Origin of the sequence: Streptomyces sp. NPDC001980 (genome assembly GCF_040296885.1) — a bacterium.
Lineage (GTDB): Bacteria > Actinomycetota > Actinomycetes > Streptomycetales > Streptomycetaceae > Streptomyces.
On record NZ_JBEOYD010000018.1, the window covers coordinates 1 to 198,980 of the forward strand.

The 198,980-nt window shown below is 71.9% G+C and carries 164 protein-coding genes and 4 pseudogenes; 95 read left to right on the plus strand and 73 right to left on the minus strand.

All coding sequences use genetic code 11. The annotated features are described in order from the left end of the window. Nucleotides 1-149 precede the first annotated feature (149 nt). The gene (locus ABT137_RS26275; protein ID WP_351712982.1) at nt 150-1,040 is read right to left on the minus strand and encodes a helix-turn-helix transcriptional regulator; all 891 of its coding nucleotides are present in this window, start codon (nt 1,038-1,040) and stop codon (nt 150-152) included. 132 nt (nt 1,041-1,172) lie between these two features. Here ABT137_RS26275 and ABT137_RS26280 point away from each other — a divergent pair, with 132 nt between their 5' ends. Continuing rightward, a complete protein-coding gene (locus ABT137_RS26280; RefSeq protein WP_351712984.1) occupies nt 1,173-2,096 on the plus strand; it encodes an SDR family NAD(P)-dependent oxidoreductase in 924 nt (307 codons plus the stop codon). Nucleotides 2,097-2,213: 117 nt separating this feature from the next. Further along, nucleotides 2,214-2,684, plus strand: coding sequence for an NAD(P)-binding domain-containing protein (locus tag ABT137_RS26285; protein ID WP_351712986.1), 471 nt, complete (start codon nt 2,214-2,216; stop codon nt 2,682-2,684). 6 nt (nt 2,685-2,690) lie between these two features. On the opposite strand, the gene ABT137_RS26290 is transcribed toward ABT137_RS26285, so the two are convergent. From ABT137_RS26290 to ABT137_RS26310, 5 genes are all read right to left on the minus strand, one after another. After that, nucleotides 2,691-3,905 carry a cytochrome P450 gene (locus tag ABT137_RS26290; protein WP_351712988.1) on the minus strand — a complete coding sequence of 405 codons (1,215 nt, stop codon included), beginning with the start codon at nt 3,903-3,905 and terminating at the stop codon, nt 2,691-2,693. Nucleotides 3,906-3,978: 73 nt separating this feature from the next. Further along, complete coding sequence (locus tag ABT137_RS26295) at nt 3,979-4,911, minus strand: PDR/VanB family oxidoreductase (protein WP_351713283.1); 933 nt, start codon at nt 4,909-4,911, stop codon at nt 3,979-3,981. 108 nt (nt 4,912-5,019) lie between these two features. Beyond that, nucleotides 5,020-5,787, minus strand: a complete 768-nt coding sequence (locus ABT137_RS26300; protein ID WP_351712990.1) for an IclR family transcriptional regulator — start codon at nt 5,785-5,787, stop codon at nt 5,020-5,022. Nucleotides 5,788-5,951: 164 nt separating this feature from the next. Further along, nucleotides 5,952-8,399, minus strand: a complete 2,448-nt coding sequence (locus ABT137_RS26305; protein WP_351712992.1) for an ABC transporter permease — start codon at nt 8,397-8,399, stop codon at nt 5,952-5,954. Beyond that, nucleotides 8,393-9,271, minus strand: coding sequence for an ABC transporter ATP-binding protein (locus ABT137_RS26310; RefSeq protein WP_351712994.1), 879 nt, complete (start codon nt 9,269-9,271; stop codon nt 8,393-8,395). Before ABT137_RS26310 ends, ABT137_RS26305 begins: the two co-directional genes overlap by 7 nt. A 166-nt stretch (nt 9,272-9,437) precedes the next feature. On the opposite strand from ABT137_RS26310, the gene ABT137_RS26315 reads away from it, so the two are divergent. The 6 genes from ABT137_RS26315 to ABT137_RS26340 all read left to right on the plus strand — a co-directional run bounded on the left by ABT137_RS26315 (nt 9,438) and on the right by ABT137_RS26340 (nt 14,824). After that, nucleotides 9,438-10,733 (plus strand): sensor histidine kinase, encoded by a 1,296-nt coding sequence (locus ABT137_RS26315; protein ID WP_502984577.1) that lies wholly within the window; start codon nt 9,438-9,440, stop codon nt 10,731-10,733. Then, the gene (locus ABT137_RS26320) at nt 10,706-11,365 is read left to right on the plus strand and encodes a response regulator transcription factor (RefSeq protein ID WP_351712996.1); all 660 of its coding nucleotides are present in this window, start codon (nt 10,706-10,708) and stop codon (nt 11,363-11,365) included. Before ABT137_RS26315 ends, ABT137_RS26320 begins: the two co-directional genes overlap by 28 nt. Nucleotides 11,366-11,645: 280 nt before the next feature. Beyond that, nucleotides 11,646-13,109 carry a DUF2252 domain-containing protein gene (locus ABT137_RS26325; RefSeq protein ID WP_351712998.1) on the plus strand — a complete coding sequence of 488 codons (1,464 nt, stop codon included), beginning with the start codon at nt 11,646-11,648 and terminating at the stop codon, nt 13,107-13,109. A 49-nt stretch (nt 13,110-13,158) separates the two neighbouring features. Beyond that, nucleotides 13,159-13,623, plus strand: coding sequence for a hypothetical protein (locus tag ABT137_RS26330; protein WP_351713000.1), 465 nt, complete (start codon nt 13,159-13,161; stop codon nt 13,621-13,623). Between the two features lie 9 nt (nt 13,624-13,632). After that, nucleotides 13,633-14,445: a hypothetical protein gene (locus ABT137_RS26335; RefSeq protein WP_351713002.1), complete on the plus strand. Its 813-nt coding sequence runs from the start codon at nt 13,633-13,635 to the stop codon at nt 14,443-14,445. Between the two features lie 49 nt (nt 14,446-14,494). Beyond that, complete coding sequence (locus ABT137_RS26340) at nt 14,495-14,824, plus strand: rhodanese-like domain-containing protein (RefSeq protein WP_351713287.1); 330 nt, start codon at nt 14,495-14,497, stop codon at nt 14,822-14,824. A 141-nt stretch (nt 14,825-14,965) separates the two neighbouring features. On the opposite strand, the gene ABT137_RS26345 is transcribed toward ABT137_RS26340, so the two are convergent. Then, the gene (locus ABT137_RS26345; RefSeq protein ID WP_351713004.1) at nt 14,966-16,111 is read right to left on the minus strand and encodes an acyl-CoA dehydrogenase family protein; all 1,146 of its coding nucleotides are present in this window, start codon (nt 16,109-16,111) and stop codon (nt 14,966-14,968) included. A gap of 161 nt (nt 16,112-16,272) precedes the next feature. On the opposite strand from ABT137_RS26345, the gene pepN reads away from it, so the two are divergent. The 4 genes from pepN to ABT137_RS26365 all read left to right on the plus strand — a co-directional run bounded on the left by pepN (nt 16,273) and on the right by ABT137_RS26365 (nt 21,884). After that, complete coding sequence (pepN, locus tag ABT137_RS26350; RefSeq protein WP_351713006.1) at nt 16,273-18,708, plus strand: aminopeptidase N; 2,436 nt, start codon at nt 16,273-16,275, stop codon at nt 18,706-18,708. Between the two features lie 418 nt (nt 18,709-19,126). After that, complete coding sequence (locus tag ABT137_RS26355) at nt 19,127-19,936, plus strand: DUF5819 family protein (RefSeq protein WP_351713008.1); 810 nt, start codon at nt 19,127-19,129, stop codon at nt 19,934-19,936. Then, nucleotides 19,933-21,144, plus strand: a complete 1,212-nt coding sequence (locus tag ABT137_RS26360) for an HTTM domain-containing protein (RefSeq protein WP_351713010.1) — start codon at nt 19,933-19,935, stop codon at nt 21,142-21,144. The genes ABT137_RS26355 and ABT137_RS26360 overlap by 4 nt, the downstream gene beginning before the upstream one ends. Further along, entirely contained in the window at nt 21,141-21,884 is a 744-nt protein-coding gene (locus tag ABT137_RS26365; protein WP_351713012.1) for a TrmH family RNA methyltransferase, read from the plus strand. Before ABT137_RS26360 ends, ABT137_RS26365 begins: the two co-directional genes overlap by 4 nt. Before the next feature lie 134 nt (nt 21,885-22,018). Here ABT137_RS26365 and paaN read toward each other — a convergent pair whose 3' ends face one another. Further along, the gene (gene paaN / locus ABT137_RS26370) at nt 22,019-23,710 is read right to left on the minus strand and encodes a phenylacetic acid degradation protein PaaN (protein WP_351713014.1); all 1,692 of its coding nucleotides are present in this window, start codon (nt 23,708-23,710) and stop codon (nt 22,019-22,021) included. Nucleotides 23,711-23,859: 149 nt separating this feature from the next. On the opposite strand from paaN, the gene ABT137_RS26375 reads away from it, so the two are divergent. Then, entirely contained in the window at nt 23,860-25,374 is a 1,515-nt protein-coding gene (locus ABT137_RS26375; protein WP_351713016.1) for a 3-hydroxyacyl-CoA dehydrogenase, read from the plus strand. After that, nucleotides 25,371-25,958 carry a TetR/AcrR family transcriptional regulator gene (locus ABT137_RS26380; RefSeq protein ID WP_351713018.1) on the plus strand — a complete coding sequence of 196 codons (588 nt, stop codon included), beginning with the start codon at nt 25,371-25,373 and terminating at the stop codon, nt 25,956-25,958. The genes ABT137_RS26375 and ABT137_RS26380 overlap by 4 nt, the downstream gene beginning before the upstream one ends. A 13-nt stretch (nt 25,959-25,971) precedes the next feature. Here the strand turns inward: ABT137_RS26380 and ABT137_RS26385 are convergent, their stop codons facing one another. Further along, a complete protein-coding gene (locus ABT137_RS26385) occupies nt 25,972-26,475 on the minus strand; it encodes an Lrp/AsnC family transcriptional regulator (protein WP_502984578.1) in 504 nt (167 codons plus the stop codon). Between the two features lie 175 nt (nt 26,476-26,650). Here ABT137_RS26385 and pdhA (ABT137_RS26390) point away from each other — a divergent pair, with 175 nt between their 5' ends. From pdhA (ABT137_RS26390) to ABT137_RS26420, 7 genes are all read left to right on the plus strand, one after another. Next, complete coding sequence (gene pdhA, locus ABT137_RS26390) at nt 26,651-27,796, plus strand: pyruvate dehydrogenase (acetyl-transferring) E1 component subunit alpha (RefSeq protein WP_351713020.1); 1,146 nt, start codon at nt 26,651-26,653, stop codon at nt 27,794-27,796. Next, nucleotides 27,793-28,797, plus strand: coding sequence for an alpha-ketoacid dehydrogenase subunit beta (locus ABT137_RS26395; protein WP_351713022.1), 1,005 nt, complete (start codon nt 27,793-27,795; stop codon nt 28,795-28,797). The genes pdhA (ABT137_RS26390) and ABT137_RS26395 overlap by 4 nt, the downstream gene beginning before the upstream one ends. After that, nucleotides 28,797-30,137 carry a dihydrolipoamide acetyltransferase family protein gene (locus ABT137_RS26400; RefSeq protein WP_351713024.1) on the plus strand — a complete coding sequence of 447 codons (1,341 nt, stop codon included), beginning with the start codon at nt 28,797-28,799 and terminating at the stop codon, nt 30,135-30,137. Before ABT137_RS26395 ends, ABT137_RS26400 begins: the two co-directional genes overlap by 1 nt. A 195-nt stretch (nt 30,138-30,332) precedes the next feature. Further along, the gene (locus ABT137_RS26405) at nt 30,333-31,292 is read left to right on the plus strand and encodes an NTP transferase domain-containing protein (protein WP_351713026.1); all 960 of its coding nucleotides are present in this window, start codon (nt 30,333-30,335) and stop codon (nt 31,290-31,292) included. After that, nucleotides 31,289-32,677, plus strand: a complete 1,389-nt coding sequence (locus ABT137_RS26410; RefSeq protein ID WP_351713028.1) for a molybdopterin molybdotransferase MoeA — start codon at nt 31,289-31,291, stop codon at nt 32,675-32,677. Before ABT137_RS26405 ends, ABT137_RS26410 begins: the two co-directional genes overlap by 4 nt. Then, nucleotides 32,674-33,771: a potassium channel family protein gene (locus tag ABT137_RS26415; RefSeq protein WP_351713030.1), complete on the plus strand. Its 1,098-nt coding sequence runs from the start codon at nt 32,674-32,676 to the stop codon at nt 33,769-33,771. Before ABT137_RS26410 ends, ABT137_RS26415 begins: the two co-directional genes overlap by 4 nt. Nucleotides 33,772-33,834: 63 nt before the next feature. Then, nucleotides 33,835-34,815 (plus strand): NAD(P)H-quinone oxidoreductase, encoded by a 981-nt coding sequence (locus ABT137_RS26420; protein WP_351713032.1) that lies wholly within the window; start codon nt 33,835-33,837, stop codon nt 34,813-34,815. A gap of 103 nt (nt 34,816-34,918) precedes the next feature. On the opposite strand, the gene ABT137_RS26425 is transcribed toward ABT137_RS26420, so the two are convergent. Beyond that, entirely contained in the window at nt 34,919-35,515 is a 597-nt protein-coding gene (locus ABT137_RS26425) for a hypothetical protein (protein ID WP_351713034.1), read from the minus strand. Between the two features lie 188 nt (nt 35,516-35,703). On the opposite strand from ABT137_RS26425, the gene ABT137_RS26430 reads away from it, so the two are divergent. Then, nucleotides 35,704-36,243 (plus strand): bacterial proteasome activator family protein, encoded by a 540-nt coding sequence (locus ABT137_RS26430; RefSeq protein WP_351713036.1) that lies wholly within the window; start codon nt 35,704-35,706, stop codon nt 36,241-36,243. Nucleotides 36,244-36,389: 146 nt separating this feature from the next. Here the strand turns inward: ABT137_RS26430 and ABT137_RS26435 are convergent, their stop codons facing one another. Continuing rightward, nucleotides 36,390-38,045, minus strand: a complete 1,656-nt coding sequence (locus tag ABT137_RS26435; protein ID WP_351713038.1) for a protein kinase domain-containing protein — start codon at nt 38,043-38,045, stop codon at nt 36,390-36,392. 318 nt (nt 38,046-38,363) lie between these two features. Here ABT137_RS26435 and ABT137_RS26440 point away from each other — a divergent pair, with 318 nt between their 5' ends. Next, nucleotides 38,364-39,947, plus strand: coding sequence for a protein kinase domain-containing protein (locus tag ABT137_RS26440; protein ID WP_351713040.1), 1,584 nt, complete (start codon nt 38,364-38,366; stop codon nt 39,945-39,947). Nucleotides 39,948-40,039: 92 nt separating this feature from the next. On the opposite strand, the gene ABT137_RS26445 is transcribed toward ABT137_RS26440, so the two are convergent. After that, nucleotides 40,040-41,056 (minus strand): phosphotransferase, encoded by a 1,017-nt coding sequence (locus ABT137_RS26445; RefSeq protein WP_351713042.1) that lies wholly within the window; start codon nt 41,054-41,056, stop codon nt 40,040-40,042. 556 nt (nt 41,057-41,612) lie between these two features. On the opposite strand from ABT137_RS26445, the gene pdhA (ABT137_RS26450) reads away from it, so the two are divergent. Genes pdhA (ABT137_RS26450) through ABT137_RS26460 form a run of 3 tightly spaced genes read left to right on the plus strand, consistent with a single transcriptional unit; the run spans nt 41,613 to nt 45,317 of the window. Beyond that, nucleotides 41,613-42,860, plus strand: a complete 1,248-nt coding sequence (gene pdhA / locus ABT137_RS26450) for a pyruvate dehydrogenase (acetyl-transferring) E1 component subunit alpha (protein WP_351713044.1) — start codon at nt 41,613-41,615, stop codon at nt 42,858-42,860. 2 nt (nt 42,861-42,862) lie between these two features. Next, the gene (locus tag ABT137_RS26455; RefSeq protein ID WP_351713046.1) at nt 42,863-43,843 is read left to right on the plus strand and encodes an alpha-ketoacid dehydrogenase subunit beta; all 981 of its coding nucleotides are present in this window, start codon (nt 42,863-42,865) and stop codon (nt 43,841-43,843) included. A 10-nt stretch (nt 43,844-43,853) separates the two neighbouring features. Next, nucleotides 43,854-45,317: a dihydrolipoamide acetyltransferase family protein gene (locus ABT137_RS26460; protein WP_351713048.1), complete on the plus strand. Its 1,464-nt coding sequence runs from the start codon at nt 43,854-43,856 to the stop codon at nt 45,315-45,317. A gap of 68 nt (nt 45,318-45,385) precedes the next feature. Here the strand turns inward: ABT137_RS26460 and ABT137_RS26465 are convergent, their stop codons facing one another. After that, nucleotides 45,386-46,285 (minus strand): D-alanyl-D-alanine carboxypeptidase family protein, encoded by a 900-nt coding sequence (locus tag ABT137_RS26465; protein ID WP_351713049.1) that lies wholly within the window; start codon nt 46,283-46,285, stop codon nt 45,386-45,388. A gap of 197 nt (nt 46,286-46,482) precedes the next feature. On the opposite strand from ABT137_RS26465, the gene ABT137_RS26470 reads away from it, so the two are divergent. Together ABT137_RS26470 and ABT137_RS26475 are read left to right on the plus strand one after the other, a co-directional pair. After that, nucleotides 46,483-47,133 carry a GntR family transcriptional regulator gene (locus ABT137_RS26470; protein ID WP_351713051.1) on the plus strand — a complete coding sequence of 217 codons (651 nt, stop codon included), beginning with the start codon at nt 46,483-46,485 and terminating at the stop codon, nt 47,131-47,133. After that, the gene (locus ABT137_RS26475) at nt 47,130-48,431 is read left to right on the plus strand and encodes an MFS transporter (protein ID WP_351713054.1); all 1,302 of its coding nucleotides are present in this window, start codon (nt 47,130-47,132) and stop codon (nt 48,429-48,431) included. Before ABT137_RS26470 ends, ABT137_RS26475 begins: the two co-directional genes overlap by 4 nt. A 142-nt stretch (nt 48,432-48,573) precedes the next feature. Here the strand turns inward: ABT137_RS26475 and ABT137_RS26480 are convergent, their stop codons facing one another. After that, complete coding sequence (locus ABT137_RS26480; RefSeq protein WP_351713056.1) at nt 48,574-49,338, minus strand: SAM-dependent methyltransferase; 765 nt, start codon at nt 49,336-49,338, stop codon at nt 48,574-48,576. An 88-nt stretch (nt 49,339-49,426) separates the two neighbouring features. Beyond that, complete coding sequence (locus ABT137_RS26485; protein ID WP_351713058.1) at nt 49,427-50,251, minus strand: maleylpyruvate isomerase family mycothiol-dependent enzyme; 825 nt, start codon at nt 50,249-50,251, stop codon at nt 49,427-49,429. Nucleotides 50,252-50,433: 182 nt separating this feature from the next. On the opposite strand from ABT137_RS26485, the gene ABT137_RS26490 reads away from it, so the two are divergent. Next, nucleotides 50,434-51,255, plus strand: a complete 822-nt coding sequence (locus ABT137_RS26490; RefSeq protein ID WP_351713060.1) for a carbon-nitrogen family hydrolase — start codon at nt 50,434-50,436, stop codon at nt 51,253-51,255. 28 nt (nt 51,256-51,283) lie between these two features. On the opposite strand, the gene ABT137_RS26495 is transcribed toward ABT137_RS26490, so the two are convergent. Together ABT137_RS26495 and ABT137_RS26500 are read right to left on the minus strand one after the other, a co-directional pair. After that, complete coding sequence (locus ABT137_RS26495; protein ID WP_351713062.1) at nt 51,284-51,778, minus strand: LURP-one-related/scramblase family protein; 495 nt, start codon at nt 51,776-51,778, stop codon at nt 51,284-51,286. Continuing rightward, the gene (locus ABT137_RS26500; protein ID WP_351713064.1) at nt 51,775-52,773 is read right to left on the minus strand and encodes a GlxA family transcriptional regulator; all 999 of its coding nucleotides are present in this window, start codon (nt 52,771-52,773) and stop codon (nt 51,775-51,777) included. Before ABT137_RS26500 ends, ABT137_RS26495 begins: the two co-directional genes overlap by 4 nt. A 53-nt stretch (nt 52,774-52,826) precedes the next feature. On the opposite strand from ABT137_RS26500, the gene ABT137_RS26505 reads away from it, so the two are divergent. Continuing rightward, entirely contained in the window at nt 52,827-53,219 is a 393-nt protein-coding gene (locus ABT137_RS26505; protein WP_351713066.1) for a cupin domain-containing protein, read from the plus strand. Between the two features lie 89 nt (nt 53,220-53,308). Further along, complete coding sequence (locus ABT137_RS26510) at nt 53,309-55,144, plus strand: NHL domain-containing thioredoxin family protein (RefSeq protein WP_351713068.1); 1,836 nt, start codon at nt 53,309-53,311, stop codon at nt 55,142-55,144. 85 nt (nt 55,145-55,229) lie between these two features. On the opposite strand, the gene ABT137_RS26515 is transcribed toward ABT137_RS26510, so the two are convergent. The 5 genes from ABT137_RS26515 to ABT137_RS26535 all read right to left on the minus strand — a co-directional run bounded on the left by ABT137_RS26515 (nt 55,230) and on the right by ABT137_RS26535 (nt 60,272). Further along, complete coding sequence (locus tag ABT137_RS26515; protein WP_294008171.1) at nt 55,230-55,388, minus strand: hypothetical protein; 159 nt, start codon at nt 55,386-55,388, stop codon at nt 55,230-55,232. 69 nt (nt 55,389-55,457) lie between these two features. Beyond that, nucleotides 55,458-56,564, minus strand: a complete 1,107-nt coding sequence (locus tag ABT137_RS26520; protein ID WP_351713069.1) for a glycosyltransferase family 2 protein — start codon at nt 56,562-56,564, stop codon at nt 55,458-55,460. A 166-nt stretch (nt 56,565-56,730) separates the two neighbouring features. Continuing rightward, the gene (locus ABT137_RS26525; protein ID WP_351713071.1) at nt 56,731-56,979 is read right to left on the minus strand and encodes a DUF6458 family protein; all 249 of its coding nucleotides are present in this window, start codon (nt 56,977-56,979) and stop codon (nt 56,731-56,733) included. An 85-nt stretch (nt 56,980-57,064) separates the two neighbouring features. After that, nucleotides 57,065-58,363, minus strand: a complete 1,299-nt coding sequence (locus ABT137_RS26530) for a M18 family aminopeptidase (protein WP_351713073.1) — start codon at nt 58,361-58,363, stop codon at nt 57,065-57,067. A gap of 82 nt (nt 58,364-58,445) precedes the next feature. Beyond that, nucleotides 58,446-60,272: an acyl-CoA dehydrogenase gene (locus ABT137_RS26535; protein WP_351713075.1), complete on the minus strand. Its 1,827-nt coding sequence runs from the start codon at nt 60,270-60,272 to the stop codon at nt 58,446-58,448. Nucleotides 60,273-60,448: 176 nt separating this feature from the next. Between ABT137_RS26535 and ABT137_RS26540 the strand changes: the two genes are divergently transcribed. The 4 genes from ABT137_RS26540 (at nt 60,449) to ABT137_RS26555 (ending at nt 65,502) form a co-directional block, all read left to right on the plus strand. Next, a complete protein-coding gene (locus ABT137_RS26540) occupies nt 60,449-60,931 on the plus strand; it encodes an SseB family protein (RefSeq protein WP_351713077.1) in 483 nt (160 codons plus the stop codon). 197 nt (nt 60,932-61,128) lie between these two features. After that, nucleotides 61,129-63,069: a YncE family protein gene (locus ABT137_RS26545; protein ID WP_351713079.1), complete on the plus strand. Its 1,941-nt coding sequence runs from the start codon at nt 61,129-61,131 to the stop codon at nt 63,067-63,069. A gap of 114 nt (nt 63,070-63,183) precedes the next feature. Next, nucleotides 63,184-64,161, plus strand: coding sequence for a pirin family protein (locus ABT137_RS26550; RefSeq protein WP_351713081.1), 978 nt, complete (start codon nt 63,184-63,186; stop codon nt 64,159-64,161). 309 nt (nt 64,162-64,470) lie between these two features. Further along, on the plus strand, nt 64,471-65,502 hold the full coding sequence (locus ABT137_RS26555) for an AI-2E family transporter (RefSeq protein ID WP_351713083.1): 1,032 nt from the start codon (nt 64,471-64,473) through the stop codon (nt 65,500-65,502). Nucleotides 65,503-65,525: 23 nt separating this feature from the next. Here ABT137_RS26555 and ABT137_RS26560 read toward each other — a convergent pair whose 3' ends face one another. Beyond that, nucleotides 65,526-67,637 carry a SpoIIE family protein phosphatase gene (locus ABT137_RS26560; RefSeq protein ID WP_351713085.1) on the minus strand — a complete coding sequence of 704 codons (2,112 nt, stop codon included), beginning with the start codon at nt 67,635-67,637 and terminating at the stop codon, nt 65,526-65,528. 168 nt (nt 67,638-67,805) lie between these two features. On the opposite strand from ABT137_RS26560, the gene aspS reads away from it, so the two are divergent. After that, nucleotides 67,806-69,569, plus strand: a complete 1,764-nt coding sequence (gene aspS, locus ABT137_RS26565) for an aspartate--tRNA ligase (protein WP_351713087.1) — start codon at nt 67,806-67,808, stop codon at nt 69,567-69,569. Between the two features lie 141 nt (nt 69,570-69,710). Beyond that, complete coding sequence (locus ABT137_RS26570; protein ID WP_351713089.1) at nt 69,711-70,634, plus strand: intradiol ring-cleavage dioxygenase; 924 nt, start codon at nt 69,711-69,713, stop codon at nt 70,632-70,634. Between the two features lie 79 nt (nt 70,635-70,713). Here ABT137_RS26570 and ABT137_RS26575 read toward each other — a convergent pair whose 3' ends face one another. Both ABT137_RS26575 and ABT137_RS26580 read right to left on the minus strand, forming a co-directional pair. Continuing rightward, nucleotides 70,714-72,120, minus strand: coding sequence for a VCBS repeat-containing protein (locus ABT137_RS26575; RefSeq protein ID WP_351713091.1), 1,407 nt, complete (start codon nt 72,118-72,120; stop codon nt 70,714-70,716). A gap of 125 nt (nt 72,121-72,245) precedes the next feature. Beyond that, the gene (locus ABT137_RS26580) at nt 72,246-72,722 is read right to left on the minus strand and encodes a hypothetical protein (protein WP_351713093.1); all 477 of its coding nucleotides are present in this window, start codon (nt 72,720-72,722) and stop codon (nt 72,246-72,248) included. 425 nt (nt 72,723-73,147) lie between these two features. Between ABT137_RS26580 and ABT137_RS26585 the strand changes: the two genes are divergently transcribed. The 4 genes from ABT137_RS26585 (at nt 73,148) to ABT137_RS26600 (ending at nt 82,253) form a co-directional block, all read left to right on the plus strand. Continuing rightward, nucleotides 73,148-74,494, plus strand: a complete 1,347-nt coding sequence (locus ABT137_RS26585; RefSeq protein WP_351713095.1) for a pectate lyase family protein — start codon at nt 73,148-73,150, stop codon at nt 74,492-74,494. A 169-nt stretch (nt 74,495-74,663) separates the two neighbouring features. Next, nucleotides 74,664-80,705 (plus strand): P-loop NTPase, encoded by a 6,042-nt coding sequence (locus ABT137_RS26590; protein ID WP_351713097.1) that lies wholly within the window; start codon nt 74,664-74,666, stop codon nt 80,703-80,705. Further along, a complete protein-coding gene (locus ABT137_RS26595) occupies nt 80,702-81,697 on the plus strand; it encodes an NUDIX hydrolase (protein ID WP_351713099.1) in 996 nt (331 codons plus the stop codon). The genes ABT137_RS26590 and ABT137_RS26595 overlap by 4 nt, the downstream gene beginning before the upstream one ends. A 208-nt stretch (nt 81,698-81,905) precedes the next feature. After that, nucleotides 81,906-82,253, plus strand: a complete 348-nt coding sequence (locus ABT137_RS26600; protein ID WP_351713101.1) for a DoxX family protein — start codon at nt 81,906-81,908, stop codon at nt 82,251-82,253. 13 nt (nt 82,254-82,266) lie between these two features. Here ABT137_RS26600 and ABT137_RS26605 read toward each other — a convergent pair whose 3' ends face one another. The 3 genes from ABT137_RS26605 to ABT137_RS26615 form a co-directional block, all read right to left on the minus strand. Further along, nucleotides 82,267-83,757, minus strand: coding sequence for a polysaccharide pyruvyl transferase family protein (locus ABT137_RS26605; RefSeq protein ID WP_351713103.1), 1,491 nt, complete (start codon nt 83,755-83,757; stop codon nt 82,267-82,269). Nucleotides 83,758-83,925: 168 nt separating this feature from the next. Further along, nucleotides 83,926-85,644 (minus strand): methionine--tRNA ligase, encoded by a 1,719-nt coding sequence (gene metG / locus ABT137_RS26610; protein WP_351713105.1) that lies wholly within the window; start codon nt 85,642-85,644, stop codon nt 83,926-83,928. A gap of 155 nt (nt 85,645-85,799) precedes the next feature. Next, on the minus strand, nt 85,800-87,437 hold the full coding sequence (locus ABT137_RS26615) for a VWA domain-containing protein (protein WP_351713107.1): 1,638 nt from the start codon (nt 87,435-87,437) through the stop codon (nt 85,800-85,802). 254 nt (nt 87,438-87,691) lie between these two features. On the opposite strand from ABT137_RS26615, the gene ABT137_RS26620 reads away from it, so the two are divergent. Further along, nucleotides 87,692-89,749 carry a PhoX family protein gene (locus tag ABT137_RS26620; protein WP_351713109.1) on the plus strand — a complete coding sequence of 686 codons (2,058 nt, stop codon included), beginning with the start codon at nt 87,692-87,694 and terminating at the stop codon, nt 89,747-89,749. Nucleotides 89,750-89,789: 40 nt separating this feature from the next. Here ABT137_RS26620 and ABT137_RS26625 read toward each other — a convergent pair whose 3' ends face one another. Continuing rightward, the gene (locus ABT137_RS26625) at nt 89,790-91,745 is read right to left on the minus strand and encodes an FUSC family protein (RefSeq protein ID WP_351713111.1); all 1,956 of its coding nucleotides are present in this window, start codon (nt 91,743-91,745) and stop codon (nt 89,790-89,792) included. 250 nt (nt 91,746-91,995) lie between these two features. On the opposite strand from ABT137_RS26625, the pseudogene ABT137_RS26630 reads away from it, so the two are divergent. Beyond that, nucleotides 91,996-92,279: pseudogene (locus tag ABT137_RS26630) on the plus strand (RNA-guided endonuclease TnpB family protein); the annotation flags it as partial. Between the two features lie 170 nt (nt 92,280-92,449). Here the strand turns inward: ABT137_RS26630 and ABT137_RS26635 are convergent. Then, entirely contained in the window at nt 92,450-93,247 is a 798-nt protein-coding gene (locus ABT137_RS26635; protein WP_351713113.1) for an alpha/beta fold hydrolase, read from the minus strand. A 76-nt stretch (nt 93,248-93,323) separates the two neighbouring features. On the opposite strand from ABT137_RS26635, the gene ABT137_RS26640 reads away from it, so the two are divergent. Then, the gene (locus ABT137_RS26640) at nt 93,324-94,688 is read left to right on the plus strand and encodes an aminotransferase-like domain-containing protein (RefSeq protein ID WP_351713115.1); all 1,365 of its coding nucleotides are present in this window, start codon (nt 93,324-93,326) and stop codon (nt 94,686-94,688) included. On the opposite strand, the gene ABT137_RS26645 is transcribed toward ABT137_RS26640, so the two are convergent. The 3 genes from ABT137_RS26645 to ABT137_RS26655 form a co-directional block, all read right to left on the minus strand. Next, on the minus strand, nt 94,667-95,260 hold the full coding sequence (locus tag ABT137_RS26645) for an HAD family acid phosphatase (protein ID WP_351713117.1): 594 nt from the start codon (nt 95,258-95,260) through the stop codon (nt 94,667-94,669). The genes ABT137_RS26640 and ABT137_RS26645 overlap by 22 nt on opposite strands. A gap of 120 nt (nt 95,261-95,380) precedes the next feature. Next, nucleotides 95,381-96,352, minus strand: coding sequence for a hypothetical protein (locus ABT137_RS26650; RefSeq protein WP_351713119.1), 972 nt, complete (start codon nt 96,350-96,352; stop codon nt 95,381-95,383). A 304-nt stretch (nt 96,353-96,656) separates the two neighbouring features. Then, complete coding sequence (locus ABT137_RS26655; protein WP_351713121.1) at nt 96,657-97,097, minus strand: hypothetical protein; 441 nt, start codon at nt 97,095-97,097, stop codon at nt 96,657-96,659. Between the two features lie 134 nt (nt 97,098-97,231). On the opposite strand from ABT137_RS26655, the gene ABT137_RS26660 reads away from it, so the two are divergent. Further along, nucleotides 97,232-98,353: a PP2C family protein-serine/threonine phosphatase gene (locus ABT137_RS26660; RefSeq protein ID WP_351713123.1), complete on the plus strand. Its 1,122-nt coding sequence runs from the start codon at nt 97,232-97,234 to the stop codon at nt 98,351-98,353. Nucleotides 98,354-98,739: 386 nt separating this feature from the next. Beyond that, nucleotides 98,740-99,795, plus strand: coding sequence for a hypothetical protein (locus tag ABT137_RS26665; RefSeq protein ID WP_351713125.1), 1,056 nt, complete (start codon nt 98,740-98,742; stop codon nt 99,793-99,795). A 16-nt stretch (nt 99,796-99,811) separates the two neighbouring features. On the opposite strand, the gene ABT137_RS26670 is transcribed toward ABT137_RS26665, so the two are convergent. From ABT137_RS26670 to ABT137_RS26680, 3 genes are all read right to left on the minus strand, one after another. Continuing rightward, nucleotides 99,812-101,782 carry an Ig-like domain repeat protein gene (locus ABT137_RS26670; protein ID WP_351713127.1) on the minus strand — a complete coding sequence of 657 codons (1,971 nt, stop codon included), beginning with the start codon at nt 101,780-101,782 and terminating at the stop codon, nt 99,812-99,814. A gap of 173 nt (nt 101,783-101,955) precedes the next feature. Further along, nucleotides 101,956-102,720, minus strand: coding sequence for an NPP1 family protein (locus ABT137_RS26675; protein ID WP_351713129.1), 765 nt, complete (start codon nt 102,718-102,720; stop codon nt 101,956-101,958). Between the two features lie 276 nt (nt 102,721-102,996). Continuing rightward, nucleotides 102,997-103,182, minus strand: a complete 186-nt coding sequence (locus tag ABT137_RS26680) for a hypothetical protein (RefSeq protein ID WP_351713130.1) — start codon at nt 103,180-103,182, stop codon at nt 102,997-102,999. Between the two features lie 112 nt (nt 103,183-103,294). On the opposite strand from ABT137_RS26680, the gene ABT137_RS26685 reads away from it, so the two are divergent. From ABT137_RS26685 to ABT137_RS26700, 4 genes are all read left to right on the plus strand, one after another. Further along, nucleotides 103,295-104,638: a helix-turn-helix domain-containing protein gene (locus ABT137_RS26685; RefSeq protein ID WP_351713132.1), complete on the plus strand. Its 1,344-nt coding sequence runs from the start codon at nt 103,295-103,297 to the stop codon at nt 104,636-104,638. Between the two features lie 195 nt (nt 104,639-104,833). Next, complete coding sequence (locus tag ABT137_RS26690) at nt 104,834-106,441, plus strand: amidohydrolase (protein ID WP_351713134.1); 1,608 nt, start codon at nt 104,834-104,836, stop codon at nt 106,439-106,441. 125 nt (nt 106,442-106,566) lie between these two features. Beyond that, nucleotides 106,567-107,571, plus strand: coding sequence for a permease (locus tag ABT137_RS26695; protein ID WP_351713136.1), 1,005 nt, complete (start codon nt 106,567-106,569; stop codon nt 107,569-107,571). Then, a complete protein-coding gene (locus ABT137_RS26700; protein ID WP_351713291.1) occupies nt 107,568-108,365 on the plus strand; it encodes a TIGR03943 family putative permease subunit in 798 nt (265 codons plus the stop codon). The genes ABT137_RS26695 and ABT137_RS26700 overlap by 4 nt, the downstream gene beginning before the upstream one ends. A gap of 7 nt (nt 108,366-108,372) precedes the next feature. Here the strand turns inward: ABT137_RS26700 and ABT137_RS26705 are convergent, their stop codons facing one another. Continuing rightward, a complete protein-coding gene (locus ABT137_RS26705) occupies nt 108,373-109,158 on the minus strand; it encodes a hypothetical protein (RefSeq protein WP_351713138.1) in 786 nt (261 codons plus the stop codon). A gap of 271 nt (nt 109,159-109,429) precedes the next feature. On the opposite strand from ABT137_RS26705, the gene ABT137_RS26710 reads away from it, so the two are divergent. Beyond that, entirely contained in the window at nt 109,430-110,263 is an 834-nt protein-coding gene (locus ABT137_RS26710) for an alpha/beta fold hydrolase (protein WP_351713140.1), read from the plus strand. Nucleotides 110,264-110,265: 2 nt separating this feature from the next. Then, the gene (locus tag ABT137_RS26715) at nt 110,266-110,736 is read left to right on the plus strand and encodes an NUDIX domain-containing protein (protein WP_351713143.1); all 471 of its coding nucleotides are present in this window, start codon (nt 110,266-110,268) and stop codon (nt 110,734-110,736) included. 44 nt (nt 110,737-110,780) lie between these two features. On the opposite strand, the gene ABT137_RS26720 is transcribed toward ABT137_RS26715, so the two are convergent. Beyond that, on the minus strand, nt 110,781-111,560 hold the full coding sequence (locus ABT137_RS26720) for a helix-turn-helix domain-containing protein (RefSeq protein ID WP_351713145.1): 780 nt from the start codon (nt 111,558-111,560) through the stop codon (nt 110,781-110,783). A gap of 71 nt (nt 111,561-111,631) precedes the next feature. Here ABT137_RS26720 and ABT137_RS26725 point away from each other — a divergent pair, with 71 nt between their 5' ends. Continuing rightward, nucleotides 111,632-112,648 (plus strand): LLM class flavin-dependent oxidoreductase, encoded by a 1,017-nt coding sequence (locus ABT137_RS26725; protein WP_502984579.1) that lies wholly within the window; start codon nt 111,632-111,634, stop codon nt 112,646-112,648. On the opposite strand, the gene ABT137_RS26730 is transcribed toward ABT137_RS26725, so the two are convergent. Then, nucleotides 112,641-113,213, minus strand: coding sequence for a TetR/AcrR family transcriptional regulator (locus ABT137_RS26730; protein WP_351713147.1), 573 nt, complete (start codon nt 113,211-113,213; stop codon nt 112,641-112,643). The two genes, ABT137_RS26725 and ABT137_RS26730, sit on opposite strands and share 8 nt — an antisense overlap. Nucleotides 113,214-113,311: 98 nt before the next feature. On the opposite strand from ABT137_RS26730, the gene ABT137_RS26735 reads away from it, so the two are divergent. Together ABT137_RS26735 and ABT137_RS26740 are read left to right on the plus strand one after the other, a co-directional pair. Next, nucleotides 113,312-114,202: an SDR family oxidoreductase gene (locus ABT137_RS26735; protein ID WP_351713149.1), complete on the plus strand. Its 891-nt coding sequence runs from the start codon at nt 113,312-113,314 to the stop codon at nt 114,200-114,202. A 92-nt stretch (nt 114,203-114,294) separates the two neighbouring features. Then, the gene (locus tag ABT137_RS26740; RefSeq protein ID WP_351713150.1) at nt 114,295-115,278 is read left to right on the plus strand and encodes a nucleoside hydrolase; all 984 of its coding nucleotides are present in this window, start codon (nt 114,295-114,297) and stop codon (nt 115,276-115,278) included. A 132-nt stretch (nt 115,279-115,410) separates the two neighbouring features. Here ABT137_RS26740 and ABT137_RS26745 read toward each other — a convergent pair whose 3' ends face one another. Next, the gene (locus tag ABT137_RS26745) at nt 115,411-116,346 is read right to left on the minus strand and encodes an LAETG motif-containing sortase-dependent surface protein (RefSeq protein ID WP_351713152.1); all 936 of its coding nucleotides are present in this window, start codon (nt 116,344-116,346) and stop codon (nt 115,411-115,413) included. 254 nt (nt 116,347-116,600) lie between these two features. Here ABT137_RS26745 and ABT137_RS26750 point away from each other — a divergent pair, with 254 nt between their 5' ends. After that, nucleotides 116,601-118,247 (plus strand): glycoside hydrolase family 13 protein, encoded by a 1,647-nt coding sequence (locus tag ABT137_RS26750; RefSeq protein ID WP_351713154.1) that lies wholly within the window; start codon nt 116,601-116,603, stop codon nt 118,245-118,247. Nucleotides 118,248-118,253: 6 nt separating this feature from the next. On the opposite strand, the gene ABT137_RS26755 is transcribed toward ABT137_RS26750, so the two are convergent. Further along, nucleotides 118,254-119,114 carry a DUF4142 domain-containing protein gene (locus tag ABT137_RS26755; protein WP_351713156.1) on the minus strand — a complete coding sequence of 287 codons (861 nt, stop codon included), beginning with the start codon at nt 119,112-119,114 and terminating at the stop codon, nt 118,254-118,256. Nucleotides 119,115-119,328: 214 nt separating this feature from the next. Here ABT137_RS26755 and ABT137_RS26760 point away from each other — a divergent pair, with 214 nt between their 5' ends. Together ABT137_RS26760 and ABT137_RS26765 are read left to right on the plus strand one after the other, a co-directional pair. Then, nucleotides 119,329-120,057, plus strand: a complete 729-nt coding sequence (locus ABT137_RS26760; protein ID WP_351713158.1) for a DUF6445 family protein — start codon at nt 119,329-119,331, stop codon at nt 120,055-120,057. Nucleotides 120,058-120,194: 137 nt separating this feature from the next. Further along, the gene (locus ABT137_RS26765; RefSeq protein ID WP_351713160.1) at nt 120,195-120,923 is read left to right on the plus strand and encodes a DUF4232 domain-containing protein; all 729 of its coding nucleotides are present in this window, start codon (nt 120,195-120,197) and stop codon (nt 120,921-120,923) included. Nucleotides 120,924-120,939: 16 nt separating this feature from the next. On the opposite strand, the gene ABT137_RS26770 is transcribed toward ABT137_RS26765, so the two are convergent. Beyond that, nucleotides 120,940-121,872, minus strand: a complete 933-nt coding sequence (locus ABT137_RS26770) for a formylglycine-generating enzyme family protein (RefSeq protein WP_502984580.1) — start codon at nt 121,870-121,872, stop codon at nt 120,940-120,942. Nucleotides 121,873-122,027: 155 nt separating this feature from the next. On the opposite strand from ABT137_RS26770, the gene ABT137_RS26775 reads away from it, so the two are divergent. After that, nucleotides 122,028-122,696 (plus strand): hypothetical protein, encoded by a 669-nt coding sequence (locus tag ABT137_RS26775; RefSeq protein WP_351713162.1) that lies wholly within the window; start codon nt 122,028-122,030, stop codon nt 122,694-122,696. Nucleotides 122,697-122,708: 12 nt separating this feature from the next. Here the strand turns inward: ABT137_RS26775 and ABT137_RS26780 are convergent, their stop codons facing one another. After that, complete coding sequence (locus tag ABT137_RS26780) at nt 122,709-122,975, minus strand: hypothetical protein (protein ID WP_351713164.1); 267 nt, start codon at nt 122,973-122,975, stop codon at nt 122,709-122,711. Nucleotides 122,976-122,990: 15 nt separating this feature from the next. Further along, entirely contained in the window at nt 122,991-123,344 is a 354-nt protein-coding gene (locus ABT137_RS26785) for a VOC family protein (protein ID WP_351713166.1), read from the minus strand. A 113-nt stretch (nt 123,345-123,457) separates the two neighbouring features. Between ABT137_RS26785 and ABT137_RS26790 the strand changes: the two genes are divergently transcribed. After that, nucleotides 123,458-124,123: an SDR family NAD(P)-dependent oxidoreductase gene (locus ABT137_RS26790; RefSeq protein ID WP_351713168.1), complete on the plus strand. Its 666-nt coding sequence runs from the start codon at nt 123,458-123,460 to the stop codon at nt 124,121-124,123. 151 nt (nt 124,124-124,274) lie between these two features. Continuing rightward, on the plus strand, nt 124,275-125,210 hold the full coding sequence (locus ABT137_RS26795; protein WP_351713170.1) for an MIP/aquaporin family protein: 936 nt from the start codon (nt 124,275-124,277) through the stop codon (nt 125,208-125,210). Nucleotides 125,211-125,213: 3 nt separating this feature from the next. Here ABT137_RS26795 and ABT137_RS26800 read toward each other — a convergent pair whose 3' ends face one another. Then, a complete protein-coding gene (locus ABT137_RS26800) occupies nt 125,214-125,435 on the minus strand; it encodes an antitoxin (protein ID WP_351713172.1) in 222 nt (73 codons plus the stop codon). A gap of 206 nt (nt 125,436-125,641) precedes the next feature. Between ABT137_RS26800 and ABT137_RS26805 the strand changes: the two genes are divergently transcribed. Continuing rightward, nucleotides 125,642-126,877, plus strand: a complete 1,236-nt coding sequence (locus ABT137_RS26805) for an amidohydrolase (RefSeq protein ID WP_351713174.1) — start codon at nt 125,642-125,644, stop codon at nt 126,875-126,877. Nucleotides 126,878-126,894: 17 nt separating this feature from the next. Here the strand turns inward: ABT137_RS26805 and ABT137_RS26810 are convergent, their stop codons facing one another. After that, entirely contained in the window at nt 126,895-129,627 is a 2,733-nt protein-coding gene (locus ABT137_RS26810) for a LuxR C-terminal-related transcriptional regulator (protein WP_351713176.1), read from the minus strand. Between the two features lie 485 nt (nt 129,628-130,112). Here ABT137_RS26810 and ABT137_RS26815 point away from each other — a divergent pair, with 485 nt between their 5' ends. The 4 genes and pseudogenes from ABT137_RS26815 to ABT137_RS26830 form a co-directional block, all read left to right on the plus strand. Continuing rightward, the gene (locus ABT137_RS26815) at nt 130,113-130,763 is read left to right on the plus strand and encodes a helix-turn-helix transcriptional regulator (RefSeq protein WP_351713178.1); all 651 of its coding nucleotides are present in this window, start codon (nt 130,113-130,115) and stop codon (nt 130,761-130,763) included. Nucleotides 130,764-130,898: 135 nt separating this feature from the next. After that, entirely contained in the window at nt 130,899-131,558 is a 660-nt protein-coding gene (locus tag ABT137_RS26820) for a Pvc16 family protein (RefSeq protein WP_351713180.1), read from the plus strand. Next, entirely contained in the window at nt 131,555-133,519 is a 1,965-nt protein-coding gene (locus ABT137_RS26825; RefSeq protein WP_351713182.1) for an AAA family ATPase, read from the plus strand. The genes ABT137_RS26820 and ABT137_RS26825 overlap by 4 nt, the downstream gene beginning before the upstream one ends. Nucleotides 133,520-133,547: 28 nt before the next feature. Further along, nucleotides 133,548-133,865, plus strand: a pseudogene (locus ABT137_RS26830) (sensor histidine kinase); the annotation flags it as partial. Between the two features lie 130 nt (nt 133,866-133,995). Here ABT137_RS26830 and ABT137_RS26835 read toward each other — a convergent pair. The 3 genes from ABT137_RS26835 to ABT137_RS26845 form a co-directional block, all read right to left on the minus strand. Then, entirely contained in the window at nt 133,996-135,438 is a 1,443-nt protein-coding gene (locus tag ABT137_RS26835; RefSeq protein WP_351713184.1) for an RICIN domain-containing protein, read from the minus strand. Further along, a complete protein-coding gene (locus tag ABT137_RS26840; RefSeq protein WP_351713186.1) occupies nt 135,435-136,883 on the minus strand; it encodes a hydrolase in 1,449 nt (482 codons plus the stop codon). Before ABT137_RS26840 ends, ABT137_RS26835 begins: the two co-directional genes overlap by 4 nt. Nucleotides 136,884-137,034: 151 nt before the next feature. Next, nucleotides 137,035-139,248, minus strand: a complete 2,214-nt coding sequence (locus tag ABT137_RS26845) for an eCIS core domain-containing protein (RefSeq protein WP_351713188.1) — start codon at nt 139,246-139,248, stop codon at nt 137,035-137,037. A 386-nt stretch (nt 139,249-139,634) separates the two neighbouring features. Between ABT137_RS26845 and ABT137_RS26850 the strand changes: the two genes are divergently transcribed. The 4 genes from ABT137_RS26850 to ABT137_RS26865 all read left to right on the plus strand — a co-directional run bounded on the left by ABT137_RS26850 (nt 139,635) and on the right by ABT137_RS26865 (nt 142,361). After that, on the plus strand, nt 139,635-141,218 hold the full coding sequence (locus ABT137_RS26850) for a phage tail sheath subtilisin-like domain-containing protein (protein WP_351713191.1): 1,584 nt from the start codon (nt 139,635-139,637) through the stop codon (nt 141,216-141,218). Between the two features lie 62 nt (nt 141,219-141,280). Continuing rightward, a complete protein-coding gene (locus tag ABT137_RS26855) occupies nt 141,281-141,724 on the plus strand; it encodes a phage tail protein (RefSeq protein WP_189262970.1) in 444 nt (147 codons plus the stop codon). Continuing rightward, a complete protein-coding gene (locus ABT137_RS26860; protein WP_351713193.1) occupies nt 141,724-142,194 on the plus strand; it encodes a hypothetical protein in 471 nt (156 codons plus the stop codon). The genes ABT137_RS26855 and ABT137_RS26860 overlap by 1 nt, the downstream gene beginning before the upstream one ends. Further along, nucleotides 142,191-142,361, plus strand: coding sequence for a DUF6760 family protein (locus ABT137_RS26865; protein WP_089100305.1), 171 nt, complete (start codon nt 142,191-142,193; stop codon nt 142,359-142,361). Before ABT137_RS26860 ends, ABT137_RS26865 begins: the two co-directional genes overlap by 4 nt. A gap of 503 nt (nt 142,362-142,864) precedes the next feature. On the opposite strand, the gene ABT137_RS26870 is transcribed toward ABT137_RS26865, so the two are convergent. Next, nucleotides 142,865-143,197: a hypothetical protein gene (locus ABT137_RS26870; protein ID WP_351713195.1), complete on the minus strand. Its 333-nt coding sequence runs from the start codon at nt 143,195-143,197 to the stop codon at nt 142,865-142,867. A gap of 744 nt (nt 143,198-143,941) precedes the next feature. After that, on the minus strand, nt 143,942-144,094 hold the full coding sequence (locus tag ABT137_RS26875) for a hypothetical protein (protein WP_351713197.1): 153 nt from the start codon (nt 144,092-144,094) through the stop codon (nt 143,942-143,944). A 1,048-nt stretch (nt 144,095-145,142) separates the two neighbouring features. On the opposite strand from ABT137_RS26875, the gene ABT137_RS26880 reads away from it, so the two are divergent. The 8 genes from ABT137_RS26880 (at nt 145,143) to ABT137_RS26915 (ending at nt 153,332) form a co-directional block, all read left to right on the plus strand. Next, nucleotides 145,143-145,703: a hypothetical protein gene (locus ABT137_RS26880; RefSeq protein WP_351713199.1), complete on the plus strand. Its 561-nt coding sequence runs from the start codon at nt 145,143-145,145 to the stop codon at nt 145,701-145,703. Nucleotides 145,704-145,762: 59 nt separating this feature from the next. Further along, entirely contained in the window at nt 145,763-146,185 is a 423-nt protein-coding gene (locus ABT137_RS26885) for a phage tail protein (protein ID WP_089100302.1), read from the plus strand. A 71-nt stretch (nt 146,186-146,256) separates the two neighbouring features. Further along, nucleotides 146,257-146,979 (plus strand): CIS tube protein, encoded by a 723-nt coding sequence (locus ABT137_RS26890; RefSeq protein WP_089100301.1) that lies wholly within the window; start codon nt 146,257-146,259, stop codon nt 146,977-146,979. After that, a complete protein-coding gene (locus tag ABT137_RS26895) occupies nt 146,979-148,889 on the plus strand; it encodes a VgrG-related protein (protein ID WP_351713201.1) in 1,911 nt (636 codons plus the stop codon). The genes ABT137_RS26890 and ABT137_RS26895 overlap by 1 nt, the downstream gene beginning before the upstream one ends. A gap of 40 nt (nt 148,890-148,929) precedes the next feature. After that, on the plus strand, nt 148,930-149,373 hold the full coding sequence (locus tag ABT137_RS26900; RefSeq protein ID WP_181806072.1) for a GPW/gp25 family protein: 444 nt from the start codon (nt 148,930-148,932) through the stop codon (nt 149,371-149,373). A gap of 5 nt (nt 149,374-149,378) precedes the next feature. After that, a complete protein-coding gene (locus tag ABT137_RS26905; protein WP_351713203.1) occupies nt 149,379-151,340 on the plus strand; it encodes a putative baseplate assembly protein in 1,962 nt (653 codons plus the stop codon). 28 nt (nt 151,341-151,368) lie between these two features. After that, nucleotides 151,369-151,938 (plus strand): phage tail protein, encoded by a 570-nt coding sequence (locus ABT137_RS26910; protein ID WP_351713205.1) that lies wholly within the window; start codon nt 151,369-151,371, stop codon nt 151,936-151,938. Further along, the gene (locus ABT137_RS26915; protein ID WP_351713207.1) at nt 151,935-153,332 is read left to right on the plus strand and encodes a zinc ribbon domain-containing protein; all 1,398 of its coding nucleotides are present in this window, start codon (nt 151,935-151,937) and stop codon (nt 153,330-153,332) included. Before ABT137_RS26910 ends, ABT137_RS26915 begins: the two co-directional genes overlap by 4 nt. Before the next feature lie 33 nt (nt 153,333-153,365). On the opposite strand, the gene ABT137_RS26920 is transcribed toward ABT137_RS26915, so the two are convergent. From ABT137_RS26920 to ABT137_RS26930, 3 genes are all read right to left on the minus strand, one after another. Then, nucleotides 153,366-154,313 (minus strand): glycoside hydrolase family 26 protein, encoded by a 948-nt coding sequence (locus ABT137_RS26920; protein ID WP_351713209.1) that lies wholly within the window; start codon nt 154,311-154,313, stop codon nt 153,366-153,368. A 75-nt stretch (nt 154,314-154,388) separates the two neighbouring features. Then, nucleotides 154,389-155,339: a M23 family metallopeptidase gene (locus ABT137_RS26925; protein ID WP_351713211.1), complete on the minus strand. Its 951-nt coding sequence runs from the start codon at nt 155,337-155,339 to the stop codon at nt 154,389-154,391. An 88-nt stretch (nt 155,340-155,427) separates the two neighbouring features. Further along, nucleotides 155,428-155,892 (minus strand): MarR family winged helix-turn-helix transcriptional regulator, encoded by a 465-nt coding sequence (locus ABT137_RS26930; RefSeq protein WP_351713213.1) that lies wholly within the window; start codon nt 155,890-155,892, stop codon nt 155,428-155,430. Between the two features lie 96 nt (nt 155,893-155,988). Here ABT137_RS26930 and ABT137_RS26935 point away from each other — a divergent pair, with 96 nt between their 5' ends. Further along, a complete protein-coding gene (locus ABT137_RS26935; RefSeq protein WP_351713215.1) occupies nt 155,989-156,954 on the plus strand; it encodes a quinone oxidoreductase family protein in 966 nt (321 codons plus the stop codon). Nucleotides 156,955-157,045: 91 nt separating this feature from the next. Further along, nucleotides 157,046-158,485: an NADP-dependent phosphogluconate dehydrogenase gene (gene gnd / locus ABT137_RS26940; RefSeq protein WP_351713217.1), complete on the plus strand. Its 1,440-nt coding sequence runs from the start codon at nt 157,046-157,048 to the stop codon at nt 158,483-158,485. 196 nt (nt 158,486-158,681) lie between these two features. Here the strand turns inward: gnd and ABT137_RS26945 are convergent, their stop codons facing one another. From ABT137_RS26945 to ABT137_RS26955, 3 genes are read right to left on the minus strand one after another with little or no spacing between them, the layout of a single operon-like run. Then, entirely contained in the window at nt 158,682-161,240 is a 2,559-nt protein-coding gene (locus tag ABT137_RS26945) for an FtsX-like permease family protein (RefSeq protein ID WP_351713219.1), read from the minus strand. Nucleotides 161,241-161,242: 2 nt separating this feature from the next. After that, nucleotides 161,243-161,992, minus strand: coding sequence for an ABC transporter ATP-binding protein (locus tag ABT137_RS26950; protein WP_502984581.1), 750 nt, complete (start codon nt 161,990-161,992; stop codon nt 161,243-161,245). Beyond that, a complete protein-coding gene (locus tag ABT137_RS26955; protein WP_351713225.1) occupies nt 161,989-162,228 on the minus strand; it encodes a hypothetical protein in 240 nt (79 codons plus the stop codon). Before ABT137_RS26955 ends, ABT137_RS26950 begins: the two co-directional genes overlap by 4 nt. Nucleotides 162,229-162,418: 190 nt before the next feature. On the opposite strand from ABT137_RS26955, the gene ABT137_RS26960 reads away from it, so the two are divergent. Continuing rightward, nucleotides 162,419-163,735 (plus strand): sensor histidine kinase, encoded by a 1,317-nt coding sequence (locus ABT137_RS26960; protein WP_351713227.1) that lies wholly within the window; start codon nt 162,419-162,421, stop codon nt 163,733-163,735. A 103-nt stretch (nt 163,736-163,838) separates the two neighbouring features. Beyond that, on the plus strand, nt 163,839-164,501 hold the full coding sequence (locus ABT137_RS26965; RefSeq protein ID WP_351713297.1) for a response regulator: 663 nt from the start codon (nt 163,839-163,841) through the stop codon (nt 164,499-164,501). Nucleotides 164,502-164,514: 13 nt separating this feature from the next. On the opposite strand, the gene ABT137_RS26970 is transcribed toward ABT137_RS26965, so the two are convergent. Then, nucleotides 164,515-165,555, minus strand: a complete 1,041-nt coding sequence (locus ABT137_RS26970; RefSeq protein WP_351713229.1) for a C40 family peptidase — start codon at nt 165,553-165,555, stop codon at nt 164,515-164,517. A 198-nt stretch (nt 165,556-165,753) separates the two neighbouring features. On the opposite strand from ABT137_RS26970, the gene ABT137_RS26975 reads away from it, so the two are divergent. Then, nucleotides 165,754-166,812 carry a chitinase gene (locus ABT137_RS26975; protein ID WP_351713231.1) on the plus strand — a complete coding sequence of 353 codons (1,059 nt, stop codon included), beginning with the start codon at nt 165,754-165,756 and terminating at the stop codon, nt 166,810-166,812. Between the two features lie 236 nt (nt 166,813-167,048). Next, complete coding sequence (locus tag ABT137_RS26980; RefSeq protein ID WP_351713233.1) at nt 167,049-169,580, plus strand: hypothetical protein; 2,532 nt, start codon at nt 167,049-167,051, stop codon at nt 169,578-169,580. A 73-nt stretch (nt 169,581-169,653) separates the two neighbouring features. Here ABT137_RS26980 and ABT137_RS26985 read toward each other — a convergent pair whose 3' ends face one another. Then, complete coding sequence (locus tag ABT137_RS26985; RefSeq protein ID WP_351713235.1) at nt 169,654-170,826, minus strand: right-handed parallel beta-helix repeat-containing protein; 1,173 nt, start codon at nt 170,824-170,826, stop codon at nt 169,654-169,656. 226 nt (nt 170,827-171,052) lie between these two features. Here ABT137_RS26985 and ABT137_RS26990 point away from each other — a divergent pair, with 226 nt between their 5' ends. Next, entirely contained in the window at nt 171,053-171,907 is an 855-nt protein-coding gene (locus tag ABT137_RS26990) for an LLM class F420-dependent oxidoreductase (RefSeq protein ID WP_351713237.1), read from the plus strand. A 10-nt stretch (nt 171,908-171,917) separates the two neighbouring features. On the opposite strand, the gene ABT137_RS26995 is transcribed toward ABT137_RS26990, so the two are convergent. From ABT137_RS26995 to ABT137_RS27005, 3 genes are all read right to left on the minus strand, one after another. Beyond that, nucleotides 171,918-172,526 carry a TOPRIM nucleotidyl transferase/hydrolase domain-containing protein gene (locus ABT137_RS26995; RefSeq protein ID WP_351713239.1) on the minus strand — a complete coding sequence of 203 codons (609 nt, stop codon included), beginning with the start codon at nt 172,524-172,526 and terminating at the stop codon, nt 171,918-171,920. Nucleotides 172,527-172,799: 273 nt separating this feature from the next. Further along, complete coding sequence (locus ABT137_RS27000) at nt 172,800-173,675, minus strand: PhzF family phenazine biosynthesis protein (protein ID WP_351713241.1); 876 nt, start codon at nt 173,673-173,675, stop codon at nt 172,800-172,802. Between the two features lie 29 nt (nt 173,676-173,704). After that, entirely contained in the window at nt 173,705-174,520 is an 816-nt protein-coding gene (locus ABT137_RS27005) for a TetR family transcriptional regulator (RefSeq protein ID WP_351713244.1), read from the minus strand. Nucleotides 174,521-174,691: 171 nt separating this feature from the next. On the opposite strand from ABT137_RS27005, the gene ABT137_RS27010 reads away from it, so the two are divergent. Continuing rightward, nucleotides 174,692-175,894: an FAD-dependent oxidoreductase gene (locus tag ABT137_RS27010; protein ID WP_351713246.1), complete on the plus strand. Its 1,203-nt coding sequence runs from the start codon at nt 174,692-174,694 to the stop codon at nt 175,892-175,894. 179 nt (nt 175,895-176,073) lie between these two features. Here the strand turns inward: ABT137_RS27010 and ABT137_RS27015 are convergent, their stop codons facing one another. Next, entirely contained in the window at nt 176,074-176,511 is a 438-nt protein-coding gene (locus ABT137_RS27015) for an ester cyclase (protein WP_351713248.1), read from the minus strand. Nucleotides 176,512-176,745: 234 nt separating this feature from the next. Next, a complete protein-coding gene (locus ABT137_RS27020) occupies nt 176,746-177,324 on the minus strand; it encodes a TetR/AcrR family transcriptional regulator (RefSeq protein ID WP_351713250.1) in 579 nt (192 codons plus the stop codon). Nucleotides 177,325-177,492: 168 nt separating this feature from the next. On the opposite strand from ABT137_RS27020, the gene ABT137_RS27025 reads away from it, so the two are divergent. Then, the gene (locus ABT137_RS27025) at nt 177,493-178,512 is read left to right on the plus strand and encodes an aldo/keto reductase (RefSeq protein ID WP_351713252.1); all 1,020 of its coding nucleotides are present in this window, start codon (nt 177,493-177,495) and stop codon (nt 178,510-178,512) included. Between the two features lie 79 nt (nt 178,513-178,591). On the opposite strand, the gene pip is transcribed toward ABT137_RS27025, so the two are convergent. Continuing rightward, a complete protein-coding gene (pip, locus tag ABT137_RS27030) occupies nt 178,592-179,554 on the minus strand; it encodes a prolyl aminopeptidase (protein WP_351713254.1) in 963 nt (320 codons plus the stop codon). 180 nt (nt 179,555-179,734) lie between these two features. On the opposite strand from pip, the gene ABT137_RS27035 reads away from it, so the two are divergent. After that, on the plus strand, nt 179,735-180,148 hold the full coding sequence (locus tag ABT137_RS27035) for a hypothetical protein (protein ID WP_351713256.1): 414 nt from the start codon (nt 179,735-179,737) through the stop codon (nt 180,146-180,148). A gap of 28 nt (nt 180,149-180,176) precedes the next feature. Here the strand turns inward: ABT137_RS27035 and ABT137_RS27040 are convergent, their stop codons facing one another. Next, nucleotides 180,177-182,576, minus strand: a complete 2,400-nt coding sequence (locus ABT137_RS27040; RefSeq protein WP_351713258.1) for a SpoIIE family protein phosphatase — start codon at nt 182,574-182,576, stop codon at nt 180,177-180,179. A gap of 107 nt (nt 182,577-182,683) precedes the next feature. Then, nucleotides 182,684-183,175, minus strand: coding sequence for a MarR family winged helix-turn-helix transcriptional regulator (locus ABT137_RS27045; RefSeq protein ID WP_351713259.1), 492 nt, complete (start codon nt 183,173-183,175; stop codon nt 182,684-182,686). Nucleotides 183,176-183,318: 143 nt separating this feature from the next. On the opposite strand from ABT137_RS27045, the gene ABT137_RS27050 reads away from it, so the two are divergent. Together ABT137_RS27050 and ABT137_RS27055 are read left to right on the plus strand one after the other, a co-directional pair. After that, entirely contained in the window at nt 183,319-184,707 is a 1,389-nt protein-coding gene (locus ABT137_RS27050; RefSeq protein WP_351713261.1) for a pyridoxal phosphate-dependent decarboxylase family protein, read from the plus strand. 67 nt (nt 184,708-184,774) lie between these two features. Further along, on the plus strand, nt 184,775-186,808 hold the full coding sequence (locus tag ABT137_RS27055) for a sigma-70 family RNA polymerase sigma factor (protein WP_351713263.1): 2,034 nt from the start codon (nt 184,775-184,777) through the stop codon (nt 186,806-186,808). Nucleotides 186,809-186,824: 16 nt separating this feature from the next. Here the strand turns inward: ABT137_RS27055 and ABT137_RS27060 are convergent, their stop codons facing one another. Together ABT137_RS27060 and ABT137_RS27065 are read right to left on the minus strand one after the other, a co-directional pair. Further along, entirely contained in the window at nt 186,825-187,265 is a 441-nt protein-coding gene (locus tag ABT137_RS27060; RefSeq protein ID WP_351713265.1) for an HIT family protein, read from the minus strand. 87 nt (nt 187,266-187,352) lie between these two features. Further along, nucleotides 187,353-189,467: a SpoIIE family protein phosphatase gene (locus tag ABT137_RS27065; protein WP_351713267.1), complete on the minus strand. Its 2,115-nt coding sequence runs from the start codon at nt 189,465-189,467 to the stop codon at nt 187,353-187,355. 318 nt (nt 189,468-189,785) lie between these two features. Here ABT137_RS27065 and ABT137_RS27070 point away from each other — a divergent pair, with 318 nt between their 5' ends. Further along, nucleotides 189,786-190,730 carry an RNA polymerase sigma-70 factor gene (locus ABT137_RS27070; RefSeq protein WP_351713269.1) on the plus strand — a complete coding sequence of 315 codons (945 nt, stop codon included), beginning with the start codon at nt 189,786-189,788 and terminating at the stop codon, nt 190,728-190,730. A gap of 112 nt (nt 190,731-190,842) precedes the next feature. After that, entirely contained in the window at nt 190,843-192,084 is a 1,242-nt protein-coding gene (locus ABT137_RS27075) for an NAD(P)/FAD-dependent oxidoreductase (RefSeq protein ID WP_351713271.1), read from the plus strand. A 34-nt stretch (nt 192,085-192,118) separates the two neighbouring features. On the opposite strand, the pseudogene ABT137_RS27080 reads toward ABT137_RS27075, so the two are convergent. Next, a pseudogene (locus tag ABT137_RS27080) lies at nt 192,119-192,319 on the minus strand (antibiotic biosynthesis monooxygenase family protein); the annotation flags it as partial. Nucleotides 192,320-192,501: 182 nt separating this feature from the next. On the opposite strand from ABT137_RS27080, the gene ABT137_RS27085 reads away from it, so the two are divergent. Continuing rightward, entirely contained in the window at nt 192,502-193,431 is a 930-nt protein-coding gene (locus tag ABT137_RS27085) for a recombinase family protein (RefSeq protein WP_351713273.1), read from the plus strand. A 14-nt stretch (nt 193,432-193,445) separates the two neighbouring features. Here the strand turns inward: ABT137_RS27085 and ABT137_RS27090 are convergent, their stop codons facing one another. Beyond that, nucleotides 193,446-194,666, minus strand: coding sequence for a hypothetical protein (locus ABT137_RS27090; protein WP_351713275.1), 1,221 nt, complete (start codon nt 194,664-194,666; stop codon nt 193,446-193,448). Between the two features lie 366 nt (nt 194,667-195,032). Between ABT137_RS27090 and ABT137_RS27095 the strand changes: the two are divergent. Continuing rightward, nucleotides 195,033-195,456 (plus strand): annotated as a pseudogene (locus ABT137_RS27095) (transposase); the annotation flags it as partial. A gap of 21 nt (nt 195,457-195,477) precedes the next feature. On the opposite strand, the gene ABT137_RS27100 reads toward ABT137_RS27095, so the two are convergent. After that, on the minus strand, nt 195,478-195,894 hold the full coding sequence (locus ABT137_RS27100) for a nuclear transport factor 2 family protein (RefSeq protein WP_351713277.1): 417 nt from the start codon (nt 195,892-195,894) through the stop codon (nt 195,478-195,480). A 297-nt stretch (nt 195,895-196,191) separates the two neighbouring features. Here ABT137_RS27100 and ABT137_RS27105 point away from each other — a divergent pair, with 297 nt between their 5' ends. Then, nucleotides 196,192-197,484 (plus strand): MFS transporter, encoded by a 1,293-nt coding sequence (locus tag ABT137_RS27105; protein ID WP_351713279.1) that lies wholly within the window; start codon nt 196,192-196,194, stop codon nt 197,482-197,484. Nucleotides 197,485-198,042: 558 nt separating this feature from the next. Here the strand turns inward: ABT137_RS27105 and ABT137_RS27110 are convergent. Further along, entirely contained in the window at nt 198,043-198,372 is a 330-nt protein-coding gene (locus tag ABT137_RS27110) for an antibiotic biosynthesis monooxygenase family protein (RefSeq protein WP_351713281.1), read from the minus strand. Nucleotides 198,373-198,980 lie beyond the last annotated feature (608 nt).

A 198,980-nucleotide genomic window follows, 5' to 3' on the forward strand; every position in this document is an offset into this window, starting at 1 on the left:
TGAAGAACCGCTGGAGTCCCGCTACACCAAACCCCGGTCCGTCAGGCACGGCCACTGGCGCGGTGACGGAAGTCATGGCGGGGGCCCGCTTCTCGTTGTCCGGTGGTCGTCGTGGTCGTCGTGGTCGTCGGGATTTCCGGGACGGAGGCCTACCGGAACATGGGGTGCCCGGGGGCTCGGGTGCGATCGGTTGCGGTCCCTGTGGTGCCGGCCCGCTCAGGGGCGTTCATGCCGGCGAGCAGGCGCAGGCGTTCCTCGGAGTCGCTGCCCGGCTGTGCGTGGTAGGTGACCAGGGTGTGCCCGTCGGTGCCCGGCAGCAGCAGCTTCTCGTAGTGCAGTTCCAGCGGGCCGACCTGGGGGTGACGGAGTCGGCTGACGCCGGTGGTCTTGTGCTTGACGTCCTGCCGGGCCCAGAGGGTGCGGAAGCGTTCGCTGCGCAGGGAGAGCTCGCCGACGATCTCGACCAGGCGCGGGTCTTCGATGTCCGCGCCGACGACCGAGCGCAGGTAAGGGACGACCCGGGCGGTCATGTCCTCCCAGTCCTCGTGGAGTTCCCGCATCTCCGGTTCCAGGAACGCGGCCAGGATGCCGTTGCGTCCCGGCGCGTTGAACGGTGAGAGGGCGATGGCGAGGCTGTTGGCGGCCAGGACGTCCATGTACCTGCCGTGGACGTACGCCGGGGTCAGCGGCCAGGAGTCGATGAGCGTGCGGATGCCGTCGCCTACCTTCTCCGGCCTGCGGGGCCGTCTGCGGCGCGGGCTCCTGCGGGTGGCGATCTCCAGCAGGTAGGCCGTCGCCTCCTCGTCCAGTTGCAGGGCTCGGGCGATGCTCCGCAGGACCTGCTCGGAGGGGTTCCTGTCGCGGCCCTGTTCCAGGCGGTTGTAGTAGTCGGAACTGATCCCGGCGAGGAAGGCGACCTCCTCGCGGCGTAGGCCCGGGACGCGCCGGTTGCCCGTGTCCCGGGCGTCGTCGGGCTGGACCAGTTCCCTGCGGGCGCGCAGGTACCGGCCCAGTGCGTTCGCATCTCCGGCGGCTGTCATATTGCCAGCGTACGGACGTGTTCCGGGCCTGTGGGTGGCCCTGCCGGTCCCAGTCTCAGCCCGTCCTGGTGCGTCCCCGAGCGCTCGGCGCAGTCTGACGGTGCAGTACGAGCGACCGGAGGAATGCGCCATATGTCCAAGATCTTCACCACCCCGTTCAACCGCGCCAGCACCGCCTCGGAGGTGGTCGAGGGCGTCGACCTGTCCGGCAGGCGGGCGATCGTCACGGGTGCCAACTCGGGTATCGGCGTCGAGACCGCCCGGGCCCTGGCTGCCCGCGGCGCCGAGGTCACGCTCGCCGTCCGCCGTCCGGAAGCGGGCGAGCAGGTCGCGGCCGACCTGCGCAAGGCCACCGGCAACGACGCGATCCACGTCGCCCGCCTGGACGTGGCCGACCTGGGCTCGGTGCGGGCGTTCACGGCCGCCTGGCAGGGCCCGCTGCACATCCTGATCAACAACGCCGGCATCATGATGCCGCCGGAGCTGGAGCGGGGCATCGCCGGGCACGAGCAGCAGTTCGCCACCAACTACCTGGGGCACTTCGCCCTGACTCTCGGGCTGCACCGCGCTCTCGCCGCCGGCGGCGGGGCGCGCCTGGTCTCGGTCTCCTCCACCGGCCACCTCTACTCGCCCGTGGTCTTCGACGACCTCGACTTCCGTTTCCGCCCGTACGACGCGCTCGCCGCCTACGGCCAGTCCAAGACCGCCGAGGTCCTGCTCGCCGTCGAGGCGCAGCGCCGCTGGTCCGGCGACGGAATCACGGCCAACGCCCTGCACCCCGGTGCCATCGCCACCAACCTCCAGCGCCACACCGGAGGCCTGCGGACCCCCGAGCCCTACCGCAAGACGGTCGGGCAGGGCGCCGCGACCACCGTGTTCCTCGCCGCTTCCCCGCTGGTCGAAGGGGTCGGCGGCCGTTACTTCGAGGACGTCAACGAGGCACCGCTCGTCCACGCCCGGCCCACCGAACCGGGCGTCCCCGGGGTGGCCCCCTACGCGCTGGACCCGGAGAACGCCGAGCGCCTGTGGGAGTTGGCGAGCGACATCGTCCGCTGACCGGCGGAAGCTGACCGGCGGAAGCTGACCGGCGGAAGGCGCCGGTCTGCCGTTTCCCATCCGCACCATCAGGTTCGTTTCCATCCGAACCATCAGCGTCGACGAAAGAACATCGCAATGACGACGACGATACGCGGGGTCGGTTTCATCGGTCTCGGTGACCAGGGCGGGCCCATGGCGGAAGCCATCGGTGAGCGCGGCTTCGCGCTGCACGTGTGGGCGCGGCGCCCGGCAGCGCTCTCGGCGGTGGAGAGGGTCCCGCACACCGTGCACGGCACCGTTGCGGAGCTTGGGGCGTCCGCCGAGCTGGTCGGGCTGTGCCTGCGCGACGACGCGGACATCTGGGATGTGCTGGACGGCCAAGGGCTGCTGGCCGCCATCGCCCCCGGAACGATCACCGTCAACCATGGCACCGGCGACCCCTCCGAGGTGCTCCAGCGAGGTCTGGCCGGCGCCGCCGGCCTCGTCGGCACCGCCCGCGTGGTCGCCCGCGCCCGGCGGCAGGCCGGGGCGCGCGAGGGGGACGCTGGGACCCGTAGTGCTGGGACCCGTGGTGCTGGGACGTTCGCGGGTCCTTGCGCTTCGTGACGCGGCTCAGGCCGCCGGGTGGATGCGTACGGGCAGGGACGCCCAGGAGCGCAGGGTGTTGTTGGGGTGGCGGCGTGGCGCAGCGGTGAGTTCGATGCGGTCGACGCGGCGGGCGAGCGCGGTGAGCAGGGTTTCGGCCTCCAGGCGGGCGACGTGCTGGCCGACGCACTGGTGGATGCCCATGCCGAAGCCGACGTGGCCGGAAGGGTCGCGGGTGAGGTCGAAGCGGTCCGGGTCGGCCCAGCGGGCGGGGTCGCGGTTGGCCGCGCCCAGGAACATGAGGATCTTCGTGCCCTCGGGGACCACGGTGCCGGCGATGGTCACGTCGGTGGTGGCGGTACGGAAGAAGGTCTGCACCGGTGACTGCCAGCGCACCGCCTCGTCGAAGGCGACCCGCGCCGACTCGGGCCGCTCGCGCAGTCGTTGCCACTGCTCGGGATGGGTGGCGAACGCGTACAGGCAGGCCGCGAGTCCGTGCACGGTGGTGTCGACTCCGGCGGTGAGCAGCGAGCGCACCACCAGCGGCGCCTGCTCGTGGGTGAGGTCGCCGCGGTCGGCGGCCGCCCAGATCCGCGCCCCGAATCCGTCCTCGGAAAGCGCAGCGCGGGCGCACTGGGCATTCACCCACGCCGACAGCTCGGCCACCCGGTGCGTGTCGGCCTTCACCAGGTCGTTCGCGGGCCCGAAGGCGTTGAAGGCCATGTTGCCGTACGGCAGCAGGTTCTCCCGGCCTTCGGTGCCGAGGCCCACGGCGTCGGGAAAGACCTGCAACGGGAAGGCACTCGCCAGGTGGGTGAAGGCGTCGAACTCCGTTCCCCTGCCGAGGACTTCATCGACCGTCTCCTCGGCCGCCGTCTGCCACGTCGCGCGCAGGCGGCGCAGCGCGGGCGGGGCCAGGATCTCTCGCAGCACCCGTCGCGGGGCGTCGTGCCGAGGCGGATCGGCCTCGATCAGCAGGCTCGCCGGGCGCCACGGCTTCTCCTGCCGGAAGTTCGCCAGTCCCACCCCGGCCCCCGACTCGAAGTGCTGCCAGTCCACCAGGGCGGCGTGCACCTCCTCGTAGCGGGCCAGAGCGTGGACGTCGTAGCGGGAGAGGTACACCACGGGCCCGGCGGTCCGCAGCTGGTGGTGGAGCTCTTCCGGTTCCTGCAGGACATCGAGGCCGAACGGGTCGGCATCACGGACGGGCGCGGCGGTGGCCGGCTCGGTGGTCTCGGACATGGCGGCTCCTGAGTACGGCTCCTGAGGACGGCTCCTGAGTACGGCTCCTGAGTACGGCTCGTGCCGAGGCGCATCAGAGATCGAGGACCAGGCGGTCGTCGCAGGAGCGGGACACGCACGGGAACATGCAGTCGTTCGCGGCCCTTTGGTGATCGGCGAGGACCGAGTCGCGGTGGTCGGGCCGGCCCTCGAGGACCGGGGTGAGACAGGTGCCGCAGGTGCCCTGCTCGCAGGAGGACAGCACCTCCACCCCGGCCCGGCGCACCGCCTCCAGCACCGAGGTGCCCGGGGCGACGGTGACCACGCGTCCCGTGCGCCGCAGGGCGACCTCGAACGGGGTGTCCCGCACCGGTGCGGCCTGTCCGGCGGCGGCGAACCGCTCGGTGCGCAGTGCGTACGGCGGCCAGTCGGCGCAGGCGGCCGCCACGGCGGCCAGGAGCGGTGCGGGACCGCAGCAGTAGACCTTGGTGTCCGGACGCGGGGTTCCGAGCCAGGAGGCGAGGTCGAGCAGTCCGCAGTCGTCCTGCGGGACGATGTGCACCCGCTCGCCGTACCCGGCCGACAGCTCCCCGGCGAAGGCCATGGACGCCCTCGCGCGTCCGCCGTAGAGCAACTGCCACTCGGTGCCGAGCAGTTCGGCCTGGTGGATCATCGGCAGCAGCGGGGTGATGCCGATGCCACCCGCGATGAACAGGTACTTCTCGGAGGGTGCCAGCGGGAAGTGGTTGCGCGGCCCGCCGACCCCGACCCGGTCGCCCGGGCGCAGCGCGTCGTGCACGAATGCCGAGCCGCCGCGGCCCCGCGGCTCACGCAGGACCGCGATCCGGTAGGTGTACGCGTCCCACCGGTTCCCGCACAGCGAGTAGTGCCGGATCATCCCCTGGGGCAGTACCAGTTCGATGTGGGTACCGGGTGTCCAGTCCGGCAGCCGAGCGCCCGCCGGATGGACGAGGTTCAGGGCGACCACGCCCTCGGCCACTTCCTCCTTGCCGGCGATCTCCAGCATCACGACCACGTCGTCGCCTCCCGTTCTTGGGCTGCAGGAAGGATGCGCGCGGCCATCCGGGAGGCGCGACGGCCTTCTCACTCAATGAGAGACGAAGGCGGGAGCCCTTCAGCCGTGCGGTCCGTGGGCACCCTGGGCCGCCAGGGCCCGGGAGATGCCGCGCGCCGCGGTGCGCACCACCGGCACGACGGATGCCGCCCCGTCGTCGTGGGGGACGACCACCGACAGGGCGGCCACCACGCCACCCCGGCTGTCGCGTACGGGCGCCGCTACGCCGAGGGCGTCCTGGTGGAAGTACCCCGGGCAGTAGGCGTACCCCTGCTGCCGGACGGCGGCGAGCGTGGCACGCAGTGCGGTGGCCGTGGTGATGGTGTGGGGTGTGTAGGCGTGCAGCGGCCCGGTGAGGATGCGTTCCTGCAGGTCGACGGGTCCGTGGGCGAGCAGCACCAGCCCGCTGGAGGACGCGTGCAGCGGCAGCCGGCCCGCGACGCGCGTGTAGTTGATGACGGCTCCCGGCGCGGTGAGCCGTTCCAGGAACAGGACCTCGTCGCCCTCCAGCACCCCGATCTGGACGTGGTTGCCCACCACGTCGTGCACGCCCTCCATGATCGGCATCGCCGCGTCCCGCAGCGACAGGGTGGGCGAGGCCCGTGTCCCCAGCTCCCACAGCCGGACGCCGATCCGGACCCGGCGGTCCGCGTCCCGCGCGAGGAACCCGTGCGACACCAACTCGGCCACCAGCCGCGAAGCGGTCGCCAAGTGCAGTCCCGTGCGCCGGGAGATCTCGGAGACGGTGAGAGCCGGCGCGTCCGGCGTGAACGCCTCGAAGATCCGCACCGCCCGCGACAGGACCGACTCACCCGTAGGTGTCCTCACCGGACCAGGATCGGCCTCCTGACCGCGTGGGTCCACGGGTGTGCACCTGTTCGGCAGGTGCGCCGGCCGACCGCCGGGAGCGGGGCGCTCCCGGTGGCGCGCCGGGACCGGCCCGGCGGTCCACCAGGTCGTCGGGGCCCGGCGGGCGTCGAGCTGAGCGCGGCTCACTCCCGTACCCCCGCGAGTTCCGCCGCACCCCGTCGCAGGGCGGGCCACGCGGTGGCGACGGCGGCGGTCGCGGCGAGGATCGCGCAGGCTCCGGCGGTCGCACCCATGGCCGTCCACGGCAGCCGGACCGGGACCGGCGCCGACAGCAGGCGCAAGGCCCGCCACATTCCCGCCAGTTCGAGCACCGCGACCAGCAGCCCCAGCAGCGCCCCGACCACGACCACCGTCAGCGCCTCGGCGCCGACCAGCCGCAGCACCTGCCCCCGGGTGGCCCCGGCCAGCCGCAGCGCGGCCAGCTCGCGCACCCGGTCGGCGGTCGCCATCACCATGGTGTTGACCAGGGAGATCCCGGTGTAGACGAGTGCGATGCCGAGGACCAGGAGGAAGCCGAGCCGGGTGGTCCGGTCGGTCTGCGGGTGGGTCGCCGCGACCCACTGGTCCGCGGTGAGCACTCGTCCGCCGCTCGCCCGGACCGCCTTCCGCAGTCCGGCGGCCACCCCGTCCGCGTCCGCGCCGTCCCGCAGGGCCACGTCGACCCGGTCGACGGCCGCGCCCGAGGCGTTGGCCGGGGTGACGTACACGCCGTTGTCGCCGGTGCCCGTCCGCAGCACGGCCGCGATGCGCAACGTCTTCCGGGTGCCGTCGCCCAGCCACACCCGGACCCGCTGCCCGACGGTGTGCCGCTCCCACTCCTCGTTGACGATGATCGAACCGTCGTCGAGGCCGGTGGTCCGGCCGGAGGCGAGCGGGAGGCGGGCGGTGGCCGCCAGCGCGGCCGGATCGGCGGCCCGGGCGTCGGACCTGATCAGGGCGACCCCGTCCTCCAGCACGTACACCGCGCTCGCCGCGCTCGCCGACACCTCGGCGCCGGGCACCGCGCGCACCGCGCGGAGCGTCGCCTCGTCGAACCCGGCGCTGTCCGGGGGCGTGACGACGAAGGCCGCGGTGGTCCGGTCGCGGGTCTCGGCGGCCCGGGCCGCGTTCAGGTTCGCGGTGGCACCGAGCAGCGAGCCGGCGAGGGCGACGGTCACCAGCACGGGCGCCGCGACGGCCGCCGTACGACGTACCCCGGCGGCCGCGTGCTCGCGCACCAGCAGCCCCGTGGCGCCGGGGAGCCGGGCCGGGACCCCGGTGAGCAGCCGGACCAACGGACGGACCAGGACGGGCGAGAGCAGGGCGACCGCCGTGATCAGCACCATCGGCCGGCTCACATAGGTCTTGCGGTGCAGCAGGTCGCCGGGGGCGTCGAGGGCCTGCAGCACGGCCGCCGTCAGCAACAGGCCCGCACCGCACAGCAGGCGCCCCCGGGCCATCGGCCCGCTGTCCACGTCCGCCTCGCGCAACGCCTCCGTCGGCCCGGTCCGGCCCGCCCGCCAGGCCGCGGCGGCCGCGCCCAGCAGGGCGACGAGCAGACCGGCCGAGAAGGCCGCGCCGTACGGCCAGGTGGGGCCGCCGATCCGGAACCAGCCCGGAGCGAGTCCGCCGTCGACGGTCCAGCGGGCGAGGCGGGGTGCGCCGTACCTGCCGAGCACGCAGCCCACCGCCGAGGCGAGCGCCCCGACCAGCAGGGCCTCGGCCAGCACCGTCCTGCGGAGCTGCCCGGGTGTCGCCCCGGCGGTGCGCAGCAGGCCGAACTCGCGGCGGCGCTGGGCGACCGCGAAGGCGAAGGTGGACGCTACCACGAAGACCGACACGAAGGCGGTGACCCCGCCGGCGGTGCCGAACAGGGCGTTCAGCGCGGTCAGCGCCTCGCGGTCGCGGTCCGGGTCCGGGTCGGCGAGACGCCGGCCGTCGCCGGTGAGGACCTGCACGCCCGGGACGCCCCGCACCGCGTTCCGTACGGCCGCCGGTCGCGCGGTCACGACCAACTGGGTGCTGCGGGGCGCCAGTCGTGCCGCCCGCGCGTCGGTGTAGAAGACGGCGTGCTCGAAGCCGCGGTCGGCGACGGTGCCGACGACGGTGACGCTGCCGTGGTCCGTGCGGAGGGTGCGGCCGGGCTGCGCCCAGCTCCCGGTGACGACGACCTCGCGGGCGGTGCGCGGCGCGCGGCCCGAGGTGATCTCGTACGGCGCGAAGGCGGCGACCGGCCAGGGGTGCCCGACGAGATCGCCGGGTCCGTTCTCCGCCCGCACGGCGAAGGTGCGGTCGAAGGTGACCTTGCCGAGCCTCTCCAACTCGGCGACGGCGGTGGCGGGTACGGCACGCGGCTGGGCGAGCTGCTGGGTGCGGGTGCCGATCGGGGTGGCGACCCGCAGGGTGTCGGCACCCTTGACGACGACCGGGGCGGCGGCGAACCGCTCCGGGGCGCGCCGCGGCGCGTCCAGCGAGGAGGCGAGCGCCAGGCCCATCACGGTGAGCAGGGCCACGCCCAGCGCGAGGGCGACGAAGCTGCCGACGAAGGTGACCCGGCGGGCGCGCAGGGTGTGCAAGGCGACGCTCAGCACGGCTGGGCCTGCGGCTTGGACGGGTCGTCCTTCAGCGGGGACGGCTGGATCTGCGGCTTGGACGGGTCGGCTTCCAGTGCGGACGGCTGGGCCTGCGGCCTGGACGGGTCGTCCTTCAGCGGGGACGGCTGGGGCTGCGGCCTGGACGGCAGGGCCTCCAGCCCGGTCAGGCGTGTGGCGATGTCGGCGGCGGGTGCGCCGGTCAGTTCGCCGCTCACCCGGCCGTCGACGAGAAAGACGACGCGGTCGGCGTAGGAGGCGGCGACCGGGTCGTGGGTGACCATGACGGTCGTCCGGTCCTCGTCGTCCACCATGGCGCGCAGCAGTGTCAGCACCGTGTGGCCGGCCTGCGAGTCCAGGGCGCCGGTCGGCTCGTCGCCGAACAGGATGTCGGGGCGGGTGATCAGGGCGCGGGCCAGCGCGACGCGCTGCTGCTGCCCGCCGGACAGCTCGCTCGGCCGGTGCCGTGCGCGGTCGGCGAGTCCGACCCGGTCGAGGACCTCGCGGACCCGAGCCCTCGGGGGACGGCGCCCCGCCAGCCGCAGCGGCAGCGCCACGTTCTGCTCGGCGGTGAGCGAGGGCAGCAGGTTGAACGCCTGGAAGACGAAGCCGACGCGCTCCCGGCGCAGCAGGGTCAGCTTCGTCTCGCTCAGCCCGGTCAGCTCGGTCCCGCCCAGCAGGACGGACCCGGAAGTCGGCCGGTCGAGGCCCGCCGCACACTGCAGCAGGGTCGACTTGCCGGAGCCGGACGGCCCCATGACGGCGGTGAAGGTTCCCCTCGGAAAGTCCAGGGAGACCTCGTCGAGCGCGGTGACGGCGCGGTCGCCGGAGCCGTGACGTCTGCTGACGGAACGCAGGTTGATGGCGTCCATGGGTCCTCACGTGTCGGTTCGATCGATGGCGGTACGGCCACGAAACCGTTCGGGGGCGGGGCGGCGCAGTGCGGCAGGACCGAGAGCCGGGGTAGGGCCAGGCATACCCCTGCTCCGGCGGCTGGACGGATGGCCGCGTCCCCCGCCCGCCGCCTACGGTGACCGGATGCAGCCCCGTCCCCGCAGCGTCTGGCAGGCCATGGCCGGGCCCGGCTTCCTGATCTCCTCCTGGCCCTGGCGGGCCGCCGGTTACCTGCTGACCGGCGCGGTGACCGGAGCCGTACTCCTGGTGGGACTGGTGGCCGCGGTCACGGTCGGCGCGGTGCTCGCCGTCGTACTCGTCGGGCTGCCGCTGCTGCTCCTCACGGCGCTCGCGGGCCTTCCGGTGGCCTCGCTCGAACGGCGCCGGCTGCGGCTGGTCGACCGGGAGCGGGTGTACGACCCCCATGTCCGGCCGTCCGCCCCGGGACTGCGGGCGTGGCTCGCGACCCGGCTGCGGGAGCGGGCGACCTGGCGCGAGCTCGGCCATGCGCTGCTGTTCGCGGGCCTGTTGTGGCCGGTGGACGCGCTCGCCGTGACGCTCGCGCTGCTCTGCCCGCTGTCGATGGCCGCCACCCCGCTGCTGCTGGCCACGGTCGGCGACGGCCGGGAGACGAAGGTGCTGAAGGCGTGGACGGTCACCGGCTGGCCGGGCGCCTTCGGCATCGCGCTGGCCGGGGTGCTGCTGCTGGCTCTCGGCGGCTATGCGCTGGGTGTGGCGGCCGGTGCGCGGGCCGGTCTCGCCCGGCTGCTGATCGCGCCGCGCGAGGCCGAGTTGGGGGACAGGGTCGTCGAACTGGCGCGGTCCCGGGCGCGGTTGGTGGACGCCTTCGAGGCGGAACGGCGGCGCATCGAGCGCGATCTGCACGACGGGGCCCAACAGCGCCTGGTCGCCCTGTCGATGACCCTGGGCCTGGCCCGCCTGGACGCCCCGCCGGGACCGCTCGCCGACCAGCTCGCCAAGGCCCAGCGGGAGGCGGGTGAGGCGCTCGCCGAGCTGCGGGAGATCGTGCACGGGATCCATCCGAAGGTGCTGGCCGACCATGGCCTGGAGGCGGCGGTGGCGGATGCGGCGGATCGGACGGCCGTTCCTGTGGACGTCGGATTCCGGCTGCCCGGGCGGCTGCCGGAGGCGGTCGAGGCGGCCGCGTACTTCGTGGTGCGGGAGGCGCTCGCCAACGTCGACCGGCACAGTGGTGCGGGCCGCGCCGAGGTGACCGGCGGGCACCGGGACGGCCGGCTGCACCTGGAGGTGCGCGACGACGGCCGCGGCGGCGCGGACGCCGGGGCGGGCAGCGGCCTCACCGGACTGGCGGACCGGGTGTCCGTCCTCGATGGCAGACTCTCCCTGTCCAGCCCGCCGGGCGGACCGACCCTGCTGCGTGTGGAGTTGCCGTGCGAGCCGATCGACCTCTGCGCGTAGTCCTGGCCGAGGACGGCGTCCTGCTGCGGGAGGGGATCGCGGGGCTGCTGGGCCGGTTCGGTCATGAGGTGGTCGCCGCGGTGGGGGACGCGGAGGCGCTGGTCGCGGCGGTCGAGGAACACGCGCCCGACGTCGTCGTGACGGACGTGCGGATGCCGCCGGGCTTCCAGGACGAGGGCCTGCACGCGGCGGTGCGGCTGCGCGCGGCCCGGCCGACGCTGCCGATCCTGGTCCTCAGCCAGTACGTGCAGCGCAGTTACGTCGCCGAACTCCTCGACTCCGGGGACGGATCGGGCGTCGGGTACCTGCTCAAGGACCGGGTGGGGCAGGTGGCGGAGTTCGTCGCGGCGTTGGGGGAGGTGGCCGACGGGGGGACGGTGGTCGACCCCGAGGTGGTACGGCAACTGCTGCGCCGGCGCCGGGATCCGCTGGAGCGGCTGTCACCGCGGGAGCGGGAGGTGCTCGCGCTGGTCGCCGAGGGGAAGTCGAACGGGGCGATCGCGAGAGAGCTGGTGGTCTCGGAGGCGGCGGTGGGGAAGCACATCGGGGGGATCCTGACGAAGCTGGACCTGCCGCCGGCGGAGGATTCGCACCGGCGGGTGCTGGCTGTGCTGGCGTATTTGAGGGCGTGACCTCTTTTCAGGGGCCTTGTTCAGAGGCCTTGTCCAGGAGCCTTGTTCAGGGTGCTCCGTGGTGTTTTCGGCTGCGGGTGCGTCGTGGTTGCTCGCGCAGTTCCCCGCGCCCCTGTTGAGGTGGGACCAGTGGACCCACCTTCTTGGGGGCGCGGGGAACTGCGCGAACCGCCCCCACCCGCCCACGGACGGACCACGGCGTAGCCCCCCCAAACCACCCCGAAGTTATCCACAGGGTCTGACGGCTTTCGGCCCCCACCTGTACCGTCTCCACGAGTTGATGTTCGTGCGTGTGCGTGCGTGGAGTACGGGGGAGGCGGTCGACGTGACCGGAGTGGAAGAGCCGACGGCGGTCGGCGGGCGCAAGCTGCCCGCGCCGAAGGGCTTTGCGCAGTGGCCTTCGCAGGGCTCCCCCAAGGAGGAGGGCAAGGCGCTGCGTTCGGCGGTGCCGCGCCGCAGCCATGACGCCCTGGATCTGGACGGCTCCCGTCCCGACGCGGTCCGCGCGGTCGAGGAGTCCAACCGGGACCGCATCCCGGAGCTGATCCCGATAAGGGTCGGCAGGATGGCGGCAAGCCCGTTCGCGTTCCTGCGCGGCTCGGCCGGCCTGATGGCGCACGACCTGGCCCGCACCCCGATGACCCGGATCGCCACCCAGATCTGCGGCGACGCCCACGCGGCCAACTTCGGCCTGTACGGCGACCCGCGCGGCGACCTCGTCATCGACCTGAACGACTTCGACGAGACGGTGCTCGGCCCCTGGGAGTGGGACCTCAAGCGGCTCGCCGCCTCCCTGGTGCTGGCCGGCCGGGGGGCGGGCGCCGACGAGGACATGTGCCGCAAGGCGGCGGGCGACGCGGCCGGCGCCTACCGCCGCACCATGCGCCTGCTGGCCAAGCTCCCGGTGCTGGACGCGTGGAACGCGATCGCGGACGAGGAGCTGGTCTCCCACTCCGACGCCCACGACATGATCGGCACCCTGCGCCGGGTCTCGGAGAAGGCCCGCGCCAACACCAGCGGCCGGTTCGCGGCCCGCTCCACCGAGCCCACCGAGGACGGCGGCCGCCGCTTCGTGGACGCCGTGCCGGTGCTGCGCCGGGTCCCGGACGCGGAGGCGGAGGCGGTCACCGCCGCCCTGGAGCACTACGTGACCACGCTCTCCGAGGACCGTCACCCGCTGCTCGCCCGGCACACCCCGCACGACGTCGCCTTCCGGATCGTCGGCACCGGCAGCGTCGGCACCCGCTCCTACGTCGTCCTCCTCCTCGACCACCGCGGCGAGCCGCTGATCCTCCAGGTCAAGGAGGCCCGCCCGTCCGCGCTCGTCCCCCATCTCGCCACGGCCGGCTTCGAGACGCCGGCCGTGGACCACGAGGGCCGCCGGGTGGTACTCGGCCAGAAGCGGATGCAGGTGGTCAGCGACATCCTGCTCGGCTGGACCACGGTGGACGGCCGCCCGTTCCAGGTCCGCCAGTTCCGCAACCGCAAGGGCAGCGTCGACCCGGCCGCCCTGTCCCCCGACCAGATCGACGACTACGGCCGGATGACCGGCGCCCTGCTGGCCCGCGCCCACTCGCACAGCGCCGACCCGCGCCTGATCGCCGGCTACTGCGGCAAGAACGAGGAGCTGGACGAGGCGATCGCCGCGTTCGCGGTGACCTACGCCGACCGCACGGAGGCGGACCACGAGGAACTGGTGACCGCGGTGCGGGCGGGACGGATAGCGGCGGAGCTCGGGGTGTGATCCGCGTGATCTCCGGCTTCCGGCCTCCGGTATCCCGAGAGGTGCTGACGTGAAGTACGTCGAAATAGACGAGGGCGCGGCCGCGGTCTCCATCGACCCCGGCCCCTACCTGGCGCGGCTGCCGGAACTGGCCGCCGGCCTGCCGCCCGGCGCCCGCGCCTTCGCCACCGACCCGCGCCACTACGAGTTCGGCGGCCGCCGCTGTGTGAAGGACCTGCGCCCGCTGGACATGCGCCGCACGGCCCCCGCCGACATGGAGATCCGCTTCCGCCACAACTGCTTCAAGCACGACGAGGACCTGATCGTCCGCTACGCGGGAGTCTCCCGCTTCCAGACGGACATCCTGGGCGCCTGCGACCTCACCTCGCTCGGCGAGGTGATCCTCGACGAGATCCTCCCGCACCCCGGCGGCTGCACCCACGAGCTGGCCTGCCGCCCCGGCACCCTCGTCGTGGCCTGCACCGATCTGGTCGCCGAGTGGGTCCTGGCCACCGCCGACGGCGACAGGCCCTAGGCTGGTCGGGTGACGACCCCGGAAGCTGAGCAGTCCCAGGCACCGCGGCCCGAGGAACGGCTGGAGCAGGCCGTGCGGGCCGCCGAGCAGGCGTTGATCGAGTACGAGATCGCGGTCGAGACGTTCCGCGTCGAGGTGGAGAACTTCTCCCGCCTGCACGAACAGAAACTCGGCCCCCTCTACCTCCGCATCGAGGAGCTGGACGCGCGGATCGCCGAGGCGAAGGCCGCCCGTACCGGCGACCCCGAGGACATCCGCGCCGCCGAGGAGGCCCGGGCCCGGGTCCTGCCCATCCCCGGTGTCGAGGAGCTGCTGAACGGCTGGATGGACGGTGACGGCCTGTTTCCGGAAGCCGTCGCGATGCTCACCGAGCAGGAGGTCCGGCCTCCGCAGCGGGTCCGCCCCAGCGAGGAGGCCCGCCGGCTCTACCGCGAGCTGGCCCGCAAGGCCCATCCCGACCTGGTGCAGGACGAGGCCGAGCAGGCGCGGCGCGAGGAGTTCCTCAGCCGGGTCAACGCGGCCTACGCCCGCGGCGACGAGGCCCTGCTGCGCGAGCTGGCCGAGGAGTGGGCGGCCGGCCCCGTCCCGCCGGAGCGCAGGCCGAGCCGGGCCGAGGAGCTGTACGCCCGTCTGGAATGGCTCTCCGAGCGCAAGGAACTGCTCGGCCTGGTCGCCAAGGAGCTGGAGAACGGCCCCATCGCCGGCCTGCTCCGGCTGGCCCCGGACGACCCCGACGGCCTCCTCGACGAGATCGCCGAGCGGCTCCGGAAGGACGTGACCGAACGCGAGGCGGAACTGGCGGCCCTGCTGACCCAGGAGTAGCCCTCCGCCGCGGTCGGGTAGCGTCGGGGACATGAACTTCGCAGCGCGTGTGCCCACGGTCGAGGTCGCGGACCTCAAGGACGGCGACTTCCTGCTGGACGTCCGCGAGGACGACGAGTGGCAGGCGGGCCATGCGGCCGGTGCCCTGCACATCCCGATCAGCGACTTCGTGGCCCGCTACGGCGAACTCACCGAGGCGGCCCCGCAGGACGCCCGCGTCCACGTCATCTGCCGCTCCGGCGGCCGCTCGGCCCAGGTCACGATGTACCTGGTCCAGCAGGGCATCGACGCCGTGAACGTGGACGGCGGCATGCAGGTGTGGCAGGCAGCGGGCCGCGAGGTCGTCACGGACGGGGGAGAACCGGGCTTCGTCGTCTGAGGGGAACCTGATGGCGCCGGCGCTGGAGAGCCCCTTCAGGGGCGCGGGGCTGTATTCGATATGCGGCTTCCGCCGCGTGGGCGCGACCAGCCCCGTCCGGCCCGCAGGTCACCTACGACCGAACGCCCCCTTCCCCATCCACTACCCCAGCGGATGCGCAGCGAGCAGATCCCCCAACGCCTCCTCGTGAACCCCGGCGCCCCCGAGCGCCAGCTCGATCTGCTTCGCCCACGCGTGATACCGGTGCAGCACATACTCGGTGTCGGCCCCGAACCCGCCGTGCAGATGCTGCGCGGTCTGCACCACCCGCCGCACCCCCTCGGCCGCCCAGATCTTCGCCACCGCCACGTCCCCGGCCGTCGGCAGCGCCCCGGCCGCCGCCGACGCGATCCGCCACGCCGCCTGCCACAGCGTCGCCTCCATGGCCCGCAGGTCGATGTACCGGTCGGCGGCCTGCACGGCCACCGCCTGGAACGTGGCGATGGGATACCCGAACTGCTCCCGCTTCCCGGCGTACTCGCCGGTCATCCGCAGCACCCGCTCACCCACCCCGAGCGCCAGCGCACACGTCCCGGTCAGCAGCAGCTCCCGCAGCCACTCCCAGGCCCCCTCCGCCGTCACCACGTCCCGCTCCGCGACCCGCGCCGACTCCAGCCGCAGCTCCCCGAGCCGTTCCCCGCTGGTCGACACCTGCTCGGCGACCGTGACCCCGGCCGCAGCCCCCTCGCCGCCCGGCGCCACCAGCGCCAGCACGCTCCGGTCCGCCTCGGTGCGCGCCGGTACGACGACGAGATCGGCGTCGTACGCCCACGGCACCGCCGTCTGCACCCCGTCCAGCACCCACTTGTCACCGTCCCGCCGGGCGGTCACCGCCAGCTCGGCCGGGTCGTGCCCGGTGCGCCCGCTCGCGGCGACGGTCAGCACCGGCTCGCCCCGCCCCGCCCGCGCCGCCAGCCGGTCCCGCAACTCCGCCGTCCCGTACCTCTGCACGGCCGCCAGGGCCGCGCTGTGCTCCAGCAACGGCACCCTCGCCAGCACCTTCGCCGACTCCCGCAGCACCAGACACAGCGCGATGGCGTCCAGACCGGCGCCGCCGTACTCCTCGCCCAGCAGCAGGCTCAGCAGATCCGCGCCCGCCAGCCTGTCCCACAGTTCCCGGTCGAAGCCCTCGGCCACGGCGCCGGTGGTCAGCGCCGGGCTCGGCACCGCGTCCGGTGCCACCCCGGCGAACACCCCCCGTGCAGCCTCGGCCGCCGCCAACTGCTCCTCGGTGAAGGTGAAGTCCACGGTCCTGTCCTCCCGGCGGGTCCCCGCTGATCTGACGGTCCGTCAAGATAGAACAGGTTCTAGAAGAAGGGAACCCAAAACCCCTGCGATCACCAGCTCTTCCCGTCATAGGCTGACGGCCGTTGTCCGCCGATGGGGGACGGACAGACGAGGGAGGACACATGGGGATCCGCAGCCTGACCCGTACCGAGGCCGAGTACCGGGCCGCACTGATCGCGGTCGAGCGGTACGACGTCGACATCGACCTCACCGCACTCCCGGACGGACCGGAGATCCGCTGCGTCTCCACGGTCACCTTCAGCTGCTCCGAGCCGGGCGCGGAGACCTTCGTCGACTGCGCGGCCGAGGTCCGCTCCGCCACCCTGAACGGCAGCCCTCTCACCCCCTCCGGTGACGGCCGGATCCCGCTGCCCGGCCTGGCCGCGCACAACGTGCTGCGCGTCGAGAGCGTCCAGGCCGACACCGCCGCCGGCCAGGGCGTGCACAAGGCCACCGACCCCGCCGACGGCGAGGTGTACGTGTGGACGAGCTTCGAACCCGACGAGGCCCGTTTCGTCTGGGCCTGCTTCGACCAGCCCGACCTCAAGGCCCCGCACGCCTTCACCGTCACGGCCCCGGCCGCCTGGACCGTCCTCAGCAACTCCGGTGACCCGCGGATCGAGGAGCAGGGCGCGGCCCGCCGCTGGAGCTTCCCGGACACCCCGCCGCTGTCCGTGTACAACACCGTCGTCAACGCCGGCCCCTTCCACGGGATCCGTCGCGAGGCCGACGGCCACGACCTCGGGATCTACGCACGCCGCTCGCTCGCCGAGGTCCTGGAACGCGACGCCGACGAGATCTTCACCCTCACCCGGCAGGGCCTCGCCTTCTACGCGGAGGCCTTCGCGATGCCGTTCCCGCAGCGCACGTACGACCAGGTCTTCATGCCCGAGTTCGGCGGCGCGATGGAGAACTACGGCTGCGTGACCTGGTCGGACGCCTTCCTGCGGCGGGCCGAGCCGACACCCGCCGAGCGCGAGCTGCTCGCGGTGGTGCTGCTGCACGAGATGGCGCACATGTGGTTCGGCAACATCGTCACCATGCGCTGGTGGGACGACCTCTGGCTGAACGAGGCCTTCGCCGAGTTCGCCTGCCACTGGGCCGCCGAGGGCGCCACCCGCTACACCGACGCCTGGGCGGGCCACCTCCTCAGCGGCAAGGTCAGGGCGTACCTCTCCGACCAGGGCCCGGTCTCGCACCCGATCCACCAGCCCATCCACGACGTCGCCCAGGCCGCGTCGATCTTCGACAACATCACCTACCCCAAGGGCGCCTCCGTCCTCCTCCAGCTGATGACCTACGTCGGAGAGGACCGCTTCCGCACCGGCATGGCCGCCTACTTCGCCCGTCACGCCTGGGGCACCACCACCCTCCAGGACCTGATCGACGCCCTCGCCGAGGCCAGCGGCCGCGACCTGACCGGCTGGCGCAAGGCCTGGCTGGAGAGCGCCGGCTCCGACCGCTTCACCCTGGAGCGCGACGGCGACACCGTCACCCTGCTCGCCGACGGCAACCCGCGCCCCCAGGTCCTCGCGGTCGGCGCGTACGACCGCGCCGGCGACGCCCTGGAACGCGCCGCGCTGGTCCGCGTCGAGGTCACCGAGGCCCGCACCCCGGTCACCGGCCTTCCCGCCACGTCCGACCTCCTCCTCGTCAACGACGACGACCTCACCTTCGCCACCACCCGCCCGGACCCCACCGCCCGGGACACCCTCTTCCGCGCGGCGGCTCAGCTGCCCACGGCGATCTCCCGGGGCGTGGCCGCCGCCACCGTCTGGGACATGCTCACGGCCGGTGAGGCCACGGCGGCCGAGGCCGGCCGCTGCCTCACCGCGGTCCTCGCCGCCGAGACGTCCGACGCCGTGATCGAGCCCTACCTCACGCTCGCCACCACCATCGCCGAACTCTGGGCCCCGCCCGCCGAACGCCCCGCGCTGACCGAGGCCGTGGCCGCGGCCTGCCGTCGGCTCGCCGCCGACCCGGGCCGCCGCCAGGTCGCCCTGCGCGGCCTCGCCCGCACCGCGACCGGTGCCGAGGACCTGGCCTGGCTCCGCGAACAGGCCGGCGACGACGTCGACCTGCGCTGGCGCGCCCTCGTCCGCGAGGCCGAACTCGGCGGCGACGTCACCGGCGAGTCCGCCGCCCTGCTCGAACGCGACGCCGACCCCGACGCCTGGGTCCGCGCCCTCACCGTCCGGGCCGCCCTCCCCGACCCGGCCGCGAAGGCCGAGGTCTGGCAGCGGCTGGTCGTGGACCGCGAGGTGCCCGTCGCGTCGGTCTCCCCGGTGGCGGCCGCCTTCTGGCGCCCCGGCCAGGACGCCCTGCTCGCCCCCTACACCGAGCGCTACCTGGCCGCGATCCCCGAACTGCACCAGGGCGGCATGATCCCGGCGATGACCTACACCTCCCACCTCTTCCCGCCGTACGCCATCGATGCCGTGTACATCGAGAGGGTCCGTCGGGCGGCCGGGGAAGCGCCCCCCGTGGTCCGCAAGACCCTCCTGGAACGCGCGGACGCCGTCCACCGCATGCTCCGCGCCCGGGGCGCGAACGACTGATCCCGGGCGGGGAAGCCTGGCTGGGGCAGGCCGGCCGGGGTCCCGTCCGATCGCTCGGCCCCGTCCGATCGTTCGGTTCCGGCCGATCCCATGGTCGCCGGGCCCGTACCGACGATCAACCCCTGTGGAAAACCTCGGCCGCGACCTGTGGAAAACTCGCGGAAGCGTGGTCGGTGGGCGGGCTCGGACGCCGTATGACCTGGGGTGATCTCGGACGGCGGGCACCGGTGCCCCGGATCGGAAGGGCCGACGGCCGTGCCCGGAGTGGCGATGGCCACGCCGTCGGGCTGGTCCCCGGGGCTGCGCCCGGTGGCCGGTGCTGAGTACCGTTCCGTGCGAGTGCCGGGCAGCGGCACACCGGGCGGCGCCGGATCGGCGGCCGCCCGGACGACGCGGCGGAATCGGGGAACGGGGCGGCATGGACGACGCGTACGACGAGGGCGTGGACGCCCGGCACGGGCCGGACGCCCCGAGCGGGACGCGTGCGGAGCCGGAGCCCGCCCCACCGGCCCGTCCGGCCCCTCCGGAGCAGCCGCCACCCGGCCCACCGGCCCCGCCGGCGGATTCCCTCGCTCCCTCTCGTACCGGCGTCGCCGCCTTGTCCCCCCGCTACCAGGTCGGTGCGGCCCTCGCCGTCGCCCTGGTAGCGGTCGCCGCCTGCGTGCACCTCGGGATGGTGTTCCTGAGCCTGGCACCGGCGAACACGGTGACCAAGCAGCACGGCAAGGCGATCGAGGACTGGGTGTACCCGGAGTTCGAACAGAACTGGAAGCTCTTCGCGCCGAACCCGCTGCAGCAGAACATCGCCGTGCAGGTACGCGCCGACGTGCTGATGCCGGACGGCACCACGACCACCACCGGCTGGAACGACCTGTCCGCACAGGACGGCAGGGCCATCGACGGCAGCCTGGTGCCCAGCCACACCGTGCAGAACGAGCTGCGCCGGGCCTGGGACTTCTTCACCTCCACGCACGGCACCGACAACCGCCCGATCGGCCTGCGCGGCTCCCTGTCCGAGCAGTACCTGCGCCGGATCGTCGTGATGCGCATGTACAAGGGGGACGCCACGAGCCAGAAGGGCACCATCGAGCGCGTGCAGGTCCGCTCCAGCACCACCAACGTGACCCCGCCGGACTGGAGCGGCGAGAAGGTCTCCGACACGCCCGTCTACCGGGTGCTGCCCTGGTGGACGGTCACGGCGGACGAAGCGAACGGCGGTGTGCGGTGAACCGTCTCGCCCTGTGCCTGTCCCGTGCCGTCGCCCGGGTCACCGAGGCGGCGCTCGGCCCGTACCAGACGGCCGTCGTCCGCATCGGCTTCGCCACCACCTGGCTGCTGTTCCTGCTGCGCGAGTACCCGCACCGCCAGGAGCTGTACGGTCCCCACGCCACCTGGAGCTTCGACCTCGCCCAGCAGCTGACCGCCGACAACCACGCCTTCACGGCGCTGCTGGCCTCCGACAGCCAGGCCTTCTTCGAGGTCTTCTACTTCCTCGCCGTCGTCGCCGGCGTGCTGCTGCTGGTGGGCTGGCGGACCCGGGCCACGTCCCTGCTCTTCATGATCGGCGTGCTGTCCCTCCAGAACCGCAGCGTCTTCGTGGGCGACGGCGGCGACAACGTGCTGCACCTGATGTCCTTCTACCTGGTGTTCACGCGCTGCGGCCAGGTGTGGTCCCTGGACGCGCGCCGGGCGGCCCGCGGGAGCGCCGCACGCGCGCGTGGCGAACGCGTGGCCCCCGACCTGGTGGGCCCCGCCCTGTGGGCGGTGTCGGGTCTCGTCCTGCTCGCGGGGGCCCTCACCGGCCGCACCGGCGGCGGCTGGCTGGTCCCGGCCGTGTTGTGGGCGACCTGGGCGGGCACCGCCCTGTGGTGGGCGGCCGACCGTTGGGGGCGCACGTCCGAGCCCCGGATCCTGCTCGACGTCATCGCGAACATCCTGCACAACGGCGCCCTGTTCGTGATCATGGCCGAGGCCTGCCTGATCTACGCCACCGCCGGCTGGTACAAGATCCAGGGCTCCCGCTGGGAGGACGGCACCGCCGTCTACTACCCGCTCCACCTGGACTACTTCTCGCCCTGGCCGGCCCTCGCGGATCTGCTGTCCGCCAACGGCACGATGGTGATGCTGGTGACCTACGGGACGGTCATCGTGCAGGTCGCCTTCCCGTTCACGCTGTTCAACCGGCGGGTCAAGAACGTGCTGCTGGCCGCGATGATGACCGAGCACGCGGTGATCGCGGTCGTCCTGGGCCTGCCCTTCTTCTCGCTGGCCATGATCGCGGCGGACTCCGTTTTCCTGCCGACACCCTTCCTGTACCGGATCGGCGGCTGGGCGGCACGCGCGCGTGACCGTGTTCTCCGCCGGACCGCACCAGAGCTGCCCGTACAGCGCTCACCGGAGCCCGACGAACAGCCCCGCGTAGGCTTCGGGGCATGACCGACCCCCTGGACCACTGGGCGCGGCTGGCCGGCACTGCAGTGCTCCTCGACGGCTTCCACGCCCTCAAGCACGCGCTGCGCTTCGGCGCGGAGGTGCCGGTGGCGGTCACGACGGACCGGGCGGCGGCGCTGGCCCTGGCCGAGGAGCTGGCGCCGGACGTACGGGAGGCGCTGGCCGCGCTGCTGACGGAGGTGCCCGCGCAGACGTACGCGTCCCTGGTCCCGCGCCCGCACCCCACGGCCGTGGCCGCCCTGGCCGTACGGCCGTCCCGCGAGGCCAACCTGCGCGAACTGGCCCGCGTCCCGCGCACGGCCCCGGTCGTGGTTCTCGACGAGCCGCGCAACCTGGGCAACGCGGGCGCGGTGATCCGCCTCGCGGCAGGCTTCGGGGCGACCGGCGTCATCACGACCGGCACCCTCGACCCCTGGCACCCGACGGTCGTCCGCGGCGGCGCGGGCCTCCACTTCGCGACGGCGGTGGAGCGGATGCCGGTGCCCGACCTCCCGTCGGGCCCCCTGTTCGCCCTGGACCCGGAGGGCGAGGACATCAGGGCGACGAAACTCCCGGACGACGCGATCCTCGCCTTCGGGTCCGAGCGGACGGGACTCTCGGCCGACCTGCGCGCGCGAGCCGACCACTTGTTGCGGCTGCCGATGCGCCCTCAGGTGAGCAGCTACAACTTGGCGACGAGCGTGGCGATGACGCTGTACCACTGGAGCGCTTTGCAGGGGGCGTGAGCCGGAGCGCTCCGTAAGGGGCGCGGGGCTGTTCCGGATATGCGGCTGCCGCCGCGTGGGCGCGACCGGCCACGTCGGCGACAGCCAGGAAGGGTGTCTGCCGCTGATGTCGGCCGGTCGCGCGCCCCGCGCGCCTACGCCTCCCGGCGCACCTCGATCACCCGGAACCGGTTCGCCACGAACGCCCCGTCGCACAGGGCGGCGTTCGCCGCCGGGTTGCCGCCGGAGCCGTGGAAGTCGGAGAAGGCGGCCGTCTGGTTGACGTACACCCCGCCCACCAGGTTCAGCGACAGCTGGGCCGCCTCCTCCAGGCAGACCTCCTCCACCGCGCGCTCCACGTCGGCGTCGACCGTGTACGCGCCGACCGTCATCGCGCCCTTCTCGCGGACCGTCCGCCGCAGCAGCTCCACCGCGTCGGCGGCGGAGTCGACGGCGACGGCGAAGGACACCGGGCCGAAGCACTCGCTCATGTAGGCGGCCTCGTCGTCCGGCTTGGCGCCGTCCAGCTTCACGATCACCGGCGTGCGCACGACCGCGCCCGGGAACTCCGGGTTGGCGATCTCGCGGGAGGCGAGGGCGACCTCGCCGAGCCCGGCGGCGGCCTCCAGGCGGGCCTTGACGTCGGGGTTGACGATGGCGCCGAGCAGGGCGTTCGCACGGGCGTCGTCGCCGAGCAGGCCGTCGACCGCGCGGGCGATGTCGGCGACCACCTCGTCGTAGGTCCTCGGGCCCTCGTCGGTGCGGATGCCGTCGCGGGGGATCAGCAGGTTCTGCGGGGTGGTGCACATCTGGCCGCTGTAGAGGGAGAGCGAGAAGGCCAGGTTGGAGAGCATCCCCTTGTAGTTGTCGGTCGACTCGACCAGCACCGTGTTGACGCCGGCCTTCTCGGTGTACACCTGCGCCTGCCGGGCGTTCGCCTCCAGCCAGTCGCCGAAGGCGGTCGAGCCGGTGTAGTCGATGATCCTGATCTCGGGGCGGGTCGCGAGCGTCTTGGCGATGCCCTCGCCGGGGTGTTCCGTCGTCAGCGCCACCAGGTTCGCGTCGAAGCCGGCCTCGGTGAGGACCTGGCGGGCGACCTGCACGGTGAGGGCCAGCGGCAGCACCGCGCGCGGGTGCGGCTTCACGAGGACCGCGTTGCCGGTGGCGAGGGAGGCGAACAGGCCCGGGTAGCCGTTCCACGTCGGGAACGTGTTGCAGCCGATGACCAGCGCGACGCCGCGCGGGACCGGCGTGAACGCCTTCGTCAGCGCGAGCGGGTCGCGCTTGCCCTGCGGCTTGGACCACTCGGCCGTGTCGGGGGTGCGGACCTGCTCCGTGTAGGCGTAGGCCACCGCCTCCAGGCCGCGGTCCTGGGCGTGCGGGCCGCCCGCCTGGAACGCCATCATGAAGGCCTGGCCACTGGTGTGCATGACCGCGTGCGCGAACTCGTGCGTCCGGTCGCTGATCCGCTTGAGGATCTCCAGACACACCACCGCGCGCGCCTCCGCGCCCGCGTCACGCCACGCGCGCTGCCCCGCCCGCATCGCCGGCAGCAGTGTGTCGACGTCGGCATGCGGGTAGGTCACGCCCAGCTCGATGCCGTACGGGGAGACCTCGCCGCCGGTCCAGTCGTCGGTGCCGGGCTGGCCGAGGTCGATGCGGTTGCCGAGGAGGGCGTCGAAGGCGGCCTTGCCGGCCGCCGCGTCCAGGCTGCCGTGCTCGCCGTAGGCCTTGGGGTGTTCGGGGTGGGGGGACCAGTACGCGCGCGTGCGGATCGCCTCCAGCGCCTGGTCAAGCGTGGGCCGGTGCTTGGCGATCAGCTCGTGCACGGTGAGTTCGGCGGTCATGCGGGACCAACTCCTCGTCTGATGAGCTTCCCCTTGAAGCTCATGACCTGGGCGGAAACGGCCGGACAGAGTTAGAGTAACCGAACGATCGGTCGGGACAAGGGGGCCTGCCGCATCTGTGGAAAACCCCGTGCGGGAGGATCGCGCACATGACAGCACTCGACCTCAGCAGCACCGTGGGCGTCGTCGGCACCGGCACCATGGGCCAGGGCATCGCCCAGGTCGCACTCGTCGCGGGCCATCCCGTCCGGCTGTACGACACCGTCCCCGGGCGGGCCGGGGAGGCGGCCGCGGCGATCGTCGCCCGCCTCGACCGGCTCGTAGAGAAGGACCGGATGACGGCCGCCGCCCGGGACGCCGCCCGCGCCCGGCTGCTGCCGGCCGGCGAGCTCACCGAGTTCGCCGACTGCACGCTGGTCTTGGAGGCCGTCCTGGAGCGGCTGGAGGCCAAGCAGGAGCTGTTCCGGGCCCTGGAGGACATCGTCGGCGAGGACTGTCTGCTCGCCACCAACACCTCCTCGCTGTCGGTGACGGCCATCGGCGGCGCCCTCCGCAACGCCTCCCGCCTGGTCGGCCTGCACTTTTTCAACCCGGCCCCGCTGCTGCCGCTGGTGGAGGTCGTCTCCGGGTTCGCCACCGACGTCACGTCGGCCACGCGCGCGTACGAGACCGCCCGCTCGTGGGGCAAGACGCCGGTCGCCTGCGCGGACACCCCCGGCTTCATCGTCAACCGCATCGCGCGGCCCTTCTACGCCGAGGCGTTCGCGGTCTACGAGGCGCAGGCCGCCGACCCGGCCACCATCGACGCGGTGCTGCGCGAGTGCGGCGGCTTCCGGATGGGCGCCTTCGAACTGACCGACCTGATCGGCCAGGACGTCAACGAGTCCGTCACGCACTCCGTGTGGCAGGCGTTCTTCCAGGACGTCCGCTTCGCGCCCTCCCTGGCCCAGCGCCGGCTGGTCGAGTCCGGCAGGCTCGGCCGCAAGACCGGGCACGGCTGGTACGACTACGCGGACGACGCCGAGCCCGCCGAGCCGCACACCGCCGAGCCCGCCGACCGGCCCGCCTACGTCGTCGCCGAGGGCAGCCTGGGCCCCGCGGCCGAGCTGCTCGGGATGATCCGCGAGGCCGGCATCCAGGTCCGCGAGGAGGACGAGGACCACGGCACCCGGCTGGTGCTGCCCAGCGGCGGCCAGCTGGTCCTCGCCGACGGCCAGACCTCGGTGGAGTTCCGGGACGTCGTCTACTTCGACCTCGCCCTCGACTACCGCCGCGCCACCCGCATCGCCCTGTCCGCGGGCCACGACACCCTGCCCCAGACCCTCGGCGAGGCGATCGGCCTCTTCCAGGCGCTCGGCAAGCAGGTCAGCGTCATCGGCGACGTGCCCGGCATGATCGTCGCCCGCACGGTCGCCCGGTTCGTCGACCTCGCGCACGACGCCGTCGCCAAGGGTGTCGCCACCGAGGAGGACATCGACACCGCGATGCGCCTGGGCGTCAACTACCCGCTCGGCCCCTTCGAGTGGAGCCGCCGCCTGGGCCGCGACTTCGCCTACGACCTCCTCGACGACCTGCACCTGCGCGATCCGAGCGGCCGCTACGCGCCCTCCCTCGCGCTCTACCGGCACGCCTACGCCACCGAGAAGCGGGAGGGCGCCTCATGACCACCGCCAAGCGCGACACCTACACCCCCGAGACCCTGCTCTCGGTGGCCGTCCAGGTCTTCAACGAGCGCGGCTACGACGGCACCTCCATGGAGCACCTCTCCAAGGCGGCCGGCATCTCCAAGTCGTCGATCTACCACCACGTCGCCGGCAAGGAGGAGCTGCTGCGCCGCGCGGTCAGCCGGGCCCTGGACGGCCTGTTCGCGATCCTCGACGAGGAGCACGCGCGCGTGGGCCCCGCCGCCGACCGCCTGGAACACGTCGTGCGGCGCATGGTCGAGGTGCTGATCACCGAACTGCCGTACGTGACGCTGCTGCTGCGGGTGCGCGGCAACACCGACACCGAGCGGTGGGCGCTGGAGCGGCGCCGGGACTTCGACCACCGGGTGGCCGACCTGCTGAAGGCGGCCGCCGCCGAGGGCGACATACGCGGTGACGTCGAGGTGCGCCTCGCGACCCGGCTGGTCTTCGGCATGGTCAACTCGATCGTGGAGTGGTACCGCCCGGACGGGCGCGGCGCGAGCGAGCGCGAGGTCTCCGAGGCGGTCGCCCGGCTGGTCTTCTCCGGCCTGCGCGCGCACTGACGTCACCTGGTCCTCAGCTGTCCTCCGGCTCCAGGTCCTCCTCCTCGAACACCAGCAGGGTGCGGGTGCTGAGCACCTCGGGGATGGCCTGGAGGCGGGTCAGCACCAGCTCGCGCAGCGCCCGGTTGTCGGGCGTGTGCACCAGGAGCAGGACGTCGAAGTCCCCGCCCACCAGGGCGATGTGGGAGGCGCCGGGCAGCTGCCGCAGCTGCTCGCGCACGGTCCGCCAGCTGTTCTGGACGATCTTCAGCGTGATGTACGCCGAGGTGCCCTGGCCGGCCCGCTCATGATCCACGCGGGCGCCGAAACCGCGGATCACCCCGTCCTCGACGAGCCGGTTGATACGCGCGTAGGCGTTGGCGCGCGAGACATGGACGCGTTCGGCGACCGACCGTATCGAGGCCCGGCCGTCCGCCTGCAGGATCTGCAGGATGTCCTGATCAATGGCGTCCAGCGGGCGGGCGGGCGGCAGCGTCGCGCGGTCCTGCGGGCCTTCGGCCATTTGTTCAGGTGCCATGTCCCCCCACCTCCCTACCATGGACGTACTGCGTTCATTCCAGGTTGTGGAGAACCGTTTGTCCACAGCCTGGAGGTGCCTGTAGCCAAAATGTGCCGACGACCGAACAATCGGTAGGTGGGACGGGTCACAGGCGATCCGTCTCCCGTAGCCACCCCCACAAGGAGGTGCCGTCATGACGGTCATGGAGCAGCGCGGCGCATACCGCCCGTCGCCGCCGCCCGCCTGGCAGCCCCGGACGGACCCCGCACCGCTGCTGCCCGACGAGCGCCCGTACCGCGTCCTCGGAACGGAGACGGCCGCCAAGGCCGACCCGGAGCTGCTGCGCCGGCTGTACACCCAGCTCGTGCGCGGCCGCAGGTACAACGCCCAGGCGACCGCCCTCACCAAGCAGGGCCGTCTCGCCGTCTACCCCTCCAGCACCGGCCAGGAGGCCTGCGAGGTCGCCGCCGCGCTCGCCCTCGAAGAGCGCGACTGGCTCTTCCCCAGCTACCGGGACACCCTCGCGGTGATCGCCCGGGGCGTGGACCCCGTCGAGGCGCTCACCCTGCTGCGCGGCGACTGGCACACCGGCTACGACCCCTACGCGCACCGGGTGGCCCCGCTCTCCACCCCCCTCGCCACCCAGCTCCCGCACGCCGTCGGCCTCGCCCACGCGGCCCGCCTCAAGGGCGACGACGTGGTCGCCCTCGCCATGGTCGGCGACGGCGGCACCAGCGAGGGCGACTTCCACGAGGCCCTGAACTTCGCCGCCGTCTGGCAGGCCCCGGTGGTCTTCCTGGTCCAGAACAACGGCTTCGCCATCTCCGTCCCGCTCGCCAAGCAGACCGCCGCGCCCTCCCTGGCCCACAAGGCCGTCGGGTACGGCATGCCGGGCCGCCTGGTCGACGGCAACGACGCGGCCGCCGTGCACGAGGTCCTCGCCGACGCCGTACGGCACGCGCGCGAGGGCGGCGGCCCGACCCTGGTCGAGGCGGTGACCTACCGGATCGACGCCCACACCAACGCCGACGACGCCACCCGCTACCGCGGCGACACCGAGGTCGACGCCTGGCGCGACCACGACCCGATCCTGCTCCTGGAGCGCGAGTTGACCGACCGTGGACTCCTCGACGAGGACACCGTCCGGCGCGCCCGCGAGGACGCCGAGACCATGGCCGCCGACCTGCGCGAGCGCATGAACCGCGACCCCGAACTCGACCCCATGCACCTCTTCGACCAGGTGTACGCCGAGACCACCACACAGCTGCGCGAACAGCGCGCCCTGCTCCGCGCCGAGCTGGAGGCCGAGCAGCAGGACCAGGAAGGCGGCCCGCGATGACGACCGTCGCCGTCAAGCCCGCCACCATGGCGCAGGCGCTCACCCGCGGGCTGCGGGACGCCATGGCCGCCGACCCCGCCGTGCACGTCATGGGCGAGGACGTCGGCACCCTCGGCGGGGTCTTCCGGGTCACCGACGGCCTCGCCAAGGAGTTCGGCGAGGCCCGCTGCACCGACACCCCCCTCGCCGAGGCCGGCATCCTCGGCACCGCCGTCGGCATGGCCATGTACGGGCTGCGCCCGGTCGTGGAGATGCAGTTCGACGCCTTCGCCTACCCCGCCTTCGAACAGCTCATCAGCCACGTCTCCCGGATGCGCAACCGCACCCGCGGCCGGATGCCCCTCCCGATCACCGTCCGCATCCCCTACGGCGGCGGCATCGGCGGCGTCGAGCACCACAGCGACTCCTCCGAGGCCTACTACATGGCCACCCCCGGCCTGCACGTCGTCACCCCCGCCACCGTCGCCGACGCCTACGGCCTGCTGCGCCGGGCCATCGCCTCCGACGACCCGGTCGTCTTCCTCGAACCCAAGCGCCTGTACTGGTCCAAGGACACCTGGAACCCCGAGCACCCGACGGACGTTGAACCCATCGGCCGCGCGGTGGTGCGCCGAACCGGGCGCAGCGCCACGCTCATCACCTACGGCCCGTCCGTACCGGTCTGCCTCGAAGCCGCCGAGGCCGCCCAGACGGAGGGCTGGGACCTGGAAGTCGTCGACCTGCGCTCCCTGGTGCCGTTCGACGACGAGACGGTCTGCGCCTCCGTACGGCGCACCGGGCGCGCGGTCGTCGTACACGAGTCGGGCGGGTTCGGCGGACCGGGAGGGGAGATCGCGGCACGCGTGACCGAGCGCTGCTTCCACCATCTGGAGGCGCCGGTGCTGCGCGTGGCCGGGTTCGACATTCCCTACCCGCCGCCGATGCTGGAGCGTCACCACCTGCCCGGCGTCGACCGCATCCTGGACGCGGTGGCGCGTCTGCAGTGGGAGGCCGAGGGCTGATGGCACAGGTGCTGGAGTTCAAACTGCCCGACCTCGGGGAGGGGCTCACCGAGGCGGTGATCGTCACCTGGCTGGTCCAGGTCGGCGAGGTCGTCGCGATCGACCAGCCGGTCGTCGAGGTCGAGACGGCCAAGGCGATGGTCGAGGTCCCCTGCCCCTACGGCGGTGTGGTCACCGCCCGCTTCGGCGAGGAGGGCACCGAACTGCCCGTCGGCGCCCCGCTCCTGACGGTCGCCGTCGGCGAGGCGACCACCGTCCCCGAGGCGGAGGGCTCCGGCAACGTCCTGGTGGGATACGGCACGGGGACGCCTCCGGCGCGCCGCCGAAGGGTCCGCAACGCCGTCCCGGAGCGGGCCAACGGCACGGCCGACCGGGGCAGCGCCCCGGAACCGGCGCCGCACACCGCCGTCGCGGAAGCGGCCGCCCACGCGCACGTGCCCGCACCGCTCGCTCCGCTCACCGAGGGCCCCGTCCCGGTGATCTCCCCCCTGGTCCGCCGCCTCGCCCGGGACAACGACCTGGACCTGCGCAGGCTGTCCGGCTCGGGCCCCGACGGCCTGATCCTGCGCGCCGACGTCGAGGACGCCCTGCGGGTCAGCGCGGTCCGCGCCGCCGCTCCCAAGACCCCGCCCGCCACCGCGAACGCCCCCGTCGGCGTCCGCACGCCCCTCAAGGGCATCCGGGGCGCGGTCGCCGACAAGCTCTCCCGCAGCCGCCGGGAGATCCCCGACGCGACCTGCTGGGTGGACGCCGACGCGACCGAGCTGATGCGTGCCCGCACCGCGATGAACGCGGCGGCGGGCCCGAGGATCTCCCTCCTCGCGCTCCTCGCCCGGATCTGCACCGCAGCCCTGGCCCGCCACCCCGAGCTGAACTCCTACGTCGACGTCGAGGCCCGCGAGATCGTCCAGCTCGACCACGTCCACCTGGGCTTCGCCGCGCAGACCGACCGCGGCCTGGTCGTCCCCGTCGTCCGCGACGCCCAGGCCCGCGGCGCCGAGTCCCTGACCGCGGAGTTCGCCCGCCTGACCGAGTCGGCCCACGCCGGCACGCTCACCCCCACGGACCTCACCGGCGGCACCTTCACGCTGAACAACTACGGCGTCTTCGGCGTCGACGGCTCCACCCCGATCATCAACCACCCCGAGGCGGCGATGCTCGGAGTGGGCCGCATCGTCCCGAAGCCCTGGGTCCACGAAGGCGAGTTGGCGGTCCGTCAGGTCGTCCAACTCTCCCTGACCTTCGACCACCGGGTCTGCGACGGCGGCACAGCGGGCGGCTTCCTGAGGTACGTGGCCGACTGCGTGGAAAACCCGACGGTACTTCTCAGGACACTCTGACTGCAGCGCGCCCCTCAGGGGCGCGGGGCTGTATCAACATGCGGCTCCGCCGCGTGGGCGCGACAAGCCCCCAACGGGCCCGCGCTCGCGCAGGGCCGCCACACCCCCGCCCCTTGGGCGCACGCAACCACACCCTGCGCATCCCATGCCTCCCCATCGGTTCCCCGTGATCAGAACGCCCCCCATACTCGAAAGGTGACCGCCACCGACCCCACGCCCTACGACGCGATCGTGCTGGCCGGCGGCGCCGCGAGGCGCCTCGGCGGAACCGACAAGCCCGCCGTCCGGGTGGGCGGCCGCCCCCTCCTCGACCGCGTCCTCGCGGCCTGCGCCGGCGCACGGCGGACCGTCGTCGTGGCGGCCCCCCGCCCCACCTCCCGCCCGGTCCACTGGACCCGCGAGGACCCCCCGGGCGGCGGCCCGGTCGCCGCCCTCGACGCCGGCCTGCGTCACACCACCGCCGCCTGTGCGGTCGTACTCTCCGCCGACCTCCCGTTCCTCGAAGAGGCAACCGTGGAGCGCCTGTTGGCGGCCCTGCACGCGACCGCCGCGGACGGCGCGCTGCTCACCGACGCCGACGGCCGGGACCAGCCCCTCGTCGCGGCCTACCGCACCACCGCACTCCGCCACGCCCTCTCGGCCCTCGCCGAGGACAGCGGCAACGGCCTCACCGGCCTCCCCCTGCGGCGCCTGACCGCCGCGCTGAACCTCACCCGCGTCCCGGACCCCCTCGCGTCCTTCGACTGCGACACCTGGGACGACATCGCCGACGCCAGGGCACGCATCAGGGAGCATGGGCACGTGTTGGACGAATGGATCTCCGCAGTCAAGGACGAACTGGGCATCGACCTGGACGTCGACATCCGCCTTCTGCTCGACCTGGCCAGGGACGCCGCGCACGGCGTGGACCGCCCGGCCGCCCCGCTGACCACCTTCCTCGTCGGCTACGCGGCCGCACAGGGCAAGGGCGGCCCCGAGGCGGTCGCCGAGGCCGCCCACAAGGCCGCCGCGCTGGCCCTGCGCTGGGCGGAAGAGGCTGATGCCGCCACCGGGAAGCCCGCCACCGGGAAGCCCGCCACAGGGAAGCCCGCCACCGACGGGCCGGGCTCCGACCGGCCGGGCCCCGGCAACCCCGCGCCCGGGCCCGGCCGGTGACCGCCCCCGGCACCCGGTCCGGCACCCCCGCCGCCGCGGACACCGACGACGATCTCGACGTCGAGGAGGCGCTCGCCCTCGTGAGAGAGCCCAGAGAGCCCCGGCAGGACGCGACCACAACGCCCACCCCGCACGGCGGGCATGCGCACGGCGGTCACTCGGCCCACCGTCACCGCGCCACCCCCTGGCCCCAGGCCCGCGAGACCGCCGCCCGCGCCGCCCGGTCCGCCGTCCGGTCGGGAGCCCGCCGCGCCCCCGTCTCCGTACCGCTGACGGGCGCTCTCGGCCTGACCCTCGCCGCCCCGCTGGACGCGCTCACCGACCTGCCCTCCTTCGACACCTCCGCGATGGACGGCTGGGCGGTCGCCGGCCCCGGACCCTGGGACGTCCGCGAGGAAGGCGTGCTGGCCGGGCACGCGCAACCCGAGCCGCTCACCGACGGCGAGGCGGTCCGTATCGCCACCGGCGCCCGGATCCCGGCGGACACCACCGCCGTGCTGCGCAGCGAGCACGGCCGTCTCGACACCCAGGGCCGGCTGCACCCCACCCGTGAGGTGGTCCACGGCCAGGACATCCGCCCACGCGGCCAGGAGTGCCGCAGCGGCGACCAGTTGCTGCCCGCCGGCACCCTGGTCACCCCGGCCGTCCTCGGCCTCGCCGCGGCCGCCGGATACGACACCGTCACCGCCGTCCCCCGCCCCCGTGCCGAAGTCCTGATCCTGGGCGACGAGTTGCTCACCGAAGGACTCCCGCACGACGGACTCATCCGGGACGCGCTCGGCCCGATGCTGCCGCCCTGGCTGCGCGCGCTCGGCGCCGAGGTCACCGCCGTACGCCGGCTCGGCGACGACGCCAAGGCCCTGCGCAAGGCGATCACCGCGTCGACGGCCGATCTCGTGGTCACCACGGGCGGCACGGCCTCCGGCCCGGTCGACCACATCCACCCCACCCTGGAACGCATCGGCGCCGAACTCCTCGTCGACGGCGTCAAGGTGCGCCCCGGCCACCCCATGCTGCTGGCCCGCACCAAGGAGAACCAGCACCTCGTCGGCCTCCCCGGCAACCCCCTCGCAGCCGTCTCCGGCCTGCTCACGCTCGCCGAACCCCTGCTGCGCACCCTCGCCGCCCACCCGGCCCCCGAGCCGTACACCCTGCCCCTGGCGGAGGCGACGCACGGGCACCCGTACGACACCCGGCTCATCCCGGTCGTCCTGCGCGGTGACACCGCGGTCCCGCTGCACTACAACGGCCCGGCCATGCTCCGCGGCATCGCCGCCGCCGACGCGCTCGCGGTCGTGCCGCCGGGCGGAGCACGGCCGGGTACTGAGACGGAACTCCTCGACCTGCCGTGGGCGGCCGCGGGCATCGGAGTCTGTTTCACGTGAAACTTCCCGGCCATGACGCCATCGCCCGCCAGGCGGACGAACACCTGGTGACCCATCGGGTGAAACTCCCGACGAAGGTGGTGGAGCGCCCGATCCGCCAGGTCGCCAAACGGCTCTCCATGGCCCTGCTGGTGCTGGTCGCCACCGCGCTGATCGTCTACGCCGACCGTGACGGCTACACCGACAACTCCGACCGCTCGGTCGACCTCCTCGACGCCTTCTACTACGCGACCGTCACCCTCTCCACCACGGGCTACGGCGACATCACCCCCGTCAGCGACGGTGCGCGGCTCACCAACATCTTCGTCATCACGCCCCTGCGTGTGCTGTTCCTGATCATCCTGGTCGGCACCACGCTCGAAGTCCTCACCGAACGCACCCGGGAGGAGTGGCGCATCAACCGCTGGAGGTCCGCCGTGCGGGATCACACCGTCGTCGTCGGGTTCGGGACGAAGGGGCGGTCGGCGATCCAGACCGTCTGTGCGACCGGGCTGAAGGCGGAGCAGGTGGTCGTGGTCGACCCGAGCTCCAAGGTGATCGAGGCGGCGACCGCCGACGGATACGCGGGGGTCATGGGCGATGCGACCCGCAGCGAGGTGCTGAAGCGGGCCGAGGTGCAGCGGGCGCGGCAGATCATCATCGCGACCCAGCGTGACGACACGGCTGTGCTGGTGACCCTGACGGCCCGGCAGCTCAACAAGGCCGCGAAGATCGTGGCCGCGGTCCGCGAGGAGGAGAACGCGCCGCTGCTCAAGCAGTCCGGCGCCGACGCCGTCATCACCAGCGCCAGCGCGGCCGGTCGGCTGCTCGGGCTGTCCGTGCTCAGCCCGGCCGCCGGCATGGTCATGGAGGACCTCATCCAGCAGGGCAGCGGCCTGGACCTCGTGGAACGCCCCGCGGTCAAGGCCGAGGTCGGCAAGACACCGCGCGAGACGGCCGACCTGGTGGTGAGCGTCGTACGCGGACACCGGGTGCTCGGGTACGACGATCCGGCCGTCGGCACCATCGAGGCGACGGACCGGCTGATCACGATCGTGCGGGCCTCGCCGGGCAGTCGGGTCGCACCGGACGTACGACCGCTGCCCCGCGCCTGACCGGGCGAGCCGCCGGTGACGTCACCAGCGGGGTCCGGACGGGCGGGGAGTAGCGTCGGCCGCATGTATGCGATCACGATTTCCGAACCTGGTGGGCCCGAGGCGCTGGTGTGGGAGGAGGTTCCCGATCCCGTGCCCGGCGAGGGCGAGGTGCTGGTCGAGGTGGTGGCCGGCGCCGTCAACCGCGCCGACATCATGCAACGGCAGGGCCACTACGACCCGCCGCCGGGCGCCTCCCCGTACCCCGGTCTGGAGTGCTCCGGGCGGATCGTCGCGCTCGGCCCGGGTGTCTCCGGCTGGTCGGTCGGCGACGAGGTGTGCGCGCTGCTCGCGGGCGGCGGCTACGCCGAGAAGGTCGCCGTGCCGGCCGGGCAGCTGCTGCCGGTGCCCGAGGGCCTGGACCTGAAGCAGGCCGCGGCGCTGCCCGAGGTGGCCTGCACGGTCTGGTCGAACGTCTTCATGATCGCCCACCTGCGCCCCGGTGAGACCCTCCTCGTGCACGGCGGCTCCAGCGGCATCGGCACCATGGCGATCCAGCTGGGCAAGGCGGTCGGCGCCAAGGTCGCGGTCACCGCGGGCACGAAGGAGAAGCTGGACTTCTGTGCCGAGCTGGGCGCGGACATCCTCGTCAACTACCGCGAGCAGGACTTCGTCGCCGAGGTGAAGCAGGCCACCGGCGGCGCGGGGGCCGACGTCATCCTGGACAACATGGGCGCCAAGTACCTGGACCGGAACGTGCAGGCGCTCGCGGTCAACGGGCGGCTCGCGATCATCGGCATGCAGGGCGGCGTCAAGGGCGAGCTGAACATCGGCGCGCTGCTCGGCAAGCGGGCCGCGATCAGCGCGACCTCGCTGCGCGCCCGGCCGCTCGCCGAGAAGGCGGCCATCGCCGCGGCGGTGCGGGAGCACGTGTGGCCCTTGATCGCCCAGGGTCATGTCCGCCCGGTCGTCGACCGGGAGCTGCCGATGGCGGATGCGGCGCAGGCCCATCGGGTGGTCGAGGCCAGCGAGCACATCGGCAAGGTCGTGCTGGTCGCCCGCTGAGTGCTCCGCTGGAAGTGCCGCGATCTGCCGTCTGCCGACTGCGGCGACGCCCCTTCGGGGCGCTGCCGAACCGCAGCGGACTTCGCCGGCCCCGCTTGGCGCCTCAGCTTCGCCGTACCCGCAGGCCGACGAAGGCGAGGCCGAGCCCGAGGCCGATCAGGACCAGGCCGCTGCCGAGCGGAAGGACGTGCAGTACGGGCTCGGTGTCGTCGTCCTGGCTGGGGTCCATCGCCTGGCCCGTCGGGTGCGGCTGGGGCGAGGCGGGGGCGAGGACGGCCTCCCGGGGCGGTTGTGCGGAGCTGGCCGCCGGGCTCCCGGCGCTGCTCCCCGCGGGCTCCGTCGCCGTTCCTTCGCCGAGACCGCCCTGGTCGTCCGGGGTGTCCGGGGTATCGGGGTCGTCCGGGACGTCCGGGTCGTCGGGGTCCTGGTCCTCGACCTTCGTCGCCGGTCCCTGGGGCCGCCCCGGTCGCAGCCGGCCCTCGCCCGCCACGGTGCCGGCCAGCGACGGCTCGGGGGTGGCCGAGGCGCGGGCGGAGTCCGAGGGCACCGGCCCGGGGGCGTACCCGACAGCCGCGCCGCACGGCAGCAGGACCGCCGCGAGGGCGAGCAGCAGCCGGACGAGCAGCGGACGGACGAGCGCGAGCCGTACCTGACCGGGCGGCCGGTCACTGGCGCGGGGGAATCGCAGCCTTGGAGTCACGTCGGTGACCTCCTGGAGCACAGTCGTCGTCAGGGCCGACGATCACCAGCCTCACATTTGACGACAAACCCGGCATTTCTGATTCGGCCGAAGGGTCTACGGCCGGTCCGGGGCGGTTCTGAGGGGTGGATCAGCCCCCATGGGGGGCACCACGGTGGTGAGGTGTACGGGTGCGAGAGAATGGCGGCATGGAGATGCCGAGGAACGAACGGTCGCCCGAGAATCCGCAGATCCTGGTCGTGGGCCAGGACGGGATGGCACTCGGCGGCGGCAACGGGGACGAGGACTCCCGCGAGATCCCGGTGACGGAGATGGTGGAACAGCCCGCCAAGGTCATGAGGATCGGCAGCATGATCAAGCAGCTCCTGGAGGAGGTGCGCGCGGCTCCTCTCGACGAGGCCAGCCGGGTCCGGCTCAAGGAGATCCACGCCAGCTCGGTGAAGGAGCTGGAGGACGGCCTCGCCCCGGAGCTGGTGGAGGAGCTGGAGCGGCTCTCGCTGCCGTTCACCGAGAACTCGACTCCCTCCGACGCCGAACTGCGCATCGCGCAGGCCCAGTTGGTGGGCTGGCTGGAGGGGCTGTTCCACGGGATCCAGACCACTCTGTTCGCCCAGCAGATGGCCGCCCGCGCCCAGCTGGAGCAGATGAGGCGTGCGCTGCCCCCGGGCGTCGGCCACGAGGGCGAGGAGTACGGCCCGGCCGGCCGCTCCGGCGGGCCGTACCTCTAGGGATCTCTAGGGACCTCAAGGGACCTCAAGGGACGTCCAGGGACCTCTAGACCTCTAGGGACTCCCGGACACTCCCGAGGCGGCGAAGGGCCCGGCGGACAGCCGCCGGGCCCTTTCCACCGCGCCTTGCGTCGGCGCGGCCCGCGTCAGCCGGTCGCCGGGTTGCCCGTCGACACCTTGAGCTCGATGGTCGGCATGTCCTCCTGGGCGACGTCGGTGCCGGAGGACGGGAACTGCTCCATGACCGTGCCGTCGCCGTAGGTGTTCTCGTCCACGGAGACGATCTTCATCTGCCAGCCGGCGGCCTGGAAGCACTCCTTGACCGACTTGATGTACTTGAACTTGAAGTCCGGGACCTGGATCTTGTCCGGGTCGTCGTAGGACTCCTGCGGTTCGGTGCACTCGGTCTTCTCGACGGTCTTCGAGGTGTCGGGCCCGCGGTAGCCCGAAGCGTGCGAGGCCGCGGTGCTTGCGGTGCTCGCGCTGCTGCCCCCGCCACCGCTGCCGCCGGTGGCGTCATCGCCGCCGCCGGTGTTCAGCGCCAGTGCGACGACCAGGCCGATCACCGCGACCAGCGACACCGCGATCGACCCGATGACCACCGGCCGGTTGCTCTTCCCGCCACCACCGCCACCACCGGCGGACGGCGCCTGGGGCGTGATGTTGTACGGCGGCGGGGTCGACGGCGCCGGCTGGGCGTACCCGGCCGGGGTCTGGTAGCCCGCCTGCTGCGGATAGCCGTAGGCGGGTGCGGGACCCGCGGCCCCGTAGGGATTCGGGGCCGGTGCCGGCTGGTACGGCGTCTGCACCGGACCGGGAGGCGGCGGCGTCGCCTGGCCGACCGGCGGGAACACCGCGGAGCCGACCCCGGCGCCGCTCTGCGTCGGCGGGATGCCCGGGACGATGCTGGGTGCGGCCGGGTGGAGCGAGGCGGCGACCCGCAGGCACTCGTCGCGCATGGACTCGGCGGTCGGGAAGCGCTCGTTCGGGTTCTTCTTCAGCGCGCGGGTGACCAGCGCGTCCACGGCCGGCGGAAGGGCCCGGTTGACCGAGGAGGGAGCGACCGGCTCCTCCTGGACATGCGCGTAGGCGATGGCCAGCGGCGAGTCCGCATCGAACGGCAGCCGCCCGGTGACCAGCTGGAACAGCATGATGCCGACCGAGTAGAGGTCCGAGCGCGCGTCCACGCCCCGGCCGAGCGCCTGCTCCGGGGAGAGGTACTGCGGGGTGCCGACGACCATGCCGGTCTGGGTCATGGAGGTGACCCCGGACTGCATGGCGCGGGCGATGCCGAAGTCCATCACCTTGACGACGCCGCGCTTGGTCGTCATCACGTTGCCGGGCTTGATGTCGCGGTGGACCAGCCCCATCTCGTGGCTGATCTCCAGTGCGGCCAGCACGTCGGCGGTGATCTTCAGCGCCTTGTCGGCGGGCATCGCGCCGAACTGCCGTACGTCCTCGTCCAGCACGGACCCGAGCGGGCGGCCCTCGACGTACTCCATGACGATGTACGGCATGGTCGAGCCGTCCAACTCGTCCTCGCCGGTGTCGAAGACGGAGACAATGTTGGTGTGCGTGAGCTTGGCCACCGCCTGGGCCTCGCGGCGGAAGCGCTCGCGGAAGGCCTGTTCCCGGCCGAGTTCGGTGTGCAGGGTCTTGATCGCGACCTGCCGGTCCAGGATCGCGTCGTACGCCAGGTGCACGGAGGCCATGCCGCCCTCGCCGAGCAGGTCGCGCAGCTGGTAGCGGCCACCGGCCAGCGCCCGCCCCGCGTAACGGCCGTATGCGCCGTCCTGGCTCATTTTCCCCGTCCCCCGCCCGGCACTCAGGCACCCTTGTTGATCGAATGTCTCATTCCCGGCCAAGTCTGCCGGAGGGCACTGACACGTCAAGCGCGGTGCCCGTTCCGTGACCGTACGCGAAAGAACAGCCGCGGAAGAGTTACAGGGGCCGTACGTCCGGTACACAGAATTTGCACGGCAGCGAGTGGTAAGGGTTTGATGGCCGGTCCGTCCACGGGTCGGATCCCGGACCGAGGGGTTGCGCGGAGGCTGTAGCGTGGCCGACGGAGACCGTGACAACACCGCGCGCACCGCGGGCAGAAACGACGGCGAGGACCGATGGCACAGACGCACAGCGCCCAGGGCCCGTCCGACCCCGAGGCGACTGGCGGCGGCATGTCGGACGCGCCTGAGCTGTGGGGCAACGGAGGTCTGGTCGGCGACGGCCGTTACCGGCTCACCCACCGCCTCGGCCGGGGCGGCATGGCCGAGGTGTTCGCGGCCGAGGACGTACGGCTCGGCCGCACCGTGGCAGTGAAGCTGCTCCGGGCCGACCTCGCCGAGGACCCGGTCTCCAAGGCCCGCTTCACGCGCGAGGCACAGTCGGTCGCCGGGCTCAACCACCACGCGATCGTGGCGGTGTACGACTCCGGCGAGGACGTGGTCGGCGGCCAGTCCGTGCCGTACATCGTGATGGAGCTGGTCGAGGGCCGCACCATCCGCGACCTGCTGATCAACGCCGAGGCGCCGGGCCCCGAGCAGGCCCTGATCATCGTCTCCGGGGTGCTGGAGGCGCTGGCCTACTCGCACCAGCACGGCATCGTGCACCGTGACATCAAGCCCGCCAACGTGATCATCACGCACAACGGTGCCGTCAAGGTGATGGACTTCGGCATCGCCCGCGCCCTGCACGGCGCGTCCACCACGATGACGCAGACCGGCATGGTCATGGGCACGCCCCAGTACCTCTCCCCCGAGCAGGCGCTCGGCAAGGCCGTCGACCACCGCTCCGACCTGTACGCCACCGGCTGTCTGCTCTACGAACTCCTCGCCCTGCGGCCCCCGTTCATCGGCGAGACCCCGCTGGCGGTGGTCTACCAGCACGTTCAGGACATCCCGGTGCCGCCCTCCCAGACCTCCGAGGGCGCGGCCCCGCCGGAGCTGGACGGCCTGGTCATGCGCTCGCTCGCCAAGGAGCCCGACGACCGCTTCCAGACCGCCGAGGAGATGCGCGGCCTGATCCAGTACGGCCTGCAGATGCTGTACGACCAGGGCAGCCACACCGGCACCTGGAACACCGGCCCGGTCACCGTGCACGACGGCCGGCACACCCCGGCGGCCGGTTTCGCCGGTACGACCGTGATGCCGCACCCGTCGGCCGCCGCCGGGACCACGCAGATCCCGCAGCCGATCCTGCCGGGCGGCTACGGGGGCGGCGACGACGGCGGTTTCGAGGGGCACGGCAACAGAGGCAGCGGCCGCGGCAAGCTGTGGATCCTGGCCGTCCTCGCGGTGATCGCCGTCGCGGCGGGCGTCGCGCTGGCGCTGAACAACGGCGGGGGCGGGGACGGCGGCGGCACCGGTACGTCGCAGTCGCCGACCACCTCGCAGACCACCAAGGCCGAGACGCCCAGCTCCAGCCCGTCGGACGAGACCAGCGACACGGCCACGGACACGCAGACCGACGACAGTGGCTCGGGCAACAACGACAACTCCGGCTACACGCCGTCGCCGACCCCGACCTACAGCCAGTCCCAGGAGCAGAGCAGCGAGCCGAGCGACGAGCCGAGCGACACCGCGAGCGCCTCGCAGCCCACGGACACCGAGAGCTCTCCGGAGACGCAGCCCTCCGACACGACCGGTACGGGCGACGCCGGCGGGACCGACGTCGGCAACACGATCGCAGGCGTCGGCGGCGGTTGAAGGACACCGACGCCCTTCGGCTGACCGGCCGCTGCTGATCCGCCGCTTCTGCTACTGCTACTGCTTCTGCTTCTGCTGCTGCACGAATTCTGCTACTGCACGAACGCGTCGCACACCGCGTCGTACTCCCTGGTCCACCACACGGCGAGTGCCGAGGCGGCCGGGAACTGGGGGTCCGCGCGGGTGTCGCCGCGCTCGTAGTGCCAGCGCAGCATCCAGAAGTCGTTGAGCCGCTCCCACCACACGCGGTGCACGGCCGCCGCGAGCTCCGAGGGCGTGGCCCCGGCCGCGCGCCGGTACGCGCGCGCGTACGCCCGCACCTTCCGCAGGTCGAGCGCTCCCGCCGGGCGCACGAAGAAGATCGCGGCGGCACGTACGGCCTCCTCCGCGCGGGGCTGCACGCCGAGCCGGTCCCAGTCGACGATCGCGGCGGGCGCGTCGTCCTTGTAGAGCAGGTTGAACGGGTGGAAGTCGCCGTGCACCCAGCCCACCGAGGCGCCGCGCGGGGGGCGCCGGGCGCTGTGCTGCTCAAGGAGCGCACGGCGTTCGAGCAGTCGGTGGCGGGCGAGTTCGTCGAAGGCATCCGCGGGGCGGTGCCGGCTGACGTGGGCGAGCAGGTCGTCGATGAGCGCGAAGGTGTCGGCCGGGTCGGCGCTCTCGACAGGATGGGGGCTGGTTGCCGGGCGGGTGCGCCCCTTGGGGGGCATCACGCGCTCCAGGCAGGCGTGCACGGCGCCGAGGAGCGCGCCGAGCCGCGCGCACTCCCCGCGCGTGAGCTGTCCGCCGTGCCGGTGCCGGCCGTCGATCCAGGGGTGCAGCGCGTAGGCGTGGCCGCCGACGACGGCGACCGTACGGCCGTCGCGGTCGGCGAGGGGCGGGGCGACCGGGACGCCGAGGGCGGCCAGTCGCAGGGTGGCCAGATGACGCCTTTCGATGGCTGCCGGGTCGGCGGTGTCGGGGTCGAAGTGGTGCTTCAGGAAGTAGCGGCCGCGGGTGGTGCAGAGGCGATAGCCGCGGTTCAGCAGGCCCTGTTCGACCGGCTCGCAGGCGAGCGCGGAACCGGCGGCGTACCGCCGGAGCAGGGGGCCCAGAGGGGGCGCGTGGGGCACGAGGGGTGGTACACATGAGCGCGGCACGCGGCAGATGCTAGGGCAAGCGCCAACGCTGTGAGCTGGGCGTTGTCACGGGTAGTCGCTGATGGTCGCTTTCGGTCACGTGATGAACCGCGGCGAATACAAGTGCGAAAGATGGGCCCCGGAGGCGTGCCGTGGGGCGTAGGGTCACGGTGCCGCGCTCGGTGCGCGCCCGGGGTTCGGCGAGCAGACCGGACACCTTGATGTCTTCCCGTGGCCCGGGGCGGCGGGATAACGTGCCGTAGCTCCGGCCTCCCGCAAGGCTCTGACCAGCGACCTTCCAGCCCGCGTCGATTTACTAGGAAACCCAAGCAAAAAGTACTTGGATTTCCAAGCAAAAACGCAGGTCAGGAGGGGTTTCACAGAAATGTGGCGCACTGGGTAACGTGCATGTTGCAGGGCGCTCGCCGGGGCACCTGTCACGCCTGTTCCCGGCCGAGTGGCACCCACCCCGTGCCACGGGTGTCGGAAACAGGTGAGCCGCACTGGTTCACCCGGCAACCCCGGGGGCCGGACCGACGGAGGAGCACACGTGACCGTGGACAGCAGTGCCGCGAGCGAACCGCGACGCAGCGCCGCAGGCAAGGCCGGTACCACCGGCAGCAAGGCCGGCACCAAGCGCACCACTCGCACCACCAGTCGCACCACCACCAGCACCGCCTCTCGCACCACCACCCGCAGCAGCGCGAAGAAGAGCACCGATCCCGAGCTCGTCCAGTTGCTGACCCCCGAGGGCAAGCGGGTCAAGAACGCCGAGTACGACGCGTACGTCGCCGGGATCACCCCCGAGGAGCTGCGCGGTCTGTACCGCGACATGGTGCTCACCCGTCGCTTCGACGCCGAGGCCACCGCCCTGCAGCGGCAGGGCGAGCTGGGCCTGTGGGCGTCCCTGCTCGGCCAGGAGGCCGCCCAGATCGGCTCCGGGCGGGCCACCCGAGAGGACGACTACGTCTTCCCGACCTACCGCGAGCACGGCGTCGCCTGGTGCCGCGGGGTCGACCCGACCAACCTGCTGGGCATGTTCCGCGGCGTCAACCACGGCGGCTGGGACCCCAACAGCAACAACTTCCACCTCTACACGATCGTCATCGGCTCCCAGACGCTGCACGCCACCGGCTACGCGATGGGCGTCGCCAAGGACGGCGCGGACAGCGGCGTGATCGCCTACTTCGGCGACGGCGCGTCCAGCCAGGGCGACGTCGCCGAATCGTTCACCTTCGCCGCGGTCTACAACGCCCCGGTGGTGTTCTTCTGCCAGAACAACCAGTGGGCGATCTCCGAGCCGACCGAGAAGCAGACCCGCGTCCCGCTCTACCAGCGCGCCCAGGGCTTCGGCTTCCCCGGCGTCCGGGTCGACGGCAACGACGTGCTGGCCTGCCTCGCGGTCACCAAGTGGGCGCTGGAGCGCGCCCGCAGCGGCGAGGGCCCGACGCTCGTCGAGGCGTACACCTACCGGATGGGCGCCCACACCACCTCCGACGACCCCACCCGCTACCGGGGCGACGACGAGCGGCAGGCCTGGGAGGCCAAGGACCCGATCCTGCGCCTGCGCCGGTACCTGGAGGCCTCAAACCACGCGGACGAGGGATTTTTCGCGGAACTCGAAGCCGAGTCCGAGGCGTTGGGCAGGCGAGTGCGCGAAGCGGTACGGGCCATGCCGGACCCGGACAAGTTCGCCATCTTCGAGAACGTGTACGCCGACGGGCATGCGCTCGTCGACGAGGAGCGAGCCCAGTTCGCCGCCTACCAGGCGTCGTTCGCGGACGTAGAGGGGGTCTGACCATGGCAGCGGAAAAGATGGCTCTGGCCAAGGCGATCAACGAGTCGCTGCGCCGCGCGTTGGAGTCGGACCCCAAGGTCCTCGTCATGGGCGAGGACGTCGGCAAGCTCGGCGGTGTCTTCCGGGTCACCGACGGCCTGCAGAAGGACTTCGGCGACAGCCGCGTCATCGACACCCCCCTCGCCGAGTCCGGCATCGTCGGCACCGCGATCGGTCTCGCCCTGCGCGGCTACCGCCCGGTGGTGGAGATCCAGTTCGACGGCTTCGTCTTCCCGGCGTACGACCAGATCGTCACCCAGCTCGCGAAGATGCACGCCCGCTCGCTCGGCAAGGTCAAGATGCCGGTCGTCGTCCGCATCCCCTACGGCGGCGGCATCGGCGCGGTCGAGCACCACTCCGAGTCCCCCGAGGCGCTCTTCGCGCACGTGGCGGGCCTGAAGATCGTCAGCCCGTCCAACTCCTCCGACGCGTACTGGATGATGCAACAGGCCATCCAGAGCGACGACCCGGTGATCTACTTCGAGCCCAAGCGCCGCTACTGGGACAAGGGCGAGGTCAACACCGAGGCCATCCCCGGTCCGCTGCACAAGGCCCGCGTGGTCCGCGAGGGCACCGACCTGACCCTCGCCGCCTACGGCCCGATGGTGAAGCTCTGCCAGGAGGCCGCCGACGCGGCCGCCGAGGAGGGCAAGTCCCTGGAGGTCCTGGACCTGCGGTCCGTCTCCCCGATGGACTTCGACTCGATCCAGGCCTCGGTCGAGAAGACCCGTCGCCTGGTCGTGGTCCACGAGGCACCGGTGTTCTTCGGTTCGGGCGCGGAGATCGCCGCCCGCATCACCGAGCGCTGCTTCTACCACCTGGAGGCCCCGGTGCTCCGGGTGGGCGGCTACCACGCCCCCTATCCGCCGGCCCGCCTGGAGGACGAGTACCTTCCGGGCCTGGACCGGGTGCTCGACGCCGTCGACCGTGCCCTGGCGTACTGAGGAGAGGGTCGTGACGACGATGACGGAAGCGTCCGTACGCGAGTTCAGGATGCCGGACGTGGGCGAGGGGCTCACCGAGGCCGAGATCCTCAAGTGGTACGTCCAGCCCGGCGACACGGTCACCGACGGCCAGGTGGTGTGCGAGGTCGAGACGGCGAAGGCGGCCGTCGAACTCCCGATCCCCTACGACGGCGTGGTCCGCGAGCTGCGCTTCGCCGAGGGCACCACGGTGGACGTGGGCACGGCGATCATCGCGGTGGACGTGGCGGGCGGGGCGCCGGCCGAGGCGCCCGCCGCGGCCCCGGCCCCGGCCCCGGCCCCGGTCCCGGAGCCGGAGAAGAAGCCGGAGGGCCGCCAGCCGGTCCTCGTCGGCTACGGCGTGGCGGCCTCCTCCACCAAGCGCCGCCCGCGCAAGGGACCGGAGGCCACGGCCGCGGAGGCGGCGGTCCAGGCAGCGGTCCAGCAGGAGCTGAACGGCCACGGCCCGGCTCCGGTCACCTCCCCGGTCCCGGCCGCCGCCCCCGTTCCCGCCCCGGCCGCGGAGGAGGAGCGCCCCCGCCCGCTGGCGAAGCCGCCGGTGCGCAAGCTGGCGAAGGACCTGGGCGTCGACCTGGCCACGGTGATCCCGTCCGGCCCGGACGGCATCATCACGCGCGAGGACGTGCACGCGGCGGTGACGGTGCCGGAGCCGGTGGTGGCGGCCGTACCGGTGGCCCCTGCCGCTCCCGCGGTCCCTGCCGCTCCCGCGGTCCCTGCCGCCTCGTACGACACCGTCCGCGAGACCCGGATCCCCATCAAGGGCGTCCGCAAGGCGACCGCGGCGGCGATGGTGGGTTCGGCGTTCACGGCCCCGCATGTCACGGAGTTCGTGACGGTGGACGTGACCCGCACGATGAAGCTGGTGGAGGAGCTGAAGCAGGACAAGGACCTGCAGGGCCTCCGGGTCAACCCCCTCCTGCTCATCGCCAAGGCCCTGTTGGTCGCCATCAAGCGCAACCCGGACATCAACGCGTCCTGGGACGAGGCGAACCAGGAGATCGTGCTCAAGCACTACGTCAACCTGGGCATCGCCGCGGCCACCCCGCGCGGCCTGATCGTGCCGAACATCAAGGACGCCCACGCGAAGACGCTCCCGCAACTGGCGGAGGCGCTCGGTGAGCTGGTCGGCACGGCCAGGGACGGCAAGACGTCACCCGCCGCGATGCAGGGCGGCACGGTGACCATCACCAACGTCGGCGTCTTCGGCATCGACACGGGCACGCCGATCCTCAACCCGGGCGAGGCGGCGATCCTCGCCGTCGGCGCGATCAAGCTCCAGCCGTGGGTCCACAAGGGCAAGGTGAAGCCACGTCAGGTCACCACCCTGGCGCTGAGCTTCGACCACCGTCTGGTGGACGGCGAGCTGGGTTCCAAGGTCCTGGCGGACATCGCCGCGATCCTGGAGCAGCCGAAGCGGCTGATCACCTGGGGCTGAGGGCCGTATACGGCAAAGGCCCGCCGCACGGGTTGCGGCGGGCCTTCGTCGGCTTGGTGCGAGGTGGGTCAGATGGTCGCGAAGCCGTAGTTCAGGAGCTTCGTCGCGTCCGTCGCGCGCTGGGTGATCGAGGAGGAGGCGAGGACGGTGCCGATGACCGTCTTGCCGTTGCGGGTCGCGGCGAAGACGAGGCAGTACTTGGCCTCGGGGCCGGAGCCGGTCTTGATGCCGATGGCGCCGCTGTAGCTGCTGAGCAGCGTGTTGGTGTTGGTCCAGGCACCCATGGTGCGGGTGGAACCGGTCTTCGTGATCGTCTTCGCCGTGTAGCTCTTCGTCTTGACGACCGCGCGGAACGTGGAGTTCTTCATCGCGCTGCTGGCGATTTTCGTCAGGTCGCGCGGCGTCGAGTAGTTGTTGCCGTTGCCGATGCCGTCGAAGGAGTCGAAGTGGGTGTTGGTCAGACCCAGGCTCTTCGCGGCGGTGTTCATCTTGGAGATGAAGTTGGCGACGCGCTTGGCGCGGGTGGTGCCCGAGCCGTACGTGTCCGCGAGCGCGTAGGCGGCGTCGCAGCCGGAGGGCAGCATCAGCCCGTAGAGCAGCTGGCGGACGGTGACCTTGTCGCCGACGATGAGGTGCGCCTGGGAGGCGTTGTTGGCGACGACGTAGTCGCTGTACGCCTTCTGGATCGTGACCTTCTTGTCGAGGTTCAGGTTCGACTGCGCGAGCACGACCTTGGCGGTCATGATCTTCGTGGTCGAACCGGTGGACAGCTTGGTGTCCGCCGCCTTCGTGTACAGCGTCTTGGCGTTCGCGTTGTTCATGACGTAGCCGCCCTTGGCCACGATCGAGGGCTTGGTGACGGCCTGCGCGGGTGCCGCGGTGAGGGCCCCGGTCGCCAGCAGCGCGCCGGACGTGACGGCGACGGCGGCGGCCTTGCGGAGGCGAGTGCCCTTAATACCGGTAATCAACTGAAATACCCCGAGTCGAGTCGAGTCGTAATGCCCCTGGCGTGCGGCCGAGTTGGGGGTGCCGAAGCGATTGGGGCCGCACGTGTGTGACACGTAAGTAGCACAGATGGTTGTGCGGTTGCTGAGGGCGATTTATGTCACGTCCGGATGGTGGACGTGCGGGTCCCTTGCGTACGTGTTGTATCTAAGCTGTGGGCATGAGCCTGGCCGTCAAGCAGCCCCCCGCCGCCGACCGTGTCTACTCCCACGTCAAGCAAGGCGTCCTGGACCGCCACTACGAAGGCGGCGCGCTCCTCACCGAGGGCGAGCTGGCCGAGGCCGTGGGGGTGTCCCGCACCCCCGTCCGCGAGGCGCTGCTGCGCCTGGAGGCCGAGGGTCTGATCAAGCTCTACCCGAAGAAGGGCGCCATGGTGCTGCCCGTCTCCGCGCAGGAGATCGCCGACGTGGTGGAGACCCGGATGCTGGTCGAGGAACACGCGATGCGCAAGGCCGTACCCGCCTCGGCGGCGCTGGTGGCCCGTCTGGAGGAGCTGCTCGACCGGCAGAAGGCCGAGGCCGCCGCCGGTGACCTGGCCGCCGCGGCCGTCACCGACCGCTGCTTCCACGCCGAGATCGTCCGCGACGGCGGCAACGAGATCCTCTCCCGCCTCTACGACCAGCTGCGCGACCGCCAGCTGCGGATGGGCGTCGCGATCATGAACGCGCACCCCGACCGCATCGCCAAGTCGCTGACCGAGCACGAGGAGATCCTGGACGCGCTGCGCGCGGGGGATGCTGATCGCGCGGTCGACCTTGTGCACCGGCACGTCGACTGGTTCGCGCACCTGGCGCGGGGTGAGGTCCGATGAGCCGCGGCAGCGTGTCGTTGCCCGGTGATCCGCCGGGCGGCCGCCGGGCCGTGGTGGTCTGGAGCATAGGCGTCTCCGTCTACTTCGTCGCCGTCATCTTCCGCACGTCCCTCGGGGTCGCCGGCCTCGACGCGGCCGACCGCTTCCATGTGGGCGCCTCGGCGCTGTCCACGTTCTCGATACTCCAGCTGCTGGTCTACGCCGGCATGCAGATACCCGTCGGCCTGCTGGTCGACCGCCTCGGCACGAAGAAGATGCTGTCCATCGGTGCCGTGCTGTTCACCGCCGGGCAGCTGGGCTTCGCCTTCTCCCCGTCGTACGGCACCGCGCTCGCCTCGCGCGCGCTGCTCGGCTGCGGTGACGCGATGACGTTCATCAGCGTGCTGCGGCTCGGCACCCGCTGGTTCCCGGCCCGCCGCGGCCCGCTCGTCGCCCAGCTCGCCGGTCTCGTCGGCATGGCGGGCAACCTCGTCTCCACGCTGGTCCTGGCCCGGCTGCTGCACGGCATCGGCTGGACCCCGGCGTTCGCGGGCAGCGCCCTGGCCGGTGCGGTCGTCCTGGTCCTCGTCCTGTTCTTCCTGAAGGACCACCCCGACGGCCACGAGCCGGAGCCCTTCCCGCATCAGGGAGCGGCCTACGTACGGAAGCAGATCGCCGCGTCCTGGCGGGAGCCGGGGACCCGGCTGGGCCTGTGGGTGCACTTCACCACCCAGTTCCCGGCGATGGTGTTCCTGCTGCTGTGGGGGCTGCCGTTCCTGGTCCAGGCGCAGGGGCTGTCCCGCGCCACGGCCGGTGAACTGCTGACCCTGGTCGTCCTCTCCAACATGGTGGTCGGCCTGGTCTACGGCCAGATCGTCGCCCGGCACCACACGGCGCGGCTGCCGCTGGCGCTGGGCACGGTCGGGGCGACGGCCGTGGTGTGGGCGGCGACGCTGGTGTATCCGGCCGACCATGCCCCGATGGGGCTGCTGGTGGTGCTGTGCGCGGTGCTGGGTGCGTGCGGACCGGCGTCGATGATCGGCTTCGACTTCGCGCGGCCCGCCAACCCGCCCGAGCGACAGGGGACCGCGTCCGGGATCACCAACATGGGTGGTTTCACGGCCTCGATGACGACGTTGTTCCTGGTGGGTGTGTTGCTGGACGCCACCGGCGACAACTACTCGGTGGCCTTCTCGTGCGTGTTCGTGCTGCAGGCGCTGGGGGTGAGCCAGATCCTGCGGTTGCGGGGGCGGGCGGTTCGGCGGGAGCGGGAACGGTTGGTGGCGAGCCGGGTGGAGACGGTGCACGTGCCTGCCTAGGTTTCCCCACCTGCGCACCGCCCGTCGGCAGAAAGGCCGGGCGACCTGTGGGGGCGGTCGCCGTCGGCGGCTTTCCGGGCGTGCGACCGATCGGGCAACCGCCGGGGCGGCGATCAGTGAGCCGCCGGTGCGAGTGGGGCGGTCATCGCGTCGTCGGGACGAGGGTCAGGTAGGCCAGCCCCAGCACGCCCCGGTACGTCAGCCAAGCTGCGCGGTGGGTGTCCAGGCGGGCTCGGGTCTCCGTCGCCAGCGGGTGGCCGGGGTTGGCCGCCAGCCATACCTCCGTGTCCGCCTGGTACGCCGACTCGAACTCCTCCCACTCCTCCGGGTTCGCCGTCTCGATCCACTCCGGGCGGAAGCCGGCGGCCACCGCGAGGTCGACCAGGGCGGCCAGGTCGTGGTGGTCGGTGGCCGAGGCGCCCGGCCACATCCCGGCCAGCTCCGCCTCGGTCGGGGTGCGCTGCCAGAAACCCTCGCCGAGCAGGACGCGCCCGCCGTCGGCCACCAGCCGCCGCAGCTCCCGCAGGGCCGGCACGAGATCGTCGCCCAGTGCCTGGCTCGCCCCGAGGCACAGCACCACGTCGGCCGGGCCCCGGCCGGTGCCCACCGCCGACTCCTCGGCGAACTCCACCCGGCCGGCCAGCCCCCGCGTCCCGGCGGCCCGCCGCCCCCGCTCCAGGTCCGCCGCGTTCACGTCCAGTCCGACGCCGTGCGCCCGCGGTACGGCCGCCAGCAGCCGGAGCATCAACTCGCCCCAGCCGCAGCCGATGTCCAGCACGCTGCCGGGCTGCGTGCCCGCGAGGCGCTGAACCATCGCGGTCGCGCGGGCCTCGGAGAGCGGGCCGTGGAAGGTGAGCCGGGTGAGGCGGGGCGGTAGGTCGTCATGCGGTGCGGTGGCAGTGGTCATGCCGGGAAAGATAGGTCGTGACGGCCACCGCAGGGCACCGAATTTCCGGCGCACCCCGCTCCCGCTTCTTTCCGGATTCTTACCGCTCTTACTGCGTGACCGCGAAGTTGCGCAGGATCGCCGCCGTCAGTTCCGGGTCGCCCTCCGCCTTCACCCGGTCCGCGACCGCCTCCGGGGTGGTGCGGCCGCAGGCCAGGCGGACGTAGGTCTCCCAGTCGAGGGTGAACGTGGCGGCGGGGCCGAGGGCGGGGGCCGTTTCGAGGGTGCCGCGGCCCTGGATGTCGACGCGGATGGTGCGCATGAACTCGATCGGGCCGTGCACGTCCAGGACGATCGCCGAACTGCGCGGCGCGTTCGCCTTCTCGGCGACGACGGCGGGCAGCTCGTCGAGCAGCACGTCACGGGCGATGTGCGCGCCGGGGGAGTCGAGGTTGCCGGGGCGCCCGAGGGCGGCCCGCAGATCCTGCTCGTGCACCCACACGTTGAACGCGTGGCCGCGCATGGACTCTTCGAGGGTGAGCTCGGTGCCGAGCGGGCCGCGTACCTTGGCGCCCGGGTCCCGCGACTCGTTCCGCAGCTGGCGGTTGCGGCGGATGATCACGTACTCCAGCTCGGAGGTCATCTCCGGCGCCGTGTGGTGGCGGCGGACGTCGACCTGCATCTCCATGTAGCGCTGCTGGTCGTTGGTGACGTGGAAGAGGTCGCGCGGCAGGGTGTGGATGGGGCGCGGGTCGCCGAGCATCTCGCAGTCCAGGCCGATGACGTGGGAGACCACGTCCCGCACCGACCAGCCCGGGCACGGGGTCCGCCGGTTCCACTCGCCCTCGACGAGCGGCGTCACCAGCTCGGATATCGCTTCGATGGAGTGGGTCCAGGCGTCGGCGTAGGGCTGGAGGGTGGGATGCAGACTCACGGAACGGGACCCCTCGGCGGTCGGTACTCGGGCAGGTGATGGCGGCGTTGCCAGCGGGAGGTGGCTGCTGTCGGCGGGTGTCTTGAAACGCTAAGTTACGCTGCTGTGAGGCACCCCGGCAGTGCTTTCGTGTGACGATCGTAGGCCCGTGTGGACGGCTCGAATGCCAGGACGGTGGTAGTGTGCGCGCCTCGCTCATCCAGATCGACGTAAACGAGGGCGAATCGGTCGAATCTCGTCGGCAGCGTGTGACCGCACTGGTGCGCGAGCAGGCGGACGCCGATCTCGTCGTACTGCCCGAGCTGTGGACGACGGGCGCGTTCGCCTACCAGGAGTTCGCCGCCGAGGCCGAGCCGCTCGAAGGCCCGACGTACGAGGCGATGGCGAAGGCGGCGAGCGACGCGGGCGTCTGGCTGCACGCCGGCTCGATCCCCGAGCGTGCTCCAGCCGACAGCGGCTCCGCCGCGGAGGACGGCCCCCTCTACAACACGGCGCTCGTCTTCTCCCCCTCCGGCGAGCTGGCCGCCACCTACCGCAAGATCCACCGCTTCGGTTTCGACAAGGGCGAGGCGGTGCTGATGGGCGCGGGACAGGAGCTGGTGACGGTCCGGCTGCCCGGGACCACACTCGGCCTGGCCACCTGCTACGACCTCCGTTTCCCCGAACTCTTCCGCGGACTCGTCGACGCCGGCGCCGAGACGCTGGTGCTCCCGGCGGGCTGGCCCGAGCGGCGACGCGCGCACTGGACGCTGCTGGCCCAGGCGCGGGCGGTCGAGAACCAGGCGTTCGTGCTCGCGTGTGGAACGGCCGGGACGCATGCCGGAGTTCCGCAGGCCGGTCACTCGATCGTGGTGGACCCGTGGGGCGAGGTGCTGGCCGAGGCGGGCGCCGGCGAGGAGATCCTCACCGTCGACCTCGATCCGGCCAAGGTCGCCGCGACCCGCGAACAGTTCCCGGCCCTCAAGGACCGCCTCCTCGGCCTGGACCCCCCGCACCACCGTTAGCCCCGCCCAGCCCCCGCCCAGCCCCCGCCTAGTCCTCGTCCCGCTCCTTGTCGGCGAGGTGGATCACGCACACCGCCACCGCGATCAGCAGCGCCGGGTCCGCGTCGTCCCGTACCACGTCGACGCCGTAGGTCTCCCGTACGTGCAGCCAGCGCCGGGAGACCACGGCCAGCAGTTCGCCGTCGTACTCGACGGCGAACTCCCGGTCGAGGATCTTGCCGCTGACGTCGAGTTCGGTGCCGTCGACCAGGTGGACCCGGTAGTGGTTGCGCAGCAGCGACAGCCGCTTGCGCCTGATGGTCGCCAGGGGCTCGCCCTCGCGTTCGATCACCATGGTGTCGCGCAGGGCGAACATCTTCTGGTGGATGTCGACGAGCACGCGCCCGTGCCGGTCCTTCAGCTCGAACGTGTCGCGCACCCGCATGGCCTTGCCGTCGACGAGGAAGACCTTGTCGCCGTGCTCGTCCTCGATCCAGTAGTCCTCACCGAAGCCGAGGAGCCGGTCGCGTACCAGGAATCTCATACCTGTACCCCTTCCCGCCCCACCGGCCCGAAACGCCGCCGGTAGTCCGACGGGCTGAGCCCTGTCTCGCGCCGCAGCCGCGCGCGCAGATTGGCCGCCGTACCGAGCCCGCTGCGCGCCGCCACCACGTCCAGCCGCTCCTCCCCCCGTTCGATCAGACGGCAGGCGACGGCCACGCGTTCCCCGGTCAGCCAGGCCAGCGGGGTGGTGCCCAGCTGGGCACGGAACCGGCGATGCAGGGTGGCGGGGGAGACGGCGGCCCGCGCGGCCAGGTCCGCCACGGTCAGCGGCTGTCCGAGTCGCTCCTGCGCCCAGGCCAGCAGCGGGCCGAGTGACTCGTCCGGCACATCGGGCACCGGCCGCTCCACGAACTGCCGCTGCCCGCCGTCGCGGTGCGAGGCGAACACCAGCCGCCGGGACACCGCGTTGGCGATCTCGGCGCCGTGGTCCTGCCGCCAGATGTGCAGCCCCAGGTCGAGCGCGGCCGCGCTGCCCGAGGCGGTCAGCAGGTCGCCGTCGTCGACGAAGAGCACGTCCGGGTGGAGCAGCACCCGGGGATGCAGTTCCCGGAACACGTCCGCCCAGCGCCAGTGTGTGGTGGCCGGCCGCCCGTCCAGCAGCCCGGCCTCGGCGAGCGCGAACGTCCCGGTGCAGAAACTCACGACCCGCGCCCCATGCGCGCGTGCGCGCCGGATGGCGTCGAGGACGTCGGCACCGCGCGGGACGACGTTGTCCGGGCGGCCCGGTACGACGAGGGTGTCCGCCTCGTCCACGGCCTCCAGCCCCGCCACCCCGCTGAGAGTGAAGAAGCCGTGGTTCATGCGCACCTCGCGCGCGGGCGCACAGAGCGTCACCTCGTACGGCGGTACGGGCATCCCCAGCTCGGGCCGCGGCAGCCCGAACAGCTCGGTGGCGACCCCGACCTCGAACGGATTGGTGCCCGCGTCGACGATCACGGCGACACGATGAGTCGTTTGAGAGGATCCTTGCGCCATATGCGATTTCTAGCACTCACGCGGACACCGGTCGACGGCCGAGGATGATTGCCATGACCAGCGAACCCGTCTCCCTCGCCCACACCCTCGCCTCCTTCGAGGACCTGTGGAGCCCCCGCATCGTCACCGCGGTCAACGATTACGACGTCCGCGTCGCCAAGGTCGAGGGCGAGCACCTCTGGCACGTCCACGACCACACCGACGAGTTCTTCCTGGTCCTGGAGGGCGAGCTGCGCATCGCCCTGCGGGAGCCGGCCGGCGAGCGCACCGTCGTCCTCCCCAAGGGCTCGGTCTTCACCGTCCCCCGCGGCACCGAGCACAAGCCGATCGCCCCGGCCGGGGCGTCGATCCTCCTCTTCGAGCCGACCGGCACCTCCACGGTCGGCGACCGCCACGACGACATCCCGGACCACGTGGACGCGACGACGGGCCACGCACTGTCCTGACCTGGACTCCGCCAGGTTGTCCACAGGTCGGCCCGCCACTTGTCCACAGGCGGAACCGTACTGTCGGCGGCGAGTGGCACTCTTGATCCATGAGCGAGACATCCCCGGCCCCCACCCCGCGCCGTGCCCGTGTCCGTGCCCCCGAGCTGGTCGGCAAGGGCGGCTGGCTGAACACCGGTGACAAGCAGTACACCCTCGCGGACCTGCGAGGACGCATCGTCGTCCTGGACTTCTGGACCTTCTGCTGCATCAACTGCCTGCACGTCCTGGACGAGCTGCGGGAGCTGGAGGAGCGGCACCGGGACACGGTGGTGATCATCGGGGTGCACTCGCCGAAGTTCGTGCACGAGGCGGAGCACCGGGCGGTCGTCGACGCGGTGGAGCGGTACGGCGTCGAGCACCCGGTGCTGGACGACCCGGAGCTCGCCACCTGGAAGCAGTACGCGGTCCGGGCCTGGCCGACGCTGGTCGTGATCGACCCGGAGGGGTACGTCGTCGCCCAGCACGCCGGCGAGGGGCACGGGCATGCCATCGCGCGGCTGGTCGAGGAGCTGGAGGCGGAGCATGAGGCGAAGGGCACCCTGCGCCGTGGCGACGGCCCGTACGTGCCGCCGGAGCCCGAGCCGACCGCCCTGCGCTTCCCCGGCAAGGCCCTGCTGCTGCCCTCGGGGAACTTCCTGGTCAGCGACACCACCCGGCACCAGCTGGTGGAGCTGGCCGAGGACGCGGAGACGGTCGTACGGCGGATCGGTTCCGGCACGCGCGGTTTCGCCGACGGCCCGGCGGCCGACGCCTCCTTCCGTGAGCCGCAGGGGCTCGCGCTGCTGGACGACGGCTCCGTGGTCGTCGCCGACACCGTCAACCACGCCCTGCGCCGCCTCGACCTGGCCACCGGTGCGGTGACCACCCTCGCCGGCACCGGCCGCCAGTGGTGGCAGGGCTCCCCGACCGCCGGCCCGGCCCGCGAGATCGACCTGTCCTCCCCCTGGGACGTGGCCGTCTTCGGCGGCCGGGTGTGGATCGCCATGGCCGGCGTCCACCAGCTGTGGACGTACGACCCGGAGACCGCGACGGTCGCCGTCGCCGCCGGCACCACCAACGAGGGACTGGTGGACGGGCCGGCGGCCGAGGCCTGGTTCGCGCAGCCGTCCGGCCTCGCGGCCACCGCCGACCGCCTCTGGCTCGCCGATTCCGAGACGAGCGCCCTGCGCTGGGTCGACCCGGACGGGCACGTCCACACGGCCGTCGGCACCGGCCTCTTCGACTTCGGCCACCGGGACGGCGCCGCCGAGCAGGCCCTCCTCCAGCACCCGCTGGGCGTCACGGCCCTGCCCGACGGCTCGGTCGCGGTGTCCGACACCTACAACCACGCGCTGCGCCGCTACGACCCGGCGACCGGCGAGGTCACCACGCTGGCGACGGACCTGCGGGAGCCCAGCGACGCGGTGCTGGCCGGCGACGAGATCGTGGTGGTCGAGTCGGCCCGCCACCGGCTGACCCGGCTGCGGCTGCCCGAGGAGGCGGTCCGGGTGGAGTCGGTCGCCCACCGCACCCAGCGCGCGGCGACCGAGGTCGCTCCGGGCAGACTCCGGCTGGACGTGGTCTTCCAGGCCCCGGCGGGCCAGAAGCTGGACACGCGGTACGGCCCGTCGACCCGCCTGCTGGTGTCGTCGACCCCGCCGGAGCTGCTGCTCAAGGGCGAGGGCGCCGACACCGACCTGTCGAGAGAGCTGGACCTGAACCCGGCGATCACCGAGGGCGTCCTGCACGTCTCGGCGATGGCCGCGTCCTGCGACGACGAGGCTGGGGGAGAATACCCGGCCTGCCATGTGCACCAACAGGACTGGGGGGTGCCGGTGCGGATCACGGAGGGTGGGGCGGACCGGCTTCCGCTGATTCTCGCCGGGATGGATCAGCGCCCCTGAAAGGGGCGCGGGGCTGAGTCGATTTGCGGCTGCCGCCGCGTGGGCGCGACCAGCCCCCACGCGGCCGCAGCCAACGCACAACCGGCTACCGCCGTCGCGGAACCAACTTGAACACCGCGACCCCGGCCGCCACCAGCGTCGTGGCCGCCACCACCATCGCCATGCTGTTGATCCAGAGCCCGGTGGCGGCCAGGGTCGCACCGCCCGCACCCGCGGTGCCCGCGCCGATCACTCTTCCGTACATCGTGCTTCTCCTATGAGGGGTGAGGTGACATGTGGGGGGCGGGGTCGGTGAGGGTGCCCGGCAACGGGCTCACGTCGCCACCCACTTCTCCTCGCTGCGGCGCACCAGCCCCCACAGCGAGGTGAAGTAGACGGCGTGCTGGAAGAGGTCGTAGAGCATCTCCGGGATCATCAGCGCGGCGACCAGGACGGCCTTCGGTCCCGCCCGCCGTACGGAGACGGTCTTCTCGACGATGAAGATGAGGCCGATCGCCGTCCAGAACGGCGACAGGCCCGGCCAGCCGTACAGCGAGGTGTACGCGGCCATGTAGGTCAGGTAGATCAGGAAGGAGAGCGCGCCGAAGCCCATCAGGAACTGCTGGACGAAGTAGCGGGCGGTGACCCGGGTCCAGCCGTAGTCGCGGAGGTTCTCCAGCGCGCCGCGCTGCCAGCGAAGCCGCTGGTGCCAGAGTTTGGGGAGCGTCGGCATGACCTCGGTGGTGACCGCGCAGCCCGCCGGGGACATGGCCCGGTAGCCGAGGGTCTTGACCGCCTTGGTCATCTCGTCGTCCTCGGTGAGCGAGGCGAGGCTGTAGTAGCCGGTGCCGCCGCCGAGTTCGCCGGCGCGGCGGGCCGTGCGGACCTCACGGAGCACGCGGGCGCGGAACATCGTGCCGGTTCCGGTGAGGACCTGTGCCCTGCCGCCGGTGCGCTCCAGTTCCCACGCGTAGCGGTGGAACTCCATGCGCTGCAGCAGGCCGAGGAAGCCGCCGCCGTCCTCGCCGTAGAAGACGCCGCCGACCGCGCCGACCTTGCGGTTGAAGGTGGCGAGCGCGGTCTCGACGAACCACGGGTTGAGGACGGTGTCGGCGTCCTGGACGAGCAGCAGGTCCCGGTCGTCCAGGTGCGGCAGCACCCACGCGATGGCCTGGTTGAGGGCACCGGCCTTCTTGTGGGTGTTGCCCTGGGTGGGGAAGACCTGGGCACCGTGGGCGGCGGCGACGCCGGCCGTGTCGTCGGTGCAGTTGTCGGTGACGACGACGATCAGGTCGGGGCGCCGGGTCTGCTCCCAGAGGCCGTCGACCGCGGCGGAGATACGTTCCTGCTCGTTGTGGGCCGGGATCAGGACGGCGAGTCTGGGTCTGTCGCCCGGTTCCTCGGGCGCGGCGTGGGCACGGCGCGTGGCGTGACGGCGCACGGCTCGGTACCCCCTGTCGTGAAGACCTCGGTGGGCCCGGAAGGCGAAATTCCGGACCCGTCAGTGATCGAAAGTCTTCACGAAATCTGTACAACTTCGATAGTTGAATGCTGTAACGGATTGCTCACGGTTGCCTGTGATGACCCTGTGGATCCAGCTGTGTCCGTTACGCGCCGTACCCGTCTCCGTATCCGTCACGGTGGTGATGGTGCCGTTCCTCCTCGACCACCGTCGTCGGCGGCACCATGACGCGCCGGCGACCGGCGATGCTGCTGAACGTGGCGACGCCGATGATGCCGACGGCCATCAGGATCAGGCCGACGACGTCGAGGTTGACGCCGTTCATGTGCCAGTCGGTCGCGAACGTGAGGATGGCCCCCACGGCGATGAGGATGATGCACCCGCCGGGCCCCATGAGCGTTGCCTCCCCTTCAGGTTCGGTGGCTTTGGTCCGCACCGGGTACCCAGGGGCGCGCAGGCCATGTCAACTCCGCCTGCCGCTACCCCTCCAGGAACGCCACCAGCGCGTTGGCCAGCAGGAACGGGTCGTCGGCGCCGCACAGTTCGCGGGCGCTGTGCATGGAGAGGATGGCCGCGCCGATGTCGATGGTCTGGATGCCGTGCCGGGCCGCGGTGATCGGGCCGATCGTGGTGCCGCACGGCATGGAGTTGTTGGAGACGAAGGTCTGGAAGGGGACCCCGGCCTTCTCGCAGGCGGCGGCGAAGACCGCGCGGCCCGAACCGTCCGTGGCGTAGCGGTTGTTGACGTTGACCTTGAGGATCGGGCCGCCGTTGGCGCGCGGGTGGTGCGTCGGGTCGTGGCGCTCGGCGTAGTTGGGGTGCACGGCGTGGCCCATGTCGGAGGAGAGACAGACGGTGCCCGCGAAGGCTCTCGCCCGGTCCTCGTACGACCCGCCGCGCGCCAGCACCGAGCGCTCCAGCACGCTGCCGAGCAGCGGACCGTCCGCGCCGGTGTCGGACTGGGAGCCGGTCTCCTCGTGGTCGAAGGCGGCGAGGACGGGGATGCAGGGCAGTTCGGCTCCGCCCGTCGCCACGGCCGCCAGCGCCGCCGTACCGGCGTGCACGGAGAGCAGGTTGTCCATCCGGGGGCCGGCCAACAGCTCCTGGTCGCGGCCCAGGTAGGCGGGTGGTTCGACGGTGTAGGTCATCAGGTCCCAGCCGGTGACCGAGCCGGCCGGCAGGCCCGACTCCTGCTCCAGGAAGGCGATGAGGTCGCCGTCGCGGACGTCGTCGCCGAGGCCCCAGATCGGCTGGAGGTGGCGCTGCTTGTCGAGCTTGAGCCCCTCGCTGCTGACCGAACGGTCCAGGTGGATGGCGAGTTGGGGCACCCGCAGCAGCGGCCGGTCCACGTCGACGAGGCGGGTGGATCCGTCGCGCAGGCTGAGCCGGCCGGCCAGGCCCAGGTCCCGGTCGAGCCAGGAGTTCATGAGCGGTCCGCCGTAGATCTCCACGGCGACCTGGCGGAAGCCGTGCGCCCCGGTGTCCGGACGGGGCTTCACCCGCAGGTTGGGGGAGTCGGTGTGGGCGCCGACGATCCGGAACGGCGTGTGCGGCGCGGCGCCCTCCGGGACGTACCAGGCGATGATCGCGCCGCCGCGCAGCACGTACTTGCCGCCGGCCGTGCCGTCCCAGGCGTCCGTCTCGGCGACCTGCCGGAAACCGGCCTTCTCCAGTCGTGCGCCGGCGTTCGCCACGGCGTGGTACGGCGTGGGACCGGCCGCGAGGAAGGACATCAGGTCGTCGGTGTGGCCGCGATCGAAGCGGGAGGGTTCGCTCATGTGCTTCACCTTAACGACGTACGGTGGCCCGCTCCCCTGAGAAGGAGCGGGCCACCGCGGCGGACACGGACGGCCGGAACGGTCAGAAAGCGGCCTCGTCCAGCTCCATCAGGTCGAGGTCGACACCGGCCGCGACCTTGCGGGCCAGGGTGACGCCCGGCAGCACGTTGGCCGCGAAGAACTTCGCCGCCGCTATCTTGCCGGTGTAGAACGCCTTGTCCTTGTTCGACGCCGTCTCCAGCTTCTCGGCGGCCACGGCCGCTCCCTTGAGCAGCAGGTAGCCGACGATCACGTCACCGGAGGCGAGCAGCAGGCGGCTGGTGTTGAGGCCCACCTTGTAGATGTTCTTGACGTCCTGCTCGGTGGCCGCGAGGTCGGTCAGCATCAGGCCGACGATCGCCTCCAGCTCGACGGCGGCCTTCGCGAGGTGCTCGCGGGCGCCCGCCAGCTCCTCGCCGCCCGTCCCCAGCGCCAGGAACTTCTTGATGTCCTCGGCGAGGGAGTTCAGCGCCGCGCCCTGGTTGCGGACGATCTTCCGGAAGAAGAAGTCCTGGCCCTGGATCGCGGTGGTGCCCTCGTAGAGGGTGTCGATCTTGGCGTCGCGGATGTACTGCTCGATCGGGTACTCCTGCAGGAAGCCGGAGCCGCCGAAGGTCTGCAGCGACTGGGCGAGCTGCTCGTAGCCCTTCTCGGAGCCGTAGCCCTTGACGATCGGCAGGAGCAGGTCGTTGAGCGCGTGCTCGGCCTTCGGGTCCTCGCCGTTCGCCTCCTTGACGGCGATCGCGTCCTGGATCGAGGCGGTGTAGAGGACCAGGGCGCGCATGCCCTCGGCGTACGCCTTCTGCGTGATCAGCGAGCGGCGGACGTCGGGGTGGTGGGTGATGGTGACCTTGGGCGCGGACTTGTCCAGGAAGTTCGCGAGGTCCGGACCCTGGACGCGCTCCTTGGCGTACTCCAGGGCGTTCAGGTAGCCGGTGGACAGCGTCGAGATGGCCTTCGTGCCGACCATCATCCGGGCGAACTCGATGATCCGGAACATCTGGCGGATGCCCTCGTGCCTGTCGCCGATCAGCCAGCCCTTGGCCGGGTGGCGGTCGCCGAAGGTCATCTCGCAGGTGTTGGAGGCCTTGAGGCCCATCTTGTGCTCGACGTTCGTCGCGTAGACGCCGTTGCGCTCGCCCAGCTCGCCGGTCTCGAAGTCGAACAGGTACTTCGGGACGAGGAAGAGGGACAGGCCCTTGGTGCCCGGACCGGCGCCCTCGGGACGCGCCAGCACGTAGTGAAGGATGTTCTCCTCCATGTCGTGCTCACCGGAGGTGATGAAGCGCTTCACGCCCTCGATGTGCCAGGAGCCGTCCTCCTGCTGGACCGCCTTGGTACGGCCGGCGCCGACGTCCGAACCCGCGTCGGGCTCGGTGAGCACCATGGTCGAACCCCAGGTGCGGTCCACGGCGAGCTGCGCCCACTTCTTCTGCTCCTCGGTGCCCTCCTCGAAGAGGATGCGGGCGAACGCCGGGCCGGAGGAGTACATCCACACGGCCGGGTTGGCGCCGAGGATCAGCTCCGCGTACGACCAGATCAGGGACGGGGGAGCGGTCGTGCCGCCGATCTCCTCGGGGAGGCCCAGGCGCCAGTACTCCGAGTCCATGAAGGCCTTGTAGCTCTTCTTGAAGGAGGCCGGGACCGGGGCGGTGTTGGTCTCCGGGTCGAAGACCGGGGGGTTGCGGTCGGCGTCGGCGAAGGACTCCGCCAGCTCGTTCTCGGCGAGCCGGGTCAGCTCCTCCAGCACGCTCTTCGCGGTGTCGGTGTCCATCTCGGCGAACGGGCCGGTGCCGTACAGCTTGTCGCGCCCGAGCACTTCGAACAGGTTGAATTCGATGTCGCGGAGGTTGGACTTGTAGTGCCCCATGGTGACGGCTCCGTATCCGGATCGGCGAGGCACTGAATCCTCGCGCAAGCTTTCACATACCAACGAGTAGCTCCGATGATGCTACCCGTCGGTAATAAGACGCAACCCCCATCGCGTGAAGTGTGAGAAGGGTCTACCTTCTCGCGGACGCCGCGTGTCTCGGTAGGCTTGCGCGCATGTATGGATACGGCCAGCCCATGGACGGTGGGGCCGCTCAGCAGCCGTACGCCTCGCCGCAGCAGCAGATGGCCGGCGGCCTCGGCGGGTACGGCCAGCAGCCGCCGCTCTACCCCGAGCCGTCCCCGCCCTCGCTCGCGGACGCGGTGCGCGCCTTCACCACCGGTCAGCTGACCGCCGAGGACTTCCAGCAGGTCTTCGCCACCTCCAAGGTGTACTGCCCGCGCGGCGACAACCCCGGGTTCCTGGCCCTGCACAACACCCAGCAGCCGGTGATCCCGATGTTCACCTCGCTGAAGGAGCTGCGCCGGTACGCGGGCAAGGAGTCCAAGTACTTCGTGATCACCGGCGCGGAGGTCATCGACCTCCTCCCGACCGGCTACGGCTTCGTCCTGGACATGGAGGGCGAACACCGGATGGTCTTCGACGCGAAGGCGGTCGAGCAGATGGTGGAGTTCGCGATGCGGCGGATGTACGGCTGACGTCCGTCCGGCTCCCTCACGTCACTGCTGCCGGAACGGAAATTCCCCCTCGTTGTCACAGGCATGCCATAGGGTGACGGTCGGCAGCCGCGCCCCGGGTGTCATCGGTCTCCCGATGGCCTCGCCCGGGCGTCGCGCGGCGCTCTCGTCCTCCCGGTGCCACCGGGATTCCTGTGGGGGGTTTCAGCACTGTGCGTATGCGCAGCACTTCGGCCGCGACGGCGCTCGCGGTCCTTGTCGGCTCCGTCGTACTCGGCGTCGCGGCGGCCGGTCCCGCGTCGGCCGAGTCAGCCGTCCTCACCTCGCCGGTCGGTCTCGTCGCCGACGGCGCGGTGCACCGTGTCTTCGTCGCCGACGAGGCCAACGGCCGCATCCTGGCGACCGACTACAACGGCACCCTCGTCGACCTGAACGTCGGCTTCGGCGACGTCAGCGCCCTGGCGCTGTCGGACGACGGCGCCACCCTGTACGCGGCCCTGCCGTCCGGCCACGAGATCGTGGCGCTCGACGCGGCCACCCTGGAGGTCACGTCCCGCTACGACGTCGGGGCCGGCGTCACCCCGCACGAGGTCGCGTTCTCGGGCGGCCGGCTCTGGTTCTCCTACCGGACCCAGGCCGAGGACGGCATGCACGGCAATCTGGGCTCCGTCGACCCGGCCGCGGCCGACCCGGCCACCGCGGTGACGCTGGGGCAGCTGCCGGAGACGGTCGCCCCCTACTACAACTCGGGACTCCTCGACGCCGACCCGGCCGCCCCCGGCCTGCTCTCCTACACCGACAGCGGGACCAGCCCGGGCGCGATCAACCTCCTCGACGTCTCCGGTGCCACCCCGCAGCTGGTCGCCAAGACGGACGGCGGGCGCTACGCCAACGACATCGACCTCGTGCCCGGTACCTCCCAGGTGCTGTGGAACGGCTACCAGAAGCTGGATTACGCGGACGGCACCTTTACGCAGGGCCCGAGCCTCACCGAGACCGGCTGGTTCGGCGACGTCTCGCCGGCCGGCCAGATCGCCGAGGTCTACGACCGCCATGTGAACGTCTACCGGACGGGCGCCACCACGCCGGTGCGCCGCTTCGACGCCGGCAGCTCCACCATGGGCGCGGTCGCCTGGGCTCCGGACTCCTCCCGGCTGTTCGCCCTGGCCGGGAACGTGGACAACACCTACACCCTGAAGGCGTTCGCGAACCCGACGCTCAGCGCCCCGACCCTCACCGTCAACGCGCCGGCGTCGGCGTCCCGCGCCAAGAAGCTCACCGTCACCGGAAAGATCACGGCCAGTGTCCCGTTCCCGGCGGGCACCCGGCTGGCGGTCACCCGGACCGACATGGAGTCGCCGAACGGCAAGGCGCTCGCCGCCGTCACGTTCAAGGCGGACGGCACCTACTCCTTCGCGGACACCCCGCCGGCCGGCGGCACGGTCACCTACAAGGTGACCTACGCGGGCGACACCGACCACACCACGGCCACCGCCTCCGACAAGGTCGCGGTCTCCCGCGCGGGCACGAGCCTGAGCCTGAACAACAACGGCAAGCTGTACAACTACGGCGCCGACGTGAAGTTCACCGCTCACCTGGGGACGACGTACAAGAACCGCTCGGTCAGGATCTACGCGGACCCCTTCGGCGGTGACAAGGGCAAGAAGCTGATCAAGACCGGCAAGGTGGACTCCCACGGGAACATCGCCGCCTGGGTGGACATGACCCGCGACACGGCCGTCTCCGCGGTCTTCGACGGGGACGCCCGCTACGCGCCCAAGACCGTGAAGGTCACGGCGTACGCGCGGGTCAAGATCTCCACCGCGGTCTCCAAGCACTACCGGACGGCGAAGATCGGTTCGACGTCGTACTACTGGTTCCACAAGAACACCGACCCGGTGATCACCACGACGATGACCTACTACCCGGGCCGCGAGCAGCGCCTGGACCTGCAGGTCTACTACCAGGGGACGTGGTACTCGGCGGACTCCGAGTACTTCCCGGTCTCCTCGAACGGCAAGTCGGCCGTGCAGATCGGGGCGCCGGGTGAGTCCGGGATCCGGGCGCGGGTGCGTTCGGTGTACGTCAACGGCTCGTCCGGCGACACCGTGAACTCCACGACGTACGGCGGGTGGAAGTACCTCTACTTCAGCAACTGATCCACCGATCGGGGGATGACCAAGGCCCGGAGGGAATGTCCTCCGGGCCTTCTCCGTTAGGGGTAGCAGAAAGTTCAACGCTCAACTAAACTGGGCGCACAAGGAGGAGCCAACATGCCTGCAGTGACTGTCGAGAACCCGCTCACCCTGCCTCGGGTGGCCGCACCGGCCGACGCCGTGGCCCGTCCCGTGCTCGCCGTCACGACCGCGCCGAGCGGTTTCGAGGGCGAGGGTTTCCCGGTGCGCCGGGCGTTCGCGGGGATCAACTACCGCCACCTCGACCCGTTCATCATGATGGACCAGATGGGTGAGGTGGAATACGCGCCGGGCGAGCCCAAGGGCACCCCCTGGCACCCGCACCGCGGCTTCGAGACCGTCACCTACATCATCGACGGGATCTTCGACCACCAGGACAGCCAGGGCGGCGGCGGCACCATCACCAACGGCGACACCCAGTGGATGACGGCCGGCTCCGGCCTCCTCCACATCGAGGCCCCGCCGGAGTCCCTCGTCGTGTCCGGCGGTCTCTTCCACGGCCTCCAGCTGTGGGTGAACCTCCCCGCCAAGGACAAGATGATGGCGCCGAGGTACCAGGACATCCGCGGCGGCCAGGTGCAGCTGCTGACGACCCCCGACGGCGGTGCGCTGCTGCGCGTCATCGCGGGCGAGCTGGACGGCCACGCCGGCCCCGGCATCACCCACACCCCGATCACGATGATCCACGCGACCGTCGCCCCGGGCGCCGAGGTCACGCTGCCCTGGCGCGAGGACTTCAACGGCCTCGCCTACGTGCTGGCGGGCAAGGGCACGGTGGGCGCCGATCGCCGCCCGATCCACCTCGGCCAGACCGCCGTCTTCGGCGCGGGTTCGTCCCTCACCGTCCGCGCGGACGAGAAGCAGGACTCGCACACGCCGGACCTGGAGGTCGTGCTGCTCGGCGGACAGCCGATCCGTGAGCCGATGGCCCACTACGGCCCGTTCGTCATGAACACCAAGGAAGAGCTCATGCAGGCCTTCGAGGACTTCCAGAAGGGCCGCCTGGGCACGATCCCGGCGGTACACGGCATGACGGAGAACGGCCCGCAGGCGTAACCGACGGCTCCACCCCCCGAGAGGCCCGGCGCAACCCCGCACCGGGCCTCCCGCCTGCCACCGCCCGCTCGACCTGGCCTTTTCACCGCCCGAGTCGCTTTCCTGCCTTCTCGACCCGGCCCTTTCATCGACCGAGTCGCTTCCTGCCTTCGGGCTCGCCTTTTCATCGACCGATTCGGGTGGTGGGTGGGCAAAGGTTTCGGGGGTCCAGGGGGCGGAGCCCCCCTGGTACGGCGTCCGGAGGTACGTTCACCCGGCGGGGGGTGTACGGCGGGGCATTCGTCGGCCTCGCATGGTCCGCTAGGACCTGTGCAGCTGTTGCCCGAGCCCGTGCGCCGTTTCGCCGCGTGGTGTGCCGTGCTGCTGCTGGCCTCCGGGGTCGGTTACGTCGGCATCCGGCTCTGCTCCGAGTTCCGCACCGCGGTGACCCCGGTCCTGCTCGCCCTGCTCGGCACCGCGCTGCTCGGCCCGCTGTACCGACGGCTCGTGCGGGTCGGCGTGCACCGCTCCCTCGCCGCCGGGCTCACCTGCGTCGCGGTCGTCGCCGTCGCCGGCGGTGCCGTCTACATCGTCGTCGCGGCCCTCGTCGACACCGGCGACGAGATCGTCGCCTCCCTCAAGCAGGCCGCGAAGTCCCTCGCCCGGCACTTCGGGGCCGCCGGGACCTCGGTCGGCGACCTGGCCGGCAGCGCCAAGGACCTGCTCGCCAAGTTCGGCGGGACCGCCGCCTCCAACGTCATCAGCGGTGTCAGCGTGGTCGCCGAGGGCATCGCCATGGCCGTCCTCGCGCTGCTGCTCGTCTTCTTCTTCCTGCGCGACTCGGACCGGGTCGTCGGCACCATCAGGGCCGTCGCGCCCGGTTCCAGCGCCGACGTGGTCGAGGCCATGGCCCGCCGAGCCTTCGAGGGCATCGAGGGGTTCATGCGCGGCACCACCGTCATCGCGTTCATCGACGCCGTCTGCATCACCGTCGGCCTGCTGGTCCTCCGCGTACCGGGGGCCGTCGGGCTCGGCGCGCTCGTCCTGGTCGGCGCCTACATCCCCTACCTCGGCGCCTTCATCTCCGGTGCCGTCGCCGTCCTGGTCGCCCTCGCCGACCGCGGCTTCGTCATCGCGCTGTGGGCGCTGGGCGTCGTACTCGCCGTGCAGGTGCTGGAGGGGCACGTGCTGCAGCCCATGATCCAGAGCCGGACCGTGCAGATGCATCCGGCGGTGGTGATGCTGACCATCACGGCCGGCGCCTCCGTCGCCGGGATCCTGGGCATGCTGCTGGCCGTACCGCTCACCGCGGCCGCCTTCGGGGTCGTACACGAACTGCGCGCCCGTTACGCCACCGGCTGACGCCCGCGGCCGGACAGCCCCCGCTACGACTTGTCGGCCTCGTACAGCTCGAACCAGATGCTCTTGCCCTGCCCGCGCGGGTCGACGCCCCAGGCGTCCGCCAGGATCTCGATCAGGACCAGGCCGCGGCCGGAGGAGGCCAGTTCGCCGGGGCGGCGCTTGTGCGGGAGGTCGTCGCCGACGTCCGTGACCTCGACCCGCAGCCGCCGTTCAGGGGCGTGGCCGGAGACCTCGGCGAGCAGCAGCGCGTCCGCGTCGGTGTGGACGAGGACGTTCGTGAGCATCTCGGAGACCAGGAGGACCGCGGAGTCGACCTGGTCGGGCGAGCCCCAGTCGTGCAGCAGTTCGCGCAGGTGCTGGCGGGCCTCGGCGACCCGCTCGGGCTCGTCCTGGGCCACCGACAGCAGGGTGCGGCGGATCCGCGGCCGTACGGCCAGCGGCTCGCCGCCGCGGCCGCCGCCCGGCCGGGACAGCAGCAGCACCGCTATGTCGTCCTCGCGGCGGTCGGCCAGCGGCCCGGTGGTGTGGTGCGAGGAGGGCCCGTGCACGGCCTGGACCAGGCCGTCGGCCAGCTTCTCCAGGTCGCCGTCGCCGTGCTCCTCCATGATCGCCCGGATCCGCTGCCAGCCGCTCTCCATGTCGTGGCCGCCGGTCTCGATCAGCCCGTCGGTGCAGATCATCATGGTCTCGCCGGGTTCGAGGGCGAACCGCGTCGTCGGATAGTCGGCGTCCGGGTCGATGCCGAGCGGCAGCCCGCCCGCCGTCGGCCGCCGCAGCACCGTGCCGTCGGCCATCCGGATCGTCGGGTCGAGATGGCCCGCACGGGCGATCTCCAGCACCCCGGTCGCCGGATCCGCCTCGACGTACAGGCAGGTCGCGAAGCGCAGGTCGGCGTCGTCCTCGGCGTAGGTGATCCCGTGCAGGAAACGGGAGGCCCGGGAGAGCACCGCGTCCGGGCGGTGGCCCTCGGAGGCGTAGGCGCGCAGCGCGATCCGCAGCTGGCCCATCAGACCCGCGGCCCGTACGTCATGGCCCTGGACGTCGCCGATGACCAGGGCGTGCCGGCCGGACGGCAGCGGGATCATGTCGTACCAGTCACCGCCCACCTGGAGCCCGCCGCCGGTCGGTATGTAGCGGGCGGCCGTGTCCATGCCGGGTATCTCGGGGCCCAGCGTCGGCAGCATCGAGCGCTGCAGGCCGTCCGTCAGCTCCCGCTCCGAGTCGGCGATCCCGGCCCGGGACAGGGCCTGCGCCAGCATCCGGGCCACCGTGGTGAGCACGGACCGTTCGTCGGGGGTGAACGACACCTGGTAGGTGAAGCCCGCCATCCAGGCGCCCATGGTCCGCCCGGCCACCGTCAGCGGCAGGAAGGCCCAGGACTGCCGGCCGAAGCGCTCGGCCAGCGGCCAGGTCACCGGGTAGCGGGACTTGTACTGCTCGGCGGAGGAGAGGTAGACCGCCCGGCCGGTCCGTGCCACCTCGGCCGCCGGATAGTCCGTCTCCAGCGGCATGCTGGTGAAGGGGCTGTCCTCGTCGATCTGCTGGCCGTGGTGGCCGATCATCATCAGCTGGTCGCCCTTGACCCCGAAGACGACCAGCCCGTCCGGGGAGAAACCGGGCATCGACAGGCCCGCGGCGACCCGCAGCACCTCCTCCGTGGACCGCGCCTCGGCCAGCGCACGGCCCGCGTCCAGCAGGAACGCCTCCCGGGAGCGCCGCCAGTCACCGGTGACCGGATGCTGCACGGCGGTGCCGGGGGACGGCTCGGAGACCTCCTGGATGGTGCCCGTCACCCGGTACACGCGCTCCTCGGAGTCGTACACGGGCCGAAAACGGCTGCGCACGGTACGGATCAGCCGGCCCTGCTCGTCCATGACCCGCAGCCGTACCTCCCCAAGGGTGCCCTCGACGGCGGCCAGCCGGGTGATGCTGGTGTTCTCGTTCCAGTCCACGGGGTGGAAACGGGACCGGACCAGGGCTTCCGACAGGACGGACGGTTCGGCCGGCAGCCCGATCAGCCGGGCCGCCTCCGCGTCCGCGGTGACCAGCCCGGTGGCGGTGTCCCAGTGCCACAGCCCGGTCGCGAGGGCGGCGAGGACGTCCTCCACGGCGGGCAGGGGCTCGCCAGTTCGCATTGCCCCACTTTAAGAAGATGAGATCGCAGAGTGCCACTGTTTCAGGGCCGCATTAATGGTGGGGAGGCGATCTTTGGGTGCCCGGTACCCTTGATGGGTCCGGGCCCCATGGCCCGTCCGGTCGAGGAGAGCACCTCGGCAGAACCCGAAGAAGAGGAACATCCGACGATGCATCGGTACAGGTCCCACACCTGCGGCCAGCTCCGCGCCTCTGACGTCGGCACCGACGTCCGGCTGAGCGGCTGGCTGCACAATCGGCGCGACCTGGGCGGCATCCTCTTCATCGATCTGCGCGACCACTACGGCATCACGCAGCTCGTCGCCCGCCCCGGCACCCCCGCGTACGAGGCCCTGGACAAGCTCTCCAAGGAGTCCACGGTCCGCGTCGACGGCCGCGTTGTTTCACGTGGAACCGAGAACATCAACGCCGACCTGCCCACCGGCGAGGTCGAGGTCGAGGTCGGCGAGGTCGAGCTGCTCGGCGCGGCCGCCCCGCTGCCGTTCACGATCAACACCGAGGACGGGGTCAACGAGGAGCGGCGCCTGGAGTACCGCTTCCTGGACCTGCGCCGCGAACGCATGCACCGCAACATCATGCTGCGCACGGCCGTGATCTCCGCCATCCGCCACAAGATGGTCGCCCTCGGCTTCAACGAGATGGCCACCCCGATCCTCACCGCGACCTCCCCCGAGGGCGCGCGTGACTTCGTGGTCCCCTCCCGCCTGAACCCGGGCAAGTTCTACGCCCTGCCGCAGGCCCCGCAGCAGTTCAAGCAGCTGCTGATGATCTCCGGCTTCGACCGCTACTTCCAGATCGCGCCCTGTTTCCGCGACGAGGACGCCCGTGCCGACCGCTCGCCCGGCGAGTTCTATCAGCTCGACGTCGAGATGAGCTTCGTCGAGCAGGAGGACGTCTTCCGCCCGATCGAGCAGCTGATGACCGAGCTCTTCGAGGAGTTCGGCAACGGCCGGCACGTGACCTCCCCCTTCCCGCGGATCCCGTTCCGCGAGGCGATGCTGAAGTACGGCTCCGACAAGCCGGACCTCCGCGCCCAGCTGGAGCTCGTCGACATCACCGACATCTTCGAGGGCTCGGAGTTCAAGGCCTTCGCCGGCAAGCACGTCCGCGCGCTGCCGGTCCCGGCGGTCCAGGACCAGCCCCGCAAGTTCTTCGACCAGCTCGGCGACTACGCCGTCTCGCAGGGCGCCAAGGGCCTGGCCTGGGTGCGCGTCGGCGAGGACGGCTCGCTGACCGGCCCGATCGCCAAGTTCCTCACCGAGGACAACGTCGCCGAGCTCACCAAGCGGCTCCAGCTGGCCGCCGGGCACGCCGTGTTCTTCGGCGCGGGCGAGTTCGACGAGGTCTCCAAGATCATGGGCGCGGTGCGGGTCGAGGCGGCCCGTCGCGCCGGGCACTTCGAGGAGAACGTCTTCCGGTTCTGCTGGATCGTCGACTTCCCGATGTTCGAGAAGGACGAGGACACCGGGAAGATCGACTTCTCGCACAACCCGTTCTCCATGCCCCAGGGCGGCATGGAGGCCCTGGAGAACCAGGACCCGCTGGACATCCTCGCCTGGCAGTACGACATCGTCTGCAACGGCGTCGAGCTGTCCTCCGGCGCCATCCGGAACCACGAGCCCGACATCATGCTCAAGGCCTTCGGCATCGCGGGCTACGACGAGGAGACCGTCGAGCGCGAGTTCGCCGGCATGCTCCGCGCGTTCCGCTTCGGCGCCCCGCCGCACGGCGGCATCGCCCCGGGCGTGGACCGCATCGTGATGCTCCTCGCCGACGAGCCGAACATCCGCGAGACCATCGCCTTCCCGCTCAACGGCAACGCCCAGGACCTGATGATGGGCGCCCCGACCGAGCTGGAGGAGACCCGCCTGCGCGAGCTGCACCTTTCCATCCGGAAGCCGCAGCCGAAGTAAGGCACACAGGCACGCAGAACCAGCACAGCTGAAGGAAAGGCTCGAAACCGGCGTCGGTTTCGAGCCTTTCGCTTGCGCACCGCGCATTCACAGCTCTCTCCGATGTTCGCACCGGCTCGGCCTTGTCTACGGTCCCTGACCATGACAGACACCCACACCCCCACAGACGCTCAATCTCCCGAAGAAAGACGGAAGTTGGCCCGTCGTACGGTCCTGGCGGCGGGCAGTGTGGCCGTGACCGCGGTGGGCGTCGGCAGTGCCTTCGCGGCGACCGACGGCGCCACCGCCCCGGCGACCGGCGCCGGAACCGAGGCCTCTGCCTCGGCCTCGGAGGGCGCCTGCTACACGCTCACCTCCGAACTGGTCGAGGGCCCGTACTACATCGACGCCGACAAGCTCCGCCAGGACGTCACCGAGGACCAGGAGGGCATCCCCCTGCACCTCACCCTCAAGGTGATCGACGCGGAGACCTGCAAGCCGCTCAGGAACGCGGCCGTGGACATCTGGCACTGCAACGCGTCCGGCGTCTACTCCGGGTACGAGGCGGTGGGCAGCGGCGGTGGCGGTGGTGGCACCCCGCCGACCGGCGCTCCGCCGACCGACGCGCCCACCGGCACCCCGACCGGCCCCCCGCCCGGCGGTGGCGGCGGTCATCAGGAGCCGACCGACGACACCCGCTACCTGCGCGGCACCTGGCACACGGACCGGCACGGGCAGGTCACCTTCAAGACCGTCTTCCCCGGCTGGTACCAGGGCCGGTGCGTCCACATCCACGTCAAGGTGCACGTGGACGGTGAATGGACGGACGCCGGGTACGAGGGCGGCCACACCTGCCACACGGGCCAGCTGTTCTTCGACGAGAAGTCGGTGCTGCTGTCGGCCGAGGTGGAGCCGTACGCGAGCAACACCACCACCCGCACCACCCTCGACGGGGACAGCATCTACCCGGACAACGGGCACGAGGGCGGCCTGCTCTACCTGAAGTACAACCGCCACCACATCGCCCGCGGCGTCCGCGGCCATCTGACCCTGGGCGTCGAACCGGACGAGACGAGCAACGGCTGACATCGGTGGGACACCGGTGAGGCATCCATGACGCGGGCGCCCGGGACTCATGAAGGAACCCCGGGCGCCTCCGGTGCGTTCAGATCACCGAGAGCAGTCCGTCGCCGCCCAGCAGGGTGCCCCACTGCTGGGTGAGGCCGACGGCGTTCGGCGTGATGACGCGGCTGCCCGTGGCCGTCGGCCGGGCGGAGCCGCCGGGGAAGACCCAGACGGCTCCGGTGGAGTTGTTCTCGCCCGCCGCACCGACGAACAGCTCCGGCCTGCCGTCCTTGTCGATGTCCCCGACCGAGACCGTCGTACCGAAGAAGTCGTCGGTCTCGGCGGCACCGGGGACGCCCGCCGTGTCCTGGGAGAAGGAGTACGAGCCGGTGCCGAGGGCGCCGCTGCGGCGGCCGGGGACCACGGTCACCTGACCCGCCCGGCTCTTGGCCAGGTCCTCGAACGGCGATCCGATCACGATGTCAGCGAGGCCGTCCCGGTTGAGGTCGGCCACCGCCAGCGATGCGCCGAAGGTGTCGCCCTTCTCGCTCGCGCCGGGGACGCCCGCGGTGTTCTGGGTGATCTGGACGGGCTCGGCGTCGGTCGCGATGCCCGCCTTCGAGCCGTACCAGAGCAGCACCCGGCCACCCACCGCGCCGTCCACGCCCGCCTTCTCGGGCTCGTCCGGGTCGCCGGCCACGAGGTCGGCGTACCCGTCGCCGTTGACGTCGCCGGCGGCCACGATGAGGCCGTTGCCCCGCAGGTGGTTGTCGTGCCAGGGATTCACGTAGAGGTTGCCGCCGGTCAGGGCGGGATCCCGGAAGGTGGCGGAGGCCAGGTCCGGTGCGGCGTCGCCGTCGAAGTCACCGAGCGCCACGGACAGGGGGGACGGGGTGCCCTCGTTGTCCACGGCCGACCCGAACGTGCCGCTGCGGGTGAACGGTCCGGTGAAGTACACGGTCGAGTCCATCGCGCTGACCGCGACCCGCGTCCGCCACCCGGCCCCGAGGCCGAGCGCGGCGACGTCCTCGCCGTAGCGGTGCGTCGAGGACAGCGGCGACGGCAGGTCCGTGCCGCTCGTCAGACCGCTCCTGCTGCCCCAGAGCACGGTCACCGCACCGGAGTCGGTGCCTTTCGAGGTGTCCTCGTCCGGTGTTCCGACCACCAGGTCGGCGTAGCCGTCCCGGTTCAGGTCGGCGGTGGCGGTGGCGGCGCCGAAGGCGTCGTAGGTCTCGCTGGCGCCCGGCACGCCCGCGGTGTTCTGGGTGATGGTCTTACGGCGGCTCGTCGACAGGCCCGAGGCGGAGCCGTACAGCACGACGACCGCGCCCGCACCCTCCTTGCCGGACACGTTCGCGCCCGGCGCGGGCAGGACCGCGTCGCGGTAGCCGTCGCCGTTGAAGTCGCCCGGCACGGCGCCGTGGACGGCGGTGGCCGGAACGGCCGGCAGCAGGACGCCGCCGACCAGAGAGGCGGCCACGACCGCGGCCGCGCCCCATCTGTGCATGAGTTACCCCCTGTGGATTCACCGACTGCCCCATCGGCAATGGGACTTGGGTGAACCCCCCGCTCGCTCCCCTGCCGGCGCAGAAGTGAACGGACTTTACCAGCACTTGGGTGTGTCCATGCTGGTCAGGTGTCGTACCGGCCGTCCCAGGGCTCGCCGAAGCCCAGGTGGTCCGGGTAGAGCTCGGCCCATCCCCCGTCCTCGTCGTCCTTCGCCACCAGCCCGAAGAACACGCCGTCCACTCTGAGCTGGAAGGGGCGTATCGCGATGTCCGTGTACGTCCGCCTCGGCAGGCTGCGCAGCATGCCCGCCAGGTGCGCGCGGGCCCGCGCCAGCACCGAACCGGCGCCGTCCGGATCGAACTGCTGCTCGGCCCAGCTGCCCGCGCACCAGATCTGCGAGTCGCGGTAGTTGCCCTCGGCGTCGAAGAGATGCAGCACCGAGTAGAGCCGTTTCCGCTCCTCCCAGCCCTCGTCGAGCCGGAACCCCTCGGGGAACGCGTAGGTGACCGACGCCAGGAACTGTCCGCCGGTGTAGTGACCGATGGCCTCGGTACGGCCGTGGGGCTCGTAGGCGATCGGGATGAGCTCGGGGATTGCCATGGCGAAACCATACGGATGTGTTGTGGACATGCAGGTACGGGGTCGCGGCTCCTCCGAAAAATTCACTTCTTTCTGCCGAGGGCGGCACGGCGTTCACGTGACCGAGAACAGGACAGCCGCCACGCACCCGCACCGCGGACCGGGGTCGCCCAGCCGGCCCTCGTCCACCCCGACGCCCGCGGCCACCGCAACGCCCGCGGCCACCGCAACGCCGCCGACCACGTCACAGCGGCGATCCTGAACGCCGTGTCCCCGAACTGACCCGCACGCGGCCTTCCCACCGCCCGGGCGAACCGCCTCCGGCTCACCGGCCGGAGGCGGTTCTCGCGTTCCGGGCAACCTTTTCGATCTCGGTGACCACAGAGGAGTGAAGCCCGCCCCGGCGGGCCGTCCCCAGCACTTCGGAAGTACGTAAGGACTCCCCCGTGGCCTCTGCCTCTCACCGCCGGTCCCTCCGTAAGCGCCGTGCCCTCGTCGTCTCCGCCGCCGTCGTGGCGGCCGGGGTCGGTGCCGGTGCGCTCGTGCTGAGCGCGAACGCCACGTCGGCCGTGGACCTGTACCACCAGACGCTCGCCGCCAAGGACGGCTGGGCGTCGTCCGGTTCCGGTACGACCGGTGGTGCGAAGGCCGACTCCGCGCACACCTTCACCGTCTCCACCCGCGCCCAGCTGGTGAAGGCCCTCGGTTCGGCGAGCGACACCACGCCCCGCGTCATCAAGGTCAAGGGCACCATCGACGCCAACACCGACGCCAGCGGCAAGAAGCTGACCTGCGCGGACTACGCGGCCGGCACCGGGTACTCGCTGAGCGCCTACCTGAAGGCGTTCGACCCGTCGACGTACGGCCGCTCCAAGCTGCCCTCCGGCACCCAGGAGTCGGCCCGTGCCGCCGCGCAGAAGAAGCAGGCCGCGAACATCGTCTTCAAGGTCCCCGCCAACACCACGATCGTCGGCGTCCCCGGCACCAAGGCCGGCATCACCGGCGGCATGCTCCAGATCCAGAAGGTCGACAACGTCATCGTCCGCAACCTGACGTTCTCCGACACCGAGGACTGCTTCCCGCAGTGGGACCCGACCGACGGCGACGACGGCAACTGGAACTCCGAGTACGACGCCGTCACCCTGCGCGGGGCCACGCACGTCTGGGCGGACCACAACACGTTCACCGACGCCGGGCACTTCGACAGCCTCAACCCCAAGTACTACGGCCGTGAGTACCAGGTCCACGACGGCGAACTCGACATCACCAAGAGCTCGGACCTGGTGACCGTCGAGCACAACCAGTTCACCAGCCACGACAAGACGATGCTGATCGGCAGCAGCGACAGCGAGCCGAGCGGCAAGCTCCGCGTCACCCTCCACCACAACATCTGGAAGGGCATCGTCCAGCGCGCCCCGCTCACCCGCGTCGGCCAGGTGCACCTCTACAACAACGTCTACGACGTGACCACTCTGAACGGCTACGCGCTGCAGTACAGCATCAACTCGCGCGCCAAGGCGCAGGTCGTGGCCCAGAACAACTACTGGACCGTGCCGAGCTCCATCAAGGTCGCCAAGCTCCTGAGCGGCGACGGCACCGGCTCGATCGCCGGCAGCGGCAACCTCGTCAACGGCACGACGACCGACCTCGTCGCCGCCTACAACGCCGCGAACTCCAAGAAGATCAAGACGACCGTGAACTGGACGCCGACCCTGACGGCGGGCCTGGAGAGCAGCGCGAAGAACCTGCCGGCGGAGCTGGCGAAGACGGCGGGGGCGGCTGTGCTGTCGTAGCCGGCCCATGAGGGCCGCACTCGCCCGTATGGCCAGCATGAGGCCCTGCGCCAGCGATTCCGCACGGGATCGAGCTCACCGGTTCAATATCGCCCGTTTCCGGGCACGCTGCTCGTACTGGTGCTACAACCATTGCGTTGTGCTTGGGCAGTAGGCCATAGGGGGACGGGTGGACAACGGCGTGCCACTTGGGGACGAGGCTCAGCAGAAGGCGGCTGTCGAGGCATTAAGCGGCTGGCTCCCCAACGCGACCGTGTATTACACGGAGATGCCACAGGGCAGTTCCGGGGCCCAACTCATCGGCGTTGACATCAGTGGCAACACCGGTGAGTTCCCGGTAGGCGGCTACATCCTGCGTGTGGGGCCGTCCGACGACAGGTTGACCCAGCGCAACGAACGCGCCGCGAGTGATCTGCTGCGCGGGGCCGACCGTGAGTTCGCCAAAGTGCACATCCCGCGGCTGCTGCGCACTGAGACGATCGGCGAGGGCGAAGACAGTCTTGTCGTGAGCCTCCACCAACTCGCGGGAGGCAGCCTGGGGCGATATGTGGCACCTCACATCCGGACGACGGGGCTGCTCGCGTCGGCGCGCAGGGTCGCTAAGGGCGTCCTCACCGCATGGGCCGAACCATCCGACATGAGAGTCATGGCCCCGTACGAACTGCTGGTGGAACTGGTGGGGACGGACCGTGCGCAGGAGTGCCTGGAGGCTGTCCGGCACTTCTTCGGTGACAGTACTTACAACGACGAGTGCGGCTATCCGGTCCGTAACCCCTTGGACGTCCTCGGCCCCGGCCGGGGCAGTGCCGTGCAGGTGATGTGGGGTTGCTGCCATGGAGACCTGCACAACAGAAACCTGCTTATCCCGCGTGACGAACGGGTTGACGTCGACAGCGCCTACTGGATTGTCGACACGGTCCGCGCACACAAGGGGGCCGCTGGATTTGACGTGGCCTATCTGGAGGTCGGTGTCCTGGTCAACCTGATGCAGGATATCCGTCTCCAGGTACTCCACCGTTGTCTGACCAGTATCGAGGATGTCGTCAGCCGGTCGGTGCCGGACGGGACCGACTGGCTGATGGGGTTCCTGAAGGAGTCGCGCGCGGGCATCGAGGAGTGGATCAGTGAGCAGACCGGCCGGGTCGATCTGCTCGTCCGCCAGATCATGCTCCTTCGTGTGATCGTCGGCCTGCTCTGGGCGCGGCGCTTCCCCCCTGGTAGTCACAGGGCGAAGATGTGTCTCGTCTACGCCGGGTGGTACGCCAAGAGCTATGCGGAGGCCACGGCCGACGATGGTCCGGTCCTGGCCACCCCCCCTTCGGAGGACGAGGAACGGCGGCGGAAAGAAGCGCAGGACGAGCTTTGGGCGTCGGTATGGGAATCCGTCTCCGGCTTTTCGGCGGGGGCCGCACACTACATCCTGATCGCCGAACGCATGCCGGGCAGTCCGTCGGTGGCCGCGCTGGGCCGTGTCCCCTGGTCGCTGATCATCGACTTGGATCCTCGTTCCGACCATGACGGGCTCCATCACCTGGCTGGTCCGGTACTTGAATCCCAGCGTGCCATCCATCTCTTCACCCGAGACCAACTGCCGACAGACTTCAGTCGAGGGACGGCCTGGACTCTCGCCGTTGGCTCGGTAAGACGCAACGAACCCGCGGACGACCTGCGTACCTGGGGCTATCGCCGGCTCAACGGCATCCGGCAGCTGGTGTCCTCCCTCCACCGGGACGTGGGAGACACGACAGTCCACGTGATCGTCCTCGAAGGCGAAGGGCGGGGCGGTTTCGGGACCGAACGCGAACGCCTGCTGCGAGTGATCGATGCCGTGGACGAAGCCCTGCAGGGGCGCGGGACCTTCCTGCATGTGGGGCCATTCGCACCGACGGCCGCGGCCGAACTGAACACGGTTGCCCTGCCGGTCCAGGCCTTCCTGGACCGGCTCGCCGAGACGCACGGCACCACCCCGGATGAGGTGGAGTACACCGTTCCGGCGGCGGACCAGGGCACAGCCGCGCTGCTACCGGAGACCATGCAGAAGCTGCGAGAACACCTGATCGTGCTGCACGACGGGATCGAACTGGCCGCACAGCCGACGGACGGTAGGAACAACGACGAGTTCTGGCGGGGCGGCTTGATCAGCTGGGCGGATCTGGACCAGCGACGGGACCTGAGACGTACGGTCACGTCGAGCCTGGTGGCCGCGCTGCGCGAGGGTTTGGAAGAGCACCGCACCCGGACCGTACTGTTGCAACACAAGCCCGGAACTGGCGGTACAACCGTTGCGCTTCGCGCCGCGTGGGAACTACATCACGAATACCCGGTCGCGGTGCTGCCGCACGGCGTCACCGTCGATCGTATTCGCGTCCCGCTCATCGCCGATCGACTCAACCTACTGCATACCACGACCCAGAAGCCGGTACTGCTCGTCGCGGAGTCTGGTGACCTCAGCGAATCTGACCGTGAGGCGCTCTACCAGGAACTCGGGAAGCGAGGTACCCAGACCACGTTGCTCTATGTACGGCGTGGCGTCGGCGGATCCAACTCCGGCGCGCTGGTGGTGGACGAGTTTCTGAACACTGAAGAGGCTGACGACTTCCTGCGGCGCTACAGCGCGCTCGTCGATGAAAAGAGCCGCATCCGTGAGCTGAAGCAGCTTTCCCGAAAGACATACGAGCAGTTTCGGACACCCTTCTTCTACGGGCTCATCACGTTCGAGCGGAAGTTCACCAAGCTCTCGGACTACGTCAGCAGCCATCTGGAGGGCGTCAAGGGCCGCGCTGCCGAGGTGATGAAGTATCTGGCGCTGGTCACTATCTATGCCAATACCGGATTACAGGAAGAGACAGTTCGCAAGCTGATGCGAGCCCCGTCGTTGGCCGGTCTCGCTCTCGACGACATCTTGGGGCCGGGCGCGGCTCGTTTGACTGTGGTCCGAGCAGGGCGGGTCCGGCTACAGCACCAGTTGATCGCCGAGCAGGTCCTCGCCTGCCTGTACCGCGACGAGGACTGGCGCTACGAATTGAAAGATCTCGCGATCGACTTCATCGAGGCCTTGACCCACACCACCGATGTCTCATTCGAACCGGTGAGGGTCCTGTTGCAGCAGATGTTCGTCATCCGACAGGGCAGCTTCACGGTGGACGACACAGACGATGAAGAGCGCGGAGACTTCTCCCCGCTCATCGAGAGCCTCGCCGTGGACCCTGCCCACCAGGTGTTGAGCGCGCTGACCCACTACATCCCGAAGGAGCCGCACTTCTGGAACCACCTCGGGCGCCACCAGATGTACCGGATCGGCAAGGATCTTGACAAGGCGGACGAGTACGTCTCCCGCGCCGTCGACTTGGCCGAGGACAGTTTCATCCATCACCACACAAGCGGGCTCGTCCGAAAGGCCATCCTGCGCCAGGAACTGACACGCAAGAAGTCCCACGGCGTCGCTGCCGTCATGGATGTGATCGAGGAGCGCTTCGAGTGGACCGTCGGCGGCTTCAACAGGTCTCGGCAGCTCAATAAGGAGAACCTGTACGCCTACATCACCCATGTGCAGACGATCATCTTGGCCGCCAGAACACTCAAGGCCGCTGCCCGTGTGAGGTCCGTAGCGGAATTGGATTCCGCGGCTGGCGAATGGGTGGTCAGGCAGGTGGGTGAGGCCAACGAGCTCCTGGAGGAGGCGACCCGGGTCCACGGCACCCTCGACGTGCAGGACCGGTTCGTCGTGGAGTGCCGTACGGGGATCGACCAGCTTTACAACGATCTCAACGCCGTTGTCGGACAATGGGAGATCGCCGCCACTGGTGGGCGGACCAACTCAATGGTGCAGCGGGCCCTCGCCCAGGCCTACTACGCTCGGGCGGGGCGCCGCTGGCGCAACCTTGAGTTGGACGAACTACGTCGCATCGCAGAGCTGGCCCGGCAGAACCTGTCCCGCCGCGATAGCCGGGCCGAGGACTACCGGCTCTGGTTCGAGGCTTCCAAACACCTGCCAGAGTTCGACGCTGACGTTGCTCTGTCGCAGCTCGACGGATGGCTGGATCGACTATCGACGTGGCGCGGTCATTACTACCGCTACTGTCTGCTGTTCGACCTGTGGTTCAAGGGCCTGAACAACGACACAGCCGAGTTCCGCGAGGCCCAGCGGACCAGCCGGGACCTGGTGTCCGCCCGACCCAAGCAGTCCTACCTGTGGTTCGCGAAGAAACCCGGCGGGTACACCCTGATCTCGGACGGCGACCTCGGCGAGTGGGACCGCAAGAAGAACTTCTGGAAGAACCCGGAGCCACTGCGCCGCGTCAACGGCCGGATCGACGTGATCCATACCCAGTGGTCGGGGCACATCCGGCTCGACGGATCGGTCACGGCATTCTTCAAGCCGAAGCCGGCCGGCGTCCTGCCGGGCAGCGACGCGGAGAAACCCGTCAATTTTTTCCTGGGCCTGAGCCCGGATGGTCTCCAGGCCTGGGATGTCAGGCGCGGGCACCTGCCCGACGCCGTCTCGGCTCGTAGCACCGTCGGCAAGGAGTTGCCGGACTTGGTCCCGGCCGAGCCCGGCCGCGAGACAGCACTCCTGTCGCCCTCGGAGTTGGCTACCCAGGCGGCGGAGATCCGTGATGAGCAACGAATTGAGTTTCTGCTCGCGCTGCTGGGTGCCTGGCAGGAGGTTGGCCAGGCACCGCGGCTGTCCACGCTCACTGAGCGTCTGTCGGCTCGGTACCGGCACAGCATTGATACCAGGACCGTCGAGGACCTTCTCGACCGGACCGGCCGGACGACCTACTCCGGTGGCGACGATCCCGATGTACTCCTTCTGGACGCTACTCGTCGCCGGACGGCGGCTCCGACGAAGGCGAGTGTTCCGGCGTCGCTCACGGCTTCCCGGTCGGGACGGAGAGTGTTGGGCCGGATTTTGCAGGTACCCGACGCGACCCGAAGCGGCATGGCCGTCTACGGCGGTGGCGCGTCGCTGGCATCGCTGTGCCTCGATGACATCGAGGAGACCGACGCACTGCCGCCGCAGCGCGGGCAACTGCTTTGGCTGGACCCCGTAGAGCAGCGCGGGCAGACGATCGCGATGAACGTTCGCCTCCTGCCACTGGACTCAACCGCATTCGAGAACGAGGTCGTGCCGGCCGATGAGCTGAGAAACCGACTGGAATCCGATCTACGCGATCAGATGGACGTCTGGACGAGCCAGGGTCGGGAAAGCGTAGCCGAGGACGAGGTGACCGAGTGGCTCGAACAGAGGTTCGCAGGTGCGACTCCTCTCGGCGACCGGCTCGGCGTCGGTCGGCTGAGCGCATTTTGGGGCGAGTTGCACTGGCTGCGCTGCCGTCACAAGGACGACGGTCGGTTTCTGTCCTTGGAGACGGAGGCCGTGTTCGGCCGAGTCGGATTCCTCAACCGGCCTGCGGCATCCGCCCGACCCCGCCCCGACGGAACCCCGGCTTCCTTCGCCGAGGCCCTGGCCGAGGTCGTCGATGATCTACGAAAGCGCCACGGTAATGATCCCACGTTCGCGATGGTGGACAAGGCACTGAGGGCCAGACTTAAAGGGGGGTACCGCAAGATTGTCGGCCCGGATGGCGGTCGTTCTCTGAACCGTCGCATCAAGATGGAGCCGGGCTGGGAGGTCGTGAACGAACGTGACCGGCCGGGCCGAGTGTGCCGTACGACGGGGACGGCGCGGCAGCCGCTGCCCGCCGATGCGCCGGGCGCGGAACCCGCGTCGTCCCGGGAAGCCGTGCTCGCACAGGCCGTGCGGACGATGCGCGATCAGGGCAAGGAGCCACAGCTCGCCGAACTCGGAAAGGTTCTGCGCGTGCATCTCGGGGATGACTTCGCGTCCGTCGTTGGCCGTTCGCTCACGGCCTGGGTGAACAGTGTGCCGGGCTGGGAAGTGGAGGAGCCACGTCCCGGATACCGGGTCGCACGGCGCCGGGACCGGTTCCAGCCGTTACCGGACGTCGCCGCGGAACTCGCCGAGGTACTCGATGTCCTATCCGCCGAAGGCAGAGAAGCCATCGTCACGAATGTCGGCAACCTGCTGGTCGATCGTTGGGGGTTGGAAACCTACCGCGCGGTCACCCAGGGCAAGGGAATACGCACTCTCGCGGCGAGGCACGGTTTCGAGGCCTATGAGCCGAGGCCAGGCGTGTGGTGTCTGCGCCTTGGGGGCGTGGACCGGGAGAATGCGAACGAGGCATGACTGGAGTGTCGCCAACGACTGCTGCCCTGGTTCTGGAGTTGCTGGCCGAGCGGCAGGGTACGGCGCCCGTCACCGTGAGGGAACTGGGCCGTCTTGCCGGACTTGGTCACGATGAGACGGGCAGCGTCGTACCCGCAGTACTCGCGGTCGCGGGCGCCTTCGGCGTACTGCGCCAGGACAGTGGACCGGACGATGCTGCGAGCGTCGAGGTGATCAGCCCACAGGCGGCTTACTTTCTCCGAAGTCTGGTCTCCTACATGCGTTCGGGGCAGTCGATCCTCGACAATTGGGAACGGGCGGGAACCGACACCGAGCCCTTCACTTCTGGCCAGGCACTCGCCGGTCCGCAGTTCCTGCACCTAGCGGAAACGCGCCGACTGGCGCTGAACCCTGGCGCGCTGCCCTTGCGAGATGTCGAAGTCGTCCAGGTGGTGATCAAGTCCCGCCGTCGGCACAGGGGTGGCAGAGCCTGCTATCTCCTTCAGTACGACCAGCGGGCCCGGCAGTACCAGTTGCCAGGCGGCTATGTGCGCGGCTCCGACGTGGACCTGCGGGCAGCCGCTGTACGGGAACTGGAGGAGGAGTTGCACGGTTACACGTACCAGTCCACCCGCGACACTCTTACGGAACTGGGCGTCGTGAATGTGGTGCAGCCTTCCCGTACCTACGGCGCACTGACCCGATACCGCGTGGCCTTCTTCCTGTTGAAGACCGGGATGGAGCTGTCGAACACGGGGCCGGGCGCCTGTTGGATCGATGAGGATGACTTGCTTGACTCGGAATTCCGTGTTGGTCGAGCATCGCTGAACGTGACTGCCCTTCGGAACCTGGCGGCCACACTCCCCGGCGGTCTGAGCGGCCTGCCATGGAGTCTTCCCTTTTCGCCGAGCAGGGGAATCCGCGCAATGATCCGGGATCATCCCTGGGAAGTGGCGGGTCTGGTCATCGGAGTGATCGGCCTGGCTGTGTCACTCATACCGCTATTTTTGTAACACGGCTGCGGCGGAGCTGATCCCTAAGGCTTGGGTTCGCCGATGTGGCATTCCACGGGGCTGCCCTGTATGCGGGTATCCGGTCGGTGGGCCGATTGATCGGGGCCGGGCTGACGGAGAGCTGAAATTCGTCCGCGCCGGCTGTCACACTCCCGGCGGCGTACGCGTCAGAGAGGTGTCCGACACCTTGTGGTGAGGGGAGCCTCTCATGCGTATCGCCCATGACGTCGTCACCGTTCTCGCGGCCCTGTTGGCCGGGTTCTCCGGGACCGTGCTGCTGATGCGGGCCGACTGGATCGTCAAGGCGCTGACCGACTACCGGGTGCCGCGCGCCTGGTGGACCCCGCTGGGGGTGGCCAAGGCCGCCGGTGCGGTCGGGTTGCTGGCCGGGTTGTTCGTGCCGGTCGTCGGGGTGCTGGCGGCGGTGGGGCTGTTGCTCTACTTCACCGGAGCCGCGATCACCGTGGCCCGGGCGAAGTGGTACTCGCACATTCCGTTCCCGCTGGTCTACGCGGCCCCGGTGGCCGGGGCACTGGTGCTGGGTCTCTTGAGCTGACGGCCGCGGGGGCTCAGCTCTGGGCGGCCTTGGGCTTGGCGCGGCGGACGCGGCGGCGCAGGGCCGGGCCCAGGCGGACCAGGAGACGCTTGTCGATGCCGGTGACCCGGCGCTCCACCGCGGACAGCTGCTTGGTGGCGGCCTTCAGTTCCTTGCGGAGGGCGTCGAGCTGGCGGGTCGTCTCGGTGGCGCGCTTCTCGGCGGTGGTCAGCCGGGAGCGCAGCTCCTTGTTCTCCTTGGCGTGCTGCGCGGCCCTGGTGTCGGCCGCGGTGATCCGCTCGCGAAGCCGGCTGATCCGGTACCGCATCTGGCCGTCGTCGCCGCCGTCCCAGACCGGCATCGACGCGGGCAGGTCCAGGGCGGCCAGCCGGGCGTCGAAGGCGGCACCGCCGTCGCCGTGGGTGTACGTGTTCTGCAGGTCGTTGCGGTCGAGGAAGGCGATCATGCGCTCGAAGCGCTCGCCGTGCCCCTTGACCATGGCGGAGAAGTCGGCGTCCTCGTACAGGTCACGCGGGTCGGTCCCGGCGTCCAGTTCGGTGAGCGACCGGTGCGGGATGTCGAAGTAGCGGCACAGTTCGAGGGTGCGCGAGTCGTGGGTGAGGACGACGCTCGGGGTGCCGGCCAGCAGGGCGGCGACATTGCCGTGGATACGGGTGCCGTACGCGAAGTCGTAGCCGCGCAGTTCGTCGATCCAGGTGGCCGGGTCCAGCGGCATGCGGACCTTGTTCTCCTGGAGCAGGGCGTGGCTGAGCTGGAGCGGGAAGGGGTCGGTGTGCCCGGACTCCGGCGAGGTGTCGCCCCACAGCAGCAGTTCCGCGTCGACGGTGTTCTGCGCGTAGTAGGTGAGGTGGGGGTAGCGCTCCCAGGCGTGCCGGGCGATGCCCGGTATGTCGCCGACGGGTATCGCGTCCGGGGAGAGGTTCAGGGCGATGCGTGAGGCGGCGGTCAGCTCCGTGGCCCGGATCTCCGGGAAGGTGTCGCCGTACAGGAACATCGACGGGCAGCCGATGATGTCGACGTCGTGGAAGCCGAGGCCCTTCAGGTAGTCCGAGGTCAGCTCGCCGCGTACGCCGATGGAGGCGGAGCGGTCCAGGACCGCTCGGGCGAAGCGGCGGACCGAGTCCGCCATCGGGTTCAGCCACGCCGTGTCGTAGTCCGCGGGGGCCTGGGCGCCGATGCCGAACACCACGACCGGGATGGTGAGCTGCTCGATGAGGGTCGAGAGCCGGTCCAGGGAGGCCTGGAAGGTCGGGCGGAAGGCGTTGGCGAGCGGGACGACGAAGACGTCGTACTGCTCGTTGATCTCCGCGGCGCGGCGGGCCGAGGGGTCGGTGCGGATGCCGTTGGACGTCACCTCGGTGTCCGGGGTGGTCAGCATCTTGTGCGCCGAGTCGCTGAAGATCAGGTTCCCGGTGTTGGTCCCGATCAGGTCCTGGTGGATGAACTCCGCCGGAGTGGCGACACGGAACGGGCTCTTCCCGGAGCGGATCAGGATTCGTTTCACGAACGGCACCCTATCCCGGAGGTAAATGCAGAGTGAAGGATAAGTAAGAGACTGATCGGTCTCTTGTCTGGGATTTACCTCACGTACGCCGAAGGGCCGGCGGGAGGGGGTCCTCCGGCCGGCCCTTCGGTGGTGCGTCGTGGGCGGTGCGTGGCGGTGCGTACGGGCTTACGCGGCGGTCTCGCCGCCGAAGCGGGTCTTGTACGTCTCCAGGTCCTCGTCCGTGAGCTTCGCGAACAGGACCGGGGGCACGGTGAAGGGGGTGCCGGCCGGGACGGCGGTCAGTGCCTTCGCCTCGTCGGCGGTGACCCAGGCCGCGGTGTCGTCGGCGAGGGCGAACGCCTCGCGCATCGTCTTCGCCGTCGCCGGGATGAACGGCTCCGACACCACCGCGTAGAGGTGGATCAGGTTCATCGCCGTGCGCAGGGTGAGGGCCGCGCCGTCCTTGTCCGTCTTGATCTCCAGCCAGGGGGCCTTCTCCTCCAGGTAGGAGTTGCCGGCCGACCACAGGGCGCGCAGGGCCGCGGCGGCCTTGCGGAACTGGAGGGACTCCATGTGGGACTCGTACTCGGCGAGGAGCGCGGCGATCTCCTCGCCGAGCTTCGCCTCCGCCTCGCCGGAGGTGCCGCCGGCCGGGACGTCGTCGCCGAAGCGCTTCTTCGAGAAGGACAGGACGCGGTTGACGAAGTTGCCGAGGGTGTCGGCCAGGTCCTTGTTCACCGTCGCCGTGAAGTGCTCCCAGGTGAAGGACGAGTCGTCCGACTCGGGGGCGTTGGCGATGAGGAAGTAGCGCCAGTAGTCGGCGGGGAGGATGTCGAGGGCCTGGTCGGTGAAGACGCCGCGCTTCTGCGAGGTGGAGAACTTGCCGCCGTAGTACGTCAGCCAGTTGAAGGCCTTGACGAAGTCGACCTTCTTCCACGGCTCGCGCACGCCGAGCTCGGTGGCCGGGAACATCACCGTGTGGAAGGGGACGTTGTCCTTCGCCATGAACTCCGTGTAGCGGACGTCGGTGTCCACGTCGTACCACCAGGACTTCCAGTCGCGGTTCTCCGGGTCCTGGTCGGCCCACTCCTTCGTCGCGCCGATGTACTCGATCGGGGCGTCGAACCAGACGTAGAAGACCTTGCCCTCGGCCGCCAGCTCCGGCCAGGTGTCGGCCGGGACGGGCACGCCCCAGTCCAGGTCGCGGGTGATCGCACGGTCGTGCAGGCCCTCGGTCAGCCACTTGTGGGCGATCGAGGAGGCCAGCTGCGGCCAGTCCTTGTCGTGCTTCGAGACCCACTCGCGGACCTCGTTCTCCAGCTTGGACTGGAGCAGGAAGAGGTGCTTGGTCTCGCGGATCTCCAGGTCGGTGGAGCCGGAGATCGCCGAGCGCGGGTTGATCAGGTCGGTCGGGTCCAGGACGCGGGTGCAGTTCTCGCACTGGTCGCCGCGGGCCTTGTCGTAGCCGCAGTGCGGGCAGGTGCCCTCGACGTAGCGGTCCGGGAGGAAACGGCCGTCGACCGGGGAGTACACCTGGCGGATCGACCGCTCCTCGATGAAGCCGTTCTCGTTCAGGCGGCGGGCGAAGTGCTGGGTGATCTCGCGGTTCTCGGGGGAGGAACTCCGGCCGAAGTAGTCGAACGCGAGCGCGAAGCCGTCGTAGACCGCCTTCTGCGCGTCGTGCGCCTGGGCGCAGAACTCGTCCACCGGGAGGCCCTGCTCCTTCGCCGCGAGCTCGGCGGGGGTGCCGTGCTCGTCCGTCGCGCAGATGTACAGGACGTCGTGGCCGCGCTGGCGGAGGTACCGGGAGTACACGTCCGCCGGGAGCATGGACCCCACCATGTTGCCCAGGTGCTTGATCCCGTTGATGTACGGAAGGGCGCTGGTGATGAGGTGTCGAGCCATCGGGGGCTGCTCCCAGGTCGCGGTTGCTGTAGCTGGTTCCTACAGGTGTGAACCTTGAAATCGTAGCCGACATGTGTATGCCGCCCGCTTCCCGTTTTATTGGGTGAGAAGCGGGCGGCAATGGGGGCGGGGCGTGCCGGTGGGGCTACGGGGTTCTACGGGCGCCAGTCGATCAGGAGGCCGTCGTAGAGCTCCGCGTCCGTGAGCTCCAGGGGGGTCGGGCCCGCGTGGAAGAAGGCCGCGTTGTCGGTCTTCAGCTTGCGGAGGTAGTCGAAGGCCTTGTTCTCGTGCTCGCCGAACGCGACGAAGGAGAAGAAGACGGAGGGGTGGGACTTCGCCGCGTCCGTGAGGGACTGGGTGGCGGGGGTCTTGGCGTCCGGGGCGCCGTCGGTCTGGAAGACGACCAGGGCCGGGGTGCCGGGTGCCTTGGCGCCGACGTTCTCGTCGTAGTGCGCGAGTACGGCTTCGACGGCGGCGTGGTAGCTGGTACGGCCCATGCGGCCGAGGCCGGCGTGTGCCTCGTCGATCGCGTTCTCGGGGGAGGCGGGGGTGAGGTCGGTGGTGCCGTCGACCTCGGTGGAGAAGAAGACGACGTGGACGGAGGGGGTCTCGCCGGCCGGGGTGAGGCGGGTGGCGAGGGCGAGGGTCTGGTCGGCGAGGGCCGCCGCGGAGCCGTCCTTGTAGTACGGGCGCATGCTCGCGGAGCGGTCGAGGACGAGGTAGGTGGCGGCGAGGGCGCCGGTGAGGTTGGCCTTGGCGAGGGCGGTGGTTGCGGCGTCGCCGGACGCCGTGGCCTCGGCTTCGCCTTCGGCCTGGTCGCTCCCACCCGCACCACCCGTGACGGTTTCGTCGTCGGGTGCGGGTGGCCCCTGCGGGGCGGACTCGCCGTCGGCGGCCGCGGCGGCGGGCTCCGGGGTGGCGGCCTCGGCTGTCGTCTCGACCGGTTCGGGGGTGGTTTCGGCGACCGGTTCGGAAGCGGGTTCCTCGACGGTTTCGGCGACCGGCTCCGGCTCGGCCGCTTCGCCCTCCGGCTCGGGCATCGGCTCGACAGCCGCCTCGGCGACCGGCTCCGGCTCCGGCTCGGCCTCGACGTCGGCCTCGGCCTCGACGTCGGCCTCGACGTCGGCCGCCGGTTCCGGCGTGGGCTCAGCCTCGACCTCGGCGACCGGCTCCGGGGTCACTTCGGCCACCGGTACCGATGCCGGCGCCGGCTCGACCTCGGCCTCGGGCTCCGGGGCCGCCTCCTCGGTCACCTCCGCCGCCTGCTCCGGCTCGACTGCCGCTTCGGCCTCGACCTCGGCCTCAACCTCGACCTCGACCTCGGCTTCCGCCACCGGCTCCACCGGCTCCACCGGATCGACGGGCTCCGCCGCAATCTCGGTCTCGATCTTGATCACCGGCTCCACCGCGGGTGCAACCTCAGCCGCCGGCTCCGGTGCCTCGGCCTCGGGCTCAGCCGCCGCCTGCTCGGCCTCGACCGTGGTCGTCGGCTCAGTCGTGGCCCCGGTGGGCGCGGCGGGCTCCGGTGTCGCTTCCGGCTTGAGCTCCACCTCCGGCTCGATCAGGCGGGTTGCCTGCTTCGGAACCGTTACGTTGTCGAAAGCCGCCGAGACCAGATCGTGTTCGTCAGTCGTTGCCGGGCGGGGCTCCGGGACCGCCGCCGGTGCTTCCGGTTCCGGCGTCGGCGCCTGCTGCTTCGACTGCGAAGGGAGCTGGTCTGCACCCTCTGCCTCGGCAGGCCGCAGCTTTCGCGACCTGCCGAATGCGTTCCGCAGGAGAGTGAGAATGCCCATGTGCGCAACCCTTCGCGTGAGTTGATACCCGTCAATCGCTGGCCAGGACGGACACGTAAGGTTAGCGGCCCCAGGTTGCGATCTTGGGGAGGGTCGATGACTCCTGTCGGGCGTACGGCGGTCGAGTCCCAGCCTGTTCTCAAGTCCCCCTCGGCTTCGTTCAGTTCATCTCCCGTTCATTCGGCGGCTGTTCGTGTGCACAACCACACCCCTACCGTCACGCTCACACCAAGAGTTCGCAAGGGGAGAGTAAAGTGCGCAAGCTGCTGCCGCTCGTCGCAACGCCGGGCCACTCGCATCCGGGTGGGCGCTCCGCCCTCACCTGCCGGTTCCGGTGCGGTGACGCCTGCTTCCACGAGGTGCCCAACACCAGCTCCAACGCCTACGTCGGCGATGTCATCGCCGACGCCGTGAGCCGCCGCAGCGTGGTGCGGGCCGCGGCGGTCGTGGCCGTCGCGGTGGGCGGCATGGGGGGTGCGGGGGCGGTGCCCGCTGTTGCCGCCCCGGGCGGCGGCGCTTCCCAACCCGTCGCCGGGGCCCGTGGGCTCCGGTTCGGCTCCGTCGCTCCCAACACCGCCGACACCGTCACCGTCCCGGACGGTTATGGGCAGAACGTGGTGATCCGGTGGGGCGAGCCCATCCTGCGGGGGGCGCCCAGGTTCGATCCCGAGAACCAGACGGCGGCCGCCCAGGCCGGACAGTTCGGGTATAACAATGACTTTCTCGCGCTGCTGCCGCTGCCGGGCGAGCCGCGTCGGCAGATCCTCGTCGCCAACCACGAGTACACCGACGAGGTGCTGATGTTCCGCGGGTACGACGCCGCCAACCCGACCCGCAACCAGGTGGAAGTGGCCTGGGCCGCGCACGGGCTGGGGGTGGTGGTCGTGGAGGAGGACCGCAGGACCGGGGCGCTCACCGTCGTACCGCGGCATGCGCTCAACCGGCGGGTCACCGCCACCACCGAGTTCCGGCTCACCGGGCCGGCCGCGGGCAGCAGCTTGCTCAGGACCTCCGCCGATCCGAGCGGGCGCAAGGTCCTCGGGACGCTCAACAACTGCTCGGGCGGGACCACCCCGTGGGGGACGACCCTGCACGGCGAGGAGAACTTCAACCAGTACTTCGCGAACGGGACGCGGGCGACGGACAAGCGGTACGGGCTCGGGACCGGGGCCACCGAGCGGAAGTGGGAACGGTTCGACAAGCGGTTCGACGTGGTCCAGGAGCCGAACGAGTCGCACCGGTTCGGGTACGTGGTGGAGCTGGATCCGTACGACCCGGACTCCACGCCGCGCAAGCGGACCGCGCTCGGGCGGTTCAAGCACGAGGGCGCGACCGTGCGGCTGACCGACGACGGGCGGCCCGTCGTCTACTCCGGTGACGACGAACGGTTCGACTACTTCTACAAGTTCGTCGGCAGCAAGAAGATGAGGAAGGGCAACAGCAGGGCTGCGCGGGAGCACAACGCCACGCTGCTCGACGAGGGGACGCTGTATGTCGCGCGGCTGAGCGGGGACTCGCCCGCCATCGAGATCGACGGGACCGGGAAGCTGCCCGCGGACGGGGAGTTCGACGGGAGCGGGGAGTGGATTCCGCTGGCCACCGCGACGGCAGAGGGTGCTATGTCACATGTCACCGGGATGACCGCAGAGGAGGTGTACGTCTTCACGCGGCTCGCCGGTGACAAGGTCGGCGCGACGAAGATGGACCGGCCCGAGGACATCGAGCCCAGCCCGCACACCGGCAAGGTGTACGTCGCGCTCACCAACAACACCAACCGGGGTGTCGGCGCGAACGCCGCCGCCGACGAGGCCAACCCCCGCAACGCCAACAAGCACGGCCACATCCTGGAGCTGACCGAGCGCTGGAACCGCGCCGAGAGCACCAGGTTCGCCTGGACGCTCTTCCTCGTCGCCGGTGACCCGGAGGACCCCGCGACCTACTTCGCCGGCTTCCCCAAGGACGACGTCAGCCCGATCTCCTGCCCGGACAACGTCGCCTTCGACCCGCACGGCAACCTGTGGATCTCCACCGACGGCAACCAGCTCGGCTCGCACGACGGTCTGTTCGGCGTGGCGACCAAGGGGTCCCGGCGTGGTGAGCTGAAGCAGTTCCTGACCGTGCCGACCGGTGCCGAGACCTGCGGTCCGCTGGTGCAGGACCGGCGGGTGCTGGTGGCCGTGCAGCACCCCGGCGAGATCACGGGCGCGAGTGTGGAGAACCCCGCGAGCGCCTGGCCCGACGGACCCGGGAAGATCGTGCGGCCCGCCGTCGTCGCCGTGTGGCGCAAGGACGGGTGCGACATCGGCGTGTGAGACACCGGCGTGTGAGACACCGGCGTGTGAGACGGAAACGTCAGTGGGGGGAGGCGATCGCTCTGGCCGCCGCCACCTCCTGGCGCAGCGGTTCCAGGACGCTGTCCGGCGGGCCCGTGAGGTCCGTGCGGACCGCGACCAGGGTCTCCGAGCGGCGGACGCCCTCCGCCAGCTCGCGCAGTTGCAGGGTCACCTGATCGACCTCGGCCCGGTCCGGGGGCGGCGCTCCGTGCCGTACCCGGACCCGGGCCGCCGTCGTCGCGTCGACGATGCGTTCCACCGCGACGACCAGGGGCCACCAGGCCGCCGCCCGGCGGCCGGTGGGCGGCGGTTCGGTCAGGGCGCGCTGGAACTCGGTGCGGATGACGGACAGGTCGCGGTAGAGGCGGCGCCGCAGCCGGGCGCGAGCGGCGGGCTCCGCGCCCGCCTTGAAGGCCAGCTCGACATAGGCCGCCGTGTCCGCCACCGCGTCGGCCAGCCGGTCGCCGACCCGGGTGCGCCAGCTCTCCGGCCACAGCAGGTACCCGGCGATCAGCGCGATCGCGCAGCCCATCAGGGAGTCCAGGAGGCGGGGCAGGAGCAGCCCGGTGCCCTGGTGGTTCAGGACGTCGGAGAGGAGCAGGATGACCGGGGTGACCGCCGCCGTCTGGAAGCCGTAGCCGCGCGGGGTCAGGGCCGGGACCAGCGGGGCCAGGACCATCATCACCGGTACGTCCCACCAGCCGCGCGGCACCACGGTGAGGATGGTCGCCGCCACCACCAGGCCGGCCACCGTGCCCACCGCGCGCAGCAGCGCCCGGGAGAAGACCGAGCCGAAGTCGGGCTTGAGGACGAAGGTGATGGTGAGGGCGACCCAGTAGGAGCGCGGGACCGGGACGAGGGAGACCAGGGCCTGGGCGATGCCGATGCACAGGGCGAGGCGGATGCCGTAGCGCCAGGAGTTGGCGGAGAGGACGACGTTGCGGGCGGCGCGTGCGGTGCGGATGCCGAGGGCGGCGGGGCGGCCCAGACGGTCGTCGATGCCGCGGGGGTCGACGTCGGGGGTGGTGGCGACCGTGGCGACGTGCCGCAGGGCGTGGTCGACGGCGCGGCCGGTCTCGTTGACCGGCTGGGGCAGGTCCAGCCCTATCGGGCCGGTGTAGCCGGTCTCGATGGCGTCGGCGATGTGCAGGACCGCGGCCGGGACCTCGGGCGGCAGCGGCTTTCCGGCGAGGCGGGCGAGCCGGACGGCCGGGGCGGCCTCCACCACCGGGGTGATCGCGTTCAACTGGGCCAGCATGCGGGTGAGTTCGCTGCTGCGGCCGCGGTACCGGGCACGCCGGGCCAGGATCAGGTCGTACGCCTCGTTCAGCGACTGGGTGACGGTGTGCCGGGCCCGGTCGTACGCCTCGCCGTCGTCGCCGTCGCTGACGGACAGCAGGTCGGCGACCGTGCGGTAGGCGGCGGCGACCGCCGCGCGTTCCGGTATGCCCGAGCGCAGCGGCCAGGCCAGCAGGGCGAGCAGGAGGACGAGCAGGCCGCCGCCGGTCATCAGCACCGGGGTGAGCCACCAGGCGCCGGGCAGCGGCAGGCCCGCGCCGATCACGGAGTTGAGCAGGAGCAGGAGGCCGGAGACGGAGGACACCGCGCCGATCGTCGAGATCATCCCGGAGAGCAGCGCGATGCCGGTGATCACGGCGACGGTGAGCCAGCCCTGGCCGTAGACCAGCGAGCCGGCGGTGACGCCGACGGCGCCGAAGAGCTGCGGGACCGCGATGTTGAGGATCCGCATCCGGTAGGCGTCGGCGGTGTCGCCGATGACCCCGGACAGGGCGCCCATCGAGGCGAGCGCCCCGTACGCCGGCTGTCCGACCGCGAGCCCGACGGCGAGCGGCAGGCTCATGGCGAGCGCGGCGCGGGCGACGGCGGCCCAGTTGAGGGGGGCGGCCTGTTGGGGCCGGAGGTTCCTTACCAGCCAGTCGGGAGGGGTGAGGCCGATGGGGAACTCGCGGGACATGCGTCCATTATCAGGGGTTGCGCAGGTGGAGCGTGATGTCCACGACGAGGGCGCGGTGGACCATCCGGTCCAGGGCGCGGAGCCCCGTACCGATGTTGGCACTACACGGGACGCGAACGTGTGTGCCGGTGATCGCTGGTTGGGGTGGCGATTGTGGGATCGGGGTACGTGTGTGCGGTGGTCGCACTTATGGTCCTTGCGAGGGTTCGGGACGGTTCGGTGTCCCGGGCGGGGCCGTGAGGGGAGTGAGATGGCGCAGGCGGGGGCGGATACGGAGGTCTGGCATGCTCGGTACACCTACCGGCTGCGCGTGTCATCCGCCGCCGACGCCGCTTTGGCGGCGGAGTGGGATCGGTGCCGGTGGGTGTGGAACGAGTGCGTGGCCAAGTCCAGGGCCGTACACGTGCACAACAAGGCCACCGGGGAGGGGGGACCTGTGGTCCTGCCCAACTCGACAGGATGCTGACCGAGGCCCGCGCCCGTACGCCGTGGCTGCGTGAGGGCTCGTCGGTTCCCCAGCAGCAGACCATCCGCTGCAAAGCTGTGTCCCCCGGGACAAGAACTCCGCACGCGTGATGCTCGTCCGGGCTGGTCTCAACCCGGCTGGTGCCGATGGCGGAAGACCTCCCGGAGCGCTGCTCCGGGAGGCGGCCTGAGCCAGGAATCCCCTCCCGCTAGGGAGGGGAGGATTCAATTGTCTGAGATTACGATTCTTCGTCCACCCGTGCCAGGAACTCCCCCAACGCCCGGTTGAACTCCTCCGGCCGTTCCAGGTTGGGCATGTGGGATGCCTTGTCGATGATCCGGAGCGTGGCGTCGGGGAGGAGCGCGTGCATGGCCTCGGCGTCGGAGACGGGGGTGTACTCGTCGTCCGCGCCGACCACGATCAGGGCGGGGACCGTCGCCTCGGCCAGCAGGGGGCGGTAGTCGGGGCGTTCGGCGCGGCCGCGCAGGGCCGCCGCGGCGCCCTCGGGGTGCGTGGCCGTCATCATGCGGTGGACGTGGGCCTTCACGTCGGGGCGGGCGTGCGGGGCGACCATCTTCTCCAGGACCTCGTCGGCGTAGCCGCGCATGCCCTCGCTCAGGAGCCGGTCGGCCATGGCGTTGCGGGCCCGTCTGCCCGCCGGGGTCTCCGGGTCGGGGAAGGTGTCGGCCAGGACCAGGCCCCGGACGCGTGCGGGGCCGAGACGGTCGTAGCACTCCATCGCGATCTGGCCGCCCATGGACAGTCCGGCGAGCACGCAGGTCCGCACGCCCAGCGCGTCGAGGAGTTCCTCGATGTCCGCCGCGAAGCGGGAGAGCGGGGTGACGCCGGGGGTGACCGGGGAGGCGCCGTAGCCGCGCAGGTCGGGGGCGACGACCCGGCGGGCCGGGGCGAAGGCGGCCACCTGGGGGTGCCACATCGTGCGGTCGAAGGGGTGACCGTGGATGAGGAGGAGAGGGGTGTGCGAGTTTTGCGGATTTTGCTGGTCGCTGTCGTCGTATGCGAGGAAGGGGGGCATGTGAACGACCCTAGAGATCCTCAACTCCTCGGTGCAATAAAATCTTTGCCCTCGGTGCAATGAGAGAGGAGGGACCGTGGACGACTTCCGGGGCATCGCCGACCGGATCGCGCTGGACATCGCGCGGGGGCGGCTGCGGGCCGGGCAACGGCTGCCTCCGCAGCGGGCGTTCGCGCGGCGGCACGGGATCGCCGCCTCGACCGCCGGGCGGGTGTACGCCGAACTCGTGCGGCGCGGGCTGGTGGTGGGCGAGGTCGGGCGGGGGACGTTCGTGCGGGCCGCGGGGGCCGTGCCGCAGGGGCGGGCGCTGGTCGAGGACGGTGCCGCCCGCGTCAATCTGGAGCTCAACTACCCCTCCGTACCGGGGCAGTCGGAGTTGCTGGCCCCGGCCCTCGCCCCGCTGCTGCGGCCCGACGCGCTGACCGACGCCCTGCGGCCGGCCGCCGCCGACGGCACCCCGCATGCCCGGGAGGCCTCCGCCGCGCTGCTCGCCACCGGCGACTGGCGGCCCGACCCCGGCCGCATCCTCTTCACGGGCAACGCCCGGCAGGCGATCGCCGCCACCCTGGGGTCGCTGGTGCGGCCGGGCGGCCGGGTCGGGGTGGAGCCGTTGACGTATCCGCTGGTCAAGGAGATCGCAGGACGGCTCGGTGTCACGCTCGTCCCGGTGCGGGCGGACGAGGACGGGCCCGTCGTCGAGTCCGTGCTCGCCGTGCACCGGTCCGCGCCGCTCTCCGCGCTCTACCTCCAGCCGACCCTGCACAATCCGACGTCGGTGACCGTCCCGGCCGAGCGCCGACTCCAACTGGCTCGGATGGTGGACGACGTGGGGCTTCCGGTCGTCGAGGACCGGATCTGGTCGTTTCTGCACGACGGCCCCGAGCCGCCGCTCGCCGCCCTCGCGCCGCGGCTCGTCCATCTCGTCGACGGACTCTCCAAGCGGGTCGCGCCCGGTCTCACCGCCGGGTTCGCCGTCGTACCGGAGGACCGGGTGGACGCGGTGGCGGCGGCCGTGCGGTCCGGGGGGTGGAGCGCGGGAGCGTTCGCGCTGGAGGCGGCGGTGCGCTGGATCGGCGACGGGACCGTGGCGCGGCTCGTGGCGGCCAAGCGGGAGCAGGCCGCACGGCGGCAGCGGCTCGTCCGCGAGGCGCTGGCCGGGTTCGCCGTACGGGCCGACCCCTACGGGTACTTCGCCTGGTGGGAGCTGCCCGAGCCGTGGCGGGCGGACGGTTTCACGGCGGCCGCGGCCGCCCGCGGGATCGCCGTCACGCCCGGTACCGCCTTCCGTGTCGACCCGAAGCGGACGCCGGACGCGGTACGGCTCGGGCTCGCGTCGGCCGCGGAGCCCGAACTGGCGGGGGCGCTGCGGACGCTGGCCGCCCTCGCGGCGCGCGGTCCGCGGCACCCCCCGGCGGACGGTCAGTCCAGCAGGCCGTCGTAGTCCGGCAGCTTGTAGGTGGTGTCGGCGTACCCGCCGGTCAGGTCCGTCGTGTTGTTGCCGATGTTGGCGATGATGTCGTAGCCGTTCGCCTCGATGGCCTTGCGCTGCGAGGTCTTGAAGTCCGCGACGGACTCGGTGAGCAGCTGGGCGACCGTCCGCGCGTAGAGGCCGTCGACCGTGTAGCCGACCGACTTCAGGTTGGCCTTGGTCACCACGTTGTACAGGTCGCTGCGGGCGCTGACGAAGAACACGCTGATGCCCTTGGCGTGCGCGTCCTGGGCGAGGGCGAGCACCGGCGGGGTGGCGGGGATCGTGATGCCGCCCTCGAAGTAGGTCTCCAGCGAGGTGTTGTCGATGTCGAGAACGATCGCCTGCTTGGCGCCGGAGGTGTTGGCGGCGGCGCGGCTGTCGATGTAGGTCTGCGCGGGGCCGGTGACGGCGGCGACGTCGGACAGCCACTGGGCCTCGGTGACGGTCGAGTCGGCGGCCTGCGCGGGCAGCGCGGCGGCGAACGACAGGGCGAGGCCGGCCGTGAGGGTGACGGCGGCACGGCGCGCGGTGAGACGGTTCATCGGGTGGGGGCTCCTCGGGTCACGTCGGCGTCGGCCGCCGGTGTTCCGTACCGGTGGCCGTCGCCCAGCCACGGTGGTCGGCCGGTGCGCCCGCCGGGTGACTCCCGGAGAAGCAGCCGGTTACATGACTGGCATGTTCTGGTCAGGAGCCTGTGAATCGGCCCTGAGGGACGCGGAATCGGCTGTGCCCGCGGCCGGCTGCTGCGTCTCCTGCGGCCTGGACCGGCGCAGGTGTCCGCTGACCCAGGCCAGCGCGGCCACCGTCAGGCCGAGGGCCACGAGCAGCCAGGAGACCGTGCGGAGGGTGGACGTCAGGGCGTCGTAGACGGCGGCCGCGGCCGGGTGCGAGACGTCCGGCGGCAGGTCGGCCAGGGTGAGCCGGCGGCCGATGACGAGGGCGAGACCGAGCAGGGCGCCGCCCAGGGCCGTGCCCAGCGCGGTCGCCGTGACGGCACGGCGGCGGCGGACGGCGAGGGCGATGCCGCCGACCGCGAAGACGACGGCGGCGACGGGCAGCCAGAAGCCGGCGACCTCAAGCACGTGGAACCCCTTCCGGAGCCGGTCCAGTTCGGCCGCCGGGAGTACCGCGACGGCCGTGTGCTGGACCGGGATGCGGGCCGCGAGCGGCACATGGTCCTGGGTGAGCTGGTCCTTGACCTGGGCGGTGACCGGCGCGAGGTCGACGGTCACGGGCTCCTCGCGCTCGCCCTGGAGCGCGCGCAGCACGGCGTCGTGGGTGGCCCGGTTGCCGGCGTCCCAGGCCAGCCGGAACGCCCGGGTCTGGGTGAAGGAACGGACCGCGTCGCGCACGAACGGCGCGACCGTGCCCCGCATCGGCCGGCCGACGTCCACCTCGCGCATGATGCCGTCGCCGACGGTGTCCGCCACGGCGTCCCGGACATCGGGGTCGTCGGCCAGCGGCGCCATCGTGCTGACGTACTGTCCGGTGTCCGCCAGCCCGTACGCCGCCCAGGCCGCGAGCGCGCCGAACGGCAGCAGCAGGCAGCCCAGCGCGATCAGCAGGGCCGACAGGGCGCGCCGGAGACGTGAGGGCGGCGCGGGCCAGGGGGACCCCGGAGGCACTGAGGGCACTGAGGGCACGCTTCCAGGCAAGCCCCTGAGGGCCGGTCAGGCGAGCTGGGGGACTGCATTCGGGGGTATCGCGGGGCGCAGGTCGGGCCGAACGGGCGGTACGGCGGTGCCGGCCCCCGGAAACCCTTGGGGCGCCGCGCTCCGGTGGAGGGTTGACCCGAACGGGTGTTTCCTGGTCTGGGAGCGTCGTCGGGCGCCCGCGGCGCCTCGGCGACTGGTGAGGGGAAAAGGGGAACGCGTGGACCCCGGCCGTGGGGGCCGGGGTCCACGCGTACACCTCGCGGCGCTGTTGCCGGGTACGCGGCTACCGGATGCGGTGTCCGGCCGCGTCCTCGTGGGTGTAGAACCGGTAGAACATCACGAGGAACGTCACCGCCGCGACCGCGAGCGCCATGGCGACGGACCGGAGGATCGAGTCGCCGCTCTGGCTGTACAGGAAGCCGAAGGCGATGCCGATGAACGCCGTCCACACCACGGCGTGCAGCTCCCGCCGCAGCCGTGGGGCGATGGTCAGCACGGCGAACAGCACCACCGCGAAGACGAGCGCGGTCAGGAACCCGAACAGCAGGTTCCAGCCGGTGATGGGCCCGCCCATGCGCCGGTTGGCCGCGGCCCAGTAGCCGTAGATCAGCCCGGTCACGACCGGTATGGCCACCCGGGCCCTGGCGTGCATCCGGGAACTGAACACGTCGGGCGTCCGGCCGCTCCGGCGCATACCGCCGGACGTGGGTGCCGCTTGAGCCATGAGCGTGCTCCTCTCTCCTCGCCCCCACCTTCCAGAGCACACCTGCGGGTACCCCCTGGCAAGTCGGTCAGTACATCCCGTACGGGGTTTTGTACGACGTGCGATCGGTCCCCGCCCGTGTTTCCCTGACTCTCGTGACCGACCACCAGGCCCTGCGGCGGTACAAGGAGCCGCTGTGGGCCAGGGGCCGGAGCATCGCGTGGGTGGCGCCGCTCCTGCTGCTCGCCGGGATCACGGCGGTCGACCTCAACACCACGGAGCGGTTCCGGATCGTCTCCTGGATCGTCCTGGTCCCCGGTATCGCGGCGGCGATCTGCGGGGTGTGGACGACGGCGGTCTTCGCGGTGCTGTCGGTCCTCGACTACGTCGCCGTGGACAGCGCCTGGCCCCACCAGTACCGGGCCGGGCTGCCCGACTTCATCCTGGTCGCCTTCGCGGGGCTGCTGGCCATTCTCGCCTGCGCGGTCCGCAGGAACAGCGAGCGGCGGATGCTGCACATGCGGGACATCGCCGAGACGACCCGGCGTACCGTGCTGCGGCCGCTGCCGCCGGGGTGGGGCGGGCTGGAGCACGCGGCGGTGTATCTCGCCGCGGACAGCCAGGCCCGGGTGGGCGGCGACTTCTACGACATCCAGCCGGGGCTGTACGGCACGCGGGTGCTGGTCGGGGACGTCCAGGGCAAGGGGCTGGGAGCGGTGGAGACGGCGGCGGCCCTGCTGGGGACGTTCCGCGAGGCGGGGTACCACGAACGGGACCTGGCGACGGTGGCCGACCGGCTGGAGACCCGGATGATCCGGCACCGGCGTCACACGGTGGCGCTGGGCCGGGACGACGGCGACCGCTTCGCCACGGCGGTGCTGCTGGGCTTTTCGCCGGACGCCCCGGACGTCGTGGAACTGATCAACTTCGGCCACGAGCCGCCGCTGGCGGTGGGGCCGACGGGGGTACGCCCCCTGCCCCCGGGCGGCGGACTCCCCCTCGGCATGGCCGACCTGACGACGGCGACCGGCCCCCCACCCACCGTCACCGTGGCCCTCGCCCCCGACGAGACCCTCCTCATCACCACGGACGGCGTGACCGAGGCGAGGAACGCGGACGGCACGTTCTTCGACCTGCCCGAGGCGGCAGCCCTGACACCGGCCCCCGACCCGACCCCCCTCGTCGCCCACGTCCGCGACGGCGTACTCCGCCACAGCCGCGGCCACCTCTCCGACGACACCACGATCTTCGCAGTACGCCGAACCGCAACCCCCTGAAGAAGCGGGACTACAGCGCCCCGTCAGGGGCGCTGGGAGTACCCCCGGCCGAAGGCTGGGGGAGGAACTGCGCGACCAGCCACGACGGCGCGGCACTCCGCAACCGGCCGGCAGTCCAACGGCGGGTACCGGCAGTTCGGCACCGCCGAGTCGCAACGTCGTGGCCGAGCGCCGCTGCGGCGGAGAAGGGGGGCGGAGACAAGACAGGGAGTAGGACGGTGTCCTCGTCAAGGGAAGCGGGGGCAGCGAGGGTGGTCCCGGGGAACCCCTGCGGTGGTCGTACCGGTCGTTACCCGGCCCAAACCTCCCCTGTACCCCCCGCTTTGCAAGCGCAGCGGTTACCGTGCTGACGTAAGTGAAACCGGGGAACAAAGGGGGAGGGCCCGATGCCCGGAACCGTGCTGCTGATCGCGGCCTCGCCGACAGGCAAAGCGCGCATGGTGGACGCGGCCTCCGTGCTGTCCGTACTCGCGGCCGTGCCCCCGGCGATACTCTCCGGCACCGAGACCGCGAACGTCGTCGAACTCGCCGACCCCCTGGAGCCGCAGGCCGTGCTGACCCGGCTGCGGGCCGCCGCGGCCGCCCCCGGCCCGCTCACCGTGTTCGTCACGGGCCAGCTCCACCTGGACCGCAAGCAGCGGCTGCCGCATCTCGCGCTGGCCCGGACCACGCCCGCCACCGTCCGCTACACCGGCCTGCCCTGGCACTGGATCCGGGAGGAGCTGAGGCTGCGGCCGGCCGGGGCGACGACGCTGGTGCTCGATCTGCACGCGGACCCGGAGGCCTGGGAGCAGTTGCACACGGTGCCGCTCGACTGCGGGCGGAACAACGCCGTGCACGGGCGGATCGCGCCGCCGCCCGCCCGGCGGGGGGTCGCCGTACCGTCGTACATGAAGGCCGTGGCGACCGTGCTGAGGAGCGGGCACCGGCCGGCGATGGCGGAGCTGCACCGGCAGGTGCTCGCGCGGCTCGGGGCGGAGGTCGCCACCGACTTCCTGCTCAGCACGCACACCCCGGACAGCGGGGATCCGCACGACGCCATCAGCGCGGCCGTGCGGGACGGGCGGTACACCGAGGCGGACGAGCTCGCCGCCCGCTGGGAGCAGGCGGCCGCGCGGGCGCACGGGCCGGCCTCCGAGGAGGCTCTGCACTGGTCCGAGGTACGGGCCGACCTCGCGATGTTCGCGGGGGACGCGGCGCGCAGCTGCCGTACCTGGCTGACCGTGGCGCACGCCCGGCTGGCCGCGGGGCAGTCGGCCGACGCCCCGGCCGTCGAGGCGGCCGTGGACCGGGCCCACCACCAGTGGGGCGCCATCAAGGACACGGCGCGGGCCCGTGAACTCGGGCCCGCGCTCGCGGAGTTGAGACTCAGGGTGCCGGGCCGCCGGGAAGGTGCCCTGGACCATGTCCAGCAGCACCTCCGGCAGCTTCAGACCAGCTGAGGCACCGGCCGAGGCACTAGCTCGTGAACGTGAAGTACTTCCAGGCACCGTAGGTCGTGGAGTTGACCGTGTCGCCGGACGTGCCGTTGATGTAGTCGGAGCGGACCCGGAAGCGCCAGCCGACGTCCTCCTTGTGGTTGCCGGTGAACTCGACCGACGAGACTCCGCTGGTGGCCAGCGCGAAGTACTGCGAGGTGTCCGCGTACCACTTGCCCTGGTAGTAGACCTGGAAGTCGAACCGCTGGGCACGGCCGCCGTAGTACGGCATCTTGGTCGTGAACAGCGGGTTCTTGGTCTTGTGGAAGTAGTAGTAGGTCTGGCCCCAGGCCTTCTTGCTCTTGTACTGGCGGCTGACCGCCATGGAGATGCTGACCTTCGCGCCCACCGAGCTGGACACCGACCGCGGCTGCCAGCGGGCGTCGCCCGAGAACTTCGCGGTGACCTTGGTGTCCCGCTTGAGGTCGAGGACCACGGACAGGTTGCCGTGCGAGTCGACCTTCCCGGACTTCACCAGCTTGTTCGGCTTGTCGGAGCCGAACGGGTCGGCCCAGAGCTCCACCGTGCGGTTCTTGTACGTCGTGCCGAGATGGGCCGTGAACTTCACGTCCTTCCCGTACGAGTACACCTTGCCGTTGTTGTTCAGCGTCAGCGTCGGCTTGGCGCGCGAGACGTCCACGGTGTCCTTGGCGGAGGCGCCCGTGTGCTCGGCGTCGCCCGCGTAGGAGACCGTGTACGTCACCTTGCCGCCGGCCGGCGGGGTGTCGGTGAAGGAGTAGGTGCCGTCGGCCTTGACCGTGACGGCGGGCAGCGCCTTCCCGCTCGGGGAGTCCAGGTCGGTGCGGACGACCGTGACCTGGGTGCCGGCGGGCAGCGCGGCCGTCGACGAGAGCGTGCCGGTGACCGTGAGCTGCTTGGCGCGGGTCGCCGACGCCGGGGCGTTCACCGTGAGGGTGCTGGCGGCCTTGGCCGGGCTGTCGTACTCGCGCAGGGAGTACACGCCCTGGCTGTTGGAGGTCACCGCGAACAGGCGGGAGGCGTCCGGCGCCCAGGCGAGGCCCGCGGCGGCGACGAGGTCGGAGCCGCTGCCGCCGCCGGTGTTCGGCAGGTCGTAGCTGCGGACGGCCTCGCTGCTGCCCGGGTGGAAGATGTAGATGTCCGGGTTGTAGGAGGCGTCGCTGCCGCCCGCGACCGTGCCGTCGGGCGCGATGGCGACCGAGTTCGGGTAGTTGATGCTGGTGTACTTGCCGTCCTCGTTGAGGTCGGACGTCTTGAAGATCTGGTGGTAGTACGGCGCTCCGCTGGCCACCACGACGTCCTTGCCGTCGGGGGTGACCTGCAGGTCGCCGAGGTTGCTGCCGGCCTCACGGGTGCTTGCCAGCTTGGCCGCGGTGCCCGACGAGACGTCGTAGGAGGCCAGTTCGACGGGGCTCTGGTCGACCGCGCCCGCGACCAGGACGCCGGAGCCGGGTGCGGCGTCCAGGAGCGGCGCCTGGTACCAGCTGTTGTCCTGGTTGAGGGTGACCGCGTGGTCGCCGGTCAGGTCGACCGATCCGATGTTGCCGGCCACGGCACCGCCGTAGCCGAACCACAGCTTGCCGCCGGCGAGGGCGACGCTCAGCGGCTTGTCGCCGACCGCGTAGCGGGTGGTCTCGGTGTCCGTCGCGGTGTCGATGACGGCGATGGCGTCCATGTCCTGCACGGCCGCGTAGAGCGTGCCGGAGTCGGCGGACAGTTCGAGGCCGTGGACGCCGGAGAGGCCGGTGGTGAGCTGCTTGAGCACATTGCCCGAGTAGTCGGTGACGACGATCTTGCCGTTGCTCGGGTCGCTGATGAAGACCTGCTGGTGGGCGCCGTCGACGACGATGTCACCGAGCGACTTGACCGGCAGGAGCCCGCTGGTGTCGGCGAAGGCCGGAGTGGCGGCCAGGGCCGCGGAGCTGAAGAGGACCGCCAGGGTGGTGGCGGCCGTGACGGTGCGCATACGCACGCTGATTCGAACCCCCCGGATCGAATGAAGTGGGCGCCACGGAGCGCGGCCCACGAGTGTGCGAGTCCTCTTGTGTGAGTTCTCTGTGGGCCGCGTGTGGCGGATGCAACGAAGACTAGGTCATGCCACTGACAATCGGCATCCGGGATTCACCGGCGGGGGGCGGGAGTTGGTCAGGCGTACGCGTCGAACGTGATCGCGCTCGGCTTGGCCTTGTTGAGGTGGTCGTCGAACTTGGCGTCCTGGAGCGGGAAGTTCGCGTCCCCCCAGTCGGAGGCGTTCAGGATGTCGCGGAGGTTGGACGCCATGTTGTCCCAGGTGAGCAGGTTCTCCTGGTGCCAGGCGGCGTCGTCGTTCTCCGGGGTCTCGCCCCACTTGGCGAACCGGAAGTCATGGGTGCTCAGGCCGTCCTTGTGGTAGACGACCTGGACGCGCTGGCTGCTCATCGGCACGTCGGCGACCGCCTCGGTCTCGAAGTCGCCGTGCTGGGAGGCGGACAGGTACGACGGGTAGTCGGCGCCCTGCTTGACCCAGACGACGATGCACTCCCAGTCGTGGCGGTGGCCGATGCCGGGGGACGCCTCGTCCTTCTCGAAGTAGCTGGCGTAGATGATCCCGCACCAGCCGTTGTTGCACTTGGCCCGCGAGTAGGTGTTGGCGTGGTCGAGGTGACCGGTGCGGCAGCTGCCCGTGACGGAACCGGTCGGCTTCAGGCCGCCGTTGAGGTTGCCGTCGGGGTCGATGGCGGCGGCCGGGTAGCAGCTGTCCGTGTCGTAGTCGTACAGCGGCTCGAAGAACTTCTGGAACGTGGTCGCGTTCTCCGGGAGGTTCTGGAGCACGCCCGCCGAGGCGGTGAAGGGGAGGGCGAGGGTGAGCGCGGCGGCGCTGCCCGCGACGGCGGCGGCTCGGCCGAGGCGGCGGGTCCTGGTTCGGGACATCGGGGGGCTCCAGTCGACGGTCCGGGGGGCCGGGATTCGGGGTTCGGGTGTGCGGTGACGAGGCCCGTTGGTACGGTCCTTTTCGACCCGGACATGACATCCGGGTGGGGACCAAGACTGGCAAGCCGAGAGTGCGATGGAAGGGCTTTCTGTCAAACGGGGAGCGGCAATTCGCGGAACTGATCAACGTGCGTCCGGCGTGGGAAAAGCCCCCGGCGAGACCGGGGGAGGGTCTCGCCGGGGGCGATCGTGGGGCCGGCCGTGCGGCGCGGGTTCCTAGTGGCCGGCGGTGTGCCCGGCGGTCGCCGAGGTCGGGGAAACGGGGGAGTCGTCCGTCGCCCTGGCCGGGCCGGCGTTGGCGGCGGTGATGAGCGCGGCCACGGCGATCACGGCTGCCGCGACACCGCGGGCGTACCGTGTGGTGGGGCTTGCGGTGGGGCGTGCGGGTGTGCGTCCGAGCACGGCGACCTCGCAACGACAGGGGCGGGTTAAGCACGTTTAATTCGCGGTTTAACCTAGGGGTAGTCAGAGCTCAACGGCAAGAGGTTCAGGGGGAGTTGGGGGGAATGGCAGGATGCAGGAGCGGGACGATCCGGAGACCATAGGACGGCGGGTGCAGCAACTGCGCACCGAACGGGGGCTCACCCAGCGGCAATTGGCCGAACCGGCCTACACGCCCGCCTACATCTCCACGCTGGAGGCCGGGCGGGTACGGGCCTCCGACGAGGCGCTGCGGCACATCGCGGGCCGGCTCGGCGTCGGCTTCGAGGAGCTGGCCAGCGGGCGCCCCGCCCACCTCGCCACCGACCTGAGGCTACGGCTCACCGAGGCACAGCGCACCCTGGCCACCGGCGCGGCCGAGGCGGCCGCCGCCCAGTACGCGGACCTCTTCGCGGAGGCCGAGGCGCTCGGGCTCGCGGTCGAGCAGGCCACCGCGCTGCTCGGGATGGGCGAATGCGCCCTGGACACCGGTGACCTGGGGCAGGCCAGGGAGTTCTTCGAACGGGCCGAGCTGTGGACGGCCGACGAGCCGCTCCCGGTACGGGTACCGGCGATCCGAGGCCGGGCGGTCAGCCACTACCTCGCCGGTGAGCTTCGTTATGCCGTCTACCTCCTTGAGACCACGCTCGACGAACTCAACCGCAGTGGCCTGCACGACCCCGACGCACTCCTGCTCCTCTACGCCTCCGCCATCGGCCCGTACATGGACATGGGCGCCCACGCCCGCGCCGCCCAGGCCGCCGAACTCGCCCTCGCCCTCGCCCCGCAGGCCGGCGACCCCGCGCTGATCGCCCGGATGCACCGCTCCGTCGCCCGCACCCTGCTCGCCGAGGGCCGGGTCGCCGAGGCCGACGCCTCCCTGGCCAAGGCCGCCGAGCTGTACCGCCAGCTCCAGCTCCGTACCGAACTCGCCAACTGCCACTGGATGCGCGGCTACGTCTACGCTCAGAACGGCGAACTGGAGCGTGCGGAGGGGGAGTTGCGGGAGGCCCTCGCCATGCTGTCGGAGACCCGTGCCGCCCTGTACCGCAGCCAGGCGGCGGTCGAACTGGCCGACGTCCTGCACCGCCGGGGCAAGTCCGAGGAGGCCGCCGAACTCCTGCACGACGTGCTCGGCGACTTCTCCTCCGAGCGCGGCGCGGTCCACTCGGCCGCCGCGCACCGGCTGCTCGGCATCATCGCCGAGGACGCCCGGGACACGGAGGCGGCGGAGGAGCACTACGTACGGGCGCTGAGCCTGCTGGAGCGGGCGGGCGCGGCCGGCGACCTGGCGGACCTGTGCCGCCTGCTCGGGGACCTGCTGCGCCGCACCGGCCGGGTGGAGGCGGCCCTGGACGCCTACCGCACCGGCCTCGGCCACCGTACGGCCCCGGGCACGACGACCCTGGGACCGGCACCGGCACAGCCACCGCTGTAGGACCACCCTTTCCGATCCGTTCCTTTCCGTTCCGCGCCTGTCCCTTGATCTGCGCGACGGGCGGCAGCAATGGCGTGCTTCCTGCATCCATCCCCTCGATATGGCGGTGAACCACCGAACGCCTTCTACAAAGGTCTCGTCAGCGAAACGCGAAACGCGAAGCCTTCGAAACGCTGCGAGCCGAGGGAGAAGACGATGACCGACCACGGAGCCGACCTGCTGATCCGCGCCGGCGCGGTGCACACCCTGGTGCCCGGCCAGGCCCCGCAGCGGGCCCTGGCGGTGCGCGGCGACCGGATCGCCGCCGTGTCCGCGGACCCGCACGGCCTCGACCACCTGGTGACCGCGCGGACCGAGGTCCGTGACCTGCCCGGCGCCACCGTGCTGCCCGCCTTCGACGACACCCACACCCACCTGATCTTCGCCGCGCTCGGCGCCCAGGACGTCCCCGTCCACCGGGCCCGCACCATCCCCGAGTTCCTCGACCTGATCCGGCAGCGGGCCGCGGCCACCCCCGAGGGCGAGTGGATCCGCACCACCACCAACTGGCAGGAACTGAACCTGGCCGAGCGCCGCATGCCCACCGCGGCCGAACTCGACACGGCCACCGACCGGCACCCGGTCCTGGTCAAGCGCGGCGGCCACAACGACGTCGTCAACAGCTACGCGCTGCGCCTCGCGGGCATCACCGAGGACACCCCCGTACCGCCCGGCGGCACCATCGGCCGCGACGCCGAGGGCAGGCTGGACGGCCGTCTCATCGACAACGCCCTGCACCTGGTGGAGCGCCTGGTCCCGGCCCCCGACCGGGACCGGCGCATCGAGGGTCTCCGGATCGCCTCCCGCGACTACGCGGCCACCGGCATCGGCACCGTGCGGGACTGCGCGGTCGCCCCCGAGGACTACCGGGTCCTCCTGGCCGCCCGCGAGGCCGGCGCCCTGCACACCAGGGTGCGCGCGCTGATCTCGGCGCTCGGCATGACGAGCGCGGCCCAGGTGGAGGAACTGCTCGACACCATGGAGGAGTGGCGCGACACCTCCGACCCGTACCTGTCGGTGTGGGGCGTGAAGTTCGGCCTCGACGGCGGCCTGGAGGCCGGTGCCACCGAGGAGCCGTACGCCTGTGACCACTCCTTCTCCGGGATGCTGATCTGGGAGCCGGACGCGCTGGTCGAGGCGGTCGAGGCGGTGGTCCGGCGCGGCCGGCGGGTCGGCACCCACGCCTACGGCGACCGGGCGGTCCGTGTCCTGCTGGACGTCTACGAGCGCGTCCTGGACCGCAATCCCGGTCTGCCCGCCGGCTCGCTGGTGATGGAGCACGGCGGCCTCGCCGGCTCCGAGCAGCGCGCCCGCGCCGTCGCCCTCGGCATCCCCGTCACCATCCAGCAGCCGCTGCTGCACGACACCGCCGAGGTCGAGGAGGGCTTCTGGGGCCCGGAGCGGGTCGCCCGCCTCTTCCCGGCCCGCGGCTGGATCGACCTGGACGCCCAGGTCAGCGCGGGCTCCGACTTCCCGGTCGGCCAGTTCGGCGCGATGCGCTCGGTGTGGGGCATGACGACGCGGCAGACGGTCATCGGGGTGAAGGGTCCCGAGCACGCGATCAGTTATGAGGAGGCGCTGACCCTGCACACCACCCAGGCGGCCCGCCTGACGGGCGAGGACCGGGTCCGCGGCACCCTGACCACGGGCCGCTGGGCGGACTTCACGGTGTGGGACCGGGACCCGGCGACGGTGTCCGGGGAAGCGTTGCGGGACCTGAGGCCCGTTCACACTTTCGTGGGCGGGGTCGTAGTGCCCCTTTAGGGGCGCTGGGGGTACCCCCGGCCGAAGGCTGGGGGAGGAACTGCGCGACAAGCCCCCACCGGCCCGCACCTGACACACAGCAATCTCTGTGCCAAGCAACAGCCCCGTTCACTAGCGTCCTGCACGTGCAAGACCAACGGACAGGAGCCGACGGCCTGCGTCTCCTGACACGGGCCGTCGTCCACGTGGTCCTCGGCGGCACCGCCCTCCTCGCCATCGCGACCGTCGCCTCGTTCCTGGGCCCCACCCTCGCCCTCGACCTCTACACCCCACCCGTCGCCGCCTGGTGGACCGTGTTCACGGCGGTCGCCGTCCAGGGCGTCCCCTTCCTCCTCCTCGGCACCGTCGTCTCCGCGGCGATCGGCGCCTTCGTCCCGGAGCGGCTGTTCACCCGCCTCCTCCCCCGCAACCAGGCCCTCGCCGTTCCCGTGGCGGGGGCAGCGGGCGTTGTCCTGCCCGGCTGCGAGTGCGCCTCCGTGCCCGTGGCCGGCAGCCTGATGCGCCGCGGGGTGGCCCCGGCCGCAGCCCTCGCCTTCCTCCTCTCCGCACCCGCGATCAACCCGGTCGTGCTGGTGGCGACCTCGATCGCGTTCCCCGGTCAGCCGATGATGGTGCTGGCCCGGCTGCTCGCCTCCCTCGGCACGGCGGTGGTGATGGGCTGGCTGTGGGCGCGGTTCGGCCGCGACGACTGGCTGCGCCCGCCCCGCACCGCCCACACCCCCCACACCACCGGCCCCCGCGCCTTCGTCGCCGGCCTGCAGCACGACTTCCTGCACGCGGGCGGCTTCCTGGTGCTGGGCGCGGCGGCCGCGGCGACCTTCAACATCGCGGTGCCCAGATCGGTCCTCGACGTCTTCACCGGCTCCGCGTGGACGGCCGTACCCCTCCTCGCGGTGCTCGCCGTCGTGCTGTGCGTGTGCAGCGAGGCCGACGCCTTCGTGGCCGCCTCGCTCAGCGCGTTCCCGGCGACGGCCCGGCTGGCGTTCATGGTGGTGGGCCCGATGGTCGACCTGAAGCTGATCGCCCTCCAGGCGGGCACCTTCGGCCGGCGCTTCGCGCTCCGCTTCTCCTCGGCGACCTGGCTGGTGGCGTTGTCGTCCAGCGTCCTGGTGGGGTGGTGGCTGCTGTGAGGCGCTACGGCGGACCGGTCCTGCTCTGCCTGGTCGGCGCGGCGGTCCTGCGGATCACGCTCCTCGGCGACCTGTATCTCAGGTACGTGCAGGCGGCCCTGCGCCCGTACCTGATCGCCTCAGGCATCGTCCTGATCCTGCTGGGCGCGACGACGGCGGTACTGCGAGGACCGAGGGGCCGCACACCGGACGGCGAGCACGAAAGTGAGCACGACGGCGAGCACGAAAGTGAGCACGACGGCGAGCACGAAAGTGAGCACGACGGCGACGACGACGGCCATAGCCACCACGGTGCCGCCGGCCCCCGCATCGCCTGGCTGCTCACCCTCCCCGCGCTCGCCCTGCTCCTCTTCCCTCCCCCGGCCCTCGGTTCGTACAGCGCGGGGCGCGAGGCGGCGCAACGGGCGGCGCAAGGGGTCGGGAGGTTCCCGGCGCTGCCGGCCGGGAACCCGGTGGAGCTGACCCTCGCCGGGTTCAGCTCGCGGGCGATCTACGACAGCGGGCGCTCGCTGAGGGGCCGTACCGTCCGGATGACGGGCTTCGTGACGCACGGCTCCGGCGGCACCTGGTACCTGACCCGCCTGATGGTCACGTGCTGCGCCGCCGACGCGACCACCAGCAAGGTCGAGATCCGGGGCGAGGACGCGCCGCCCACCGACACCTGGGTCACCGTCACCGGCACCTGGCACCCGAAGGGAAAGCTGGGCTCGGACGCGGCGTGGCCGCCCGTGCTGGACGCGACGTCGGCGAAGACGGTGAGGCAGCCGTCGGACCCGTACGAGACCCGGAACTAGCCGCCGGCTAGGCCTGCGCCCGCCCCTTCTCCCGTACCTGGGCGAGGCGCTGGACGCCGATGTCGAGGGCCTGTTCGGTCGTGTCGTCGGGGAGGGTGCCGAGGGCGCCGGCGGTGAGGACGATCGCGTCGTCGCCGACGCGGACGACGGCCACGTCGAGGGTGAGGGTGGTGGGGGCGTCGGCGGCGGAGGGCTGTGTGGTGAGGGTCATCCGGAGCCCCTGGCGCGCGTCGCCGAGGTCGTGCGGCAGCCCGGCGTCGGCGATCTGGACCGCCTCGGTCCCGGCCGCGGTCGTCTGCGCGGTGAACTGCCCGCAGGTGCGGGGCAGGGTCCGCAGCCAGGCCAGGGTCCGCTCGACGTCGGCGGAGCGGCTCGCGTCGACCTGGTAGCGGAGCTGGGCCGCGTCGTCGCCGTCGTCGAGGGCGGTGGCGGCCTGCGGGCCGGCCGGGGTGCCGAGCAGTTCGTCGGTGTAGAGGGCCTCCAGGAGGCGCTGGCAGTCGGCCTGGCCGGTGGCCGCCTTGAGCAGGCCGTCGTGCCAGGTGGCGGTGCCGTCGGTCGCCGTCCACGGCACGCCCAGGTCGCTCTCGTCGATCAGCGCGGCCTGCGCCTGCTCGATGGTGAGCGCCGGGGTGTCGGACGAGGACGCCGGACTGGTCGGGGCGGCCCGCTCGGCCGTGGTCGCGCCGGCGGACGAGGCGGAGACCGGGGCGGACGCCTCCGGCGGCTCGGCGGCGGTGCAGGCGGAGACGGCGAGGAGGCCGACGACGGCGAGACCGGAGGCGAAGACTTTCATGCGGGGGACTCCCCAGGACCAGGACTCGGAAGCAGCGGAACGGGACACAGGAGCAGCGGAGTGCGTGCTCCCACGCCACCACCCCCCGCCCCCGCGCGCCACCGCTCCGGTCCGTCCGGGTGAGTCCCTGGGGGAAGTCGGCCGAGCCGACGTTCGTGGCCAAGCCGTCCGGGAACCGTCCCTGAGCCACGGCCGGATGTCCCTGGGTACCAGCCCGTCGTCCCGTCCGCTCCTCCCCGCTGTCCGCCCTCGCCTCCTACGATCGGGACCCATGACGAGCCACGCATTCGCAGGTGTGCAGGGGCGGGAGATCGCCTACCGCCGCAGTCCCGGACAGGGGCGCCCGGTCGTCCTGGTGCACGGCAACTCCTCGTCCTCCAGGACCTGGCGTCACCTCCTGGACGGCGAGTTCGGCCGGCGCCACCGCTGCCTCGCCCTCGACCTGCCCGGGCACGGCGAGTCGCCGGCCGCGGAGCCCGGGTCGGGCGTGTACTCGGTGCCCGGCTACGCCGCCGTGCTCGCCGGCTTCGTCGACGCGCTGGACGCACGGGACGCCGTGATCGTCGGCTGGAGCCTCGGCGGCCACATCGCCCTGGAGGCGTCCCCGCTCCTCGCCGACGCGGCCGGCTACGCGGTCTTCGGCACCCCGCCCCTCGGCGGCCCCGGCGACCTGGCCGAGGCGTTCCTCCCCATCCCGGCGGTGCAGACCGGCTTCACGGCGGACGTGGACCGCGAGGCCGCCCTGGCCTACGCCCGGTCCTTCTACGCCCCCGGCTCCCCCCTCCCCACCACGGACCTGGTCGCCGACATCCTGGCCACGGACGGCACCGCCCGCAGCGACCTGGCCGCCAGCCTCGCCGGACCGGGCGCCGACGAGACCGAGATCGTCGCCACCCTCACCAAGCCACTGGCCGTCCTGCACGGCGAGGGCGAACAGTTCGTCAACCTGTCCTACCTCCACAAGCTCCACGCCCCCACCCTCTGGCGCGGCACCGTCCAGCTCATCCCCGCCGCCGGCCATGCCCCGCAGGAGGAGACACCGGATGAACTCGCGTCCCTGCTGGACCAGTTCATCGCGGAGCTGCCGGTCACCGGCGAAGGCTGATCATGGCGCGGACCGAGTACTACGACGATCCGGACGCCCCCACACCCACCACCCTGGTCGTCGCGGCATCCGCGGTGGTCACTGACGACCGAGGACGCATTCTCCTGCAGCGCCGACGCGACAACGATCTCTGGGCGCTACCCGGTGGCGGCATGGAGATGACCGACTCGCTACCGGGTACCGCCGTCCGCGAGGTGAAGGAGGAAACGGGCCTGGACGTGGAGATCACCGGGCTCGTGGGCACGTACACCGACCCTCGCCACGTCATCGCCTACGCGGACGGCGAGGTGCGCAGACAGTTCAACGTCTGCTTCACCGCCCGCACGGCCGGCGGTGAACTCGCGATCTCGGACGAGTCCACGGAGCTGCGGTTCGTCCGGCCGGGGGAGATCGACCGACTGCCGATGCACCACACCCAACGGCTCAGGATCCGTCACTTCCTGGAACACCGTGATCGGCCCTATCTCGGGTGACCCCGGCTTCCCCGGGGGGAATTGCCCGGCCGGATCAAGGCCGACTACATGTTCCCCGGGGCCTGACCCGCGGCAGTGGAGGCCGTGGGTTCGGCGGCCGCCGAGAGGGCCTGGGCCGTCTCGGGGTCGGCCGGCAGGAACGCCTCCAGCTTCAGTTCGGCGAGTGTCACGTCGACGGCGGTGGCGAAGGTCGTCACGGTCGTCATCAGGCGCAACTCGCCGTACGAGGACCGCAGACGGAGCGGAACCGCGAAACCCAGGGAACCTGCGGACGGTTCCAGGTCGGGAACGTACCCGGTGAGTTCGGAGCGCAGCTCCTCCAGGTGGCCGAGGCGGGCCAGGACGTGGCGCGCCCATTCGGCGAGGTTGAGGATGCGGGGAGCCATGCCGTCGGGGTGCAGGGCGAGGCGGTAGATGTTGGTGCCCTCGCCCACCAGGTGGGGGGCCGCTCCCTCGGAAATCAGGTCGAATGCCGCGTTCGCTGCGATCAGGTCACCGCCGCCGTCCACCACCAGTGCCGGATACGGCAGATGCCCGCGCAGGATGTGGTCGATCGCCGTGCGCACGGGGGCCAGCACCGGGTCGTCGAGTGGGCTCTCCGGGTAGGCGGGTGCGTAACCGGCCGCCAGCAGCAGTTCGTTGCGCTCCCGCAGTGTCAGTTCCAGCGACTCGGCCAGGCGCACGACCATGTTCCGGCCCGGGACGGACCTGCCGGACTCGATGAAGCTGAGGTGTCGCTGGGTGGTGCCCGCCCGCAGGGCCAGGTCGAGTTGGCTGAGATGCCGGCGGGTACGACGTTCGCGCAGCGTACGAGGGAAGTCCACGCTCCTGTTCTAACGGTGGCGGAGGGCTCCGGGCCATTCCCCGCAGGGAATTGCCGACCCTCACAACGGTCGTGAACATCACCGACATGGACATCGGCGTACTGCTTCCGACCGGAACCGCCCAGTGGGGCCCGGACGACGACCCTCGCGAGCTGGTCGCCCTCGGCCGCCGGGCCGAACACCTCGGCTTCTCCTCGCTCTTCGTCAACGACTCCCTGATCAGCCCGCGCATCGAGGCGCTCACGATGCTGGCCGCGCTCGCCCCGGCGACCGAGAACGTGACGCTGGGTACGGCCGCACTGTTGCCGTTCCTCCGTCGGCCGATCCAGACGGCCCAGTCCCTCGCATCGATCGACCTGCTGTCCGGCGGTCGGCTCACCGTGACCGTCGGCGCAGGCTTCCCCGGCCGCTTCGGGCGGCCCCTCTACACGCTGTCCGAGCTGCCGTGGGACAGGCGCTTCGCCCGCCTGGACGAGACCGTCGCCCTGTGGCGGGCCCTGTGGGCCGGTGCCGATGCCTTCCACGGCGAGATCCTCCGGTTCGATGACATCCCGCCCATGACCAGGCCGTACCGAGCCGGTGGCCCGCCCGTCTGGCTCGGCGGCGCGACCCCCGCGGCGCTGGCCCGCACCGGCCTCAGGTACGACGGATGGCTGCCGTACCCGCCCGAACCCGCCGACTACGCGTCCGGCCTGCGCGATATCCGTACCGCGGCGGCCGCCGCGGGACGCGCGGCCGAGAACATCACCCCCGCACTGTTCGTCTCGGTACGGATCGACGACGACATCGAGAGCGGCCGCCGGGCACTGGACGCCTACGCACGGGCCACCTACGGCATGCCGCTGGAGGAACTGGAGAAGATCCAGGCGGTCGTCGCCGGCACCGCCGACCAGGTGTGCGCGTGCCTGGGACGGTACGTCGCCGCCGGCGCCCGGCACATCGTCGTACGCCTCGGCGCCCTGGACCTGCGCTCCCAGCGCGACCAGCTCGAACGGGCCGCAGACCTGATCCCGGCCGTCCGGGCGGATCGGGGAGCGGGTGGCGGGGCGCGGGACCGCGCTGTGGGAGTGACCCGGCCCGCTACGTGAGGGCCGCGGTCGCCTCACGGAGTTCGGTCAGGGCGTGGCGGGCCAGGTCGGGGAGGGTGCGTTCGTTCGCCGGGGTGATCCAGCGGGCGAAGGCGGCGGAGAAGGCCTGGGCGCCCAGGTGGGCGGCGAGGGACGCGGTGGGGTCGGGGACGCCGCGGTCGTGGAGGGCCGTGGCCAGCGTGGTGGCGAGGGTGAGGCTCTTGAACGCGGCGCGTTCCCGCAGCTCGCTGTGGCTGCCGATGACCTGCATCAGCCGCGGGCCGAACGCGCGCTGCTCCGGGGTGAAGGAACCGGCCACAGCGTCCAAGGCGGCGGCCACCACCTCCAGCGGGGTCGCGGTGCCGGGCGCCGCCGCGGCTCCCTCGGCCAGCAGGCGGCCGTGCTCCTCCTGGCCCGTGAACAGCACCTCGCGCTTGTCCGGGAAGTGCCGGAAGAACGTCGTCTTGGTCAGCCCGGCCCGCTCGGCGATCTGGGCGACGGTGGTGCTGTCGTACCCCTGCTCGCAGAACAGGTCGATCGCGGCTTGTACGAGGCGCATCCGCGCGTTCGGTTCCCATCGGGCCATGGGAACAGCTTAGGTGATGTGACTCGGTACCGTCACAGGGGTATGGTGACGGTACCGAGTCACATCACCTTCTTCTCGCCCATCGGGAGAGTGCTGTCATGCGTGTTTTCGTCACCGGCGCCAGCGGTCACATCGCCTCCGCCGTCATCCCCGAACTGCTGCAGGCCGGGCACGAGGTCGTCGGCCTCGCCCGGTCAGAGAACTCCGCGGCGGCCGTCAAGGCCCTGGGGGCCGAGGTCCGCCGCGGTGACCTGGCGGATCCGGACGGCCTGCGGGCGGCCGCGGTCGACGCCGACGCCGTCGTCCATCTCGCCTTCGGCCACGCGGCGATGGCCGCCGGGGACATGGCCGGGGCGGCGGCCACCGACCTCGCCGTGGTGCGGGTGTTCGGCGAGGCGCTCGCCGGGACCGGGAAGGTCCTCATGGGGGTCGGCATGGGGAGCGGTGACGGCAACGAGCACCTCGGCGCGGCGTACAGCGCCAATCCGCGGACCGCCACGGGGCGGCTGTTCGGCGAGCTCGCCGAACAGGGGGTGCGGAGCGTGCTCGTCGGGATTCCGCCGGTCGTGCACAGTACGCGGGACCGGAGCGGGTTCCTGCCGATCCTGATCCGGATCGCGCGGGCCGCCGGGGTCTCCGGCTATGCCGGGGACGGTTCGAACCAGTGGTCCGCCGTGCACACGCTGGACCTCGCCCGGCTCTACCGGCTCGCGCTGGAGAAGGCGCCGGCGGGCGCGGAGTTGCACGCGGCGGCCGAGGAGGGGGTCGCGGTGCGCGACATCGCCGAGGTGATCGGGCGGCGGCTGGGGGTTCCGGTGGAGAGCGTTCCGGAGGAGCGGCTCGCCGGGCACTTCGGCTTCTTCGGCGGGCTGATCTCGCTCGACGTGCCGGTGAAGAGCGCACGGACCCGGGAGCTGCTGGGGTGGCAGCCGGTGGAGGCGGGACTGGTGGCGGATTTTGAGGAGGGGCACTACTTCGAGGAGGAGTGAGGATAGATAGGGGGGAGACAGCCCCCCCACCCCCTTTGGGGGAGCCGCTCCGTCGGCCGCCTAGAGTCAGGGCCGGTGAAAGGAGCCCCACTGTGACCGGTCAGCCCATCCCCGTGATCATCGACTGCGACACCGGTGTCGACGACGCCCTCGCCCTGCTGTTCGCCGTGCGCCACCCGGGGCTGGAGCTGCGGGCGGTGAGCTGTGTCGCCGGGAACACGGACGTGGACGGGGTGGTCCGGAACACCCTGACCGTGCTGGAGCGGGCCGGGGCCGGGGACGTTCCGGTCGCCCGGGGGGCCGAGCGGCCGTTGATCGAGGCGGCGCGGTCGGCGCGGCATGTGCACGGGGCGGACGGGATGGGGGATCTGGGACTGCCCGCGCCCACCCGGCGCCCCGCCGACGTCGACGCCGTCACCCTGCTGCGCCGCGAGATCCTCGGCTCGCCCCGCCCGGTCACCCTGATTCCCACCGCGCCGCTCACCAACATCGCCCTGCTGCTGCGCACCCACCCGGAGGTGACCCGGAACATCGAGCGGATCGTGTTCATGGGCGGCGCGGTCGCCACCGGGAACGCCACCCCGGTGGCCGAGTTCAACGTCTGGCACGACCCCGAGGCGGCCGCCGTCCTGCTCACCGCCGGTGTGCCGATCACCATGTACGGCCTGGACGTCTTCCAGCGGGTCGTGGTGCCGAGCACGGAGGTACGACGGCTGCGCGCGAGCGCGGAACCGGGGGCCCGGCTCGCCGGGGAGCTGCTCGCGCACCGGCCGGCCGGCCCCGATCCGGACGGCGAGGCCCCCGACGGCGACGACCCGGCCGGCGGCCTCGGGGACGCGGGCGCGGTCTGTGCCGTGGCCGATCCGGCCGGTCTGACCACCCGGCTCCTCCCGGTCGAGGTCTCCCTCGCCCCGGGGCCGACCCGGGGCCAGACCGTCGTCGACCGCCGTCCCCGCCCCGGCGAGGCCGAGATCCACGGCGGTGCCCGCGAACAGGCCCTGGTGGACGTGGCGTTGGACGTCGACGTGGAGCGGTACGTGAGGCTGTACCTGGAGACCGTCGCCGGCGGCCGGTAGCAAGCCGACCGGCCCCGGGCGTCCGCCTGACCGCAGCGCACCTCGTCGGCCCCGCTCGGCCGCCGGCCTCGGGGACACACGTACGCCCCGGCCGTCCACGACGGCCGGGGCGTACGGACGTACCCGAAGGGATCAGGCGCGGGTCGCCTTGCGGCGCCGGGTCGCGACGACGATCGCGCCGCCGCCGGCCAGCAGCACGGCCGCGCCGCCGGCGATGTAACCGGTGCTGGAGCTGGCGCCGGTGTGGGCCAGGTCGCCGCCACCGCCGGAGTTGGTGCTCGGGGCCGCCGCCGGGGTGGTCGTCGACTCGGACGGGGAGGGGGACGCGGAGGCCGTGCCGGTCGCCGAGCTCTCCGAGGACGCCGGGGTGGTGGTCTTCGCGGGCGGCGGGGTGGCCGGGGTCGACTCGGAGGCGGGGGACGACGGGGACGGCGAGGACGACTGGGTCGTCGAGCAGTCCTTCGTGCCGCCGTTCCAGGACGCGATCAGCTTGTCCTTGATGACCGGGTGGTCCGGGCCGGCCGGCAGGTCGCCGTGCTCGAAACCGTCGTTGGCGTCCTTGTTGCCGTCGAACTTCGTCGCGCCCCGGTAGAGGTCGATCTGCGCGAAGCAGCCGGCGTCCGGGACCGCGATGTCGAGGGAGTCGGTCTGGCCCTGCTTGACCGTCACCGAGTCGAAGTCGACGAAGATCTGCTGGCCCGAGGTGGCGAAGGAGGAGCCGTGGGCGATGTAGGAGGCGAGCGAGGCGGTGCAGGAGGCGGCGTCGGCGGCGGCGCGGACCTTGAGGTGGACCTTGCCGTCGTCGGTGACCTTCAGGTTCTGGTCGTCGACCTTCACCGAGTCGAAGAAGTTCGAGCCGTCGATCGAGAACTGGCACTTGTCGGTGCCGGTCTCCGTACCGGCACCCGTGCCGGGGCTGTAGTGGCCGCCGGACTTCCAGCCGTCACCGCCCGGGGTGCCGTGCGCCCAGGCGCCGGACGCACCGGCGACGGAGGCGGCACACAGGGCGAACGACGCGACGCCCGTCCCCAGCAGGCGGCGCGCGGTGACATGTCTGGCTATGGACATGGATATCCCATCGTGGATGCTCGCGGAATGCGAAGAAACACCGGGCCCATTGGTCACATGCGCCACAGCGTGCGCCCATGGTGGTTCGGGGCGCCGAACCCTGTCAACCTGCCGTGATTCAAGGGCCATTGGGAGTTCAGCACAACTCCCTCACAGGGGGAATGATCCCCTCCGTGCGGTGTGAAGGTTCCCTTTCTCGGCATTGTGGACAGGCTTCTGGTTGGTCTCTCCCCGTCCGAACGGAAGGAACGCGCGTGGTCGACCTCTCCTCCAGGAATCCCGACTGGTGGCGTCAGGCCGTGATCTACCAGGTGTATCCGCGCAGCTTCGCCGACGCGGACGGCGACGGGCTCGGTGACCTCAAGGGCATCACCGAGCGGCTCTCCCATCTGGGCGCGCTCGGCGTGGACGCCCTGTGGCTCAGCCCGTTCTACCCGTCCGAACTCGCCGACGGCGGCTACGACGTCGCCGACTACCGCGACGTCGACCCGCGCCTCGGCACCCTGGACGACTTCGACGCGATGACCGCCGAGGCGCACCGGCTGGGCCTGAAGGTGATCGTCGACATCGTCCCGAACCACACCTCGCACCTGCACCCCTGGTTCCGGGAGGCCCTGCTGTCCGGCCCCGGCTCGGCGGCCCGGGAGCGCTACGTCTTCCGGCCCGGCCGCGGCGCGCACGGCGAACTCCCGCCCTCCGACTGGCAGTCGGTGTTCGGCGGCAGCGCCTGGCGCCGGGTCCCGGACGGCGAGTGGTACCTGCACCTGTTCGCCCCCGAGCAGCCCGACCTGAACTGGGAGCACGAGGAGGTCCGCGCCGACTTCCGCACCACCCTGCGCTTCTGGTCCGACCGGGGCGTGGACGGCTTCCGCGTCGACGTGGCCCACGCCCTGGTGAAGGACCTCGCCGAACCGCTGCGGGACGTCGCCGAGTTCGGCCCGACCGGCGAGGAGGCGCTGGAGCGCGTCCCGCCGGGCACGCACCCGTACTGGGACCGCGACGAGGTGCACGAGATCTACCGCGACTGGCGCAAGATCTTCGACACCTACAGCCCGCCCCGCACCGCCGTCGCCGAGGCCTGGGTACCGGACGCGCGACGGGCGCTGTACGCCCGCCCCGACGAACTCGGCCAGGCCTTCAACTTCGAGTACCTGCAGACCCCGTGGGACGCCGAGGCGCTCCGCGAGGTCATCACCGGCTCGCTCGCCACCGCCCGCACGGCCGGCGCCTCCGCCACCTGGGTGCTCTCCAACCACGACGTCGTACGGCACGCCTCCCGGCTGACGCTGCCGCCCGGCACGGACGAGAACGCCTGGCTGCTGTCCGGCGGCCGTGCGCCGCGCGTCGATGTCTCCCATGGCCTGAGGCGTGCCCGCGCCGCCACCCTCCTCATGCTCGCGCTGCCCGGCTCGTCGTACGTCTACCAGGGCGAGGAACTCGGCCTGCCCGAGGTCGCCGACCTGCCCGGCACCGTCCTCCAGGACCCGATCTGGGAACAGACGGGCCACACCCGCAAGGGCCGCGACGGCTGCCGGGTGCCGCTGCCGTGGACGGCGGACGGCCCGTCGTACGGCTTCGGGTCCGGCGGTGCCTGGCTGCCGCAGCCGGAGTGGTTCGGGTCGTACGCCGTCGCGGCGCAGGCCGGGACGGCGGGCTCCACCCTGGAGCTCTACCGCACCGCACTGCGGCTGCGCCGCAAGCTGCTGGACGGCGAGACGCTGACCTGGGCCGAGGCGCCCGCGGGCGTGCTGCACTTCGCCCGGACGGAGGGCTGGCGGTGCGTCACGAACGTGTCGGACGCTCCGGTGCCGCTGCCGCCGGGCGAAGTGCTGCTGGCGAGCGTGCCGTTGCCGCATGACGGCACGCTGCCGCCCGACACCACGGTGTGGCTGGGCGCCTGAGGTGACTCAGCCGGCGGTGGGGGTGGCGCCGGGGATCACGTTCACCCCGGTGGTCTGGGTGCCCGTGCCGGTCCCGGTGCCGGTACCCGTGCCGGTTCCCGTTCCGCCGGTCGCCGTCCCCGTGCCGCCGCTCGCCCCGGTGAGGCCGTCGATGTCCACCGGGGTCGAGGTGGCGTTCGGCGGCGGGGTGAGGACCACCTGGGGCTGACCGGCCGCGGGGGGCGGCGGGGTCAGGTCCGAGGCGGGCAGCTTCGGCGGGGTCGTCTCCTGGAAGAGGACCGACGGGAAGTCGACCAGACCGGTCTTCTCCATCACCGTGATGTGGTCGAGGACCGTGTCGTTGGCCTGGTCGGCGAGGGCCCGCACGAGCGTGTTCTCGGTGGTGGACCGGATCTTCGCCACCGTGTTGAAGATCGAACCGTGCGTCACGCGCAGGATGTTGGCGAAGTCGGTGTCGAACTTCGTGCCGGTGTCCGCGGTCAGCGTCTGGACGAACCCCTGCTGCTGCGGGCTCGCCAGGTTCGGGATGGTGATGTTGAGCATCTGGGCGACCTTGCGGTCGGTGGTGTCCAGCGCCGAGTGCCCGTCGATCAGGTGCTGGCTGGCCGTGATCACGGCCTGTGACTGCCCCTTCTTCACACCGAGTTGCCCCACCGGGTACTCCCAGAGTCCGGCCGCGCGCACCTTCACCACGAAGTCCCGGTCGGCCTCGGTGAGGGGCCCCCACTGGGTGTTGGCGATCACGCGTGTCGGGTCGCTGGACACGGTGTTCAGACCCAGCATGCTCGGGTAGGCGAGTGCCGCGAGGGTGAAGCTCAGGGCTCCGCCAACAAACAGCGTTCCCGTCGCGTTCCGCGAAAAGCGCACCGGTGCCTCCTGCCCGGTCGGGGGTCCCGCACGGGGCGGGGTCGGTTCGCAGAGGAATACGGACGGGGAAGCGCCGCGAACCTTTTGATTTGGCAAAGAACTTGTGAGGACCGGCCCTGCCGGGGGCGCCTTCTTCCCATGTCTTCACCAGGAGAGGGTGATGGTTTCCTCTGGTAAGAGTGGTCATGACAAAGTCGGGGGCAGGCTTCGCCGCATGCCCCCACAGTCATCCCCCCGAGTCCCCCGGCTGCCCAACGGAGCGGCCCCGCGGGGCCCCGCCGCGCGCCCTGCCCTGCCCGTCCTGCCCTACCGCAAGCCCACCAAGGGCCGCGACTACTGGGTCTTCGACGACGTCCTCCCGGACGTGGACGCCGTACGGGAGCGGTGCCTGGCCAAGGACGACTGGGTCCAGGGATACCCGTACACCTCGGAGACCTGGCCCGGACTGCGCACCATGCCCGGCCTGGAACCCGCCGAACTCGCCGTCGTGGAGGAGCTGGTGCGGAAGGCCACCGGCGCCGGGAAGCTGTGGGTGCAGCAGGCGCCGGGCGGCGGCACCCTCAACCACAACTGCGTCCAGGTGGTCGGCGAGGGCGAGAGCGAGCCGCGCCCGCACACCGACTCGCGGGCGCTGTGCCGGTACGCGGCGGTGCTGTACCTCAACCCCGGGGTGGCCAAGGACTGCGGCACCGCGTTCTACCGCCAGTCGCTGCCGGGCGGCCGGCTCGGCGGCAACATCGTGCAGGCCCCGCACAACAACCTCGTCGAGGCGCTCGGCACCCGGTTCGTCCCGGGCGACCACTTCGAGGAGGACGTCCGGGTCCCGCACAAGTACAACCGGCTGCTCCTCTACAACGCCAACCTCGTGCACAGCGCGACCGGTTACGCCGGAAAGACGCTGGAGGAGAAGCGGATGACGGCGGTGTTCTTCTGGATGGCGTGAGCGGGGCGTCTGTAACAGCGGGCGTGACACGACCACAACGGGCCCGTGACGGCGATCTCCGAACTTCCCCCGCCGGGGCCGCATCGAAAGGGGTGTCCGGCAGAGAGCCGGGAAGGACACCGCCGCTGGGGGATCCCATGTCGAAGCTTCGCAACCGCCGTACGAACGTCCGCAAGACCGCCGTCGCCGTGACCGGCGCCGCCGCGCTGCTGGCCCTGCTGACCGCGTGCAACGGCACCGCGACCGGCTCCGTCAGCGCCGACGGCGGCTCGGCGGCCCCGGCCGCGGGCGACTCCACGACGGCCGACGGTTCGACGGGCGGTTCGACGGGCGGCTCCGGCAGCGGCTCCTCCGGCACGGGGAGCAGCGGCAGCGGGAGCACCTCGGGCTCGTCGGCGTCCGGCGGTTCGGCGTCGTCCGGGGGCAGCTCCTCCGGCGGTTCCTCGGCCACCGGTTCGGTGCCCGCCTGCCAGGCCTCCCAGCTCGGCTACTCCTGGGCCGACCCGGGCAGCGGCACGGGCCAGCAGAAGCACGCGGTCGTGGCGTTCACCAACAAGAGCGGCCACTCCTGCACGATGTACGGCTTCCCGGGCGTCGACCTGGTCAACAGCGGTCAGAAGTGGTCGCTCCAGCGCACGAACGCCACCCCGAAGCGGGTCACCCTGGCGAACGGCGCCTCCACCAACTTCGCGATCACCTTCCTGGTGCCGGCGCAGGGCGACTCCACCACGTTCACGCCGACCACGGTCGTCATCACCGCGCCGAACCAGCGCACCTCGTACGACCTGCCCTGGCACGGCGGTGCCGTGGTGCTCCAGGACGGCGCCACCCACCCGGGTACGTTCATCGGTCCGGTCGGCGAGTGACCACGGGTCCCTCGGCTCACCCCGCGTCGCGGGCGCAGCGGAAGCCGGTGTGGCCGGTGGAGCTGTCGGGGGTGTTGGCGGTGCGGGCGGCGACCCGGTAGCGGTTGCAGTAGGACGCGTGGCAGAGGTGGGAGCCGCCCCGGATGACACGGGCGGTGCCGGTCTCCATGGTGTGGCCGTGCTCGGTCGTCCACCGGTCGGCGCACCATTCCCACACGTTGCCGGAGGTGTTGTGCAGGCCGTACCCGTTGGGCGCGAAGGCGTCGACGGGCGCGGTCCCGCGGTACCCGTCGGCGGCGGTGTTCCGGGTCGGGAAGGTCCCGCGCCAGATGTTGCACCGGTACTCCCCGTCCGGGTCCAGCTCGTCCCCCCACGGGTAACGTGCCTGCTCCAGGCCGCCCCGGGCCGCGTACTCCCACTCCGCCTCGGTGGGCAGCCGCTTGCCGGCCCAGGAGGCGTAGGCGGCGGCGTCGTACCAGGAGACGTGCACGACGGGATGCCGGCCGAGCCCCTCAAGACCGCTGCCCGGCCCGGCCGGTTCGTGCCAGGCGGCCCCCGCGACCGCACACCACCAGGGCGTCTCCGGCGGCCGGGGCGCGTCCCGGCGCAGCGCGGCGGGCAGGAACCCGGCGAAGACGTACGACCAGCCCAGCCGTTCGGCGTCGGTGACGTAGCCGGTGTCGGCGACGAACGCGGCGTACTCGTCGTTGCTCACGGCACACGCGTCGACGAGGAACGGCGCCACCCGCACGGCCCGCACCGGCCCCTCCCCGTCCGCCGGGAAGCCGTCGGCGTCCTCGGCGCCCATCAGGAACTCACCGCCGGGCAGCGCGACCATGCCGGTGTGCTCGGGGGCGGTGTCGCCGGCGGCGGGCAGGGGCCGTACCGAGAGCCGCGCGGGCGCGGCGGGCGCACAGCAGGCGGACGGCGGCGGCTGGGTGGGCTCCATGAACGGAGTGTGCCGCAGGCACCTGTGACGCCGACCGGGAGGTCCCGGGTTCCACCGCGTCGACCACATTGCTCGGCGCCGGGCGCGGAGTCGGCGTGCCGTCCGCGCCCGACCGGCGATAATCGCCCCATGGCACCTCCCTCGGCCGCCGCCGCGTGAACGTCACCCACCTGCACCGCCGCCTGCTGCCCGATCTGCTGTCGGTCGGTGCCGCGTACCCCCTGGCGCTGACCGGTGACTACGCCGCCCAGGCGCACGGCCTGTTCGACCGGCCCGGGCGGACCGTGGACGCGGCCACGCAGAGCCCGGAGCCCATGCGGACGATCGCCGAGACGGTGGCAAGCGGCCTCCGCGAACGCGGCTGGTCTGTCGACGCCCGTGAGACGGACCCCCTCTCCGCCCAGCTCGTCGTCAGTGACGCGGTCGCGGGGGAGGAGGGCGAGGTCGACCTCCTCAAGGAGGCCTTCTGGCATTCCCCTGTCCGGACGGAACTCGGCCTGACTCTCGCCCTTGAGGACGTGGTCGGCATGCGGGTCTGGGCCCTGGCCGACCGCGGTCTGCCCCGCGACCTCCTGATCGTGCACGCCGCCGCGGACCGCTGGACCCTCCCGGACCTGGAGGACCTCGGCCGTCGGCACGCCCGCGACACCTTCGACCTCACCGACCTCCAGTCGCGCCTGACCGGCACGGACTGGATCGATGACCGGGAGTTCGCGAGATCCGGCCTCGATGCCGAGGAGAGCACCGCCCTCCGTCAGTGGGCGCAGACCTGGGCCGACGACATCGCGGAGCGCCTGATCGAGGGGCGGCCGCCGGAGGACTGAACTCCGCGCGGGTCACCGGCTCGACGGCTCCCGCTCCGTGCCCTGGGCGCGCCAGAGGGACAGGGCGTCCAGGCCGAGGCCGCCGATGAGCAACAGGATGCCCAGCCAGAGGAGGGGCGGAAGGTGCCGGTCGACGCCGCCGAACAGCATCAGGTTTCCGCCGAGAACGGGAAGGAAGACCTCGGCGGCCTTCCCCCACCGGCCCTTCCGGGCATGTCCGACGGCGGAGACCGAGCCGAGTACGAGCATCAGCGCCATCAGCGCCATCGCTATCCGCATGCCCACAGTGTGCCGTCAGGCCGGCTGCCACAGTTCGATGCGGTTGCCCTCGGGGTCGGTGACCCAGCCGAAGCGGCCCACGCTGTCCATGTCCTGGGTTTCCCCGGCCACGTCCGCGCCCTTGGCGCGCAGTTGCGTGAGCATCGCGTCCAGGTCGCGGACCCGGAAGTTGAGCATGGTCTGCTGGGTGGGGGAGCCGAAGTAGTCGGTCCCGGACTCGAAGGCCGCGAACACCGTCGGCCCGGCGGGCTGCTGCCACAGGCCGTGGTCGTCGATGTCCAGGCCCAGGCAGTCGCGGTACCACGCCCGCTGGGCCGCCGGGTCGGCGGACCGCAGGAAGTACCCGCCGATTCCAAGCACACGTTCCATGCCGCCATCCTGCCAAGGACCGAGAGAGCGCGCACGTGTGAAGTCGGGGGGCGTGCGGTACGGACGTAGGTGCAAGCGTGCCGTGTCAGCCGTGTCGCTCGTCGGGAGTCGTCGTGAGCAGTGTTGCCATCGTGGGGGCCGGGCCCGGGCTGGGGGCCGCCGTCGCCCGGCGGTTCGGGCGGGAGGGGTTCGGGGTGGCCCTGCTGGCGCGGGACGGGGAGCGGCTCGGGGTGCTGGCCGAAGAGCTGGCCCGGGAGGGCGTCCGGGCCCGCGGGTTCGCCGCCGACGTCCGGGATCCGCTCGCCCTCGCGGGGGCGCTGGCGCGGGCCGCCGAGGAGCTCGGGACCGTCGAGGTCCTGCAGTACAGCCCCGTACCGCAGCGCGACTTCATGCGGCCCGTCCTGGAGACCACCCACGCGGACCTGTTCGGACCCGTCGAGTTCTCGGTGTACGGGCCCGTCGCCGCCGTGCAGCAGGTGCTGCCGGGGATGCGGGAGCTGGGGCGGGGGACGATCCTGCTCGTCAACGGCGGTACGGCCGTCATCCCGCACCCCGACCGGGCCGGGACCTCCATCGCCTTCGCCGCCGAGAGCGCGTACGGGCACCTGCTGCACGACCGGCTCGCCGGGGAGGGCATCCACGTGGCGCAGCTCGTCATTCCGGGGGCCATCGTGGCCGGGCACGCCCGCAAGGATCCCGCCGTGCTCGCCGACACGCTGTGGGGGATGCACCGCGACCGCCACGGGTTCCGGCACTACGCCGACGACCTCGACGGATAAATCCGAGGAGGCCGAGGAGGAGGGGAGAAGGGGCGGAGGGGTCCCGTCGGGCGGGATGGGCCGATCTGCGCGAACATCATTTGTGGGTCAATATGGTGTTCGGCCCGATTGCTCCCCTCAGGGAGTCAGCGATGGCTTAAGGGGGCCAGCGATGGCTGTGGAAATACCTCCTCTCCTCAAGCCCTCCCGGCTCAGAAGCCGTGGAGGTCTGTTCGGTGAGTGCCTGGCAGAGTTTCTCGGGACCTTCGTCATCCTCTCGTTCGGAGCCGGTGTCGTGGCGATGGCAGTGGCCGCGCTGCCCGGGTCGGGGCGGGCGGAGACCCCCACGACGATCTTCCTCGCCGCCGGTGACTGGCTCCTGATCTCCTGGGGCTGGGGCCTGGCCGTGACCTTCGCCATCTACGTGGCCGGCGGGGTCAGCGGGGCCCATCTGAACCCGGCGGTGACGCTCGCGTTCGCCGTGCGCCGCAAGTTCCCGTGGGTGAAGGTGGTGCCCTACTGGGTGTCGCAGGTACTGGGCGCCTTCGCCGGGGCCGCGCTGGTCTTCCTCGTGTACCACGACGCGATCAACGCGTTCGACGCCGCGTCGAAGCCGCCGAAGGTGGGAGGGCACACCGAGGCCACCTTCTCCATCTTCGCCACCTTCCCGGCGCCGTACTTCCACGGCGGGATCTGGGGGCCGCTGATCGACCAGATCGTCGGTACGGCCTTCCTCGTCATGTTCGTCGTCGCGGTCGTCGACCTGCGCAACACGGCCGTCGGGTCCAACCTCGGCCCGTTCGTCATCGGCCTGGCCGTCGCCGCCATCGGCATGTCCTACGGCGCGAACGCCGGCTACGCCATCAACCCGGCCCGTGACTTCGGTCCGCGGGTGCTCACCTGGCTGGCCGGGTGGAAGAGTTACGCGTTCCCGGGGAACGGGCCGACGTTCAGCGGGTACTGGTGGATCCCGATCGTCGGTCCGCTGGTCGGCGGCGTGATCGGGGTGCTGGTCTACGACCTGTTCATCGGCGACGTCCTGCACGCCCGGCTGAAGCTGGGCGAGTTGCCGGAGCCGGGCCGGACCCGCCCGACCACGGACGGGTAGGCACTACTTCCCGGAGCCCTGCTCGCCCAGGCGTTGCACCAGCTGCTGCGCCTTGGAGACCCCGGAGTCGATCTGCTCGGTGTACTTGCCGTCGGTCCGTTCGTCGACCAGGTCGCCCGCCTTCTCCAGACCGGTCCCGATCGCGTCACCGTGTTCCTCCGCGACGTCCTTCGCCTTGTCCGCCAGGTTCTTGAGTCCGTCGATTCCGCCGATTCCATCGAACATGCCGGAATCGTCCCCGGCCGGAGCGGGCGGCCACAAGACGGCGCCCGGGGCATTCGGCAGGGCGTGAAAGGGGCGTTGCCCGGTCCGCTCCGCAGCCCTGTCGTTCGCGCCGTTTTCCGGCGTTCACGTGCGAAGTCCGGTCACGAGGTTGATCCTGATCCTTGACTCGGCAGGCACGCGACGCACACACCCCGGGAGACGACGTCATGAGCACCAGCCCCCTCCTGACCGGCCTGAGCGACAGGCTCCCCGAGCTGCGGGCGCTCTACGAGGACCTGCACGCGCATCCGGAGCTGTCCTTCGCGGAGGAGCGGACCGCGGCCGTCGTCGCGGGGCGGCTGCGGGAGCAGGGCTGGGAGGTCACCGAGGGGGTCGGCGGCACCGGGGTGGTCGGGGTGCTGGCCAACGGGGCCGGGCCGGTCGTGCTGGTGCGGGCCGACATGGACGCGCTGCCGGTGCAGGAGGAGACCGGGCTGCCGTACGCCTCGAAGACCGACGGGGTGATGCACGCGTGCGGGCACGACCTGCATGTCGCCTGTCTGCTCGGGGCCACCGGGCAGCTGGCCGCCGGGCGGGACGGCTGGCGAGGGACGGTGGTCGCGGTGTTCCAGCCGGCCGAGGAGGTGGGCGGGGCGCCGAAGATGCTCGCGGACGGGTTCGCCGAGCGGTTCCCGCGGCCGGACGTGTGCCTGGCCCAGCATGTGGCGGCGGCCCCCGCCGGGCTGGTCGGGACCCGGGCGGGGGCGCTGATGGCGGGCGCGGACAGCATGCGGGTCACGCTGTTCGGGCGGGGCGGGCACGGGTCCACGCCGGAGGCCACCGTCGACCCGGTGGTGCTGGCCGCCGCGGTGGTGATGCGGCTTCAGACGATCGTCTCCCGGGAGGTGGCCGCGGGCCAGCAGGCCGTCGTGACGGTCGGTTCGATCCACGGCGGGACCAAGGAGAACATCATCCCGGACAGCGTCGAGCTGAAGATCAATGTACGGTCCGCCACGGCGGCCGTCCGGGAGCGGGTGCTGGCCTCGGTCGAGCGGATCATACGGGCCGAGGCCGCCGCCTCCGACGTGTCCAGGGAGCCGGAGATCGTCCCCATCGACTCCTTCCCGGTCACCCACAACGACCCCGCCGCGACCGCCTCCGTCCAGGCCGCGCTGGCCGGTGAATTCCCGGGCCTCACCTTTGAGTTGACCTCACCCGTCCCCAACAGCGAGGACTTCGGGGCCTTCGGTACGACCCTGGGGGTGCCCTCGGTCTTCTGGTTCGTCGGCGGCGCCGACCACAAGCTCTACGAGGGCGTCGACCTGGAGGCCCTGGTCCGCGACGGCATCCCCCCGCAGATCCCCTCCAACCACTCCCCGCACTTCGCCCCCGTCCCCGACCCGACCATCGAGACGGGCGTCCGTGCCCTCCTCGCGGCGGCGGCCCACTGGCTGGCCCCCTGACATCCCGGTCTCGTCCCTTACGGGCGGGGTGCCGCCTGGTCCAGGGCCGGGCGCAGGTCCGCGCGGCGGCGGATGCCCAGCTTGCGGTAGGTGTGCGTGAGATGGGTCTCCACGGTGCGGCGGGCCAGATGGAGGGCGGCCGCGATCTCCACGTTCGTGCGGCCCTCGGCGGCGAGTTCGGCGATCCGCCGCTCGCTGCCGGTGAGGGAGGCGGCGCCGGTACGGCGTCTGGAGGAGCGGGCGCCGCCCTTGCGCAGGATCTCCTCGGTCAGCTCCGACAGCCGTACCGCGCCCTGCCGTTCGGCGTGCTCGGCGGCCTCCCGCAGGCAGTCGCGGGCACGGGCCCCCTCACCGGCGGCGGTCAGCTGGCGGCCCAGCGCGATCAGGGCGAGCGCCGGCTCGGTACCGGCCGGGCCGCCGTCCCGCAGCAGCCGTACCGCCTCCTCGGTGAGCTCCAGGCCACGGCGGCCGCCGGTCGCGGTACCGAGGACGCGCAGCGCCCGGCCGACCGTGCGCGGGGTGCCCCAGACCCGGGCCAGCCGCAGCTCCTCCTCGGCCAGCGCGATGGCCTCCAGCGGGCGGTCGAGGGCCAGTCGGCACTCGGCGGCGGCGGTACGCCAGGGGGTGACCACCGGGCTGATCACGTCACGGGCCGTCTGGCGGCGCCCGCACTCCAGGAAGTCGTGCAGCGCGGCGGCCGGGTCACCGGCGGCGGCCCGCACCACGCCCCGCGCGTACAGGAACCGGTTCAGCTCCCAGGAGTCCGGTGCCTCCCGCAGGTCGATCCCGGCGACCAGGCCCGCGGCCTGTGCGCCGCGGCCGGTCTCCACGAGCGCGATCAGGACGTGCGCGTGGGCGTTGGACGGCGTGACCACGTCGGGGACGGCGGCCGGGAAGGTGTGGTCGGCGCGGGCCGCCGCGATGTCCGTACGGCTGTTGAGCAGCGCCTGGTGCATGGGGTGCAGCAGGTCGGGGCGCTGCCCGGCCAGGCCGCGGTCCACCAGCCGTTCGGCCTCGTCGAGTTCGTCGGCCCACTGGGCGACCGTGGCCGCCGTGCCGACCAGGAACGGCTCGGTGAGCGGGTCGGCGGGTTCGGCGAGCAGGGTGCGCAGCTGCCGCATGGCGTCCCGGGCCGAGGTGAGGCCCGCGGAGGCCGCGTGCCGCACCAGCAGGGCCTGGCCGGCCGTGCCGACCAGCTCCGGCGAGTGCTCGGCGGTCTCGGACAGCCGCCGGTAGACCTCCTGCCGTACCTCCTGGTCCTGGTCGGACAGGAGGACGGAGGCGGTGTGCAGGGTGCGGACCAGGTCGGGGTGGCCGTCCAGCTCGCCGTTCACGGAGCGGAGCAGTTCGACGGCCTTGCGGGTGCGGCCCCGGCCGGTCAGCGCGGTGCCGAGGGCGACGGCCGCGCGCACCCGGTCCTGCGGGGCCGCGGGCAGCCGGACCGCCTCGGCCAGGCGGGGTATCGCGGCGGAGGAGCGGGGCGCCGCGTACTCCAGTGAGCCCAGCTCGGTCAGCAGCCGCTGCCGGCGGTCGTCGGGGAGGGGTTCCTCCAGGGCGCGGCGCAGATAGGTGACGGCGTCCTCGGCGCGGTCCTCGTGCAGGGCGACGGCGGCCGCGTCCCGGAGCAGGGCCGGTGCCCAGGGGGCGTCCACCGGTCCGGTCGCGAGCAGTTGGCGGGCCACGGCCTCGGCGGGCGCGTCCTGGCGCAGCATCGCCTCGGCGATCGCCCGGTGGGCGGTGCGGCGGTGGGCGCCGGGGACGCCGGCGAGGACCGCGTCGCGCAGCAGGGGGTGCGGGAAGTGGGGGCGGCCGTCGGCACCCAGGGTGAGCAGGCCGAGGTTGGTCATGGCGGTGAGCCAGCCGGCCACCCGGACGGGGTCGGCGTCGGCCAGTTCGGCGAGGAGCGGGGTGATCTCGTTCTCCGGCAGGCAGGTGCCGGGGTCCTCCTCCAGGACGGCGAGGGCGCGGGCGACCTCGGTGGTGGCCGCCCCGGCACTGTCCAGCCACCACTGGACGGCGGCCGGGTACGCGCCCGGGTAGAGGGCGGCCGTCGTCTCGGGCACGTCGGGGTGCCGGCCCTCGCCCAGGTCGTCGAGGAGGGCGCTCAGCAGCAGCGGGCTGCCGGCCGCCGCCCGCACGCAGGCGTCGACCCAGAACCGGGACGCGTCGGGGAACCTGGCGCGCACCCGGGCGGCGGCGGCCGCCGGGGCGAGGGGCGCGAGGGTGTGGGTGCGGACCAGCGCCGGCGGGAGGGTGTGGGCGAAGCCGGGCGTGGGCGGATCGAGGTCGTACTGGCTGCGCTCGCTGACGACGAGGAGGATCGGTAAGCGGTCTATGTGCCGGGCGGACTCCACGAGCCAGCGGTGCGAGGGGGCGTCGGCGAGGTGGACGTCGTCCACGACGACGAGGAGCGGTGCGGCGTCGGCGTAGGCGCGCAGCACCCGCCAGAGTCCGGCGGCGGTGGACCGCTCGTCCCCGTCCACCGCGAGCTCGGCGAACTCCGGGACCTGCCCGAGGAGTTGCAGGACGGTCGCGAAGGAGATGGGGGTGTCGCCGGGCGAGCAGCGGGCGCGGAGCACCTTCAGGCCGAGGGAGCTCGCCTGCTCGGCGGCGGCCTCCAGGACGGTGGTGCGTCCGGTTCCGGTGGCGCCCCGGAGAAGCACGAGCCGGCCGCTGCCGGCCAGCGTGCGCTCGGCTTCCTCGGCCAGCAGGTGCATGGCGGCGGCGAGTTCAGGGGACGGCTGGGTCATGCCTGGCTCCTCGCGGTGCGCTGATGGGTGGGTTCGGGGGGTTAGAGGTGGTGCGAGCGGGAGAGGTTGTGGGGCGGCGGGGGTGGTCGGTGGGTTTGTTGCAGGGGCGGCACATTTGAGACGGGGCTGTGGATTTGGGTGGGGTGCCGGTCCGTTTGCGGGTGCGGGTGCGGGTGCGGGTGCGGGTGCGGGTGCGGGTGCGCTGTGGCTGGTCGCGCCCACGCGGCGGTAGCCGCATATCCGATGCAGCCCCGCGCCCCCAAGATGATGGGTCAACTGGTCCCACCTCAAAGGGGCGCGGGGAACTGCGCGAACAACCCCCACCGGCCCGCAGCCGCCGACAACCCCAGGCACCCCGAACATCTCGTGGTCCTTCTCGTGGTCCTCCACGATTGTCCTTGCCCCTTTGGCCACAGCAGGCTGGAGTACTACCGCCCGTCACTGTTCCCTCGGAGACGACGGGCACGTGGACATAGGGGAAGCGGTTGGTCAGCAACAGCTCATTCGCGTCGGTCGGTCGCACACCCGTGGCGGTGTACGCGCCGGACCCGATCTCCCGCGAGGGCGCGCTCAGCCAGTTGCGGCGCCACCCGGAGGTCGAGGTGCGTGAGGAGTCCGAGACCGGGCCCGGGACGGTGGCGCTGCTCATCAGCGACAGCCTCGACGAACCCGAACTGACCCGGCTGCGCCGGGTGGTGCGCAGCGAGGGGGCGCGGGCCGTACTCGTGGTCGGGGCGCTCCGCGAGACCGAGTTGCTCGACGTGATCGAGTGCGGGGTCGGGGCCATCGTATGGCGCCACGAGGCCACCGAACTCCGGCTCGTGCAGGCCGTCCTGGCGGCCGCCCGGGGTGACGGGGACCTGCCCGCCGACCTGCTCGGCCGGCTCATCAACCAGGTCGGCACCCTGCATCGCAGCGCCGCCGGCCGTCCGGGTGCCCCGGCAGCCGGGCTGTCCGCCCGTGAGGTGGACGTCCTGCGGCTGGTCGCCGAGGGCCTCGACACCGGTGAGATCGCCAGCAAGCTGTCCTACTCCGAGCGCACCGTCAAGAACGTGATGCACGGGCTGACCACCCGACTGCATCTGCGCAACCGGGCCCACGCCGTCGCCCATGCCCTCCGGGAAGGCTACATCTGACCGATCGGGCAGCGGACACCGGTTCCGGGGCAGGCCGGTCTGCCCCGTCGTGCCTGCGGGGGCGGCCGGGGTGAAGGGCAGGATGGGTGTGTATGCCGAGGGGGCCGTGCGGGTCCGTGGGGTGGTGAGTACGGCGTGATCCACGAGGTGGACCAGGTGTTGCGGAGCCTGTTGACCAGCGGTGCGCTGGAGGGTTCCGGCATCGAGGTCTCCTTCGACGCGCCGACCCGCGACTGGTCGGCCCGCCGCAACGGACCCGTGATCAACAGCTACCTGTACGACATCCGGGAGGACGTGCACCGGCGTCAGCGCGGTCACGTCGACGTCCGTGACGAGCGGGACGTCGTGGTCAAGCGCCGCCAGCCGCCCCGGTGGTTCCGGCTGTCGTACCTGGTGACGGCGTGGACGAAGCGGCCCGAGGACGAGCACCGGCTGATCAGCGCGGTGCTCGCGACGCTGATCCCGCGGGAGCTGATCCACCCGTCGGAACTGCCGGGCTCGCTGGGCGCGCTGGGTCTGACGATCCCGCTGTCGTGCGCCGGCATCCAGACCGAGGCCCGTTCCCTCGCCGAGATCTGGTCGGCGCTCGGCGGCGAGCTCAAGCCGTCCCTGGACGTCGTGATCACGGCCCCCTTCCCGGCCTACCCCGAGTACGACGCCGGTCCGCCGGTCACCGAGGGCGCCGCCGTGCGGGTGCGCGCCGGGGTCGAGGACACCGCGCCGGTGCTTGAGGAGCGGGCCCACCGGCCGGGCCAGGTCGCCGAGGCCGCGGCCGCCCGGAGGGGCCGGGCGTGACCCTGGACGTCTCCCTGGAGCCGGCCGCCGCGCTTCTGACCCGGCTGTCCGCGCTGCGCGACCGGGTCGCCGCCCTCGTCGCCCACCGCTCGGCCGACGACCCGACGGCCGGCGACCCGCTGCGCGGCCTCTACCTCTCCGAGGAAGCGGTACGGCACCTCCTGCGCCCCGAGCCCGAACCGGCCGAACTCCCCTCCCTGGCCGACGGTTTCACCGACCCGCTCGCCGCCCTCGCGGCCCGCCTGCGCCTCGCCCCCCTCGACACCACCCTCCTCCTCATCGCCCTCGCCCCCGACCTCGACCGCACCTTCGAGCAGCTGTACGGCTACCTCAACGACGACGTCGGCCGCCGCCGCGCCACCGTCGGCCTCGCCCTCGACCTGTACGGCGCCCCCGCGCACCTGGCGGCGGCCCGCGCCCGCTTCCACCCCACCGCCCCGCTCAGCGCGCTCGGTCTGCTCACCGTCGAGGAGCCCGAACGCCCCTTCCTCAGCCGCTCGTTGCGCGTCCCCGACCGGGTCCTGGCGCACCTCCTCGGCGACGACACCCCGGACGCGGCGCTGACCGGACACCTGCGGGAGCCGTCGTACGGCAGTGAGCCCGCCGACACGGAGTTCGTCCGCCGGGTGGCCGCGCGGATCGCCGCCGGGCCGCTCTTCGCCTTCCTGCGGGAACGGCGGGAGGGCGAGGGCCTCGGCTGTGCGACGGCCGCGCTGCGGCTCGCGGGGCGGGCGGCGCTGCACTACACCGGGCCCGAGGAGCGGATCCCGGAGCTGCTGCGGGAGGCTCGCCTGAGCGGGCGGGCGATCCTGGTCGACAGCGACCAACCGGGTCCTTTCCTGCGGGCGTTGAGCGTCGGCGCCGCCGCGGACGTCACCGTGCTGGTCACGACCGCCCGCCCCTACGACCCCCAGTGGTGCGACCACCGCGACCCGCTCGTCCTCGACGTGCCCTCCCGGCGCACCGCCGCCCTGGACGCCTGGGCGGCCGTGCTGCCCGGCGACCCCGGCTTCGACCTCGCCGCGACCGTCGCCCCGTACCACCTCGGCGGCGAGCGCCTCACCCGGGCGGCCCGTTCCGCGCAGGACCTCGCCGCCTTCGACGGCACCCCGCTGACCGCCGCCCACCTGCGGCTGGGCGCCCGGCAGCAGTCCGCCTCCGGCCTGGAACAGCACGCCCGCCGGATCCGGCCCGCCGTCGACTGGCGCGACCTGGTGCTGCCCGACCGGCCGCTCACCGAACTGCGGGAACTCGCCCTGCGCGCCCGCCACCGCGACCGGGTGCTCGGCGACTGGCGGCTGAGCGCGGGCGGCGGCCGGGGACGCGGAGTGCTCGGCCTCTTCGCGGGCGAGTCGGGCACCGGCAAGACCCTGTCGGCGGAGGTGGTGGCCGCCGAACTCGGCCTCGACCTCTACGTCGTCCAGCTCTCCTCCGTCGTCGACAAGTACGTCGGCGAGACCGAGAAGAACCTCGAACGGATCTTCACCGAGGCCGACCGCACCGACGCCGTGCTGCTCTTCGACGAGGCCGACGCCGTCTTCGGCAAGCGCTCCGAGGTCAAGGACGCCCACGACCGGTACGCCAACCTGGAGTCGGCCTATCTCCTGCAGCGTCTGGAGGCCTTCGACGGCATCGCGCTGCTCACCACCAACCTGCGTGCCAACATCGACGAGGCCTTCACCCGCCGCCTGGACCTGGTGATCGACTTCCCGTTCCCGGACGAGGAGCAGCGGCTGGCGCTGTGGCGGCACGGCCTGGTGCACGTCCCCAGCGAGCCGGACATCGAACTGCACGTGCTGGCCCGGGACTTCGAGCTGGCCGGCGGCGCGATCCGCAGCGCGGTCGTCACCGCCGCCTACTTCGCCGCCGCCCACGACCGGCCCCTCACCGCGGCCGACCTCCTGGAGGGAGCCCGCCGCGAGTACCGCAAGGCGGGCCGGCTGGTACCGGGGACCTGGTGACCGGTCCCCGCCGTCCGTCCGCAACGCGGCTCTGCACGGCCGTCCCGACGGGAACGTCGACGTCCGGCTCGCCCGGGACGGCGGCACGACGCGGATCACCGTCAGCGACGACGGCCCCGGCATCCCGCCCGGCCGGTACCACGCCATGACGGAGCGCTTCACGCGCGGCGAGCGCACCCGAGCCCCCGGATCCGGCCTGGGGCTCGCCCTCGTCGAGCAGCAGACCCGGCTCCACCACGGCACACTCCACCTCGGACGCGGCCCCGCCGGTGGACTCCAGGCGGTCGTCAGCATTCCTGCGGAGCCGGGACCCGAGGCCGGGCAGCCGGGGCCGGACAGCTCCTGAGCGCTCCGCTCGAAGTGCCGCGATGTGCCGTCTGCCGTCTGCGGCGCCGTCGTGGCCGGTCGCGCAGTTCCTCCCCCAGCCTTCGGCCGGGGGGACCCCCAGCGCCCCTACAGGGCGCTGCAGTGCGGGATCAGTCGCCCGACGGGTGCACGATCAGCCACTCCTGGTCGTCGTCGTTCGAGCAGTAGTACAGGGTCAGGTTGGTGTCGTTGCCGCCGGTGCTGTAGCCCGCGACGTCCAGGCAGAGGTTGTTGCTGGCGAAGTTGCGGATCCAGTAGGCGCCGCTGGGCTGCTTGTCGATCCACCACAGCTGGTTGTCGCCCTTGGTGCCGTCGCACTTGTACTCGGTGATCGGTGCGGACAGCTTGGCCGAGCCGTAGTCGGGCAGGTCCATGCACAACTGGTCCTTGGCGTTGCGGATCTGGAAGAGCGCGGACGAGCCGGGACCGTCCTTCGCGTACTGCACCTCAAGGTTCCACAGCTGGTTGTCGTTGGTGGTCTCGTCGCAGGTGTACTCGCGCACCGGGCCGTTGCTGGTGCCGTCGCCGTAGCCGGGGATGTCGGCGCACTTCTTGGTGGTCGTGTTGCGGAGCAGGATGTTCCGCGCCGGCACGACCGGCTTCGCGGCCTTCTTCTTCGTCGCCTGCGGGGCCGGCTGGGACTGGCCGCCGCCGCCCGCCTGGGTGTCGGACGAGCCGTTGCCGTCGTTCGCCGGCTGCTGCTCCGTCGGGGTCGGGGAGGGCGCCGGTGCGGCCACCAGGGGGGCGCTGGCCGTGGGGCTGGGGGCGATGCTGCTCACCCCGGCCTCCTGGGTCTGTTCCTGGGCGAGGCTTCCGACCTTCGGCTTGTAGCTGATCCAGATCAGGGCGAAGGTGAGGGCGAGCGCCAGCAGGGTGCCGAAGAGGGTGGCCAGCCAGCGGGGCAGGAAGCCGCGCTGGATGTAGGTGCCGTCCACAGGCTGTGGATTGACGCCCGACCGCTGGACGGTGAGGGCGTACGGCCGCTGCTCCTTGGGCCCGAACCAGATGATCCGCCGGGGCTTGAGGGTGGCTTTGACGAAGGCGGCGCGGCCCGGCTCGATCTGGACGTTGCTGGGGTGCAGGTCGTAGACGAGCTGGTCGCCGTTGTCGCTGCCGCTGACCGAGGCGGTCAGCTTCGTGTTGCCGAGGTTGTCGATCGCCAGCTGGGGGCGGCCCCGGAACCGGCCCTTGACCGTCGGCGGGACCAGCTCCGCGCGCAGCTCGGTGAAGGGGGTGATGGTGAGGTTGCCCTCGGGGACGGTGACCGCTTCGGGGTGCTCGGTGGGCGTGATGCGGACCGCGTAGGGGTTCGGGCCGGCCGTCGCGTCCGGGGTGCGGGGCGGGGCGAAGGTGAGCTCCACCGTGCCCGTGGTCCCCGGGTAGAGCCGGAGCGTGGCGGGCTCGACCGTCGTCCAGGGCGCGATGGGGCCCACCGGTTCGAAGCGGTACTCGTCGACGACGTCACCGGTGTTGCGAAGCCGCAGGCGTACCCGGGTCGAGGCGCCCGGGTCCACGGTCGCGGAGGCGGGTTCGAGGGAGGTCCACAGGGTCACGGGGTCACCGTCAGCTTGAAGGCTTCGAGCCAGAGCGTGTTGTCGAGGGTGCCGACGAAATCGAGTGCGTTGTTGTCGCTGCGCGAACCCTGGCACCACTGGTCGCCCCAGTCGTGGTCCCGGACCTTGGCGTAGTTGCAGCCCTTGCCGTTGCCGACGTTGAAGGCGAAGCCCTCGATGTAGGGGTCGGACGCCTTGGTGCTGCCGATGTAGTTGTCCTTGCCGTCGGCGATGATCGCCGTCCAGTTCGGGCTCCACGTGCCCTGGCCGTTGGTGGACTGGGGGTCGTAGTGGAACCAGTTGGCGGCGGAGCCCTGGACGCCGTACACCGCGAGGTTGATGGCCTTGATCGGCACGTTCTTGCCGACGGTGCCGGACATGGTGCCGTCGCAGACGGGCTTCTGCCAGCCGCTGCCCTGGACGTAGGAGCGGTAGCAGATGTGCCGCCCGGACGGGTCGTCGGCGGCGAGGCGGTTGACGGCGGTCGCCGCGGTGTCCTGCTTGGGCTTGGCGGTCACGGTGGCCGTCGCGCCCCCGCCGCCCCCGCCCCCGCCTCCGCTTCCACCGCCGTCGCCGTTCCCGGTGTCCGCCGCGGGCGCCGTCGACGGCGTCTCGGTGGGGGCCGGGGGCGGGGGCGGGGTGACGGACGGGCTCGGGGCGATGCTGCTCACCCCGGCTTCCACGGGCTGTTCCTGGGCGAGGCTCTGCACGTGGGGTCTGTAGTTGAACCAGATCAGGGCGAAGGTGACGGCGAGCGCCAGCAGGGTGCCGAAGAGGGTGGCCAGCCAGCGGGGCAGGAAGCCGCGCTGGATGTACGTCCCGTCGATGGGCTCCGGCTGCACCCCCGACCGCTGCACGGTGAGCCGGTAGGGCCGCTGCTCCTTGGGCCCGAACCAGATGATCCGCCGGGGCTTCAGCGTGGCGTCGACGAAGGCGGCGCGGCCCGGCTCGATCTGGACGTTGCTGGGGTGCAGGTCGTAGACGAGCTGGTCGCCGTTGTCGCTGCCGCTGACCGAGGCGGTCAGCTTCGTGTTGCCGAGGTTGTCGATCGCCAGCTTCGGACGGCCCCGGAACCGGCCCTTGACCGTCGGCGGGACCAGCTCCGCGCGCAGCTCGGTGAAGGGGGTGATGGTGAGGTTGCCCTCGGGGACGGTGACGGCCTCGGGGTGCTCGGTGGGCGTGATGCGGACCGCGTAGGGGTTCGGGCCGGCCGTCGCGTCCGGGGTGCGCGGCGGGGCGAACGTCAGCTCGACCGTGCCCGTGGTCCCCGGGTAGAGCCGGAGCGTGGCGGGCTCGACCGTCGTCCAGGGCGCGATGGGGCCCACCGGTTCGAAGCGGTACTCGTCGACGACGTCACCGGTGTTGCGAAGCCGCAGGCGTACACGGGTCGAGGCGCCCGGGTCCACGGTCGCGGAGGCGGGTTCGAGGGAGGTCCAGAGGCTCACGTCAAGACGCTAGTGGGCCGAGGAGCGGCACATCACCGGACTCCGGGGCAGAGTTGACCGTGCCGAGGGCGGTGCCGCTGCCCTCGGGGACGGGCCGACGGGGCCGTACGGACAGGATGGCCTGCCCTCGCCGCCGCCGGCCCGACCGGGGTCAGTCCATATCCATGCGGTCGGCGGCGCCGGAGGAGGTGACGGGGGCCGCCTGTCCCGAGGCGGCGGCCTGCCGGATCCGGTCGGCGACCTCCTTGGGCGCACCCTTGAGGTTGGCGGTGCGCACCTCCTCGACCACCGACGCGAACGCGCCCGCGAGATGCCCCGCCTCGGTGATCCGCTTCGGCAGCCAGCGGAACTCCATCTGGACGCCCTGCTGCCCGCCCGTGTGCTCCCGGGACAGGTGCGGCGACGCGGGGTCGGGCTTCTTGAACGGCTTCCCGGACGACAGGACGTACAGCTCCGCGTTGTCGCCGTTGAGGACCTTGTTCAGCAGCATGTAGGTGGCCTCGAGCGGGTTCTGGTCCGGGGAGGCCGGGCCGCCCGCTTCCTCGGGCGGACCGTAGGCCGGGGTCCGCTGGGCGTTGGCGCCCCTGCCGAACGGCTTGAGGAAGGCCAGCCAGAACCCGACGTTGGTCTCCGCGACCTCCTCGTGCAGCCACTTGGTGAGGAGCATGAGGTCCTCGTGGTCGAAGTTGAGATTCCGGATCGTGTCCGTGGTCGCCTGTGACTTGACCTGCGCCAGGTTCCCGAGCTTGGCCAGGTGCGAGACGGCGTTCTTCTCCGTGGAGGTCTCGCCGATCGCGTCCGTCATCACCATCGCGCTGCCGATCGCGTAGGACGCGGTCAGGGTCAGCACACCGGTCAGCGCCTCCCGGTCCAGCTCGCCCAGCTGCGGCATCTTCGCGGCGAGGAACGACCGCACCTTGTGCGAGGCCTGCACCACGGCCCCGGTCGCGTGCAGCTGGGCCGCGCGCGTGTGCTCCTTGCCCTTGGGGGCCGGCGGGTACTCGACCTTCTGCTGGGCCTCGTAGAGGTGCGGCAGCCCGGACGGCAGGATGCCCGCGGTGGCCTGGAGGTACAGGCTGTGCTTGGCCTCCTTCTGGTAGGCGGCGATCGCCTTCTGCAGCTCCGGGTCCTTGAACAGCTCGGGACCCAGCCACGTCTCGAGTTCCGCCAGCGGGAAGCCGGTGGCGAACTCGCCGCCCGAGCCGGGGATGAACGAGGCGAAGGACCGCGGGTCGTGGGCGAACATGCCGGCCACGTGGTCGTCGATCTCCTGCGCCATCTCCAGGACCGTGCGGTCGGAGCCCGGCGCCAGCTCGTCCACGGCCTCGGTGACGTACTCGAGGTTGCCGATGGGGTCGTAGTCGGCGTCGTCGGGCACCGGGGAACGCCCGTCGGGCGCGGTGAGGTCGCTCACCGCCTCGTGGATGTCCCGGCCGCGGTGCTGGAGGACGTTGTGGTCCGTGACGACGTTCATGCGCTTGCCGGACGCGATATCACTGGCGTACCCGGCGCCGCCGTAGAAGAACGACGCGAGGGCGGCGTGCGGCTGGCGCCCCTCGATCGGCCTGAGGCCGGCGCTGGACTGCTTCACCTCGTAGCTGGGCACGCTCAGCTCCGCCTCGAAGCCGACCAGCCGCTGGATCGGGGCGGACCCGCCGGCGGCCGGTTCCGGAGCCGGACCGGGCCGGGTGCCGTCCTGCGTCCGCTGTACCGGGGACGGCGCGGGCCCGCTCATCACCCGGTCGGCCTTCTGCTCGGCGTGCCGCTCGCCGGAGTCGCCCTTGCTGGACAGGCTCACGTCGCCGCCGACGTTGGTGCCGGGCACCGGGCCCGCCAACTGGTCCTCGACGTGGGTGAGTTCGTGCGCCCAGTCCTTCTTCGTCATGGTGTCGCCGACGACGATGTTCCGGCCGGTGGTGAGCGCCCTGGCGCCCAGTTCCTGCGCCGCCGCCCTGGCCGCCGAGCCCTTGTGGACCCGTACGCCGCTGAAGTCCGCGCCGCCGAAGCGGCCCTCCATCTCGGACCGGAGCCCGGGTTCCAGGTTCTCGCCGGCGGTCTTGACCACGTCATGGACCAGGGCCCGGCGCTGCACCGGCAGATGGCCGCAGCCCGGGTCGTGCTCGTGCCGGTCCTGGGCGGCCTCCCGCTGCACCGGCAGATGGCCGCAGCCCGCGTCGTGCCGGTGGCGCTGCGCGGCGATCGTGGCCGACACCGCCGCGTTGCCCGCCAGCCGCTGCAGGACCGGCAGTCCGGCGGCGGTGGTGGGCACGGGCGCCGGGCCCGCGCCCGTCGGGACGCCCAGAGCCTTCGGGGCGCGCACCGCCCCGGACCGCTCGGCCTTGCCCGGCTCCTCCTGCGTGTACATGGACCAGGACCACCCTCCGGCGACGGTTTCTCGATCCATCCCTACGGCAGCGGCACCGGGCGGACAAGGGCCGTCGGGGCAGTCTTGGGGGCAGCGGACGCCGCTGTCCTCCACCGGCCGTGGATCTCCTGCCGATTGGCGGGCGCGGCGGCCGCCGCATGTGGTAAACGTCGACGACTCATGCCGCACCGACGGTACCCGCGGCACCTGTCGTACCAGGAGTACCGCGGCGTGCGCCCAGCGGCCTTCCGGCCCCGGATGCCCCAACGGGCACTGTCCGGGGCAATATCGGTGCCCCCGCTCTGAGCCTCATGGACGTTTCCGAAGCGCGCTTCGCGCGTGAGGGTGGGAAGCGTTCCTGTCTCGTACCCCGAGGAGAGCAGAGCATGCCGTCCTACCTGTCGCCCGGCGTCTACGTCGAGGAGGTGGCCAGCGGCTCGCGCCCCATCGAGGGGGTGGGCACGTCGGTGGCGGCCTTCGTGGGCCTGGCCCCGACCGGTCCGCTGAACGAGCCGACGCTGGTGACCAACTGGACGCAGTACGTCGCGTCCTTCGGTGAGTTCACCGACGGGTACTACCTCGCGCACTCCGTCTACGGCTTCTTCAACAACGGCGGCACGGCGGCCTACGTGGTCCGTGTCGGCGGCAGCAGGGAAGACGCCGAGGGCACCGTCAACGCGCCCGCCGCCGTCGGGAGTTCGGCCGCTCCGGCCGCCCTGCCGCCCGGCGAGGCCAAGCAGCTCGGCACCTTCACCGTCAGCGCCATCGCCTCCGGCGACCTGAGCGTCGAGGTCGCCGACCCGGAGGGCGAGGGCCCCGCCGAACGCTTCAAGCTGGTCGTCAAGGACGGCGGCAAGACCGCCGAGACCTTCGACGTGACCGCGAAGAAGGGCGGCCGCAACTACGTGGTCACCCAGGTCAAGGAGCGCTCCAAGCTCATCACCGTGACCGAGGCCGCGCCCGCCGCGCAGCTGGCCCGTCCGGAGAACCAGACGGTGGCCCTCGCGGCCCCGACCCAGACGCCGGCGTCCGCGTCCCCCGTCGCGGGCGCCGGCTCGCACCCCGGCCCCGCCGACTACCTCGGCGACTCGGCCGACCGCACCGGCTTCGGCGGCCTGGAGGCCGTCGACGAGATCTCCATGGTCGCGGTCCCCGACCTGATGGCCGCCTACCAGCGCGGCGCGATCGACCTGGAGGCCGTCAAGGCCGTCCAGCTCGGCCTGATCGCGCACTGCGAGCTGATGGGCGACCGGGTCGCCGTCATCGACCCGCCGCCGAGCCTCAACGCCCGCCAGATCCGGGTCTGGCGCCAGGAGACGGCCGGCTACGACTCCAAGTACGCGGCCCTGTACTACCCCTGGATCAAGACCTTCGACCCGTCCTCCGGCCAGTCCCGGCTGATCCCGCCGTCCGGCCACGTGGCCGGCGTCTGGGCCCGCAACGACGCCGAGCGCGGCGTCCACAAGGCCCCGGCGAACGAGGTGATCCGCGGCGCGGTGGACCTGGAGCTCCAGATCACCCGCGGTGAGCAGGACCTGCTCAACCCGATCGGCGTGAACTGCATCCGCGCCTTCCCCGGCCGCGGCATCCGCATCTGGGGCGCGCGCACGCTGTCCTCCGACCCGGCCTGGCGCTACCTGAACATCCGCCGGTACTTCAACTACCTGGAGGAGTCGATCCTGATCGGCACCCAGTGGGTGGTCTTCGAGCCCAACGACCACAACCTCTGGGCCCGCATCCGGCGCAACATCTCCGCGTTCCTGGTCAACGAGTGGCGCAGCGGCGCCCTGTTCGGGCAGCGGCCCGAGGAGGCGTACTACGTCAAGTGCGACGAGGAGACCAACCCGCCGGAGTCGGTCGACGTCGGCCGCGTGATCTGCGAGATCGGCATCGCCCCGGTCAAGCCCGCCGAGTTCGTGATCTTCCGGCTGGCCCAGTTCAGCAGCGGCAGCGGCGAGTTGCAGGAGTAGCGGGCCTTCGGTCCCCAACCCCCTTGATGTCACGGCACCTTGAGAAGAACGGGCAGTAACACATGAGTCTCCAGCCGGGTGACGCCCTCACATCGCACAATTTCGGCCTGCAGATCGACGGCGTGATGGTCGAGTACCTCGCCGAGGTCAGCGGCATGACGATGGAGCAGGACGTCATCACCTACCAGCAGAACACGCCGGACGGGAAGAACCACGTCCGCAACCTGCCGGGCGTGAAGAAGAACGGCACCTGCACGGTCGTCCGCGGTATGACCCAGTCCTCGTCGTTCACCCAGTGGATCAACGAGTCGATCAACGGCCAGATGGCCACGGCCCGCAAGAACGCCTCCATCATCATGATGGACTTCGAGAACAACCCGGTGAAGCGCTACAACCTGCGCAACGCCTGGTGCAGCAAGATCGACACCAGCACGGTGAAGGCGGGCGAGGCGGCCGCGCTGACCGAGACGGTGACCATCACGTTCGAAGAACTGGTCATCGAGTAATGAGGCGCTCGGCTGTCAGGGCCCAGGGCGTGGGGGCGCCGCTCGCACCGGAGGCGGCGGCGCCCCAGGCCCCTCAGCAACCGGAGACGCCCGTCGAGGTGCTGCGCACGGAGTTCCCGTTCCAGCTTCCGCGCGGGTACGTCGACGAGCAGGGCACCGTCCACCGCGACGGCGTGATGCGCCTGTCGACGGCGCGGGACGAGCTGATCCCGCTGCGGGACGTCCGCGTCCAGGAGAACCCCGCGTTCCTGTCGGTGGTGCTCCTTGGCCGGGTCATCACCCGCCTCGGCACGCTCCCGCTCGTCCACGACGGGATCGTGGAGAACATGTTCGCCTCCGACCTGGCGTTCCTCCAGGACTTCTACCGCCAGATCAACGCCGAGGGACACACCCGGGCCGCGGTCAACTGCCCGCACTGCTCCGAGCCCTTCGAAGTGGAACTCGGCGGGAGCCGCCTGGGGGAATCGTGACGTACGCGACCGACCGGCTGCACGAGGAGATCGCGTACGTCGCCTACCACTTCCACTGGAACCTGGAGGACATCCTGGACCTGGAGCACGCCGACCGCCGCCGCTACACGGCGGAGATCGCGTCTCTGGTGACCAGGGCGGCGGCCTCCGCAGGGGCGGAGGGCTGACGGGTGGGGCTGTGGGATCGGGTGCGGGGGCGCGGACGCGGGTCCGGGGCCGAAGAGGCCGGCGACTCCGGGAACGGGAACGGGCCTGAGGCTCCCGTGGAGGCGCGGCGTCCCGTGGTGGCGGCGGCCTGGTCCGGCCTGCCGCCGATCCAGCGTGCGCTGGGGACGGGCGGGCCGGTCGCGGACGCCGGGTTCGGCGGCCGGCTGCCGACCTGGCAGAACCCGTCGTTCATGGGCACGCGCTCGCACGCGGTCCTGGACGGCGAGTCGAGCGCGGGTCTTGCCGGTGGCGGCCGCCCGGGAACGCCCGGAGCGGGGGCCGTGTCCGGCCTCGAACGCCCGGTGCAGTCACTGCCGTTGGCGGGGCCGACGGGAGCGGCGGGGCAGGCGGGGCCGACGGCCGGCCGGAGGGCGGCCGTTCCGGTGGTGCCGTTGCGGGCGGTCGGGAGCGGATCGGCGGGGTCAGCTGGGTCCATGGGGTCTACTGGGTCTGCTGGGTCCATTCAGTCAGCTGGGTCTGCTCGGTCTGTGGGATCGGCCGGATCAGCTGGTTCGGCCGGATCGGCTGGTTCGATGGCGCCGGCGGTGCAGCGGGTGCCGTTGGCGGGGCGGCACGGTGGTGGTGCGGCCATGCAGCGGCCGGGGGCGACTCCGGGAGCCGTACGGAACGGGAACAGCGCGCCGAGCCCGACGGCCCCGCCGACTGTCCAGCGGTCGGTCACGCCGACGGCCGCCGCCTCGTCTTCCGTGTCCTCCGCGGTTCCTCCTGCCGCTTCGGCGGCGGTGCCGGTGGCGTGGGCGCCGCAGCCGACTCCGGTCGTTCCGGCTCCGGCCACCGGTCCGCGCGTCGCGCCGGCACCTCCCGTCCCGCCGCGCCGCAGCGCGCTGACGACGGCGCCGGCGAGCCCGTCGGTGGCGGCTGTGCAGCGGCGTACGTTGCCGTCGACGCCGCGGGTGACGGCCGCCGAGAGCGCGGTGCCTGCGTCGGGCGAGGGTGACCGAGGCGGCGCCGGAACGGCGGCGGACGGGGTCGTTCAGCGGGCGGTCGAGGGCGGCGGCGGGGATCCGGTGCGGGTGAGCGGGGGCTGGTCGCGCCCGCGCGGTGACGGCCGTACCTCCTCAGGCAGCGCTCCGCGAGCTCCTCGGGCCGCTGCCCCCGGACGGGCGCCGGCACCTGCCGTCGTACAGCGGTCCGCGTCCGGTGGCGGACCGGCACCTGCCCGGCGGAGCACGGCGGCTCCGGGTCCGGGTCCGAGTCCGAGTCCGAGTCCGACCAGAGTGTTCTCCGGCGGTGGCGATGGCGGTGGCGGTGGTACGGCTCCGGCATCCGCTTCGCCCACACCGACACCCCCTCCTGTCCCTTCCACGGCCCCTGCGCCACCCTCGGCATCCGCAACACCCACGCCGTCCGCCGCGCCCCCGGGCAACGGCGGGCCTTCCGGCATGTCCGGCGCCGGGGCGCGGACCCCTGTGCAACGGCAGGCGGTGAGCGACGGCCGAACCCCGGGCCCTCCGACCGCGCCCGGCAAGTCGGCGGCGGTCCAGGAGCAGTCGCCCGGCGGTCCCGGGACAGCCTCGGTTCAGCGCAGTGCCGTCACGGGCCCGGCCGCCCGGAACACACCACCGTCCCCGGAAAGCGGTCGTACGGGGGCCAGTTCGGCACCGACGCCCGGGACCGGTACGGCGGCCACCGGTGCCACCGGCAGCGAAGCCGCCACGGCTGCTTCGCCCACCGCCGGAGCCACGCCCCCTGCCCCACGCGCCTCCGCCGTCCCGCAGAGCGCGCGGCCCTCGGCATCCCCGGCCGCGAGCGGTGGCCGCGAGGCGTCTGTGCAGCGAACGACACGGGAGGGCGCCGGCGCAACCGATGCCGTACGGGAAGCGCCCCGTCCGGCAGGGCGAGGTGCCGTACCGGCTGCCGTGCCGATGCCACCGGGCGAGCCCGGCCGAGACGCAGCGGCCGGCACCTCGACGACGGCGGCCATGCCCGCTTCCGCGCCGGCTCCCGTTCAGCGTGCCGCGACGACCCCGGCCGCCCCTCGCCCCGGCCTCGGCGCTCCGCTGTCGCCCGCGGCCGGGAACGGTGGCCGTGAGGTGCCCGTACAGCGACGGACGACGGAGGGCCGGCAGCCCTCCTCCGCTGCCATGCCGGATGTCCGGACCTCGCCAGGTCCCCGCGAGCCGGGAACCGCCCCGTCGTCCGTCGGCCCGGCCACGGCGGCCCGGCCCACTCCGGCGCCGGCTCCCGCTCCCGCCTCCGTGCAGCGCGCCGGTACGACCACCCCCCACGCACCCCGTCTCGGCCTCGGCGCCCCCGTCGTGGGCCCCGTCCCGAGTGCGGCTGCCGCGAGGTCCACCGGCCGCCAGGCGGCTGTGCCGTCCGTGCAGCGGCAACCGGCGTCGAGTGGCTCGTCGGCTGGTTCGTCGAGCGGTTCGGTGAGTGGTTCTTCGGGCGACCAACCGGCCGCCTTTTCCCGGCCGGTGCCCGGAGCGCCCCGACCGGTGCAGCGAGCTTCGGCACCGGACCTGCCCACGACGACGGCCGAGCGTGCCCAGCCGACTCAGCCGACTCGGCCCGGCCCCACCGGCTCCGCGCCGACGCCACCACCCTCTCTTCCCGGCCCCGCCACGTCGGGCACTTCGGCGACGGCTGCACCGCCTTCGCCCCTTCCGCCCTTCGTCCAGCGCACCGCCGCCCCCGCCTCTGCCACGCCTTTCACCTCTCCCGGCCCCGGAGGCCGCCCGGCAGCCGTGCAGCGCCGGGCACAGTCGCCGCTCCCCTTGACCACCCCGCCTCCCACCGGGCCGACGGCACCCCTGCCCCTCTTCGTGCAGCGAGCCGCGACCGCGCCCGCCGCCCTGCCGGTCAAGCCGGCCACCACCAGCCCCACGCCCACGCCCGCTCAACCTGTCGCCCTGCACCCGACCGCCCCGATCTCCGCCACCACCCCCCTCCCCGTCGCCCCCCTCGGCCACCTCACCGTCCAGCGTGACGCTCTCACCACCGCGTCGCCCGGCGGGCACCACCCCACGAGCTCCCTGAAAAAGGCGCCGGCCACCCACACCACCCGCCCGGCGGCCCCCCGGACCCAGACGTCCAGGCAGCCACCGCCCCTCGACGACCCGCCGCCGCCCGGGTACTCCCCGTCGGCCTCGGCCGCCGACGATCCGCCGCCCGGCTACACGGCGGTCGAGGGTGGCGGTTTCGATCCGCGCGCCCTCACCGAATTCCAGGTGGACGCCCTCGTCCACCGGATCATCGACCGGATCACCCGGCACGTCCGTACCGAACTCCGCCGCGACCGCGAACGCGTGGGAAAGCTCCGCGACTTCCGCCCCTGATCACGACTGATCACGACTGATCACGACGACAGCGCACCCATTCCACAGAAAGGCCCCCGATGGATCGCCAGGACCCGGGAACCACAGTCTGGTTCAGCCTCTCCATCGACGGCGAGGATCTCGGTTACTTCAACGGGTGCGAGGGACTGTCGTCGCAGGTGGAGATCGAGCAGCGGCAGGAGGGCGGGAACAACGGGTTCGTGTGGCAGCTGCCGACCCGGGTCACCTTCTCCCACATCCGGCTGACCCGCCCGCTCACCCCGGACACCTCGAAGGTCGCGAAGTGGATCTCGTCCGTGCAGACGGGGATCGAGCGGCCCACCGGGCAGATCACGGCGCTGCGCGCGGACGGCTCGGAGGTGGCCCGGTGGGGACTCCTTGACGTGCTGCCGGTGAGCTGGCAGGGGCCGTCCCTGGACGCGGGCAGTCCGTCCGTGGCCACGGAGGTCCTGGAGATCGCCCACCACGGCTTCACCGACTGAGCCGACCGAGCTGACAGAGCCGGCAGATCCGGCAGAGCTGACCGAGCGGACCGAGAGAGGCAGATCAGATCATGGCCAGGAGCAGCCGGGGCGCCGGCAAGAGCCTCGTGCGGGCCACCCTCGCGATTCACGAGCCGCCCGTGGGCACCAGCACCAGCCCGGGCGGCATCATCAAGACGTTCGGCTTCGAGTTCAACCCGGCGCAGCTGTCGATCGCCCGCCGGGCGGACTGGAAGTCGTCGGCGGCGCCGATCGAACGGGACGGCGCGCTGCCGGAGTTCCTCGGCACCCACCCGCGCGAGATGAGCGTGGAGATCTTCCTGGACCGGTCCGACGACCCGGACAGCAACGACGTGATGAAGAAGGTGGAGTCGCTGCTGGCCTGCTGCGAGGTCACCAGCAAGAGCATCGCGGCCAAGCAGCCGTCGCCGCCCTGGGTGGTCTTCCAGTGGGGCTCGTTCTCGACGGCCAACTTCACCGCGTACGTGGCCTCCGCCGACGTCTCCTACTCCCTCTTCGGGACGAGCGGGATGCCGATCCGGGCCAGCTGCCGGCTCCAGCTGCACGAGATCCCGAGCAAGACCGCGGGACAGAACCCGACGTCCGGCGCGCTCACCGCGCAGCGCGTGCACCGGGTCGTCGCCGGGGACTCGCTGCAGTCGCTGGCCTGGCGGGAGTACGGCAACGCGGCCGCCTGGCGGGCGATCGCGGACGCGAACGACATCGACGACCCGGGGTGGCTGCCCACGGGAACGGAACTGGTGCTGCCGGCCGCCGAGGAGGTGCGGTCCTGATGGTGAAACATGCTTTCTCGAACGTCATCAAGGTCGTCATCGGCGGCAAGGAGCTGACCGCCACCTCGGAGTACGGGCGGTATCTCGTCGACGCCCACGTGGACCAGGGCCTCGGGGTGCCCGCCGTCTTCCAGTTGACCTTCCGCGACCAGGACCGGAAGCTGCTCGGCAAACTGGGCGTCCAGTTCGGCACCCCGGTGGTGATCACGCCGGTCTCCGACGGCCAGGGCAGCGGCGACCCCCTGCTCACCGGAGAGGTCACGGGGATGGAGGCCGAGTACGACGGCACCGGTAGCTACGCGGTCGTCCGGGGCTACGACTACGGGTTCCGGCTGATGCGGCAGCGCCGCGTCGTCGCCTACCGCAACCAGACCGCCTCCGACATCGCCCGCAAACTGGCCGCCCAGGACGGCGTGCCGATCGGGCGGATCCAGGCCACCAAGACCGTCTACGAGTTCATCAGCCAGTCGAACGTCACCGACTGGGACTTCCTGGCCCGGCTCGCCGACGAGAACGAGATGGTCATGTCGGTGGACGCCGACGGCAAGTTCCAGTTCGTGAAGCAGAAGAGCGCCTCCGGGGCGCCCTCGCCGCAGACCGACGGCGACAAGAGCCCGTTCGTGCTGAAGGCCCGGCACGACATCCTGCGGCTGCGCACCGCGGTCACCGCCTCCGACCAGGTGAACAAGGTCGAGTCGCGCGGCTGGGACGTACGGACGAAGAAGACGCTCACGGCGACCGCGACCCCCGCCTCCAACACCGGCTACAGCATCGGCACCACCCCGGGCGCGGCGGCCGGCGAGTTCAAGACGTCGAAGCTGGTCGAGACGCGCACGCCGTACGACAAGCAGACCGAGGTGAAGTACGCGGCCGACGCCCTCTCCGACGACGTCACGTCGACGTTCGCCGAGGTGGAGGTGGTCGTGCGGGGCAACCCGAAGCTGCGGCCCGGGGTTCCGGTGGCGCTCGCGGACGTCGGGGACCCCTTCGAGGGGAAGTACACGGTCACCTCGGTACGGCACGTCTTCGGCGACGCGAAGCACTACGAGACCTGGGTGACCGTCAGCGGCCGCCAGTGGCGCTCGCTCTACGGCGTCGCCTCGGGCGGCGGCGGGGACGCCGGCAGCGACCGGCAGCTCAGTGTGGCGCAGGCCCTCGTCACCGACGTGCAGGATCCGCTCCAGCAGGGGCGGGTGAAGCTCAAGTTCCCGTGGCTGGACGACACGTACGTCAGCGACTGGACCCGGACCATGCAGTGGGGCGGGGTGCGCGGCGGCGGGGTCTTCCCGATGGACGTCGGTGACGAGGTGCTCGTCGCCTTCGACCGGGGCGCCCTCGACCACGCGTACGTCATCGGCGGCCTCTACAACGGCAAGGACAAACCGACCAGGGTCAAGGACGTGCCGCTGCACGACGGCATGCGCGGCCGGGCCACCCGGCACACCGTCTCCGACCGGGTCGGCAACCGCATGGACCTGCTCGACCAGCGGGGCCGTAAACAGGGCGTCCGGCTGGCCAGCGGCGACGACAAACTCACCGTCTTCCTGGACCGGCAGAAGACCGAGATCACCGTGGACAGCAAGGGCAGCGTCTCCATCAAGGGCAGCAGGTCGGTGTCGGTCGAGGCCGGCGCCAACCTGTCCCTGAAGGCGGGCGGCGCGCTCAGCATCAGGAGCGGGGGACCGCTGTCCCTGCAGAGCGCGGAACTCGTCGACATCAAGGCGCCCGCGGGCGCGGTCTCCGTGAACGCCGCCGCCGTGAACGTGATGGCGAACGCGGCCCTGTCGCTGCGCGGCAACGCCGCCGTCGCGATCAGCTCCCTGGCCACGGTGGCGATCCAGGCCCCGGAGGTGCCGGTGCTGGGCAACCTGATGATGGGCGGCCTGACGGTGATGGTGCTTCCGGCATGAGCGGGCGGCAGGACTTCCCGGAGGGGCGGGTGCGGGGCTGATGGCAGAGCAGTTCGTCGGCTCCGGCTGGTCGTTCCCGTTGCGGATCGGACCCACCGGCGGCATCGCGCTGGTCAGCGGCGAGAAGGAGGTGGAGGAGGCCATCCGCCTCATCCTCTCCACGGCCCCGGGCGAACGCCCGATGCGGCCGGAGTTCGGCTGTGCCATCCACGACCTCGTCTTCGCCCCCGTCAACGAGCAGACCGCCGGCCGTATCCAGCACGAGGTGCACGCCAGCCTCGACCGCTGGGAGCCGCGGATCGAGGTCGAGGACGTCGAGGTCACCACCGGCGCCGACCCGAGCGTGCTGATGATCGACGTCCGCTACTCGATCCGCGGCACCAACAACCCGCGCAGCCTGGTCTTCCCCTTCTACGTCATCCCCTCCCACGACGAGCCGGACCTGCCCCCCGCCTCCCCGGACTCCTCCGAAAGCGACCGCTGATCCCGATGGCCCTGCCCTCCCCGAACCTCGACGACCGCCGCTTCCAGCAGTTCGTCGACGACGCCAAGCGTTACATCCAGCAGCGCGCCCCGGAGTGGACCGACCACAACGTCTCCGACCCCGGCATCACGCTGGTGGAGACGGTCGCGCACATGGCCGACCAGATCGTGTACCGCCTCAACCGGGTCCCGGAGAAGAACCACCTCGCCTTCCTGGACCTGGTCGGCATCACGCTGTTCCCGCCGTCCGCCGCCCGTACGGAGGTCACGTTCTGGCTGTCGGCGGCCCAGGAGGAGGCGGTTCCGGTACCGGTCGGCACCGAGGTGGCGACCCGCCGTACCGAGACGCAGGAGGCGGTGGTCTTCGCGACCGAGCGCGAACTGACCATCGTGCCGAGCGAGTTGCGGCACCTGCTGCGGCAGCAGAACGGTGCGGCCGTCGTCGACCTCACCCACGAACTCGCCGAGGGCAAGGACCTGTTGTGCTTCACCGAGTCCCCGAACCCCGGTGACTGCATGCTGCTCGGCCTCTCCGCCGCCGTCCCGCACTGCGCGGTCGCCCTGGACCTGGACAGCCGGGTCGACGGTGTCGGCGTGGACCCGCGGCAGCCCCCGCTGGTGTGGGAGGCGTGGACGGAGGACGGCTGGCGGGAGTGCGAGGTCGACCGGGACGGCACCGGCGGCCTCAACCGCCCCGGCGAGGTCGTCCTGCACGTCCCCGGCGGCCATGTGCTGTCCCGCAACGGCGGCCTGGAGGCCAGCTGGCTGCGCTGCCGGGTCACCGAACCCCACTCCGACCAGCCCTTCTACACCACCTCCCCGACGGTCCGGTTCGTCGAGGCCTGCACGGTGGGCGGCACCACGGCCGCCGTGCACGCGGAGACCGTCGAGGACGAGGCGCTCGGCGAGTCCACCGGCCTGCCCGGCCAGCGCCTCAGGCTCGCCCACGCCCCCGTCGTCGGGGACAACCCGCCGCTCCTCCTGCAGACCGCCGAGCACGACGGCGAGGGCGGCTGGGTGGACTGGCAGGTCGTCCCGCACTTCGCGGCCTCCGGGCCGTACGACCGGCACCTCACCCTCGACGCGACCACCGGCGAGATCGCCTTCGGCCCCGCGGTCCGCGAACCGGACGGCTCGCTGCGCCAGTACGGCGCGGTGGCCCCGAAGGGCGCGGTCATCCGGGCCCGCCGCTACCGCACCGGCGGCGGCCGGGCGGGCAACGTGGCCCGGGGAGCCGTACAGATCCTGCGCTCCTCCATCCCGTACGTCGCGGACGTGGTCAACCGGGAGGCCGCGCGCGGCGGGGTCGACGGCGAGACGGTCGCCGAGGCGAAGGTGCGCGCGCCGATCACGCTGCGCGCCCAGGAGCGGGCGGTGACCCTCCGCGACTACGAGGAGCTGGCCCGCCGCGCCGCGCCCGAGACGGCCCGGATCACCTGCCTGGAGGGCGAGGAGCGCGAGCACGGGTCGTACGCGGTACGGGTTCTGGTGGTACCCCAGGCGGTCTCCGACCCGGGCGGCCGGCTCCGTTTCGAGCAACTCGTGCCCGGCGACGCCCTGCTGGACCGCATCACCCGCTACCTGGACGAACGCCGGCTGATCGGCACCCGGCTCGCGGTCGGCCCGCCCTTCTACCAGGGCGTCACGGTCGTCGCCACCGTGCACGCCTTCCGTGGCGTGGACGTCGACCGGGTCCGCCGCCAGGCCCACGACGCCCTCTACCGCCACCTGGACCCGTTGACCGGCGGCGCGGACGGCAAGGGCTGGCCGTTCGGGCGCCCGGTGCAGTCCGGTGAGATCTTCGCGGTGCTGCAGCGCGTCCCCGGCATCGAACTCGTCGACGAGGTCGTCCTGCACCCCGCCGACCCGCTGACCGGCAAGCGCGGCGACGCGACCGACCGAATCGACCTGGACGCCCCGTCCCTGGTCTTCTCCTACGACCACCGGGTCCGGGTGATCGGCGAATGACCGTCAACGACACGACAGGAGACGTCCGTTGAGAGGTTCCATCGACGGCCTCGGCTCCTCCGTCCCCATCGGCGCGATGCTCCCCGCGGTCTTCGCCGACGACGACCTGGCGTTGCGCTTCGTCGCCGGCCTGGACGACGTGATCGCCCCGATCCCGAACGTCCTCGACTGCCTGCCCAGCTACTTCGACCCGGCGCTGGCCCCGCTGGACTTCGCGGAGTGGCTCGGCACCTGGGTCGGCGCCGAGACCGACGGCACGGAATCGGAGCCCCTGCTCCGCGCCGCCGTGGCCGCGGCCGCCTACCTGCACCGCATCCGGGGCACCCGCTGGGGCCTGTCCGAGACGGTCCGGCTGGCCTTCGGCGTGGCACCGGAGATCACGGAGAGCGGCGGCGCCGACTGGAACGCCCGCCCGCTCGGCCCCTTCCCCGGCGAACCCCGCCCCGGCCTGCACGTCCACCTCACGCTTCCCGCCCCCACCCCGGCCGACGAGGTCCGCCTGGAACACCTGGTGGCCGCCGCCCGCCCCGCTCACATGCCCTACACGGTCCAGGTGACCGCTTCTTCTCCGTCCGCCGAAAGGACCCCGCAGCGATGACGACCAACCGGAACTGCACGGAGTGCGGCACGGTCGCGGAACCGGGCCAGTCCTTCTGCGACGCGTGCGGCGCGGTCCTGAGCTGGGCGGGCACCCACGAGGAGCCCGCCCCCCAGCCACCGGCCCCCACCCCGACCCCGGTCCCCGACTCCGGTGCCGCCCCCGGATGGGACGCCTTCACCCGCAGAGACGGCGGCACCGGCCTCCCCCAACGAGACGCCCGGGCAACGACGACCACAGCCCCGGCAGGCGCCCACGGGGACACGCCTCTTCAGGGTGGCCACGGCGACCTGTCAGCACCGGCCACGGCAGCGCCCCTTCAGGGGCGCGGGGCTGAATCGGATGTGCAGCTGCCGCCGCGTGGGCGCGACCAGCCCCCACTCACCGCCACCTCACCCACAGCCGAAACCACCCCCCTCCCCACCCCCCACCCGCAGCTCGCCGACGGCATCGCCGAGCCCCCACAGACCGCACCCGCACCCACCCCCACCTCCGACCACGACCGGGCCCGCCGCCTCCTCATCCCGGTGAACGAGCCCACCCCCGCCCCCGCCCCCCAAGCCGTCGCCCCCGTCCTCCCCGGCCGCCCCACCCCCCAACGCCCCGCCGCCGTCCGCGCCCCCGGCGAGGACCTCGGCGCCCACGGCGGCACCCCCTGCCCCTGGTGCGCCACCCCCAACCGCCCCGACCGCCACTTCTGCACCCGCTGCGCGATGCCCATGGCCGGCCACCCCGAGACCGGCCCCGCGGCCCCCCGCCCCTGGTGGCGCCGCATCTTCGACTTCCGCAACAGAGAGACCCCGTGGGCAGGCGACCGCCCCCGCCTCCGCCGCACCTTCGACCGCGTCGTCACCTGGATCGTCGCCGCCGTCGTCCTCACCGGCGTCACGGTCCTGGCGATCAACACGCCCAAGGCGGTCAGCGCCACCCGCGACCACTTCGCCAAGCGCGCCCCGGTCTCCCCGGACAGCTACCGCGCCTCCCGCGCGTACGCGGGCCACAAGCCGGCCCTGCTCTTCGACAAGCTGAACAACACGTGGTGGGGCCCGGGCATCGCCGGGGCGGGCGAGGGCGAGTGGGTCGAGGCGCACTTCGACGAGCCGACCCGGCTCCTGAACGTCGTCATCACCTCCGGCGAGTCGAAGCACACCGAGCAGCTGAACAAGTCGGCCCTGCCGCACCGCATGACGGCGACCATCAAGACCGCCGACGGCAAGACCGTGACCCGCGAACTGACCCTCGACCAGGCGGCCGGCGGCCAGACCCGCGACCTGCGGGCGGCGGACGTCGTCTCCGTCCGCTTCACGATCGACTCGTCGTACCAGGCGTCGGCCCGCACCCAGGTGGCCATCGCCGAGATCGAGTTCTTCGGCCCGTCGAGCGCGAACTCCTAGTACTCCTGGTACTTCCTGTGCGGCCGAGGCCGGTCAGCTTCTCATCAGTGACCGGTACACGGCCGCGGACCTGGGATTGCCGCGGCATTGCCACACGCCGTGCGGGCAGTAGTCGGTGATCGTCTGGTACAGCGGGCGGCTGCTCGCGAACCAGTCCAGCATGGAGCGCAGGTACGCCGGATCGTCGCCGTTCTCGTACAGCCCCCACTCGGGGTACGAGACCGGTTTGCCGTGGGCCCGGGCGAAGTCGACCTGGGCCCGCAGCCCGTACGGCTCGGCGACCTGCTCCTGGAAGGACATCCCCCGCGGGGCGTCGTACGCGTCCATCCCCAGTACGTCCACGTACCCGTCCCCCGGATAGCACGTGGTCCAGGGGACGGCGTCCCGGCCCCGGTTGGGCGTGAAGTCGAACCGGAACCGGGCGCCCGGCACCGACCGCATGGCCGTCACGATCCGCCGCCAGTAGGCCCGCCAGGCGGCGGGGTCCGGTCCGCAGCGATGGGTGTACGTGTCCCCGTTCATCTCCCAGCCGAGCACGACGACGGTGTCCGGGGCGCCGACCGCGACCAGCCGGCGGGCCAGGGCGCGGAAGTGGACGTCGTACGAGCCGCCTGCCCCGAGCCGCAGTTGGCGGCGCACCTCGGCGTCCGGGACGTGCGCCTCGGTGTGTTCCAGCATCGGCACGTTGAGGACGAGGAGCCGGTCGGGTTCGGCCCGCCGCCACCGGGCCCACAGCCGTACGAAGTCCGGGGCGCCCTCGATGTTCCGCCACACGTCACCGGGCAGGTAGGTGTGCCCGACCCGGGGCCGGTCCCGCAGCCAGCTCCCGAGCGCCGTCACCCGCCGTACCCCGTCCGCGCCGTACCCGACGTACGCCCCGAAGGGCCCGGGTGCGGCGGGTCGCGGGGTCTCCGGTCGGGATACGGGCAGGAGCAGGAGGGCGACCAGCACGGCGACCCACAGGAACCTCAGACGTGCCATGGAGGCAGTCTGGCCGCTTTGCGCACAGGCGCCACGCCATGTGGTCATACCGTGACCCTGTGCGCATCCGCCGTGCTACGGCCGACGTGCCGTCAGGTTCCACAGTGCCGCCGGATCCCACATCGTCGTCGGGAGCCACAGCTTCACCGGGGTTCCCTGGCGCGTCGGGGTCGCCTGCGACGCCGGGGTTCCGTGCGGCTTCCGGATTCCGTGCGTTTGCGGGATTCTGTGCGGCCTCGCCGACCGGCCGTGCCCCGGCGGGGCATTCCTCGTCCGTGCCGTTGACGACGTGGGTTTCGACGTGCCGGTCGACGGCGCCGGACTCGCGGCCGCAGTGGCCGTAGCGGCCGCCGTGGCCGCGGCGCTCGCGGTGGCCGCGGCGCTCGGGGCCGGGCGGGGATGTGCCGGGGACGGCGTTCCGGGCACGCTCACGCCGTGGTGCCGCAGCCACGGCAGCGGCGGGACCTCGGAGCCCAGGTGCCGGGTGGTGCGGACCTCGAAGTGGAGGTGGGGGCCGTCCGTGTTGCCGGTGGAACCGGCGGCGCCGATCCGCTGGCCCGTCGAGACGCGCTGGCCGCAGCGGACGTTGATGACGGACAGGTGGGCGTACTGGGTGTAGTAGCCGTCCGGGTGGTGTATCACGACCTGGTTGCCGAAGGCGTCGCCGCAGGTCGCGGAGACGACGCGGCCGGGGCCGACGGCGTATACCGGCGTACCGGCGTCGACGGCGAAGTCCTGGCCGGTGTGCCGGTGTTTCCAGAGGTGGCCCTTGGCGGCGTAGCGGGCGGAGAGCCGGTACCGGACGGTGGGCGCGGTCCAGAGGGCGGTGCGATCGGCGTGACGGGTGCGGCGGACACCGCCGGCGCGGTCGGTGCCGGCTTTGTGGGCGGTGGCGGGCAGGGTGCTGCGCGGGCCGAAGGCGCAGTGGGCCGGGCGCTGGTCGGCCTTGGCGGGTGTGGTGAGGAACGCGCCGGTCAGGAGGAGCACCAGCGCGGCGGTGAGCAGCCGTAGATCATCCGTTCGCATCCTCGGATCCTCTGACGACCGGCTCGCCGGGCGGCGGCCCCACGCGCCCGGCGCCACGACTTTCGCCTGTTCGGATGATCGGCCCGGCTCAGAGTCGGCTGTGGTGGTTCACCACCGCGCTCGCGAGCAGCGAGAGATGGGCGCGCTGGGCGTCGGTGAGGTGGGCCGCGAGGTCCCGGAGCTGCCGGTCGGCGAGCGCCTCGCACTGCCGGGCCAGTTGCCGCCCCTGCGGGGTGATCGACACCAGGAAGCTGCGCCGGTCGTGCGGTGCGGGGGTGCGGCGGACCAGGTCCCGGCGCTCCGCGCGGTCGACGAGGCCGGTCATGCTGGACTTGTCCAGGCCCAGGTGGTGGGCGAGTTCCTGCATGCCGGGCGTGCGGTCGCGCAGCACGCCGAGCAGCCGCAGCTGGACGACCGACAGTCCGTGTTCCGCCGCGACCTTCCCGAGCGCGCCCTGTACCAGGAACGACAGCTGGGCGAGGCCGTCCACGAGTCCCAGGTCCTCGATGTCCTCGTCCGCGCCCGGTGTTTCGGCGGTTGGCTTGTTCTGCATGGTCCCATCCTACGAGCATTAGTACGCGTTCCCAACTACTTGACTTGGTACGTGGTGCCAACTAATTTAATTGGTGTCACGAACTAAGGAGTCGACATGCATGCTGCCGTGGTCCGTTCGTTCGAGCGCCCGCCGCGCTTCGAGGAGTTCCCCGCCCCCGAGCCGGGCGAGGGCAGGCTGCCGGTGGAGATGATCGCCGCCGGTCTGCACCCCCGGGTCCGCTCCGGTGCCGCCGGCACCCACTACACCAGCGACGGCCGCCTCCCCCTGATCCCCGGCGTCGACGGCGTGGGCCGCCTGCCCGACGGGCACGTCGTGTACTTCGTGGCCGACGACGGGGACCCCGGCACCATGGCCGAGCGGACCGTCCTCGACCCGCGCCGGGCGGTCCCGCTGCCCGACGGCGCCGACCCGTTGACCGTCGCCGCGGCCATGAACCCCGCCATGTCGTCCTGGGTGGCGCTGCGCCGCCGGATCACCTTCAAGACCGGCCGGAGCATTCTGATCCTCGGCGCCACCGGCAACGCGGGCCGGATGGCCGTACAGATCGCCCGGCACCTCGGCGCCGACCGGGTCGTGGCCGCCGGCCGCGACCCCGAACGCCTGGACCTGCTCGGCGGACTCGGCGCCACCGACGTGGTCTCCCTGGCCGGCGACCCGGACCAGGCCGACGCCCGGCTCGGCGAGGCCGCCGCGGACGTCGACGTCGTCCTCGACTACACCTGGGGTACGCCCACCGAACGCGCCCTCCCGGCCGTCCTCACCCGCCGCACCGACCGCAGCGCCCCGCTGGACTGGATCCAGATCGGCGCCACGGCCGGCCCCGAGATCGCCCTCCCCTCCGCCGTGCTGCGCGCGGCGAACCTGCGGCTCATGGGCAGCGGCCAGGGCTCGGTCACCGCCCGCGGCATCGTCGCCGAACTGCCGGCCCTGATGACCGAACTGACCCGGGGCACCCTCACGGCCGACGCGCGGCCGGTGCCGCTCGCCGACGTCGAGGAGGCCTGGACCGCCCCCGTCGAGCCCGGCCGGCGCCTGGTGTTCACCACATCCCCCAGCTGAGCGTCCAGGTGATCGTCCCGGAACTGAACGCCCGCCCGCCGTCCACCCGTACCTCCGGGCACAGCACGTGTCCGCAGAACGGAGTCCCCCCGTGAACGCATCCGCAGCCATCGGCGTGACCGGCCTCGGCGTGATGGGCCGCAACCTGGCCCGGAACTTCGCCCGGCACGGCTACCCGGTCGCCGTCCACAACCGCACCCCGGCCCGCACCCGCGCGCTGATCGAGGAGTACGGGAGCGAGGGCGACTTCGTCGGCGCCGAGACCGCGGCCGAGTTCGTCGCCGCGCTCGAACGCCCCCGCCGCCTCATGATCATGGTCCAGGCGGGCGCCGCCACCGACGCCGTCATCGACGAGTTCGTGCCGCTCCTCGAACCCGGTGACATCGTCATCGACGGCGGCAACGCCCACTTCGCCGACACCCGCCGCCGCGAGGCCGCGCTGCGCGAGAAGGGCCTGCACTTCGTCGGGGTCGGCGTCTCCGGCGGCGAGGAGGGTGCGCTGCACGGGCCGTCGATCATGCCGGGCGGGTCCGCGGAGTCGTACGCCGTGCTCGGGCCGATGTTCGAGGACATCAGCGCCAAGGTGGGCGGCGAGCCGTGCGCCACGCACGTCGGCGCGGACGGCGCCGGGCACTTCGTGAAGATGGTCCACAACGGCATCGAGTACGCCGACATGCAGCTCATCGCCGAGGCCTACGACCTGCTGCGCCAGGTGGGCGGGTACGCGCCGGCCGAGATCGCGGACGTCTTCCGGGAGTGGAACGGCGGCCGGCTCGGCTCCTACCTCATCGAGATCACCGCCGACGTCCTCGCCCACGTCGACGCCGCCACCGGCGCGCCCTTCGTCGACGTCGTCGCCGACGCGGCCGGGCAGAAGGGCACCGGGCGCTGGACCGTGCAGACCGCGCTGGAGCTGGCCTCCCCGGTCACCGCGATCGCCCAGGCGACGTTCGCGCGGGCCGCCTCCGGCCGCCACGCGCTGCGCGCCGCCTACGCCGGGCTGCCCGGCGGCACCACGCCCCCGCTCAGCGCCACCGAGGCCGACCGCTTCGCCTCCCGCGTCGAACACGCCCTGTACGCCTCGAAGGTCATCGCCTACGACCAGGGCTGGACGATGATCCAGGACGCGGCCGCCGAGTACGGCTGGAAGATCGACCTCGGGGCGGTGGCCCGGATCTGGCGGGGCGGCTGCATCATCCGCGCGTCCTTCCTGGACCGGATCCGCGCGGCCTACCGGGCCGACCCGGACCTCGTGAGCCTGCTGGCCGAGGAGGAGTTCGCGAAGGAGATCGCCGACGCGCAGGTGCCGTGGCGGGAGACGGTCGCGTCCGCGGCCCGCCGGGGCATTCCCGTCCCGGCGTTCTCGGCGGCCCTGTCCCACTACGACACGCTCCGCGCCGACCGGCTCCCCGCGGCCCTCCTCCAGGGCCAGCGCGACTACTTCGGCGCCCACACCTACGGCCGCGTCGACAGAGAGGGCGCCTTCCACACCCACTGGGCGACCGAGGGCCGCCCTGAAACAGAGGGCTGAGCAAGCTTTTGCCTTTAGGGGCGCGGGGAACTGCGCGACAAGCCACGACGGGCCCGCAGCGGGCCACGTTCCGACACCCGCCGGACGGTGGCACGGCCGAGAGTGCCACGAAATGCCGTCAGCGGTCCGACGCTTCGTCGTGGTTGATCGCGCAGTTCCCCGCGCCCCTGACGGGGCGCTGTAGTCACGAGTGTTCTCAGGCACCCACCCTGACTGCCTCCGCAGGGGGCACCCGCAGTGCCCTTCTCGTCGGCAGCTCGATCGTGACGTACGCCGTCATCACGACCGTCACCGCCGCCGCAGGCAACAGCCACACCGGGCCCGCCGGCCAAGGCCGGGACAGGAAGCCCTCGCCCAGCAGCGCCAGCGGCACCGCGGACAGCGCCGCCCCCGAGACGAGTGCCGCGACCGCGATCACCCCGGCCTCCCTCCGCATCATCGCGAGGACCTGCCGCGGCGTCGTACCGACCAGCCGCAGCGCGGCGATCTCCGTGCGGCGCTGGGCGGTTGCCGCGACCAGCCGGTTGGCGATGCTGAGCAGCAGGTAGCCGAGCAGGACGACGATGACGGCGAGGTTCACCCAGACCTCGGGCGGGGTGTCCGCGCCCGCCTGAGGGGCCGTGTCCGACAGGGCGAGGCCGGGGCGGGCGGCGGTCAGCGCCGTGAGCCCGCGTTCCGCGGTGGCCGTGCCGTCGGTGCGGACGAGGACGCTCTGGTCGAGGCCGGACGTGGTGTGCCCGGCGGCCAGGTCGTGGGAGAGGACGACCGGGCCGAAGCCGAGCCCGCGGTCGTAGACGGCCACCACCGTCGCCTCGACGGGTGCGCCGTCGCCGAGGAACAGCTTGATGCGGGCGCCGAGTTCGGCGTCGCGCGGACCCGCCACCTCGCTGCTGACGGCGACGGTGGCACCGGTCAGGGCGGAGAGGCTGCCCCGGGTCACGCCGAGGTCGAGGACGTCCCGCGCGGCGGGGGTGAGGATCAGCGCGGCGGCGGACTCGGTCTCGGTGTCGTCGAACATGCGGTACGGCCAGACGACGGTGGTGGTGCCGACGGGGGCCGCCGCCCGGACCCCCGGCAGCCGCCGTACCTCGGTGAGCGTGTCCGTGGGCAGCCCGCCGAGGGCCGCCGCGGTCAGCCGGTACTGGCCCAGTGTCCCGGTGCGGGTGTCGTCCGCGGTCGCGGCCAGCACGGTGGTCTGCGCGAGCGTGTACGTCAGCACGAACACCACCGCCATGGCGAGCGGACTGACCACTCCGGTGACGCGCTGCGCGTACGCCCGGACGTTGGACATGGCCAGCCAGGTCGGCGCGGACACCCCGGGGCGCAACCGTCGTACGACCGCCTCGCCCGCCGCCCGGACCAGCGCGGGGCCGGCCAGGGCCAGGCCGATCGCGGCGACGATGCCCGCGATGGAGGTGGCGGAGGCGCCGATCGCGGTGCGTTGCAGGAGCGGGGTGACGGAGAGGGCGCCGGAGGCGGCGATCAGGAGCAGGCCCGCGACCGTGCGGGGGCGGGAGGGGGTGCGGGGCTCGCTGCGGGACTCGGCGACCGCCTCGGTGGCCGGCATCCTCGACGTGCGCCAGGCCGCGCAGCGGGCCGAGACCCGGACCGCCGCGAGGAGGAGCACGACGGTGGCCAGGGCCGGGAACGGGCTGAGGGTGAGGGGGAGTTGGGCCGGGAGCACGTCCCGGTGGACGAGCAGGGTGCGGAAGCGGCCGGCCAGCAGGTAGCCGAGGGCGACGCCCGGGACCAGGGCGACGGCGGCCACGGCCGTCGACTGGGCCGCCGCCAGCCGCCGGATCTGCCGCGGGGTCGCGCCGACGGCCCGCATCAGCGCCAGGTCGCGGCGCTGCCCGGCGATCGCCACGCCCAGGGCACCGGTCGTCACGAACCCGGTGATCAGCAGGACGATCCCGGCGAGGGAACTGGAGAGGAGGACGAGGAGGGAACGGGCGGAGCCGACGCCGGGGGCCACGGCCGTACCGCGGTCGGCTCCGGTGAGGACCTGCAGGCCGGTCCCGGCCACCGCCGCGCGCACCGCCGAGGCGACCCGGCCGGTGGCGCCGGGCCGGGTACGGAGGCCGATGAGATCGACGGTGCGGGTGCGCGCGGCGGCCGTCTTCGGGCCGGCGCGGGCCGCCAGTTCCGCCGCCCTGCCGTCCGTGAAGTAGACGCCCGCGTCCGGGGCGTGGACCACGGCCGAGACGCGGTAGGCGGTGGCCGCGCGGCCGTCGGCGGTGACCCGGACCCGGTCGCCCACGGACAGGCCGGTCGTCGCGGCCACCGCCACCTCGGCCGGGGCCGCCGGGGCGCGGCCCTCGACGCGGGCGCCGGCGAGCAGCTTCGTCGAGGACCAGCCGTGCCCGGCCGCCGCCGGGTCCTGGCCGTCGGCGGCCGGGAGCAGGCGGCCCCGCGCGTCCGTCACGGCGGCCGGGAAACCGAGGTCGCCGACGGCGAGGGTGACGCCGGGCAGCTTCGCCAGGCGGGCGGTGAGGGCGGCCGGGACGGTGGCCCGTTCGGGGAGCGCGATCGGCAGGTCGCCGGAGACGTGGTACTCCTGATCGGCGGCGACCACGACGTCCGCGCCGCCGAGGCGGCCCGGGGGCAGCTGGGAGCGGAGCCCGGACTCGGCCAGCACCCCGGTCGCGGTGATCAGGGCGGCGGCGCCCAGGACCGCGCAGGCCACGGCCAGCAGCGAGGCGATCCGGTGCGCGGCCATCCGCAGGGCGAAGCCGAACAGGGCGAAGCGGAACATGGCTAGCGGTCTCCCAACGCGGCGAGCCTGGCGGCCAGTTGGCCCGCCATCGGTTGGTGCAGGGCCTCGACGACCCGGCCGTCGGCCATCACCAGCGCGGTGTGCGCGCGGGCCGCGGCGGCCGGGTCGTGGGTGACCATCACGACCGTCTGGCCGAGGTCGTCGACGAGGTCCCGGAACAGGTCGAGGACCTGGTGGGCGCTGCGCAGGTCGAGGGCGCCGGTCGGCTCGTCGGCGAAGACCACCGCCGGGCGCGCGGCCAACGCCCGTACCAGTGCGGCGCGTTGCTGCTGACCGCCGGAGAGTTCGGCGGGACGGTGGTGGAGCCGGTCGGCCAGTCGGACGCGTTCGACCAGGGTGCGGATCCAGTCCCGGTCGGGGCGGCGGCCGGCCAGCCGCAGCGGCAGCGTGATGTTGTCCTCGACGGAGAGGGACGGGATCAGGTTGTAGGCCTGGAAGACGAAACCGACGCGCTCCCGGCGCAGTTCGGTGCGCTTCGTCTCGTTCAGCCCGGCGATCTCCCGGCCGTCGATGCGGACGCTGCCCGACGTCGGCGCGTCCAGGCCCGCCGCGCAGTGCATCAGCGTGCTCTTGCCGGAGCCGGAGGGGCCCATCACCGCGAGGAAGGTGCCGTGCTCCACGGTGAGCGACACGTCGTCCAGGGCCCGTACCCCGCCCGCGTACGTCTTGCCGACGCCCGCGAGCGCGATGGCCGGGGCCCGGCGGGCGGTGTCCGTCACGGTCGCGTTCACCGGCGGCCGCGCAGCCGGCGCACGACCAGGGTACCCGCGCTGAGCAGGGTCACCACGCCGCAGGCCACGTTGATCCACGGGTCGACACCGCCGTACGAGGTCGCCATGTTGGCGGCCGCGCTCAGGACGAGCAGGGACCAGAGCAGGGCGCGGGTGAGGTCCACGCCGTCGGCCGTGCCGCCCCGGCGGTCGGCGGGCGGGGTGCCGGTGATGCGGTACGGGTCGGGGTGGGCCACGGGGAACCTCCTGCTGGGGGCCGACGTCCTGGGTGGGGTACGGGCCCCGACGCTACGGACCGTGACCGCCCTCGGCCGATCCCGTGTGCCGCCGGATCGCAGGTACAGCAGGCTGTACTTTCCGGGGCTGCGGGACCCGGCGAACTGCGGTACCCCCTAGGGTCGTTCGTGTCGAGAGGAGGGGCTGCGGATGGCTGTCACCGGCACCCGGCCGGACCGCGCGGACGAGGGCGGCGGCGAGAGCGAGGCCGGGGGCGAGTTCGGGCGTGAGGGGCTGAGGGCCGTCGCCGGGCGGACGGTGCGGGCCGCCGGCGGGGCGCTCGTGGAGCTCGTCGGCGGGCTCGGTACGGCCGCCCTGGCCCTGGCCCTGCTCCTGCTGCTCGCGGCCGCCGCGGTGACCGCGCCGCTGGGCGCCGGGCTGCTCCTGGCGCCCCCGCTGCTGCGCGCACTGCACGCCCTGGCCGGCCGGGAACGCGGACGGCTCGGCCGGCGTGGCCCCGAGGTCGTCGCCCCGGAGCCGGCCCCGCCGACCCGGCTGCGGCTCGCCCTCGCCGACCCCACCACCCGGCGGGAACTGCACTGGCTGGCCCGGCACGGCACGGCCGGCCTGCTGCTGGGCCTGGCAGGGTTCCTGCTGCCGCTGTCCGCCGTACGGGACACGGCGTTCCCGCTGTACTGGCGGTTCATGCCCGGGGACACGACCGCCACCTCCTTCGGCTACGGCGTCGCGCACTCCTGGGCGGACGCCTTCGCCGTCTGCGCGTTCGGGATCGGGGCGGTCGCCGTCATCCTGGGCCTCACCCCCGGCATGGCCCGGCTCCAGGCGGACCCCGGACGACGGCTGCTGGCCGCCGGACCCGACCAGGACCTCTCCCTGCGGGTCGCGGAACTCACCGCCACCCGGGCCGCCGCGCTCGACGCCCACGCCACCGAACTGCGGCGCATCGAGCGGGCGTTGCACGACGGCACGCAGAACCGGCTGGTCTCCGTCACCGTGCTGCTCGGCGCCGCCCGCCGGCAGGTGGCGCGGGACCCGTCCCGCGCCGACGAGATCCTGGAGCGCGCCCAGTCCGCCGCCGAACAGGCACTGGCCGAACTGCGCACGGTCTCGCGGAGCATCCTGCCGCCGGTCCTGGACGACCGGGGGCTCGCGGGCGCGCTGTCCGGCCTCGCCGCCGACTGTCCGGTGCCCTGCCGGATCGACGTGGACGCGCCCGAACGCTGTGCCGCCTCCGCCGAGGCGACCGCCTACTTCGTCGTCGCCGAGGCCCTCACCAACGTCGCCAAGCACAGCGGCGCCCGGTCGGTCACTGTGACCGTCCGGGCCCGGGGCGGGCGGCTGCGCCTGACCGTCGCCGACGACGGCCGGGGCGGCGCCGAGGAGGCCGGCGGCTCCGGACTCACCGGCATCCGCCGCCGCATCGCGGCCCACGACGGCACCCTCCGCCTGGCCAGCCCGCCCGGCGGTCCGACAACCCTGGAAGTGGACCTGCCCAGTGGATCGTGAAGCACCAGTGCACGGCGGAGCACCTGCACGCGGCGAGGCACCAGCGCCCGGCGGAGCACCTGCGCCCGGCGGCGCGGAAGTGCCCGACGGCGTACACCCGTCCCTGCGGATCGTGATCGCCGAGGACGATCCCCTGCTCCGCGAGGGACTGGCCCTGCTGCTGCGGGCCGAGTCGATGGACGTGGCCGCCACCGCCGGTACCGCGGAGGAGGCGCTGGACGCCGTCGAGGCGCACGCGCCGGACGTCGCCATCCTCGACGTCCGGATGCCGCCCACGCACACCGACGAGGGCATCCGCGCGGCCGTCGAGGCCAGGCGCCGCCACCCCGGTCTCTCCGTCCTCGTCCTGTCGGCGTACGTCGAGCAGAGCTTCGCCACCCAGCTGCTCACCGGCGGGGTGGGCGGGCTCGGCTATCTGCTGAAGGAACGGGTGGGCCGGGTCGAGGAGTTCCTGGACGCCCTGCACCGGGTGGCGTGCGGCGGCACCGCGATCGACCCCGAGGTGGTCGCCCAGCTCTTCACCCGGTCCCGCCAGGACACCCGCCTGGAGCGGCTCAGCCCGCGCGAGCGCGACGTGCTGGCGCTGATGGCGGAGGGCCTCGGCAACTCCGCGATCGCCGAACGGCTCGTCGTCACCGACGGCGCCGTCCACAAGCACATCCGGTCCATCTTCGCGAAGCTCGACCTGTCCCCGGCCGACCGGGTGGACCGCCGGGTGGCGGCGGTCCTGCACTACCTGGAGGACGCCCGGGCGCGCACGCGGTGACCCGCCGGGCCGGTCAGACCCGGACGCCGAACATGAACGGGCCGCCGATGGTGGACATCGACTCGTAGCGGACGACCGTGCCGGTGCGCGGGGCGTGCAGGATCTGGCCGTTGCCCGCGTACAGGCCCACGTGGTGCAGGTCGTTGAAGAAGAAGACCAGGTCGCCGACCTGGAGGTCGGACGTCGAGTAGATCTTGGTGCCGATCGTCGACTGGGACTCGGAGGTGCGCGGGATGGAGACGCCGGCCTGCGCGTAGGCCCAGGAGGTCAGGCCCGAGCAGTCGAAGGAGGACGGGCCGGTGGCGCCGTAGACGTACGGGGTGCCGAGCTTGGTCTTGGCGGCGGCGAAGGCGGCGGCCGCCCTGCCGGTGGCGGAGGTGTCGTTGCCGAGGTCGACGCGCTCGCTGGCGGAGCGGCTGGCGCGGTCCTGGTCGGCGGCGAGGGCGGCCTTCTCGGCGGCGGTGAGGCTGTTGAGCAGCTTCTGCGCCTCGGCGAGCTTGGCCTGGACTTCCGTCTTCTTCTTGCCGAGTTCGGTGCGGGTGGCGGCCAGGTCCTTGAGCTTGCCGGTGGCCTCGGTCCGCTCCTGGGCCAGTTCGCGCTGTTTGGCCTGGATCTTCTTCAGCGTCTCGACCTGCTGGCTGCTCAGCTGGTCGAGGGTGGACGCCTTGTCCAGGTAGCTGTCCGGGTCGGAGGAGAGGAACAGCTGGAGGGACGGGTCGAGGCCGCCGCTGCGGTACTGGGCGGTGGCCATGGAGCCGATGCCGTCCCGGAGTTCGTTCAGCTCCTTCTGCCCGCGGGCGACCGAGTCCTGGAGCGCGGATATCTGCTTCTGCAGCTTCTCCTGCTTCTCCTTGGCCCCGTTGAACTTCTCGGTGGCCTGCTCGGCCTCCTCGTACAGCTTGTCGACCCGGGACTTGACCTCGTCCTTGCTGGGCTTCTCGGCGGGCGCGGCGTTGGCCGCCTGTGAACTGAGGGCCACGGCGGCAGCGGCGGCGGAGGTGAGCACGGTGACACGGGCACGGCCCGGCTGCTTGGCACGACGGTGGGACGCCACGGAGGCGAGCTCCTTCCGAGCAGGGGTTCGGGCAACAGACCCTAATGACTCTCTTATGGTCAGTTCAAATCTTCGCATGAAAATTCTTGGCCGGAACTGACCGGAGGTGACCGCCTCCTGACGTCGCATCGAACGGAAAGGTCTGCTGGTTGTAAAGAACCTTGACAGTCAATTGGTCTAGTCCAACTATGGGCGTTCATGAGACGCACTCGTGCCCTGCACGCCCTGCCCGCAACCGCCCTGTCCGCCGCGCTCGTTGCCCTCGGGGCAGGCGCCGCGCACGCCGATCCGCACGCCGCCTCGCACCACGTGAAGCCCATGCCCGCCCACGTCGCGGCCCCCTACTTCGAGGCCTGGACCGGCGAGAGCCCCGCCGCGCTCGCCGCCGAGTCCGGCAACAAGTACCTGACCCTGGCCTTCCTCCAGACGCCCGCCGCGGGCTCCTGCACCGCCGACTGGAACGGCGACGCCACCCAGCCCGTCGACCCGGCGACCTTCGGCACCGACATCGCCGCCCTCCAGGCCCGCGGCGGCAACGCCATCCCCTCCTTCGGGGGCTACGCCGCCGACACCACCGGCACCGAACTCGCCGACAGCTGCACCGACGTGGACGCCATCGCCGGCGTCTACGAGAAGCTCGTCACGACGTACGGCATCAGCCGCATCGACCTCGACATCGAGGCGGACTCCCTCGCCAACGCGGCCGGAATCGACCGCCGCAACAAGGCGATCGCCAAGGCCGAGCACTGGGCCGAACGCACCGGCCGCCCGCTCCAGTTCTCCTACACCCTGCCGACGACCACCAAGGGCCTCGCGGACAGCGGACTGGCCGTCCTCCAGAACGCCGTCGCCAACCACGCGCGCGTCGACGTCGTCAACATCATGACCTTCGACTACTACGACGGCGCCGCCCACGACATGGCCGCCGACACGAAGACCGCCGCCGACGGCCTGCACGCCCAGCTCCACGCCCTCTATCCGCACAAGAGCGCCAAGGACCTGTGGGGCATGGTCGGCGTCACCGAGATGCCCGGCATCGACGACTTCGGCCCCGCGGAGACCTTCACCACCCAGAACGCCGCGACGGTCGAGCGCTGGGCCGCCGCCCAGGGCATCGACACCCTCTCCTTCTGGGCCCTCCAGCGCGACAACGGCGACTGCGTCGGCACCGGCGGCGCCAACGCCTGCTCCGGAATAGCCCAGGACCCCTGGTACTTCAGCCACACCTTCGCCCGCTTCGGCGGCCCGCGCCGGTAGGCACCCGCCGTCAGACGCCGACGCCGCCGGCGCCCACCGCGCCGGCGGCCGCGGCCGGCCGACGGGATGTGCAGATCGGACGACGGGATGCGCAGAACGGCCGACGGGATGCGCGCGCCGGAGTCTTTGCCGGATCATGGCGAAGATCAGGTTTTCGGACAACGATCCGGCCACCGGGGCCGGTTATCGTCCGCACAGCCACCTCACCTTCCGATCATCCTGTTCCCCGGAGCTCCATGCGCCTCAAGCAGGTCTCGCTCTCGGCGGCGACATCCGTCGTCGCGGTGCTGACCACCGCCACCGTCGGCCTCACCGCACCCGCCGCACTGGCCGGCAGCACAGCGGCACTGCCGCTGTCGCACTACGCGCACATGGTGGCCGACACCGCCCACCAGCACCTCTTCTTCAGCCAGGGCACCGGCACGACCGGCATCGTGGTCACCGACCTGGCCGGCACCCCCGTCACCACCATCACGGACGAGCAGGGCGCCACGGGCCTCGCGCTCTCCGCCGACGGCTCGACCCTCTACGCGGCCCTCGCCGACGGTGACGCGGTCGCCGCCATCGACACCGCGACGCTGACGGAGACCGCCCGCTACGCGACCGGCACCGGCAGCGCGCCCGTCTCCGTCGCGGTGGCCGGCGGCAAGGTCTGGTACGGCTACACGGCCGACGGCAAGGGCGCGATCGGCTCCGTCGACGCGTCCGGCACGGTGTCGACGCCCACGCTGTCCCACTGGTCGGTCCCGCCGCTGCTGGCGGCCGGCGGCGGAGTGCTCGCCGCCGAGGAGCCGCTGCAGAGCCTCAGCCACGTGGCGACCTTCGACGTCTCCTCGGGCACGGCGACCGCCAAGGCCGACACGGACGTCTACGGCGGCACCGCGACCGGGCTCCAGGTCACCGGCGACGGCGCCAAGGTCCTGCTCGCCGCCATCCAGCAGCCCGCCCTGGAGATCTACCGCACTTCCGACCTGCTGCGTGCCAACCCCGCCCCGTACTACACCGGCGCCGTGGGCCCGGCCTCGCTCGCGATCGACACCGACGGCACGATCGCCTCGGCCAGCACCGCGGGCCTCTACCTCTACGCCGGTTCCACCCTGGCGGAGAACCACGACACCTTCCCCTCCGGCACCACCGTCGCCCCGGACGGCCTTGCGTGGGGCGGCGACGGCACCACCCTCTACGCCGTCACCAAGGACTCCTCCGGCGCCTACACCCTCGACGTCCTCGGCTCCGCGAAGCTCAGCGACACCACCGTCACCCTGAACCCGCCGCAGTACGCGGTCCCCACCCAGCAGTTCACCTTCACCGGCGCCCTCGACACCAGGGGCTTCCTCCCGGCCGGCGCCGCCCTCCAGGTCACCCGGGACGGCGAGCCCCTGCCCGACGCCACGGTCGGCGCCGACGGCACGTTCAGCATCAGCGACACCCGGCCGGACGCGGGCACGTACACCTACCAGGTGTCGTACGCCGGAGACGCCACCCACCGTCCCGCGACGGCGGAACTGAAGGTGTACGTGGCACGGCTGCCCACGACCGTCGCCGCCCCGGAGATCGACTCGGCGAGCCCGCACTCGGTCGTCATCAAGGGCACGCTCACCGCCGAACTGGGCTTCGGCAGCTTCCCGCAGGGCACCACGATCGACGTGTCCCGCATCGACGAGGACACCCACGAGACCGTCCAGCTCCCCTCGGTGACCGTCGACCCGGCCACCAAGGAGTTCACGGTGACCGACGCCCCGGAGGCGGCCGGGTGGTTCACCTACCACCTCTCCTACGCGGGTGACGCCACCCACGAGCCGAGCGCCGACGACCCGAGCCTGACGGTCTCCGCCTACACCCCGGCCCTCACCCTGAAGGCCCCCGCCACCGCCACCCGCGCCGCCGCCCTGTCCTTCACCGGCAAACTCGGCGACGCCCCCTACCCCGCCGGCGAGAAGGTCACCGTCACCCGCACCGACGCCGCCCACACCACGACTCCGGCGACCTGGACCGCCCCGGTCGCGGCCGACGGCACGATCACCGTCAAGGACACCCCGACCGTCGGCGGTGCCAACACGTACACCGTGAGCTACCCGGGCGACGCGGCCCATCAGCCGGCCACCGCCTCGGCGATCGTCCAGGTGTCCCGTGCCAAGTCGACGGTCACGGTCAGCACGGACAAGTCGACGTACGCGTACGACGCGACGGCCACCGTCACCGCCCACCTGGGCACCACGTACAACGGCCGTACGGTCTCGGTCTACGCCACGCCCGCCGGCGGCAAGAAGACGCTGCTGAAGACCGGCACGGTCGACAGCAAGGGCAATCTGAAGGCGACGTACAAGCCCACCCGCAACACCGTCTACACGGCGTCCTTCGCGGGCGACTACCGCTACGCCCCCGCCACGGCCACCCACTCCGCCGCCACCCAGGTGAAGATCGCGGAGAAGCTGGGCAGCTCCTACACCAGCACCACCTACAGCGGGGTCACCTACCGCGTCTACCACCACACCGTGCAGCCGCAGGTGGTCGGCACGGTGACGCCGGACAAGTCCGGGCAGTGCATGAAGTTCCAGGCCCAGGAGTACTACAGCGGCGCCTGGCACACGCTCACCACGTCGTCCTGCTTCTCCATGGCCCCCGGGAGCACCGGAGTGACCCACCTGGCCCTCACCCACGCGGTGAACCAGCGGTTCCGGGTGCGGACGGAGTACGTCCACAGCGCCAAGGACACGAGCAACGCGGACACCTGGGGCGGCTGGCTGTACCTGACGGTACGGAACTGAGTCCCGCGCGCCGCCGGTCCGGCCCGGGCGTCCACACCCTGTGGATGCCCGGGCCGAACCGTGTTCCGGGGTGCTAGGGGTTGACGACCGTCCCGCCGAAGCTGACGTTCAGCTTGCCGGACGAGGCGAAGGACCAGCCGAGGGCACCCGCGTAGGAGGCGCACCGGGAGCCGTTGGTGCCCGTCCAGAACTGGTTGGAGCTGTCGGCGTCGCCGACGGTCTTGTCGTTGGAGCCGTCGACGGCGAACCGGCACGAGGTGTCGGTCCGGAACACCGAAGTGCCCTTGTCGAAGGAGAAGTTGCGCTCGGCGTTGTCGATGCCCACGTTGTTCGAGACGGTCATCGTGCCGGGGTTGCTGTTGTAGGTGAAGCCGTGATGGCCGTTGCCGTAGGCGATGTCGTGCCGCACCACGTGGTTCACGGCGATGTCGTCGCCGCCGAGCTTGTAGCCGTTGCGGTCGCCGTCCCCGCTCTGGCTGCCGTCGCTCAGCGTGCCGTTGCCGTAGGAGAGCGAGTACTCGATGGTGACCGGTCCGATGGCTCCGGTGTCGGTCTTGGTGTACAGGTCCCAGCCGTCGTCGATGTTGTGGTGCGAGACGTCGTACCGGAAGACGTTCCCGGTCCCGGTGGTCAGCTTGGCCGCGAACCCGTCCGCGTCCTCGCCGTCGCTGTCGGCGTTGTCGTGCGACTCGGAGCTGACGACGAGGTTGTTCGCCGGCCACTGGCTGCTGGGCGTGCTGGAGGAGATCCGGCCGAGCTGCAGTCCCGTGTCGCGGTTGTACGCGGTGACGGCGCGCTCGACGACGTTGTTGCTGCCGCCCACGTAGATGCCGTTGTCGCCGGCGTGCTCGACCGTGAGGCCGTACAGGTGCCAGTAATTGGCGTAGAGCTGGATGCCCCGGTTGGACGAACTCTCGCTCTGTGCCGAGAAGTTCAGCACCGGGGTCTCGCCCGGGTAGGCGGAGAGGGTGGTGAGCGCGCCCGAGGAGCCGTTGGCGCCGGCCGGGATGGTCACCGTGGCGGAGTAGTTGTACGTCCCGCCGCGCAGGTAGATCGTGCCGCCGGCGGCGATACGGCTGATCGCCGAGGTGAGCGTGGTCGGCGCGGACTGGGTGCCGGCGGCGCTGTCGGTGCCGCTCGGCGACACGTACAGCACCGTGGACGCGGCCTGTGCGGGGCCGCCGGACAGTGCGACGAGCGTGCCGGCGAGCAGGCCGACGGCCGCGATGACTGGTCTCACGTGCATCGTTCGTCTCCGTTCGTCTCCGTGCGGGACCTTGCGGAATGCGTTGCGGGAAGCGCTTCAGAAAGCGCTTGCGGTAAGCGCTTTCCAGTGAAGCTAGGAGAGTGGCGCGTGCGCGTCAATAGTCATGTATGTAAGGGCAGTTCAAGGGTGTGACCCCGAGGGGTCTCTTCGGGGGTATTTCGACAGCGATCGGAATACGGGTCTCGACCCCTCCGTTGCCCGGTTCATGGACGAGATCCCCCGCAAGATCGACCTCGGCGCCATCGGTGTGTGGCGCCACGACCGGACCGAACCCGAACTGGCCGTCGCGCTCGAAGGCCTGGGCTACGGCACCCTCTGGCTCGGCAACGTGACCGACCCGGACCTGACCGAAGTCGAACGGTTGCTGGACGCCACCGACCGCCTGGTGCTGGCCACCGGCATCGTGAACATCTGGTCCAACCCGGCCGACCGGGTCGCCCGCGCGTACCGGCGCATCGCCGACCGCCACGCCGACCGCTTCCTGCTGGGCATCGGCGCCGGCCACCCGGAGGCGACGAAGGAGTTCGTCCGGCCGTACGAGGCCCTCAACGACTACCTGGACGTCCTCGACGCGGGCGGTGTCCCGGCCGCCCGCCGGGCGCTGGCGGCCCTCGGCCCGCGCGTCCTGCGCCTGGCCGGCGAGCGCACGGCCGCCGCGCACCCCTACCTCGTCACCCCCGAGCACACCCGCCGGGCCCGTGAGCTCCTCGGCGCCGGACCGCTCCTCGCCCCCGAACAGAAGGTGGTCCTGGAGACCGACCCCGCCGAGGCCCGCGCGATCGGCGACGCCACGCTCGGCTTCTACCTGGGCCTGACCAACTACGTCGGCAACCTGCGCCGCCTCGGCTTCGACGACGCCGACTTCGCGGACGGCGGCAGCGACCGCCTCTTCGACGCGCTCTTCGTGCACGGCGACACGGACCGGGTCGCGGCGGGTGTCCGGGCCCATCTGGACGCGGGCGCCGACCACGTGGCGGTGCAGCTGCTGCACGCCGACGGCGCCGACCCGCTGCCGGGGTACCGGGCGCTGGCGGGAGCGCTGAAGCTGGGGGGCGCGTAGGCCCGGGGGCTCAGAGAGCCGTGAGCAGGGCGTCGAGCGGTGCGGGTACCCGGTCGGGGTCCAGGGCCTCGACGAGGACCCGGCCGTAACGGATCTTGCGGCCCGACGTGGTACCGAGGAAACGGCGGAACTGCTGCTGCGCGGTACGGCCCTGCTGGGCGGGCTGGTTCAGGAAGGTGCGCAGGGCGCGGTGGTCGCCCTCGGCGTGGGCGAGTTCGGCGACGCGCGGCGGGCCGAGGGCGCGGACCAGCTCGTCCTCCAGGTCGGCCGCGCAGACGAAGATGCCGTGCGGTGCGCCGCCGGCCCGCTCCAGGCCGCGGGTGTAGTAGGGGCGTTCGCGTTCGTCGCAGAGCCCGGTCAGGCGCAGGCCGAGGCCGGTCGGCCCGAGGAGGTGGGCGTAGCGGCCGACGTTCATCGCCCCGCCCATCGACAGCGCGCAGACCCCTTCGGCCGCCAGGTCCCGGCCGCGCCGGGCGGCCAGCGCGTCGACGGCCGCGAGGTCGCTGGGGCCTTCGAGCAGCACGGCGACCCGGACGCCGAGCAGGCCGGCGAGTTCCCGCGCGGGCGCCTCGGGACCGCCGCGGGCCCAGACGCGGACGGCTTCCCGGAAGGCGGCCATGTCCGGCGCTCGCGTCGGGGGCGCTGCGGCTGCCCCGGCTGCCGACCTGGCTGCCCCAGCTGCCGCGGTTGCCCTGGCCGCTCCCTCTGCTGCGGCCGCCCAACCTGCTGTGTCCGTCCCGTCTGTCGCGTCCGTCCCGTCTGTTGCGTGCGCCGCGTCTGCTGCGTGCGCCGCGTCCGGCGTGTCCGTCATGGGACGAGTCTCCGCCCGGGTCCGGCGGCGGTGCCACGGAATATCCGCGGCGCCGCCGCCTTCCGGGGAGCCCTGGCGGGCTCAGGCGATGCGGGTTCCGGTGCCGCCGACGTGGACACGTGGGTCGCCCGCGCGCAGGGTGACCGTGAGTTCGCCGGGGCGGCCCAGGTCCTCGCCCTGGTGGAGGGTGAGGACGGCGTCCTCGGGGACCAGGCCGAGTTCACGGACGTAGGCGCCGAACGCGGCGGCCGCGGCGCCGGTCGCCGGGTCCTCGACGACCCCGCCGACGGGGAACGGGTCACGGACGTGGAAGACGTCGGGCGACTCGCGCCACACCAACTGCACGGTGGTCAGGTCCAGTCGGTGCATCAGCGCTTCGAGGCGCGCGAAGTCGTAGGCGAGGTCCGCGAGCCGGGTGCGGGTCGCGGCCGCGAGCACCAGATGGCGGGCGCCGGCGAACGCGATGCGGGGCGGGAAGGCCGGGTCGAGGTCGGCGGCCGGCCAGTCGAGCGCGGCCAGTGCCTCCGCGAGGTCGGCGGCGGCGATCTCCTCGGTGTGCGGCTCGACGCTGGTGAGCGTGGCCCGGACCGTCCCGCCCTCCTCGGTCACCGCCACCGGCACGGTGCCCGCGCGGGTGGCGAACACCAGCTCCCCGGGGCCGGTCCGCTCGGCGAGCGCGACGGCGGTCGCGATGGTGGCGTGCCCGCAGAACGGCACCTCGGCCTTGGGGCTGAAGTAACGGATGGTGTACGCCCGTCCGTCCTGGCCGCCGAGACCCTCCGGGGGCGCGGTCAGGAACGCGGACTCCGAGTAGCCGAGTTCGGCGGCGATGGCGAGCATGCCGGCGTCGTCCAGACCGCTGGCGTCCAGCACGACGCCGGCGGGGTTGCCGCCCGCGGGGGAGCTGGAGAAGGCGGTGTAGCGCAGGATCTCGGGCCGGGGCGCGTTCGTCGTCATGGTCGCGGCAACGTGGGGCGGGCCGAAGGCTATTCCTGAGGCTGTTCCTGGGCGCGGATGTCGCCGGGCCGGTCCTGCCGCGGGTGGTCGGGTCGGGGGCGGTCGCGCCGGTGCTGGTGGGTGGCGGTGATGCCGGCGAGGACGAGATCGATGCCGTCGAGGAACTGCTCGCGGTCGTCGTGCCCGCGCATCTGGTCCGCGACGGCCCGGGTGAACGGGTACTCGTCGGGGTCGAGTTCCTCCCACGCCTTCGACACGGTGTCGAGGAACCCGGCGCGGTCCACGCCGGGCGGAAGAGCACGGCCGATCGCGCTGTTCACGGCGTTCTGGCCGGCGGCGCCGAGGACGTAGTGCACGAGCGCGGAGGTCACCGTGAACCAGCTGCTCTCGGGCACGTCGAGGGCGCGGACCTGCTGACCGATGCTCTCGAAGATCCGCGGCGTGACCGTCCCCCAGGGGCTGCGGGAGAGCTGCGTGGCGAGCTGTGTCGCCAGCCACGGATGCCGCGCGATCGCGTCGAACAGCCCGAGCGCGACGCCCCGGATCCCGTCCTGCGGCGAGGCCGGGGCCCCGGACCCCTCCGGCGGTGGCTGCGGGGCCTCGACGGCGGAGCCGACGGCCACGGCGGCGGTGACGACCGCGTCCGTGGCGGCGGCGAGCAGCTCGTCCTTGTTCGCCACGTGCCAGTAGATCGCCCCGGGCCCGGTGGCGAGCCGTTCGGTCAGTGCCCGGAACGTCAGCCCGCTCTCGCCGGCCGTGTCCAGCAGCTCGACGGCGGCCTCGACGATGCGCTCGCGGGAGAGCGCGTCTGTGCGCCGCTGTGACCGGCGTGTCCGCGTTGCCATGGCGCCATCTTGACATGGCTGGAGCGCCGTTCCAACATGGAACAGCATTCCAGACTGGAATGCTGTTCCAGTCAGTTCCGTTCTGGTCCGTTGCAGTCCGTTGCAGTCCGTTGCAGTCCCGTCGGGCCGTCGGCCGCAAGAGGCCGGCCCCGCCCTCCCCGAGGAGTCACCATGCGTACGCCCGTCACGATCATCGGAGCCGGACTCGGCGGCCTCACCCTCGCCCGCGTCCTGCACGTCCACGGCATCCCGGCCACCGTCTACGAGGCGGAGGCCTCTCCGGCGGCCCGCGCACAGGGCGGGATGCTCGACATCCACGAGCACAACGGCCAGCCGGCGCTCCGGGAGGCAGGCCTGTACGAGGAGTTCCGCGCCCTCGTCCTGGAGGGGCGCGAGGCGACCCGGGCGCTCGCCGCCGACGGCACCGTTCTCTTCGAAGAGGCCGACGACGGCACGCGGGGCCGCCCCGAGGTGCTGCGCGGCGAGCTGCGCCGGATCCTGCTCGCATCGCTGCCGGCCGGCACCGTCCGCTGGGGCCACAAGGCCGGCGCCGTCCGTGCCGTGGGCGGGGGCCGCCACGAGGTGACGTTCGCCGACGGCACCGCCGTCACCACGAGCCTGCTGGTCGGCGCGGACGGCGCGTGGTCACGGGTACGGCCGCTGCTGTCCGCGGCGGTACCCGAGTACACCGGCACCTCGTTCGTGGAGACCTACCTGTACGACGCCGACACCCGGCACCCGGCCGCCGCGAAGGCGGTCGGCGGCGGGGCGATGTTCGCTCTCGCGCCGGGCAAGGGGATCCAGGCCCACCGGGAGACCGGCGGGACTCTCCACACCTACGTGGCGCTGCGCAGGTCGCTGGAGTGGTTCGCCGACGCCGGCTTCAACGGGCCGGCCGGTTCCGCCGGTTCCGCCGGTTCCGCCGGTCCCGCCGGGGCGGCCGCGGCCGCCGCCCGCATCGCGGCGGAGTTCGACGGCTGGGCCCCGGAGCTCACCGCGCTGATCACCGACGCCGACACCGCTCCGGTGCTGCGCCCCCTGCACACCCTGCTCGCCGAGCACCGGTGGGAGCGGGTGCCGGGGGTGACTCTGGTCGGCGACGCGGCCCACCTCATGATCCCGAACGGTGAGGGCGCCAACCTGGCGATGTACGACGGCGCCGAACTCGGCAAGGCCCTCGCGGCCCACCCCGACGACACCGAGGCCGCCCTGTCCGCGTACGAGCAGGCCATGTTCGCGCGCAGCGCCGCGGAGGCCGCCGACGCCGCCGACCTGCACGAGCACATGTTCGGCGACGACTCCCCGCACGGCCTGATCGCCATGTTCACCGGAGCGGGGGCTGGGGCGGGATCCGGAGCCGGGCAGACCGCGTGAGCGTCACGTCACGGCACGGCAGTCCCGTACGAAGACCGGCTTGAGGCGCTTCTCCGGGAGGGCCTCGGGGAGTTGTTCCCTGCTCGCCGGTGCCCTGCGGGAGCACGGGGCCGACCCCGACCAGGCCCCCGAGCCGGTCCGAGCCGGGCCGCGGTCCCGGCGGTGATCACCGCCTCGTGTCAGGCGTCGAGCTGCTGGATCGCCGTCGCCCAATTCTCGATGTGGTATCCCTTCGCCAGCCTTCCGTCGCGAACGGTGAATACATCGATCGCCATCGTCCTGAAGGACTTCCCGGTCGGAGCAGCACCCCAGAATTCCTTGACCGGCGTCCCCGTCGCCTCTCCGCGCACGATCATCATGTCGTCGACCACCTGGATGTCGACGACCTCCCACGCCAGATCGGGCACGGTCTCTCCCATGGCCTCGAACACGTCGGCCAACTGGTCACGCGTCAGGAACTCCTGATTCGTGTGGTACGAGTGATAGTCGTCGTTGCACGCCTGGGCCAGGAGTTCCGGCACGTTCTTCTCGCTCGGTCTGTTCAGCGCCTCGTAGAGCGGCGCGGAAATCCTGCGAGCCTCTTCGACGGTCATGAACGATTCGTCGCTCTTGGTCATCTGGCCCTGCCTCTTTTCCCATGCCCCGTGTCGCGGAAGGTGTCGCACCGGGCCGATCGGCGCCGGACGACCGGAGGTTATCCCGGTCGTCGATTCCGGGATCTCACCTGAACATGTGAGGGGGAGGCCGGGCGAGGAGCTCGAACGGGACCTGGCCGGTGGCGGCAAGGGGCTTGAGCGCGCGGTCTCGGCGGGTTGCCGCAGGCCTCGCACCTGCCTGTCATGCCCGGCACGTCACGTCGTGCGGCGCAGCCCCGTGACGAGCAGGCCGACCAGGCGGCGGGCGTCGTAGCGCGGGTCGTTCTCGGCGCCGATGCAGAGGTTGCCGACACCGCGCATCAGCTCGTACGCCGTCAGGTGGGCATGGATCTCGCCGGCTTCGGTCGCCGCGTCGAGGAGCCGGGTGCAGACGGGGACGAGGCGGTCCAGGAAGTAGCCGTGGAGGGCGTCGAAGCCCGCCTGGTCGGAGTGCAGGGCGGCGGCGAGGCCGTGCTTGGTGGCCAGGAAGTCCACGAACAGGTCGATCCACTCGCGCAGCGCGTCGTACGGGGTCGGGGCGCTGGTCAGCAGGGCCGGGCCGGCCTCGGCGCAGGCGTCCACCTGATGCCGGTAGACCGCGATGATCAGGTCGGCGCGGGTCGGGAAGTGCCGGTAGATCGTCGCTGTGCCGACGCCCGCGCGGGCCGCGATGTCGCGCACCGGCGCCTCCACGCCGGACGCGACGAACGCCGCCGCGGCCGCCTCCAGCAGCGTCGTCTCGTTGCGCCGGGCGTCCGCCCGCCGGGGCCGGACCGCCTGCTCCTCGTCCTTCATCGCGTGTCCTTCATCGGGCGTCCCTCGTCGGGCGTCCTTCAACGGGTGCTCTCTTCGCGGTCACTCTATCGGGGCGTTGTCAAACGGGACAGTGTTCCGTATCGTCGAAGACGTGAAACGGGACATCGTTCCGTTTGTGTCGAGTGTGTCATGTGAGGAGAGTCAGCCATGCAGTACCGCACTTTGGGCCGTACCGGTGTGCAGGTCAGCGCGCTCGGGCTCGGCGCGATGAACTTCGGGGCGATCGGCCGGACCACCCAGGAGGAGGCGACCGCGATCGTCGGCGCCGCCCTGGACGCCGGGATCAACCTGATCGACACCGCCGACATGTACGGGCAGGGCGAGTCGGAGGAGATGGTCGGCAAGGCCATCGCCGGCCGCCGCGACGACATCGTGCTGGCCACGAAGGCCGGCATGCCGATGGGCGACGAGCGCAATCACCGGGGCGGGTCACGGCGATGGCTGCTCACCGAGCTGGAGAACAGCCTGCGGCGGCTCGGCGTCGACCATGTCGACCTCTACCAGATGCACCGTTGGGACCCGGCCACGAGCGACGAGGAGACCCTGTCGGCGCTGACCGATCTGCAACGCGCCGGGAAGATCCGCCACTTCGGCTCCTCGACCTACCCGGCGTACCGGATCGTGCAGGGCCAGTGGGCCGCCCGCGAGCACCGCCTGAGCCGGTACGTCACCGAACAGCCCAGCTACTCCCTCCTCCAGCGGGGCGTCGAGTCCCATGTCCTGCCCGTGACCGAGGAGTACGGGATGGGCGTGCTGGTGTGGAGCCCGCTGGCCTCCGGCTGGCTGTCCGGCGCCGTGCGCAGGGGTCGGGCCGTCACCACCAGCCGCGCCACCCTCCTTCCCGACCGCTTCGACCTCGCCCTGCCCGCCAACCAGGCCCGGCTCGACGCCGTGGAGCGGCTGGCCGCCGTCGCCGACGGGGCCGGGCTGACCCTGATCCAGCTCGCTCTCGGCTTCGTGACCGCACACCCCGCCGTCACCAGCGCCCTCATAGGCCCCCGCACCCAGGACCACCTGCGCTCCCAGCTCGCCGCCGCCGACACCGTGCTCTCCGCCGACGTCCTGGACGCGATCGACGCGATCGTCGCCCCCGGCACCGACCTGGCCGCACACGAGAAGTACGACACCCCGCCCGCCCTGCTCGACCCGGCCCTACGCCGCCGCTGACGAGCCAACGGGCCGACGAGCCGACAAAGCCGGCGAAGGTGACGAGCTCACGGGCAGGCCGCCCCGGTCCCGGCCCCCGTCACCCGCCTTCACCGAACCGCGCGATCGCCGCCAGGACCGCCTCGTGCATCGCGGGACTGCCGGTGTGCCCCGCGTCGTCGATCACCTTCAGCTCCGCGTCCGGCCAGACCTTCGCCAGCTCCCACGCGGTCTTCAGCGGGCTGCCGATGTCCAGCCGGCCGTGGATCAGCACTCCCGGAATGCCGGCCAGCCGGTGGGCGTCCCGCAGCAGCTGTCCGTCCTCCAGCCAGGCGTCGTGGGCGAAGTAGTGCGCGCAGATGCGGACGAAGGCCATCAGGGCGTCGTCGGGCCGGTCGCTGTAGGCGCCCGGGCTGCCCAGCGCCTCATGGGCGATGACGGCGTCCTCCCAGGTGACCCAGGCACGGGCCGCGCCGTCCCGGACCGCCGCGTCCGGATCGTTCAGCAGCCTGTTGTAGGCGGCGACCAGGCTGCCGTCGCGGTCGGCGGGCGGGAGGTGGTCACGGAAGGCCTCCCAGGGGCCCGGGAGCAGGCGGCCCACGCCGTGGTAGAGCCAGTCGGTCTCCTCGGGGCGGGTCATGGTGACGCCGGCGATGACGATCTCGGAGACCCGCTCCGGGTGGCGTTCGGCGTAGGCGAGGATCAGCGTCGAGCCCCAGGAGCCGCCGTGGAGGAGCCAGCGTTCGACGCCGAGGTGCTCGCGCAGCCGTTCCATGTCGGCGATCAGGTGGTCGGTGGTGTTGTGCGCGAGGCTGACGGACGGGTCGGAGGCGTGCGGCCGGCTCTCGCCGCAGCCGCGCTGGTCGAAGAGGACGATCCGGTACACGTCGGGATCGAACAGCCTGCGGCTGTGCCGCCGCCCGCCGCTGCCCGGGCCGCCGTGCACACACAGGGCGGCCTTCCCCGCGGGGTTGCCGCTGGTCTCCCAGTAGACCCGCTGCCCGTCCCCGACATCGAGAAGCCCATGGGCGTAGGGCTCGATGGGCGGGACATCCTTGGGCATGGTGCTCTCCTTCCGGAAAGGGGCAGGAACAGCCTTTCATCTTCCCCGAGTTGGGCGAGGAGGAGGTCGCGAAGGCCCGGAAGGTCCGCCCGGGCGGACGCCGCGCCGGCGCGCGTACTCGGGTCGGTCTGAGTATCCGCACTCTGTTCGGCGCCCGTCCCCGGCCGGAACGCTGGGGACATGGGACTTCAGAGGCCCGTTCTCCGGGCGGTGGTGCCGGCATTCGTGCTGGCCGGGGTGGCGGTGGCGGCCTGGGCCGTCTGGCTGGGCTGGGACCAGGGATACGACGTGCGGGCCGACGGCTCGGTCAGCGGGCCGTACCAGCCGTGGCAGGTCGCCGGGCTGGCCGTGACCCTGCTCGCGGCGGTGTGCTGCGCGGCGGCCCGGGGGAACAGTGCCGCTGCCGTGGGCGGTACGACCGCGGGGCTGACCCTCGCCGCCTATGTCGACTGGTCGGGCGATGCCAGTGGACTGTTCATGGTCGGGGTGGTGCTGGTCATGGTGGGGAGTTTCGTCGCCTCCGCCGTCGCCTCGGCCGTCGTGTCCGCCGCGACCGACACGCTGCGGCGGGACCGGCCGCTCACCCCCCGATAGGTCACGTGGGTCGTACGGCTCACGCGGCTCACGCCGAGAGCGGCTGTTCCGCCCAGATCGTCTTGCCGGTGGGGGTCTGGCGGCTGCCCCAGCGTTCCGAGACCTGGGCGACCAGGAGCAGGCCCCGGCCGCCCTCGTCGTAGACGCGCGCCCGGCGCAGGTGCGGGGCGGTGCTGCTGCCGTCGGAGACCTCGCAGATGAGGGAGGCGTCGCGGATCAGGCGGAGGGCTATCGGGCCGTCGCCGTAGCGGACCGCGTTCGTGACCAGTTCGCTGACGATCAGTTCGGTGGCGAAGGCCGCGTCCGTCAGGCCCCAGGCCTCCAGCTGCTCGCAGGCCATCTTGCGGGCCCCGGCGACGGCGGCCGGGTGCTGGGGGAGCTGCCAGGTGCGGACCTTGGCGGCGTCCAGGGCGGAGGTGCGGGCGAGGAGGAGGACGATGTCGTCGGCCGGGTGGTCGGTCAGGACCGTGCGCAGGACGTGGTCGCAGGTCTCCTCCAGGGGCGCGGTGGGGTCGGCGAGGGCCCGGCGGAGCAGGCCGAGGCCCACCTCGATGTCGTGGTCGGCGGTCTCCACCAGGCCGTCGGTGTAGAGGGCGAGCAGGCTGCCCTCCGCGAGCTCCACCTCGGCGGACTCGAAGGGCAGGCCGCCCAGGCCGAGCGGCGGGCCGGCCGGAAGGTCGAGGAAGCGGACGTCGCCGCCGGGGGTGACCAGGGCCGGCGGCGGATGACCGGCGCGGGCCATGGTGCAGCGCCGGGTCACCGGGTCGTACACGGCGTACAGACAGGTCGCGCCGACGTCCCCGGACGACGCCGTCTCCGCCCGGCCGGGCACCTCCGGGCCCTCCTCGCGGTCGAGCCGGATGACCAGGTCGTCCAGCTGGGTGAGGAGTTCGTCGGGGGCGAGGTCGACGTCCGCCAGCGTCCGTACCGCTGTCCGCAGGCGGCCCATGGTGGCCGAGGCGCGGATGCCGTGGCCGACGACGTCGCCGACGACCAGGGCGACCCGGGCGCCGGAGAGCGGGATCACGTCGAACCAGTCGCCGCCGACGTCCGCGCCGGCCCCGGTGGGCAGGTAGCGGTAGGCCACCTCCGTCGCCGCCAGGCCCGGCGGCCGGCCGGGCAGCAGGCTGCGCTGCAGGGCGAGCGCGGTGCGGCGCTCCCGGGTGTAGCGGCGGGCGTTGTCCACGCTCACCGCGGCCCTGGCGACGATCTCCTCCGCGAGCCGCTGGTCGTCCTCGGTGAACGACTCGGGGGTGCGGTGCCGCAGGAAGTGGACGAGGCCGAGGGTGACGCCGCGGGCCCGCAGCGGGACCATCAGCACCGAGTGGATCCGGTGCCGGGCGACGGACTCGGCGCGGGCCTGGGAGGTCCTGAGCCACTCCTGCATGCCCGGGTCGCCGGGCCGGTGGCGGGTGCCGTGGCCGGTGAGCAGCGTCCACATCGGGGGCGTGTCCACCGGGTAGCGGAACGCGTCGCCGGGGGCGGCCGCCGCCTCCGGGCAGCCCACCAGCACCGACCGCTGGGCCGTCCGGCGCACGGCGGCCGGTTCGCCCGGTGTCACGGGCACCGGCTCGTCGCCGAGGACGACGGACTCCAGCAGGTCGACGGTGACGAAGTCCGCGAAGCCGGACACGGCCACCTCGGCCAGCTCCTCGGCGGTGCGGGTCACGTCCAGAGTGGTGCCGATGCGCATGCTGGCGTCGTTGAGGACGGCCAGGTGGCGGCGGGCCCAGTACTGCTCCGTGGTGTCGAAGACGACCGCGGACAGGCCCTGCACCGTGCCGCTCTCGTCCTTCAGCGGGGAGAAGTACATCGACCAGGAGTGCTCCCGGGTCTCCCCGGGAGCCTGGGCGTGCTGCTCGTGGAAGATCGTCCGTCCGGTGCGCAGGACCTGCCGCTGGAGGCGGTCGTACTCGTCGAAGGGGAAGCTGGGCTCGATCTCCGACAGGGTCAGGCCCCGCATCTCCGCCGCGGACAGGCCCATGATCCGGGACATGGCGTCGTTGGCGGCGACGAACCGGGCCTCACAGTCGTAGATCGCCACCGGCGTGGGCAGCTGGGCGAGCGTGAGGTCCCACAGGGTCGCCGCCCCGGGCTGGTCGCGTCCGGCCACGGTCGTCCGCGGGGCACCGGTCACCAGCCAGAGCGGCCTGTCGCCCGTGTCCGCGAGCGGAACGCCCTGGAGGTGTACGACGATCCGGTCGCCGTTGCGGTGCAGCAGCGCCACCTCGGTGGACCAGCGCTGCCCGTCGGCGAGGTGCCGGCGCGCGGACACCGGCAGGTCGGCGGCGAGCAGCATCCGGGCGGAACGGCCGACGACCTCGGCGGGCTCGTACCCGAGCAGCAGCCGGGCACCCGCACTCCACACCAGTACCGCCCCGCCGGCGTCGACGACGACCGCCAGGTCCTCCGGTACGCGACCCTCCATGGTGCCTCCGGCTGTCCGGGTACCCCTCCCAGGATCGCGCTGCCCGGAACCCCCTACAACCGGCGGGCTCGGCGGGCTCGGCGTGCGGTGATGGCGACGTGGAGCCGTCAGCCGGTGTCCCCGCGCAGGGCCCGGTCGATCGCGGCCAGCGCGCCGGTCAGCCGGGTGTAGTCGTCGGCGGTCAGCGGCCCGACGAAGAACTCCTCCACGACCCGGGCGTGCACGGCGGCCGCGCCCAGGAACGCCGTACGCCCCTCGGCGGTCGGCTCCACCAGGGCCACCCGCCGGTCGCCGGGGGACGGCACCCGCCGGACCAGCCCCGCCTCCTCCATGCGGTCGATCAGTCGGGTGGTACCGCTGCTGGTGAGCGTGAGGCCGTCGGCCAGCTGCCGTTGGGAGACCTCCTCGCCGGATCGCCGGCAGAGCAGTATCAGCACTTCCAGCATGGTGTGGCTGATCCCGCACTCCCGGCGCAGTGCGCTGTCGATGCGCTGTTCCAGGCGGGTGGCGGACGTGATCAGCAGCCCGAAGTCCCGGACGAGCGGGCTGTTGGCGGCACGGGTGGCGGCTTCGGCGTCGTGCTGGGGCGTGGAGTTCATCGCGACCGACCTTACTGCGACCGCACCTACTGCCGAGGCAATGGCTGCGCACTCAATTACTGACGGAATGATTGCTGACTAGATGATTGCTGACTGGTCAATTAAATCGTACGGTGGGAGCACCGCGAGCGAGAGGAAGATCCGTGGATCTGCAGCACTGGCTCGGCCGAGCCACCGAGGCGATACAGCAGTGGGCCGGCACCTTCGGCCCCTACCGGTCCCACCCGTCCCTCGACGTCGCCGACGACCGCTTCGCTCCGGTCTTCGCCGAGTTCACGGACCGGCTGAAGGACAACTACCCCTTCTTCCACCCGCACTACGCGGGCCAGATGCTCAAGCCCCCGCACCCCGCCGCGGTGGTCGGCCACCTCACCGCGATGCTGATCAACCCCAACAACCACGCCCTGGACGGCGGCCCCGCCACCGCGGCGATGGAACGCGAGGCGGTCGCGCAGCTCGCCGCGATGTTCGGGTACGGCACACACCTCGGCCACCTCACCACGAGCGGCACCATCGCCAACCTGGAAGCCCTCTTCGTCGCCCGCGAACTCCACCCCGGCCGGGGCATCGCGCACAGCGCCGACGCCCACTACACCCACGGCCGCATGTGCCACGTCCTGGACATGACCAGCCATCCCGTCCGCACCGACGACCAGGGCCGGATGGACCTCGACGCGCTGGCGGACGTACTGGAGACCGGTGACGTCGGCACCGTCGTCGTCACCACCGGCACCACCGGGCTCGGCGCCGTCGACCCCGTCCACGAGATCCTGCCGCTCGCCGAGCGGTACGGCGTCCGCGTCCACGTCGACGCGGCCTACGGCGGCTTCTTCACGCTCCTCGCCGGCGCCGACGGCCCCGAGGGGCTGCCGCCCGAGCCCTGGCGGGCCCTCGCCCGGGCCGACTCGATCGTCGTCGACCCGCACAAGCACGGACTCCAGCCGTACGGCTGCGGGGCCGTCCTCTTCCGCGACCCCGAGGTCGGCCGCTTCTACCTGCACGACTCGCCGTACACCTACTTCACCTCCGGCGAGCTCCACCTGGGCGAGATCAGCCTGGAGTGCTCCCGCGCCGGTGCCGCGGCGGCGGCCCTGTGGCTCACCTTCCGGCTCCTGCCGCCCACACCCGACGGCCTCGGCAAGGTACTGGCGGCCGGGCGCCGGGCCGCCCTGCGCTGGGCGGACCTGATCGAGGCGTCGGACGCCCTGGAGCTCTACCAGCACCCCCAGCTGGACATCGTCACCTACTTCCCGGCCACCGACCCGGCCGCCCTCACGGCGATCGACGCCGCCTCCGCCCGCGTCCTGACCGACGGCATGGCCGCCCCCGACCCGGTCTTCCTCAGCACCCTCAAGGCCGACCGCGCCGCCTTCGCCGCCCGCCACCCCAAGATCACCGCGGACGCGGACGGCGCCCGGATCCTGCGCAGCGTCCTGATGAAGCCGGAGTCGGAGGACCACGTCGAGGACCTGCACGAGCGGGTGGAGCGGCTGGTCGTCCACCCGAGCGGGCCGAAGGAGTCCGCCCGATAGTCTGGCCGCGGCTTCCCGTTACGCGGTTTTCTGTTATGCCGACGGCGTCGACCGACCCTCCCCTTGTATGAGCGACTTCTCACCCAGTGGACATGACGCGCACACCGCCGTCGTCAGTGCCGCGCAGGCCGGCGACCAGCGGGCGCTCGACGTGCTCGTGGCGGACCATCTGCCCCTCGTCTACAACGTCGTCGGGCGCGCCCTGAACGCACCCTCCGACACCGACGACGTCGTCCAGGACGTCATGTTCCAGATGGTCCGCGACGTGGGGCAGCTGCGCGATCCCGCCGCGTTCCGTTCCTGGCTGGTGGCGATCGCGATGCGCCAGGTGCGCCGGCACTGGCGGCTGCGGCGGGCGGCGCCGCAGGCCGACGCCGAGTGGCTGGAGGAGACCGCGCAACTCGCCGATCCCGGGGCCGACTTCGCCGACCTCACCATCACCGTGCTGCACCTGTCCGACCAGCGGCGCGAGACCGCCGAGGCGACCCGCTGGCTGGACGCGGAGGACCGCGAACTGCTCGCCGTGTGGTGGATGGAGGTGGCCGGGCAGCTCACCCGCGCCGAACTGGCCGCAGCCCTGGAGATCCCGCCCGCGCAGGCGGGTGTCCGGGTGCAGCGGCTGAAGGCCCGGCTGGAGGTCGCGCGGGCCGTGGTGCGGGCCCTGGAGGCGGTGCCGCGCTGCCCGGACCTGGACGGGATGCTGTACGGCTGGGACGGCCGGCCGAGCGGTCTGTGGCGCAAGCGGGTGGCCCGGCACACCCGTGAATGCCCGGTCTGCGACGGGGTGTTCGCCGAAGCCGACGTGGTCCCGGCCGAGCGGCTGCTCGCGGACCTGGCCCTGGTACCGGTCCCGCCGGTACTCGCCGCACTGACGGCGGCGGCCCTACGGGCGGCCGGCGGCAACGCCACCACCGCCACCACCGCCACGCACGCCACCACCGTCGCGCACACCACCCGTACGGCCAGGCTGACCAAGGCGGCCAAGGTGACCAAGGCGGCCAATGCAGCCAAGGCGACCTCCGCCGGAAAGCTCGCCGCCCTCCTCTCGCTGGCCGCCGCGGGCGTCGCCGGTGTCACGATCGCCGCGGTCGCCCTGGCCGTCGGCCCGGGCGACCCCACGTCACCCACGGCCGCCGCGCTCTCCGCCTCGCCCACCGCCCGCTCCGCGCCCCCGGCCGCGTCCGCCTCCCCCTCGCCGTCGTCCACATCGGCCTCGCCGTCGGCGACCACCCGGCCCCACCCCACCAAGAAGCCGGCGACCACCGCGGCAGCGGCCCCGAACCCCACGACCGTCGACACGAAGCTCCCGGTCCGCGCCGCCTTCTACTACCCCTGGTACGACAAGAACCCGCACACCGACGGCGGCAGCCAGTACACGGCCTCGGCGTCCGACTACGACCAGGACGACCCGGCGACCGTCGACCGGCAGATCAAGGACATGCAGTACGGCGGCCTGCAGGCCGGCATCGCCTCCTGGTGGGGCGCCGGCAAGCGCGAGGACAAGCGGATGCCGCTGCTGATGTCCGAGGGCGCCGAGCTGGGCTTCTCCTGGACGACGTACTACGAGAACGAGGCGTACGGGAACCCGTCCGTGACCCAGATCCACAGCGACCTCGTGTACCTGCGCAAGTACTCCGACCAGAAGACCTGGCTGCACATCGACGGCAAGCCGGTGATCTTCGTGTACGCGGCGGGCGACGACGGCTGCGACATGGTCGACCGGTGGACCGAGGCCAACCGCACCGCGGGCTACTACGTCGTCCTCAAGGTGTTCGGCGGCTACCGGACGTGCGCGAACCAGCCGCAGGGCTGGCACCAGTACGCGTCCAGCCTGGACCTCCAGCAGGGCTACTCGGCGATCCTGTCGCCGGGCTTCTACAAGTACGACGCCGACGCACCGGTCGTCCCCCGTGACCTCGACCGGTTCCGCCGCGACGCCACGACCGTCGCCACCTCCGGTGCGCCCTTCCAGCTTCTCGTCACCTACAACGAGTGGGGCGAGGGCACGGCCGCCGAGTCCGCCACGGCCTGGGCCAGCCCCAGCGGCCACGGCGCCTACATGGACGTCCTGCACGACGTCTTCACGGCACACCCCCGCTGACGGGGGTCCGGTCGGGTCAGCCGCCGGACGCCGCGTGCCCGACCTGCTCGGTGAACCCGAGCTCGCGCAGCGCGGTGCGCAGCCGCGCCGCGGCGTCGTCAAGGGCGGCCTCGTCCGTCTCCAACTCGGCCCGGGAGAAGTCGAGTTCGGCCATGCCCCAGGCGGGCGCGACATGGATGTGCAGATGCGGCACCTCGAAGCCCGCGATGACCAGACCGGCCCGGGGCGCGTCCCAGGCGCGCCGCACCCCGCGGCCGATCGCCTGGGCCACCGTGACGCAGCGGGCCAGCAGTTCGCCGTCCGTGTCGGTCCACTGGTCCACCTCCCGCCGGGGCACCACCAGGGTGTGCCCCGGGGCCAGCGGGGCGATGCTGAGGAACGCGGCGACCTCGGAGTCCTGCCAGACGAACCGGGCGGGCAGTTCTCCGGCGAGGATCCGGGAAAAGAGCGTCGGCATGCGGTGAGTATCCCCCGCGTCCCGAGCGGCCGTCAGCGGATCTCGGTTCACGAGGGTTCACGAGGTTTCAGGAGGGTTCAGGAGGGTTCAGGAGTGCGGGCGCCCGGTCCGCAGCAGGAGCACGGCGAGGTCGTCGGTGTGGCCGCCGGCCGGCCAGGCCTGGTGGACGAGGCCGTCGATGAGGTGCTCCAGGTCGTCGGCGTCGGCGCGGGCGAGGTGCTCGGCGAGGGCTGCGGTGGCGTGGTCGACGTCGGTGCCGGGGCGTTCGACGAGGCCGTCGGTGTAGAGGGCGAGGAGGGCGCCCACCGGGAGCGGGCCGCGGGTGAGGGGGTAGCGGGCGCAGGCGTCGACGCCCAGCGGCGGTCCGGGGTCCAGGTAGACGGGGTGGGCCCGGCCGGCCGCCGGCCGCAGCAGCGGCGGTACGTGGCCGGCGCCGGCCAGGGTCAGCTCGCGCCGGGCCAGGTCCAGGTGGACGTAGAGGCAGGTCACCAGGAGGTCCGGGGTCAGGTCGGCGAGCAGCCGGTTGGTGCGGGCGATGACCTGGTCCGGGGCGGCGCCGGCGGTGGCGTGGGCGTGGATGGCGATACGGACCTGGCCCATCAGGGCGGCCGCGGCCATGCTGTGGCCCTCCACGTCGCCGATGACGGCGCCCGCGCAGGTGTCGTCCAGGCGCAGCAGGTCGTAGAAGTCGCCGCCGACGTCGATGCCGTGCCCGGCCGGCAGGTAGCGGGCGGCGACGGTGAGACCGGGCACGGTGGGGAGGCGGCGCGGCAGCAGCGCCTGCTGGAGCTGGTGGACGAGGTGGTGCTGGGTGTCGTAGAGGCGGGCCCGGTCCAGGGCCTGGGCGAGCAGACCTGCCAGCGGGGTGAGGACGGCGCGTTCGTCGGCGGTGAAGACGTGGGGGCGTTCGTAGGAGAGGACGCAGCAGCCGACCGGACGCCCCGAGATGACCAGGGGCAGGAAGGCCCACGCCTGTTTCCCGCTGGCCTGCGGCACCCGCGGATAGCTGTGGGCCAGCTCGGCCGGGCTGCCGAAGAAGGCGGGGACGCCGCTCGCCAGGACCTGGCCGGCCGGGGTGATGCCGGTGTCGAGGGGAAGGGCGTCGAGGCGTTCGACGGCCTCGGCGGAGTAGCCGTGCTGCCCGGCGATCCGCAGGCGGCCCGCCTCGGCGATGCTGAGCATGAGTCCCTGGGCGCCGAACGCCGGCAGGACCTGGTCCGCGATCAGCGCGACCAGGTCCCGGGTGGTCACCGTCTCCGTCAGCCCGGCCGCCAGGTGGACCAGCTGGTAGAGGCGTCCGGGCGTGGTCGGGGCCGGCTCCGCGCGCCCGCTCGTTCCGGCCGCCTTCTCCGCCCCGGCGGTGATGCGCACGCTGATGCCGCTGGCGTCCGGATGGAGGTGGAAGGTCAGCCACCGGTCCGGCGGGCGGAGCGCGCTGAAGGACACCGCCGCCCGGCTGACGACCGCCAGCCGGTACTGCTCCTCGTACCTCAGGTCGTCCAGCCACGGCAGGGACTGCCAGGGCCGGGTGCCCAGCAGCCGGTCGGCGTCCCGGCCGAGCAGCCGCGCGGCCGGGGCGGACATGAAGGTGACCCTGCCCTCCAGATCCAGCGACACGGCACCCTCCGGGATCCGGTCGAGGTAGTCGACGGCGGCCGGCGCGGTCTGGGCGGGGTGGTGCCGGGAGTCCACGGTCACGACGCGCGGCCGGTCGGGGAGGGTGGGCGGCACCGGCGAGTCGTCCAGGAGCCGGGCCAGCGCGCGGGCGCTGGCGGTGATGTGGTGGCGTTCGCGGGTGGTGGCCCGGGGCGGGTGGTCGGCGGGCCACATCAGCACGACCCCGCCCCAGCGGCGGCGCACCCCGCGCAGCGGGACCGCGGCGAGCGCGAAGGGGTACGGCAGGACGGTCGCCGTCCGCGGGTAGCGGCGCGCCATCTCGTCCTGGGAGCCGACCCAGACCAGGTGGTCCTCCTTGATCGCGTCGGCCACCGGGACGGGGGCGGTCAGCGGCAGCCGCTGCCAGGGTGCGGTGAAGTCGACGGGCAGCCCGCACAGCGCCACCAGGCGCAGCAGCGCGGCCGGCTCCTCGATGAGGTAGACACCGCCGATCGCCGCCCCCGTCCGGCGCACCATGTCGGCCAGCGCCACGCCCAGGGCGTCGTCGACCGCGAGGTCACCCCTGGGCCGGGCACGGAGCCGCATGACGTTCGTCCTCCGGTCGTGTGCGGTGGGCGGCGGACGCCGCACGGAGCCTCTCCCGGGCCCGCTACGGCGGCGTATACCACCTATTCGCGACAATATGCGCATATTTTCTCGCGGCAACGGCGATCTGCCGACGCCTGCGGCCGTCCCCACCGGCGCCGGTCCGGCGAAGTCCGCTCCGGTCCGGCAGCGCCCCGAGGGGCGCTGGGGGTGCCCCCGGCCGAAGGCTGGGGGAGGAGCTGCGCGACCGGCCACGACGGCGCCGCAGTCGACTGACGGCATATCGCGGCTTCCGGCAGAGCGCTTAGGATCCGGGGCATGGCTCTGACCGTGACCGACGTCGACCGGTTCGAGGCGGCCCGGCCGCGCCTGGCGGCCATCGCCTACCGCCTCCTCGGTTCCGCGAGCGAGGCCGAGGACGCCGTGCAGGACACGTACCTGCGCTGGCAGGCCGCCGACACCGGCCGTGTCGAGGTCCCCGAGGCCTGGCTGACGAAGGTGCTCACCAACCTGTGCCTCAACCAGCTCACCTCGGCCCGCGCCCGGCGCGAGACGTACGTGGGCCAGTGGCTCCCCGAGCCGCTGCTCGCCGGCGACCCGCTGCTCGGCCCCGCCGACACCGCGGAACGGCGGGAGTCGGTGTCGTACGCGGTCCTGGTCCTGCTGGAGCGTCTTGCCCCGGCCGAGCGTGCGGTGTACGTGCTGCGGGAGGCCTTCGACTACCCGCACCGGGAGATCGCCCGGATCCTCGACGTCACCGAGGCCGCCAGCCAGCAGATCCTGCACCGGGCCAGGAAGCACGTCGCGCAGGGCAGGGTCCGCGCCGAGGTCGACGAGGCCGCCGCCCGGCGGATCATCGAGGAGTTCCTCGCGGCCGCGACCAGCGGCCGGACCGAGCCGCTCGTCCGGCTGCTCACCGAGGACGCCGTCGCGGTCGGTGACGGCGGCGGGAAGGTCCCGGCCGCGGCCAGGGCGTTCGAGGGTGCCCTCGCGGTCGCGAAGTTCATGCGGGGCCTCTTCAAACAGGGCCCGGCCCAGCGGGCCCTGGCCGGCGGCTCCGTCGAGCTGTACGCCACGACCGCCAACGGCGGCCCCGCGCTGGTGGCGGTCGTCGGCGGCCGGGTCTTCGGCGTGATGTGCCTGGAGATCACCACCGAGGGCATCGCCGCGTTCCGCAACCAGGTCAACCCCGACAAGCTGGAGCGCGCGACCCGGCAGTGGGCGGCGACCGGCCACGGCGAACCCCTTGCCCGTCTCTTCTGACGCGCCGCCGACTCCGATGTGATCCGCTTCACACCGCATCCCTGTCAGGAAACGGCGGGCCGCCCGGTTCAGGGGGCGACCCGCTGAAGAGCTGGATGACAGGAGCACGGACATGCAGCACCGCATCGTCGTCCTCGGCGCCGGATACGCCGGAGCCGTCGCCGCCGGCCGCCTCGCCCGGCGGCTGCGCCCCGAGGACGCCGCCATCACCCTCGTCAACGCCGAACCCGACTTCGTCGAGCGCGTCCGGATGCATCAGCTCGCGACCGGCCAGGAGCTGCGGCTGCGGCCCTTCGCCGAGATGTTCGCGGGGACCGGCGTGCGGCTGAGGCTCGCGAGGGTCACGGCGGTGGACGTCGACCGCAGGACGGTCACGACGGTCCCCACCGCCGAGAAGGGCGCACCGGAACCGCAGGAACTGGAGGAACCGGAGGAACTGGAGTACGACACCCTCGTGTACGCCCTCGGCAGCGCCTGGAACGACCAGGGCGTCCCCGGCGCCGCCGAGCACGCCGACCAGATCGCGAGCCGCCCCGGCGCGCTCCGGCTGCGCCGGCGCCTCGCCGCCCTGGAGGCCGGACAGCAGGTGCTCGTGGTCGGCGGCGGACTCACCGGTCTGGAGGCCGTGACCGAGATCGCCGAGGCCCGCCCGGACCTCGACGTCGCCCTCGCCGCGCGCGGCGCCCTCGGCGACTGGCTCTCGCCGAAGGGCCGTCGGCACCTGCGGAAGGTCGTCGACGGGCTCGGCGTCACCGTGCACGAGCACACCGCCGTCACCGCCGTGGCGCGCGACCACGTGACCACGGCCGAGGGCGGGTCGGTCCCGGCCGCGGTCACCCTGTGGACCACCGGCTTCGCCGTCCATCCCATCTCGCGGGCCACCGACCTGGAGGTCACCGGCGCGGGCCGGATCGTCGTCGACCGGACCATGCGCTCGGTCTCGCACCCGGACGTGTACGCCATCGGCGACGCGGCCCTGGCGACGGGCCCGGCCGGCAACCCGCTCCGCATGTCCTGCGCCTCGGGCCTCCCGATGGCCTGGCAGGCCGCCGACGCCATCGCGGCCCGCCTGACCGGCGGGAAGCTCCCCAACACCCCGCTCCGCTACTTCAACCAGTGCGTCTCGCTGGGCCGCAGGCAGGGCCTCATCCAGTACGTCACGGCCGACGACCGCGCCGTACGGGCGGCCCTGACCGGCCGGCCGGCCGCCCGCTACAAGGAACTGATCTGCAAGGGCGCGGCCTGGGCCGTGGCCCACCCGATGCTCGGCCTCCCGTCCCGGCGCCGCCGCGTCGTACCGGATGCCGCCCGGTCGGACGCACCACTCGCGACCACGCCCCCGACACCGGCCTGACCGCCCACCCGGGAGGCACCGGCCCCGGCCCTTCTCAGCCCTTCGGCCCCGCCGACTGCACCACCTCGAAGGACCACAGCGTCGACCCGGAGGCCGCCGGCTTCGGCCGCTCGCCCTCCGCACCCCCCTGGTGCGCCGCCTTCATCGGCCCCTCCATCCACGCCTGGAAGGACTCCTCGTCCTTCCAGCGCGTGTACACCAGGTACTGCTCGGTCCCCTCGACCGGGCACAGGATGTGCGGATGAACTGGGCCGTTCTAGTCCGCCTGTCCACGGACGAGGACGACGAGCCCGCCGGCGAACCGTCCGAGAGCGCTGGCCAACGATGCGGCCCCATGACCGGCCGCGACAACAAGAGCACCAAGGAGCAGGAGCGCGACGGCCGGGACTACACAGCCCGCCATGGCGGGGTACCTGCGTGCACATCTACTACGAGCCCGACACCTCGGCATGGCGCAAGAAACGCGTCCGCCTCCCAGACGGCCGAGTGGCCTACCGAGTCATCCGCCCCGTCTTCGAAGGCGCCTTGGAAGACCTCAAGTCCGGCCGAGCGCCCGACGGCCGACGCCTGGACGGCCTGATCGTCTACGACATCGACCGCCTGACACGCGACAACCGGCACCTTGAAGACGCCATCGACGTCGTGGAGCGTCACCGCCGGCCCATCATCGACATCAACGGCAGCCTTGATCTCCTCACGGAGAACGGGCGTGCCACGGCGCGCGTGGTCGTGGCGATGAGCAACGAGCAATCCGCCGACACGGCAAGGCGCGTACGACGCAAGCACAGAGCGTTGGAACGCGAGGGAATCCCGACAGGGGGAGTACGACCGTTCGGCTGGCTGGAGGACAAGCGAACCCTGCACCCGGTCGAATCAAAGCTCCTGCGGGAAGCGGCACTTGGCATCCTTGGCGGTGCTCCGGTGCGCGCCTTCCCAGTCCGCTGGAACGAGACCGGGGTGACGACGCCGCGCGGAAGCACGTGGAACCCCACCAAGCTCAAGATGGTGCTGCGTAACGCGCGCATCTGCGGAATCCGTTCACGCAAGGTACGCACCCTCAACCCCGACACGGGAACCGAGAACGAACGCTGGGAGATCGTCTACGGGGACGATGGCGAACCGGTCCGCGGGCAGTGGGAGCGGATCATCTCCGTCGAGCAGCAGCAGACTGCCGCGCACGGAAAGCCGGTCGACCTGCGCGCGGAGTGGGAGGGGCTCACCCTGCCGGAACAGCGGGCGTACGTGGAGCAGACGCTCACGGCCGTCTTGGTCAGCCCGGCAGTCGGGCGGCGCAAGCCAGTCCGGACGAGGCTTACCCCGCTCTTCCGGACGGAGGACGACGCTTAGGCTGGAAGGGCTGGTCAGCGCCGGCTCTTGATGTCCCACAGCGTCTGTTCGATCGGGCCCACCAGGACGTCGACCAGGCCGTAGCGGTCCCGCACCTCGCGGTTCGTCCGTTCGGGAAATGTGCGACCTTCCTCGCCCTTCCGTGCGATGACCTCCGACACCTCTACACCATGGAGGCCAAAGCGCCAGTAGGTAGTAACGCGGCGCGGTTCCCTCGTGTATTCGTCGATTGTATTGTTCTCTTGCACCTCGGCGCTTTGGACGATGGTGTCGTATTCCTTCTCCCCTCTCTTCATCCACTGGGGCAGTTCGACGCCCTGCCAGGAGTAGCCAGGCCGGCCAAAGGCCCCCAAATTGAGCCTGTCTTTGCGCGCCAAGCTAACGGTGGCATAGAACGCCAAATGGTCGTATGGCGTGTCGATGGGAAGCTGAATAACGGTTCGCGTGAGCGATTCGTTGCTTGCTTCGACCCAGTGTCCGGCAGGAATCCACGGCTGTGCCGCCACCAACTCACCGGGCTGGTAGACCTCCCTGCGGGAGAGCGGGTGCTTCTCCCGGTATTTGACCCATTGTTCGGCGTCGTACCGCCACTTCCCGCGGGCCCGGTCCGTCTTGCTCAGCGGCACATACTCCCCCATGGCGTGGAACTCAGTGCCCAACACATAGAAACCCACATCACTGTGGTTCACGAGCTTGATGTCGACCGGCACGGAGAACGCCTTGCGGTCCCCGCTGAGCACCGCCTTGCCCACGCTCAGATGCACGAGAGGTTCGACCCCGCGCCGGTACGGCTGATAGAGGCTCTGGTAACTAAAATTGGCGACCGCTACAATTGTGGAGACGATCAGTGCCGCAGCCACCCGCTTCGGAGTGGGAATCTCGTCCAATCTCCGCCACACCAGGACGACAGCCCACAGCGAACCCAGCATAAGCAAACCGAACAGTACCGGATAGCGGACTCTGTCACCGTCCTTCCATGTCTGAAGCAAGAGCAATGTGTTCGTCAACAACGCCACGCCGGTACTGATCAGCGCGATCAATCCGAAGTTGGAAATCGGCCCGCGGATCCAACAGTCCACGACCGCGGCAAAACCCACGAACATGGTGAGGGCTGCCAACATGAGGGCCGCTCCGGTGACGCAGCCCGGGAAAGTCAGAGCCGCGCTGAAGTCCTGGAGACCGCACCAGCCCACCGGCAACGCCGTCAGGAGCAGGACCAGCAGGACCCCTGCCATTTCTGCCCGTGAGCATTTGGATTTTGTCAGGCCCCGTCGCACCATCACGTGCGAGCCGGAGCGGGACCCTGAGGCGGGCCCGGGGGGAGTCGTCACATGATCACCTCCTGGTAACGCATCGGGATCCGAGCACTATGACCCCTGGCCTTCAGCAACCCCCTCCGCGACCAGAGAACGAGGAAAACCAGCTCAGGACACGAGTGCTAAAGGGTTGCCCCGCAACGGTCGGCCACGCATGAGATGATCTTGATGTGGCTGGTGTGATCACGGCGTCGGAGCCGTCCTAATCCGGTGATAGCGACAGTCCTTGAGGGAGTGGACCCGACGGAGTGTTCGAGCAGTAGACGCGTTGGTCGCGATGGCGGTCACGTGGTCGCCGAGCAGTCGAAGAACTATCGGTACTCCACCAACCATCAGGTCGTCATCGACGCCGACACCCGGCTCGTCGTCGCCGTCGGCCGGCCCCTGCCCGGCAACCGGAACGACTGCAAGGCATGGGAACTGTCCGGAGCCAAGGGCGCTGTCGGTAAGGCCGTTGTCATCGCCGACGGTGGATTACCGGGGCACGGACCTGGTCATCCCGCACCGCCGCGAGCGTGGGCAGGACGCACTTCCGGCGTGGAAGGAGGAGCACAATGCCTCCCACCGCAAAGTCCGGGCCCGTGTCGAGCACGTCTTCGCCCGCATGAAGACCTGGAAGATCCTTCGCGACTGTCGCCTGAAGGGCGACGGCGTCCACCACGCCATGCTCGGCATTGCCCGCCTGCACAATGTCGTCCTCACCGGCTAGGACCAGGCGGGACGCGCCTGGTCAGCCGGGCTTTGTTATCCCGCCCAAGGGAGTTCGGCGTGGCGAGACCCTGCGATGGCTGATCCTCCAGCCGTCAGAGGTACGCACGACGGTGTCGTCGTAGGAGACGGAACCACAGGAACCGTCCGCCTTGATACCCAGCCCCTTGGAACGGACCCGCACCCGGCCGTCCGCCCATGCCGTGACGACGACGTTGGTGACGTGATGTGCGACAGGGTTGGCGGCCCCCAGCGCCCATGCCGCTTCTTGGATAGCCGCCACCCCGAACAGCGGCTCCTGGCCGAAGTCGGTCAGGTCGTAGACCACATCGGCGGTGAACAACTCCTCCAACCGGTCAAGGCTTCCGTCGTCAACGAGGTGACCGTGCAACGAGACCAGTTCGGTGATGGCCAAGCGATCTTCAAGAGCGAGCGACACACGTGTCCCCTCCGGCCCTGCGTGGAAAGCGCCTCCTCCTACTCGTCGGTGGGGACGGTGGGTTCACAGGGTGGTGCGGTGGGGGCGTATGCGTCGGCTCCGCACATCGGCGAGGAAGGCCAGGGCGAGCATGCACCTCATGCCGGTCGTCACGTCACGTCATGTGAACGACCGGCTGTAGTACCGGGCCGGACTCATGCAGGACGAGAAGCGGCGCCACAGCTGACGGGATTTCGGCGATGTCTGTGACTGAGGGTGGCATGGACATGGACTGGGGGCGCTGACACCATCTGATGAATGGCCGACGACAGCAGAACGCGTTCCTCGATCTGGCACAATCGCGAATTCCTGCTGTTATGGGGCGGCCAGACGGTCAGCGAGATGGGGACGCAGATCACCGTTCTCGCTCTGCCGTTGGTCGCCGTCGTGTTGTTGGAAGCCTCCGCGTTCCAGGTCGGCCTATTGGCGGCGGCGGAGACAAGTGCGTTTCTCCTGGTGGCGCTGCCTGCCGGGGCCATAGTGGACCGGATCGCCAAGCGCCGGCTGATGATCTGGTGCGACCTCGCGCTGTTCGTGGTGATCGGCTCGGTGCCGCTGGCACACGCCGCCGGAGCGCTGACGCTCGCTCAGCTCTATGTGGTCGCACTGGTCTCCGGCGTGCTCTCCGTGTTCTTCTCGGTCGCCTACCAGGCCTATCTGCCGACGGTCCTTCACCGCGACCAGCTCATGGACGGCAACGGCAAGCTCGCCGCCTCCCGGTCGGTCGCGCAGATCGCCGGACCCAGTACGGGCGCGGGGCTGGTGACGCTGGTGGGCGCCGCGGGGGCGATGGCCGCCGACGCGTTCTCCTTCGCGTTTTCGGCGTGCTCGTTGTCGGCGATCCGTACCCGTGAGCCGAGCCGTCCCCGGCCACAAGCCGACCAGCGTCCCACGCTGCGGTCGCAGATCCGTGAGGGCCTCGACCATGTCTTCCGCGATCCCATCCTGCGCAACTCGGTGGCGTTCAACGGCACCGCCAACTTCTTCGTCATCATGGTGGAGACCCTCGGCCCGGTGTTCCTGATCCGCACGCTGCATCTACGGCCGGGCCTGGTCGGGCTGCTGCTGGCGCTGGGGGCCGTCGGTGGGGTAGCGGGCGGCGTGGCGGCACGGTACCTCGCCCTGAGGTTCGGCTCGGCGCGGATCAGCTGGATCTCGATGACCGTGCTGTCGCTGCCCGGTCTGCTCATCCCACTGGCCGGGCGCGGTTGGTGGGTCCTGCTGTTCGGCATCGGCTGGATCTCGTGGACCTTCTCCTCCACCGTCGCGGGCATCTCGCTGACCAGCTACCGCCAGGCCGCCTGCCCGCCGGAGATGCTCGGCCGGGTCAGCGCCGCCGCTCGCTGGATCACCTGGGGCACACTGCCGCTCGGCGGTCTGGCCGGCGGCGCGCTCGCCACCGCCTTCGGCGTCCAGACCACGTTGTGGATCGCCGTCGCCGGCGGCTGCTGCGCGGGACTGTGGCTGTTCTTCTCACCGTTGCGCGGCATGCGCGACATCCCGCTCAAGGAACCCGAACCTGAACCCGAAGCCGTGGCCGAAAAGCCGTGACAACACCCCGATGTCGTCAGGCCGTTCACCACGGCCGACCGAACGACCGGCGCCGCCACCAGGAACGGGTGTCGTCGAGGACAGTCACACCGTCATCGGATGGGGGAACCAATGATCCCGCTTTCCCACGCCTGACATGGACTGTGGTTTTTGTCCCGACTCGGAGAACATGGCGCGGCCTACAACGTGCCACTGGCCCTCCGGCTGACCGGAAGCCTCGACCGCGATGCGCTGAACATGCAGGGTTCTTGTGGTGCATCTACCGAAGCGTTGACTCCAGCGGTTCAGGCACCACAGCGCAACTTGAGGGCCGGCGTCGGTGGGCATGCCCTCAAGACGTGGAGCCCCTTCCCTTGACGAGGAAGAGGCCCGGTTGCACGCGTTCTGTCCTCGACCGAGGACAGGCTCAGACCCACTCCACCTCTGAGGCGATCCGTGGGGCGCCTCCAGAGCTCGGCAGCGGCGTATGAGGGGAAGCCGACAGATGGCGCAGCCGAAGGACCGTGGTCTATGCCAACGTGCACCCCGGTCGGTGATGAAGACCAGGTGGCCTCTGATCTAGGCGTTCTTTGGTTCGGCCTGCTGAACCACCTCGAAGGACCACAGGGTCGAACCCGACGCTGCTGGCTTCGGCTTCTCGCCACCTTCCTCACCGCCGCCCTGGTGCGCCGCCTTCATGGGCCCCTCCATCCACGCCTGGAACGACTCCTCGTCGCGCCACCGCGTGTAGACGAGGTAGTTGTCAGTGCCTTCAACCGGACGGAGAAGCTCGAACCACTCGAACCCGTCGGAGCTCTCCACGGCGTGGGCGCGATGGGCGAATCGCTTCTCCAGCGTCTCCTGCTGGTCGGCGGGCACGGTCAGTACGTTGATCTTGACTACGCTCATGGGCCCATCCTGCCGCAGGGGTGATCAGGAGGGCGTGAGCGACTGGGACCTATCTTCGGTACATCTGGCAGCCGGTGACCGTGTTGCCGTGGCGCTGCCGTAGCTTCCGTGGCCATGTTCAAGTGGTGGCATGTGCCGGCGGACGACGAACGGCAGGGATGGACTCTGGATCCATTCGTGAGCGTGGGGCCGCTGGGGTTCGGTATGGCTCCCGGCGAGCCTTCTGAGGCACTGAGCGGGGTCACAGGGGAAGCTCAGCGTCATACGCGTAGCCGTCGTGCGAACGAAACTGCCCATGTCGTTGTGGAGGGCGAGTACCGAGAGTTCGGTCTGAAGCTCTACTACCGGGAGGAACGGCTGGCCGGCGTCGTGGTCGATGCACTGCGAGGGCCTCAGGTCTCCGTGGAGGTGAGGCCCTGGACGACCTCACCCACTTCCTGTCCCGGGAAGCCTGGTCGCGCTGCTGAGCACTCCCGCGGCTGTCGCCGTAAACGCACTTCAGGCGCTGAACACGGCGTTGTGGCGTAGCTGTTCGACGCACCACCGGAAGTGCCCGTCGCTGTCGTCGAGGCCGAAGAGGTCGTAGGTGGTGAGGGCGTATGCGGCTC

Bases quoted from the DNA above. Each gene is read 5' to 3' on its own strand.
- ABT137_RS26275 (WP_351712982.1), bottom strand. From the start codon at position 1,040: ATGACAGCCGCCGGAGATGCGAACGCACTGGGCCGGTACCTGCGCGCC.
- ABT137_RS26280 (WP_351712984.1), top strand. From the start codon at position 1,173: ATGTCCAAGATCTTCACCACCCCGTTCAACCGCGCCAGCACCGCCTCG.
- ABT137_RS26285 (WP_351712986.1), top strand. From the start codon at position 2,214: ATGACGACGACGATACGCGGGGTCGGTTTCATCGGTCTCGGTGACCAG.
- ABT137_RS26290 (WP_351712988.1), bottom strand. From the start codon at position 3,905: ATGTCCGAGACCACCGAGCCGGCCACCGCCGCGCCCGTCCGTGATGCC.
- ABT137_RS26295 (WP_351713283.1), bottom strand. From the start codon at position 4,911: ATGCTGGAGATCGCCGGCAAGGAGGAAGTGGCCGAGGGCGTGGTCGCC.
- ABT137_RS26310 (WP_351712994.1), bottom strand. From the start codon at position 9,271: ATGGACGCCATCAACCTGCGTTCCGTCAGCAGACGTCACGGCTCCGGC.
- ABT137_RS26315 (WP_502984577.1), top strand. From the start codon at position 9,438: ATGCAGCCCCGTCCCCGCAGCGTCTGGCAGGCCATGGCCGGGCCCGGC.
- ABT137_RS26325 (WP_351712998.1), top strand. From the start codon at position 11,646: ATGTTCGTGCGTGTGCGTGCGTGGAGTACGGGGGAGGCGGTCGACGTG.
- pepN (WP_351713006.1), top strand. From the start codon at position 16,273: ATGGGGATCCGCAGCCTGACCCGTACCGAGGCCGAGTACCGGGCCGCA.
- ABT137_RS26355 (WP_351713008.1), top strand. From the start codon at position 19,127: ATGGACGACGCGTACGACGAGGGCGTGGACGCCCGGCACGGGCCGGAC.
- ABT137_RS26365 (WP_351713012.1), top strand. From the start codon at position 21,141: ATGACCGACCCCCTGGACCACTGGGCGCGGCTGGCCGGCACTGCAGTG.
- paaN (WP_351713014.1), bottom strand. From the start codon at position 23,710: ATGACCGCCGAACTCACCGTGCACGAGCTGATCGCCAAGCACCGGCCC.
- ABT137_RS26375 (WP_351713016.1), top strand. From the start codon at position 23,860: ATGACAGCACTCGACCTCAGCAGCACCGTGGGCGTCGTCGGCACCGGC.
- ABT137_RS26380 (WP_351713018.1), top strand. From the start codon at position 25,371: ATGACCACCGCCAAGCGCGACACCTACACCCCCGAGACCCTGCTCTCG.
- ABT137_RS26385 (WP_502984578.1), bottom strand. From the start codon at position 26,475: ATGGCACCTGAACAAATGGCCGAAGGCCCGCAGGACCGCGCGACGCTG.
- pdhA (WP_351713020.1), top strand. From the start codon at position 26,651: ATGACGGTCATGGAGCAGCGCGGCGCATACCGCCCGTCGCCGCCGCCC.
- ABT137_RS26395 (WP_351713022.1), top strand. From the start codon at position 27,793: ATGACGACCGTCGCCGTCAAGCCCGCCACCATGGCGCAGGCGCTCACC.
- ABT137_RS26400 (WP_351713024.1), top strand. From the start codon at position 28,797: ATGGCACAGGTGCTGGAGTTCAAACTGCCCGACCTCGGGGAGGGGCTC.
- ABT137_RS26420 (WP_351713032.1), top strand. From the start codon at position 33,835: ATGTATGCGATCACGATTTCCGAACCTGGTGGGCCCGAGGCGCTGGTG.
- ABT137_RS26430 (WP_351713036.1), top strand. From the start codon at position 35,704: ATGGAGATGCCGAGGAACGAACGGTCGCCCGAGAATCCGCAGATCCTG.
- ABT137_RS26435 (WP_351713038.1), bottom strand. From the start codon at position 38,045: ATGAGCCAGGACGGCGCATACGGCCGTTACGCGGGGCGGGCGCTGGCC.
- ABT137_RS26440 (WP_351713040.1), top strand. From the start codon at position 38,364: ATGGCACAGACGCACAGCGCCCAGGGCCCGTCCGACCCCGAGGCGACT.
- ABT137_RS26455 (WP_351713046.1), top strand. From the start codon at position 42,863: ATGGCAGCGGAAAAGATGGCTCTGGCCAAGGCGATCAACGAGTCGCTG.
- ABT137_RS26470 (WP_351713051.1), top strand. From the start codon at position 46,483: ATGAGCCTGGCCGTCAAGCAGCCCCCCGCCGCCGACCGTGTCTACTCC.
- ABT137_RS26475 (WP_351713054.1), top strand. From the start codon at position 47,130: ATGAGCCGCGGCAGCGTGTCGTTGCCCGGTGATCCGCCGGGCGGCCGC.
- ABT137_RS26480 (WP_351713056.1), bottom strand. From the start codon at position 49,338: ATGACCACTGCCACCGCACCGCATGACGACCTACCGCCCCGCCTCACC.
- ABT137_RS26495 (WP_351713062.1), bottom strand. From the start codon at position 51,778: ATGAGATTCCTGGTACGCGACCGGCTCCTCGGCTTCGGTGAGGACTAC.
- ABT137_RS26500 (WP_351713064.1), bottom strand. From the start codon at position 52,773: ATGGCGCAAGGATCCTCTCAAACGACTCATCGTGTCGCCGTGATCGTC.
- ABT137_RS26505 (WP_351713066.1), top strand. From the start codon at position 52,827: ATGACCAGCGAACCCGTCTCCCTCGCCCACACCCTCGCCTCCTTCGAG.
- ABT137_RS26510 (WP_351713068.1), top strand. From the start codon at position 53,309: ATGAGCGAGACATCCCCGGCCCCCACCCCGCGCCGTGCCCGTGTCCGT.
- ABT137_RS26515 (WP_294008171.1), bottom strand. From the start codon at position 55,388: ATGTACGGAAGAGTGATCGGCGCGGGCACCGCGGGTGCGGGCGGTGCG.
- ABT137_RS26525 (WP_351713071.1), bottom strand. From the start codon at position 56,979: ATGGGGCCCGGCGGGTGCATCATCCTCATCGCCGTGGGGGCCATCCTC.
- ABT137_RS26530 (WP_351713073.1), bottom strand. From the start codon at position 58,363: ATGAGCGAACCCTCCCGCTTCGATCGCGGCCACACCGACGACCTGATG.
- ABT137_RS26535 (WP_351713075.1), bottom strand. From the start codon at position 60,272: ATGGGGCACTACAAGTCCAACCTCCGCGACATCGAATTCAACCTGTTC.
- ABT137_RS26540 (WP_351713077.1), top strand. From the start codon at position 60,449: ATGTATGGATACGGCCAGCCCATGGACGGTGGGGCCGCTCAGCAGCCG.
- ABT137_RS26545 (WP_351713079.1), top strand. From the start codon at position 61,129: ATGCGCAGCACTTCGGCCGCGACGGCGCTCGCGGTCCTTGTCGGCTCC.
- ABT137_RS26550 (WP_351713081.1), top strand. From the start codon at position 63,184: ATGCCTGCAGTGACTGTCGAGAACCCGCTCACCCTGCCTCGGGTGGCC.
- ABT137_RS26560 (WP_351713085.1), bottom strand. From the start codon at position 67,637: ATGCGAACTGGCGAGCCCCTGCCCGCCGTGGAGGACGTCCTCGCCGCC.
- aspS (WP_351713087.1), top strand. From the start codon at position 67,806: ATGCATCGGTACAGGTCCCACACCTGCGGCCAGCTCCGCGCCTCTGAC.
- ABT137_RS26570 (WP_351713089.1), top strand. From the start codon at position 69,711: ATGACAGACACCCACACCCCCACAGACGCTCAATCTCCCGAAGAAAGA.
- ABT137_RS26575 (WP_351713091.1), bottom strand. From the start codon at position 72,120: ATGCACAGATGGGGCGCGGCCGCGGTCGTGGCCGCCTCTCTGGTCGGC.
- ABT137_RS26580 (WP_351713093.1), bottom strand. From the start codon at position 72,722: ATGGCAATCCCCGAGCTCATCCCGATCGCCTACGAGCCCCACGGCCGT.
- ABT137_RS26595 (WP_351713099.1), top strand. From the start codon at position 80,702: ATGACTGGAGTGTCGCCAACGACTGCTGCCCTGGTTCTGGAGTTGCTG.
- ABT137_RS26600 (WP_351713101.1), top strand. From the start codon at position 81,906: ATGCGTATCGCCCATGACGTCGTCACCGTTCTCGCGGCCCTGTTGGCC.
- metG (WP_351713105.1), bottom strand. From the start codon at position 85,644: ATGGCTCGACACCTCATCACCAGCGCCCTTCCGTACATCAACGGGATC.
- ABT137_RS26615 (WP_351713107.1), bottom strand. From the start codon at position 87,437: ATGGGCATTCTCACTCTCCTGCGGAACGCATTCGGCAGGTCGCGAAAG.
- ABT137_RS26625 (WP_351713111.1), bottom strand. From the start codon at position 91,745: ATGTCCCGCGAGTTCCCCATCGGCCTCACCCCTCCCGACTGGCTGGTA.
- ABT137_RS26635 (WP_351713113.1), bottom strand. From the start codon at position 93,247: ATGCCCCCCTTCCTCGCATACGACGACAGCGACCAGCAAAATCCGCAA.
- ABT137_RS26645 (WP_351713117.1), bottom strand. From the start codon at position 95,260: ATGAACCGTCTCACCGCGCGCCGTGCCGCCGTCACCCTCACGGCCGGC.
- ABT137_RS26655 (WP_351713121.1), bottom strand. From the start codon at position 97,097: ATGGCTCAAGCGGCACCCACGTCCGGCGGTATGCGCCGGAGCGGCCGG.
- ABT137_RS26665 (WP_351713125.1), top strand. From the start codon at position 98,740: ATGCCCGGAACCGTGCTGCTGATCGCGGCCTCGCCGACAGGCAAAGCG.
- ABT137_RS26675 (WP_351713129.1), bottom strand. From the start codon at position 102,720: ATGTCCCGAACCAGGACCCGCCGCCTCGGCCGAGCCGCCGCCGTCGCG.
- ABT137_RS26685 (WP_351713132.1), top strand. From the start codon at position 103,295: ATGCAGGAGCGGGACGATCCGGAGACCATAGGACGGCGGGTGCAGCAA.
- ABT137_RS26690 (WP_351713134.1), top strand. From the start codon at position 104,834: ATGACCGACCACGGAGCCGACCTGCTGATCCGCGCCGGCGCGGTGCAC.
- ABT137_RS26705 (WP_351713138.1), bottom strand. From the start codon at position 109,158: ATGAAAGTCTTCGCCTCCGGTCTCGCCGTCGTCGGCCTCCTCGCCGTC.
- ABT137_RS26710 (WP_351713140.1), top strand. From the start codon at position 109,430: ATGACGAGCCACGCATTCGCAGGTGTGCAGGGGCGGGAGATCGCCTAC.
- ABT137_RS26715 (WP_351713143.1), top strand. From the start codon at position 110,266: ATGGCGCGGACCGAGTACTACGACGATCCGGACGCCCCCACACCCACC.
- ABT137_RS26730 (WP_351713147.1), bottom strand. From the start codon at position 113,213: ATGGCCCGATGGGAACCGAACGCGCGGATGCGCCTCGTACAAGCCGCG.
- ABT137_RS26735 (WP_351713149.1), top strand. From the start codon at position 113,312: ATGCGTGTTTTCGTCACCGGCGCCAGCGGTCACATCGCCTCCGCCGTC.
- ABT137_RS26745 (WP_351713152.1), bottom strand. From the start codon at position 116,346: ATGTCCATAGCCAGACATGTCACCGCGCGCCGCCTGCTGGGGACGGGC.
- ABT137_RS26760 (WP_351713158.1), top strand. From the start codon at position 119,329: ATGCCCCCACAGTCATCCCCCCGAGTCCCCCGGCTGCCCAACGGAGCG.
- ABT137_RS26765 (WP_351713160.1), top strand. From the start codon at position 120,195: ATGTCGAAGCTTCGCAACCGCCGTACGAACGTCCGCAAGACCGCCGTC.
- ABT137_RS26770 (WP_502984580.1), bottom strand. From the start codon at position 121,872: ATGGAGCCCACCCAGCCGCCGCCGTCCGCCTGCTGTGCGCCCGCCGCG.
- ABT137_RS26780 (WP_351713164.1), bottom strand. From the start codon at position 122,975: ATGCGGATAGCGATGGCGCTGATGGCGCTGATGCTCGTACTCGGCTCG.
- ABT137_RS26785 (WP_351713166.1), bottom strand. From the start codon at position 123,344: ATGGAACGTGTGCTTGGAATCGGCGGGTACTTCCTGCGGTCCGCCGAC.
- ABT137_RS26795 (WP_351713170.1), top strand. From the start codon at position 124,275: ATGGCTGTGGAAATACCTCCTCTCCTCAAGCCCTCCCGGCTCAGAAGC.
- ABT137_RS26800 (WP_351713172.1), bottom strand. From the start codon at position 125,435: ATGTTCGATGGAATCGGCGGAATCGACGGACTCAAGAACCTGGCGGAC.
- ABT137_RS26805 (WP_351713174.1), top strand. From the start codon at position 125,642: ATGAGCACCAGCCCCCTCCTGACCGGCCTGAGCGACAGGCTCCCCGAG.
- ABT137_RS26810 (WP_351713176.1), bottom strand. From the start codon at position 129,627: ATGACCCAGCCGTCCCCTGAACTCGCCGCCGCCATGCACCTGCTGGCC.
- ABT137_RS26845 (WP_351713188.1), bottom strand. From the start codon at position 139,248: ATGTACACGCAGGAGGAGCCGGGCAAGGCCGAGCGGTCCGGGGCGGTG.
- ABT137_RS26850 (WP_351713191.1), top strand. From the start codon at position 139,635: ATGCCGTCCTACCTGTCGCCCGGCGTCTACGTCGAGGAGGTGGCCAGC.
- ABT137_RS26855 (WP_189262970.1), top strand. From the start codon at position 141,281: ATGAGTCTCCAGCCGGGTGACGCCCTCACATCGCACAATTTCGGCCTG.
- ABT137_RS26860 (WP_351713193.1), top strand. From the start codon at position 141,724: ATGAGGCGCTCGGCTGTCAGGGCCCAGGGCGTGGGGGCGCCGCTCGCA.
- ABT137_RS26885 (WP_089100302.1), top strand. From the start codon at position 145,763: ATGGATCGCCAGGACCCGGGAACCACAGTCTGGTTCAGCCTCTCCATC.
- ABT137_RS26890 (WP_089100301.1), top strand. From the start codon at position 146,257: ATGGCCAGGAGCAGCCGGGGCGCCGGCAAGAGCCTCGTGCGGGCCACC.
- ABT137_RS26895 (WP_351713201.1), top strand. From the start codon at position 146,979: ATGGTGAAACATGCTTTCTCGAACGTCATCAAGGTCGTCATCGGCGGC.
- ABT137_RS26900 (WP_181806072.1), top strand. From the start codon at position 148,930: ATGGCAGAGCAGTTCGTCGGCTCCGGCTGGTCGTTCCCGTTGCGGATC.
- ABT137_RS26905 (WP_351713203.1), top strand. From the start codon at position 149,379: ATGGCCCTGCCCTCCCCGAACCTCGACGACCGCCGCTTCCAGCAGTTC.
- ABT137_RS26915 (WP_351713207.1), top strand. From the start codon at position 151,935: ATGACGACCAACCGGAACTGCACGGAGTGCGGCACGGTCGCGGAACCG.
- ABT137_RS26920 (WP_351713209.1), bottom strand. From the start codon at position 154,313: ATGGCACGTCTGAGGTTCCTGTGGGTCGCCGTGCTGGTCGCCCTCCTG.
- ABT137_RS26925 (WP_351713211.1), bottom strand. From the start codon at position 155,339: ATGCGAACGGATGATCTACGGCTGCTCACCGCCGCGCTGGTGCTCCTC.
- ABT137_RS26930 (WP_351713213.1), bottom strand. From the start codon at position 155,892: ATGCAGAACAAGCCAACCGCCGAAACACCGGGCGCGGACGAGGACATC.
- ABT137_RS26935 (WP_351713215.1), top strand. From the start codon at position 155,989: ATGCATGCTGCCGTGGTCCGTTCGTTCGAGCGCCCGCCGCGCTTCGAG.
- ABT137_RS26945 (WP_351713219.1), bottom strand. From the start codon at position 161,240: ATGTTCCGCTTCGCCCTGTTCGGCTTCGCCCTGCGGATGGCCGCGCAC.
- ABT137_RS26960 (WP_351713227.1), top strand. From the start codon at position 162,419: ATGGCTGTCACCGGCACCCGGCCGGACCGCGCGGACGAGGGCGGCGGC.
- ABT137_RS26975 (WP_351713231.1), top strand. From the start codon at position 165,754: ATGAGACGCACTCGTGCCCTGCACGCCCTGCCCGCAACCGCCCTGTCC.
- ABT137_RS26980 (WP_351713233.1), top strand. From the start codon at position 167,049: ATGCGCCTCAAGCAGGTCTCGCTCTCGGCGGCGACATCCGTCGTCGCG.
- ABT137_RS26985 (WP_351713235.1), bottom strand. From the start codon at position 170,826: ATGCACGTGAGACCAGTCATCGCGGCCGTCGGCCTGCTCGCCGGCACG.
- ABT137_RS26990 (WP_351713237.1), top strand. From the start codon at position 171,053: ATGGACGAGATCCCCCGCAAGATCGACCTCGGCGCCATCGGTGTGTGG.
- ABT137_RS26995 (WP_351713239.1), bottom strand. From the start codon at position 172,526: ATGGCCGCCTTCCGGGAAGCCGTCCGCGTCTGGGCCCGCGGCGGTCCC.
- ABT137_RS27000 (WP_351713241.1), bottom strand. From the start codon at position 173,675: ATGACGACGAACGCGCCCCGGCCCGAGATCCTGCGCTACACCGCCTTC.
- ABT137_RS27005 (WP_351713244.1), bottom strand. From the start codon at position 174,520: ATGGCAACGCGGACACGCCGGTCACAGCGGCGCACAGACGCGCTCTCC.
- ABT137_RS27010 (WP_351713246.1), top strand. From the start codon at position 174,692: ATGCGTACGCCCGTCACGATCATCGGAGCCGGACTCGGCGGCCTCACC.
- ABT137_RS27015 (WP_351713248.1), bottom strand. From the start codon at position 176,511: ATGACCAAGAGCGACGAATCGTTCATGACCGTCGAAGAGGCTCGCAGG.
- ABT137_RS27020 (WP_351713250.1), bottom strand. From the start codon at position 177,324: ATGAAGGACGAGGAGCAGGCGGTCCGGCCCCGGCGGGCGGACGCCCGG.
- ABT137_RS27025 (WP_351713252.1), top strand. From the start codon at position 177,493: ATGCAGTACCGCACTTTGGGCCGTACCGGTGTGCAGGTCAGCGCGCTC.
- pip (WP_351713254.1), bottom strand. From the start codon at position 179,554: ATGCCCAAGGATGTCCCGCCCATCGAGCCCTACGCCCATGGGCTTCTC.
- ABT137_RS27035 (WP_351713256.1), top strand. From the start codon at position 179,735: ATGGGACTTCAGAGGCCCGTTCTCCGGGCGGTGGTGCCGGCATTCGTG.
- ABT137_RS27040 (WP_351713258.1), bottom strand. From the start codon at position 182,576: ATGGAGGGTCGCGTACCGGAGGACCTGGCGGTCGTCGTCGACGCCGGC.
- ABT137_RS27045 (WP_351713259.1), bottom strand. From the start codon at position 183,175: ATGAACTCCACGCCCCAGCACGACGCCGAAGCCGCCACCCGTGCCGCC.
- ABT137_RS27055 (WP_351713263.1), top strand. From the start codon at position 184,775: ATGAGCGACTTCTCACCCAGTGGACATGACGCGCACACCGCCGTCGTC.
- ABT137_RS27060 (WP_351713265.1), bottom strand. From the start codon at position 187,265: ATGCCGACGCTCTTTTCCCGGATCCTCGCCGGAGAACTGCCCGCCCGG.
- ABT137_RS27065 (WP_351713267.1), bottom strand. From the start codon at position 189,467: ATGCGGCTCCGTGCCCGGCCCAGGGGTGACCTCGCGGTCGACGACGCC.
- ABT137_RS27070 (WP_351713269.1), top strand. From the start codon at position 189,786: ATGGCTCTGACCGTGACCGACGTCGACCGGTTCGAGGCGGCCCGGCCG.
- ABT137_RS27075 (WP_351713271.1), top strand. From the start codon at position 190,843: ATGCAGCACCGCATCGTCGTCCTCGGCGCCGGATACGCCGGAGCCGTC.
- ABT137_RS27090 (WP_351713275.1), bottom strand. From the start codon at position 194,666: ATGGCAGGGGTCCTGCTGGTCCTGCTCCTGACGGCGTTGCCGGTGGGC.
- ABT137_RS27105 (WP_351713279.1), top strand. From the start codon at position 196,192: ATGGCCGACGACAGCAGAACGCGTTCCTCGATCTGGCACAATCGCGAA.
- ABT137_RS27110 (WP_351713281.1), bottom strand. From the start codon at position 198,372: ATGAGCGTAGTCAAGATCAACGTACTGACCGTGCCCGCCGACCAGCAG.